The organism is Edaphobacter paludis (genome assembly GCF_039993895.1).
In the GTDB taxonomy this organism is placed as follows: domain Bacteria; phylum Acidobacteriota; class Terriglobia; order Terriglobales; family Acidobacteriaceae; genus Edaphobacter; species Edaphobacter paludis.
Genome location: NZ_CP121194.1, coordinates 3,564,661 through 3,795,346 on the forward strand (window position 1 = coordinate 3,564,661; position 230,686 = coordinate 3,795,346).

General features: G+C 57.9%; 197 protein-coding genes, 5 tRNA genes and 1 other RNA gene (2 of these 203 running past the window's edge). 108 read left to right on the forward strand and 95 right to left on the reverse strand.

The annotated features are described in order from the left end of the window. The 4 genes from P4G45_RS14815 to P4G45_RS14830 all read right to left on the reverse strand — a co-directional run. Positions 1 to 1,473, reverse strand: the 5' portion of a protein-coding gene (locus P4G45_RS14815) for a sugar-binding domain-containing protein (protein ID WP_348267251.1). 1,206 nt of this gene lie to the left of the window's left edge; only the first 1,473 of its 2,679 coding nucleotides appear in the window; the start codon lies at positions 1,471 to 1,473; its stop codon lies off the left edge, out of view. Between the two features lie 129 nt (positions 1,474 to 1,602). Continuing rightward, positions 1,603 to 2,073: a hypothetical protein gene (locus P4G45_RS14820; protein ID WP_348267252.1), complete on the reverse strand. Its 471-nt coding sequence runs from the start codon at positions 2,071 to 2,073 to the stop codon at positions 1,603 to 1,605. A gap of 98 nt (positions 2,074 to 2,171) precedes the next feature. Further along, positions 2,172 to 2,639: a YraN family protein gene (locus tag P4G45_RS14825; protein ID WP_348267253.1), complete on the reverse strand. Its 468-nt coding sequence runs from the start codon at positions 2,637 to 2,639 to the stop codon at positions 2,172 to 2,174. A 19-nt stretch (positions 2,640 to 2,658) separates the two neighbouring features. Beyond that, entirely contained in the window at positions 2,659 to 4,530 is a 1,872-nt protein-coding gene (locus P4G45_RS14830) for a hypothetical protein (protein WP_348267254.1), read from the reverse strand. Positions 4,531 to 4,694: 164 nt separating this feature from the next. Here P4G45_RS14830 and P4G45_RS14835 point away from each other — a divergent pair, with 164 nt between their 5' ends. Beyond that, on the forward strand, positions 4,695 to 6,338 hold the full coding sequence (locus P4G45_RS14835; protein ID WP_348267255.1) for a CTP synthase: 1,644 nt from the start codon (positions 4,695 to 4,697) through the stop codon (positions 6,336 to 6,338). A gap of 42 nt (positions 6,339 to 6,380) precedes the next feature. On the opposite strand, the gene P4G45_RS14840 is transcribed toward P4G45_RS14835, so the two are convergent. Further along, positions 6,381 to 7,853: a metallophosphoesterase gene (locus P4G45_RS14840; RefSeq protein WP_348267256.1), complete on the reverse strand. Its 1,473-nt coding sequence runs from the start codon at positions 7,851 to 7,853 to the stop codon at positions 6,381 to 6,383. Between the two features lie 96 nt (positions 7,854 to 7,949). On the opposite strand from P4G45_RS14840, the gene P4G45_RS14845 reads away from it, so the two are divergent. The 10 genes from P4G45_RS14845 (at position 7,950) to P4G45_RS14890 (ending at position 17,866) form a co-directional block, all read left to right on the forward strand. Further along, positions 7,950 to 8,597: a DUF4230 domain-containing protein gene (locus tag P4G45_RS14845; RefSeq protein WP_348267257.1), complete on the forward strand. Its 648-nt coding sequence runs from the start codon at positions 7,950 to 7,952 to the stop codon at positions 8,595 to 8,597. Positions 8,598 to 8,663: 66 nt separating this feature from the next. Continuing rightward, the gene (locus P4G45_RS14850) at positions 8,664 to 8,930 is read left to right on the forward strand and encodes a hypothetical protein (protein WP_348267258.1); all 267 of its coding nucleotides are present in this window, start codon (positions 8,664 to 8,666) and stop codon (positions 8,928 to 8,930) included. Positions 8,931 to 9,204: 274 nt separating this feature from the next. Continuing rightward, positions 9,205 to 9,972 (forward strand): FkbM family methyltransferase, encoded by a 768-nt coding sequence (locus tag P4G45_RS14855; RefSeq protein WP_348267259.1) that lies wholly within the window; start codon positions 9,205 to 9,207, stop codon positions 9,970 to 9,972. Positions 9,973 to 10,121: 149 nt separating this feature from the next. Then, the gene (fabD, locus tag P4G45_RS14860; protein ID WP_348267260.1) at positions 10,122 to 11,126 is read left to right on the forward strand and encodes an ACP S-malonyltransferase; all 1,005 of its coding nucleotides are present in this window, start codon (positions 10,122 to 10,124) and stop codon (positions 11,124 to 11,126) included. Between the two features lie 52 nt (positions 11,127 to 11,178). After that, entirely contained in the window at positions 11,179 to 11,661 is a 483-nt protein-coding gene (locus P4G45_RS14865; protein WP_348267261.1) for a peroxiredoxin, read from the forward strand. A gap of 28 nt (positions 11,662 to 11,689) precedes the next feature. Then, a complete protein-coding gene (locus P4G45_RS14870) occupies positions 11,690 to 12,415 on the forward strand; it encodes a polysaccharide deacetylase family protein (RefSeq protein WP_348267262.1) in 726 nt (241 codons plus the stop codon). Between the two features lie 551 nt (positions 12,416 to 12,966). After that, positions 12,967 to 15,609 carry a TonB-dependent siderophore receptor gene (locus tag P4G45_RS14875; RefSeq protein ID WP_348267263.1) on the forward strand — a complete coding sequence of 881 codons (2,643 nt, stop codon included), beginning with the start codon at positions 12,967 to 12,969 and terminating at the stop codon, positions 15,607 to 15,609. Between the two features lie 26 nt (positions 15,610 to 15,635). Then, positions 15,636 to 16,316, forward strand: coding sequence for a Fe2+-dependent dioxygenase (locus P4G45_RS14880; RefSeq protein WP_348267264.1), 681 nt, complete (start codon positions 15,636 to 15,638; stop codon positions 16,314 to 16,316). A 60-nt stretch (positions 16,317 to 16,376) separates the two neighbouring features. Then, positions 16,377 to 17,180: an indole-3-glycerol phosphate synthase TrpC gene (trpC, locus tag P4G45_RS14885; protein ID WP_348267265.1), complete on the forward strand. Its 804-nt coding sequence runs from the start codon at positions 16,377 to 16,379 to the stop codon at positions 17,178 to 17,180. Positions 17,181 to 17,182: 2 nt separating this feature from the next. Continuing rightward, positions 17,183 to 17,866 carry a phosphoribosylanthranilate isomerase gene (locus P4G45_RS14890; RefSeq protein ID WP_348267266.1) on the forward strand — a complete coding sequence of 228 codons (684 nt, stop codon included), beginning with the start codon at positions 17,183 to 17,185 and terminating at the stop codon, positions 17,864 to 17,866. A 76-nt stretch (positions 17,867 to 17,942) separates the two neighbouring features. Here P4G45_RS14890 and P4G45_RS14895 read toward each other — a convergent pair whose 3' ends face one another. Both P4G45_RS14895 and P4G45_RS14900 read right to left on the reverse strand, forming a co-directional pair. Further along, positions 17,943 to 21,467, reverse strand: a complete 3,525-nt coding sequence (locus P4G45_RS14895; RefSeq protein WP_348267267.1) for a TonB-dependent receptor domain-containing protein — start codon at positions 21,465 to 21,467, stop codon at positions 17,943 to 17,945. A gap of 482 nt (positions 21,468 to 21,949) precedes the next feature. Beyond that, positions 21,950 to 22,026: transfer RNA gene (locus P4G45_RS14900), tRNA-Val, on the reverse strand. A 337-nt stretch (positions 22,027 to 22,363) separates the two neighbouring features. Between P4G45_RS14900 and mutM the strand changes: the two genes are divergently transcribed. Then, positions 22,364 to 23,194, forward strand: coding sequence for a bifunctional DNA-formamidopyrimidine glycosylase/DNA-(apurinic or apyrimidinic site) lyase (gene mutM / locus P4G45_RS14905; RefSeq protein WP_348267268.1), 831 nt, complete (start codon positions 22,364 to 22,366; stop codon positions 23,192 to 23,194). Between the two features lie 88 nt (positions 23,195 to 23,282). Here mutM and P4G45_RS14910 read toward each other — a convergent pair whose 3' ends face one another. Both P4G45_RS14910 and sthA read right to left on the reverse strand, forming a co-directional pair. Next, positions 23,283 to 24,179, reverse strand: a complete 897-nt coding sequence (locus tag P4G45_RS14910) for an ROK family protein (RefSeq protein WP_348267269.1) — start codon at positions 24,177 to 24,179, stop codon at positions 23,283 to 23,285. 41 nt (positions 24,180 to 24,220) lie between these two features. After that, positions 24,221 to 25,618, reverse strand: coding sequence for a Si-specific NAD(P)(+) transhydrogenase (sthA, locus tag P4G45_RS14915; RefSeq protein WP_348267270.1), 1,398 nt, complete (start codon positions 25,616 to 25,618; stop codon positions 24,221 to 24,223). 225 nt (positions 25,619 to 25,843) lie between these two features. Here sthA and P4G45_RS14920 point away from each other — a divergent pair, with 225 nt between their 5' ends. From P4G45_RS14920 to plsX, 5 genes are all read left to right on the forward strand, one after another. After that, positions 25,844 to 26,497 carry a thiamine phosphate synthase gene (locus P4G45_RS14920; protein WP_348267271.1) on the forward strand — a complete coding sequence of 218 codons (654 nt, stop codon included), beginning with the start codon at positions 25,844 to 25,846 and terminating at the stop codon, positions 26,495 to 26,497. Between the two features lie 523 nt (positions 26,498 to 27,020). Next, positions 27,021 to 27,578: a hypothetical protein gene (locus P4G45_RS14925; RefSeq protein WP_348267272.1), complete on the forward strand. Its 558-nt coding sequence runs from the start codon at positions 27,021 to 27,023 to the stop codon at positions 27,576 to 27,578. 35 nt (positions 27,579 to 27,613) lie between these two features. Continuing rightward, entirely contained in the window at positions 27,614 to 28,207 is a 594-nt protein-coding gene (locus tag P4G45_RS14930) for a DUF177 domain-containing protein (RefSeq protein ID WP_348267273.1), read from the forward strand. 69 nt (positions 28,208 to 28,276) lie between these two features. Beyond that, positions 28,277 to 28,462, forward strand: a complete 186-nt coding sequence (gene rpmF, locus P4G45_RS14935) for a 50S ribosomal protein L32 (protein WP_348267274.1) — start codon at positions 28,277 to 28,279, stop codon at positions 28,460 to 28,462. A gap of 33 nt (positions 28,463 to 28,495) precedes the next feature. Continuing rightward, the gene (gene plsX, locus P4G45_RS14940) at positions 28,496 to 29,500 is read left to right on the forward strand and encodes a phosphate acyltransferase PlsX (protein WP_348267275.1); all 1,005 of its coding nucleotides are present in this window, start codon (positions 28,496 to 28,498) and stop codon (positions 29,498 to 29,500) included. Between the two features lie 13 nt (positions 29,501 to 29,513). Here plsX and P4G45_RS14945 read toward each other — a convergent pair whose 3' ends face one another. Together P4G45_RS14945 and P4G45_RS14950 are read right to left on the reverse strand one after the other, a co-directional pair. Beyond that, positions 29,514 to 29,897: a DUF1634 domain-containing protein gene (locus P4G45_RS14945; protein ID WP_348267276.1), complete on the reverse strand. Its 384-nt coding sequence runs from the start codon at positions 29,895 to 29,897 to the stop codon at positions 29,514 to 29,516. Further along, the gene (locus P4G45_RS14950) at positions 29,897 to 30,781 is read right to left on the reverse strand and encodes a sulfite exporter TauE/SafE family protein (RefSeq protein WP_348267277.1); all 885 of its coding nucleotides are present in this window, start codon (positions 30,779 to 30,781) and stop codon (positions 29,897 to 29,899) included. Before P4G45_RS14950 ends, P4G45_RS14945 begins: the two co-directional genes overlap by 1 nt. Positions 30,782 to 30,816: 35 nt before the next feature. Between P4G45_RS14950 and P4G45_RS14955 the strand changes: the two genes are divergently transcribed. The 4 genes from P4G45_RS14955 (at position 30,817) to P4G45_RS14970 (ending at position 33,901) form a co-directional block, all read left to right on the forward strand. Next, positions 30,817 to 31,797 carry an oxidoreductase gene (locus tag P4G45_RS14955; RefSeq protein WP_348267278.1) on the forward strand — a complete coding sequence of 327 codons (981 nt, stop codon included), beginning with the start codon at positions 30,817 to 30,819 and terminating at the stop codon, positions 31,795 to 31,797. Between the two features lie 101 nt (positions 31,798 to 31,898). Continuing rightward, on the forward strand, positions 31,899 to 33,062 hold the full coding sequence (locus P4G45_RS14960) for a PP2C family protein-serine/threonine phosphatase (protein WP_348267279.1): 1,164 nt from the start codon (positions 31,899 to 31,901) through the stop codon (positions 33,060 to 33,062). Between the two features lie 15 nt (positions 33,063 to 33,077). After that, positions 33,078 to 33,518 carry an ATP-binding protein gene (locus P4G45_RS14965; protein ID WP_348267280.1) on the forward strand — a complete coding sequence of 147 codons (441 nt, stop codon included), beginning with the start codon at positions 33,078 to 33,080 and terminating at the stop codon, positions 33,516 to 33,518. A 17-nt stretch (positions 33,519 to 33,535) separates the two neighbouring features. Continuing rightward, positions 33,536 to 33,901 (forward strand): STAS domain-containing protein, encoded by a 366-nt coding sequence (locus P4G45_RS14970; RefSeq protein WP_348267281.1) that lies wholly within the window; start codon positions 33,536 to 33,538, stop codon positions 33,899 to 33,901. A 16-nt stretch (positions 33,902 to 33,917) separates the two neighbouring features. Here the strand turns inward: P4G45_RS14970 and P4G45_RS14975 are convergent, their stop codons facing one another. Continuing rightward, positions 33,918 to 35,960, reverse strand: coding sequence for a SpoIIE family protein phosphatase (locus P4G45_RS14975; RefSeq protein ID WP_348267282.1), 2,043 nt, complete (start codon positions 35,958 to 35,960; stop codon positions 33,918 to 33,920). A gap of 46 nt (positions 35,961 to 36,006) precedes the next feature. Then, positions 36,007 to 36,603 (reverse strand): hypothetical protein, encoded by a 597-nt coding sequence (locus P4G45_RS14980; protein ID WP_348267283.1) that lies wholly within the window; start codon positions 36,601 to 36,603, stop codon positions 36,007 to 36,009. 241 nt (positions 36,604 to 36,844) lie between these two features. On the opposite strand from P4G45_RS14980, the gene P4G45_RS14985 reads away from it, so the two are divergent. The 4 genes from P4G45_RS14985 to P4G45_RS15000 all read left to right on the forward strand — a co-directional run bounded on the left by P4G45_RS14985 (position 36,845) and on the right by P4G45_RS15000 (position 42,363). Beyond that, positions 36,845 to 38,140 carry an MFS transporter gene (locus tag P4G45_RS14985; protein WP_348267284.1) on the forward strand — a complete coding sequence of 432 codons (1,296 nt, stop codon included), beginning with the start codon at positions 36,845 to 36,847 and terminating at the stop codon, positions 38,138 to 38,140. Between the two features lie 171 nt (positions 38,141 to 38,311). Next, positions 38,312 to 40,183, forward strand: coding sequence for a YjhG/YagF family D-xylonate dehydratase (locus P4G45_RS14990; protein ID WP_373694125.1), 1,872 nt, complete (start codon positions 38,312 to 38,314; stop codon positions 40,181 to 40,183). A gap of 3 nt (positions 40,184 to 40,186) precedes the next feature. Next, positions 40,187 to 41,014 carry a fumarylacetoacetate hydrolase family protein gene (locus P4G45_RS14995; protein ID WP_348267285.1) on the forward strand — a complete coding sequence of 276 codons (828 nt, stop codon included), beginning with the start codon at positions 40,187 to 40,189 and terminating at the stop codon, positions 41,012 to 41,014. 74 nt (positions 41,015 to 41,088) lie between these two features. After that, complete coding sequence (locus tag P4G45_RS15000; RefSeq protein WP_348267286.1) at positions 41,089 to 42,363, forward strand: ABC transporter permease; 1,275 nt, start codon at positions 41,089 to 41,091, stop codon at positions 42,361 to 42,363. 40 nt (positions 42,364 to 42,403) lie between these two features. Here the strand turns inward: P4G45_RS15000 and P4G45_RS15005 are convergent, their stop codons facing one another. From P4G45_RS15005 to P4G45_RS15070, 14 genes are all read right to left on the reverse strand, one after another. Further along, entirely contained in the window at positions 42,404 to 43,339 is a 936-nt protein-coding gene (locus P4G45_RS15005; RefSeq protein WP_348267287.1) for a glycosyltransferase 87 family protein, read from the reverse strand. A gap of 456 nt (positions 43,340 to 43,795) precedes the next feature. After that, on the reverse strand, positions 43,796 to 44,269 hold the full coding sequence (gene rplI, locus P4G45_RS15010) for a 50S ribosomal protein L9 (RefSeq protein ID WP_348267288.1): 474 nt from the start codon (positions 44,267 to 44,269) through the stop codon (positions 43,796 to 43,798). 82 nt (positions 44,270 to 44,351) lie between these two features. Then, positions 44,352 to 44,708, reverse strand: coding sequence for a 30S ribosomal protein S18 (gene rpsR / locus P4G45_RS15015; RefSeq protein ID WP_348267289.1), 357 nt, complete (start codon positions 44,706 to 44,708; stop codon positions 44,352 to 44,354). A 163-nt stretch (positions 44,709 to 44,871) separates the two neighbouring features. Further along, on the reverse strand, positions 44,872 to 45,387 hold the full coding sequence (gene rpsF / locus P4G45_RS15020) for a 30S ribosomal protein S6 (RefSeq protein ID WP_348267290.1): 516 nt from the start codon (positions 45,385 to 45,387) through the stop codon (positions 44,872 to 44,874). An 82-nt stretch (positions 45,388 to 45,469) separates the two neighbouring features. After that, entirely contained in the window at positions 45,470 to 46,099 is a 630-nt protein-coding gene (gene pth, locus P4G45_RS15025; protein ID WP_348267291.1) for an aminoacyl-tRNA hydrolase, read from the reverse strand. A gap of 71 nt (positions 46,100 to 46,170) precedes the next feature. Beyond that, complete coding sequence (locus P4G45_RS15030; protein ID WP_348267292.1) at positions 46,171 to 46,854, reverse strand: 50S ribosomal protein L25; 684 nt, start codon at positions 46,852 to 46,854, stop codon at positions 46,171 to 46,173. Between the two features lie 67 nt (positions 46,855 to 46,921). Next, positions 46,922 to 47,869, reverse strand: a complete 948-nt coding sequence (locus P4G45_RS15035; protein WP_373694207.1) for a ribose-phosphate diphosphokinase — start codon at positions 47,867 to 47,869, stop codon at positions 46,922 to 46,924. A 387-nt stretch (positions 47,870 to 48,256) separates the two neighbouring features. After that, a tRNA-Gln gene (locus P4G45_RS15040) sits at positions 48,257 to 48,330 on the reverse strand. Positions 48,331 to 48,361: 31 nt separating this feature from the next. Continuing rightward, positions 48,362 to 49,411, reverse strand: coding sequence for a 4-(cytidine 5'-diphospho)-2-C-methyl-D-erythritol kinase (locus P4G45_RS15045; RefSeq protein WP_348267294.1), 1,050 nt, complete (start codon positions 49,409 to 49,411; stop codon positions 48,362 to 48,364). A gap of 24 nt (positions 49,412 to 49,435) precedes the next feature. Then, a complete protein-coding gene (locus tag P4G45_RS15050; RefSeq protein WP_348267295.1) occupies positions 49,436 to 50,002 on the reverse strand; it encodes a hypothetical protein in 567 nt (188 codons plus the stop codon). Positions 50,003 to 50,014: 12 nt separating this feature from the next. Continuing rightward, positions 50,015 to 50,611 carry a hypothetical protein gene (locus P4G45_RS15055; RefSeq protein WP_348267296.1) on the reverse strand — a complete coding sequence of 199 codons (597 nt, stop codon included), beginning with the start codon at positions 50,609 to 50,611 and terminating at the stop codon, positions 50,015 to 50,017. After that, positions 50,608 to 51,228, reverse strand: a complete 621-nt coding sequence (locus P4G45_RS15060; protein ID WP_348267297.1) for an RNA polymerase sigma factor — start codon at positions 51,226 to 51,228, stop codon at positions 50,608 to 50,610. The genes P4G45_RS15055 and P4G45_RS15060 overlap by 4 nt, the downstream gene beginning before the upstream one ends. Positions 51,229 to 51,484: 256 nt before the next feature. After that, entirely contained in the window at positions 51,485 to 54,412 is a 2,928-nt protein-coding gene (locus P4G45_RS15065; RefSeq protein ID WP_348267298.1) for a PAS domain-containing protein, read from the reverse strand. A gap of 88 nt (positions 54,413 to 54,500) precedes the next feature. Next, complete coding sequence (locus P4G45_RS15070) at positions 54,501 to 55,214, reverse strand: YceH family protein (RefSeq protein ID WP_348267299.1); 714 nt, start codon at positions 55,212 to 55,214, stop codon at positions 54,501 to 54,503. Between the two features lie 220 nt (positions 55,215 to 55,434). On the opposite strand from P4G45_RS15070, the gene P4G45_RS15075 reads away from it, so the two are divergent. Further along, positions 55,435 to 56,085 (forward strand): DUF882 domain-containing protein, encoded by a 651-nt coding sequence (locus P4G45_RS15075; RefSeq protein ID WP_348267300.1) that lies wholly within the window; start codon positions 55,435 to 55,437, stop codon positions 56,083 to 56,085. A 35-nt stretch (positions 56,086 to 56,120) separates the two neighbouring features. Here P4G45_RS15075 and P4G45_RS15080 read toward each other — a convergent pair whose 3' ends face one another. Both P4G45_RS15080 and P4G45_RS15085 read right to left on the reverse strand, forming a co-directional pair. Continuing rightward, a complete protein-coding gene (locus P4G45_RS15080) occupies positions 56,121 to 56,744 on the reverse strand; it encodes a YDG/SRA domain-containing protein (RefSeq protein WP_348267301.1) in 624 nt (207 codons plus the stop codon). 145 nt (positions 56,745 to 56,889) lie between these two features. Then, positions 56,890 to 59,007 (reverse strand): radical SAM protein, encoded by a 2,118-nt coding sequence (locus P4G45_RS15085; protein ID WP_348267302.1) that lies wholly within the window; start codon positions 59,005 to 59,007, stop codon positions 56,890 to 56,892. 357 nt (positions 59,008 to 59,364) lie between these two features. Between P4G45_RS15085 and P4G45_RS15090 the strand changes: the two genes are divergently transcribed. Next, positions 59,365 to 60,666 carry an MFS transporter gene (locus P4G45_RS15090; RefSeq protein WP_348267303.1) on the forward strand — a complete coding sequence of 434 codons (1,302 nt, stop codon included), beginning with the start codon at positions 59,365 to 59,367 and terminating at the stop codon, positions 60,664 to 60,666. On the opposite strand, the gene P4G45_RS15095 is transcribed toward P4G45_RS15090, so the two are convergent. Together P4G45_RS15095 and P4G45_RS15100 are read right to left on the reverse strand one after the other, a co-directional pair. Then, a complete protein-coding gene (locus tag P4G45_RS15095) occupies positions 60,663 to 61,535 on the reverse strand; it encodes a hypothetical protein (RefSeq protein WP_348267304.1) in 873 nt (290 codons plus the stop codon). The two genes, P4G45_RS15090 and P4G45_RS15095, sit on opposite strands and share 4 nt — an antisense overlap. A gap of 45 nt (positions 61,536 to 61,580) precedes the next feature. Then, a complete protein-coding gene (locus tag P4G45_RS15100; RefSeq protein ID WP_348267305.1) occupies positions 61,581 to 62,282 on the reverse strand; it encodes a hypothetical protein in 702 nt (233 codons plus the stop codon). 366 nt (positions 62,283 to 62,648) lie between these two features. On the opposite strand from P4G45_RS15100, the gene P4G45_RS15105 reads away from it, so the two are divergent. From P4G45_RS15105 to P4G45_RS15115, 3 genes are all read left to right on the forward strand, one after another. Continuing rightward, a complete protein-coding gene (locus P4G45_RS15105; protein WP_348267306.1) occupies positions 62,649 to 62,909 on the forward strand; it encodes a hypothetical protein in 261 nt (86 codons plus the stop codon). Further along, positions 62,906 to 63,667, forward strand: coding sequence for a septal ring lytic transglycosylase RlpA family protein (locus P4G45_RS15110; protein WP_348267307.1), 762 nt, complete (start codon positions 62,906 to 62,908; stop codon positions 63,665 to 63,667). The genes P4G45_RS15105 and P4G45_RS15110 overlap by 4 nt, the downstream gene beginning before the upstream one ends. Before the next feature lie 73 nt (positions 63,668 to 63,740). Then, positions 63,741 to 64,865: a glycoside hydrolase family 76 protein gene (locus tag P4G45_RS15115; protein ID WP_348267308.1), complete on the forward strand. Its 1,125-nt coding sequence runs from the start codon at positions 63,741 to 63,743 to the stop codon at positions 64,863 to 64,865. Positions 64,866 to 64,884: 19 nt separating this feature from the next. Here P4G45_RS15115 and P4G45_RS15120 read toward each other — a convergent pair whose 3' ends face one another. Together P4G45_RS15120 and P4G45_RS15125 are read right to left on the reverse strand one after the other, a co-directional pair. Next, a complete protein-coding gene (locus tag P4G45_RS15120; protein ID WP_348267309.1) occupies positions 64,885 to 66,435 on the reverse strand; it encodes a metallopeptidase TldD-related protein in 1,551 nt (516 codons plus the stop codon). 122 nt (positions 66,436 to 66,557) lie between these two features. Next, on the reverse strand, positions 66,558 to 68,327 hold the full coding sequence (locus tag P4G45_RS15125) for a metallopeptidase TldD-related protein (RefSeq protein WP_348267310.1): 1,770 nt from the start codon (positions 68,325 to 68,327) through the stop codon (positions 66,558 to 66,560). Positions 68,328 to 68,589: 262 nt separating this feature from the next. On the opposite strand from P4G45_RS15125, the gene P4G45_RS15130 reads away from it, so the two are divergent. From P4G45_RS15130 to P4G45_RS15140, 3 genes are read left to right on the forward strand one after another with little or no spacing between them, the layout of a single operon-like run. Further along, on the forward strand, positions 68,590 to 69,174 hold the full coding sequence (locus P4G45_RS15130; protein ID WP_348267311.1) for an RNA polymerase sigma factor: 585 nt from the start codon (positions 68,590 to 68,592) through the stop codon (positions 69,172 to 69,174). Further along, the gene (locus P4G45_RS15135) at positions 69,171 to 69,908 is read left to right on the forward strand and encodes a hypothetical protein (protein WP_348267312.1); all 738 of its coding nucleotides are present in this window, start codon (positions 69,171 to 69,173) and stop codon (positions 69,906 to 69,908) included. The genes P4G45_RS15130 and P4G45_RS15135 overlap by 4 nt, the downstream gene beginning before the upstream one ends. Before the next feature lie 9 nt (positions 69,909 to 69,917). Beyond that, positions 69,918 to 70,886, forward strand: coding sequence for a HEAT repeat domain-containing protein (locus P4G45_RS15140; protein WP_348267313.1), 969 nt, complete (start codon positions 69,918 to 69,920; stop codon positions 70,884 to 70,886). Between the two features lie 17 nt (positions 70,887 to 70,903). Here the strand turns inward: P4G45_RS15140 and P4G45_RS15145 are convergent, their stop codons facing one another. Then, positions 70,904 to 73,198: an OPT family oligopeptide transporter gene (locus P4G45_RS15145; RefSeq protein ID WP_348267314.1), complete on the reverse strand. Its 2,295-nt coding sequence runs from the start codon at positions 73,196 to 73,198 to the stop codon at positions 70,904 to 70,906. Positions 73,199 to 73,642: 444 nt separating this feature from the next. Between P4G45_RS15145 and P4G45_RS15150 the strand changes: the two genes are divergently transcribed. From P4G45_RS15150 to P4G45_RS15165, 4 genes are all read left to right on the forward strand, one after another. After that, positions 73,643 to 74,362 carry a ComF family protein gene (locus P4G45_RS15150; RefSeq protein ID WP_348267315.1) on the forward strand — a complete coding sequence of 240 codons (720 nt, stop codon included), beginning with the start codon at positions 73,643 to 73,645 and terminating at the stop codon, positions 74,360 to 74,362. 24 nt (positions 74,363 to 74,386) lie between these two features. Beyond that, complete coding sequence (locus tag P4G45_RS15155) at positions 74,387 to 75,046, forward strand: HNH endonuclease (RefSeq protein WP_348267316.1); 660 nt, start codon at positions 74,387 to 74,389, stop codon at positions 75,044 to 75,046. A 495-nt stretch (positions 75,047 to 75,541) separates the two neighbouring features. After that, complete coding sequence (locus P4G45_RS15160) at positions 75,542 to 75,943, forward strand: BlaI/MecI/CopY family transcriptional regulator (protein ID WP_348267317.1); 402 nt, start codon at positions 75,542 to 75,544, stop codon at positions 75,941 to 75,943. Beyond that, complete coding sequence (locus P4G45_RS15165) at positions 75,940 to 77,271, forward strand: M56 family metallopeptidase (RefSeq protein WP_348267318.1); 1,332 nt, start codon at positions 75,940 to 75,942, stop codon at positions 77,269 to 77,271. Before P4G45_RS15160 ends, P4G45_RS15165 begins: the two co-directional genes overlap by 4 nt. Before the next feature lie 63 nt (positions 77,272 to 77,334). Here the strand turns inward: P4G45_RS15165 and P4G45_RS15170 are convergent, their stop codons facing one another. The 3 genes from P4G45_RS15170 to P4G45_RS15180 form a co-directional block, all read right to left on the reverse strand. Further along, positions 77,335 to 78,513 (reverse strand): tetratricopeptide repeat protein, encoded by a 1,179-nt coding sequence (locus tag P4G45_RS15170; RefSeq protein WP_348267319.1) that lies wholly within the window; start codon positions 78,511 to 78,513, stop codon positions 77,335 to 77,337. Beyond that, a complete protein-coding gene (locus tag P4G45_RS15175) occupies positions 78,510 to 81,932 on the reverse strand; it encodes a glycosyl hydrolase (RefSeq protein ID WP_348267320.1) in 3,423 nt (1,140 codons plus the stop codon). The genes P4G45_RS15170 and P4G45_RS15175 overlap by 4 nt, the downstream gene beginning before the upstream one ends. Positions 81,933 to 82,080: 148 nt before the next feature. Then, positions 82,081 to 85,626: a TonB-dependent receptor gene (locus P4G45_RS15180; RefSeq protein ID WP_348267321.1), complete on the reverse strand. Its 3,546-nt coding sequence runs from the start codon at positions 85,624 to 85,626 to the stop codon at positions 82,081 to 82,083. A gap of 841 nt (positions 85,627 to 86,467) precedes the next feature. On the opposite strand from P4G45_RS15180, the gene P4G45_RS15185 reads away from it, so the two are divergent. The 3 genes from P4G45_RS15185 (at position 86,468) to P4G45_RS15195 (ending at position 91,779) form a co-directional block, all read left to right on the forward strand. Then, positions 86,468 to 87,982 carry a glycosyl hydrolase family 39 gene (locus P4G45_RS15185; protein WP_348267322.1) on the forward strand — a complete coding sequence of 505 codons (1,515 nt, stop codon included), beginning with the start codon at positions 86,468 to 86,470 and terminating at the stop codon, positions 87,980 to 87,982. Positions 87,983 to 88,003: 21 nt separating this feature from the next. Next, complete coding sequence (locus tag P4G45_RS15190) at positions 88,004 to 88,330, forward strand: L-rhamnose mutarotase (protein ID WP_348267323.1); 327 nt, start codon at positions 88,004 to 88,006, stop codon at positions 88,328 to 88,330. A gap of 77 nt (positions 88,331 to 88,407) precedes the next feature. Continuing rightward, the gene (locus P4G45_RS15195; protein ID WP_348267324.1) at positions 88,408 to 91,779 is read left to right on the forward strand and encodes a family 78 glycoside hydrolase catalytic domain; all 3,372 of its coding nucleotides are present in this window, start codon (positions 88,408 to 88,410) and stop codon (positions 91,777 to 91,779) included. Positions 91,780 to 91,917: 138 nt separating this feature from the next. Here P4G45_RS15195 and gyrB read toward each other — a convergent pair whose 3' ends face one another. Then, entirely contained in the window at positions 91,918 to 94,563 is a 2,646-nt protein-coding gene (gene gyrB, locus P4G45_RS15200) for a DNA topoisomerase (ATP-hydrolyzing) subunit B (RefSeq protein ID WP_348267325.1), read from the reverse strand. Positions 94,564 to 94,928: 365 nt separating this feature from the next. Further along, a complete protein-coding gene (locus tag P4G45_RS15205) occupies positions 94,929 to 95,333 on the reverse strand; it encodes a response regulator (protein ID WP_348267326.1) in 405 nt (134 codons plus the stop codon). 172 nt (positions 95,334 to 95,505) lie between these two features. Here P4G45_RS15205 and P4G45_RS15210 point away from each other — a divergent pair, with 172 nt between their 5' ends. From P4G45_RS15210 to P4G45_RS15225, 4 genes are read left to right on the forward strand one after another with little or no spacing between them, the layout of a single operon-like run. Then, a complete protein-coding gene (locus P4G45_RS15210; RefSeq protein ID WP_348267327.1) occupies positions 95,506 to 98,679 on the forward strand; it encodes an efflux RND transporter permease subunit in 3,174 nt (1,057 codons plus the stop codon). Further along, the gene (locus tag P4G45_RS15215) at positions 98,676 to 99,899 is read left to right on the forward strand and encodes an efflux RND transporter periplasmic adaptor subunit (RefSeq protein ID WP_348267328.1); all 1,224 of its coding nucleotides are present in this window, start codon (positions 98,676 to 98,678) and stop codon (positions 99,897 to 99,899) included. The genes P4G45_RS15210 and P4G45_RS15215 overlap by 4 nt, the downstream gene beginning before the upstream one ends. Then, the gene (locus P4G45_RS15220; RefSeq protein WP_348267329.1) at positions 99,899 to 101,371 is read left to right on the forward strand and encodes an efflux transporter outer membrane subunit; all 1,473 of its coding nucleotides are present in this window, start codon (positions 99,899 to 99,901) and stop codon (positions 101,369 to 101,371) included. Before P4G45_RS15215 ends, P4G45_RS15220 begins: the two co-directional genes overlap by 1 nt. Before the next feature lie 59 nt (positions 101,372 to 101,430). Next, positions 101,431 to 103,086, forward strand: a complete 1,656-nt coding sequence (locus tag P4G45_RS15225) for a glycoside hydrolase family 28 protein (RefSeq protein ID WP_348267330.1) — start codon at positions 101,431 to 101,433, stop codon at positions 103,084 to 103,086. A 150-nt stretch (positions 103,087 to 103,236) separates the two neighbouring features. Here P4G45_RS15225 and P4G45_RS15230 read toward each other — a convergent pair whose 3' ends face one another. The 7 genes from P4G45_RS15230 to hemL all read right to left on the reverse strand — a co-directional run bounded on the left by P4G45_RS15230 (position 103,237) and on the right by hemL (position 112,486). Then, positions 103,237 to 103,725 carry a hypothetical protein gene (locus P4G45_RS15230; RefSeq protein WP_348267331.1) on the reverse strand — a complete coding sequence of 163 codons (489 nt, stop codon included), beginning with the start codon at positions 103,723 to 103,725 and terminating at the stop codon, positions 103,237 to 103,239. A 32-nt stretch (positions 103,726 to 103,757) separates the two neighbouring features. Beyond that, on the reverse strand, positions 103,758 to 104,183 hold the full coding sequence (locus P4G45_RS15235; protein WP_348267332.1) for a hypothetical protein: 426 nt from the start codon (positions 104,181 to 104,183) through the stop codon (positions 103,758 to 103,760). 197 nt (positions 104,184 to 104,380) lie between these two features. After that, on the reverse strand, positions 104,381 to 104,857 hold the full coding sequence (locus P4G45_RS15240; RefSeq protein ID WP_348267333.1) for an ester cyclase: 477 nt from the start codon (positions 104,855 to 104,857) through the stop codon (positions 104,381 to 104,383). A 233-nt stretch (positions 104,858 to 105,090) separates the two neighbouring features. Then, entirely contained in the window at positions 105,091 to 105,321 is a 231-nt protein-coding gene (locus tag P4G45_RS15245) for a DUF3606 domain-containing protein (protein WP_348267334.1), read from the reverse strand. A 479-nt stretch (positions 105,322 to 105,800) separates the two neighbouring features. Further along, positions 105,801 to 108,029: an AAA family ATPase gene (locus P4G45_RS15250; RefSeq protein ID WP_348267335.1), complete on the reverse strand. Its 2,229-nt coding sequence runs from the start codon at positions 108,027 to 108,029 to the stop codon at positions 105,801 to 105,803. A gap of 67 nt (positions 108,030 to 108,096) precedes the next feature. Next, complete coding sequence (gene gyrA, locus P4G45_RS15255) at positions 108,097 to 110,943, reverse strand: DNA gyrase subunit A (RefSeq protein WP_348267336.1); 2,847 nt, start codon at positions 110,941 to 110,943, stop codon at positions 108,097 to 108,099. A gap of 250 nt (positions 110,944 to 111,193) precedes the next feature. Then, positions 111,194 to 112,486 (reverse strand): glutamate-1-semialdehyde 2,1-aminomutase, encoded by a 1,293-nt coding sequence (hemL, locus tag P4G45_RS15260; protein ID WP_348267337.1) that lies wholly within the window; start codon positions 112,484 to 112,486, stop codon positions 111,194 to 111,196. A 239-nt stretch (positions 112,487 to 112,725) separates the two neighbouring features. Here hemL and purM point away from each other — a divergent pair, with 239 nt between their 5' ends. Continuing rightward, a complete protein-coding gene (gene purM, locus P4G45_RS15265; protein ID WP_348267338.1) occupies positions 112,726 to 113,829 on the forward strand; it encodes a phosphoribosylformylglycinamidine cyclo-ligase in 1,104 nt (367 codons plus the stop codon). Between the two features lie 105 nt (positions 113,830 to 113,934). Next, the gene (gene purN / locus P4G45_RS15270) at positions 113,935 to 114,543 is read left to right on the forward strand and encodes a phosphoribosylglycinamide formyltransferase (RefSeq protein ID WP_348267339.1); all 609 of its coding nucleotides are present in this window, start codon (positions 113,935 to 113,937) and stop codon (positions 114,541 to 114,543) included. A gap of 8 nt (positions 114,544 to 114,551) precedes the next feature. On the opposite strand, the gene P4G45_RS15275 is transcribed toward purN, so the two are convergent. The 3 genes from P4G45_RS15275 to P4G45_RS15285 all read right to left on the reverse strand — a co-directional run bounded on the left by P4G45_RS15275 (position 114,552) and on the right by P4G45_RS15285 (position 117,504). Beyond that, on the reverse strand, positions 114,552 to 115,769 hold the full coding sequence (locus tag P4G45_RS15275) for a trypsin-like peptidase domain-containing protein (protein WP_348269268.1): 1,218 nt from the start codon (positions 115,767 to 115,769) through the stop codon (positions 114,552 to 114,554). A 129-nt stretch (positions 115,770 to 115,898) separates the two neighbouring features. Next, positions 115,899 to 116,552 carry a dephospho-CoA kinase gene (gene coaE / locus P4G45_RS15280; protein WP_348267340.1) on the reverse strand — a complete coding sequence of 218 codons (654 nt, stop codon included), beginning with the start codon at positions 116,550 to 116,552 and terminating at the stop codon, positions 115,899 to 115,901. 4 nt (positions 116,553 to 116,556) lie between these two features. Beyond that, entirely contained in the window at positions 116,557 to 117,504 is a 948-nt protein-coding gene (locus tag P4G45_RS15285) for a bifunctional 5,10-methylenetetrahydrofolate dehydrogenase/5,10-methenyltetrahydrofolate cyclohydrolase (RefSeq protein ID WP_348267341.1), read from the reverse strand. A gap of 56 nt (positions 117,505 to 117,560) precedes the next feature. Between P4G45_RS15285 and P4G45_RS15290 the strand changes: the two genes are divergently transcribed. The 4 genes from P4G45_RS15290 to rpmB all read left to right on the forward strand — a co-directional run bounded on the left by P4G45_RS15290 (position 117,561) and on the right by rpmB (position 121,582). Then, on the forward strand, positions 117,561 to 117,725 hold the full coding sequence (locus P4G45_RS15290) for a Trm112 family protein (protein WP_348267342.1): 165 nt from the start codon (positions 117,561 to 117,563) through the stop codon (positions 117,723 to 117,725). A gap of 177 nt (positions 117,726 to 117,902) precedes the next feature. Continuing rightward, a complete protein-coding gene (locus P4G45_RS15295) occupies positions 117,903 to 118,148 on the forward strand; it encodes a hypothetical protein (protein WP_348267343.1) in 246 nt (81 codons plus the stop codon). A 159-nt stretch (positions 118,149 to 118,307) separates the two neighbouring features. Then, positions 118,308 to 121,178: a phosphoenolpyruvate carboxylase gene (ppc, locus tag P4G45_RS15300; protein ID WP_348267344.1), complete on the forward strand. Its 2,871-nt coding sequence runs from the start codon at positions 118,308 to 118,310 to the stop codon at positions 121,176 to 121,178. A gap of 215 nt (positions 121,179 to 121,393) precedes the next feature. Next, positions 121,394 to 121,582 carry a 50S ribosomal protein L28 gene (gene rpmB / locus P4G45_RS15305; RefSeq protein ID WP_348267345.1) on the forward strand — a complete coding sequence of 63 codons (189 nt, stop codon included), beginning with the start codon at positions 121,394 to 121,396 and terminating at the stop codon, positions 121,580 to 121,582. A 115-nt stretch (positions 121,583 to 121,697) separates the two neighbouring features. Here rpmB and msrB read toward each other — a convergent pair whose 3' ends face one another. Continuing rightward, a complete protein-coding gene (gene msrB, locus P4G45_RS15310; protein WP_348267346.1) occupies positions 121,698 to 122,108 on the reverse strand; it encodes a peptide-methionine (R)-S-oxide reductase MsrB in 411 nt (136 codons plus the stop codon). 38 nt (positions 122,109 to 122,146) lie between these two features. Beyond that, the gene (locus P4G45_RS15315; RefSeq protein WP_348267347.1) at positions 122,147 to 122,557 is read right to left on the reverse strand and encodes a RidA family protein; all 411 of its coding nucleotides are present in this window, start codon (positions 122,555 to 122,557) and stop codon (positions 122,147 to 122,149) included. Between the two features lie 141 nt (positions 122,558 to 122,698). Here P4G45_RS15315 and P4G45_RS15320 point away from each other — a divergent pair, with 141 nt between their 5' ends. Beyond that, positions 122,699 to 123,106, forward strand: a complete 408-nt coding sequence (locus P4G45_RS15320; RefSeq protein WP_348267348.1) for a YidB family protein — start codon at positions 122,699 to 122,701, stop codon at positions 123,104 to 123,106. Positions 123,107 to 123,146: 40 nt separating this feature from the next. On the opposite strand, the gene P4G45_RS15325 is transcribed toward P4G45_RS15320, so the two are convergent. The 4 genes from P4G45_RS15325 to P4G45_RS15340 all read right to left on the reverse strand — a co-directional run bounded on the left by P4G45_RS15325 (position 123,147) and on the right by P4G45_RS15340 (position 128,676). Continuing rightward, the gene (locus P4G45_RS15325; RefSeq protein ID WP_348267349.1) at positions 123,147 to 124,859 is read right to left on the reverse strand and encodes a hypothetical protein; all 1,713 of its coding nucleotides are present in this window, start codon (positions 124,857 to 124,859) and stop codon (positions 123,147 to 123,149) included. A 261-nt stretch (positions 124,860 to 125,120) separates the two neighbouring features. Continuing rightward, on the reverse strand, positions 125,121 to 127,475 hold the full coding sequence (locus tag P4G45_RS15330; protein WP_348267350.1) for an AI-2E family transporter: 2,355 nt from the start codon (positions 127,473 to 127,475) through the stop codon (positions 125,121 to 125,123). 534 nt (positions 127,476 to 128,009) lie between these two features. Continuing rightward, a tRNA-Pro gene (locus tag P4G45_RS15335) sits at positions 128,010 to 128,086 on the reverse strand. A gap of 41 nt (positions 128,087 to 128,127) precedes the next feature. Continuing rightward, positions 128,128 to 128,676: a DUF4112 domain-containing protein gene (locus P4G45_RS15340; protein ID WP_348267351.1), complete on the reverse strand. Its 549-nt coding sequence runs from the start codon at positions 128,674 to 128,676 to the stop codon at positions 128,128 to 128,130. Between the two features lie 38 nt (positions 128,677 to 128,714). On the opposite strand from P4G45_RS15340, the gene P4G45_RS15345 reads away from it, so the two are divergent. The 5 genes from P4G45_RS15345 (at position 128,715) to P4G45_RS15365 (ending at position 131,442) form a co-directional block, all read left to right on the forward strand. Then, positions 128,715 to 128,789: transfer RNA gene (locus P4G45_RS15345), tRNA-His, on the forward strand. 45 nt (positions 128,790 to 128,834) lie between these two features. Continuing rightward, positions 128,835 to 129,596: a DUF72 domain-containing protein gene (locus tag P4G45_RS15350; RefSeq protein ID WP_348267352.1), complete on the forward strand. Its 762-nt coding sequence runs from the start codon at positions 128,835 to 128,837 to the stop codon at positions 129,594 to 129,596. After that, positions 129,596 to 130,681, forward strand: a complete 1,086-nt coding sequence (locus tag P4G45_RS15355; protein WP_348267353.1) for an alpha/beta fold hydrolase — start codon at positions 129,596 to 129,598, stop codon at positions 130,679 to 130,681. Before P4G45_RS15350 ends, P4G45_RS15355 begins: the two co-directional genes overlap by 1 nt. Next, positions 130,671 to 131,291, forward strand: coding sequence for a hypothetical protein (locus P4G45_RS15360; RefSeq protein ID WP_348267354.1), 621 nt, complete (start codon positions 130,671 to 130,673; stop codon positions 131,289 to 131,291). Before P4G45_RS15355 ends, P4G45_RS15360 begins: the two co-directional genes overlap by 11 nt. 75 nt (positions 131,292 to 131,366) lie before the next feature. Continuing rightward, positions 131,367 to 131,442 (forward strand) — tRNA-Arg (locus P4G45_RS15365). Positions 131,443 to 131,542: 100 nt separating this feature from the next. On the opposite strand, the gene P4G45_RS15370 is transcribed toward P4G45_RS15365, so the two are convergent. Continuing rightward, the gene (locus tag P4G45_RS15370) at positions 131,543 to 132,100 is read right to left on the reverse strand and encodes an inorganic diphosphatase (protein ID WP_348267355.1); all 558 of its coding nucleotides are present in this window, start codon (positions 132,098 to 132,100) and stop codon (positions 131,543 to 131,545) included. A 126-nt stretch (positions 132,101 to 132,226) separates the two neighbouring features. Between P4G45_RS15370 and purS the strand changes: the two genes are divergently transcribed. From purS to P4G45_RS15400, 6 genes are all read left to right on the forward strand, one after another. Then, the gene (purS, locus tag P4G45_RS15375; RefSeq protein ID WP_348267356.1) at positions 132,227 to 132,472 is read left to right on the forward strand and encodes a phosphoribosylformylglycinamidine synthase subunit PurS; all 246 of its coding nucleotides are present in this window, start codon (positions 132,227 to 132,229) and stop codon (positions 132,470 to 132,472) included. 98 nt (positions 132,473 to 132,570) lie between these two features. Beyond that, positions 132,571 to 133,671, forward strand: coding sequence for a uroporphyrinogen decarboxylase (hemE, locus tag P4G45_RS15380; protein ID WP_348267357.1), 1,101 nt, complete (start codon positions 132,571 to 132,573; stop codon positions 133,669 to 133,671). Then, positions 133,668 to 134,684: a ferrochelatase gene (gene hemH, locus P4G45_RS15385; protein ID WP_348267358.1), complete on the forward strand. Its 1,017-nt coding sequence runs from the start codon at positions 133,668 to 133,670 to the stop codon at positions 134,682 to 134,684. The genes hemE and hemH overlap by 4 nt, the downstream gene beginning before the upstream one ends. A gap of 60 nt (positions 134,685 to 134,744) precedes the next feature. Beyond that, positions 134,745 to 136,127 carry a protoporphyrinogen oxidase gene (gene hemG / locus P4G45_RS15390; protein ID WP_348267359.1) on the forward strand — a complete coding sequence of 461 codons (1,383 nt, stop codon included), beginning with the start codon at positions 134,745 to 134,747 and terminating at the stop codon, positions 136,125 to 136,127. 37 nt (positions 136,128 to 136,164) lie between these two features. Then, positions 136,165 to 136,743 carry a cob(I)yrinic acid a,c-diamide adenosyltransferase gene (locus P4G45_RS15395; RefSeq protein WP_348267360.1) on the forward strand — a complete coding sequence of 193 codons (579 nt, stop codon included), beginning with the start codon at positions 136,165 to 136,167 and terminating at the stop codon, positions 136,741 to 136,743. Between the two features lie 56 nt (positions 136,744 to 136,799). After that, entirely contained in the window at positions 136,800 to 138,356 is a 1,557-nt protein-coding gene (locus P4G45_RS15400; protein ID WP_348267361.1) for a CehA/McbA family metallohydrolase, read from the forward strand. Positions 138,357 to 138,370: 14 nt separating this feature from the next. Here P4G45_RS15400 and P4G45_RS15405 read toward each other — a convergent pair whose 3' ends face one another. The 10 genes from P4G45_RS15405 to P4G45_RS15450 form a co-directional block, all read right to left on the reverse strand. Further along, positions 138,371 to 139,525, reverse strand: a complete 1,155-nt coding sequence (locus P4G45_RS15405; protein ID WP_348267362.1) for a phosphatidylinositol-specific phospholipase C1-like protein — start codon at positions 139,523 to 139,525, stop codon at positions 138,371 to 138,373. A gap of 149 nt (positions 139,526 to 139,674) precedes the next feature. Then, positions 139,675 to 143,136 (reverse strand): TonB-dependent receptor, encoded by a 3,462-nt coding sequence (locus P4G45_RS15410; RefSeq protein WP_348267363.1) that lies wholly within the window; start codon positions 143,134 to 143,136, stop codon positions 139,675 to 139,677. 395 nt (positions 143,137 to 143,531) lie between these two features. Next, positions 143,532 to 144,299 carry a 5-deoxy-glucuronate isomerase gene (locus P4G45_RS15415; protein WP_348267364.1) on the reverse strand — a complete coding sequence of 256 codons (768 nt, stop codon included), beginning with the start codon at positions 144,297 to 144,299 and terminating at the stop codon, positions 143,532 to 143,534. Between the two features lie 109 nt (positions 144,300 to 144,408). Continuing rightward, positions 144,409 to 145,269: an inositol oxygenase family protein gene (locus tag P4G45_RS15420; RefSeq protein WP_348267365.1), complete on the reverse strand. Its 861-nt coding sequence runs from the start codon at positions 145,267 to 145,269 to the stop codon at positions 144,409 to 144,411. A gap of 95 nt (positions 145,270 to 145,364) precedes the next feature. Beyond that, a complete protein-coding gene (locus tag P4G45_RS15425; protein WP_348267366.1) occupies positions 145,365 to 146,387 on the reverse strand; it encodes a LacI family DNA-binding transcriptional regulator in 1,023 nt (340 codons plus the stop codon). A gap of 122 nt (positions 146,388 to 146,509) precedes the next feature. Continuing rightward, positions 146,510 to 147,799, reverse strand: a complete 1,290-nt coding sequence (locus P4G45_RS15430) for a GRP family sugar transporter (RefSeq protein WP_348267367.1) — start codon at positions 147,797 to 147,799, stop codon at positions 146,510 to 146,512. 37 nt (positions 147,800 to 147,836) lie between these two features. Then, a complete protein-coding gene (locus P4G45_RS15435; RefSeq protein WP_348267368.1) occupies positions 147,837 to 147,941 on the reverse strand; it encodes a translocated intimin receptor Tir in 105 nt (34 codons plus the stop codon). Between the two features lie 246 nt (positions 147,942 to 148,187). Then, complete coding sequence (locus tag P4G45_RS15440) at positions 148,188 to 149,918, reverse strand: outer membrane protein assembly factor BamD (RefSeq protein ID WP_348267369.1); 1,731 nt, start codon at positions 149,916 to 149,918, stop codon at positions 148,188 to 148,190. Positions 149,919 to 150,009: 91 nt separating this feature from the next. Beyond that, on the reverse strand, positions 150,010 to 150,684 hold the full coding sequence (gene rpe / locus P4G45_RS15445; protein WP_348267370.1) for a ribulose-phosphate 3-epimerase: 675 nt from the start codon (positions 150,682 to 150,684) through the stop codon (positions 150,010 to 150,012). Positions 150,685 to 150,860: 176 nt separating this feature from the next. Beyond that, positions 150,861 to 152,228: an excinuclease ABC subunit C gene (locus tag P4G45_RS15450; protein WP_348267371.1), complete on the reverse strand. Its 1,368-nt coding sequence runs from the start codon at positions 152,226 to 152,228 to the stop codon at positions 150,861 to 150,863. A gap of 383 nt (positions 152,229 to 152,611) precedes the next feature. Here P4G45_RS15450 and P4G45_RS15455 point away from each other — a divergent pair, with 383 nt between their 5' ends. After that, entirely contained in the window at positions 152,612 to 153,373 is a 762-nt protein-coding gene (locus P4G45_RS15455) for a hypothetical protein (RefSeq protein WP_348267372.1), read from the forward strand. Between the two features lie 159 nt (positions 153,374 to 153,532). On the opposite strand, the gene P4G45_RS15460 is transcribed toward P4G45_RS15455, so the two are convergent. The 4 genes from P4G45_RS15460 to P4G45_RS15475 form a co-directional block, all read right to left on the reverse strand. Next, a complete protein-coding gene (locus P4G45_RS15460; protein WP_348267373.1) occupies positions 153,533 to 154,912 on the reverse strand; it encodes a TldD/PmbA family protein in 1,380 nt (459 codons plus the stop codon). A 104-nt stretch (positions 154,913 to 155,016) separates the two neighbouring features. After that, the gene (locus P4G45_RS15465) at positions 155,017 to 155,325 is read right to left on the reverse strand and encodes a hypothetical protein (protein WP_348267374.1); all 309 of its coding nucleotides are present in this window, start codon (positions 155,323 to 155,325) and stop codon (positions 155,017 to 155,019) included. A 69-nt stretch (positions 155,326 to 155,394) separates the two neighbouring features. Continuing rightward, entirely contained in the window at positions 155,395 to 156,837 is a 1,443-nt protein-coding gene (tldD, locus tag P4G45_RS15470; RefSeq protein WP_348269269.1) for a metalloprotease TldD, read from the reverse strand. 173 nt (positions 156,838 to 157,010) lie between these two features. Continuing rightward, on the reverse strand, positions 157,011 to 157,865 hold the full coding sequence (locus P4G45_RS15475; protein WP_348267375.1) for a glycoside hydrolase domain-containing protein: 855 nt from the start codon (positions 157,863 to 157,865) through the stop codon (positions 157,011 to 157,013). Positions 157,866 to 157,986: 121 nt separating this feature from the next. Between P4G45_RS15475 and P4G45_RS15480 the strand changes: the two genes are divergently transcribed. The 5 genes from P4G45_RS15480 to P4G45_RS15500 all read left to right on the forward strand — a co-directional run bounded on the left by P4G45_RS15480 (position 157,987) and on the right by P4G45_RS15500 (position 161,226). Beyond that, a complete protein-coding gene (locus P4G45_RS15480; RefSeq protein ID WP_348267376.1) occupies positions 157,987 to 158,520 on the forward strand; it encodes a YfiT family bacillithiol transferase in 534 nt (177 codons plus the stop codon). Positions 158,521 to 158,528: 8 nt separating this feature from the next. Continuing rightward, a complete protein-coding gene (locus P4G45_RS15485; protein ID WP_348267377.1) occupies positions 158,529 to 160,133 on the forward strand; it encodes a hypothetical protein in 1,605 nt (534 codons plus the stop codon). Positions 160,134 to 160,219: 86 nt separating this feature from the next. Next, positions 160,220 to 160,501 (forward strand): BrnT family toxin, encoded by a 282-nt coding sequence (locus tag P4G45_RS15490; protein WP_348267378.1) that lies wholly within the window; start codon positions 160,220 to 160,222, stop codon positions 160,499 to 160,501. Further along, complete coding sequence (locus P4G45_RS15495) at positions 160,494 to 160,802, forward strand: hypothetical protein (RefSeq protein WP_348267379.1); 309 nt, start codon at positions 160,494 to 160,496, stop codon at positions 160,800 to 160,802. Before P4G45_RS15490 ends, P4G45_RS15495 begins: the two co-directional genes overlap by 8 nt. Before the next feature lie 64 nt (positions 160,803 to 160,866). Beyond that, positions 160,867 to 161,226: a zinc ribbon domain-containing protein gene (locus P4G45_RS15500; protein ID WP_348267380.1), complete on the forward strand. Its 360-nt coding sequence runs from the start codon at positions 160,867 to 160,869 to the stop codon at positions 161,224 to 161,226. 36 nt (positions 161,227 to 161,262) lie between these two features. On the opposite strand, the gene P4G45_RS15505 is transcribed toward P4G45_RS15500, so the two are convergent. From P4G45_RS15505 to gatB, 3 genes are all read right to left on the reverse strand, one after another. Beyond that, positions 161,263 to 161,643 (reverse strand): DUF6496 domain-containing protein, encoded by a 381-nt coding sequence (locus P4G45_RS15505; RefSeq protein WP_348267381.1) that lies wholly within the window; start codon positions 161,641 to 161,643, stop codon positions 161,263 to 161,265. A 78-nt stretch (positions 161,644 to 161,721) separates the two neighbouring features. After that, positions 161,722 to 163,257 carry a hypothetical protein gene (locus P4G45_RS15510; RefSeq protein ID WP_348267382.1) on the reverse strand — a complete coding sequence of 512 codons (1,536 nt, stop codon included), beginning with the start codon at positions 163,255 to 163,257 and terminating at the stop codon, positions 161,722 to 161,724. A 168-nt stretch (positions 163,258 to 163,425) separates the two neighbouring features. Further along, entirely contained in the window at positions 163,426 to 164,904 is a 1,479-nt protein-coding gene (gene gatB, locus P4G45_RS15515; RefSeq protein ID WP_348267383.1) for an Asp-tRNA(Asn)/Glu-tRNA(Gln) amidotransferase subunit GatB, read from the reverse strand. Positions 164,905 to 164,987: 83 nt separating this feature from the next. Here gatB and P4G45_RS15520 point away from each other — a divergent pair, with 83 nt between their 5' ends. Next, the gene (locus tag P4G45_RS15520; RefSeq protein ID WP_348267384.1) at positions 164,988 to 165,890 is read left to right on the forward strand and encodes a formate/nitrite transporter family protein; all 903 of its coding nucleotides are present in this window, start codon (positions 164,988 to 164,990) and stop codon (positions 165,888 to 165,890) included. A gap of 45 nt (positions 165,891 to 165,935) precedes the next feature. On the opposite strand, the gene P4G45_RS15525 is transcribed toward P4G45_RS15520, so the two are convergent. Beyond that, entirely contained in the window at positions 165,936 to 166,904 is a 969-nt protein-coding gene (locus P4G45_RS15525) for a substrate-binding domain-containing protein (RefSeq protein ID WP_348267385.1), read from the reverse strand. A 234-nt stretch (positions 166,905 to 167,138) separates the two neighbouring features. Between P4G45_RS15525 and P4G45_RS15530 the strand changes: the two genes are divergently transcribed. From P4G45_RS15530 to P4G45_RS15555, 6 genes are all read left to right on the forward strand, one after another. After that, entirely contained in the window at positions 167,139 to 168,149 is a 1,011-nt protein-coding gene (locus P4G45_RS15530; protein WP_348269270.1) for a zinc-dependent alcohol dehydrogenase family protein, read from the forward strand. 66 nt (positions 168,150 to 168,215) lie between these two features. Continuing rightward, on the forward strand, positions 168,216 to 171,908 hold the full coding sequence (gene mfd, locus P4G45_RS15535; RefSeq protein ID WP_348267386.1) for a transcription-repair coupling factor: 3,693 nt from the start codon (positions 168,216 to 168,218) through the stop codon (positions 171,906 to 171,908). A gap of 121 nt (positions 171,909 to 172,029) precedes the next feature. Further along, positions 172,030 to 173,823: a DUF885 domain-containing protein gene (locus tag P4G45_RS15540; RefSeq protein ID WP_348267387.1), complete on the forward strand. Its 1,794-nt coding sequence runs from the start codon at positions 172,030 to 172,032 to the stop codon at positions 173,821 to 173,823. 92 nt (positions 173,824 to 173,915) lie between these two features. Continuing rightward, positions 173,916 to 174,803, forward strand: a complete 888-nt coding sequence (gene galU / locus P4G45_RS15545; protein WP_348267388.1) for a UTP--glucose-1-phosphate uridylyltransferase GalU — start codon at positions 173,916 to 173,918, stop codon at positions 174,801 to 174,803. Positions 174,804 to 174,921: 118 nt separating this feature from the next. Then, positions 174,922 to 175,977 carry an alkene reductase gene (locus P4G45_RS15550; RefSeq protein WP_348267389.1) on the forward strand — a complete coding sequence of 352 codons (1,056 nt, stop codon included), beginning with the start codon at positions 174,922 to 174,924 and terminating at the stop codon, positions 175,975 to 175,977. A 136-nt stretch (positions 175,978 to 176,113) separates the two neighbouring features. Further along, on the forward strand, positions 176,114 to 176,593 hold the full coding sequence (locus P4G45_RS15555; protein WP_348267390.1) for a ferritin-like domain-containing protein: 480 nt from the start codon (positions 176,114 to 176,116) through the stop codon (positions 176,591 to 176,593). 212 nt (positions 176,594 to 176,805) lie between these two features. Here P4G45_RS15555 and P4G45_RS15560 read toward each other — a convergent pair whose 3' ends face one another. Further along, complete coding sequence (locus P4G45_RS15560) at positions 176,806 to 177,909, reverse strand: LacI family DNA-binding transcriptional regulator (RefSeq protein WP_348267391.1); 1,104 nt, start codon at positions 177,907 to 177,909, stop codon at positions 176,806 to 176,808. Between the two features lie 238 nt (positions 177,910 to 178,147). On the opposite strand from P4G45_RS15560, the gene P4G45_RS15565 reads away from it, so the two are divergent. From P4G45_RS15565 to P4G45_RS15580, 4 genes are all read left to right on the forward strand, one after another. Next, a complete protein-coding gene (locus P4G45_RS15565) occupies positions 178,148 to 179,803 on the forward strand; it encodes an alpha-L-arabinofuranosidase C-terminal domain-containing protein (protein ID WP_348267392.1) in 1,656 nt (551 codons plus the stop codon). Positions 179,804 to 180,087: 284 nt separating this feature from the next. Next, positions 180,088 to 181,692, forward strand: coding sequence for a ribulokinase (locus P4G45_RS15570; RefSeq protein ID WP_348267393.1), 1,605 nt, complete (start codon positions 180,088 to 180,090; stop codon positions 181,690 to 181,692). 57 nt (positions 181,693 to 181,749) lie between these two features. Beyond that, positions 181,750 to 183,159: an L-fucose/L-arabinose isomerase family protein gene (locus P4G45_RS15575; RefSeq protein WP_348267394.1), complete on the forward strand. Its 1,410-nt coding sequence runs from the start codon at positions 181,750 to 181,752 to the stop codon at positions 183,157 to 183,159. Between the two features lie 33 nt (positions 183,160 to 183,192). After that, complete coding sequence (locus P4G45_RS15580) at positions 183,193 to 184,251, forward strand: arabinan endo-1,5-alpha-L-arabinosidase (protein ID WP_348267395.1); 1,059 nt, start codon at positions 183,193 to 183,195, stop codon at positions 184,249 to 184,251. A gap of 28 nt (positions 184,252 to 184,279) precedes the next feature. On the opposite strand, the gene P4G45_RS15585 is transcribed toward P4G45_RS15580, so the two are convergent. Further along, on the reverse strand, positions 184,280 to 185,722 hold the full coding sequence (locus P4G45_RS15585; protein ID WP_348267396.1) for a hypothetical protein: 1,443 nt from the start codon (positions 185,720 to 185,722) through the stop codon (positions 184,280 to 184,282). A gap of 146 nt (positions 185,723 to 185,868) precedes the next feature. On the opposite strand from P4G45_RS15585, the gene P4G45_RS15590 reads away from it, so the two are divergent. Together P4G45_RS15590 and P4G45_RS15595 are read left to right on the forward strand one after the other, a co-directional pair. Further along, positions 185,869 to 186,696 carry an ABC transporter ATP-binding protein gene (locus P4G45_RS15590; RefSeq protein ID WP_348267397.1) on the forward strand — a complete coding sequence of 276 codons (828 nt, stop codon included), beginning with the start codon at positions 185,869 to 185,871 and terminating at the stop codon, positions 186,694 to 186,696. Between the two features lie 64 nt (positions 186,697 to 186,760). Further along, a complete protein-coding gene (locus P4G45_RS15595; RefSeq protein ID WP_348267398.1) occupies positions 186,761 to 187,513 on the forward strand; it encodes a metallophosphoesterase family protein in 753 nt (250 codons plus the stop codon). Here the strand turns inward: P4G45_RS15595 and P4G45_RS15600 are convergent. From P4G45_RS15600 to P4G45_RS15615, 4 genes are all read right to left on the reverse strand, one after another. Further along, a complete protein-coding gene (locus P4G45_RS15600) occupies positions 187,510 to 189,447 on the reverse strand; it encodes an ABC-F family ATP-binding cassette domain-containing protein (RefSeq protein ID WP_348267399.1) in 1,938 nt (645 codons plus the stop codon). The genes P4G45_RS15595 and P4G45_RS15600 overlap by 4 nt on opposite strands. A gap of 35 nt (positions 189,448 to 189,482) precedes the next feature. Then, complete coding sequence (locus P4G45_RS15605) at positions 189,483 to 190,655, reverse strand: hypothetical protein (protein ID WP_348267400.1); 1,173 nt, start codon at positions 190,653 to 190,655, stop codon at positions 189,483 to 189,485. A gap of 124 nt (positions 190,656 to 190,779) precedes the next feature. Then, a complete protein-coding gene (locus P4G45_RS15610) occupies positions 190,780 to 191,760 on the reverse strand; it encodes a TIGR00730 family Rossman fold protein (RefSeq protein ID WP_348267401.1) in 981 nt (326 codons plus the stop codon). Between the two features lie 33 nt (positions 191,761 to 191,793). Then, positions 191,794 to 192,129, reverse strand: coding sequence for a hypothetical protein (locus tag P4G45_RS15615; protein ID WP_348267402.1), 336 nt, complete (start codon positions 192,127 to 192,129; stop codon positions 191,794 to 191,796). Positions 192,130 to 192,342: 213 nt separating this feature from the next. Between P4G45_RS15615 and P4G45_RS15620 the strand changes: the two genes are divergently transcribed. Continuing rightward, positions 192,343 to 193,125: a hypothetical protein gene (locus P4G45_RS15620; RefSeq protein ID WP_348267403.1), complete on the forward strand. Its 783-nt coding sequence runs from the start codon at positions 192,343 to 192,345 to the stop codon at positions 193,123 to 193,125. Here the strand turns inward: P4G45_RS15620 and ychF are convergent. The 5 genes from ychF to P4G45_RS15645 form a co-directional block, all read right to left on the reverse strand. Next, complete coding sequence (gene ychF, locus P4G45_RS15625; RefSeq protein WP_348267404.1) at positions 193,115 to 194,212, reverse strand: redox-regulated ATPase YchF; 1,098 nt, start codon at positions 194,210 to 194,212, stop codon at positions 193,115 to 193,117. The genes P4G45_RS15620 and ychF overlap by 11 nt on opposite strands. 123 nt (positions 194,213 to 194,335) lie before the next feature. Next, positions 194,336 to 195,208, reverse strand: a complete 873-nt coding sequence (locus tag P4G45_RS15630; RefSeq protein WP_348267405.1) for an aldo/keto reductase — start codon at positions 195,206 to 195,208, stop codon at positions 194,336 to 194,338. A gap of 51 nt (positions 195,209 to 195,259) precedes the next feature. Continuing rightward, positions 195,260 to 196,828 carry a tannase/feruloyl esterase family alpha/beta hydrolase gene (locus P4G45_RS15635; protein WP_348267406.1) on the reverse strand — a complete coding sequence of 523 codons (1,569 nt, stop codon included), beginning with the start codon at positions 196,826 to 196,828 and terminating at the stop codon, positions 195,260 to 195,262. Between the two features lie 194 nt (positions 196,829 to 197,022). Further along, on the reverse strand, positions 197,023 to 197,814 hold the full coding sequence (locus P4G45_RS15640) for a DUF1080 domain-containing protein (protein ID WP_348267407.1): 792 nt from the start codon (positions 197,812 to 197,814) through the stop codon (positions 197,023 to 197,025). 23 nt (positions 197,815 to 197,837) lie between these two features. Continuing rightward, the gene (locus tag P4G45_RS15645) at positions 197,838 to 198,089 is read right to left on the reverse strand and encodes a hypothetical protein (protein WP_348267408.1); all 252 of its coding nucleotides are present in this window, start codon (positions 198,087 to 198,089) and stop codon (positions 197,838 to 197,840) included. Positions 198,090 to 198,333: 244 nt separating this feature from the next. Between P4G45_RS15645 and P4G45_RS15650 the strand changes: the two genes are divergently transcribed. After that, positions 198,334 to 198,591: a hypothetical protein gene (locus tag P4G45_RS15650; protein ID WP_348267409.1), complete on the forward strand. Its 258-nt coding sequence runs from the start codon at positions 198,334 to 198,336 to the stop codon at positions 198,589 to 198,591. Here the strand turns inward: P4G45_RS15650 and P4G45_RS15655 are convergent. Both P4G45_RS15655 and P4G45_RS15660 read right to left on the reverse strand, forming a co-directional pair. Then, positions 198,579 to 199,829 (reverse strand): metallophosphoesterase, encoded by a 1,251-nt coding sequence (locus P4G45_RS15655; RefSeq protein WP_348267410.1) that lies wholly within the window; start codon positions 199,827 to 199,829, stop codon positions 198,579 to 198,581. The genes P4G45_RS15650 and P4G45_RS15655 overlap by 13 nt on opposite strands. Positions 199,830 to 199,972: 143 nt before the next feature. Beyond that, positions 199,973 to 200,644 carry a Bax inhibitor-1 family protein gene (locus P4G45_RS15660; protein ID WP_348267411.1) on the reverse strand — a complete coding sequence of 224 codons (672 nt, stop codon included), beginning with the start codon at positions 200,642 to 200,644 and terminating at the stop codon, positions 199,973 to 199,975. Positions 200,645 to 200,781: 137 nt separating this feature from the next. On the opposite strand from P4G45_RS15660, the gene P4G45_RS15665 reads away from it, so the two are divergent. Then, positions 200,782 to 201,000 (forward strand): CopG family transcriptional regulator, encoded by a 219-nt coding sequence (locus P4G45_RS15665; protein WP_348267412.1) that lies wholly within the window; start codon positions 200,782 to 200,784, stop codon positions 200,998 to 201,000. Then, complete coding sequence (locus P4G45_RS15670) at positions 200,997 to 201,374, forward strand: type II toxin-antitoxin system VapC family toxin (RefSeq protein WP_348267413.1); 378 nt, start codon at positions 200,997 to 200,999, stop codon at positions 201,372 to 201,374. Before P4G45_RS15665 ends, P4G45_RS15670 begins: the two co-directional genes overlap by 4 nt. Positions 201,375 to 201,446: 72 nt before the next feature. On the opposite strand, the gene P4G45_RS15675 is transcribed toward P4G45_RS15670, so the two are convergent. From P4G45_RS15675 to P4G45_RS15685, 3 genes are read right to left on the reverse strand one after another with little or no spacing between them, the layout of a single operon-like run. Then, positions 201,447 to 202,655 carry a hypothetical protein gene (locus P4G45_RS15675; RefSeq protein ID WP_348267414.1) on the reverse strand — a complete coding sequence of 403 codons (1,209 nt, stop codon included), beginning with the start codon at positions 202,653 to 202,655 and terminating at the stop codon, positions 201,447 to 201,449. 39 nt (positions 202,656 to 202,694) lie between these two features. Beyond that, a complete protein-coding gene (asnS, locus tag P4G45_RS15680; RefSeq protein ID WP_348267415.1) occupies positions 202,695 to 204,125 on the reverse strand; it encodes an asparagine--tRNA ligase in 1,431 nt (476 codons plus the stop codon). A gap of 7 nt (positions 204,126 to 204,132) precedes the next feature. After that, on the reverse strand, positions 204,133 to 204,975 hold the full coding sequence (locus tag P4G45_RS15685) for a sugar phosphate isomerase/epimerase family protein (protein ID WP_348267416.1): 843 nt from the start codon (positions 204,973 to 204,975) through the stop codon (positions 204,133 to 204,135). Between the two features lie 110 nt (positions 204,976 to 205,085). Between P4G45_RS15685 and P4G45_RS15690 the strand changes: the two genes are divergently transcribed. The 6 genes from P4G45_RS15690 (at position 205,086) to aspS (ending at position 211,843) form a co-directional block, all read left to right on the forward strand. After that, positions 205,086 to 205,841, forward strand: a complete 756-nt coding sequence (locus P4G45_RS15690) for a GDSL-type esterase/lipase family protein (protein WP_348267417.1) — start codon at positions 205,086 to 205,088, stop codon at positions 205,839 to 205,841. Positions 205,842 to 205,885: 44 nt separating this feature from the next. Continuing rightward, the gene (locus tag P4G45_RS15695; RefSeq protein WP_348267418.1) at positions 205,886 to 206,677 is read left to right on the forward strand and encodes an SGNH/GDSL hydrolase family protein; all 792 of its coding nucleotides are present in this window, start codon (positions 205,886 to 205,888) and stop codon (positions 206,675 to 206,677) included. A gap of 17 nt (positions 206,678 to 206,694) precedes the next feature. After that, the gene (locus tag P4G45_RS15700; protein WP_348267419.1) at positions 206,695 to 207,207 is read left to right on the forward strand and encodes a gamma carbonic anhydrase family protein; all 513 of its coding nucleotides are present in this window, start codon (positions 206,695 to 206,697) and stop codon (positions 207,205 to 207,207) included. A gap of 100 nt (positions 207,208 to 207,307) precedes the next feature. After that, a complete protein-coding gene (locus tag P4G45_RS15705; protein ID WP_348267420.1) occupies positions 207,308 to 208,495 on the forward strand; it encodes a beta-propeller fold lactonase family protein in 1,188 nt (395 codons plus the stop codon). 152 nt (positions 208,496 to 208,647) lie between these two features. Further along, positions 208,648 to 209,940: a histidine--tRNA ligase gene (gene hisS, locus P4G45_RS15710; RefSeq protein ID WP_348267421.1), complete on the forward strand. Its 1,293-nt coding sequence runs from the start codon at positions 208,648 to 208,650 to the stop codon at positions 209,938 to 209,940. 118 nt (positions 209,941 to 210,058) lie between these two features. Then, positions 210,059 to 211,843 (forward strand): aspartate--tRNA ligase, encoded by a 1,785-nt coding sequence (gene aspS / locus P4G45_RS15715; protein ID WP_373694208.1) that lies wholly within the window; start codon positions 210,059 to 210,061, stop codon positions 211,841 to 211,843. Between the two features lie 62 nt (positions 211,844 to 211,905). Here aspS and P4G45_RS15720 read toward each other — a convergent pair whose 3' ends face one another. Then, the gene (locus P4G45_RS15720; RefSeq protein WP_348267422.1) at positions 211,906 to 212,733 is read right to left on the reverse strand and encodes a rhomboid family intramembrane serine protease; all 828 of its coding nucleotides are present in this window, start codon (positions 212,731 to 212,733) and stop codon (positions 211,906 to 211,908) included. Positions 212,734 to 212,982: 249 nt separating this feature from the next. Here P4G45_RS15720 and P4G45_RS15725 point away from each other — a divergent pair, with 249 nt between their 5' ends. The 11 genes from P4G45_RS15725 to P4G45_RS15775 all read left to right on the forward strand — a co-directional run bounded on the left by P4G45_RS15725 (position 212,983) and on the right by P4G45_RS15775 (position 219,823). Beyond that, complete coding sequence (locus P4G45_RS15725; protein ID WP_348267423.1) at positions 212,983 to 213,183, forward strand: hypothetical protein; 201 nt, start codon at positions 212,983 to 212,985, stop codon at positions 213,181 to 213,183. A gap of 162 nt (positions 213,184 to 213,345) precedes the next feature. Next, positions 213,346 to 213,606 carry a carboxypeptidase-like regulatory domain-containing protein gene (locus tag P4G45_RS15730; protein ID WP_348267424.1) on the forward strand — a complete coding sequence of 87 codons (261 nt, stop codon included), beginning with the start codon at positions 213,346 to 213,348 and terminating at the stop codon, positions 213,604 to 213,606. A gap of 246 nt (positions 213,607 to 213,852) precedes the next feature. Then, entirely contained in the window at positions 213,853 to 214,110 is a 258-nt protein-coding gene (locus tag P4G45_RS15735) for a hypothetical protein (RefSeq protein ID WP_348267425.1), read from the forward strand. A gap of 21 nt (positions 214,111 to 214,131) precedes the next feature. Then, positions 214,132 to 214,494 (forward strand): cell division protein ZapA, encoded by a 363-nt coding sequence (locus P4G45_RS15740; protein ID WP_348267426.1) that lies wholly within the window; start codon positions 214,132 to 214,134, stop codon positions 214,492 to 214,494. A gap of 36 nt (positions 214,495 to 214,530) precedes the next feature. Continuing rightward, positions 214,531 to 215,166, forward strand: coding sequence for an FMN-binding negative transcriptional regulator (locus P4G45_RS15745; protein WP_348267427.1), 636 nt, complete (start codon positions 214,531 to 214,533; stop codon positions 215,164 to 215,166). 81 nt (positions 215,167 to 215,247) lie between these two features. Next, positions 215,248 to 215,436: non-coding RNA, 6S RNA (gene ssrS / locus P4G45_RS15750), on the forward strand. A gap of 42 nt (positions 215,437 to 215,478) precedes the next feature. After that, positions 215,479 to 216,225, forward strand: a complete 747-nt coding sequence (locus tag P4G45_RS15755; RefSeq protein ID WP_348267428.1) for a prolipoprotein diacylglyceryl transferase family protein — start codon at positions 215,479 to 215,481, stop codon at positions 216,223 to 216,225. Further along, the gene (locus P4G45_RS15760) at positions 216,215 to 217,324 is read left to right on the forward strand and encodes an RluA family pseudouridine synthase (protein ID WP_348267429.1); all 1,110 of its coding nucleotides are present in this window, start codon (positions 216,215 to 216,217) and stop codon (positions 217,322 to 217,324) included. The genes P4G45_RS15755 and P4G45_RS15760 overlap by 11 nt, the downstream gene beginning before the upstream one ends. A gap of 5 nt (positions 217,325 to 217,329) precedes the next feature. Next, on the forward strand, positions 217,330 to 218,406 hold the full coding sequence (locus P4G45_RS15765) for a VWA domain-containing protein (protein ID WP_348267430.1): 1,077 nt from the start codon (positions 217,330 to 217,332) through the stop codon (positions 218,404 to 218,406). Between the two features lie 24 nt (positions 218,407 to 218,430). Next, positions 218,431 to 219,105: an O-methyltransferase gene (locus P4G45_RS15770; RefSeq protein ID WP_348267431.1), complete on the forward strand. Its 675-nt coding sequence runs from the start codon at positions 218,431 to 218,433 to the stop codon at positions 219,103 to 219,105. Positions 219,106 to 219,226: 121 nt separating this feature from the next. Continuing rightward, positions 219,227 to 219,823, forward strand: coding sequence for a hypothetical protein (locus tag P4G45_RS15775; RefSeq protein WP_348267432.1), 597 nt, complete (start codon positions 219,227 to 219,229; stop codon positions 219,821 to 219,823). Positions 219,824 to 219,826: 3 nt separating this feature from the next. Here the strand turns inward: P4G45_RS15775 and add are convergent, their stop codons facing one another. Beyond that, positions 219,827 to 220,867, reverse strand: a complete 1,041-nt coding sequence (gene add, locus P4G45_RS15780; protein ID WP_348267433.1) for an adenosine deaminase — start codon at positions 220,865 to 220,867, stop codon at positions 219,827 to 219,829. Positions 220,868 to 220,957: 90 nt separating this feature from the next. Here add and P4G45_RS15785 point away from each other — a divergent pair, with 90 nt between their 5' ends. Beyond that, positions 220,958 to 221,452 (forward strand): ferritin-like domain-containing protein, encoded by a 495-nt coding sequence (locus tag P4G45_RS15785; RefSeq protein WP_348267434.1) that lies wholly within the window; start codon positions 220,958 to 220,960, stop codon positions 221,450 to 221,452. A gap of 99 nt (positions 221,453 to 221,551) precedes the next feature. Then, positions 221,552 to 222,766 (forward strand): DUF2252 family protein, encoded by a 1,215-nt coding sequence (locus tag P4G45_RS15790; protein WP_348267435.1) that lies wholly within the window; start codon positions 221,552 to 221,554, stop codon positions 222,764 to 222,766. Between the two features lie 15 nt (positions 222,767 to 222,781). On the opposite strand, the gene P4G45_RS15795 is transcribed toward P4G45_RS15790, so the two are convergent. The 3 genes from P4G45_RS15795 to P4G45_RS15805 all read right to left on the reverse strand — a co-directional run bounded on the left by P4G45_RS15795 (position 222,782) and on the right by P4G45_RS15805 (position 227,455). Then, a complete protein-coding gene (locus tag P4G45_RS15795; RefSeq protein WP_348267436.1) occupies positions 222,782 to 224,260 on the reverse strand; it encodes an amino acid permease in 1,479 nt (492 codons plus the stop codon). 207 nt (positions 224,261 to 224,467) lie between these two features. Then, complete coding sequence (locus P4G45_RS15800) at positions 224,468 to 224,623, reverse strand: hypothetical protein (protein ID WP_174237972.1); 156 nt, start codon at positions 224,621 to 224,623, stop codon at positions 224,468 to 224,470. 39 nt (positions 224,624 to 224,662) lie between these two features. Beyond that, entirely contained in the window at positions 224,663 to 227,455 is a 2,793-nt protein-coding gene (locus tag P4G45_RS15805) for a UvrD-helicase domain-containing protein (RefSeq protein ID WP_348267437.1), read from the reverse strand. 528 nt (positions 227,456 to 227,983) lie between these two features. Between P4G45_RS15805 and P4G45_RS15810 the strand changes: the two genes are divergently transcribed. The 4 genes from P4G45_RS15810 to P4G45_RS15825 form a co-directional block, all read left to right on the forward strand. Then, complete coding sequence (locus tag P4G45_RS15810) at positions 227,984 to 228,322, forward strand: hypothetical protein (RefSeq protein WP_348267438.1); 339 nt, start codon at positions 227,984 to 227,986, stop codon at positions 228,320 to 228,322. 121 nt (positions 228,323 to 228,443) lie between these two features. Then, a complete protein-coding gene (locus P4G45_RS15815; protein WP_348267439.1) occupies positions 228,444 to 228,992 on the forward strand; it encodes a TIGR00730 family Rossman fold protein in 549 nt (182 codons plus the stop codon). Between the two features lie 102 nt (positions 228,993 to 229,094). Then, complete coding sequence (gene hmpA / locus P4G45_RS15820) at positions 229,095 to 230,333, forward strand: NO-inducible flavohemoprotein (RefSeq protein WP_348267440.1); 1,239 nt, start codon at positions 229,095 to 229,097, stop codon at positions 230,331 to 230,333. Positions 230,334 to 230,353: 20 nt separating this feature from the next. Next, a protein-coding gene (locus P4G45_RS15825) for an Rrf2 family transcriptional regulator (protein ID WP_348267441.1) crosses the window boundary here: on the forward strand, positions 230,354 to 230,686 show its 5' portion. It continues 198 nt past the right edge of the window; only the first 333 of its 531 coding nucleotides appear in the window; the start codon lies at positions 230,354 to 230,356; the stop codon falls past the right edge of the window.

A 230,686-nucleotide genomic window follows, 5' to 3' on the forward strand; every position in this document is an offset into this window, starting at 1 on the left:
ATAGAGCCGTGCGGGATCGAGTTCAGCCATCATCGGACGCAGTGCGTCGTCAATCTCCTTGGGCGGATAGCCCTCGTTGCGCGCACACCAGATCGCAATGGACGGATGATTGCGGAAGCGGAGAATCTTATCGCGAACGTTCGCCATGTAAGTAGGCAGATCAGTCGGGTTGGGACCGTCGCTGGGATTGGGCTGGAAAAACTCATCCCAAAGAAGTATTCCGTACTTGTCGCAAAGCTCGTAGAAGTCCTCGTTCGTGCTCTGCCCAACCCAGTTGCGGATCAGATTGAGGTTCGCCAGCTTATGCATTCGAATCTCGGCTTCGAGACGTTCGCGCGGAATGCGCTTCATCGCCTCGTCCAGCCCCCAGTCGCCGCCGCGAATAAAGATGCGAACACCATTGACAGATACTGTGAGGTTCTCGGCGTCGGGAACGGAGTAGGTAATCTTGCGAATGCCAAAGCTAAGGTCTTGGCTGTCGGAGACGTTCTTCTTGATCTCAAAGGTGAGATGGAGGTTGTAGAGATTCTGTGGACCGTAGCCGTTTGGCCACCACAGCTTTGGATTATTGATGTGCAGTGCCGGAGTATTTTTGGAATCAAGCGCAACCAACGTTGAGCTGTGAGGCGCAAGTTCAACCTCCTTCCGGAAAGTAACTTCTCCGAAGCTTCCTTTCAGCACGCCTTTCTGGGGCTTGTCGCTTATATTCTCAACCGTTGTCTTGATTGAGACATCCGCCGAGTCCAGCTTTGGCAGCGGCAGATCGGTCTCGACCAGCGGATTTTTTACTACAACCGGTCCTGTCGCAGAGAGATACACCTTCCTCCAAATGCCAGTGTCCCGATCGCGAATCGCCGGAATCCAGTCCCAGCCGATGGTGGAGAGAAATGTCGGACCGTCAATCGCAGTAATGCCGCCGTTCAGTCCCATGCCATTGCGAATCGTGTGCTCATGGGGCACACCTGGATGCGGCTGCGGGCTGACCAGCACGGCCAGCACCGCTTGCTTGCCCGGCGTGATGATCGAGGTAATGTCAAAAGTGCCGCGAATGAATGCGCCCTTCGTCGTGCCGATCTGTTTGCCATTCACCCATATCTCCGCGGCGTAATTAATACCGTCGAAGTTCAACCACGCCTGACGATGAGAGTAGGACTTGGGAACAGTAAAGACGGTGCGGTACCAGTAAGGGGTGCGGCTCAGACTTTCAGGAATCTTATCGGGACGGTTGTTCTCCCCATAGAGAGGCTCGGGGTAGACGCCGTCGTTAACGAGACTGGTAAGCACCGTACCCGGCACCGTAGCTGAGTACCAGCCTTGAGGAGCAAATCCCTGCTGCGAGACGGCATCTCCGGATTGAGAAACTTTGGCCGCATCCTGCAACTGCCAGCCGGAAGAGAGCACTACGGGAGAGGGAGGTGCAGAGTTTGCTGCGGCAGGAAGCACGTTGAACAATCCTAAGAGTCCCGCAACCATGCAAGGCAATACTGACCGTCTAAACCGTTTCTGCACTTGATTCTTCTCCTCGGATCTCGTTCAAAAACCCTACAGGAGAACTTTACACGGTCACGGTTTTGCCTTGCACGCCGCGCCCCCGGAGACTTGCTAATATTGCAGCTCTCGCGGCGAATATGTCAGCGTTCCATTCGAACGTTCGTACCAAAGAAACAACTTCTTGGCACTGTGGTTCACGGTAACCGCAATGATGATGCCCGAACCGTCCCGCTTCGATATATCCACATGGTGCGATGTAATCGGACCCCAGTCACTTGCCGTCGTCCAGTCCTCAGTGAACCGTTGCAGTTTGTAGTCGTAGTTCTGTGGATGCTGCTCCCATTTGGGATCGTTCATCCAGATACCATAAGCCGTCTTGTAATCCTTCTTCTGCAGGTCCGTCATGAAGGTGTCGATCTTATGCTCGACAGGCAGATTTGAGAAGAACCATCCATGCCCTAGCAGATAACCGCCAACGTAAAGCACCACCAACAGCGCAACCAGGACCCCGCCACCTATGAGGAGATTACGGTTTCGCGTCTCACGACTGGCGTTGTATTGCGGAGCATTCAGCAGCGTCATCGTCTCTTCACCTCGGTACCCACCTCTATATTAGACACCGCCGCCCATAAAATGGATGTTGCGGGAATCGCCCTTCAGCCCAGCCCTTCACGCATAAGTCACTGCCACCCGAATGCTCCTTTATATACATCGAACTCGACTCGGGCAGGCTGCAGATATACCGACACGATATCGAAACGCACCGGCACCTCCCGCCGCTTCTTCTCGGGGAATGCGCGCAGATAAGCTCGAGCCATCTTTCGCAGCATCTCCTGCTTATCGGCGTTCACGGCAGACTCCGCTGGCGCCATCGGATCTCTTCCTGTCCGCGTTTTAACTTCGATAAAGCAAAGCCACTCGTCATCCCAACCAATCAGATCGACATCGCCACGCAGCTTTGCATTTTTCCAGCGGCGTGCAACGACGGTATAACCCAGCGTTCGCAGATGAAAGAGCGCCTCTCGCTCTCCACGCAGACCGGTAGCCAGATGCTCCGCAGTAGACGGTGTACGTCTAAGCTGCCTGCCCAGCGCCTCCATCCGTCGCAGCGCCCACACCTGCAAATTAATCCCGGTAGCCGTTCTCATCCTAAGCTTCTCCCGCATCTCAATGCATCCCCGGATGCATTCGCTCGACGGCCGCGGCGCGTTGCAGATCGACAATCACCGGCTTCGACGCAATGCTCTCTCCGTTTGAGTTCACTGCCGTAACTACATACTCAGACGTTCCAGCATACGGCGTAATCCCCGCAAATGCTGTTGAGACAAGTCCACTGGCGAGCAGCCGCGGTGTCCCATTGCTGCCATCCTGACTTTTGACGTTATAAGTTCTCGCTCCAGGCACCGCAACCCACGAGAGCGAGACCACGCCATCCTGCACATCGGCTCGAAGCCCCTCAGGAGTTGAAGGAACTGGCCCATCCGGCAACAACCCATACACACAAAACTGTCCAGTCCCAACATTCTCCGTGCCAAAGCTGGCAAGGTACACCTTGCCATTCGCTATGGTCGGGGGAGCCATCTTCGAATAATTGCTGCAATCGTCGCGTCCTGGGTCTTCGAGGGAGTTCCACAATTCATGTTCGATATTGTCCGCATCGTAGGCATGAAGAATTCCCGGTCTCGACTCGTGCCACGAATCCCCGGTTGCATGAATCGCCGCCCACAAAATCCCCTCTTTGCCGCCGTTCGCCGATAACGACAGCATCGCCCCCGGATGCCCCTCATTCACCTCTGGCCGCATCATCACAGGCGTCTCGCTGAGCCTGTCGCCCTTCAGTCCGTAGACGCGCGCCCGGTCCCTCTGTCCCCAGACATAGAGTAGTGAACCTTTCTTATCGCTCTTCCAGTACACAAAGCTGTGCAGATGCGATCCGCTCGCCTGAAAATGTTGCAATGCATTCTCATCGCCCAAATGCCCCAGGTGCTGTTGGTCGAGAACATACAGAACGCCCTCCTTGCCACCACCGAGCACGAGTTTTGTTCCCGGAATCAGCGTTGCTCCAGATGAGTTGATGTCAAGGTCCTTCGCATCGAGATCAAAGTGATTGGTTGGAGTGAACCAGTCCAGAACTTTCAGTTCTGGATTTAATTTGAGAAAGCTTTCGCTAAAATTCACCTTGCCGTCCCACGAACCGTTTCCTGTAACTACATAGATATTGCCTTCTGCATCCACCGCCGGAGCCTGTCCCGACTGCCAGATGCTCGCCTCTGAACCTGTCGGCGAAGTATTCAATACGGCAGTCTGACGCAGCGACTTCGCGTCGTAGCCCATCAGAAACCCGTGATACGGCTCCTTATCGCAGTGCGACGCATAGCCGACATATACCGTGCCACGCGAAAGCAGCAGCGCTGGACGCTGATTCTCCATCAATGGATCAAAATCGTGTGCCGTAATCGTCACAGGACTCTCGGGCATATCTGCGCCGGTCGCAATATCCAGAGCGTGAAGCCGTTGAATAAAACCACTCCCCGCCCGCGTCAGAGCCACTACATACAACGTGCCGCTTTGTTGATCGATGACGGGAGTTCCGACGATCCCCATGTTTCCATTGATATCCAGGCAGCCGAAATTCGCATCATGCAGGTTCGCCGGCATACCGAAATTGACATGCCATAGCGGCCTCGAAGCGCTCGCCTCATTGGCATCGAACGCATACACGCTGTTATTGACCGTCGTTACATAGACGACATCGTGAAAGCCTCCGCCCACTTTCACATGCGAGACATAAAGTGGCTGCCCATATACCTGATCATCAACCACCCGCTTGAACAGCATCCCGAACTGCTTCACGTTGACATTCTCGTGAGTCAGCACGGTCTCATGCAGATTCGCGCCCGTACGCTCCCGGTCATTGTGTTGGGTTAGCACACTGACCTGAGCTACTCCAGAATTCCCAGCCACCCACAACAAAATCGACATTCCCAGCAGCAAGCCACCAGACTTCATCGTTCCGCTCCAGCGTTTTACAAGTCTCATCCTTCGACAGTGCTTTCCAGTGTATGTCCCGCTTCCATTTTTGGTAGTACGACTGCAAATAATCATCGAAAGACCATCCGGGTTGCCTCCACGCCCCCAACCCTGCGATACTTGATTGTGCACACCGAGCACGCCCATCACGAACAATTGAAGAGGTCGCATTAATGTCAGCAAAGTACATCTTTGTTACCGGCGGAGTTGTGTCCAGCCTTGGTAAAGGTCTCGCCGCAGCCTCCATCGGCTGCCTCCTTGAGGCCCGCGGCATCAAGGTCAACCTCATGAAGTTCGATCCCTATCTCAATGTCGACCCCGGCACCATGTCGCCCTTCCAGCATGGGGAGGTCTTCGTCACCGACGACGGCGCGGAGACCGACCTCGACCTCGGCCACTACGAGCGTTTTACCCACGCCAAACTCACGCGCGACAATAACCTCACCACCGGGCGCATCTACGAGCAGATCATCACCAAGGAGCGGCGCGGCGACTATCTCGGCAAGACCGTCCAGGTAATCCCTCACGTCACCAACGAGATCAAAAACGCCATGCGAAAGGTGGCCGCCGAGACCGAAGTCACCATCGTCGAAATCGGTGGCACCGTAGGCGACATCGAATCTCTTCCCTTCCTCGAAGCCATTCGTCAAATGCGCCAGGACCTCGGCCGGGACAACACCGTCTTCGTCCATGTCACGCTTATCCCTTGGATCGCCGCCGCGCAGGAACTCAAGACCAAGCCAACGCAGCACTCCGTTAAGGAGATGCTCTCCATCGGAATTCAGCCCGATATCCTCCTCTGCCGCTCCGACCGCCCCGTCCCTCGCGAGATGCGCAGCAAGATCGCCCTCTTCTGCAACGTCGAAGAGCAGGCCGTCATCGCCGCGCGCGACGTCGCCAGCATCTATGAGGTTCCGCTGACCTTCGCCGCCGAAGGCGTAGACGCTCTTGCGCTCAAATATCTCCGCATCGACGCCAAGGCACCAGACCTCTCAAAATGGCAGGACATCGTCCACCGCGCTTACAACCCCAAGGACGAAGTCTCCATCGGCATCGTAGGCAAGTATGTCGAGTACGAAGACAGTTACAAGTCTCTCAAGGAAGCCCTCGTCCACGGCGCCCTCGCCCATAACCTCAAGCTCCGCGTCACCTGGATCGAAGCCGAAGGTCTTGAAGCCGACGATTACTCCTCGCAGCTTGAGGGCTTCGATGGCATCCTCGTCCCCGGAGGCTTTGGCAAGCGCGGCATCGAAGGCATGTTGAACGCGATCCGCTACGCCCGCGAGACAGGAACGCCGTACTTCGGCATCTGCCTCGGCATGCAGACCGCATGCATCGAATACGCCCGCAACGTCTGCGGCCTCAAGGAAGCGAACTCCGGCGAGTTCGACCCCGCGACGCCGCACCGCATTATCTATAAACTCCGCGAGCTTACCGGCGTCGAAGAGATGGGCGGCACCATGCGCCTCGGAGCCTGGGACTGCGTGATGGAACCGGGCTCGCTCGCCGCGCAGGCCTACGGCGCTACCGAAATCTCAGAGCGCCACCGCCACCGTTACGAATTCAACCGAGAGTACGAAGCCGTCCTCACTGGCGCAGGCCTCCGCCTCACCGGAACAACGCCCGACGCCACTTACGTCGAGATCGTGGAGATCCCGAGCCATCCCTTCTTCCTCGGCTGCCAGTTCCACCCCGAATTCAAATCGAAGCCCTTGGAGCCGCACCCGCTCTTCCGCGATTTCGTTGCGGCCAGCTATAAGAACCGACTGACCCAATCGAGTGCAAATGAATCAGCAGTAGCCATAAAAGGTCAATAAATTCGGCAGGGCTGGACGATTCGGTCTCTGTCTCCAGCCTGCCTATTGACTCGCACTGCAGATGCAATCACGAAACCCTTTGCTCGTAGAGTGCCGTAATGCGCATACGTATTGCGGCCACAGCGGCTTGATCAAAGACGATCTGTCGCCCACAAAAAAATCATTGATATAAGCACGACTCACGTCCATCTTCGCATTCGGATCGGCGCGAAACTCTTCAATCAACTTCTCCAGCGCTGCCGGGGTGAAGGCGGCCTGATGATAAGTCTGCCCGTAGCCGTACTCCTTCGACCATGAAGTATCGATCCCGGTCCCATTCGAAGAGGAGAAGACACTGTAATCCGTCAACGTCGCCGCGGCAGGATCGATCCGCGCCACTGTAAATGAAGGACTATTTCCATTCACAGGAGAGATCGACGCAACGACCTTGATCGCCACCTCTCCGCCCCTCGCATTGCCTTCTGGCCCCAGCAGGCGCAACTCGTCCATGTGAGTGTGCGCAAAGATGCCCAGCCGCACCAGGTCTGCATTTTCGACCAACACGTCTTCTAATTTCCCTGACGCGAGAAACATCTCCGGCTTATCGTTCGCGCAGACATTGCGCATCTTCGCGAAGGTCGAATAGATATCCACGCCTGGTGGAATGTGTCCCATCACCCACACCCGCTGTTGATAGCGTCTCGCATCGGAAAGCTCCTTCTGCAGCCACGCGATCTGAGTTGCTGCCGCCTCATCGTCGTGTCCGCCGCCGCAGGTCGCATACTTGGGCGATAGGAAAACATCATCCAGCACAATCAGCCGCGTATTCTGCATCGGCGCGGCCATCATGACGCTGTAGTTGCCTCCAGCCGTAAAGTCGGCCAGCATCTCTTTCTGATCCGTCGATTTTGGCAAACCCGCCACCACACTCCTGGCTGCCGCTGCGAGAAAAGCACCGCCGCCATCGAGCCGGTAGTCTCCGCAACCTGAGTCGTTATTACCCAATGCAACATATACCGGCACGCCAGGAAATGTTCCGCGCAACTCGGTCGTCACAAACTCGATCGTCTTTGCAGCAAACGCCGCATATTCGTTCTGCGACCTTCCCGGAATCACGGCCGCATATCTGCAACCAAAACCGTGCGCGATCAAATCGCCGCTGACCATAATAAATTTCGCGTCTGGCGCCGTGCGTTTCGCTGCATTCAAACTGGACCGCAACAACGGAAAGGGAGTATCGACACCCCGCGCGCCGCACTGATGCTGCACCGCCGCAAATGCGCTGGACTGATCTCCCGAGGCCGGTTCTGCAAGAATCGCTTCCCACACGCTCACCGGAGCGTCCGCCAATCGCCTCACCTTGGCCGGATCGTGAAACGGATCGAAGTGGATATCGCTGAGCATCAGAGCAGAAACGGTTGGCCGCTTCGCTTGCACGCGACTGGTCTGACCAGCGGCGAAATTTCCCGCGAGAACACCGCAAACTGCGATAGCGCCGCAAAAATAGGCGGCTCTCGATGCAATCTTTCCCTTCATACCGCTCTTTGGCCAATCCATGCTCGTATCACCATACCAATTTCCACCACGCTTTCGCGTTGCCGTGGCATGATGGATGCGAGCATCCAATTCCCTATGATGACCCCCTACGAGCCACGACGGAGTTCCACCGGTCCCTTCCTCGCCTTTATTCTTGCACTGCTCCTCGGTGCCTTGGCGGTGGTCTTGTTCCTCCGCCACGCCAACTCCGGGGTACTCGCTCGTATCGCCACAGCCGTCACCGGCCGTGCCTCCGTCACCTTCGACACCTCCGTCCCTGCCGTCGTTCAGAAGATCCAGCGCCTCAACCGTCTCGAAACCGTCGTCTACTCGCTCGATACTGTCATCGAAGGCTCGAAATCCAGCGCCGTCCTGCCCGATCTGCTCGGTGGCGATCGTCTTCTGATGATCGTGCACGGAGAGTCCATTGCCGGGATCGATCTCTCCAAGCTGCATCCCGAGGACGTCCGCATCGACGGCCGGTCCATCCACGTCACTCTTCCCGCCTCCGAACTCTTCGTCACCACCATCGACAACCAGCGCACCCGCGTCTACGCCCGCTCCACCGGCCTGCTGACGTCAGCCGATCAGAATCTCGAGTCTGAAACTCGTGCCCGCGCCCAGGACCAGCTCCAGAAAGATGCCCTCAGCGATGGCATCCTCGACGCCGCCCGCAAGAACGCCCGCGCCACTGTCACCACGCTGCTCTACGGCCTCGGCTTCCAGCATGTTGAAGTAATGTAACTAACTACATCCACTCCATCAACAGCCCTCTCCCATCCTTCGCAAACCTGCGATATCATCCACAATATGAAGTTCTGTTCGCACTCCCGCAGCTTCGGCAACTTTTCCGAGGGTCATCACGACTCCACGGTCGAAGACCTGCCCCAGGAAGATCAGGAATCAACCCTCTTCAGGACCATCGGCTGGATCTCCGCCGGTCTCGGCGCTGTGGCTCTGGGCCTCTTTGTAGGCCGCGAGCTTCGCCTGCGCTACAAGTTCAACCATCGCACTCCCTACGACTTCTACGCCCACGCCGGCGATGAAGAGAATGTAGACTTCGGCCTCGGCATTTAGCCAAATCCGTTTCCATCATTTGTCGACCTCCCGCCAATACCTGCCTCTCTGATCGATCGTGGCTCAGCAGATCTGCATTTCTACCCTCATTTAGATTTTCTTCCTCAATCCAATGCAAGATCGTATAATCCGTCCACTCTGTGTTGACTGATTGAGCGATGGGGTAAACGGAAGGCTATCGACAATGGCTGATGTGATTGATCTCGTAAGCTCGACTCGTGCTGGCCGTGCAGGCTTCAAGGCAGTCCGTCCAATTCTCCACCTCGTGCGGCGCATGGCGCATCCTGGCATTCCCAACGACCTCAAGATCTCCAAAGTCGCTTATCGCGACCGACAATTCTCAATCGTGCACAGACGCTGGAGCGCTAGCGACGCGCTTGCCATTAAACAATGCTTCGAGCAGCTCCAGTACGATATGCCCACCGGCGTCCACGGTAAGCTCATCGAACGCATTTATCGGGACATTCTTGACGCCGGCCAAAAGCCTCTCATCATTGACTGCGGAGCAAACATCGGTGCCAGCGTCACATGGTTCGCTAGTCGGTATCCCGCTGCTCACATCGTTGCCATTGAACCTGCGCCCGATAATTTCGCCCTGCTGGACAAAAATTGCGCCGGTTTGGACGTTGATCTTCGAAAGGCCGGGATAGGCCCGCAGGACGGCGTGGCCTACCTTCAGACCACGGGCGGAGAGATGGGTTACCGCACAAATACTGATCAGAACGGTATCCAGATCGACATGGTTTCCCTGGATACGCTTCTGGCCTCCAAGCCGCAGTCTCAATATGTCCCCTTTTTACTCAAAATAGATATTGAAGGAGCTGAAAAGACATTATTCTGCGGCGATACTTCTATCTTCAATCAGTTTCCCCTCATCATCTTCGAGCCGCACGACTGGATGTTGCCGGGACAGCTTACATCTCAGGAGTTCTTTCGCTTTCACGTCGCGGCAGGCCGGGAATTCTGCATGAACCATGAGAATATTGCGTCCATCACCCGGCATAGCAGCCTCCTTGGAATGACCCAGGATCTGAAAAATTGAACGGGTTCTACTCTCGAATCCACCGCAAATGGTTTCAGTGGAAGCATTTGCAGCACTTTCAGCACTGAGGGAACAGCTCCAGTCCGATTTTATTGACGTTTTCCTTTGGCTGCACTCTTTGACAGTCTCCTGATTTACCATTAATGGCGATGACTAAATTTGCATTTCTCTTTCCTGGCCAGGGCTCGCAATCTGTCGGCATGGGCAGAGACCTCTACGAAAACTTCCCCACGGCCCGCGCCACCTTCGACGAAGCCGATGAAGCCCTCGGATTCTCTCTCTCCAAACTCATCTTCGAGGGGCCGGAAGAGCAACTCAAGCTCACCGAGCATACCCAGCCTGCGATTCTCACCGTCTCTGTCGCCGCCGCCCGCATCCTCGCCGAAAAGGGTATCGTCCCTGGCTTTGCTGCTGGACACTCGCTCGGCGAATATTCCGCTCACGTAGCCGCCGGAACCCTATCCTTCGCCGACGCCGTCCGCACCGTCCGCAACCGCGGCCGCTACATGCAGCAGGCCGTTCCCGAAGGCGTCGGAGCCATGGCCGCCATCCTTGGCCTCTCTGCCGACCTGATCAACGACATCTGCGCCCAGGTCTCTGACGACCTTACGCCCCTGCCGACTACAAATATCACCGGCCCGCAGGCGCACGCCTTCTCGCCTAACAGCGCCGTTGTCTCCCCGGCTAACCTGAACTCTCCCGGCCAAACTGTGATATCGGGCGCAACAGACGCCGTCCATCGCGTCGCCGACCTCTGCAAGCAGGCTGGAGCCAAGCGCGCCGTGATGCTCTCGGTCAGCGCTCCCTTCCATTGCGCCCTGATGGAACCGGCGCAGAAGGCGCTCGCCATCGACCTCGAAGCGCTCGTCTTCAACGACCCTCAGTTTCCTATCGCCTGTAATGTCGATGCACGGCTCATCACACGCCGCGCAGAGGCCCGCGACTGCCTGGTCCGTCAGGTCACCGCTCCGGTCCGCTGGGTGGAGTGTATCCAGCTTCTGATCGCTCAGGGTGTCACACGCTTCATCGAGGTCGGCCCGGGCAAGGTGCTCACCGGTCTGATGCGCCAGATCGACCGCAGCCAGTACGCTTCCCACGTCGAGGATTCGGCGTCGCTTGAAAAGGCCATCGATGCGCTACTAATCGCGTCATGAGCACGCAGCAGAAAGACTATAAGCTATCCATTTAAATTCGCCAGAGGATTGCATGCAGATCAACGATAAAGTCGAAAACTTCACGCTCCAGAACCAGGATGGAGAGACCGTCAATCTTACCGATTTTTCCGATAAGCCTGTTGTTCTCTTCTTCTACCCCCGCGCCAATACCTCCGGTTGTACGATCGAAGCCTGCGGCTTCCGGGACGCCTTTCAGAAGCTCCAGCAGGCCGGAGTCGTCGTCCTCGGCATCTCACGCGACGATGTCAAGGCCCAGAAAAACTTCCACCGTAAGTACAACCTTCCCTACAACCTGCTGGCCGATCCCGACATGACTCTCATCAATCGCTACGATCTCCTCCGGCCCAAGAGCATGTACGGCAAGCTGGTAAAAGGTGTGGAACGGACCACCTTCATCATCAGCCCCGATACTGGCTCCGGCCAGCGCCTGGTGCACATCTTTCCCAAGGTGAACCCCGAGAACCACGTCGAAGAGGTCCTCGCTGTGCTCCACCTGACGCCGGCCCACGCCTGAGCCTCGTCCGGTAGAAAGACGACGGAAGATGACATCGATCCAACTGGCTACCGTCGCGGCCCTCACTACAACTGCTGTTGCGGGAGGCGCGGCCTATGCCGCACTCTGGCCGCAGTCGCAACTCTTTGGGCGTGTGCTGGTTGCGGGCTCCGATCCTGATGAGGTCGCTCTCACCTACGACGATGGCCCTAATGACGAAGCTACCGAGCGGCTGCTCGAGGTTCTTGCCCAGCATCAGGTTCATGCCACCTTTTTTCTCATCGGAGGCTTTGTCCGCCAGCGACCTGCGCTGGTGCGATCGATCGCCGCGGCTGGCCATGTGGTAGGCAATCACACCATGACTCACCCTTGGCTCTCGTGGCAGTCCGCCGCCCGCATTCGCCAGGAGCTTGCCGGGTGCAATGCTGTGCTCGAAGATGCGCTGGGCGCTCCAGTCCGTTTTTTCCGCGCTCCACACGGGGCCCGCCGCCCAGTCGTACTACGTACCGCCGGTGAACTTGGCCTGACCGCCGTCCAGTGGAACATCACGGCGTTCGACTGGAACCCCGTACCTGCCGAAAAGATCCTGGGGAATGTGGTTCGCGGCATCGAGCTGAATCGGAGCCGGAAGCGTGCCTCGAATGTTCTGCTGCATGATGGGGGCCACCTCGGCATCGGTCAGCCTCGCCTGCCGTCGGTCGAAGCCACGAGGCTACTGCTTCAAAATTACAAGCCTGCCGGGATGAAGTTCGTCACCGTCGCGGACTGGGTGTAATAGGCCGCATTCGCCGCTAAGCGAAGAAACAAAACCTTTGCATGGAAGCAAGAATAAATTCAGGTTCCAATAATTTGGATGGCTCGGAATCTTTTATTGAAATAGGACTGTTATTGTCGTATATTAAAAATCATCAAGTTAACACCAGTGTTTTTGTCATGTAGTCGTAGGGATTGGATGTAAGGGTCCAGATTCCCGCGGATAATCTCTTGGCGGAGACCGCGAGAACCTGGAAGCTGCGAGCCGTTGGATGGTTGCAGGTTGTCTGAATTATAGGGTCGGTTCACGGCCCGGGCAACTGCGGCGTCCCGCTTCGGTTTCGGTTCAACTCCCTTCAATAGAAGTAATAAGGTTTCGGGCTTTGAGGTACCTGCGGTGGCTTCGGCCATTGACGAGGGCTTTGAGGATTAGCGGTCAACGACGAGGCATGCAATTTTCGCGCCAAGTGACTGGCTGCATGGATGTAAATCGCAGGGAACGCACGCTGTTTCCGGTTTTACGAGTGCGGTCTTTTGCCAAGGCCTAAGGGTTTGATTTCAGGGGGAGAGCACGTGAAGCGGACGACGTTGAAGATGGTCAGTAAGGATAAGAAAAAGACTGGCTGGACAGCGATGGTGGGGGGCCGGCGGGGATGGCTGGCAATGGGAACGCTGGCGGCTTATGCGGTGATGGGTTCGAGCCGCGGCGCGATCGCAGCGGTGACCAACGATCCCGGAGCGGGGGCGGCGGCCCCGGCGGCGAATCTTCCGGTAAAGCGGTTTCACATCGGCGCGGGGCCTTTGGATGAGGCGATCAAAGATTATGAGCAGGTGACCGGACTGAAGGTGAACGTGACGTTGCCCTCCGGAACGCTGGCGGGATTTCAGACGCATGGTGTGAACGGACTGCATACCGAAGAAGAAGCCTTGCGGCTGCTGCTGGAGGGAACGGGACTAAGTTATACCGCGCAGGATGCGTCGACGATGGTGGTTGGGCTGCGCTACTCGGACACGGTGGATGTGACGGCTTCGGGGTTATCGGATGCGGTGTCGATGTCGAAGTTTACGGAGCCGTTGGTCGATACTCCGCAGACGGTGGCGGTGGTGCCGCAGTTTGTGCTGCACGATGAGGGCAACTCGACTCTGCGGGATGCGCTGCGCAATGTTCCGGGCATCAGCATGGCGGCGGGCGAGAGCGGCGCACAGGGTGACAATCTGACCATTCGCGGCTTTACGGCGCGCAACGATATCTTTCTGGATGGCATTCGCGACTTCGGCAGCTACTACCGCGACAGCTTCAACTTCGACCAGGTGGAAGTGCTGGAGGGACCTGCGGGCGTGCAGTTTGGACGAGGCTCTACGGGCGGCGTCATCAACCAGGAGAGCAAGGTTCCGGAGCTGCAGAAGTTTGTGAATGTGGAGACGCAGTTCGGCACAGACGCGACGCGACGGATCGCGGCGGATATCAATGAACCGCTAACGGGGATTGGGCATGGAGGCGCGGCATTTCGGCTGAATGCCGTGGCGACGGAGGGTGGCGTGGCGGGACGACCTCATGCGGAGAACCGGCGATTTGGCGTGGCTCCTTCGGTGTCGTTCGGGCTGAATTCGACGACTCCTTTTACGATCAGCTACTTCCACTTCACAGAGAGCGATACGCCCGACTATGGATTGCCGTGGTTCTTCAGCAAAGTAGCTCCGGGGCCGATTCGGCATAACTACTACGGCTTTCCCGACGAGAACTATCTGAAGACGAACGACGATATTCTGACCGCGAAGGTGAGCCATGCCTTCGGCGAGAATGTGAGCCTGCACAGCATTGCGCGATGGGCGAACTATCCGCGGCAGGCACAGATTACGGAGCCGCAGATCTGCTCGAATGCTGCGATCAGTGTGCCCGTGGGAGGTGTGGTCGCTTCCCTGCCAACGAGTGCAATCAACTCGGGACAGCCGTGCGGCTATACGCCCGCGACTGATCCGGCAACGATTGCGGTGAACCGGAACCAGTTGCAGATCAAGAGCGTCGAAGGCGATCTTTGGGATCAGACCGAGTTGACGGCAGGCTTCAAGGTTCTGGGGATGCGGAACGACTTCGATGGCGGCGTGGAAGGTGGGCAGGAAGTATCGAATCCCATCCGCACCAGCTACACGATTAATAAGGTCAATACTGTTCCTTCGACCAACCTGTTGCACCCAAATGCTGCAGACTCGTTTGGCGGCACTGGATATATCAGTTCGGTAGTGCATACGAAGTCGCAGAGCGCAGGATTGTATTTTGTCGATACCGTGCATCTTGGGAATTTGTTTGAGCTAAGCGGCGGAGTTCGCTGGGACTACTTCGATACGGTGTTCAACTCGTACCAGCCGGGCGCTCCACCAGCCGGCGGCACGGTGAGCGCGCCCATTGGGCCGATCAGCAGGCTGGATAAGCAGCCGAGCTATCGCGCGGCGTTTGTGTACAAGCCGACCAAACATGGCAGTGTCTACTTCGACTATGGGACGAGCTTCAATCCGGCTGCTGAGTCGCTGAGTTTGAGCATACCGACGGCGAGCAGCTCGTTGGGTCCGGAGAAGAACGAGACTTATGAAGCAGGTGCGAAGTACAGCTTGATGAATGAGCATCTGTTGCTGGATGGCGCCTGGTTCCGTACAGAAAAGGACAATGCGAGGGAGACCGATCCGACGAACTCGAACAACGTCGTGAACTCCGGCAACCAGTTGGTGAAGGGGGTGCAGTTCAGCATGGTGGGCAGGCTGCCGCAAGGCACCGACGTTGTGCTGGGCTATGCGTATCTCGATAGCGCTGTCATCCTTTCGAAGCTGTATCCATCTTCGGTTGGATATCCGCTGGCCAATGTGCCGAAGCAGACCTTCAATGCGTTCATCACCCACAAGTTTCCACTACGGTTGAGTGGCGGGCTGGGCGGCAACTACGTGGCCAGCCGGACGGCCAGTTCGACTGTGCCTTATGTGGCGACTGGCTATGCGGCGAATCCCAATGGACCGGGATATGTCGTCACCAGCGTAGCGATGCGGCAGGTGCCGGGATACTGGGTCTTCAACGCGATGATGCGGCGACCCGTAACCGACAGGCTGGAGTTGCAGGCGAACGTCTATAACCTGCTGAACCGTTTCTACATCGATCAACCGCATCCCAGCCACCTGATTCCCGGTGCTGGACTGAGTGCGCTGATTGGAGTGAACTTCAAGTTTTAGACTTTATGTAACGGAGAAAGACACAAATGCTGATTACAATTCCCGATGTGTTGACCGCCGTGCAGGTGCAGCAGGCGCGAGCAAAGCTCAATGCCGCCGATTGGGTAGACGGTAAGGTGACGGCCGGATATCAGGCGCAGAAGGTGAAGGAGAATCATCAACTGCCGGAGGGACATCCGGTAGCGGTGGAACTGGGCGAGATGGTGCTCGGCGGGTTGGCTCGGTCTCCGCTGTTTATGTCGGCGGCGCTTCCACTGCGGGTGTTTCCGCCGATGTTCAACCGCTATACGGGCGGTGGCCACTTTGGAACCCATGTGGATACGGCGATCCGGCAACTGGTTTCGACCGGGCAGAGGATACGGACGGATATTTCAGCCACGCTGTTTTTGACCAACCCGGAAGACTATGACGGCGGCGAGTTGATCGTCGAAGACGTCTACGGGATGCACTCGGTGAAGCTGGCTGCGGGGCATATGGTGCTATATCCTGCGACGAGCCTGCACCGGGTAGAGCCGGTGACGCGCGGAGCGCGGGTGTCGAGCTTCTTCTGGATTCAGAGCATGATTCGCAGCGATAGCGACCGGTCAATGCTGTTCGACCTGGACACAGCGATCCAGCGGCTGGCGAAGGATGTTCCGGGCCATGCTTCAGGAGTGCAACTGACCGGGGTTTATCACAACCTGCTGCGGCGCTGGGCGGAGATGTAAGTTTCGGGATTTGGAGTCGCTCGTCGGCAGACGCGTTTCCCGTGCAAGTAAAATGAAAGTATGCCAACAAAGCTTGACGAGATTCTCGCTAATACAGCGCTTCAGGTGAACACACGCAAAGCCACGGCGGATTACACGACGCTGGAGCAGAAGGCTGCCGCACACACGCCTCGCGGTTTTGTCGCCGCGTTGCGTACAGCAGCCGCGAGCGGACCTGCGATTATCTCGGAGATCAAAAAGGCCTCTCCGTCGAAGGGTTTGATTCGGGCAGACTTCCATCCGGCAACCCTGGCGCGGATGTTCGAGGCAGCCGGCGCCGCAGCGCTCTCCGTGCTGACCGATGAGAGTTTCTTTCAGGGATCGCTCGAACATCTGGAAGCAGCGTCGGCAGCAGTGCGGATTCCCTGCCTGCGCAAAGACTTTATGGTTGATCGCTTCCAGATGCTTGAAGCACGAGCATCGGGTGCGGACGCGATCCTGTTGATCGTAGCGGCGCATACGGACGAGACATTGAGCGATCTCCGCGACGAGGCACGTAGAATGGGCCTCGACATCTTGTGCGAGGTACATGACCGCGAAGAGCTGAACCGCGCCGAGCAATTGGGCTTCAATCTCATTGGAGTGAACAGCCGCGATCTGCGGACCTTTACGGTCCACCCTGAACTGGTGACCGAACTGGCTCAATGGAAGACCACCAATGCGATGATGGTGGCGGAGAGCGGTATCGGCACGGCAGCCGACATTGCGAAGTACCGCGCTGCCGGTTATGAGGCTTTTCTAGTTGGTGAAGCATTGATGAGACAACCCGACCCTGCAGCAGCATTAGCAATGCTGCTCAATTCAGAGTACTCAGTGGGGATTTAGCTATGTGGATCAAGATCTGCGCCAACACGAACCTCGACGATGCACAGATGGCCACCGAACTTGGAGCCGATGCTGTCGGGTTTGTCTTTGCACCCAGCAGGCGCCGTGTCACCGCAAAAGAGGTAGCGCAGATCACACCGCATCTGTCCGAGAGCGTGGAGCGGATCGGCGTCTTCGACTCGCGTTACGCGGAAGAGATTGCCGCAGCCGTGCGTGAGGCAGGATTGAGCGCGGTGCAGCTTCATGGCGGCGAAGAGCCTGTTCTGGCAAGGCGGCTGAACGAGATGTTTGAGGGCAAAATCGGCATTATCCAGACCGTTCATTGGGCCGTGGATGAGGGTGAGGAGAGCGCGAAGGCGGTACGGCAACGCCTCAAAGCGATAGAAGCTTCTCACGCTATCGAGCGGATACTGATTGATTCGAAGGTAGGTCAGGCCACGGGCGGGACCGGCGTTTCCTTTGACTGGGCGGCGGCGAGAGACGTTCTATCCAATGGCGACCGACGTTTAAAGATGATCGTGGCTGGCGGTCTGCATTCACAAAATGTGGCAGAGGCTATTCTCGAGCTGAATCCGTGGGGTGTGGATGTGGCGAGCGGCGTAGAAAAGGCGCCTGGCCGAAAGGACCGTGACAAACTCGCCGGGTTTATCAGGAACGCACGGGCAGCGAAAAGCATCGCTCAATAGCACCGTTTGCTGGCGAATATAAAAAAGAGAGACCACCAAAGCGATCTCTCTTTTTTGCTGCAGTGTGCTACCCGGTCTAGAAAATAATCTTGCCGGAGAGTTGCATGGTCCGGGCGTTATTGAGGAACTCCTTCTCCGGGCGATTGAAGAAGGCGTTAGTCACGGTCTGGAAGTTGAAGCTGGAGGTATAGCTGGGGTTGTTTACGTTATCGACGGTACCGGGTTGGTACTGCGGATGATTGAGGACGTTGAAGCCCTGAATTCCCACTTCCAGTGAATAGTGTTCGCGCACCGTGAGGCGTTTGTACAGGGCGACATCGAGGTTGTCGATGGGGCGAATCGGCAGCGTATTACGTTCGGCAGTCGGCGATGTGCCAAGGCCCGCCTGGATGTAATAAGCATTCGGATTAATGGCAGTGTAGCCAATCGTGTCGCCGGCTGCGTTCGTTACTGCAGTGACGCCACTACCGGTCCCTTTCACCCCGTTTGGATTGACGATGGCGCGATCGATTGCGGCCCCCGTATCACCGTTCAGGTTCGAGTTGACTCCAGAGAGTACGGTTGCATACTCAGGCGACTCGTAGGTGTAGATGGGCGCGATGACCCAGTTGCCGACGAGATTCTTGAGGAGGAAGCTGTTGGAGTGCTTGTATATCGGCACATCGTAGAGAACCTCAAGCGAGAGACGATGGGTACGATCGAGTGCCGAACGGCTGTAGTCGCAGGAGATGCATTGCGAGTTCTGCTGGCGACGCGGGGTGAGCACCGTTGAGAAGACCTCGGCCGTGGCATCATCCATCGTCTTCGACCAGGTGTAGGAAAGATTCATCTGCAGACCCTTCTCGAAGCGGCGGGTAATATTGGCGACCAGAGCGTTGTAATTGGACTGCGAGTAGGGCTGGTACGAGGTGATCTTGCTGGTGAATCCGCCCAGCCCGTCGGAGGGGAAATGCCAGGCCGGTACGATGTTCGATAGCTTCTGAATCGCAGCGAGAGTGGTGGCGGCGCTGCCAGCGGACTCGAGGACCGTCGAACCCGCAATCGTGAAAAGCTGGTTGTCAGGCGTTACTCTCGGCTGTATGTTGATCTGGTCCTGTGTCGGCAAGTGGATGCCGCGTGTCCCGATATAACCGATCTCAGCTGTATAAGAGGTCCCTAGGGTGCGCTGAATGGTAAGAGTGTAGGTCTCCGCATAAGGCAGAATCTGGTCGGGAAGAAAGGCGGACGTCTGTTGACGCTGCGTGGCGATATCGGGACTGCACGGCACGCCGGTTCCTGGTCCGGTTCCCGCCAGACAAAACTCTGTGGTGCCGCTGCCCTTCCCCGGAGGCAGACCTCCGTTCTTCAGGAAGTCAGGGCCCGCCGGAAAAGCCGCGGTGCCAACATCCTCAGTAACGGCGTACTGCGGGGGGAACGTGAGGGTACCAAGGTTGTCGAACAGCACGTCGTAGGCGATGCCGAAGCCAGCCCGTACAGAGGTCTTTTCATCGGGAGCCCAATTGATGCCGAAGCGGGGCGCGAGGGCGGTATAGGTCGGTTGCGGTGCGTGAAAACTTACAAGACCCGGAACCGACGCTAAGATGTTGAGTGCCTGTGCCCGCTCGCCGGTGGGAACGGAGGTGAATTCATAACGAAGGCCAGCGTTGATGGTAACCGTCGGGGTGACGCGCCAGGTGTCATTCCCGTAGCCGTATAGTGCGGTCTGATCACCGTAGTAGGTATGGCTTCCGCTCGATCGCTCGCCGAAAGAATCGGGGGAGAGATCGTGAAGGAATACATCGAGCGTGTTGTATTCGTAATCGCCGCGAGCACGCTGCGTGAAGCCCTGCGGCGAGATGTACTTGCGGCCATCGAAACCGATCTTGAAGGTGTGCTTGCCCTTGACGTAGGAGACGTTATCGGTCACCTGATAGAGGTTCTGGATAGTGAACTGGGGTGCATTGCCGTCTGTCCCGAGCGTGAGCTGGCCCATATCTCCGTACTGGAGATAGGGGAACATGTCCAGACCGGGATAGCTGAAGTTTCCCGCCGTGAGAGTATTCGCATAGCGATTGAATCCGACGCGGAATTCGTTGGCCAGGTTTGGCGTAAAAAGGTGGTACTCGGAGAGAGCAAAGAGGTGCCACTTGAAGGGTTCCTGGGTGAAAAAGGCTGGCAGGAGAGTCTCGCCCGACGTAGCTCCGCTGTCCGTTTGCGATTCCCAATCGTGGATATAGCGAAGCCGCAGGGAGTCGGTGCTGGAAATGGTGTAGTCGACACTGGTCGTCAGTGAGTCAAAGAGAAGAGGAGCGCCGGCGTTGATCAGATAGTTGCCGAGTGGGACCTGTGTCGATGCCGCGCCGCCGTCCGTCACGGTGATGTACTGCGGTCCCGACGTCTCGGTACCGCATGCATTGTCGTTGACAGAAGTCACCTGTGCGCCGCCAGCGAAGTTGGCTATGGGCGTGTACTTGGTGAATTGCTGGAGGTTGTTCAGGCTGAAACCGTAGCTGGGCGCCAAGTTGTTGAGCGTTGCGATACCAGCGGCGGTCGGGACGCAGATGTAGGCGCTCACGTTCTGACCAAGAGTGTTTCGCTCGAAGTTCGCAAAGAAGAATAACTTGTCCTTTCGTACTGGCCCACCGATCTGCCCGCCATATCGATTATTGTCATACTTCGGATTCGGGACTTTACCGCCTGCGATTCCGCTGGCTGCATTCAGGTTGCGGTTCTGGAAATACTCGTAGACCCTGCCGTGGACCTTGTTGGTTCCGGAGACGACAGTGGTGTTGAACTGGCCACCTGAAGAGTGGCCGAAGTCTGGCGAGAACTGGTTGGTAATGATGGTCGTGTTGCCGACAGCGTCGTTGCCGATATAGACAAGCGGACCGGTAACTGCCTTGTTATTGTTGTCAATGCCTTCAATCTCGAAGTTATTGTTGCGAGGGCGATTCCCGCCGATAGAGGGACCGACGCCGAGTCCGAGACCTCCAGTTGAGGCAACGCCGGGGCTAAGCAGCGACAGGTTCAGGACACCGCTCTGCACACCAGTCCCTGTGGCACCTCCGATAGAGGCAGTGGGAAGCAACGACGTCTCAGTGTTGGAGAATGTAGTGGTGAGGTTAGTACTGGTGGTATCAAGAACCGCTCCTGCTTCCGCAGAAACCTCCACTACGGTGGTGCCAGCGCCAACCGCGAGAGTGATATCACTCGTGGAAGTCTTGTTAAGTTCGACGCCGACTCCGCGAAGGGTGTAGGGCTTGAAGCCGGTCGCGGTGACGGCAATGTCGTACTTGCCCGGAAGGAGATTGGAGACGTGGTAATCACCGCTGGCCCCAGTCTCAACAGTCTGTGCGACGCCGGTCTCCTCATTGGTGATGACAACATTGGCCTTCACGATGACAAAGCCGCTGGGATCCTTCACGGCACCCGTAAGGTCACCACTCGTGGCCTGCCCGAAGCTTAACGTTGGGGCTCCCAGCATTAGTACGATGCCGAGATAGATTGCGAAGCGGTTGCGAAAATCAGCAACGAATGCGTTGCACTGGGTTCTCAGAGTTCTGGAATCTAAGATTGGCGTGTCGGATACCGCCGGGCGAGTAGTTATCGTTAGGAAATTCATACCAAAGCCTCCTGGGAATACTGCCGGGGGCAGGATTTGATCTTGGAATCTCTGTTCCCGACCTAAAGCGAGCCGATCACATCGCTGAGCAACGCGCTGAAAAAGCTGCAACCTCCGGGGTGCGCTTGGCACCTCGTCAGAAACTGATCTCTTTACGCGAAGGGAAGGAGCCTTAGATGGACAGAACCAGCGTTACGTGACCCGCGCTTCGTCCTCGCGTACGTGCCAGCACCATGCTAGGCCATGATGCTGGATCTCCAGATTTAGTTGCCAACTTGAAGAAAGATTAACTTTCAGGGGACCTAAATCGTTCCGCCGAGTCTGGCACGATGGAGTGACGCTTTCGCTTCCGGGCCGTTGGCAACTGAAGGACGGCTTCTCGAAACGTTGCGCTGCAACGAGAAGGTCCAATAGCGGAACGAAAAGTGGAATGGAAAAATATCTTATGAGATGATCAGATATTCGTATCTGATTGAAGAATATGGTAGGCACGAGCGGATTCGAACCGCTGACCTCTACCGTGTCAAGGTAGCGCTCTAACCAACTGAGCTACGCGCCTGTAGTACTTTCAACCAGTTACGTCTTAAAAAACTGGTTGGACCAAAATTGTATTCTTCGCCTGCCCTCTTCCATTGGATGAAACCAATTTCAGGATTTATGCCCAAGCGTACGCCTCAAGCAAAACGAAAAAGGAAATTATTAAGTAATCTCCGTTACCCAATTGTAGCAAAGATTGGATTCGTCAAAATCCCCCAAGCCCGTGCCAGCCTTGCAGGCTTTTCGCGTCCTTCGTCTGACGTGGCGGGGGAAGCGCGCTATAGCTAATTCGTGACCGTTGGCCGTTCTTTCTTCTGCCATCACGCCAAGCCTGGAAATCCACCTATACTGCAAAGGTCATGCCAGAGCTCCCCGAAGTAGAGACCATAGCCAACGGAGTCCACGACCGCACCCACGGCCAGACCATCCGCTCCGTCTGGACCAGCAACAAGCCGCAGACCTTCAAGTCCTCGCCCGACCAGATCGCCGACACCCTCACCAACAGCCGCATCGACCGCGTACACCGCGTAGGCAAAACCATCGTCGTCGACCTGAGCAAGGACCTCAGCACAGACGTCACCCGCAACCGCAAGGCCGCCCAGTTCCTCGTCCATCTCGGCATGACCGGCCGCCTGCTTGTCTCGACTCCCGAGACCCCCGTCCCCCCGCACACACACGCGATTATCTCCCTCAGTAGCGGGCGCGAACTGCGTTTCGTCGACCCCCGCCGCTTCGGCCGCCTCTCCATCGCCGACACCACCTACGAAGGCCCGGGCCTCGAACCCCTCACCATCCCGCCCGAAGACTTCATCGCCCTCTTTCACCACCGCAAAACCCCCATCAAGGCCGCACTGCTCAACCAGTCACTCCTCCACGGAGTAGGCAACATCTACGCCGATGAAAGCCTCTTCCGCGCCGGCGTCCGTCCGCGCCGCCAGGCCGGACGCCTCACCCGCGCCGAACTCACCCGCCTCCGCACGGCGTTAATCGAAGTCCTTAAACACGCAATCAAACTAGGCGGCTCCTCCGTCTCCGATTACGTAGACGCCGACGGCATAGCTGGTTTTTTCCAATTGGAACATCGCGTCTACATGCGCACCGGCCAACCCTGCACCGTCTGCGGGACGCCGATACAGCGCATCACCATAGCGGGACGCAGCACCCACTTCTGCCCTGTATGTCAGCGCTGAAGATCTGCAGTTGCGACTGCTAACAGTTTGATCAATGGCGTTGTGGTATTCGTGTCGCAGCAGCCGTCAGGCCCAGGCTCCTTTACGCCTACCGCCCTACAGCCTGCTCCGCCGAGATAGCCGCACCAATCACCCGCACCACCGGGTTGTCCTCCACGATTTCCAGCACGTAACCCTGTAGCGGACTCATCTTCACCATCTGATGCATGTAATCCCGCAGCATCGGCATATCCAGAAATCGTACATTGAATCCCGTTAGAAAGACTCGGCCCGGCCCGGACATGTGGATCGACGTCGACGTGGCCGCAGCCAGCGCCTTATGCCACATCCGTTTGAACTCCAGGCATCTTGCATCGCCTGCCTTGGCCGCTTCAAACACCTCTTCCGGCTCCATATCCAGAAACCGCAGCCGCATCGCCCGGTGTCCCATGATGCCTTCCAGATGGCCCCGGCCGCCGCAGCCGCAGAAGCTCTCCTTCTCGTCCAGAGTCACCACCGTATGCCCGCCCTCCCACACACCCGGCATAAACGGATAGCGCCCATACCCAATCCCTACTCCCAGCGTCCACACTCGGATCGTGCTGTCCAGCTTGCCATGCGCCGCCGCCAACCCTGCAGCCATGCCATCCCCGTCGTTCACCGCGGTCACTGGAATATCCAGATCATGGCTCCGCAGCTCTGCCTCCAACATCGCCTCGATCCGCGCACCCTTCAACTGCGGCAGGTTCGGCGACTCCTCCACCACGCCATTCTTGATAAATCCTGGAAGTGAAACCCCTACCGCCGAAACGCCCTTCGTCCCATCCACCGCAAGCATCACCAGCTGACAGATCGTCTTTACCAAACTCTCCGTTGGCATCTCCACCAAGGCATACTTGTCGTCTGGGTGCTCAGGAAACAGCCGCAACTCTTCGACCAGCTTATGGTCCACCACGAGCCCGGCCGACATCCGCTCCGAAACCGCTACACCAACAATCTTTGCCATGCTTCTTTCCGCCTCGTCTGGACCCATCTGGGGGCGCGCGCCTACTCGAACTTGCTTACGCGATTTAAACCATTGAAAGCTGCCACTTTATAACATTCCGCGAGCGTTGGATAGTTGAAGACCGTATCCACAAAATAATCCAGCTTTCCGCCCAGCGCCATCACGGCCTGGCCAATGTGGAGCAGTTCGCTCGCACCTTCGCCAATGATGTGAACGCCAAGAATTGCATGGGTCATTCGATGAAAGATGAGCTTCAATCGCCCCGTCGTATCACCGCGAATCTGACCACGCGCAATCTCGCGGTAGTAGGCCACGCCAACCTCGTAGGGAACGTCCTCTTCGGTCAACTGCTCCTCGGTCTTGCCGATAAAGCTGATCTCAGGAATCGTATAAATCCCGTAGGGATAAAGTCCCGGATTCGACAACACCTGGTCGTCTCCAAACGCTCGCGCCGCCGCAATCCGGCCCTGCTCCATCGAAACCGAGGCCAACGACGGAAACCCGATCACGTCGCCCCCGGCAAAGATCGTCGGCACCTTTGTCCGAAAATCCTTATCCACCGGAATGCGCCCGCGCGCGTCCGACTCCACTCCAACCGCCGCCAGGTTCAGGTCATCCACATTCCCCTGCCGTCCCACGGCATACAGCAGCGCGTCTCCCTGGACCTTCTTCTTGCTCTCCAGATTGGCAACGACCGTGCCATCCGGCATCTCTTCGACCGACTCCACCTCTTCGTTCAGCCGCATCGTCACACGCGAATCGCGCAGATGGTAGCTCAGCGCCTCGACGATCTCCTGGTCTGCAAACTCCAGCAGCCGCGGCCTCCGCTCGATCAGCGTCACACGCACTCCGAGCGCTGAAAACATGCAGGTGTACTCCACCCCAATCACGCCGCCGCCCACCACAATCAGCGTCTTCGGCAGATTCACCATCTCCAGCACAAGATCGCTGTTAATAATGCTGTGCCCATTGATCGGGACCTTGGGCGACGCGGCCGGCTTGGTCCCCGTGGCAATCAAAACATTCTTCGTTTCGTAGACGGTTGCCCCACGTGAGTTGGTCACCTTCACATGCGTCGCATCCACAAAGCTTGCCACTCCCACCAACATCTCGATGTTGTTTCTGGAGAGCTGGGCCTCGGTCACATCTACTTCGGTCTTGATGACGTGCTGCACCCGGAAGGCGAGGTCCGCCATCGTAATGCGTTCCTTCACCCGATAGTTCATTCCATAAATGGACTTGTAGTTGTAGCCGGACAGATGCAGCACCGCCTCGCGCATCGTCTTCGACGGGATAGTTCCCGTGTTGATGCAGGCCCCGCCCACAACTTCGCGCATCTCAACCAGCGCGACTTTCTTGCCCAGTTTGGCCGCATAAATAGCCGCTCGCTGCCCGGCCGGGCCAGACCCGATCACGATCAAATCGTAAACACCACTCATATGCAATGACTCATCGACAATTTCCTTACCCCAGCTTACTCAGCGATGATTAAAATCCATGCTGCGGCGTAATCCATCGTCCGGTTAGGGCCTGTAATCGCACTGTACAAGGCCGATTTTTTTCAAAAAACGCGCCATTTCCTAACCTATCACAGCAACACCATCATCCTACGCCACCCATCTCTCCACGCCACACCCAAAATCCAAATCACCTACACTTACACCGTGCGCCGCTACGCCATCACCAACCGAACTCTCTTCCCCCAAGAATCGTCGCTGCCCCATCCTCCGCAGTCTTACCGCGAACGGTGGGATCCACAACAGTCCACGCAGCTCAGCGCCCTCCTCCGCCAAACCGCTCTCTGGGCCACCGAAAGCATCGACTACATTCAGCTCCGCGAAAAAGACCTCCCCGCAGCCGCCCTGGCCAGCCTCACTCGCAGCATCCTCGAAATCCTTCACAACACACCAACCAGACTTCTCATCAACTCCCGCCTCGATGTCGCCATCGCCTCCGCCGCCCACGGGGTCCACCTCACCGCCGCCCCAGGCCAGCTCACCCCCGCCCAGGTTCGCAAACTCTATGCCGACGCCACCCTCCCACCGCCCATCATCTCCATCTCCTGCCACACGCTCGCCGAAGTAGCAGCGGCCCGCAATAACGCAGACCTCATCCTCTTCAGCCCAATCTTCCACAAATCCGTCGCTGGCGAACTCATCAACCCGGGCCAGGGCCTCGAAGCCCTCCGCGCAGCCTGCTTCGCCGCAGCTCCCACCCCCATCTACGCTCTCGGAGGCGTCACCCTCGAAAATGCCCCCGCCTGCCTCGAAGCCGGAGCCGCCGGAGTCGCCGGCATCCACCTCTTCCACACCCCCTGAACCCCCTCAGCAATCTCTTCGATCAAAGCTGCTCATGCCGTCCATTTACATAAATACCTGATTACAGAGAACATCCAAGCTTCACGCGAAAAAACCCAGTAAATCCCTTGTCAAGCCCCAAAGCCACCTAAGCCGCACAAGACAAACAAGATATACATTGCAAAAGAGTTTCACTCAACCAGCTAGAATGGAAACACTAAGAAAAAGGCCAAACAAGTCCCGGCCAAGCGCTGGGGCTAAATCGTTTAGAAACAAGACTTTACCAGCAAACTTCCTGCAATGAATACTTTGCGAAAAGCACCCAATTCAAAGTATTGATTCCAGATACTTTATAAAAAGGTACCCCGGTGGGGGGTACCCAGCAAAGGGAGAAAGGAATGAAGCCAATCCGCCATCAGTCAAGTCCCGCCAGCCACCAAAATATTCTCCCCGGCGCTCAACCCCCGGCGTATTATGGGCAATCCGGTCCCATCAGGATTCGTGCGAAAAGTGAGCATACCACCAGATCACCAGGAAAATACCGATGACAAAGATCCTCTGCCTCGCCGCCGTCCTCGCCCTGTCCGGAACCCTCGTCTCCGCGCAGACCTCATCACCCACACCCGCTCCAGTGACAACTCCCGCTGCAACGCCAACGCCAGCCGCAGCTCCATCCGCCAAACCTGACCTAACCGGAACCTGGACGCTGAACCTCGGAAAGAGCAGCTACGATCCTGTCCCAGCTCCCGAAGACGAGACCATCGTCTTCTCCAAAACCGGCTCGACCTGCACCATGGCCACAACGTCGGACAACGAACGCGGCAAGGAGGTCTACGCTCTTCCTTTCGCCACCGACGGCACCGAAACCCCAACGCCCAAGGGCGTCTTCGCCGACACCGCAACTCTCCAGTACCTCAGCACCAAAGGCGAATGGCAGGACGCTGCCCTCATCCTCACCCAGAGGATCATGTATCAAAACAGCCCGGGAACCCTGAAATCAGCCTTCAATCTCTCCGCTGACGGCAAAACCCTCACCCGCACCATGCACATCTCCGTTGATCAGGGAGAGTTCGACACTACCTCCGTCTACGAGAAGCAGTAACCAAAGGTCAAACGGCGCCGCCCCGCAAGCCCCGTTTGACCTTCACCCTCAACCTGCATACCCTTAAAGACGTGCTCATTACTCCGCTCCAACTAGTCGACGAACCTCTTGAGATAGACGAAACCATCCAACCCGGCGCCCTCGACTACACCTCCGAGCTTCGCCAGGTAGGCCCGCTTCCCGTCAAGGGCAGCGCAGATCTGCTCATCGAGCACCGCGATCAAGGCTCGCATGTCAACGACATCCGCCTCCGCGCCAGCTACCACGGGGACTTTGAAATTCTCTGCGCCCGCTGCGTCGAGCCCGTCGCCACGACTCTCGCCGGAGACTTCGACCTCCTCTTCCGCCCCGAAGAGGCCGACGCAATCGCCGGAGAACATGCCATTACCCCGGACGAGACCGAAATCGGTTATTATCAGGAGAGCGGTCTTTCGCTTGAAGATGTGGTACGTGAGCAGGTGTTACTCTCCCTGCCCGGCCGTACCCTCTGCAAAGAAGATTGCAAAGGGCTTTGCCCGCGCTGTGGCCAGAACCTGAATCTTGCAACCTGTTCCTGCGGTGAAGCTCCGGCCAACCCACAGTGGAATGCTCTTGCGGATCTGGCCTCCAAGCTCGAGCTCAAGCACTAGAAAAGTTTTGCTTCGTCATCAGCGCGTCGTTTTGCCTGACTGCCGCGGCCCATTGAAAGGGACACTGCAATGCCTAATCCAAAACGGCGCCACTCCAAGCAACGGACTGCCAAGCGCCGCAGCCACGACTTCCTTACCCCCACCGGCCTCTCCGAGTGCCCCAACTGCCACGAGCGCAAGCTGCCTCACCGTGTCTGCCGCAAGTGCGGCATGTACAAGGGCCGTGAGGTTCTCGCGGTCAAGGAAGCAAGCTAGCATTCAGATTTTGAATAATAAAGTCCCCTGCTGATGCCGATCGACATCGTTGTAGATGCAATGGGTTCTGACAAGGCCCCCGAATCCGAGATTCGCGGGGCCATCCTCGCTGCACGTCAGTACGACGTCCGCGTCCATCTCGCTGGTCCCGAACACATTATCCGTCCCATCCTCCGCCAGCATCTCCGCGGCCAGCATCTTCCTGTCTTCATTGTGCCCGCCTCCGAGTGGATCACGATGGACGACAAGGCAGCGCAGGCTGTCCGCGCCAAGCGCGACTCCTCGATGCGTGTCGGCCTCAAGATGGTTCGCGAAGGCCGTGCCGCCGGTTTCTTCACGGCAGGCAACACCGGGGCCGCGATGGCTACGGCAAAAATGGTTCTGGGGATGCTCTCTGGCGTTCACCGCCCTGCGCTCGTTACCGTTCTTCCGACGTCGCTGGGCACTCCCTCGCTTCTGCTTGACGTAGGAGCCAACGTCGACTGCGACCCCGATAATCTCGTTCAGTTTGCTGTCATGGGCCACATCTACGCGCGAAACGTCCTCAAGGTCCACAGTCCTCGCGTTGGACTCCTCTCTATCGGCGAAGAGGACTCAAAGGGCAATTCGCTCACCCGTGACACTCTTCCCCTGTTGCGCTCGCTTGTCGGTCTCAACTTCATCGGCAACGTCGAGGGCCGCGATCTCTACAACGGCCATAGTGATGTGACTGTGTGCGACGGCTTCGTCGGCAATGTGGCGCTGAAGACCAGCGAAGGCATCGTCAAGCTGGTCACCGTCACACTGCGCGAGTCGCTCAAATCCACCGTCACCTCGCAGGTAGGCGCGCTGCTCTCGCGCAAGGCGTTCGGCGAATTCAAGAAGCGCCTCGATTACTCCGAATACGGCGGCGCACCGCTGCTGGGGGTTCGCGGAGTTTGCATCGTAGGCCACGGTTCCTCAAACGAGAAAGCAATCATGAACGGCATCCGCGTTACGGCCGAGTTCGCCCAGGCTGAAGTCAACGCCAGCATCGAAGCTGCACTTGCCACTCCCTGAAGCGGCACTGACTTCAGATGGAATAAATCAGGCTAGCCATCAAGACCGCCAGCACTGTCACGCTCACTGCGACATACAATTTATCCCGCTCCAGCGCAAAGCCAACCACGGCAAAAACCACGCGGGCAACCGGAGTGGCAATCAGCAAAATCACGCCGACCTGAATCACAGCCGCCGGATCACCCGTCATCAGTAGTCGAAAGAGCCCTCTGACACTGCGCAGAGCGGCAGGCTCCCCCGCGAAGGTGCGATAGTTCACTATACTTCCAAGATGCGCCCGGATATAAAGAAAGCCCCCTGCGAGCACTACCGCCGAGGCCAGCAGCACTCCAACCTGGAGGAGCCGCCCCATGATGGTCTCCATGCGTTGGTCATCGAGCGCTAGACGATGCGCCATTACAACCTCCCCACCCAGCCGTTCACAATCATCTCCACGCCCAGCGCCAGAATCACGACGGTAAAGATGCTGCGTAGCAGCGAGACCTGCGCCCGAACCAACAGTTTTGCACCCAGCAGCGATCCGGCAAGCACTCCGAGCATTACAGGAAACGCGAGCCCCGGATCGACATAGCCGCGGTGCAGGTAGATGCCCGCGCTTGCCGCCGCCGTCACCCCGATCATGAAGTTGCTGGTCGTGGTCGAGACCTTGAAAGGGATGCGCATGATTCGATCCATTGCCAGGACCTTCACAGCGCCTGACCCGATTCCCAGCAGCCCCGAGAGTGTTCCAGCACCAAACATAGTCGCAAATCCAGCCGAGATCCGGTCGACCTTATAGCTGCACTCCCCGCCCGAGCGATCGGGATAAGACCCCGAAAGTCGCAACCGATCCGACCACGGACTCACCCTCACAGCTTCAGATTCATGGAAGCGAGTTTGCCGCCAGGACAGCCACGCAGAATAGAGCAAAACCACGCCAAAGGTAATGCCCAGCACACGCGTCGGCATTCGCGTAGCCAGAAATGCTCCAAAGATAGCGCCGATGGTGGTCGCAATTTCCAGAAACATCCCGATTCGTACGCTCGAAAAGCCTTCTCGCACGTAAGCGGCCGCAGCGCCGGAAGAGGTTGCAATTACGGAGATGAGCGATGCCCCGATTGCGTAGCGGATATCGACATGAAAGACCACTGTGAGCAGAGGCACAAGAACAACGCCGCCGCCAAGGCCGGTAAGTGCACCCAGCAGCCCAGCAGCCAGCGAGCCGGCAAATACCAGCAAAGTGAACGTCAACACCGGTAATGCAGCTAAGTGTCCTATAGCGAAGCCCGATATCCTGCGCATTTCGATGATGCCATAAAATATCGAGACAAAAGGTTGTGCCCGAAGCGGGCTCCAAACATCCAACACAGATGAGCCACTCCTGGACATCAGCAGACATTCCCTCGCAGACGGGCAAGCGCGTTCTCATCACCGGCGCGAACAGCGGTATTGGCTACCATGCAGCCTTCACCCTTGCCCGCAAAGGCGCGCACGTTATCCTCGCCTGCCGCGACCGCGCTAAGGGCAAAGCCGCCCTTAACCGCATCGTCGATGATGCGCCCGGAGCGAATATCGAGCTAGCCATCCTTGACCTGGCATCGCTCGCTTCGGTCCGCGCCTTCGCCGCTCAGCAACTCGAGCAGCGCCAACCGCTCGACATCCTCATTAACAACGCCGGAGTCATGGCTCCACCGAAACGGCTGCAGACAGCCGATGGCTTCGAGCTACAGTTCGGCACTAACGTGCTCGGCCACTTCGCCCTGACCGGTCTTCTGCTTCCAGCGCTTCGGCAAGCTGGCGAAAAATCGTCGGAGGCGCCCCGCATCGTCACCATCGCATCCATCGCCCACAAACGCGGACATCTGAACTTTGACGATCTGCAATACCAGCGGAACTACGCTCCCATGAAGACCTACCAGCAGTCCAAGCTGGCCAACCTGATGCTGGCGCTGGAGCTGGATCGGCGGCTTCGCGCTGCGGGCTCGAACATCCTGAGCGTGGCCGCGCATCCTGGCGTGGCGAACACCAACCTCTTTCAGACTGGCGACCGCTCGGCCTTTGAAAACGCTGCTCGCAAGGTGCTGGGACACGTGATCGGCGCATTCCTGAACACCGATGCGGAGGGCGCGCTTCCGACCCTCTATGCGGCCACGTCCTCTGATGTAACCGGCGGCGGCTACTATGGGCCTCAGGGATTTCAGGAGATGTCCGGCGAGGAGATCGGCCCGGCAAAGATTGCTCCGCAAGCTCGCGACAACGCTGCGGCCGCACGTCTTTGGAATATTTGCGAACAGCTCACCGGTGTAACGGTCCTCTGAATGCGACGCGCTGCAGCGTGAAATCACAATCCTCTCTGCCGCGCCGCTACTTTCGCATATACTCATCCCGACAACGGGCCATGGAGTGACAGGGACTCACAATGGAACTCAGCGAAACCCTTCTAGCCCAGCAGCAGGTCATTCGTCTGCAAGCGCTGCTGGAAGCAAGCCGTCAGATACACTCGACCATTCAGTTGGACGAGGTGCTCCGGATTGCGCTTCAGATCGTGGTTCGCGAGCTTGAACTGGGCGGCGCCTTCTTCACCGCGTTCGAGCATACCTACGGCGATGTGCCAGCCGAGCTAAAAGTGTTTCTAAGCTCCGGTGAGATTACCTCTCAGATGTCCGGCGAGTCATGGCTGCGGTTTCCTCTCTGTGACAAGCGTAAGACCCGCTTCACCGACCTCGTGGTCCTGCTGCCCGCGCGACGTGTGCTGGAACTGGATGAGATCGACTTTCTGGAGACGCTTTCGCTGCAGGCTTCTGTGGCCATTGAAAACGCCAGGTTCCATGAGCGCACCATCCAATGGCAGCGGATCGAGAGCGACCTCGAATCGGCGCGACTGGTTCAACAAAGTTTGCTTCCGCAACAGATGCCGCAGATACCGCGTTACGCACTCGCCGCGCGATCTATGACGTGTTATGAGGTGGGCGGCGACTATCTCGATATTGTCTCCATGCCCTGTGGAGATACCGTGATTGTCGTTGGCGATGTCGCCGGTAAAGGGCTCACGTCAGCGCTGGTAGGCATGTCCTTCCGATCGGCGTTTCGTGCCATGCTCCACTCCAACCTCTCCCTTGTGGAGATAGCGACGCAGATGAACCTGCTTCACTACAACGAGGGCGCCGAGTCCCGCCGTCGTTATGTCACGGCATTTCTTCTTCGGCTCAATCCCGAGACGAATACCATCGAGGTAGTGAACGCGGGGCACAACCCCGCATTTTTGATAGCAGACGATCATATCCCCTATAAGATAGGGGCCTCGGGAACCCCTATAGGGATGCTTCCCTTCTCAAGCTATGTCTCCGAGCAATATGTGCTTGGATCTTCGGCGCGGCTGCTAGTCTACACAGACGGAATGACTGAGGTGTTTCGCGGCGAAGAAGAGTTTGGAGAAGCCCGTCTTCTGCAGGCGTTCTCCGATTGCGGAGAACTCACCCCGGAGGCCACCCTGGCTTCTTTATGGAGCACCCTGGAGACCTTCTCCGACGGACAGGAGCAATGCGACGACATGACGGCGCTTGTATTGTCGAGGACCTCATAGTGGAGATTGACCTTAATGGACAATAACCCGAGCACCATCGAGCTTCATATTCCGTCCCGCCTGGGCTACGAAAAGATAGCCATGAATACCGCCGCCAGTGCTGCCCGCATCATGGGATTCACCGATGAGCGTATCGAAGATCTGAAAACCGCTGTCGCCGAGGCCTGCATCAATGCGATGGAGCATGGCAACAAGCTCGACGAATCTCTCAGCGTCGGCGTCGTTCTCTCGATGAACGCAGACTCGCTCGAAGTGAAGGTGGTCGACACCGGCGCAGGCGCACCGGGCCATGGCATGGCCCCCGATATCGATAAGAAGATGCACGAGGAAGAGAAAGCGCGGGGCATGGGAATGTTTCTTATTCAGTCCCTCGTCGACGAGGCCGAGTGGGTCAGTTCGCCGCGAACAGGCAGCTATGCACGCATGGTCATTCATCTTCATCACGCAGGCGGCTAGCCCAAAGGAGATACGCAATGCAGGAAAAAAGCACACAGGTCAAACTGGACGAAGTGCAGTGCGAGACGGGCGCTCCCATTACAGTAATCCGTTTTGCGGGCGACATCACCAGCGCCTCGGAGGCCGCGGTGCTCGGTACTTATCAGGGTCTCCCGAAAGACGCCAAGCGCGTTCTCCTCGATTTTTCGAAGGTCGAATATCTCAACTCCAGCGGCATAGCGCTCGTCATTCAGATGATGATTGCGGCCAGCAAACATGGTCAAACCATCAAGACCTTCGGCCTCACTCCCCATTTTCAGAAGGTCTTCACCATGGTCGGCATTACCAAATACACGAGCCTTCATCCCGATGAGCAAACTGCGTGTGCCGCGTTTACCACCTGACGCATAATCCAGATTGTCAGGTCTCGACCATCGCCGGTTCTAACTGCGGAACAGCCTTCGGTTCACCCCTGCGTTCAATCCTGAGCACCAAAATGTCATCCTGCTGACCGAAGTTCTGTGCCGCCGCCGCCAGTGACGCGGCGGTCATCGGCGCACGGAGCATTTGATCGATGCGGTCGAATCCGAAGAGATGGCCATGCTCATCCTGCGCCTCGGCGATGCCGTCCGACATCAACATCAGAGTATCGCCCATCTTCAACTTGAAGTACATCACCGGAAACTCCGGTTCGGCGATGACGCCCAGCGGGAGCGATCCCTCCATCTGCATCTCCCGGCCATTGAGATAAGGAGGCAGATGTCCCGCATTGACCAGCGTGACCATGCCATCGTCCGCAATCCGCAGCATCAGGCAAGTGGCGCTGGCATGTTCGCGGTCGCACAACTCCTCGTTCAGCGAATTCAGGACGAGCAACGGATCGGCGTCGTGCTGCGCTGTCGACCGGATGGCACCCACGATCAACGCGACCAGCATCCCGGCCTGCAATCCTTTCCCGGTCACGTCTCCCACTACAATCAGGACGCTGCCGTCATCCCTGTCCGGAATGATCTGGAAGAAATCTCCGCCGACTTCTCGCGCGGGGCGGTACTCGCTTTCAATGGTCAACCCTGCGACGGTGGGCAGCTTTTCTGGAATCAGCACCTGCTGTACATGCTGGGCCTGTTGAATCTCGAGCCGCCACTGCTCCTTCTTACGCTGTGCGTGCAGAAAGCGCCGCGACAGCATCACGGTCACGAGCAACAACGAAACCATTGTGGACGCGGTACCAAGAGAGATTTGAAAGCCCAAAAGCGCGAAGGCCGTCGGAACATGAATCAGGCGCAGTTCATGTTGATACTGAGAGATGGCCGCCAGCAGCACGGCGGGCAGCGCCAACCACCCCTCGGCCTCATGCCGTCGAATGCCCTGATACGTCACCCAGAACAGCAGCGCCGCCAAAGCCAGTTTTACCACCAGCAGAAACGGCACCAGATAAATTGCGGCGGCCACGGCAACCACCTGTCCATAGAGCGGAGGACGAAGCAAAGCTGTTCCTACCGCCAGTAGGGCCACCAATCCCCACACCTCTCGATGCAGCCTGCCTATCCGATTTATGCGGAACCAGTAGCCCCAAAACACGACCCACAGCCCGATCCGCACGGGTGTCAAAATATCATCTTCAAGAATGACGCTTGGCGTTTGCCCAATCCATGCCAGGAAGTTAACGAGCAGGATGATTGCATTGCCTATCAGCGTGATCAGTGAGACAAGAGCCAGCCAGAGATAGGCGGATTCTTTGCGGTCCAGCCAGAAAAGACTGGAGGCCACAATCAGCGCCAGCAGCAGAATCAATACCTCGAGAAATCCGCTGCCTACGTCGTGAGCGATGTCATCCCAACCGAGGCGGATCTGCGCCGCAATCGCCGAGGCATGGCCCAGCACAGGAGGTTCATGCAGGCCACCTGCATCGGGGCTGTTGAAGGGGGTCGCGCTATCCATCCACATGCGGATGGCGATGGTCATCGGGCCGCTGCGAAGGTTGTCGGGCAGACGAAAGGCTCGCGGAAGCGTGCTGTAGGCCGTGACGCCATGGGCCGTAAACCTGCCAAACGCCCCTATCCGCTGGCCATTGACGTATACCTGATAAGCGTCGTCGGCATTTTCGGGCATCTTGAGCGCCAGCGGATCGTTCGCTCCCTGCACATCGATCGTCAATCGATACCACGCATAACCGGAGTAGCCCGCAAAGCCGCGGTCCGTCCAGCCAGGAATGTAGCCGCTGCTGCCCAGAGTGGGGTCCGCCGTACCTTCCGGCGGCGTCATGTCCATCGCGGCCCAGCCGGAGTCATCGAAGTCCGGTCGCGCCCAGGCTAGATCGTCTCCGGTACGAAATTTCCATGGGCCGAAGAGTTCCACCGCGGCATTGCCCAGAGTGACGTGCATCGTCGCTGCTGGCTGTGCCGCAACAAGCTGGCCGCCAGTTAGCAGCAACAACAGGAGGCATAGCCAAAAGCGACGCATAAGCGGTCTTCCTGACTTCCCTGGGGATCATCCGTACCAAAAAAAGCTACGATAGGCGCGATGCACGAAGACGTTCACCGTAGAGCAGCCAACCGAACAGTAATACGCCGGTGGAAAGCAACACGATTGAGCCGGGCTCTGGCGTCGGAACTGTCGCCACCGTTGCTCTCCCCGTCGGGAAGTCCGTTGGCGGATCGACGCCATCCTCCGTAATAAAGAAGTAGCCGCCGTTGGGAATGACTCCGTCTGTATAGATCAGCGTAAACGACGAGTTGTCAGGCGAGGCCGGACAATCCACATTGCTGAAAATGTCATCGGAGACTCCTGGATCGCAATTTGCCGCCTGACCGACCAACGGTCCGACATTCGGGAAGGCAAGCTGCAGGTTGTTCCAATCAAGCCCCGAAATATTTCGCCCCGCGAAGCAGCCAGTCGCAGTGTTGCTTCCCGGCAATTCGCCGGAAACGCAGCCCGTAAAGGAGACGTCGAAAGACGTCGACGAGATGAGGAATAGCGGATAGGAGGGATCCGTCGGGGGCGGTGGGTCGAGAACGCGCATATGAAAATCGATAGGGGTGGCCCCGGCAAGCCCGGTAAAGAAGCAGATAGCTGCGATCAGACCGAGAAAACGAAGAACTCTCATGGCAGACTCCTTTGATTTATCTCAATGTTTCTCGTGAAGTCTCAACGTGAAATGAAGAGGAGAGATAGGGGCCCGGCACGGTGAGACAAGTTCTATGGCACTCACTATAGGAGCACTCTCTATACGAGTCAATGCGATTGACCGCTATCGATCACCGGAGTGACCTCTCCTTGCTCTTTCTGGCCAATCACAATCTTCCATCGGATGCTGGTAAAGTTGTCTGACGAATCTGGAGCGCTGTTTGAACCGATCCACAACTGAAGAAGTGACCACGGACCTGCGCAAACGATGGCTGTTCCTTCTGCCCGCGGTCTTCGTAACATACAGCCTTGCTTATCTCGACCGCGCCAACTATGGCTTCGGCGCGGCAGCGGGTCTTGCAGCAACACTGCACATCACCGACTCTCAGAGCGCGTTGCTTGGCTCGCTTTTCTTTCTGGGGTACTTCCTCTTCCAGGTGCCTGGCATCGCCTACGCGCGGCGAAGAAATACCAGCCGTCTGATATTTTATGCGCTGCTCGCGTGGGGAACGCTCGCGGCGCTCACCGGCGTCATTCACGCCTTCTGGCTGCTTGCCATCGACCGTCTGCTGCTCGGCGTCGCCGAAAGCCTCATCTTTCCGGCGATGCTGCTTCTTCTCACCAACTGGTTCACGCGCTCGGAACGCTCGCGCGCCAATGCAATCCTGATCCTCGGTAACCCCGGCACCATCCTCTGGATGTCGGCGATCACCGGCTTCCTCATTCGCTCCTTCGGCTGGCAGATCACCTTCGTGATCGAAGGGCTCCCATCAGTTGTGTGGGCGTTCGTCTGGCTATGGGTTGTCTACGACAAGCCTGAAAAAGCACCGTGGATGAGCCCGGAGGCCAGCGCGTATCTCAGCCGTGAACTCGCAGAGGAGCAAGTGGCGCTGCCCGCTGTGACAAGCCTGCTCAAGGCCCTGGTACGTCCCGACGTGCTTCTGCTTTCGGCGCAGTACTTCTGCTGGAGCCTCGGTCTATACGGCTTTGTCCTCTGGCTGCCTACCATGATCCGGCAGGGCAGCGCGGTTGGAATCGGAATGACTGGCCTGTTGACGGCGATACCGTATCTGCTCGCCGTCCTGATGATGCTTCTCGTGGCTTACTTATCGGACAAGACCCTTCGCCGGAGTTCGCTCGTATGGCCGTTTCTTCTACTCTCAGGCGTTGCGCTTCTGGGCTCGTTCCTGTTTGCGGCCCACGGCTTCTGGCTGGCGTACGGCTGTCTCATTCTCGCGGGCGGTGGCATGTTCGCGCCCTACGGCCCATTCTTCGCCATCGTTCCCGAGGTGATTCCGCGCAATCTCGCCGGCGAGGTGATGGCCATGGTCAATAGCTGCGGAGCGCTGGGTGCATTCTTCGGCGCCTGGATCGTAGGCCTGCTGCAGGCCCGCACCGGTAACTCGCGCGCAGGTTATCTGCTGATGGCGGTTTCGCTGATTCTCTCCGGCGCGATCATGCTCTTCGGCTTTCGCCAGCCTGCATCCCAGAGCATGCCGCAGCTTCAGACCAAATGAAAAGTGAAAGCCGTGATCGGCGCCCACGCATAAAATAATCAGAACAGGACACCGGAGAACACCATCCCGAACTTATCCATTACGTCCATCCTCGAAAGTCCCGGCTTCGATCACGGCGCGGTCAAGACCCATGCCGCCGGACCTCAGGGCACGCTACCCATCACACCCGAGATGCTGCTCACCCAGCCCTCGGGAAATCTCTTCGGCCTCACTCAGAACGCGGGCATGGGATGGGACCCGAAGCACTTGCTCGACCCTGAATTCCTCATCCTCAGCACTCACGGCGGAGTCCGCGCCGCGGACGGAACTCCGATCGCGCTTGGCTTTCATACCGGCCACTGGGAGGTCGGCCTCCTCGTTGCCGAAGCCGCGAGAGAGCTGCGCGCACATCGCTGCGTCCCCTTTGCCGGGGCCGTCACCGATCCCTGCGATGGCCGTACCCAAGGCACCGAAGGGATGCTCGACTCGCTCCCCTATCGCAACGATGCGGCCATCGTTCTCCGGCGGCTCATGCGCTCGCTGCCCACCCGCAAAGGCGTCATCGGTGTCGCCACCTGCGACAAAGGCCTACCCGCCATGATGATGGCACTGGCCTCCTCCGGCAGAACTCCCAGCATCCTTGTCCCCGGCGGGGTGACGCTTCTCCCAGAAGACGGGGAAGACGCGGGCAAGGTCCAGACCATCGGCGCCCGCTTCGCCCAGCAGCAGATCACGCTCGAATACGCCGCCGACATTGGCTGTCGTGCCTGCGCCTCGCCAGGTGGCGGCTGCCAGTTCCTCGGCACAGCCGCAACCTCGCAGGTGATAGGCGAAGCTCTAGGACTTTCGTTGCCCCACACCGCGCTCGCGCCATCGGGCCAGCCCATCTGGCTGGATGCCGCGCAGCGCTCTGCCCGAGCCATCCTGCGCATGCATCAGACCGCGATGGGCACCGCCGACATACTCACGCAGGCCTCCATCCAGAACGCCATGGTGCTGCACGCTGCCTTCGGCGGCTCTACCAATCTGCTGCTGCACCTCCCGGCCATCGCCCATGCAGCAGGATTGCGTCGACCAACCGCCGCCGACTGGGCAGAAGTGAATCGCAACACGCCCCGCCTGGTCGACGCTCTGCCCAATGGCCCTCGCCAATTCGCCACCGTGCAGGTCTTCCTTGCCGGAGGCGTCCCCGAGGTTATGCTGCACCTGCGCCGCGCCGGGCTGCTCGATACCACCGTCAAAACCGTGTCCGGAACGACCCTCGACGAGTGCCTCAACTGGTGGCAGGACAGCCCTCGCCGCAGCCAGCTTAAAGAGCAGTTACTCGCACAAGATAGAATCGACGCCGACGACGTCATCATGCCGCCGGACGTCGCCCGCGCTCGGGGTCTCACGTCCACCGTCTGCTTTCCGGTCGGCAATCTCGCACCCGAGGGCAGCGTTATCAAGAGCACTGCTATCGATCCGTCATTGATAGACGAGGCTGGCATCTATCGTCATCGCGGCCCGGCAAGGGTCTTTATTACCGAGACGGCCGCCATCGCCGCGCTCAAGACCGGAGCCATCCTCGAAGGCGACGTCATGGTGCTGATCTGCGGCGGCCCTGCCGGTGCAGGCATGCAGGAGATCTACCAGATCACCTCTGCGCTCAAGGCGCTTCCCCACTGCAAGCACGTCGCCGTACTCACCGATGCGCGCTTCAGCGGAGTCTCAACTGGCGCCTGCATCGGCCACATCTCCCCCGAGGCGCTGGCCAACGGCCCCATCGGCCGCGTTCACGATGGAGACATCATCGAGATCGTCATCGACCGCAACGCCCTCACCGGAACCGTCGATCTCATCGGCGAAAACGGAGCCCTCTTCACCGCTGACGAAGGCCGCAAACGCCTCGCCATGCGATCATCACGGCCCGACCTCGCACCTCACCCGGCACTCCCCAACGACACTCGCCTCTGGGCCGCGCTCGTACAGGCCAGCGGCGGAGTCTGGGGTGGATGTGTCTATGACACCGACATGATCCTCGCACGACTCGAAGCATCGACATCTCCCACAGGAAAGGCTTAATACGTGAGACTCTACCGCACCCAGCAGGGACCTTACCTCCTCAACGAAAATCTTTATTACCGCGTCGAAGGCACCTCATGGGACGCACTAATCACGCGCGAAGACCTGCATGATTACTGCCGCTCCATTGTCGACCGTGGAGACCGGACAAAGTGCTTTCCGTCGGACTCGATCCTCGCGCCCATCGAAAGCCAGGAGGTCTGGGCCGCCGGCGTCACCTACTACCGCAGCCGCAGCGCCCGCATCGAAGAATCGAAGGACGCGGGCGGCGGCGACTTCTACGACCGCGTCTACTCCGCCATCCGCCCCGAGCTGTTCTTCAAGGCAACCGGGCCCCGCGTAGTCGGGCCCAACGCCAAGGTCAAAATCCGCAGCGATGCAACGTGGTCCGTCCCCGAACCGGAGATGACGCTCCTCATCAGCCCCAAAGGAACCATCCTTGGCTACACCATTGGCAATGACATGAGCTCCCGCGACATCGAAGGCGAAAACCCGCTCTATCTGCCGCAGGCAAAGGTCTACGACGGAAGCTGCGCCCTCGGTCCCTGCATCTTCCTCAGTCCCGACTCGCTTCCGGCATTGACACGCATTGAAATCCAGATCGTGCGCAACGGCGAAACTGCCTTCTCCGGAAGCACTTCGCTCTCTGAGTTGAAGCGCGACCCGAAGACCCTGGTCAGTTTCCTGTTCCGCGACAACAGCTTCCCCCACGGCTGCTTTCTGATGACTGGTACCGGTGTCGTTCCGCCGGATTCTTTCACGCTCGCCAGCGGCGACGAGGTGCGCATCGTCATCGAACCTATCGGCACCCTGGCTAACGTTGTAGCCTGAACAGGTTCGCGCCAAAAGTTAGCAGGAAAGCCTGCACCGCTGCGATACTTGAAGACGTCAAATCATTTAAGCAGATGGCAATCCCGACTTCTCCCAAATCGGCCTCTTTTGAACGCACGCTGGCAAGTGCACGGTCCACCATGGTCTTCAGTGAAGTGGTGCGACTCGCAGTCGACAGTTTCCGCGCCAATAAGGTCCGATTTCTGCTGACCATGCTGGGAATGATTATCGGAGCAGCATCGATCATCCTGGTCGTCACCATCGGGAAGACGGGCAAGCAGTATGCACTCAATGAGCTCACCAGTATTGGCCCCAACAAGGTCGAGATGCAGTATGTCGGCGGCACCACCCCCGGCCCCAACAATACCACCACGCCCGATCTGATGACTTACGAAGATATGAATGCTGTCCTGGACCAGGTCCCGGACATTGTCGCTTCGTCACCCATGCTTGAGGTCCACTACAGCGTCGGTATAGGTGGTGGAGTCACCAAAGACGCCATGCTCCTCGGGGTATCGCCTCAATACAAAACAGTGCGAAATCTCGCCGTGGTTGCGGGGCGGTTTTTCGACGATCAAGATACCGCTTCGCGGACCAAGGTAGCGGTTATCGTCGAACCCTTCGCCAAGGCGTTGTTTGGCAGCACTTCGGCCGCCGTCGGCCACAATATCACCGTAGAAGGAATTCCATTCATCATCATCGGGGTCTTCAAGGAGGGTGTCACAACTTTCGGACTATCCGAGATCAGCGATCAGACGCTCCTTGTTCCCTATCCCGTTGCGCGCTATTTCACCGGCAGCGACAAGGTGAAGGAGATCTTCTTTACCATGCGAGACCCGGCAGAGGTAGTTCCTGCGTCCCGACAGATCCTTGCGATCATCAAGAGCCGTCATCGCTCGTCCTCTGTCTATCTTCCATTCATCATGACGGGCTTTCTGAGCATCATGGCAAAGATCGCTGACATGCTGACCGTTGTATTGTCTTTAGCTGCCAGCATCACGCTCATCGTAAGCGGCGTCGGCATCATGAACAGTATGCTGGCGAATGTGCAGGCCCGAATCAAGGAAATCGGCATTCGCAAAGCTCTGGGAGCGACAAGCCTTGAGATTCGACTGCAATTCCTCACCGAGGCGGTCTTTCTTTCGCTGGCTGGAGGTCTCGTCGGCACGCTGCTCGGCCTGGCGATTCCCTTGTCGGTCAGTCTGCTGACTCCCTACAAGATCCCAATCAGTCTTTGGTCCGCGGTCATTGCGCTTGGCACTTCAATGCTGGTCGGCATCCTCTTCGGAACACTCCCGGCCAACCGCGCAGCCCGGCTCGACCCAGTACAAACTCTCAAGTACGAGTAGGTTTGACCGGAGCATGATGTTCTATACCGTCGCGTCGAGGCTAACTCCGGGACAGGTCTGCAAGCAGTACCGGATTCGTGTTGCGGACCTCATGTTTGTGCATTACCCAGAGATACCAGGCTAACCATAAAGGTGCAGTCCACAGATATTTGGCTGAGTGCATAATAGGATCGCTCAAGAGCAAGCCGCCTTCGATAGCGGCGCTTGCCAGGGCGATCAGGGCTATCCAGTTTCGAGATGTGCGATACGCGCCTTGCAGCAATGCAGGAATGACCAGTGGCTGATCGGTAATCCAGGCATATGGACTCACGAGAACCGAAACCAGCATCAGCAGTGCGCCATGTTCCATCCAGTCCCAGGTATCGCGATGTTTCCTGTAGTAACCGATCGCCCAGATGCAGCCCACCGCGGCAAAAACGTACTGCAACCACATCGCATGTGGATCAACGTTGAGGCGAAACACTGTGCTCCAACAGGGGATAAACTCTTTTCCAATCCCGGCGCCACGCATCATTTGGCGGTATTGTGCCCATGCCAGCGGATCGAGGAAAAAGACCGCCAGCGAACTCACGCCCAAAGCTGCGCACAAACCCAGCAGCACTCGGTAGCTGCGAGTAAATATGATCCAGACAATCAGGACGGCCCAGAAGGGGAGAAATAGATGCGGCTTCAACGCGCAAAGCCATAAAGAAACACCGGACCAAAACTGGTGTGATCGATGCAATCGCAGAAAGAGAACCAACCCAAGCAAAGCGAACAGGCCAGTCTGCCCGCAGATCACACATACAAGTGCAGGGCCGAAGGAATAAGCCAGGAAATGCCTGCGATTTTTCGGCCGGCCATGCATGATCCAAAGCATTCTCACCGAAACAATCAGGCACCCAAGCAGCAGCGCACACCACAAAATATTTCCCACACGTAGACTCAAGAATCCAAATGGAAGCACCAAAAGCAGGGCGGGCGGCAGATTGCGCATAATCAGAGCGCGATCTTTGCGAGTGAACCCCACCGAACGCTCCAGATGCAAAATGGCATTGCCATAATAGGGATTTGCGTGGCGCCTGATCTGCTTTGCCGATGCCCAATAGGAGATGAAATCATGATCCTGAAGCTGATTGCGCGCTACAAGGGTTGTGCAGATGCCATCGACGGTAGCAACAAACGTTAGGGTGCAGACACACACAACAAGGAAGGCAATCGCGTTCTGCCACTTGAAACGAGTCCACGGAGTTTTGGCAGGGTCTGGAGCAGAATACATAGTCAAGGACAAAAATCTTTCGCAATTTCAATGAGACAGGATGCCTTTGATTGCGCTGCCTGACAAACACCCTAACACGGTGACGGAATAGGCGTCCTTCAGCACCAACAAAGCGCATCCGTCTTCACAGAAATTCGCGAAGACAGATGCGCTTTGCATAAACAATGAAACGAACTACTCGGCGGCGACTGTTTCCGCTTCCGGCTGATCGCCCTTGACCGTGACCTTGATGTGGCTGGTCACTTCGCGGTGCAGCTTGACCGGCACGTGATACTCGCCGATGGTCTTCAACGGCTCTTCAAGCGAGATCTTGCGGCGATCGATCTTGAAGCCCTTCTCCTCGAGCTGGTGCGCGATATCGCCTGAAGTAACCGAACCAAAGAGATGCTCATGCTCGCCGACCTTGCGCTCGAACACAAGCTCAATCTCATTGAGTTGCGTCGAAAGCCCCTCTGCCTCAGTCTTCTCTTTGGCAGACTTGCGGATGGCCGAACCCTTCATCTGTTCGATGACCGCCTTGTTGGCGGCAGTCGCCTCGATGGCGAGCTTGCCCGGCAGCAGATAGTTGCGCCCGTAACCGTCGGCGACTTTGACCACATCGCCGCGATGCCCGAGCTTGTTTACGTCTTCCTTCAGAATGACTTCCATTGCAGTTTCTCCGATTCCTGTCTGGCCTATCTCATAGGCCAGTCTTGCGTGGCAGGTAATCCCCGCTTGCGCAGCGATTAATTTAGAAGCGTGCGGCGAAGGCGAGCAGAGCGATGTTGCGCGACTGCTTGATCGCCAGGCTCAGGCGGCGCTGATGCCGTGTGCAGACGCCGGTCAGGCGGCGCGGAACGATCTTGCCGCGTTCAGCGACAAAGCCCTGCAACAGGCGGACATCGCGGTAGGAGATGGCGTCGATCTTCTCGGTGCAGAACTTGCAGACCTTCTTGCGCCGGAAGAACTTGCGGCCGCCGGGGCCGCCGCCGGGACGGGGCGTGCGCGGAGCGCCTGCTCCTGGACCCGAATGTGGCCCGGCGTGTGCCGGACGCGATGAAGGTGCGTGCTGCTCAGTCGATTGCGGCGTGCTGGTTTCGTCAGCCATGATGATTCCCTCTCAATTGCGTTGTGCCTTCACCCTCTCCAGACCCGCGATGGAGTCTCTGAACATTCGGCCTGGCAGGCCGAACGGAAGTGGGATCAAGCGATTCGTGGTGCGTTGCGCGATGCGGCAACAAGCAGGCATCGCAGATCTGGTAGCGCTAAAACTAAACGGCGGCTGCGTTCTCGGGAGGTGCGTCGGAGGCAACCGGCGTCTCGGGAGCGGCAACTGCGGGCACTTCTTCTGCTTCATCCGCGGACTCAGCGGCAGCAGGAGTACCGGCCTCAGCATCCGGCGTGGCGGCAGGCGCCTGCGGGGTCTGTGCGACCGGCTGTGCACTGCGCTTGACCTTGGAGTCGCGCAGAGCCTTCACCTTGGCAAGGCGCTTCTCTTCTTCGTCCATGCGCACGGTGATGAACTTGATGACCTGCTCGGAGACGCGGAGGCGACGCTCGATCTCTGTGATCAGCGAGCCTTCGGCGGCGATGTTCAGCAGGATGTAGAAACCGTCGTTGAACTTGCGAACAGTGTAGGCGAGCCGGCGACGGCCCATCTTCTCGACGCTCTTTACTTCACCGCCACCATTGGTGACGTTGGCCGAAAAGCCTTCGATGAGCTTGTCGATGTCAGCTTCTTCGACGTCCGGACGGACGATAAACATGATTTCGTAGGTACGATTCATTCGTTTACTTCTTTCTGCGAAGTTCTGCTTCGCACCGTGCTTGCGTGTCGTCTGCCAACACGGTTTGGAAAATCAACTTGTACTACTTCCCGTTCGATCCTTCCGAAGCCTTCTCAGATTCGTCCGGCCGTCGGTTGAACTCATTCATCGCAGCGCCAACACCCTTGGTCAGCACCACCTCGACAGCGCTCCGTGCGCGGTCGAGCACTTCATCCAGCACCACAAGCTCCTGCTTGCGGAATGGCGACAGCAAATAATCCTTGCCGCCAGCCTTGATCTCTCTGCCATCCTCAAGAGCCGGTTTCCCGACGCCGATGCGAATGCGCAGCCACTCTTCCGTGCCGAGCGCGCCGGAGATCGACTTCACTCCGTTATGCCCGCCCGCCGATCCACGCTCGCGAATGCGAATCGTGCCCAGCGGAATTGCCAGTTCGTCGTAAAGGACGATCAAGTCCGTTGACGGAATGGCAATATCAAGCTCACGAACCAGCGCGGCCACCGAAAGCCCGCTCAGATTCATAAACGTCTCCGGCTTGGCCAGCAGAACATCCTCTCCTGCAAGCCGCGCCTTTGCGGTAAGCGCCCGTCCCCGCCGATTGGTCAAGACCACGCCGCAATCGTCCGCGATGCGATCCACTGCCAGAAACCCGGCGTTGTGCGGCGTGAACTGATATTCGATACCGGGGTTACCGAGCCCGACAATCAGCTTCACGCGTAGCTTCCCTTCCGTCCCTTGCGATGGCGGCCTCGAAGTGTACTGCAAGCCTCAAGGCCGCCGCCACTTTACTTCTTTCCGCCCTTAGCATCGGCAGCCGGAGCAGCTTCTGTATCCGTCTTGCCCTTCTTGGCGACTTCCGGCTCGCTCGGTGCAGCGGCAATAACCTCAGCCGGAGCCTCTTCCTTCACCGCCGTCACGTGAGCAACTGTTGCGTTTTCATCGCCCAGGAACTTGATGCTGCCCGAGTGCGGCAGATCGGAGACGTGAATCGCGCCGTGAAGTTCAAGCCCGGAGACGTCGACGTCCAGGTGGCTCGGAATATCGCTCGGCAGGCACTCGACTTCGACCTCGCGCAGAACGTGGTCCAGAATGCCGCCCTGGTTCTTCACGCCGATTGCCGTACCGATCAACTGAATGGGTACGGAGACGCGCATCATCTTGTCCATCGCGATCCGCTTCAGGTCGATGTGCAGCAGCTTGCCCTTGATCGGCTCATGCTGCCAGTCGACGATCATGGCCTTTACGACAGCCGCGCCTTCGACGTTCAAATCGAAGATCGTGTTGTGGCCGGACTCAGAGTGCAGGATCTTGGTGATGACCCGAGGGTCCACCGTAACGGCAACGGCATCCTGCGCCGCGCCATAGACAACGGCTGGAATCTTGCCGGCGACGCGAACACGGCGGGCCGCATTCTTGTTGAACTTGCCTTCACGAGGTGTTGCGACTACTGCTTCAATAGGTGCTGCCATAACGAAATGTTCCTTTCGGGCACGAGGTTGAGCCTCGCTCCCTTTGCTGCTCGTTGAAATAACACTGCTAGTTGAACAGCGTACTGACGCTGGTCTCCATATGAATGCTCTCGATCGCGCGTCCAAGCAGCCCGGCAATCGAAAGCACTTTAATCTTCGGCACCCGCAACGCATCTTCGCGCAGCGGAATGGTATTCGTCACGATCAATTCTTCCAACCGTGAATTTGCAATGCGCTCAACCGCCGGCCCGGACAGCACGGCATGTGTCGCGCACGCATAAACTTTTTCCGCGCCCTGTTCCAGCAGCGCATCCACCGTCTTCACCATGGTTCCGGCGGTGTCGATAATATCGTCGAGGATCAGGCACGTCCGGCCACGCACATCGCCGATCACGTTCATCACCTCGGTCACGTTGATGTCGGTCCGCCGCTTGTCGACGATGGCCAACGGTACATCCAACTTCTTGGCGAAGAATCTCGCCCTCTCCACGCCGCCCGCATCCGGCGAAACCACCGTCAGATTCGGCAGCTCCAGCTCCCGGAAGTAGCTCACCAGCACCGGGCTGGCAAACAAATGGTCCACCGGAATATTGAAGAACCCTTGAATCTGTGCCGCGTGAAGATCGACCAGCAACGCCCGGTTCGCACCAGCCGTAGTCAGCAGATCTGCCACCAGCTTCGATGTAATTGCTACACGAGGCCGGTCCTTGCGGTCCTGTCTTGCATAGCCGTAATACGGCATCACAACCGTGATTCGCCCAGCCGATGCGCGCTTCAGCGCGTCCATCATGATCAGCAGCTCAACAAGATGCTGGTCAACAGGGAAGCATGTGGGCTGCACCAGAAAGACGTCCACGCCACGAACATTTTCGAGCAGTTGAAAATGAACCTCGCCGTCGGAGAATCTCTGCAACCTGGTCTCGCCCAGCGGCAAACCGACGAACCTGCAGATCTCCTCGCACAAGGCAGGATTAGCCGATCCGCAAAAAATCTTAATGCGCTTACTTTCATTCAGCCGTCCGGGGCGCTTTCTATCCGCGGCGGCCTTAATCTGTCCGCCCTGAGCGGCTTGCGTCGGCGCAGACTGGGAGTCAAGCTCCTCAGTCTGCCCTGAAATAGGGGAAAGAACTGCAGTCGTGTCTTGTTCGTTCACGTTGAAACCCTCCAGGCTGGTTGACCTTGGTAGTTCCTGCTGCTTTGTCTCGCGAAGCCTCGTTGCGGCCCCGTAGGTCTTTCGAAAAATCCTTGTTGCGAATACTGCGAAAGCTAAAGACCTTGTTCCTTCAAACTTCTGACGTCTTCGTCCGCTACATTGCTGCGGAACCAAAACCCATTCAACTTCTGCGGCAACTTGCTGCCGCCAAAGAACCCTAAATTTACGTCGCATCCGGCGTCGACATTTTGGTTGGGCGACTAGGATTCGAACCTAGACAAAGAGATTCAAAGTCTCTTGACCTACCGTTAGTCGATCGCCCAGTATGCCGCCGGCCTGCTATCGCCGGCGAAGCTACCCTGCGAACATTCTCTGCCAGTAAGCCGCCCTGGGCAAAGTTTCCGTCAGGAAAGTCCGAACCCCAGCTTGCGTTGCAGCCGACTGGATACGCTGTTGAGCTACTCGCGCATCTGCATCGGACCGAAAAAGTCCAAACAGAGCCGAACCCGAACCCGAAAGCGCTGCATATAATGCAGGAGCCTCAGAATCAGTACCCATCAATAAACGCTTGGTTTCACGCAGGGAGGGATAAGCCGGAAAGACGACCTGTTCAAAGTCGTTTTCAACCCCGGTGCGGACAAGCGAGAGAAGGGTATTCTCCGCGAGACCGTTCGGCACACCGCTCTGAATTTCTTCAGAGTTCCCCTGTTTTTTCTCAGGATTCAGGCTGCGAACGATACCGGAAGTGCCAGGCTCAGCATACAAAGACGCATAAGCGAGACTCAACTCCATAAGTCTATCGGCTTTAGACTCGTCCGTCAATCCACCCGGTCCCTGCCTTCCATCCCAGTCCCGAAATGCCTGCGGCGTCGAGACTCCCACATTCGGCACCGCCACCAGGCAAGCTATCCGCGGCAGATCCGGCAACGGAACCACCTGCTCCCCTCGATTCAGTCCCAAAACCGCCCCACCCAGCAGAAACAGCGGCACGTCCGATCCCACGCCCGCCGCCAACTCCAGCCGCGCGGCTCCCGGCAACGCAACCCCAAGCTCTCGCTCCAGCCCAATCAGGGCCGCTGCCGCATTCGCACTTCCCGCCCCCATCCCGCCCTGGACCGGCAGGTTCTTCTCAATCGACATCTCAACCTCGGCCGTCACCCCCAGCCGCTCCAGGCAGCGTTCCACCATCTTCCAGGCGGTGTTCCGCCCATCCACTGGAACCCGTGCATGGTTGGTAGTCAGCACCAACCGCGTCTTCGCTGCGCGCCGCGCAGAAACCGTCACCAGGTCATGCAGATCCAGAGTCTGATAGAGCGTAGTCAGCCCATGAAACCTATCGGCCCGCACCGGTCCAATCGCCAGCCCCAGATTGATCTTTGAATAAGAACGAACGCGCGTAGCCATCGCCTTCGATTCTAACCGCGCAATCTATTTGATCTCCGTAGCTGTCAGTTCCAGCTGCAACGTCCGCTTCGAAGTAACCTCGTCGGACGAGAACAGCACCGTCGGCTTTCCCAACACCACTAGCACTTGAGAGTTCCACTTGTTTTGCTGAATCATCGGCATCCCACGTGCTTCCACTGTTCCCTGCATCTTCGAATCGCTAACGCTGCTGATATCCGCGCTCACTTCCATTCCCAGCCTTCCATCCAGATCCATCACGCTTTTGCAGTCGATATTCACCCCCACATCGATGTAGGTCGCTTTACCTGGTTCGATCTCTATTGGAACCCTCGTTCCGTTTCGTATGGAACGGGTGTTGAAGTTCATGCTTTGGTGCTCCACGGTCCCGATATTCATTGCGTAGTCCCGACTGTTGATCACCTTTCCAGCCTCAAGCTCCTTCACGACAAATGCCAAATGATAGTAATGAGGCACGAACGGCGCAGCCTGTTTGGCCGAATTCAGCGTCTCCTGCCCAAAGGCCGTGGCCGACACGCAACCCAGCAGAGCGATTGCAACCAAACATCCCGAAAAAAATCCCGCTTTCTTCATTTTCATCTCCTTTTATCGACCCTGCGCTTCTTTTGCCCGCGGATCCTGTACCGGATACAGCGGGGCAATCTCAATCTTCGCGATCACAATCGGCTCAATATTTAATGCCGCAGGCGGCTTGCGCTCGGCCGCAGAATCCGCTAATCCCGGCACAATCTCTCCCGGATGCCGCTGGGACACCTCCGCTAACTCCCGCACCGGCTCCGCCACTACGCTCGGCGTCGGAAACACATCCAGCTTGGGGAAGGATTTTTCCTCATACACAACCCTGGTGTTTTCATGTCGAACCGAAGTCTTTGCCTCGGCAACTCTTCGTGGCTGGGTTCTTACCGGCTCCGCAGCCGCTCTCTCAGGCGACATCGAACCAGAGACCGCGGGTACTTCTTTCATGTGCCGGACTGGGGACACGCTCCTCGGCCAAACCAAAAGTGCAACAACACACACTGGCAAAGCCGCCGCAATCATTCCCCAAGTCACAAGCCTCCAGACAGGCCGTCGCTGCCCGTCGGTGCGAACCCGAGCCATCACCCGCGCTTCCAATCCCGTACGCGGCTGCGCGGAGGCATCCTCTCGCAAAACTCCATCCAGCAGTTCATCGAAGTCCTTCATCGCCGCACCTCCATCCCCGCAAACCTCTTCTTCAACTCCGCCCTTGCCCGCATCACTCGCGTCCGTACCGTTCCTTCGGGAATCCCCATCACCGCCGCAACTTCACGCGACGTCATCTCCTCCATCGCGCTGAGCATCAGCGGCTGCCGCAACTCCTCCGGCAAGCCATCGATCAGGCGCCTGAGCAGAACCCGCTCGTCGTCGTCCGCCGTATGACTCTCCGGCGATGCCCCACCAGCAGCCAGCTCCATTCCGGCGACATCGTCCATCCGGTCGACGGCCCTGGGAGCTCGATCGAGGGCCACCCGCCAAACCGTCCGCGCCAGAAATGCCTTTTCATCCTCTATCCGCCGCCAGGCCTCGCCCCGATACAGTTTCAGAAAAGCCTCCTGCACCGCGTCTTCGGCATCCTGCACATTCCGCAACACTCCATAAGCCACGCGAAACATGAACCGCGCCTGGCGTTCGACGATCCCCGAAAACTCCTGCTCCCGCTCCAGCGGATCATCCCGACGCAAGCTCTCGCGCCCCCTGACTTCAAGCTCCGTCCATACCGCCGGCAAGTCCATCCATCCTCGCAACGCAGCAGCCTGCCGCGTTAAATCGCTCGCCTTCATACCCTAAGACCGGCGTCAAACAAAAACTGTTCATCTTTATTTCAATTTCATTCAAGGCTGACGTTCAGAATCGACGATTCGCCGTCCCGATCAGATTGGGGAAGCTGCGAGCACAATGCACGGCTTCTTCTCCGGCTCCGCTCAGGGTCAGAATGGTATCGGCAGTCTGCCTTGGGCGATGACAGCGGCGAGCCCAATAGGAGGGTCGTGCTCAGGGTATGAACCGTGACATCTGGCTGGCATTCGTGCTGAATGACTACTGGGAAGCTGGCGGGTAGGGTTGCTCCGCCCATGGCAGAAACAGAGAGAAGATGGTCCCGTGGTGGATAGGGTGCTGAGTGCTGCGGAAGGAGAGGCGGCCCTGGTGCCGTTCCACAATTCCGGCGGATATCCAGAGGCCGAGGCCGGTTCCGTTAAGGTCTTTGGTAGTGTAAAAGGGCTCGAAGAGCCGGGCCCGCACTTCGGGTGACATTCCGTGTCCAGTGTCGGCAATGGTGATGCGGATGCCCGGGCGGCCCTTTAGATATCCATCGGATTTGCCGGTTGTGTCGTGGGCCCGAATGATGAGACGGCCACCCTGGCGCATCGCATCGATGGCATTCGCGATGAGGTTGTTGAGGACCTGACGAATGTCGTTTTCAAAACAGAGGATACGTGTTTGGGTCGTATAGGTGGTCTCGACCCTGATGTTGGAGTTGGCAAGACGGCCTTGATAGAGATTGAGAACGGCGTCCACCAGATCGGCCGCCGTGACGTTGGAGGCACGGACCGCTTGGCGATGAAAGCGGAGCGTCTGCGTGGCAATCTGGCAGACGCGTGAGAGTTCGCTCTGCGCCGTCTGAACATAGGCGCGCGCGCCGGGAGGCAGGTCGTCAGACAGGGCGATCAGATAGAGGAGATTGGTAATGGCTTCGAGTGGGTTATTGATCTCGTGTGAGATGGAGCTCGCGAGGCGTCCGACGGCGGCGAGCTTCTCGCTTTGAATGAGAGCATTTTCCGCCTTCTTTTGATGAGTGATTTCGAGTGAGACCGCAGCGATCGCTTCGACTTCGCCGTAAGGGTTATAAATGGGGGAATAGTTGACGTTCCAGAAGCGATGTACCCCGGGTCGAGTAGGAAGTTCACCTTCGAGCAGTACGTCTTTAATAGTTTGGCCGCGGGCAACCTGTTCGAACATCTCCCTGAGACCGTCAATTGGGGCGATCTCCGTGAGGGTGCGGCCAAGTATCTGCTCCTTTGGCAGCCCGACGATTTCTGCCTGTCTTTCGTTGAGACGCAAATAGCGGAACTCGACCGGATCGAAGAGCGCCAAACCGACGGGAGCTGTTTCATAGACGGTCTCCAGTTCGGCGCGCTGGCGCTCAGTCTCAATCTGCTTCTGGAGCAGTGTCTCAGCAAAGGTCTTCCGATCATCTATGTCAATAGCGACGCCGAGCCAGTGGAGGATGGCGCCGGACGGATCCCGTACCGGTTGAGCGCGGATCCACCACCAGCGCGGCTGACCGTCGCGGGCACGGATCAGGCGCGCTTCGATATCGTATTCAACACCGGTCGAGATGGAGTGGGCCCACGTGTCAAGGACGCGATCGCGGTCGGCGGGATGAAAGGCTGTAATCCAGCGGTCGCGATCGGCGGTGGTGAAGCCGAGATAATCGCTGAAGCCCTGGTTGGCATAAGTGATCCTGCCATCAGGGTCGCCCATCCAAATAGCCTGGGGGTTGAGGTCCGCGAGGACACGGTAGCGGGCTTCGCTGGTGCCAAGAGCTTCAACCGTGAGCCGGTAATCGTGGATATCGATACAGACACCCAGCCAGCGAACGCCATGTTCGGGATGATCAGGAACCGGGAGAGCGCGGCAGAGAAACCATCGGTACTCTCCGTCGGACGCCCGTCTCAGGCGGAGATGAATGTCCATCATCTCGCCGCTGCCGTGGATACGGTTCCAGGTTGTGAGCAGCAGAGATTGGTCGTCGGGGTGGATCGCTGTGAGCCAATCGACGCCCGTGGCCTGGTCGAGCGAAAGACCGAGGTAGTCGAGAAGGCGTTGGTTAGCATAAGTTACGCCGGAGCTGTCGGACGTCATCCAGATCATCTGCGGATTAAGTTCGGTGAGCAGGCGATAGCGGGCTTCGCTCTCGCGCAAGGCAGCCTCATCGTGGCGCTGCTGCGTGATATCGCGAAAAAAAACAATGATGCCGTCATCGGATGGTAGCGACAGGATGTTGAACCATCGATTGAGCGGGTCGGGATAGAAGGCCTCAAACGTACTAGGCACGCGTTCGCTCATGGTGCGTTCGTAGTTAACGTGGAAGTCAGTATCGATCGCCGCGGGAAACTCTTCCCAGATGTTTTTGCCGACCAGATCTCCATTGGGAGCGAGTATCTGGTTAGCCCGGTTGTTGGCGAAGGTAAAGCGCCAGTCGCGGTTGACTGCGAAGATGGCGTCGGTCGTGACCTCAAAGACCTGATCGAGTTGACGAGCCGCCTCTTCGCTCCGCTGCTCAGCGAGTTTGCGAAGTGTCACATCATTGAAGAAAATGATGATGCCATCTTCGTAGGGTCTGGCGAAGGCGCGATACCAGGCATTGAGGGGCTCAGGATAAAAGGCCTCGAACTCAGTCGGAATGCGCTGCTCCATCGTCTTGCGATAGTTTGAGTTGAATGGCTCCAGCGCGTTATGCGGAAATAAACGCCACAGGTTTTCACCGATCAGCGGGCCGGATGCGAGCATATCGATTGCCCGCCAGTTGGCAAAGGTGAAATCCCAGTTCTTATCCAGACAGAGGATCGCGTCAGGAGTGGCATCGAAGGCCTGCTGCAGCCGTTTGGTCGCGATGTCGCGATTCTGTTCCACCAGCTTTGCAGCGGAGATGTCCTTATAGAAGACAGCAATCCCCTCGTCGCATGGAGTGACAAGGACATCCATCCATATGCTCAGCGCCGCGTGGAAGATTTCGAACTGCCGAGGAATCCGGTCCTGCATCGTCGCCACAAAGTTTTCTTCGACGAGAGTGCCGCGCATCATCGGGCGCAAGTCCCAGTAGCTTTCTCCCATGGTGCCGGGCCCAAGCCGGCTGATACGAACCGCCTGCGGATTCGCGTAAAGGATGCGGAAATCAAGATCAAGCGCAAGAATGGCGTCTGACGAAGCATCGAGAATCGCTGCAAGGTTCAAGTCAGACACGCCGAATGAAGCTGCTGGGGCAGACTTTCTGGGTGACGCCGTATTCAATGAAGGCGTTTGCGGCATAACATGTCTCAGTCTACTGAGATTACCCTACGAGTTGGGCGGGGGGAAGAGTGTCGTCAGGATGGAGGGATTCCAGATGAGCGATGCGCTTTTCAAGCGCCATGACGGTAGATCGCATAACGATAAGTTCCTCCTGCAGATTGACGAGCAGTTCTCGCGATGAGCTTGTGTTGGCGCTCAGATTCGGGAGAGGCTGCGACGGGGTTAACAAAGCATTCGCACCGCCCAGCAGATGCATGTAGCGGGACTCGCGCGAACCGGGTTGCCTGGGCAGAATGACGGCAAGTGGGCCGGTTGCGTCGGGCGTTTCCGCGCTGTCATCCGGCTGCGGACGGGAGGCGAGCCGCTCGAGAGTGCTGTTAACGGCGGCGATGTCGTCGAAGGTGTACAGGCGGTCGGCGCGGCTGCGTAGTTCGCCTGGTGTCTGCGGGCCGCGCAGCATGAGCAGGCAGAGGACGGCAGTCTCGTCGCGACGAAGATTCAGGACCGTGCGAATGCGGTGCTCATACTTGGGCACACGGCTGTCGTAGACGGGCGCCGTGAGCTTAAGATCTTCGAGCGAATGGATGGCCTGGCGGACCTCGTCCTCCGTCAGAGTGAGCACAGGATCGCGGCTGGATCGCTGATTGCACGCATTGACCAGAGCATTGAGCGAAAGCGGATAACTTTCCGGCGTGGCAATCTCTTTTTCGATAAGCGAACCGAGCACACGGAGCTGAATGGGATCGAGCGTCATTACTCTATGGTGACATAACGGTTATAGGGCCGAAGAGGTCGAACCTCACGGAGCGGGAGGAGTGCCTTCCGGGGAACTATGACGGAAAAGTTACACGCACAGGGGGCGTATAGGTATCGGGCCACATTTGTGGCGGGTAGAATGGTAATTAGTGAATGGCGTTCAGTGAAACTCATTAGCGAGGGCCATTTTACCCAATCAAACCCCAGGAGATGTGCGGATGAAGCTTCGTTTTGACAGATGGGTGATGATCGCGATTGTCGCGGCAATGGTGTTCGCGCTGAGTGAACCAGCCAAGGCAGGCGAGATAGCTGAGACGTCCAGCCCGAGCCTGAGCACAGGCCCTGCTTACTCGCTGCATCTCTATCATCTGCATACCGGCGAAAGCCTCGACGTGGTCTACCGCGTAGGCGATACCTACATTCCGGCGGCGCTCGATGAGTTGAATCACTTTTTGCGCGACCATCGTACGGAGACGGTGAAGGCATACGATCCAAAGGAATTCGACCTGCTTCATGCACTCATGGCGAAGCTCGGACGGCCTGACGGTGTGATCGATATCGTCTGCGGCTACCGCACGCCGTGGAGCAATCACTTCTTGAGAACACGCGCTGCCAGCACTGGCGTGGCCGAGCACAGCCAGCACATGCAGGCGAAGGCAATCGACATTCGCGTGCCTGGCGTATCTACCTTGAAGCTGCGGAATACGGCTTTGAGCTTGAATGAAGGTGGAGTGGGCTACTACCCGGTGTCGCAGTTTGTGCATGTAGATGTAGGGCCGGTGCGGGAGTGGTCGTATGGCCGCGTGCACTCACGCCGGATCCGATCTCATACTCATACGCGCGCCCGAATGCGGGCTGTCGGCGAGTAAGACGATTGCTTATCTGGGTCTGTGAGTAACGGATTCTATATGAGTTTTGCGCCCTTCTGTATGTTGTGTCGCATACACAAAAGCTGAATATTCTTTTCGGAATCCGAAGTCCCACCTTTTGAATAAGGCAATATGTGATCAAAGTGAAGGTTTTGGGTTGAACCACAGGAAACGCAAGCACCCTTATCCCTTCGCCATACCGCCACTTTTACGTGAGATGGAATGAGCCTGCGCTGCTCAATTTGTCGCTGCTCTACTGATCCAAAAGACTCTTCGTCTGGAATTGAATCGAGCTTGAATTTGAAGACTCGCCGATTTCCACTAGTCTCGGTCCAACTATCTACAAGTGCAAATAACCCGTTATAAGACCAAATACCGTCCTTAATCTTTTCGTAAACACGCACTCTGGCGGCTGGCTTCTCGTTGCGAATATAGGATTGCGCAGCCTGATGAAAATGTCCATTTTGAGTTGGCCTACCCGATTTTGATGCTAGTGGCTGATCAACCTGCTTCGGATACGGAGTTTGAGATGTCTTCGGTTCATCGTGCCCTTCATAGATCAGCACGGTGCCATTCTCTTCGAGAATGTCATCGTATGGCGCTCCCGGCCGATGTGAAGATAAAACAATTGAATGCGTTTCCGCAGCGTTGAAGTTCATCCCTCGTTGAAGGGATAGACCCTCGCGTGCGCACATTTCCATATACGTGATGATTTCATTCGATTGCATAATTAGTTATGCCCCCAATAATAAAGGCCGCCTCGTCAGGCGGCCTTTATTATTCGCTTAGCTACTGCTTTTATTATTAGTCGCCGGCTACGGTCTCTTCGATGCTATTGACGACCTCGGCCTTCGCAGCGGCTGGCTTGATGCCACCGATGGAGTCGAGCGCGATGAAGCCCGGGACTTCCTTCTCGCCCAGCACTTCCTTGCGGTAGAGCTTGGCCATCTTGGCGTTCTCGGCATCCTGCTTGATCTTCGCGTCGCGCGCCCGGATCTTCTCTTCGCGAGCGTTCTTGGCGACACCGGACTTCTCGAAGGTGTCGTTGGCAGCTGCGTTGACGTGAGCATCGTTGAGCACGAGGTCGTAGCTGGACTCCTTCTCCAGACCAACCTTCTTGCCGCCGGCGAAGATCTCGTGACGGCCATGCTCCTCGTACCACTTGGTCAGCGTGGAGGTCATGTGCATCTTCTCGATGATGTTTCTCCAGCCAACGCCGGTGTTGTACGCGCAGAAGCTGATCTCACCCTCTTGTGTGGCATAGGGGATGATGCACTGCTCGGTACGGCGGAAGTCGTAGTTGAACAGGTCCTGGAACCACATGCCGGCGATGAATAGGAAGTTCCAGCGGTCGTTGCGGCGCATCTTGATGTCTTCCATCGTGCGGTCCGCGGTGACTTTTCCGTAGTTCTTGCCAGTCGCGCCGAAGCTCTTGTCGAACTTCTGCAGCAGGTCCTTGATCTTGAAGTGGGTTGGCGCCTTCTCCGGCTCGTAGTTGCGCAGCAGGGCAAGCGTAACGCCGATGATGGAGAGCCATTTGCCGCGGGCGGCGTCATTGATGCGAGCGACGTCCTTGGCGAGGCGATCTGCATTCAGGAATGCAGTGACGGGCACAGCTTCCTTGGTTTCTTTGTCGATCATCAGCGCCATGCCGATACCGCAGTTCGGGTGGCAGCCGCAGGAGAGCTGGCCCCAGTCGTGATTCGGTCCATGCACCAGGTCGGCCCAATCGGCAAAGGTGGACATGAAGCTGATGGGGAACCAGTCGCGCGTCGGCTCGCCGAGGCCGGTCTGATTCTTGACGTCGTGCGCCATGTGGCTCAGCGTGTAGCGCTGAGCCTTGCGGCGCTCGTCGGAGATATCTTCATCGCGGCCAGTGAAGCTGACGGGCTGGAAGCTGAGGAAGTTGATCTTCTTGGGGTTGTCAAGTGCGAACTCGATGATGTTGCCAACCTGCTCGTTGTTGATGCCGTTGATGATGGTCGTCACTGGAACGATGTCGACGCCAGCCTCATGCAGATTGTGGATGGCCTGGAGCTTTACATCGAATGCGTTGCCGACCTTGCGGTGCGAGTTAGCCGCGTTGCCGATACCGTCAAACTGCAGATAGGCATAGCGCAGACCGGCATCAGCCGCCGCCTTGGCGAATTCCTTCGACTTGGCAAACTCGATGCCGTTGGTCGCTGCCTGAACGCTGGTGTAACCGACCTTGCGGGCATAAGCGACAGCATCGAGGAAGTACGGCGACAGCGTCGGCTCGCCACCCGAGAACTGCACGCTCATCTGCCGCTTGGGCTTGATGGTCACGGCATTGTCGAGCATGGTCTTGATCTCGTCCCACGTCAGTTCGTGGACGAAGCCGACCTGGTTGGCGTCCATAAAGCAGGGATCGCACATCATGTTGCAGCGGTTGGTCAGGTCGATGGTCAGCACCGAACCGCGACCGTGTGTAACTGTGGACGTGCCGTGATTGTGCAGCTTCTCGTCATTGTGGGCGCGGATGTCGCGGCCCGGGAAGACCTCTTCGAGGTGTTTAAAGAAGGCGGTGTCGATCGACATGACATCTTCAAAGTGGCCATGGATGGGGCAATCCTTCACCATCAGAATCTGGCCGTCGCGCTCGATGATCTGCGCCTTGATCTCGCCGACCTTTTCGTTGAGCAGAATCTCGTGGGGCAGCTTGCCGTCGACGATCTGCTGCCGGATCTCGGGGATGCACTTGGGACAGAGCGAGTCCGTCGTACGCGGCCAACCGAGTGGCGGCTTCTCTTTCTGATAGCTCTTCAGAAGGGGCTTGTCGCTCCACTTGGGTGTGAAGCTCGCATTGGGACTGATCGAGTTCAGCTTGTTGAACACAACCCAGCCGGCTTTTGCTGCCCGTGTGAGAGATTTTTCGAAAAACTTCGATGGCTTATTTGACATTATCTGTCTCCTGACAGTGCGGCCTGAAGCGGAAATTGTGCGTCGCTTCTTCCGGCGTATTCAACTCTTATGTCTTTCAACATAATCGACTCTTCTTTGGATGAGGAAGTACACATCCAGGTGCCTCGGTTGTGCCTTTTTCCTAACGGGCACAATAGGTTACGACGCTTTCAAGCGTACGGGTTTGTCTGCCGACTTTGAACATTTGTGCGTCGATTGGCGAGAATTTACATTGAATGGCGAATTTCAGCAGTGGGATCAAGCTCTAAAATCGAGAGAGACGATTCGCCTCCGTAAATTGATGTACCGTGGGCGGGCAATGCGTGAAATAAAATATTCAGTAACCAGGAATTGGGGTTGAGCCTGTCAATCGCTATCGATCCCGAAGACCAGCATGATCGGCAAGAGTCATTCGCGCCAGTTCCGCCCGCGTGGGTTACAGGGCTGGCATGGCTTCCCTTTGGAATTGTCGTCGGTTTCACCATTACGGCACTTCCATTTCTCGTTACAAGAATGGGCGTCAGTCTCGACCGCGCCGCCGCCATGAGTGCGACGGTGATGACGCCTACCTTCTGGGGATTTCTGCTCAATCCGATCCTCGACGTTGGGCTCACGCGGCGAGCCTATTGCTGGCTGACTGCCCTGGTTGCTGCTGGCTGCATGGCGTCGGGACTGTGGGTGCTTTCGCCAGCGCACCTTGGAGCAGCGACAATACTGCTGTTGCTCGGAGAGCTATCGATTGTGCTGTTTGGGTCGGCGCTCGGCGGCTGGCAGACGGAGTTTGTTCCTGAGCGAATGCGCGGCATGGTCGGCGGATGGACGAACGTCGCCAATCTCGGCGGCGGTGCGCTTGGCTCTCTGGTCGTCATGTGGCTGGCAACACGCATCGACATGCGGACCGATGCCCGCTGGATAGGCCTGGGACTGATGGCATCGATCTTGGCCGGACTTCTGCCTGCGCTCTGGTTTCCTTTACCGCACAAATCGAGGTTCAAGCTGAAGCAGATCTTTGCCGACACCATGAAGGCCACCTGGCAGGCGTGCAAACAGAGGGAATGTCTTGTGGGCTTCGCGCTCTTTATCGCGCCCGCGAGCGCCCTTGCCGCCATCAATCTCTTCTCCGGCATTGGCAGAGACTTTCACGCCAGCGATCACACCGTCATTCTAGTTACAGGAGCAGGCTGCGCCATTAGCGCATCCATCGGCTCGCTTCTCGGTGGCTGGGCTTCGCACCGATTCAATCGCGGCTATGTCTATCTTCTGTCGGGCATCGTCGGAGCCCTTTGTGCGCTCATCGTGGCCTTCCTTCCCCATGTGCCGGAAAACTTTGTCTGGCTGGCTTTGGCCTATAACGGTATCGCCGGAGTCAGTTATGCGGCGTTCACCTCGCTGTCCCTGCAGCTCGTCGGGCACGCCAGTCCGGTAGCGAGCACACAGCTTGGCCTTTTTTCCGCCTCCACCAATGGAGCGATCGTATTTATGACGGCGGCAGATGGCCTGGGCTACCGGCACTTCGGCGTGCGCGGTCTGCTGCTTACCGATGGACTGGCAAGTCTCACTGCTGCTATACCGCTTTTGTTCCTGGTACGGCGCTATTTGGGCCGCGCGCCTGAGCATTACCTCATTGACGATGCAGTACCGATCGAGCAACTGAACTAGAAGGGACCGGACTGCTGCTCGCTGGCAACCTGGTTGAGGATCCGCTGCACGAAGATGATGCGGATGCTGATGTGTTTCGCCACATCGGGCAGAAACTCTGTGATGAGATTGTTCGCGGGATCGGTCGCAAGCCCGGTTGCAACTCGCGCTATGGTGGACGACGGATCTGCATGAATGCCCGGCACATAAAGGTTGCTGAGCTCGGCACTGATGGGATAGCCCAACAGGTTAGCGTAGTTCGGCATGAGATTGCCTTCGTCACTACTTGCGACGAAGGTGCGGGCGACCGCGTGAGCAAATCGCCGCGGAATGCTGGCCCGGGGCATGCGGTAATAGCGCGGATCCTGGTGGGTAAGCGAAGGGATTAGAAATGCCCCGAAGAATTCTCCCGTTGCATCCTGCAGCAGGCTGACGCCGGTATTTTTGCCAAAGCCTTTCCAGCCCGGCCCATACGCCGTATGCGAGTCGACTCCGATGGTGAAGCCGGAGACAGCCACAATCGTCATCAAGTTGGCTGGCGTTGTCAGGTCGTGAATCGCAAGATATCCCTTCTGCTTCGATGTCAGCGGAATGATGACGCTCGTGTCTAGAAATCTCTGATAGGGATTGACCAGTTCGCTGCATGGGACACGGACCGGCTTGATCGTTTTGGACCGGGACGGGATATCGAGCATTGCGCGCCGCAGAGTGCATGGTTCCACACCGCTTCCACTGGTGCTTAACGAGGCTTCTGCCAGGGCAACTACATCCTGCTGCTGAATCCGGACCGCTCCCGGCGCATCCGGAAGGGCAGCCTCGATGGCATCGCTTTGGGCCCACGCCGCGGCGCCGGAGAGCGCAAACGCCAGAACCAGGAGAGATCGAATCACCGTTTGCCCCATCCGCAATCTTCTATAACCCCGGCGACGCGCGAATTACTCGCTCTTTTTGAGATGGGCCAGCTGTAGCGCGTCATTGAGAAATTCGCTAACTCCGAAACCAAGTGCAGACCCGCCCAGAGAGCCGCCAAAGATCTTCAACGTCTGGCTGGCTCCATGATTGAGCGTGGGATAGTAGGCATTCGACAGCGCTGCGCCCTCAAGATTTCCCAGAATCAATGACAGGTTCGGTGTCGCTTTGCCGCTGTCCGTCTTTGTAATCAGTACGCGAGTCGCGGCGTAGACGACTCGTCTCCCGATACTGTGGCCTCGACCCATCTGGTAATAGCGGGGGTCTTCATGAAAAACAGGAGCCATTACAGAAGTGCTGAGGAAATCCTCGGTACTATCGAGAATGGCAGCCGCTCCCAGTCGCTGTCCAAACGCTCCTCTGTCAGTGCCAAAGTTCGGAGGGCCATTGGTCAGATGCGAGTAGCCGGCCGCAGAGAACCATCCAGCTATGGCGAATGGAGTGACCATACCCCTTGCGCCCATCAAGAACTTATCCTTGGCAGTAAGTGAGGGTGCCTGCTCGGTGGGCAAAATAATGCTATCCAGACGAGATGCCATCCGCCTTTGTCCTGCCTTCTGCTGTGCAGAGGTGGGATCGAAGGAAGCGTCAGCGGAAGTGGAATAGTTTGCAGCCGCATCAACGCTACCGCCTAGCACTGCGCCAGGCGCATCAGGCAAAGTCAGCATTGCAGTCTGCGACGCGGCCTGGGCTAACGCGATGTGGGTCCCTACGACTGAAAAGCCAAGCGCGAGAAGCAATATGGACGAGCGTGCCTTGAAAGACTTTGAAAGACGTTTGTTGCGCAAAAGAAATAACCTCGAAGTCTCTCGGAAAGCAATTCGGAAAGTGGATGGACCAAAGGGACCGCATAGCGAAGCTAGATACCCCTGACTTAACAGACGCAATTGAGACTCAACAAGTTGCACCCGCAACGTGCTTGAACCCTGCGATATGGTGCCGTTACCACATCGGCACTATGCTGCGAATACCTGCAATCGCAGTTGACCATGCATTTTCATCGTCCGCATAATTACAGGAAGTGAGGTACGCGTATGTCTTTTGAAAACCCGACAGCCCACAAGCGACCCTGGGAGCAGCGCCTGCACGAGGCGGGAACCCGCGTCGAAGAAGACCTTCGCCGCTTTGTCACCTACTTCAACGATGAGATTGTGCCCGACGTCCGTCGCAACGGTTCGGAGGCCCTCCGCTCCGCGGCGGCGGAGTTGAACCGGTTGGCCCAGCGCATGGATGACCACGCCCCAAAAACACCGCCGCCACCTCCACCTCCGCCGCCGGGTGAGCCAAAGTCTTGACGCGCTCGCGTCTCGTCTCCGCCGCGATGCTGGCAGCTCTTTCGCTGTTGGCCGTGGGCTGTCACCGAGAGACGCAGCGAGCCTATCGACAGCCACCCCCACCTCCTTCCGTGGACACAACTACTGGTACCCGCTCCAGCAAAGGGCCCACCCGCAATCGAGATACAGAGACGACGCGCACTGCGCCACTACCTGACACTCATGGCAGAGCGGTTTTGAGCGAGGTCGGACTGGCAAGCTGGTACGGTCCGCCCTACGCCGGACGCAAAGGAGCCGACGGCACGGTCTACGACCAGAATGCGATGACCGCCGCTCACCTGACGCTGCCTCTCGGCACCGTCGTCCGCGTCACCAACCTCAGCACCAACCAGTCCGCTATCGTCCGCATCACCGACCGCGGCCCCTTCGTTCGCGGTCGCATCATCGACCTCTCACTTGCTGCAGCCAAGGCTATTGGCGTCTATCGCGCCGGGGTCGCCCGGGTGCGAGTTGAGGCATTCGCGTCAGCCACTCCTGAGGTGGCGGGGCGCTGGTGTGTTCAGGTCGGGGCCTTCTCCCGCGAGAAGGATGCAGTCAAGCTGAAGGACCAACTGAGCCGCCGTTACACCACCGCCAAAGTCATCGAGTTCGCCGGACCCACCGGCCATTGGGTCCGCATCAACCCGCTCCTGCCCGATAGAGCGCATGCCAACGAAGTCGCTGAGAGTATTCGCACGCCTGACCCCGCAGCACTGCCTTACGTTGTCAGAACCAACTAAACTCCCTGCAATGGTTGTCACTCAAGAGCAGGAAATAAACTTCAGCAACCGTAACGAAGGATCAAAACTTTCAATGACATTCTCAAAGGCGAACCCCGTCTTCCGTATCGTTCCCGTCTTCCTGTTGCTCTGCATGTCTGTACCGATGCTTGCCGCTTCCTCCGGGTCCAGCAAGTCCGCCCGCGCCCACGCCCATAAAGCAGTGGATGTGCTGCAACAGTGGTACACGCCCGAGAACGGTCTGTACCGCACGACCGGCTGGTGGAACTCCGCCAATGCAATTACCGCGCTCGCGAACTACAGCCGCATGACCCATTCAAAAAAATACCTGCCAATCTTCGCGAATACGCTGCACGTCGCGCAGACTGCGCACGGCGGTTTTCCGGGGTTCATCAACGACTACTACGACGACGAAGGCTGGTGGGCGCTGGCCTGGATCGATGTCTATGACCTGACAGGAAAAGCAGAGTACCTTCAGGCCGCGGGATCAATCTTCGACGACATGCAAAAAGGGTGGGATACGAAGAGTTGCGGCGGAGGCTTATGGTGGAGCAAGAAGACCCACGGAAAGAACGCAATCGAAAATGAACTCTTCCTCACTGTGGCAGCTTCGCTGGCCAATCGCTCGTCGACGCCAGAGCAGCGACAGAAATATCTCGCCTGGGCGCAGAAGGAATGGGTGTGGTTTCACGACTCCGGCATGATCAACGGCCAACACCTCATCAATGATGGACTGAATCTTTCAGACCCGGCGCATTGCACCAACAACGGCGCGAATACCTGGACCTACAATCAGGGAGTAATTCTTGGCGCTCTGGTTGAGTTGAATAAGGCCGCACCCGATCCGGTTCTTCCTGAAACCGCCTCGTCGATCGCACTTTCTGCAATCGACCATCTTAGCGATACTCAAGGCGTGCTGCACGAGCTGAATAAAGCACACACCGGCGGCGACGTTCCGCAGTTCAAAGGCGTATTCAGCCGCAATCTCATGCTTCTCAACAGCGCATTTCCCAACGACCGTTACCAGGCCTTCGCCAGAACCAACGCAGAGAGCATCTGGAATAAAGATAGAGATGCGGCTGATCATCTCGGTTTCTGGTGGGCAGGCCCTTTCGACTTAGCGGATGCATCCCGCCAGAGTTCGGCGCTGGATGCGTTAGTAGCTGCTGGTGTTCTCAATTCCAAACAGCATCGCTGAAACATTACTTCCCGATGTACTACTTACCATCGAGAGCAGGCGGCGGATAGTACGGCAGCTTCTGCTGCTCCTCGACACCTCGCTTGATGCCAACATCGTCGAATAGCAGACTCGGGGCAATGATCGTCTGCGGTATTGGGCCCAGTGAGTTCGATACATAAGGATCGTTACCCACCGCCACAATATCTGAGCGCAGGCTGCGGTTGTCCAGCTCATCGAACACCGCCCCGCGCATCAGCTCCCTGGTGCCGTCCGCATGCACGCGGTACAGCAAACGAGGTTCAAGCGGGCCGCCGAGCGTCTCGACGGCATACATATCGCGGCCCTGCTCCTTTGCCATCGCCAACAACCGCTTGTTCAGTTCGCTGACCGGAACCGCTTCACTCGACTTGACGATCAGCACACCGACACGCGAATGCGCAACCTGCCCCGGCGCGGACCGTCCATGCCCATTCGAAGCCGGAAAGTCCCTCACCGGTTCGCGTCCAATCAGATAATTCTCCAGAACGCCCTTCTCCACCACGTCGACCGACTGCGCGGGCACTCCCTCATCATCCACCGCATATGCCCCCAACACTGTCTTACCGGCGAACTTCGTCATCAGTGGATCATCCGTCACGTTCAATATGGCCGGCAGCACGCGCGACTTGTAGCTTGACGCATACGCGCCCGTCGCCCTCGCCGTTGTGCCCATCGCCGGACGGTCTGCCTCTATATTAGGCACGAAGAGATGCATCATCACATCCGAAACCGCATCACCGCTGAACAGGATCGGGCCGTGATAATCCTCTGCCGGAACCACGGGAGCCGCCTGCAGCGCCGACAAACTCTTCAGATCGTCGATCACGCGCTTGCGAAACAACGGCCACGTCTCCAGATCTTTCGCATCCGCAGCGGTCGTTCCGTTATCCCGGTCCAGCTGCATTCCATCCGGGGCCTGCCCGCCCACGCTGATGCCGGCGGCATAGCCTGTATATCCCTGCCTCACCACTGTTCCTTCGGTATTCACCAGATACCGGTTCACCGCCACAGCGCGCAGATTCGCAGTCGAATACTGCACCTGCTCTGCCGAAGCACGCACCTCCGGAGCGGTTTCGAATAGTCCGCTCGCTTCGATAATCCGCCGCTTCCATTCCTTGCGGTCGAGGTTCATCGCCACCAGCGGAGCCACATGCACTTCTGGTTTCGCTTCTGCGAAATCATGCTCCATCCGCGGAGCTTGAAACTGCTTCAGCGCAGCCTGCTTGGCGGCATACGATTGCAGAGCATTCTTATACGCCGTATCAGTCGCAATCCAAAGGGCATACCGCAGTGCCTCCGGATTGTTATCGCTGGGTGCAAGCGCGATCGTGCCGTCTCCCCGGCTGGTACTGCTGTCGATCACATAGTTTCCCACCCGAACGGACACACGCACTACGCGCTGGTGGTTCGACTCCTCACGAGTGAGCGCTCCGTAGTTGGCAATCGCCTCATAGCTGGTCAAATCGTCGAGCTGATATTCGATGAAGTAGGGCCGCTGCATTCCCGGCAGCACCAGCTGCGCCTTCTCGCGGGCCAGCTCGGTCTGCATCGCCCTCAACATCGGGTCGTCATTTGGCTTCTGGGCAACACTAAGCGTCGTAGAAAAAATGCACAGGCAGGATGCTGCCGCGAGCAGCCGGTATTTATGTAACCGTGATGAGAGCAAATAGTTCACTGTCCACCAACCTTTCCAACAGCATCCGCGCTGTTACCCGCGGTTGGCGGCGGCAGAATCGGCGGCCGGGCGTTCCCCTGCGCCTGCTTCTGCGTCTCGATTTCGCTCACCAGCATCGCCGGAGCGACCGCACTCACCGGAATGCTGCCCGACTCTGCGCCGCAAATCCCGTTGAATACCTCGGCCTTATCGCCAGTTGCTACAATCCGCGCCAACGCGGCCTGCGGCGTCCCTACAATACTCACTCCGCGTACCAGTTCATCCGGACGTCCATCCACGTAAACGCGATAGACCACCAGCGGAATCACCTGGAACGCCTGTGGCGAACGCCGCGTGGTTACGGCGAATCCAGACGAGATGTCCTCGAAATAAAGCCCGTAGGCTTTGCCCTGCTTCTTCGCCTCGGCGATCAACATTTGCCGCAGTTCAGCATCGTTGACCGTCTTCGAGGACGTGACGATCAGATTTCCCTGACGACCCGTCGGCATGCGTCCCACCTCGGCGCGGCCGTGTCCATTGCTGTTGGCAAAACCGGCAACGGGCTGCCGCGACATCAAAAAAGTCTCCAGCACACCATCTTTGATCAGATCGACCCGCCGAGCCTGCTGGCCCTCGTCGTCATAGTCATAGTGTCCGCTCAGCCAGGTCCCGTCGAACTTCGTTAACGTCGGATCATCTGAGACGCTCATAAAGCTGGGAAGAATCTGCTTGCCCATCAGCTTCGTAAAAGTCTGGCCCTCCTCGTCGCCCCGTTGCCGCTGCCCTTCCAGGCGATGCCCCAGCACTTCGTGAAAGAACACCGCCGCAGCCCTTCCGCTCAAGATCGCCGGCCCGTTATATGGATCGGTCACTGGAGCGACGCGAAGCGCCTCAAGACTCTTGCCCATCTCCGTGACCTTCGCCGCAAGCACCTTCTGACCGGGCAGATGGCCCGCCTCATCGGCCTCGAACGTCTCCGCCCGGAACATGTCCATTCCATCCGCCGCGCGGGTTCGACCCAGAACGATCAGACGGGCAACGTGGTTCGGCGTAGCAATTTTCGCGCCTTCCGAGGAGACAAAGTAGTCCGTCTCCGAACTCGCCTCAAGCGCCACCGTGTTGTAAAAGACGTCGGGATACTGCTTGAACAGCCCCGAGAGCTCGCGCAGCCGCGTCTCCCACTCAGTTCGATCGATCTTCAGCGGAGGCGCGAGTGGCAACAGCGCAACCTTCTCCTTCTCCCTCGAGAAATCCGGCGAGCCATCCTCTTCCTTCGCCCGAACCTCCTGATCCGTCTTCACCTTAAGATAGCCGTCCAGCGCCTTACCGTAGCCGCGGTTTGTCGCAAACCAGAGGCTCCGCGCAATCGCCGCACCATCGTCGGTCAGCGGTAGTGGAATGGTAGTAAGCGCGCTGTTGCGGTGATCTCCGTGGGTGTTGTCCTCGGCAGGCGTGCCGATGCGGATCCGCACATCGGCAAACCGGCGATGGCTTGCGTTCGAACTTGTGATTGCCCCAAACTGAGCCCCAATGCTGGCCTGTTCGGCGTCGGAGACCACATAGCTCATGAAATAGGGTTTCGGCTGCTGCCCCGCATTATCCGTGCTGCCCAGCGAATTCATCGCACGGTGTAACTCCGACTCCATCGTATCCACCAGCGCGCTGGAAGCCTGCGCCGCCTCCGTATGGGCTTCTGCCGCTGCAACCACCTGCCCGGGCAAACCCATTCCCAGCATCACAAGACCGGCAAGTCCAGCACCGGCAGTCACTACTCTGTGTCTCTTCATTGGAAAGAAAACTCGATTCACACGCAAAATTCAACTGAAGCAGAGTGTAGCGGAAATGAGTCCACTTCGGCTTCCATCGATTGATCACGCTTCTGCGTAGCACCCCAAGCGGGTTGTAATCACCCCACCTAACCGACTCTTTCACGGTCTTTTGTCCCTCTTGCACGCCGGATAGACACGTCCGCATTGCGTCCATGAAGTTCGCAAAAAAATAAATCTTTGCCAACCTAACCGCTGCCCAAACCTGTTGTCTAATCGGGCAATGAACGAAGGCGATGCAGAAGCGATTCAGCAGATACTGGCTGGCAACAGAGACGCCTACCGCGTTCTCATGGATCGCCACTTCTGCACCGTCCATCGCATCACCTTCCGAATTACCGGCAATCAAGCCGACGCGGAAGAGGCAGCGCAGGAGGCGTTCCTCCGCGCTTACAACAAGCTCCCCGGCTTCCGTCACGACGCTTCCTTCTCCACCTGGATCACGAGAATTGCCATGAATACCGCCCTCAATCTCGTCGAACGCCGCAACCGCGACCTCTCACACTACGGTCCTCGTATCGACGACATACCTTGCCCCACTGAGCAAACCGTTCAACTGGTCGACTCTCATCCCGGTCCTGAACGGCAGCTCCTCGACCGTGAAGCCGCCACTCTTCGCAACGACGCACTCGCCACTCTTACCCCCATGGAACGGACCGCCTTCACGCTTCGTCACATGGAAGACCTTCCCATCGCCGAGATAGCTACTGCGCTCAACGTCCCCGCCAACTCGGCCAAGCAGGCTGTCTTCCGTGCCGTCGCCAAGCTTCGGCGCTCCCTCGCTCCCCTCGCAGGAGGCCTGTCATGACCCACTTCTCCGAAGAAGACCTCATCGCCTATCAGCTCCACGAAAGCTCCAACGAGGCCGTCATTCAGCGGCATCTTGAATACTGTCCCGAGTGCGCAGCTATTTCGGACTCCATCGCCGAAACCCTGCGTATCTTCTCCTCCGATCCGGTTCCCGCTCCCGATCTCGATCGCAACTGGCAGCGTCTCCGCGGCAACCTCTCGGTCCTTACACCCGAACCGCGCCGCCGGTTCTTCCCTCGATTTACGCTCTGGCCGGCTGCGGGTCTCGCTGCTGTGGCGCTGCTTGTATTTGTCTTCGTTGGCATTCATGTGACTCGCGACCGTGACCACATCGCCGCTCTGCTGCCCGCGATCGACCGCGTCAACCATCCCAGCACAGCGATCAACGGGCACGGCCCTCTGACGACCGAGCCTACGGACCCGGCCATTGCCAACCATCTTGACGCCGCCGAGCGTCTTCTCACCGAGGTCAACCACGACTCCGGCTCGCTCGACCCTGCAACCCGTGCCGAAGCCCACAACCTGCGGCTTAGCAATGCTGTCTATGTCCGCACCGCACGCGACCACGGAGACCTCGCTCAGGCCGCGGTCCTTGACGATCTTGGCCGTGTCCTGACCACGCTCGACAACGAGCCTCCCGCGCACCACACTTTGCAGCTTCGCCTGGAGATGAACACCTCCGGCCTGCTGCTCGACATTCGCATTCTCCGCCAGAACGACAACCTTCAATAAGGAACCGCCATGACCCCCGCAATCATCACGACAAAAAGAATCAGCATCAATCTTCTCTCCCCAGCGCTTCTGCTTGCCTTCGCAGTGGCACAGCCGTTGCATGGAATGGTCTTCTCGCCCGCGCCTCTTCCCGCAACCGCGGCCAATGACAACAGCCCCTACGCCATCGGAACACGCGCCATGAACGAACATCGCTGGCAGGAGGCCATCCGTGCGTTCGACAAAGTGATCGCCGCAAAGGATAAGCGTTCCGATGCCGCGCTTTATTGGAAGGCCTATTCGCTCAACAAGCTCCAGCACAGCTCCGATGCCGCGGCAATCTGCAACACGCTCCACGCGCAATACCCCAATAGCTCATGGAACAAAGACTGCGATGTTCTTTCCATCGACAACAACGACATCCGCATCAATCTCAACGACAAGATCACGCAGGACATGAACATTCATGTCCATCCTGATATTCACATCGACCCTATCGTCATCCCCGACATCAATGTTGATATAAAGGACAACCCGGACATCAAGATCCTCGCTCTCAACTCGCTGCTCAATCAGGACCCCGCCAAGGCGATCCCGGCACTCCGCAATATCCTCAACGGCGATCAGCCCATCGGGGTCAAGAAGCATGCCATCTTCGTGCTCGCCCAAAGCAAATCTCCCGAGGCCCAGGCCATGCTCCACGACGCCGTCACCGGCAAGATGGACCCCGAACTCCAGCGTCAGGCAATTATGATGATGGCGGTCTTTCAAGGGAAGCGGGACAACGATACCCTCGCTGAGGTCTACCACACCACTTCAGACCGTCAAACCAAGCGATCCATCATCTCCGCCCTCTTCATCACACAGGATGCGCCGCACCTTGTAGAGCTGGCCCGGAGCGAGAAAGACCTCGATCTCAAGCGCTCCATCGTCTCGCAACTGGCCATCATGCATGACAAGGCAGCGACAGACTACATGATGGAACTCCTCAGCAAATGACCCGGTCCGCCTCCGCCCTACTTGTCCTCCAGCGGCTTTCGGGCGAAGTAGTAAAGGCTGAACGCCAGCAGTGCAAACATAATCACGCTGACCCAGTCGTGGTACAGCGGGTTATGGTCGCTGAAGCGTGGGATGGTCTTGTCGGTGGCTGCTTCGTAGAGCCGAGCCGCCACACCCATAAGGCCGACGATGCCGCCCGCCGCGATCAGGCCTGAAGCGTAGAGCGAACCGGAGCTGATCTCAGATTCGGAGTCGAGGGCGGGAGTAACACTGGTGGGAACAGGCAGGCCGGTGTCAGGGTCGATCTCTTCGGGATTAGTGGCGGCCCGTTTTTCGAGAGCGCGGTCTACCATCCAGCGCATCACGCCGCCGACGAAGATGGCAAGCGTAGTAGCGATGGAGAGATAGGCACCTACGGCAAAGGTCAGACTGCGAATGCCGAGCAATTCGATGCAGATGACCAGCGCTACCCCCAAGAGGACCAGTCCCCACGGAAGTTTGCGCGTGAGGATGCCGTTGATGACCGTCGCCATGAGACGGCCTTGCGGCGCGGCGGCTTTTTCGCTGCCGATACCCTGAATCCACTGGATTTCAATCTGATGGGTCTGCGGGTTGTAAAGATATTTTCCGTCCTCAAGCGTAGAGGAACCGATGGCGTTGAGCAGGATGAACTGGTGGGCGTTGGAAACGTCTTCGCGCGTAGGGTTGTCGGTGTTATGCGACGTGAGCGAGAGGTGGTCGCGCTTGAAGTTACCTTCATTCTGAACGCCGTCGGGTAGGGCATTGAGCGAGAAGACGATGGGTTTCTGCATGCGCTGGAAGGTTTCAAGTCCGGTGTTCATCGCCTTAAGCGTGGTCCCGATTGAAAACAGGGAGACGATGACGCCGATCATGATCGCAAGTTGCTGCTTCCACGGAGTCGCACCGATGAGGAAGCCAGTCTTGAGGTCCTGCGAGGTATCGCCGGCATTCGAGGCGGCGATGCAGACGATGCCGCCAATGGTGATGGCAAGCGCCCCAAAGGCGGGAGCAGTCCAGCCACGGACGAGGAAGATGGCCGCAGTGGCCATCAAAGTGGCAATCGTCATGCCAGAGACCGGCGAAGCACTGCTGCCTACAATGCCGACGATGCGGGCGGAGACGGTGACGAATAAAAATCCGAAGACGATGACGAGGACGGCGGCGGAGAGGTTGGCCAATGCTCCGACCTGCGCGCCGGGGACAGGGTGGAACTGGAGGAACGCCCACATCAGGATCACCAGCAGCGCACTGCCTCCGAGGACGACGGGCATGGGGATGTCGCGCTCGGTGCGGATGGCTTTGGCAGTAGCTAAGCCGGATTTATTGCCAGCGCGGTTTTTGCCCATGCTGCCGAGACCTTCGGTCAGCGCGGAGACGATGGTTGGCGCTGTGCGAAGCAGAGTAATGAGTCCGGAGGCCGCAACGGCCCCTGCTCCCATGGGGCGGACGTAGGTGCTCCAAAGGTCCGAGGGCGTCATGTTGCTGATTAGCGTGGTGCCTGGGTAGATGGGGCTGGTGAGGTGCGAGCCGAAGAAGTAGATCGCGGGCATCAGGACCAGCCAGGAGAAGACTCCGCCGGCCAGCATAACTGCGGAGACGCGCAGGCCGATGATATAGCCGACGCCGAGATACTCGGACGTGCAGTCTGCGCGGATAGCCGAGCCTTTAAGCAGATGCTGGGCGCCGAGGTTGGGCTGGTAGTCGGGCTGCGAGGGCCAGAGTGAGAAGAGGTTGTCATTCTGGAACAGGGTGTAGAGGCCGCCGAGACCCAGGCCGAGAAAGACCCGGCTGGCGAAGGAGCCACCACGTTCACCGGCTTCGAGGACGTCGGCGCAGGCGGTGCCTTCGGGATAGGTGAGGCTTCCGTGCTCCTCAACGATAAGCTGGCGGCGGAGCGGAATCATGAACAGAACACCGAGCCAGCCTCCGAAGAGGGCAAGGGCGAAGATCCTTGTACTCTCCAGATCAAAACCTAAAAAAATCAACGCGGGAAGCGTGAAGATGACTCCCGAGGCGATGGACTGGCCTGCATTTCCGGTGGTCTGGACGATGTTGTTTTCAAGGATGCTGGAACGTCCGAAGGCGCGCAGGATGCTGATGGAGAGAACCGAGATGGGGATCGACGCCGCAACGGTGAGCCCGGCGCGAAGGCCGACGTAGACGGTAACCGCTCCAAAGAGGACACCGAAGAGACCGCCCAGGATGAGGGCGCGGGGGGTAAGCTCGCGGGGAGATTCGCTGGCGGGAACGAAGGGTTGGTAAGTGGTTTTAGTGATGGTCGGTGTTGCCATTCTGTGATTATCCCCGCTGGTAAAACAATGTGTCCGGCTGGATGGGAGTTTATCAGTGGGGACGAGATGGTGGGCGGGTCAAGATACCTCACATAAAGCGCAGAGCGTTTTCTGGCACGGGACACTTGTTCACAAGGAATTGATTGGCGTGATGCCAGACTCGGGACTATACTGCGGGCATGGCGCGGTCCGAGGGACCTGGAGCGCCGGCGAGTGAGGTGCGTCTTCAGCGAATGCTTGAATGACAATGCGCTCGAAAGCCGTACCGGGGGTCCACCCGGTGAGCCGCTTGGTTCTCAAACCAGGGTGGCGTTCGATGGAAATGTGATGTCGCGATTGCTTCAACGGCCGGGACGGGTGGTTCGGGCTGTCCTCGATGATTTCGTAACGACTGTATTTCCTGCTGATTGCAAGGTTTGTGATGGACCGCTGCTTCGAGCGGGAATGACGCCTGTTTGCGATGATTGCCTGGGTGGAGTGGCGGCGCAAACGGCGACGCTTTGCGGACGTTGTGGGGAAGCCCTTGATCTGGAAGGTGTTCGGTTTGCCGGACAGTTCCCTGCCGAGGGACTGCTTTGCTCGCCTTGCCGAATGGTGCCTCCGGAGTTCGAACGGGCGGTGGCCTATGGGATCTATCAGGATGGATTGCGCGAGATGGTGCATCTGCTGAAGTACGAGCGGATGAGCGCTGCGGCGGGTCCGCTTGGGGGAATGCTGGCGCGGGCAGTGGAGATGCTGGAGAGCGAGTCCGCCAGAGAGTTGATGGTCGTTGCGGTGCCTCTGTTTCCTTCTAAGGAGCGTCAGCGTGGATACAACCAGGCCATGCTGCTGGCAGATGCGGCAATAGCTGAGCTAAAGAAGACCCGGCCAGAGTGGAGGCTGCGGGCGGCACATGGCGTGATTCAGCGTGTGCGCGATACGGAGAGCCAGTTTGCGCTGACTCCGCGTGGCCGCAGACGCAATCTGCAAGGGGCATTTGCGGTGCGGAATAACGCGCCGGTCGCGGGACGCGAGGTTCTCCTGATCGATGACATTTATACGACCGGAGCGACAGCACGGGAGTGTGCGCGAGTCCTGCGGCGAGCGGGAGCGGCGAAGGTCTGGGTCGCAACGCTGGCTCGGGCACAGCGGGAGATGGTCGAGCTTTGGGATACGAAGTCATGATGACTTGAACCGGAGGGCAGGAAGATGCAATCGGCGAAGACACGGAAGCAAAGATTGACGGGAAACCGGCATGCCGGACATGGAAGCTCCCATGCCAGCGGACGGCTGGTGTCGGATGTGGATGTGCGGATCGGCGTCTTCCGACAGCCGGCGATGCAGACTCCGGTGCTGGTGCTGAATGCAAGCTACGAACCAATCAATATCTGCGGAGCGCGGCGGGCACTGGTGCTGGTGCTGAAGGGAGTGGCGCGCACGGAGGAAGAGCAGGGCGCGATTCTGCACGCGGCGCGGGTGAATATAGCCATGCCGAGCGTGATACGGCTCCTGGAATATAGGCGGATTCCGCACCAGACGCGGGCTTTGAGCCGCAAGAATATTCTGCTGCGAGACCGCAATAGCTGCCAGTACTGCTCGGCTGTGCTGACGGCTGGCGAGTTAACGCTGGACCATGTGATTCCGCGTTCGCGGGGCGGTCTTTCAACGTGGGAAAATTTAGTCGCCTGCTGCCATGACTGCAACCGCAGGAAAGGCAACCAGTTGCTGCATGAATTAACAGACATGAAGTTGCAACGCGAGCCTCGGCCGTTCAGTCTGCATACTTCGCGGCACATCATGCGGATGATCGGCAGCGCGGATGCCGCGTGGCGGAAGTATCTATACTTTGAGGCGGGTGACGCGGCTTAGGGCTTTTTCCGTTTACATATTGCGGATGCTTCGGGCCTGTTTCTGAGGTACCCCCACCCTGTACTTAAGGTTCTAAAGTCTTCTATCTAAAGAAGATAATCTGTAAGGTCTTGCATCTAGAAGGGTTAGCGTAAACCATTGATTTTGAAATGGTTAAGATGCCCTTTTTCGGGTTGAAGGTGCGGTCGATCTGAACCCCGGTCAAGCTTTGTGAATCAGAAATCATTGGGTTGCTTCCACTGTTTTCAGTGTAATGAATCGGGTGGAACTCTTTTGCACTTTGTAGAGTTTTATTTTTCGGTGTAAGCCTCTATTTTTCTTTCGTTTGCGAGGAGCAGCCAAGATTGTGGGACTTGACACATCAGGCTGCGCCGTTGGCACCTTGAGGGATGCAGACTCCACAGAAGGCCACAAGTTTGGAGATTATCTCCTAAGTTTTTAGTTGACAAGCGACTTGACTCCGGCATAATGTCCTAACTCATTAGGAGATGGGCCATGGGCGAGCAGGATAAAGAGGGTTTGACGAAGCTGGAGTTGCAGATCATGCAGGTGATCTGGAGGCGGGGCACGAGCAATGTTGGCGAGGTGCAGGAGGGGCTGGAGCAGCGGCTGGCCTATACGACCGTGCAGACGATGCTGAACATTCTGCACCGCAAGGGCAAGCTGAAACGCAGCTTGCAGGGGCGGGCCTATGAGTACAGCGCGACCGTGACCGAGGCCAGGGCGGTGAGCCATGCGCTGCGCGACATGGTGGACCGGATGTTCGGTGGATCGAGCGAAGAACTGGTGATGAGCCTGATCAAGAGCAAGCAGCTCGACGCGAAGAAGATCGCCGAGTTAAGCCGCAGGTTGGAAGAGATCGAAGAAGGCGGAGACGGAGAAGGGGGTGAGCGATGAGAGGCCTCGAGGAGTTTGTGCTGGGGTATCTGGTGAACTCGCTGTGGCAGATCCCGTTGATCTGTCTGGCAGGCTATGGCTGCGCTCGCCTAGTGCGGCGCATGGGGCCGCAGGCGGAGCAGTGGGTCTGGGTGACCTCGCTGCTGATCGCGGCTGTTCTTCCGGCGTGTGGTGTTCCCGGAGTCTGGATGCGGCATGGCTTTGGCGCCAGCGGAACGGCGACGGGAACAGTTCAGGTGGAGGTGGGGAGATTCACGCAGAGCACCGGGACAGCCCTGCATCTGCCGCCGGGACTGCGCCATGGAGCGACGATCGTTTATCTGGGGTTTGTGCTGTTCTTCTGCGGACGGCTTATCTGGGGACTGGTGCAGAGCGAAGGTCTGCGGCGCGGTTCGCGGAGGCTTTCGCTGACCGGCGATTCGCAGGTCACCTGGGAGCGCTGTTGCCGAATCTTCGATCTGCGCGATGTGGAGATTGCGAGTACGCCGCTGATTGCAGGTCCTCTGACGCTGGGCTTTCGACGGCGAACGCTGCTGGTTCCTCCTGACTTTATGGAGACAGCGGAGGCGAGCGATGTGGAGGCCGCGCTGGGGCATGAGCTCGCTCACATGCAGAGGCGCGACTTCCTGAAGAACATGCTTTACGAGCTGATTTCGCTGCCGCTGAGCTATCACCCGATGACGCGGTGGCTGAAGGCGCAGATACGGCAGAGCCGCGAGCTGGTGTGCGATGCGATGGCCGCGGAATTTGTAACCACAAAGGAACGCTATGCACGGTCGCTGCTGCGGCTGGCTTCACTGATGCTGAAGCAGCCGCAGACCATCAACATTCACGCCATCGGAATCTTCGATGCCAACATTCTGGAGAGGAGAGTTATGAGCCTGATGACGAAACAAAGAGAGACAAGAGGGCTGCTGCGGGCGGGTTTCGCAGCGGTATGCGTTCTGATTGGAGTGGCGACCTGCGGTTCGGCGCTCGCGCTGAGGCTGGATGTGAATGAACCGCCGCCTGCTGCGACTGCGGCTAACGCGCCCGTGAATGTGAAGGGGGCAATCATGGCTGGAAGTAGAATTGGCGGCGAAAATCCTGTGTATCCCGCGCAGGCAAAGGCCAACAAGGATACCGTGGATGGCACCTGTAGCCTGAAGGCGATCATCAATAAAGACGGAGTCGTCAGCAATCTGCAAGTGATAAAGAGCCTGCGAAGTGACTACGATGAAGCCGCGATGAAGGCGGTGAAAACGTGGCATTACAAGCCGTTCCTGCTGAATGGAGAACCAACAGCGGTAGAGACGACGATTAATGTCACGTTTACCTTGGGGAGTTGATGGGTGAACAAGGTGAGGAACATGGGCTGGCCGGCGAGAGAATTACTTGCCGGCCAGTTGTCTTTACGGAATGTCCGCCTTGACTTCCTGCTTGCTGACATCGCGGACAGGTTTGAAGAGTGTGCTCCCATTTTGACTATGAAGCTTGAGGAACTCTTTCATGGCGGCTTCCTGCTGCGCCTTATCGCCCAGCGCACGTTCGACCTGTGACAGGCGATACCAGGAAGCTTCGTCCGTAGGATCACTCGCTACCGCCGCCTTCAGGTATGGGAGCGCCTGGGCGGGTTTATCGAGCGATGCAAGAACGGTTCCCAGTCCGACGTTTGCTTCGGGGAAGTCTGGATAGATTTTGAGCGCGGCCTCGAAATAAGTCTTTGCGGGCTCCGGTTCTCCGGCCAGACGATGCAGTTCCCCTATCTCGTATGCGGCGTTTGCATTCTGCGGATTGAGCTTCAGCTCCTGCTGAAACTCCGCCATCGCGCTGACCAAGTCTTCCGGATGATGCGTGTGCCGTTCGCGCTCCCGGAGGCACCGCCCAATCCGGTAATGAATTCCGCGGTGGTTCGGATCGAGCGTGAGGATTTGGCGATACGCCGCAATCGCCTCATCGAACGAGCCCTGACTCTCGTAAGCTTCGGCGGCCGCCTGCTGCCGCCAGATCGAGTCCGGCGCCACCTCGACGAGTTTTTGGACGGTGAGATATGCGAAGTTTCCGAAGATGCGCTCATTGTGATACAGCACCTCGGGATCGGAGGGGAAGAGCTGTTGCAACTCCAGCGCCACCTTCACTGCATCGCTATCCCGCCGCAACGCTGTGTACGCGCGTTCGAGTTGCAAGCCGCTCATGCGCTTCACCGGTTCGTCGGTTGCTGTGGCGAAGGTCTCCTCCAACTTTGAAAGCGCCTCCTTGAATTGTCCCAGTTCGGCCTGCGACATCGCGATCAGGCCGTCGAGCCTGGGCAGCCCCGGCTTGAGGCGTTTTGCCTCGTCAAGCTGCTTCAATGCGCCGGTGTAGTCACCCTTTTGAAAACGAATGACGCCGATGGTGGCATGGATCTCCGCGATCTCTGGATTCGCGTGGCTCAGCTTCTCGAACATGCTCAGCGCGCGATCGACATCTCCCGCGGCCAGCGACTGTTGTGCCGCGGCATACTCACGCTGCATCTCTGTCTGCTGTGCGGGAATGCGGACAGGAAGCAGCGCTAACCCAAGAACGGCTATACCCACTACGCGAAGCTTCATTCGGATTTTCTGGCCTCCTGCGCGTGCTCTTCCCGCACGACTCGCACTGGCCCGATTAATCCGGAAGCCTGGAGCGGCGACGTCGCTTTGTACGGATTATGCACTGTGAAAGTGTACTGCTTCGCGTTGGGCTGCTGATCTCCGATGAGCCGATTGACCCACAGATTCACGACCTTTACCTGTAGCATGTTGTCGCCGGGACGAAGAGCACTGGTTGCGTCGACACGATAGGGTGACTTCCAGGCAATCCCAAGCGGCTTGCCATTCACCGTCACCTCGGCCAGATTGTCTACTGTGCCGAGATCGATCCATAGCTCGTCCCCGCTCTTGAAGGACGATGCCGGGAGATTGATGTGTTTGGTGTAAGTGCCATGACCGGAGAAATAACGGATGCCGGGATCGGTGCTGTCGGACCATGAAGTGAGTTGGTCGAGTTTGATCGAATCCGGCGCGCCTTTATTCTTTTCAAAGCTCAGGTCCCATGCGCCGTCGAGCGACGCGACAGTGGTCTCATGCACATCTGGAAGTTGGCGAGAGAGCTTTTGCGTGGCATGACGAAAGACTACAAACACCGTGCCATAGGGATCGAGCTTAAGCGGTACGGTCGTGCGGCCCTCCGCAATGGTGTAAGACGCTGGTTCAATTTTGCCGGTGTCGGCGTGCCACAGTTCTGCGGCCTTGCCTGTCACCGCAAAACCGGCGTCGATAGACTCCGCCTGGTCGGTTCGATTGTCAATGTAATAGAGATCCGCAGTCAGGGTCTTGCGATGAACGAACAATACATTGCTCTCAGGTCGGGGCTTGGTGAACGTAAAGTCTGGGGCGACCTTCGCTTCCTCCAACGCCTCGGCCACGCTGCCCTGCTGTAATACTCGTCCCTTTCCCGCAGTGCGGTTCTCCTCTGTGTTACCCCAGAGGTCATCCACAATCGCGTGGAAAGCAGCCTGATCATCCGCAAGGCTTGGAGTATCGACGGGCCGCTTGCCAATGACGGTTGCGCCGTCATGCACCAGAGTCTGCAGTCTGCGCAGGACCGGAAGCGACATATGTTCGCTGTAGGGATCGAGCACGAGGACGCGATAGCGCATTCCACTCTCAGTCACCAGTGCACCGTCGCGCACCGTGAGTTTATGCTCCAGAGCGTCCGCGTTGACAAAGTCAAAGTTATAGCCGGAAGGTACGTCCGGATTCTTGCTGCCGAAGATCGCCGTCACGTTGCTGTCTTCGCCATAGAAGTAGGCAATGTCGGCAACAAATTTTCCCTGCTGCAGCAGATAGGAGTTGCGGGCGAGATAGGTGATCCAGGGCTGTGCCTGGTCTGCCCATGATTCATTTCGGGTGAACCACTGGCCGAAGGGTCCCAGTGCGAGTCCCGGCGCTTTTCCAACCAGCGGCTGGTGCACCGAGGTGTGGATCACAAAGCGATTCAGCCCCTCGGCCAGCTCCTTGTCTGCGGTGGGTTTCAGCGTATTCGGGCACCACCCCCACGGATTGCTGGCGGCGGTCATCGATTCGGCAGCCACCAGATTTTTTCCCCAAATGTGCGCGACTGAGGCCGACTCCCGGATATCGGCGTTGTAGCCGGGCTGGTCGGCATTCACCCCGGGATGCTGTACCCACATCGCAGCCATGGGCACATCGTCGTAGCGCTTCATCTCCATGCCGTCGCCGATGGTGGCGCGGCCTTCTTCGTGCGACTCGCCGTACTGGCCCATGCCGCGGGCGTGCAGTTCCGCCGACAGCGTGCCGTAATGGTTCTCGGCGAGAAGTTCTGCGAGCGTCCTACGGAAGTCCCACAGAAAGCGATCGCTGTCTGCGGCGCTCCCGACAATGCGTCCGGTGAGTACGGGCAACCATGGCGCGGGATTGTAGCCGCGACGCTTGATGAACTCCGGAATCATATCGTTGGTCCAGTTCTCTGTTCCGGCCTCCCAGCTATCGTTGATGACATATTGCAGACCGCGCTTTCCCATCATTCCGCCAGTGGCGGACTTGTATTGGTCGAGATAGTTGTCGAAATAATCCTTCACGTATCCGGCGTTCAACTTGTCGACTTCGGGCCCTGTCGCCTCGGGCGAGGCTGGGTGATTGGTGATGCCAGTCAGCGAATAGCCCATGCGCAGAACTGTCCATCGGCCAGGCGGAGGGGTCCAATCCAGCGTGCCGTCCTTCTGCATCTTGCTGGTCAGGTCGATTACTTCAGCCACTGGAATCGCAGATGCGGCGGAAGTCTTCGGAGTAGCTGCCGCATAATTGTCGAGCAGTGCGGCAAATGCCGCCTTCTCTTCAAATCGATTCACCCGCGCACCCGTGTGCAATTCAAGCTCCGCGATGCGGCGCATAGCAGGACCCGTCGGAGGCTTCCCGCCAAACTCACTTAGATCGATATCCCCCAGTCCTGCTTTGGCAGGCTCCTTCTCAAGAAAACTCAGTCTGAAGAACCGCGCACTTACCGGCTGAAACGACATGGTGTGCTGCACCGCGCCCGCAGTAGGCATACGAACAATCTCTTCAAAGGTGACGCCATCGTCGCTCTTCTCCAGTACTGGCCCCTGACCGGTCTCGCCCTGGAACTGCGCCAGCGGATCGCCGGGGCCACCCATTGCAAAAGTGACTGCCTGAATGGACTGCGGCTTTGCAAACTCAAACTGAACCCAGCTTTTCTGTCCCGGTGCCGCTGCAAGAAACTCAATCGAGTGATTCAGATCGCCGTCCCACAATAACGAGGCGTCGGCCACGCTGCCCGCGCTGGTTGTGACCTTCGGCTTCAACTCCGTCATTGAGATTTCGTCGGCAGGTATGCGATATGCAATCACCACGCTGTCCGCTCCAAAATCCACCGGCGGAGGAGGGGCGTCGGCTCCGCCCATTGCCCCCATCAGATCAGCCTGCGCCAAGTCGCCAAATGGTCCCGTTTGCTTCGGCGGGGGAGGAAGCACTCCATGAAAGGGCTGGCCACCTTCCACTACGGTTTCGCTCCAGACCACCTTCTTCATGGCCTGATACGGCTTAACCCACGGACCGCCGCTCTCACTCCATCCGGGCGATCCCGCGATTGCCATCTCGAGGCCGAGTGCGTCGGCCTTGTGCGTCGTAAACAGAAACGCATCCTTCCACTCAGGAGTCATGTAGACAAGACGCTTCTGAACGACCTGAGGAGTGCCTAGCGCGGCATCGAAATTCTGAAAGCCGCCAATGCCGATCCGCTTCATCCAGTCGAGATCGAGATTGATTCCGTCCTTGGTGATATTGCCATTCATCCAATGCCACCAGACCCGCGGCCGCGCGCTCTCAGGAGGGCTTTGGAAACCCTGCTGCAGATCCGGGGAAGCCTGTTGCCCAAAAATCATCTGCCCACACGCCAGTAATGCAATCGCGGCGAATCCGCCAGCTCTTATGGATTGAAAACTTGTCTTCATGGAATCTCCAGGATTGTTTCCTGCAAGCTGCGGTAACCGCATGAAATCCGGCGATGACTTTCAGCGATTTAGTTTTGACAGAGATAAAGCGCAAGAGAAGCCCGCTGCATTGCGCAGTGGGCTTCTCTCAACTGCTCCAGCTATCGGCTCAGAACGTCAGCTTTCCACTCAACTGAATGACGCGGCCAGGCGATGAGCTTGTAATTTTTCCTGCAAGCGAATCAGTCAGGCCATTGTCGATTGCGGAACCGCCCCCTGATCCTCCAGTTGCCAGTCCGCCAACGTTAATCGCGTATTGATGATGGTTGAACGTGTTGAACGTATCAACACGGAAAGCAACTCTCATTTGTTCCGTTATAGCTATGCTCTTTGCCAAGCCGATGTCGAAGTTGTTGATGCCTGGCTGGCGCAGGAAGTTACGGCCGGTATTGCCGAATACCCCCGGCGCCGATTGATAGAAGCAGGACATATTCAACCGCTGGAACTGCGCGGTCAAACCACTATGAATATTGCAACCCGGGATATAGCTGGCCCGGGGTGCAATACTTCCGGTATAACCAAGCGGGTCTGCCGAATTGATTCCGAATGGGAATCCAGTCTGGAGCGTTGTAATGCCGGTTAGCTCCCAACCGCCCACCAATACGTCGGTAGCGCGATTAACCTGTCCCAGCACTTTCTTGCCGCGACCAATGGGCAGGTCGTAGACATAGCTCGTGACGAAACGCTGATTCACGTCGAAGTCTGACGGGCCATAATCTAAATTCGGGTTGTGGTTGTCCATAAAGCCCTGATAGCCTGCGCCGCTGGCGCCAACGCCGGCTGCCGCCGACTTGTCGTCCATGCTCTTCGCCCAGGTGTAGATTGCCGTAACCGCCAGCGAACTGGTGCGATGCTCAAACTTTGTATTGAACGAGTTGTAGTTTGAATACCCGTGCCAGTCACTGTTGATGTAGATATTGGTGAAGTTCGGATAGGGCAGCCGGGAGTTAGGCGTACATGGAGCAACTCCTGAATTGATGTATTTGCCGTTAGCATCCTGGGTATCGCAAAATGCCAACTCGTTTGCAGGAATCGCATTTGGCTGAGCGATATCGTGCCGAGTCAGAAGATGGGTTCCCTTGGACCCGATGTAGTTCAGTTCGAGCGTCGTATTTCTCGAAAGCGACCGCTGTGTTGAAAGCGACCATTGCTGCACGTATGGATTCAGCGGATTATCCGACTCGATCACAGCAAGGAAGGTCAATGTTGATACCGGGAAAGGTCCGAGGGTTCCGAAACTGGGGAACAAGTTATTCGTCAGCTTAGGAGCCGCGGGGTTTGTAGCGGGGCTGAGAGAGTTGCGGATGGCGTAAGGATAGATGTCGCCCGAGTCGTCGATCTCACGGCCCTCAGACGAATCCCAGAAGATGCCGTAGCCGCCGCGGATGACGGTCTTCTCTCCCATATTGTATGCGAACCCGAACCGCGGAGCGAAGGGAGTCTTCGAACCTGGGTGAGGGACATTCGATCCGCAATATCGCAGAATCGGCGTCACCCCGTCTAAGCCAACTCCACTCGCCACGCCGTTTGTTCCCAAGGTCTTATCGGCATAGCACAGGCCACCCTGCTTGTTCTGATCATCCAGCCAGAAGAAATGGTTCTTCTCCTCATAGGGAGCGGCACGATAATCCCAGCGAAGGCCAACATTCAAGGTCAATCTCTGGGTTACCTTGATGTCGTCCTGCGCATAAGGCGCAAAGTAGCTGAAGATGTGCGTTTGGGGATTGCCCGCCTGGTCGGTGGGACTAAGTGGGCCCGGGACATAACCGGCTGCATTGCTGTAATAACCGAGAAGCATGTCGGCAACCGCGTTTCCAGTACCGCAGTCTCCGGTGCTGTTGCTGCAGCCAACTTTATTGTTGCCAATGGTAGCGGAACTGAAACCATAGTCGCCAAGGAAGTCATCATCCAGATTGCGAATCAGCCTCCAACGCCGATAGTCGCCACCAAATCCAAAGGTGTTTCTTCCCTTCACCCAGCTATAAGAATCCGCAAACTCCCATGCGGGTTGATCGGATCCGGTATAGGCATTCACCGGGCCACCTGTCCCGGCATACTGGCTCAGGCCGATGTTGGGATAAGTCAACTGAAGAGGGCCATATTTTTGAAAAATTCCACTAAGGCCGAGCGAGGTGACAAAGGACTGCGGAGGTGTTGTGGCGCCCTGCGGAGCCGAAGCGTCCAGATAGCCGAAGCGGAAGTTGTTGGTGCTGTGGGTGCCTAAGCTGATGGTATGTGAGATCTCCCAGTTCTTCTGCTTCTCGTATTGGGTTTCGAGCCCATAGACGAGCGAAGCTGAGTTGAGGCTGCTGTTCTGATACGTCGAATAGGTGTAACGGCCAAAGATGAGACCGAACTTTCCTAATGTCTGATCCACGCGATAGGTCTGCTGGTTCGTGACCAGGGGCAATCCGACGGATTTCACAAAGTTGACGGTGCCGGGAGCCGCATTGGTCGCTCCCGCGTTGGGAGTCGGCCAGAATCCTGCGCCAATGGCAGCGGTTGCCAGCCGGGAGGTAATGCGATCGGAAGGGATCTTATTCCCCGGAAAAGGCTGACCGGTGAGCGGATCCACGGGGAGGCAATTCAAACTGGAGGCCAGATTCTTGGTGCAGGCTGCGGTTCCATATGCCGGCAAATTCTCCGCGGAAAAATCGCCCCCTAAAACTGCCGGGTTGGGAACAGACGCCTTCTCAACAATTCCGTTGATGATGCGCCAGCCTTCGTAGTTCGCCATCCAGAACGTCTTGTTGCGTCCGTCGTATAGCTTAGGAAGGTAAACAGGGCCGTCCGCGACAAAGCCAAACTGGTTCTGACGTAACTTGGGGTTTCCAGTGTTGATGCCCGACTGGTAGTCGGCGGCAGTGGGGAAAGGGCTCGCGTCGAATACATTGTTCCGGTTGAACTCGAACACCGTACCGTGAATTTTATTTGTGCCGCTCTTGCTGACGAGATTGATCTGGTTGGCGCTGAAGCCAAACTCTGCAGGATAGCTTCCACTCTCGACCTTGAACTCCTGGATCGCATCCTGCGACAGAATGACCGCCGGGGTAACGAGTGCTGTGTCCGTATTGATCAAGCCATCAAGTGTGTAGTTATTCGACTCAGGTCGCGCGCCGTTGATGCTGATCGCGTTGCCTGAACCCTGTCTCATCGTTCCCTGCTCTCCGCCTACCGTTACCGCACCCGCCCCCAGCAGCAGCAACTGCATGAAGTTGCGTCCATTCAACGGGAGCTCCTCCACTTGTTTCTGACTCACTAGCTGGCCGATAGCGGAACTGTCCGTATCCAGGGCCAGAGCTTGTGCCATGACTTCCACAGTCTCAGTCACGGCCCCAGTCTTTAGAGCCACATTGACACGAATCCTCTGGTCGACCGCCAGCGTGAACGAGCTGGTCACGGATTTCTGGAACCCGGCCATCTCTGCCGACACGGAATAGGTTCCCGGGTTGAGTGACGAGGCCTGATAGTCGCCGGAAGAACTGGTCGTCATGCGAACTACAGCGCCCGTTGCGGTGTTGGTCACGGTCACATTCGCGTTCGGGACCATGGCGCCTGTGCTGTCGCTTACAGTTCCCAGAATTGTGCCTGTCGCTCCCGCCTGAGCATAGAGCCTGCCGGAAGCTGCAATCAGGGTGAATAGGAAAAGCATCATCCACATAGGACTTAGGAATAATTTTGATTTGGTCGATCTGACCTGTTGAATCGTCGCGCGGTCTTGCATGGTGGACCTCCTCAATGTTTCGAGCTGAGTTACTAAGAACGATAGAGCCATCAGACATTTCAACTAAGTTCTATGCAGCGAATCCTTCTGTACAGAATTGCCCACGCAGCGTACTGGCAACCCTCTCGACAGACTGCCGATGCTGCTCCGATTTAGCTCTGCCGCAGTGCCCCTTGGAATAGCTGGATATAAAACCGAAAGACTACGTTTGGCCCGTTCTTTATCCCTCCGGTAACCAGGCGGAGAGCCAATCAAAGCGAAATTTCTTCCGCCGGATACTGTCTATCGTTTAGGAACGCCGCAACAGTACCTCCAGCCAAATAGCGATGTCAAGGTTTAAAAATAGTTTTTCTATTGACCGTGGCTCCAAATGCCTCGTCTAACCCAGTCCGGTCAGCACGGCAACTCTACCGGGAGAGAAAGCTGTCATACCATTTGTGGGACTGACTTCCCGATTGATTCGCCGTAGCTCCCTGTGCAATCGGGTTTGCGACCGCCGCTGATTGCCTGCGGATGCAACCACATGAAATCCAACCTCTTGCAAAAGTGTCCAGTCGTTTTATCCAACGAGAGCTGGCCGCCGCAGCGCACCTATGGCGTTGAGGTAGGACCACACAAAGGCAAAGAGAACCGTCAATAGGTAAACTATTTTATTTTGTTGACACGACAGATTTGGCACCCTACTGTAGCTGTCGTTCCAGTCTTCTTATATAAAGGCATTCCAGAGTGGCGACGCGCGAGCGGAACGAAATTGTTGACCAGGGAGAAAAGAATGGGGTTGTCCTCGAAGAATGTTCTATCGGCAATTGTTGCGGTCTTGTTGTGCGGCCTCACAGCAGCGGCACAAGAGGCAGCAAAACCTGAAGAGGTTACGGTCGATTGGGCAAAGGTGATCAGGGTCTCGCAATCGACACCGACGTTACAGGTAGTGGTGAATCCGCAACTCCTTCGCGGTGCCAAGCTGCATGACTCCTCCTTTGCGGCGTTGCATATGCTGGGTGCCGACTACGTGCGGTACGTTCCGTGGCTGCCATATCCGCGCCAGGCCGTAGCGGAGTTGAGTGCGCCCGCCGACGGCAAGACGTCGTGGGACTTCGCCCACATCGACCCAACACTGGACGACTTTATGAAGGCGACCGAAGGCCATTCGGTCATCCTGAACTTTAGTACGATTCCGGCATGGATGTATAAGACCGAAAAGCCTGTCACCTTTCCTGACGACCCGAATCAGGTCTTCTGGAATTACACGCAGGGTACTGAGTTGCGTGATCCTTCCATGAAGGAGGTCTCGGAGTACTTTGCGCGGCTGCTGAGCTGGTATACCAAGGGCGGTTTCACGGATGAATATGGCAAGCGACATGAGTCTGGCCATCACTACAAGGTGCCTTACTGGGAGGTGCTGAATGAGATCGATTTCGAGCACCATTGGACCCCGCAGGAATATACGAAGTTCTATGACTCAGTGACAGCGGCGATGCTGAAGGTCGATCCGGACATCAAATTCGTTGGGCTGGCGCTGGCCGCACCGAGCAAAGATCCGGAGATGTTCGAGTACTTTCTGAATCCGGCCAATCACAGGAAGGGCGCTCCGTTGGACTTCATCAGCTATCACTTTTATGCAACACCGACGGCGGACCAGAATCTCGATGACTGGCAGTACACGTTCTTCGATCAGGCTGAAGGTTTTCTGAATACTGTCCGCTATGTGGAGCAGATTCGCAAACGCTACTCGCCCTCGACAAAGACGGACCTTGATGAGCTTGGTGTCATTTTGACAGAGGACGATAAGGAAATCCGTCAACTTGGATATGTGGGCAAGCCCGCGCCGAAGAGCTACTGGAACCTCGCTGGCGCGATGTATGCGCACATCTATGTGGAGACAGCGAAGATGGGAATCGATGTGCTCGGCGAATCCCAGCTAGTCGGCTATCCCTCGCAGTTTCCCAGCGTGAGCATGATGGACTACGAAACCACGGAACCCAATGCGCGCTTTTGGGTGCTGAAGCTACTGAAGGATAACTTCGGCCCAGGTGACAAGCTCGTGGAGACCACGAATCCCAATGGGGCTCTTACGGTACAGGCTTTCGAAACCAACCATGGCAAAGTTCTGCTGGCGATCAATAAACGTAATCGCGCAGAACAGATATCTTTGCCGACAGAAGCCGATGGTGCAACAGTAAATTTGGTCGCGCCCACCACCGAGGATCACGCCGCAACACAAGAGACTCTGCAAGGCCATATTCTTTCCTTACAGCCGTTTGAGGTTGCTGTAGTGCAGTACAAATAGTTTTTCAAAGGGAGAAGTACTGTGGAACGAATCGCCTTCCAGTTGCGGATCAAGGCCGACAAGGTGGAGGAGTATGACGAAGAGCACCGACATGTGTGGCCCGAATTGCTGAGGGAGCTGGAATCGTTTGGCGTCTCCGAGTACTCGATCTTCCGGCGCGACCAGCAGTTGTTTCTGTACATGCACGTGCCCGACTTTCAAAAATTGACGTCGCAACTTGCCGCCAGCGATGTGAATCGGCGCTGGCAGGAAAAGATGGCTCCTTTGTTTGAGCCGGTCCCCGGCCTGCGGCCAGGCGAGACCCTCGCGATGATGTCTGAGGTCTTCTTTATGAAAGGAAGATCCTGAACCATAGAAGAGGCATCTTTATCCGCCGACCACGAGCCGGACTTTGAAGATATGAAGTTTGAAATATGAGAGGCCCCATGAATAGGTTGCAGTCTGTGGGCGAAAGCCACTGGATCATCCGGGCGGTTGTCGTCGTCTTTGTCTTTTCTTCCATTGCATATGCGGCCTCCACTGCCGACACGCGGCCCACCGGCCTGAAGTGCGATTCGCTGGTAAGGCCGCTTGGGATCGATACCGCCAACCCTCTCCTCTCGTGGCAGTTACAAGACAAGGCGTGGGGTGCGAAGCAGACGGCTTACGAGATCATGGTTTCGAGCAAGCCGGATGCCAGTGCGAAGGCAGATGTATGGGACAGCGGCCGGGTTAGTTCCGAGCAATCCGTGGACGTACCTTACGCTGGGCCACGTCTGGAAGCTGAAAAGCGTTATTACTGGCGAGTAAAGGTATGGGGCAAGGATGGCAAGCCTTATCCCGCGAGCGCGACAAGCTGGTGGGAGATGGGACTGCTTACCCAAGACGCATGGAAGGGGAAATGGATCAGCTATGAAGCGCCGGAACTGCATAGCATTCGTGAGGCGGGAGCAATCTGGATTACTAACCCTGCGGTCCCGAACTTTACGTCGCCAGGGGACACCCATCACGACTTCCGGTTCAGTTTCGATCTGAGGCAAACGATAAAGCGTGCCGTGCTCTATACGACCGGACAAGATACAGCGGCAGCCTGGGTTAATGGAGAGCAGGTTCTGGAAGCAAAGCCGTTGACGCCATGGAAGCAGATGCCATGGGGTACTTACGTTAGCAAGGAGATCACGTCGAATCTGCATCAAGGGAAGAACCAGCTCGCCATTGGGATCACGCACTTCAACTTACAAGGCGGACGAGCGATACAGACGGAAACTCAAACTCCAATGAGTATGTGTCTTTATCTTGTGATGGCGGACGGCTCTGTAAATGTACTTACCAGCGCGTCTTCCGGCTGGAAGGCAGCATTAGATGCGCGAGGGGACTGGTTTTCAACGCAGTTCGACGACTCATCCTGGAAGAGCGCGGAACCGTTCACGCCGAAGTCTGCGGAGGCCGGTGGCAGTCCGTTGGGCGATCCATGGCCCACTGGGCCTGTGACGCTGCTTCGCCGTGCGTTTGCTGTGTCAAAGCCAATCGCTTCGGCACGCCTCTATGCCACGGCATTGGGTGCTTACAAATTTCACATCAACGGCAAGCCTGTCGGGGATCAGATTCTTGCTCCAGGATGGATGGACTTTCGCGAGCATGTGCCCTATCAGGTCTATGACGTGACCTCGCAGATAGTGGCCGGGAAAAACGCCATTGCAGCGTATCTTGCTCCTGGCTGGTACAGCACACCGTTGATGTGGTTCCGGCAGGGAAATAACTATGGATCCACACCTCCTGCACTGAAGGCCCAACTGCGTATTGAACATAACGATGGCTCAGTCGAGTGGATCAGCACTGACGATAGTTGGAAGGCGGACCTATCCGCAATTCTCAGCGCGGAGATCTATGACGGCGAGACCTACGATGCACGTCTGGTGCAGCCTGGCTGGGATACAGCGTCGTTCGCGGATGCAAGATGGAAGCCTGTCACTCTCGTCACGCCGAAAGAGCCGCAGATCGTTGCTCAGTATTTCCAGCCGATCCGTGAAGAGAAGGTGATGATCGCCAAGAGCATCAGCAGCCCTGCTCCCGGCGTGTATATCTACGACTTTGGTCAGAACCTTTCCGGTGTACCGCGCGTGCGCATCAAGGGACGCCGCGGCCAGGACATCAAGCTGCGATTTGCCGAAGTACTCAATCCCGATGGAACGATGTATGTCGAGAACCTGCGCACTGCGAAGGCGACAGATCACTTCATCCTCGCTGGCACTGGCGGGGAGAGTGGAGAGACCTACCAGCCGCAGTTCACCTACCATGGCTTTCGATATCTGGAAGTGACAGGGCTCGATGCGAAACCCGCGCTCGATGCTATAAAGACTGTCGTCTTCCATACCGATGCGCCGTTCACCTCTCGGTTTGAGACCGGGAACAAGATGGTCAATCAACTGTGGGCCAATATCCTCTGGGGGCAGCGGTCAAACTTCATCGGAGTTCCAACAGATTGTCCGCAGCGTGACGAACGACTCGGCTGGTCCGCTGACGCGCAGGTATTCTGGCGCACAGCGGCGTACAACATGGATCTTGATGCCTTCACCCAGAAGTACGCCAGTGATCTGCGAGGGACGCAGGTAGGCACACCGATGTATGGAATCTTTGCGCCGGGAACAATTACGCCTAATCCTGGCTTCGGGACAGGCTGGAGCGACGCCGGCGTCATCATTCCCTGGACCGGCTGGATACAGAGCGGCGACAAACGCATCATCGAACAGAACTGGGACGCAATGGAGAAATATCTCGCCGCAATCCAGAAGCAAAATCCCGATTATCTTTGGAGAAACGGATTCGGCACTCCCTTTGGCGACTGGCTAACGCCGACGCAGACGACACCTGAAGATCTGATTGCTACGGCATATTGGGCATACGACGTCTCGTTGATGAAAGACATGGCCACCGCTTCGGGACGCTCTGCCGAGGCAGCAAAATATGGCGATCTTTTTGAACAGATCAAGGCGGCCTTTGCCAAGGCCTATGTTCGCTCCGATGGTTTTGTCGGAACGGTCGACCACTATCCAAGCATTCCTCCGCCGACGATCTCTTCCGATGTGCAAAGCGATAAGACAAAGTCAATTGTTGAGACGCAGACAGGGTACGTTCTCGCTCTCCACATGAATTTAATTCCGGACGAGTTACGTGCCGCAGCCGCGGAGAAGCTGGTAAAAAAAATACAGGACAATCATTGGTTGCTGGGAACAGGCTTTCTGGGAACTCCTTATCTGCTTGAGGTACTTTCAGACACCGGCCATAGCGATGTAGCGTACCGATTGCTGCTCAATACAAGTTATCCCTCATGGGGCTATCTCATAGAACATGGCGCAACAACGATGTGGGAGCGTTGGAATGGCGATCAGATGCGGGGAGATCCGAGCATGAACTCCTACAACCACTACGCGTATGGAGCTGTCGCCGAATGGATGTACCGTTATGCAGCAGGCATCGATACAGTTGCGAGCGATCCGGGCTTCCACACAATATATCTCCACCCGAACTTCGATGCGCGGATCGGCAACCTGAACTTCGCCTACGATTCACCCTATGGAACAGTCAGCTCAAACTGGAAGATAAATGGCGCTGACGCCGTGTGGAATGTGACGATACCACCGAACGCGACCGCTGTTCTGCCTCTCACCTCGACGAAGATGTATTCGATGATGCTCGATGGAAAACCACTTGCGAGCAACGATAAGATCCATTTGGAAGAGAATGCCTATAGGCTGCCCTCGGGAACCTATTCCTTCAAAATATCGATGAATGCTTTCAATGGTTCAGTTCCGAACTAGAAAATTCTGAATGTTCGGTAACAGATAATCCCCTGCGCAGCGCCAGATTTACTGGGCGTTACGCAGGGGGAGAGACCTCTCTGTCTCTTTCATCGAAATCTGAAGAGCGAGACCACCATCATCATCAATTCTTGAACGTTAGATATCCAGGTTCTTTACATCCAGCGCATTTTCTTCAATGAACTTGCGCCGGCTCTCGACATCTTCGCCCATCAGCGTGGTGAAGATCTCCTCGCAGGCAGCAATATCCTCGAGTTTGACTTGAAGCAGCGTGCGCCGTTCCGGGTCCATCGTCGTGTCCCAAAGCTGCGGAGCCGTCATCTCGCCCAGTCCCTTATACCGTTGGACCTGATACTCTTTCCGGCCTTGCTCGATAACGTATTCAAACACCTCGCGCGCCGTCTTCTTCTCAACCGGATCATGCGAAGCCTTGCTCACCCGCTTGCCCGGCTTGGCCTCGAGCGCCGTGCCAGGTGCTGATGCAGTCTCCGCTACTCCCTCTTCCGACGCTGCTTCTTCAGCCTCTTCGACAGCGGCCTCCGCCTTGGTCTTCGTCGAGTATTCGATGAAGAACGGTCCCTTCAACTCCTCGCGAATCTGAGCATGTTTGCCGAGCATCTGGCGACTCTCCGCGGTTGAAGCCAGCGTCCAGTCGATCGATCGCACTGCGCCCTGCGCGTCGGTGAAGTTCACCGAATACACCCGATGCTCTTCGTCGAGCACCACATCGCTCACGTGCTTGAACTGATAGGTCTTCGCCACAGCTTGCAGCCGTTCGCGCATGGCCTCCAGCTTCGCTGGCGACTCGAAGTCCACACGCCGCGCCGAATCCTTGCCTTCCTGCGCGAAGATCTCGGCAAACGCCTGCGTCACTTCCTCATTGCGCAACCGCTTCAGCACCTTGTCGAAGAAGCCGAGATAGTCGTTCAACTGGGTCATGTACTTCGTCAGTGCCGAGCCTTCGAGCTTCGCGCCGCCATCGCCATAGCGAATCACCATGCCATCGGAGGCGCGCTTCACCATGACGCTCACATACTCGCGATCGTCCTTGATGTACTGCTCAAACTTGCCCTTCTTGATGCGATAGAGCGGTGGCTGCGCGATATAGACATGACCGCGCTTGATCAACTCCGTCATATGCCGGAAGAAGAAGGTCAGCAGCAGCGTACGAATGTGCGATCCGTCGACGTCGGCGTCGGTCATCAGAATCAGCTTGCCGTAGCGCAGTTTGGTCGCGTCGAAGTCGTCCTTGCCAATGCCGCAGCCAAGCGCCGTAATCATGGCGCGAATTTCTTCATGCCCCAGCATCTTGTCGTAGCGTGCCTTCTCGACGTTCAGAATCTTACCCTTCAGCGGAAGAATCGCCTGAAACTTGCGGTCGCGGCCTTGTTTGGCCGTGCCACCGGCGCTCTCTCCCTCGACGAGGTAGAGTTCGCAACGATCCGGCTGTCGCTCCGAGCAGTCGGCCAGCTTGCCCGGCAGGCCGCCGCCATCCAAAGCGCCCTTGCGCCGAGTCAGGTCACGAGCCTTGCGCGCAGCCTCACGGGCACGCGCGGCGTCAATCGCCTTATTGATGATCTTCTTGGCCACCGACGGGTTCTGCTCCAGAAAACCGCCCAGCCGCTCGTTCACGAACGCCTGCACCGTTCCGGCGATGTCGGAGTTCAGCTTGCCCTTCGTCTGCCCTTCAAACTGCGGCTGGCTCAGCTTCACGCTGATGACGACGACCAGACCTTCGCGCACGTCATCGCCGCTCAGGTTCTCCTTTACGTCCTTGAATAGCCCAAGCGACTGCCCCGCCGCATTGATGGTCCTGGTCAGCGCCGTCTTGAAGCCCGAAAGATGCGTTCCGCCGTCGACCGTGTTGATGTTGTTCGCAAACGTGAATACGGTCTCGGAGTAAGCGTCGTTGTACTGGAGTGCGATCTCCATGGCGACGTTGTCGCGCTCGGCCTCCATGTAGATCGGCTTCTCGTGGAGTACCGCCTTGCCCTTGTTCAGATGCTTGATGAACTCTGCGATGCCGCCGACGTATTTGAACTCCTGGTGCTTGCTCTCGCCCGTCTTCGTGTCGGTGGTGCGTTCATCCGTCAGGTGGATCTCCAGCCCTTTGTTCAGGAAGGCAAGCTCACGCAGCCGTTGAGCCAGCGTGTCGTAGCTGAACTCGGTGACGGTAAAGATGCTCTTGTCCGGAAGAAAGTGGACCTTCGTTCCCTTGCGCTTGCTCGGCCCCATCTTGCGCAGCTTGCTGATCGGCGCACCCTTGGAATAGTCCTGCTCCCAGGCGAAACCGTCGCGCCAGATCTCGACGTCGAACTCTTCGGAGAGCGCGTTCACGCAGCTCACGCCGACGCCATGCAATCCACCCGAAACCTTATAGTTGGAGGCATCGAACTTGCCACCTGCATGGAGCATGGTTAAAACCACCTGCACCGCAGGCATCTTCTCTCCGTTGATGACCTTATCGTCCACCGGAATACCGCGCCCATCATCGACCACGGTAATCGAGTTATCGACATGGATAGTAACGTCAATCCGGGTCGCATGGCCGCCGAGCGCCTCGTCCACGGAGTTATCGACTACCTCATATACAAGATGGTGCAGCCCCTGCTCTCCGGTCGAGCCGATATACATGGCCGGGCGCAGACGCACCGCCGCCAATCCTTCCAGAACCGTAATGTTTTCAGCAGAATACCCGCCACCCTCTTTCCTGGGCGCCTCGGCTGCTGTATCTGCTTGCTGTGTCAAAAGGTCGGTCTCGGTGGGGATAGCCGTCGTTGCCATGTAGCTCCATGCAGCCGTAGCTGAAATGCTCGGGAAAATGCTCGGAAACCCACTCGGAACGGTGCTGCTTCTAAATTCGCAAAAGCCGCGTCAATCCAGCACTTTGCTCACGTCCAGCCGTAGTTTTCGATATCTCAAGTATACCACGCCGGAAGGCCTTTCTCAGCGTTTTCAGAGTCGCATCGAGACAGTAATCTTGATCGCCTAACAACAGCATTTTGTTGACCTTACAGCCGCCACGCCGGAGCGCAAGGAAGGCGTAGAAGAATGTTCGCCATAGCCATTAAAAAGAAGTCCCCCGAGAGGAGCGCCAGCGACGCTAAAAGAGACCCTAAAGGCGATGGCAGAACGCGATTCTATCTGGCTTACTGCAGATGTTGCTTGCTGAGATCCTCGTTCCGCTTTTCAATTTCTTCCTGAGCCTGAGGCGTCAGGCTGCGGAGAACCTCCAGCAGCTTCGCCGGATCGAATGACTCCAATAGATGATCTGCCCCGGGGCACTGAGGAGAAGACGGTCCGATAATGACAATCACAGGGAGGTCCGGCTGAAGCTGCTTAATCGCCTTTGTGACCTCCGCACAACTGATGTCTTCGAGCCCGCTATCGAGCACCACGCCGTGGACGGCCGGAAACCTTTTGAAAGTTTCCAACGCTTCCGCACCGCTGTAGGCCGTCAATACATTGAACTTGGCTGTCTCGATTACGAGCTTGCGGGTAGAGATGCTTCCTGGAAACTCTCGATCAATGACGAGAAAACAGGGTCTGATCATGGATAATTATTTCATGCCAGGAAATGGCCGCCAAGTTACGGTATACGCTCGAATACATCGATAATCGCGCAGTTTGCATATTTTTTGGTTGTAAGCATGTCTAACCCAATGTGCCGCAAAACTGACTTACCTATGACAACGCCGCCCGGCGGGCGTAAGAGGCTTTCTTCGAATGTGGATCGTAAAATTAGCCCTTAATCGGCCCTACACCTTCATCGTGCTGGCGATCCTCATCCTTATCGCGGCCCCGGTAGTCATTCTGCGTACGCCCACAGACATCTTTCCCAACATTGATATTCCGGTCGTCTCCGTGGCATGGAGCTACACCGGCCTCAACCCCGAGGAACTCGAAGGCCGCGTGACCACGCCGTTTGAGAAGGCCGTCACTGCTCTGGTCGACAACGTTCAACACATTGAATCCACCACCGTCCGCGGCTGGGTCGTTGTTAAAATCTATCTCCAGCCTGGCGCCAGTGTCGACACCGCCAACGCCCAGGTAAGCGCCGTCTCGGAATTCGAGCTCAAGTCGCTGCCTCCTGGCATCCTGCCACCTGAAATCATCAACTTCAGCGCCTCCAGCGTGCCCATCCTCCAGCTTGGCCTCTCCGGCAGAGGACTGTCGGAGCAGCAGCTAAACGATCTAGGCCTCAACTTTGTCCGCCCCCAGCTCATCACGATTCCCGGCGCCATCGTGCCGAACGTCTATGGAGGCAAACAACGCTCCGTCATGATCGACCTCAACCCCAAGCTTCTACAAGCCAAGGGGTTGTCGCCTATCGACGTGCTTAATGCCATGTCCCAGCAGAATGTCGTCCAGCCGGGCGGGACGGCAAAGATCGGCAGGGACGAATACGACATTGTGCTCAACTCATCGCCGCTAACCATCGAAGGGATCAGCAATCTGCCCGTCCGCCAGGTGAACGGGTCAACCGTCTACATCCGCGATGTGGCTACCGTGAACGACGGCAGCATTCCGCAGACTAATATCGTCCGTCAGGACGGCCACCGCGGCGTTCTGCTTAGCGTCCTCAAATCGGGCAAGGCCTCGACCCTCAGCGTGGTCGGCGGAATCCGCGACCTGCTGCCACGTCTCAAAACAACGTTGCCGCCGGAGCTCAACATCCGGCCTATTGGCGACCAGTCGCTCTTCGTCCGTGCCTCCATCCAGGGGGTCATCCGCGAAGCCATCATCGCCGCCGTGCTGACCGGGCTGATGATTCTGCTCTTCCTCGGCAGTTGGCGGAGCACCGTCATCATCGCCGTTTCCATCCCGCTGTCGATCCTCACCTCGATCATCGTTCTCAGCTTCCTCGGCGAGACAATCAATATCATGACGCTCGGCGGTCTCGCCCTCGCCGTCGGTATCCTCGTCGACGACGCCACCGTCACCATCGAAAATATCGAGCGCTATCTCGAAGAAGGGCAGGGCCTCCACGAGGCCATCCTCAACGGCGCCTCTCAGATCGCCGTTCCCGCTCTCGTCTCCACGCTCTGCATCTGCATCGTCTTCCTGCCGATGTTCTTCCTGAGCGGCGTCTCCCGCTTCCTCTTCGTCCCACTTGCCGAAGCCGTCGTCTTCGCCATGCTCGCCTCCTATGTCCTGTCGCGGACCCTGGTGCCCACCATGGCGATGTACCTGCTCAAAGCACATGCCCACGTCGCCGTTCCCTCACGCAATATCTTCTCTCGTTTCCAGCGTGGCTTCGAGCGCGGCTTTGAAGGCATCCGCAGCACCTATCAGGATGTCCTTGGACGCCTCGTTGAGGCTCGACTACTCTTCGTTCCGTTGTTTCTCGTCCTTTGTCTCTGCGCATTCATTCTTCTGCCGTTCCTTGGGCAGAACTTCTTCCCCAGCACCGATAACGGTTCCTTCATCCTGCATGTCCGCGCTAAGAGCGGAACCCGCATCGAAGAGACAGCGCGACTTTGCGATCTGGTCGAACAGTCGATCCGCAGGACAGTCCCCTCGTCGGAGCTGGACAATATCCTCGATAACATCGGCCTTCCCTACAGCCCGATGAACTTCCAGCACGCCACCTCCGGGCTCATCGGCTCAGGGGATGCCGACATCCTCGTCTCGCTCAAAGAGAAACACCATCCGACAGACGACTACGTCCGCTCGCTGAGGGACAAGCTCTCCGGCGAATTTCCCGGCACCATCTTCTACTTCCTGCCATCGGACATCGTTACGCAGATCCTCAACTTCGGTCTGCCGTCCCCCATCGACGTGCAGGTGGAAGGTGCCGACATCACCGGCAACCGCAAAGTCGCCAACGAACTTCTGCGCCAGTTCCGCCAGGTCCCGGGTCTCGTCGATCTGCGCATCCAGCAGCCCGACGACTACCCCACCCTCAGGATCAACGTCGACCGCACCAAGGCCTCGCAGGGCGGCTACACCGAGCGCGATGTCGGCGGCAGTATCGTCAACATCCTCAGCGGAAGCTCGCAGCTTAGCCCTATGTTCTTCCTGAATGCGAAGAACGGAGTCAACTACAGCATCGTCGCCCAGACCCCGGAGTACGACATTCAGTCGCTCAGCGATCTGCGCAACATCCCCATCTCCTCAGCTGGCATGAAGACGCCCGAGATCCTCGCCGACGTCGCCAGCATCCAGCGCGGGACCGAGATGGCTGTGGTGAATCACTACAATCTTCGCCGTGTGCTGGACATCTACGGCAACGTGCAGGACCGTGACCTCGGCTCCATCGCCCGCCAGATCGACAAGATCGTCGCCTCTAGCGAGAAGTCGCTGCCCCGCGGCAGCTTCCTTCGAGTGCGCGGCCAGATCGAAACCATGCGAACCTCCTACATCGGCCTGCTCTCCGGCCTCGGTTTCGCCATCGTTCTGGTCTACCTGCTGATCGTCGTCAACTTTCAGTCCTGGCTCGATCCCTTCATCATCATCACTGCCCTGCCTGCGGCCCTCGCCGGAATCGTCCTCTTCCTCTTCATCACGCATACGACGCTTAGCGTTCCCGCATTGATGGGTGCGATCATGTGCATGGGCGTGGCCACAGCCAACAGCATCCTCGTCGTCTCCTTCGCAAAGGAGCGGCTCGAATACCACGGAGAGGCAATCACCGCCGCGCTCGAAGCTGGAGCCACCCGCTTCCGCCCCGTCATTATGACCGCGCTCGCCATGATCATCGGCATGATTCCCATGGCCCTCGGTCTCGGCGAAGGCGGCGAGCAGAACGCGCCTCTGGGCCGTGCCGTCATCGGTGGCCTCACTTGCGCCACCGTCGCCACGCTGATCTTCGTCCCCGCAGTCTTCGCACTCCTTCATGGCCGACACAAACGCAACCCGGAGCCAGTACCCGGACAGGAATTTCAGGAGCTGGTATGAGTACCGAAATAAATACCGAAACGACCGCCCCATCACACTATCGGCCGACAACGCCCAACCCCACGCCTGAAAAGCGAGGCTTCTCCGCCGGCGTATGGATCACTCTGGCCATCGTCGCCATTGCCCTTGTGGTCGTGATCATTTTCGGCATCGTCTCCCGCTCTTCCGCCGAACACAATCTCGAGAAGCGCACCCAGGCCTCGGCCATCCCGACGGTCAACATCATCCACCCCTCCGCCGCGCCCCTTTCGCCCGAGATCTCCCTTCCGGGAAACACTCAGGCCTACATGGACACTCCCATTTACGCCCGAACCAGCGGCTACCTCAAGCACTGGTACTTCGATATCGGAGCCCATGTTCGCAAAGGTCAGTTGATGGCCGTCATCGAGACCCCTGAACTCGACCAGCAGCTACAGGTCGCCGAGGCCGACCTCAAGAGCACGCAAGCCAACCTCGATCTCGCCAATACCACCGCTGCCCGCTATATCAATCTGCTCAAGACCAACTCCGTCTCCAAACAGGAGACCGACCAGGCGACCGGCGATGAGGCCGCAAAAAAGGCTGCCGTCGACGCCGCTATGGCCAACGTCCGCCGGCTCCAGCAGTTGCAGTCGTTTGAGAAGGTCTACGCCCCCTTCGATGGCATCGTCACCGTCCGCAACACCGATGTCGGCGCTCTGATTGACGCCGGGTCAAGCTCCACGCCTAAAGAGCTCTTCCACCTCGCGGCCATCGACAAGATTCGCGTCTACGTTCCCGTGCCCGAGGCCTATGCGGGTGACATCAAGAATGGTGGTAAGGCTACACTCACGCTCGACCAGTATCCGGGCCAGAAATTTGAAGGAACCATCACTCGCAACTCCAACATGATCGACGCCGCCTCCCGCACCCTTAATGTCGAGGTCGACGTCGACAATCCCAAAGGCCTGCTCCTTCCCGGCGCCTACGTCTTCGTCCACTTCAAAGTGCCAGAACGCATCGCCAACCTCACCATCCCCTCAAACACGCTCCTCTTCCGCAGCGAGGGCCTGCGCGTCGGTGTCGTCCGCGACGGTAAGGTCGATCTCGTGCCGATCACGATCACGCACGACGCGGGTCAGGTCGTCGAAGTCGCCGCCTCCGACCTCAAGCCAACCGACGAGGTCATTCTCGATCCCTCCGACTCCCTCATCGACGGCCAGCAGGTCCACGTCAGTCAGCAGAAACAGGCGGGTGAATAATGACCCGATCCGCCATCGCGACCTCCAGCCTCGCTTTATTTGGTTCAGCCGCGCTGCTGCTCTCCGGCTGCATGGTCGGCCCCAAGTACGTCAAGCCGACAGTGCCACTTGCACCCACGTACAAGGAAGCCTCGCCCACTTCCAGCAACTTCAAAGAAGACGCCAACTGGCATCCTGCCCAGCCCGCCGACACTGTTCTCCGCGGAGACTGGTGGACGATCTTCGGCGACGACCAACTCAACCAGCTTGAGCCAAAGATCGCCACGGAAAATCAAAACCTCAAGGCAGCCGAAGCCCGTTTCCGCCAGGCTCGCGCGCTCATTCAGTACAACCGCTCCAGCCTCTCCCCCACCCTCGGCGTCTCGCCCTTTGCAGGCGGTCTGCGCGACTCCAGCAATCGTCCCTATTTCAACGCCGCTAACGGCAATAACAACGCCGCCGACCTTCAGCTCCCTCTCGACCTCAACTACGAGATCGACCTGTGGGGCCGCATCCGCCATGGCGTCAACGCCTCCCGCGAAGAGGCTCAGGCCAGTGCCGCCGACATGCAGACGGCACTCCTCAGCTTGCAGGCCGAACTCGCCATCGACTACTTCGAGGCGCGCACTGCCGACGCCGAAGAAAAACTCCTCAATGACACCGTCAAGGATTACGAAGATGCCTACCGCATCACCAATAACCGCTTCGTAGGCGGCGTCGCTCCGCAATCCGACGTCGATCAGGCCCGCACCCAACTTGAAGCAGCTCGCGTCGAAGCCAGCGACGTAACTCTGCTACGCGCGCAGTACGAGCACGCTATCGCCGTCCTGCTCGGCCAGGCCCCGGCGACGTTCACCCTCGCCGCAACCCCGCTCCACGCCCGCCCTCCTGCAATTCCCGTGGGCCTTCCCTCCGAGCTTCTTGAGCGCCGACCCGATATCGCCGCCGCCGAACGCCGCGTCGCCGAGGCCAACGACCGCATCGGCATCGCCCGCGCAGCCTACTTTCCCACGCTTTCGCTCAACGCCGCCGCCGGTTACGAATCCACCGCGCTCACCAGCCTGCTCAGCCGCTCCAGCTTCCTCTGGGCCGTCGGACCAACGCTGTCGCAGACCCTCTTCGACGCAGGCCGCCGCCGTTCTGTCTCCGAGCAGGCCAACGCAGCCTACGACGAAACCGTCGCCAACTATCGGCAAACATCGCTCACCGCCTTCCAGCAGGTCGAAGACAACCTCACCGCTCTTCGCGTCCTCAACCGGGAGGCGGCACACCAGCGCCAGGCCACGCAATCGGCACAGAGCGCACAGCAGATCTTCAACAATCGCTACGTCGGCGGCATCGACACCTATCTTCAGGTCGTCACTGCGCAAACCACCGCCCTCGTCAACGAGCGCAACGACATCGACATCATGCGCCGTCAGATGGACGCCAGCGTCCTGCTCATCAAAGCCCTCGGCGGGGGCTGGAACACCACGAATTTACCCAAGCTCTGATAAGAATCTCGGCGAACCCCTTTCTGGTCAGACCACTTTTCTGCTAGCATTGCTGGCCTATGGACTCCTTCAACTCTGCCCGTCGCGATCTCCTCAAGTTTGGCGGAATGGGCCTGGCCGCAGCCGCAGCCACCATGCCTGCCTCTGCCTATGCCGCACCCCAGCCATCGTCCCACTCCACGCCTGGCATCTTTGACGTTCGCACCTATGGGGCCACAGGCGATGGCAAAATCGTCGACACCCCGGCCATTAATCGAGCGATCGAAGCCGCCGCAGCAGCAGGAGGAGGCACAGTTCTCTTCCCTGCCGGAACCTACCTCTGCTTCTCCATTCACCTGAAGAGCTACGTCGACCTTTTTCTCTCGCAGGGCTGCACCATCCTCGCGGCGGCCTCGCCGCTTCCCGGAGAGAGCACCGGCTACAACGGCGGCACCTACGATGCAGCCGAGCCCAACACCAGCTACGACGCCTATCAGGACTACGGGCACAACCACTGGCACAACTCTCTCATATGGGGCGAAGGCATCCACGACTTCAGCATTACCGGCCCGGGTCTCATCTATGGCAAGGGCCTCAGCTTCGGCGCTCGTCGCGTAGCTCGCGGCAACTATCCCATCTACATCGCCGAGCAAGCTGGCGTCGGCAACAAATCCATCTCCCTCAAAAATTGCCGCAACGTCATCCTCCGCGACTTCTCTATTCTCAAGGGCGGTCACTTTGGCCTGCTCCTCACCGGAGTCGACAACCTCACCATCGACAACCTCAAGATCGACACCGATCGCGATGGCATGGACATCGACTGCTGCAAGAACGTTCACGTCTCCAACTGCACCGTCAACTCTCCGTGGGACGACGGCATCTGCCCCAAGTCCAGCTTCGCACTTGGCTACAACCGCGCCACCGAAAACCTCACCATCACCAACTGCTATGTCACCGGAACCTACGAGTTGGGCACCGTGCTCGACGGCACGTTCAAGAAGTTCGCTCCCGGCACGAAGGGCGTAGGTTTCACTGGCCGCATCAAGTGTGGCACCGAATCGAACGGCGGCTTCAAGAACATCACCATCTCAAACTGCGTCTTTGAAGGTTGCCACGGTCTCGCGCTCGAGTCCGAAGACGGCGCCCTTTGCGAAGACATCACTATCTCCAACATCACCCAGCGCGACGTCGTCGAGTCACCCATCTTCTTCCGCCTCGGCGCCCGCCTTCGCGGCCCCAAGGGAACGGGGGACCAAAGCACCGTCGTCGGCACCTTGCAGCGCATCCTCGTCGACAACTTCGTCAGCTTCAACAACAACTCCCGCGTCTGCTCTATCCTCAGCGGCATCCCGGGCTATGCGATCAAGGACATCAAACTCTCGAACATCTACATCCAGCACCAGGGCGGAGATTACGCCGACCTCGTCAACGTCGTCCCGCCCGAAAACGTAGAAAAATACCCCGACCCAGGTATGTTTGGCCCCATGCCCGCGCAGGGGTTCTTCTTCCGCCACGTCAACAACCTCGAGCTAAGCCACGTCGAAGTCGCTCCGATAAAAGCCGACCCGCGCCCATCCTTTTATCTTCAGGACGTCAACCGCGCCGACTTCATCGCTGTCACCGCTCCCACTAATCCTGCTGCCTTCCGCCTCAACAAAGTGACCGACCTGCGCATCCTGCTCAGCAGGGCCGCAAAGGACACTCAGATGGAAAGCGCCGACAACAAGACGCTCTAGCCACAGCAATTTCCAATATCCTGTGAAGCGAAAGAGCACTTCCTCTCGCGAGCACAGCGGGCACTTCGGATTAAAAACTGCAGAAAAAAGACGTATCCAGTTTCAGTGGATACGTCTTTTTATGTCTCGGTAATTCCCTAAGCTTTGCGCCTATTTTGCCGGAGCAGGCTGGCCTACCTTCCGTACGGCCTCGTCGACTACAGCATAGAGAAGCTGGTCGTGATCGGCTTTAGCCTTGGTTTTGATCTCTTCACCAACCTGTTGACCTGCGGCCTGAGACTCAGGGAGAGTGAGATTGCGATTCTGAGCGGAGATCGCAGCCAATTGCTGAACGATGTCGAAGAAGGTGTCCTCGCTCTTGTTAGCAAGGTGCCAGCACTGCGAGACGGTGCACGTGAGAATTTGCTGGTCGGTCCAGGAGTGGGACTCGGGAGCTTCGTTGGCGGCAGGGGTGACGGAGACCGGTGATTGGCCTGGAACAGCGCTTTCGCTCGAAGCCGCTGGAGTAGTAGTGGTTGGGGATGGCGTTTTGGGATTGCAGCCGGCCGTAACCAGAAGAAACGCGGCGAGCGTAAGGGAGGTCAAGCAGGCGGGGAGCGGCTTCGAGATGATCGTTGTCATATTGTTCGGAGTCTTCATAAATCGAGTTCCCTTTCTTTCAGAAGATGGGGTTAGCGGCGTCGATGGTCGTCATAACGATAGTCATTATTGTTGCGCTCGTTGTCCTGGTGGGCCTTGCCCACAACCGCGCCGATGCCAGCGCCAGCCGCGCCGCCGATGAGGGTTCCTTTCAAGCCGCCGCCGAAAAGCGCGCCGAGGAGGGCTCCGCCACCTGCTCCGATGAGCGCTCCCTTGCCGGGTCCGATGCCACCGTGATTACGGTTGCGGTCGTCATAGCGTCGGTTGTCGTTGTACTGGCCACCGCGACCGCCATTCCGTACTCCGTTATAGAAGTTGGAATTCCTGTTGGTCTGGTAGTTCTGACTCCTGTTGTTTTGATCCCTGTTGGTCTGGTAATTTCGATTCTGACCGCTGAGAGGAAGGACCATCGTCAGCATGAGGGGGGCGATGAGTATAGCGTTGCGTATCTTCATCATCCGCAGTTAGATGCTGCTTTCGGTGACCACGGAAAGAGATTTTTTTGAGAACGCTGGCGCCCACCAATTCTTCGATTCGTGGAGAACTCGGGCCAGCTTCCAGGGCACTTCGTCTGGAACAGATCCAGCGAAGTTCTGTTGCAGGACAAGAGTGGCCCACCCCTTAGTCTTCGCGGTACGGGTGGGCCAGTTGCTGATCAGGCATTTATCCGCGACTCGGCTTTCGAGGATTCAACCTGCGGAGCCATTGTGACTCCGAGCTGCTCCATCATCGACATCAGGTTCCAGTGCGCCCATGTTTCGGTAATCCTGGAGTTTTCGATCCGGAAGATGGAAGTGCCGGAGACTGTGGCCTTCCGGTTGGTCGGCGGCATGCCGAGGAATGTTCCGGTGTGAGTTCCGCGGGCTGTCCAGTGAATTACGACCTCGTTTCGTTCGGCGATGGTGTCGTCAATGGCGAACTTGAGGTCGGGGAAGCCCCTGCGGCAGGTCTCGATGTGGGCTTTGATGTTCTCCGCTCCTGAGGTAAGAGAAGGGAACACAGGATCGTGGAAACGACATTTGTCTGCGACAAGTTCGTGGATGCTGTCGAGCTTTCCATGACTCCAGCACTCGTCCATGAACCTGCGTACGATTTGCTTGTTATCGGGTGGTTGCTTGTTGTGTGAGGACATTCGGAATCCCCCTTTCCATGGCTTGGAATTATAGGCCGGTTAGATTCCGGTTTACAGAGGGGGGCTAAAGCTATTGTGGCGTCAGATTTGGGCCACTTGATTGGCAGAATTTCCACAGCAGTGATCTGGCCGTGGGGTTGGAGCCGGTTCGTGGGCAGCACGAAGACCCACCCCACGACGATGAAGCCAGCGTGAAGATGGGTCTTTTGGGTTTTTCCGGGGTTAATTGTGGGTTAGGTTGACTTGTGCTGGTTGAGGGCAGCGCGGACCTTCTCGACGTGGGTGCCGTGGACGCGAATGGCTTCGTGGAGCTGGTCGCCGGTGACTCCGAACTCTTTGGCCCAGTAGGCGATGTCGGAGGACATCTTGGGGTTGATCTCTTTGGGATCGTGGGGGCCCTCGGTGTGTTCTTCGTGGATGGCGTGGGGTTCGTGGACTTTGGGTGCGTCGTGATGCTCAGACATGGGGTGCTTCCTCTTTTCGGTTCTCTTAGGTGGATGAGAAAGCTGATATCGGGGATGTACCCACGGGTCAGTTTCGCGTCCGGTCTCGCCAGCTCCTTGCCTGTGAGAGGTACCCCCTCCCCGTACTCAAGTCTCAAAGCATTCGAATCATGGCACTTAGGCTTGGACTTTGAACGAAAGTCTCGATTTTCCTTGTGCAATTCCGCTAAAGTCCTGATTCCAGGTGAGAAGCTCGGCCTATTCCGGCGTCTCCCCGGTTTTAGCCCTGATTTAATTGTAACGAATGGAGAGGAACTGTTTTGCAATAGCTATGTTGCTGAGGGTCATGGGTTTAGGAGAGATTGGGGCTTGACAGATTTCTTCAGAGGGGATTCTGGAGAAGGGAAAGGGTTCGGATTGCCGGTTGGAAAGGGGCATTCGCACTTTGCGCGAATGCCCACATCTCAAAGCCGAGATATGGGGGCTCCGCCGACGTACCGCTATGCCCCCGCGCCGAAACTTTTAAGTAGAGTTGCAATTTCGCCTTCTATCTCATTTGCCTCATAGAATGAGGCGAGTTTTGGCCCATCAGTTACTTTCTTAAATCTAACCCCAAATTGCTGGCAGGTTTTGTCAAGGAGTATGTCTCCTAATACCAAGTTGATCCACTGACTCTTCCAGTTCCCATCCACAAAGCGTCTCGACTGTTCTAGGACTGGACCGATGGCTGCTTCCTGAGCAGTTAGCTGCTCCCGGAGTCTCACGATTTCGCCTAGAATCTTTCCTTGAGCTTGATCCAGAACATCTTCTGCTGTCCACTCTACCGCTACATGAATACTATTGAGAATGCTATGGGTAGCCCTCTTCATTGTGGAAAGAGGCCTCAGTTGGTCAGCGCTTCTAAGTAGCGCTGCGGTAACTACTTCATCAGTGATCTCAGCATCTGGTTTAATGCCAGAGACAGCTCTTTTGAAGATGATGAATTCCTTGAGCGGTCGTGACTTCACCATGAAGTTTTCGAGTTCACGTCTAGAAAGCATGTGCAGGGAGGCTCGCTCTCCAAGACTCGCTTTCATCTTCAAAATCTCCGCGTCATCACGTTCGTCTTTGTCCAAAACAAACGTGCTTTTCACTTGACGCTTTGAAAGGAAAGAAAATGTTGCTTCGTTGGCAAAATATGAAAAATTTCGTGAGCCACCTATATGTATGAATCCGACATTTGCTTGACTCAAGTCGATTTTGAGACGAGCTGCAAATTCTCTCAGGACCAGCTCGTCACTTAGACCTTCTACAAAAACAAGACGGTCAAACATGAATAGAGAGCTGAGGCGAATGCCTAAGTCTTCTGGAATTTGACGCTCCGCCTCTCCAATTTCAAGCAGTTTTATTTCGCTGGCGGAGGTTTTTTTCGAGACAAAATACACATTTTGTGTACCGGCAAGATCTAAGAAATTAGTCGAGTGAGTAGAAACGAAAACCTGACAAGACTGACTCACCTCCCGGAGATAACGCATCATGTTTGTCTCAAGTGCAGGGTGAAGATGCACCTCCGGTTCTTCAACAAGCAGCAATGTCGGTTTTTTCAGTTCTACATCGAGGATTAAACGTAGAGCTTCCTTTACGCCAGAGCCATTGACCTCTAGCAAAAAATTGTCTACGTCCATTTCTGCTGTTCGCTCGTTCGATTCGTTTGCTCTGCTTTCAAATGCGTCTACTTTGACACCCAGCAGGCCTTCAATCTTCTGTTGAATGTCCTTTAGTGTTTCGGGTCCGCCTCGGGTGACTTTATAGTCTAACAATTGTTTTGCTTCAACTCTGCCAACGGGTTCACGTCTCTCTGCGAGGAACAAACGGCGTGTATTAACGACTCTGTGAAGCAAATCAAGGGCATAGGTTGGAGCAGTCGATTGTTCTCCAGAGAAGGTCTGAAGAAAATTTTTTAGCGGTTCACTTGCATTCTTCTTTGATTCGGAAACCAACTGATTGCGATAGGCAGTTGCAGTTGTCCGAAATTGCAAATAGGAATCAGAGCTTCTGAGTATTTGTTCTATTTCTTGCAAACTACGGGATGACATTTCTATAAGTGAACGCCTCCCAGCCACTCGAAATCTCAAGAAAGCTCTAGTGTCATCCTCATCCTTTTTGATTCGAGTGAAATCATCAGAGTCAAAAGTTTCCAGGAATCTAGATATATCGTTGACGCTCTGATTTGACGCGCTTATCGCACGTTGGCGTGCAACCAACTCCTGTGCCGCTACTGCATTTACATTCAATAGCGTGCGACTAGGTTCGGCGGCAGAGCCTTCTGTCCCAGAAAATTTGATTGACTTTACATACGCATAATTATCAGGCAGCGCAGTAACTGCAACTGAAATTTCAATCAACAGGGAAGAATCGATGGCATCGATCACGTTTTTCAACTGCGGAGCTTCTCTTGCGATCTCCTGCAGCAGGATCCTCCGTTCTTCTTCATCAAGAGCAAAAGCTAATGAAATGATTATCGGTTGATCGAGAATTTGTTTATAGAAATCAATCTTTCTGCCGAAAGGAGGAGCTAAAGAGACTAAACCTTCGCCACCTAGGCATTGAAAGAAGGCTTCTATTGCAAAGAGAGCAGTGGATTTTCCAGAATTATTTTTCCCAATTAGAACATTGAAATCATTGACATTCTTAAGCTGTACCAATTCCGCGCTTCGAAATCTTTCGATTCTCACATCCTGAATATTCATGATTAACCAACCGCAGAAAAAGCGGCCTAAGCATTAAATTTAGAAACAGTTGTTCAGTTGAACCATACTACTGCAGCAGCGTTCCCTCTTCCGGCAGGATTTTGGCTTCTTCCGGAGGGATGACTACGGCGGCGGCTACTTTGTCCTGGTCTTCGAGGTCGAGTAGCTTGACGCCCATCGTGCTGCGGCCTGCGGCTCGGATGCTCTTGGTGTCGATGCGGATGATCTTGCCGAACTGGCTGATGACCATGAGCTCGCTGGTCTCGTCGACGAGGTTGATCTCCGTGACCTTGCCGTTCTTCGTCGATGTCTTGACGTTGATGACGCCCTTGCCGCCGCGGGTCTGGAGGCGGTACTGGTCGACGTCGGTGCGCTTGCCGTAGCCGTTCTCGGTGACCGAGAGGATGAGGCAGGGGGTGAGGCCCAGTTCCTTGTCGAGCTTGTCGAGCTTTGCGGATTTGGCTGCCTCGGCTACGTCTTCGGGGTTGCCGGAGAGGTCGAGCGGAGTGGCGGCTGCGTCGTCGATGGCGGCTTCGAGAGCGTCGGCGAGGCCCTTCTTCTCGGCGAGCTTGCGGCGCTCGGCGTGACGGGCTTCGTTGGAAGGCGTGACCGCTGCTCCGATGACGTAGTCGCCCTTTTTGAGGGAGATGCCGCGGTTACCGGTGGCGGCGCGGCCCATGGGGCGGAGGTCAGTCTCGTTGAAGCGGATGGCCATGCCGTCGTGGGTGGCGAGGAAGATGACCTGCTGGCCGTCGGTGACGCGAGCGGTGATGAGCTCGTCGTCCTTGTCGATGTTGATGGAGATGATGCCGCGGGCCATCACGTTGGAGAAGTCCTTGAGTGCGGTCTTCTTCACCGTCCCATTTCTGGTCGCGAAGAGGATGTACTTGCCCTCTTCCGTGAGGTTGCGGACGGGGAGGATGGTGACGACTTTTTCGCCGGGCTGGAGTGCGACGAGCGAGGCCATGGCCTTGCCCTTGCCTGCGGCGCCGATGTCGGGGACTTCGTACACCTTGAGCCAGTAGACGCGGCCAGTGTTGGTGAAGCAGAGGAGATAGGCGTGCGTCGAGTCGATGATGAGCTGGGCGACGAAGTCCTCTTCGCGGGTCTTCATGCCGAGGCGGCCGGTGCCTCCGCGACGCTGCTGTCTATAGATAGAGATGGGCGTGCGCTTGAGGTAGCCGGTGTTGGAGACGGTGACGGCGACCTGCTCGTCGGCGATGAGGTCTTCGAGCTGAAGCTCGGTGGTCTCGTCGACGATCTGGGTGCGGCGGGGATCGCCGTACTTGTCGCGGATGTCTTCGAGCTCCTTGACGATGACCTTGCGGAGCTTCTTTTCGCTGGCGAGGATGGACTCGAACTCGGCGATATTGCTGCGGACCTCGCCAAGCTCTTTGAGGAGTTCGTCGATGGAGAGCTGGGTGAGGCGATAGAGTTGCAGCTCGAGGATGGCGTCGACCTGTCGGTAGCTGAGGATCAGCGTGCCGGTGGTCGAGAAGGTCATGTCGACGTTGTACTTTGCGGGGTCGAGGGTGACGCCGGCGAGCTCGGTGCCGCGCAGGTTGATCGACTTGCCGCTGAAGTATTGGAAGAGGCGCTCGCGAGCTTCGGGGCGGCTGCCGGACTGGCGGATGATCTTGATGACGTTATCGAGGTGGTCGAGCGCGATCTGGTAGCCGAGCAGGATGTGCTCGCGGTCGCGGGCCTTGCCGAGGAGGAAGGCAGTCCGGCGGCGGACGACTTCGACGCGGTGGTCGAGGAAGGCGCGGATGGCCTGGTCGAGCGGCATGACCTTCGGCTGGCCGTTGTGGACGGCGAGGAAGATCATGGAGAAGCTCTCCTGCATTTGAGTGTGCTTGTAGAGCTGATTGAGTACGATCTGCGACTCGGCTCCGCGCTTGAGGCCGATGTGGATGCGCATGCCGTCGCGGTCGGACTCGTCGCGGAACTCGTCGCGGGCGATCTCGGTGATGACGCCGTCGTTGACCAGTTCGGCGATGCGCTCGATGAGCTTGGACTTGTTGACCTGGTAGGGGATCTCGGTGACGATGATAGCCTGACGTCCGCCGGAGATGTTCTCGATGCTGCACTTGGCGCGCATGATGAAGCGGCCACGGCCAGTCTTGTAGGTCTGCGCGATGCCGGTGCGGCCGTAGAGATAGCCGCCGGTTGGGAAGTCAGGGCCTTTGACGTGCTCAAGCACGGCGTCGATGCCGGCGTGGGGATCGTTGAGCAGGGTGATGCAGGCGTTGACGACTTCGGTGAGGTTATGCGGCGGGATGTTGGTCGCCATGCCGACGGCGATGCCACCCGACCCGTTGACGATGAGGTTGGGGATGCGTGCGGGCAGGACGGTCGGCTCGAGCGTGGACTCGTCGTAGTTGGGGGTGAAGTCTACGGTGTCGGAGTCGATGTCGGCGAGCATCTCGCCAGCGATGCGGGTCATGCGCGACTCGGTGTAACGCATGGCGGCGGGCGGGTCACCGTCGACGGAGCCGAAGTTGCCCTGGCCATCGACCAGCGGGTAGCGGAGGGCGAAGGGCTGGGCCATGCGGACCATGGTGTCGTAGATGGAGGCGTCGCCGTGGGGATGGTAGTTACCCATGACGTGGCCGACGACCTTGGCCGACTTGGTGTACTTTTTGTTGAACTGGAGGCCCATCTCCTGCATGCCGTAGAGGACGCGGCGATGGACGGGCTTGAGGCCGTCACGGACGTCGGGCAGGGCGCGGCCGATGATGACCGACATCGAGTAGTCGAGGTACGAGCGGCGCATCTCGTCTTCGATATTGATCGAGAGCATGAAAGCGGCACCGCGTCCCTGGACGGTGCTGGGGGGAGGACCATCGGGGGGAGTGCTGGGGGAGTCGGAGTTGGGGCCTAGCGGGAGCTGGGGATTCTGATCATCTGCCATGGTTTATCTCTCTATTATAGAGGGTTTGGCGAGTGGGCGACAGGTGTCCGTATAGCGCGGGATCGAAGGCAGAGTCGGGGTTTTGGCATTTCCGAACGATTTAGGACAAAACACAATGGATCGCCTAATGAGCCCCTCTAGCCTCGATAGGCCGCAAACGAACTAAGCATATCGAAACAAAGGAGATAATCACTTGAACGCAGTTCCCAATTAGCTTTGCAAGAAATATTGAGGATGCGCCCCTTTTGAACTATCCGGCAAATGCCTTTTGAGCGGCTGCCAGAGCCAGATCGACTTCTGCCTGTCCATGCGCCATCGACACAAAGGCTGCTTCAAATTGTGACGGTGGCAACCAGATGCCGGACTCCATCATGGAGCGGTGGAAGCGGCCAAAGGCTTCGGTGTCAGAGGTTGCGGCGGAGGTGAAATCCGTCACCGGGTTGGAGGTAAAGAACCAGGTGAACATCGATCCGACCCGGTTGACCGTGAGAGGAACGCCTGCTTGCCGGGCAATCCGGGCGACACCGTCGGCGATTGCGGCGGTGGTTTTTTCGAGCGCGGGATAGATGGTTCCCTTTTTTGCGATCAGTTCGCGCAGGGTTGCGATCCCTGCGGCCATCGCGAGGGGGTTTCCGCTGAGGGTGCCTGCCTGATAGACCGGGCCGAGCGGCGCGAGGAAGTCCATCACGTCGGCCCGCCCGCCGAAGGCGCCGCAGGGCAGGCCTCCGCCGATGATCTTGCCCAGCGTGGTCAGGTCGGGGGTGACGCCATAGAGCTGCTGCGCTCCGCCGAGCGAGAGTCGGAAGCCAGTCATCACCTCGTCGAGGATGAGGAGAGCGCCGTGCTCCTTTGTCAGCGCCCGCAGGCCTTCGAGATAGCCTGCTGCTGGCTGGATGGTTCCAGCGTTGCCTACGACTGGCTCCACAATGATGCAGGCGATTGCGCCGGGGTAGGCCGCGAACGCCGCCTCGACCGCTGCCAGATCGTTGAAGGGGAGAGCCAGCGTGTGCTGTGCCGTCTCCGCCGGGACGCCTGCCGAACCGGGAATGCCCAGCGTCGCAACACCGGAGCCAGCCTTGACCAGCATGGCGTCGGAGTGACCGTGATAGCAGCCCTCGAACTTGATGATGAAATTGCGCCCGGTAAAGCCGCGCGCCAGCCGGATGGCGGACATGCAGGCCTCGGTGCCGGAGCTGACGAAGCGCAGCTTTTCGACCGAGGGAAAGCACTGCGTAACCAGTTCGGCCAGGTCGGCCTCTGCCGCCGTGGATGCGCCAAAGCTGGCTCCCCGCGCTGCCGCCTGCTGAATGGCTTCGACCACAGGCGGAAAGGCGTGGCCGAGGATCATCGGGCCCCACGAACCGAAGAAGTCGAGGTAGCGGTTGCCGTCGGCGTCGAAAAGGTATGCGCCTTCAGCATGAGTCACGAATGGAGGTTCGCCGCCGACGGCGCGAAAGGCGCGGACTGGGGAGTCGACGCCTCCGGGAAGGAGTTTTTCGGCGCGTTGTTGCAGCTGGCGGGAGCGGGTGTGAAGTTGAGGCATCTGGTTCAGTATAAAAGCGCTGGCGCCGGCTGCGATCTATTGCCAGACAAGAGCAATCCTCGACGCCGCGAAGAAAGGCGTTTCTACAAGCAATTATCCTCATCCTGCTAGACTGAAATTCTTCTTATTCAAGCGATAATTAACTTTGGAGCATGACCTTGCCGGATGAGACCTTCCCCACGCACGCCACAACCCTAGCGGATGCCACCGCCCCAAGCCAACGGCCGACGGAGCAGACATTGTCTGAATCCCCTGCGCAAAAGAAAGCGGCCAAAGTAGCGGAGGCAGCCGGTAAACGCACTTCGACGGCGAAAAATAGCATAAGCTACGCCGATGCGGGCGTCGACATTACCAGCGCCGAGCGCAGCAAGCAGCGCATCAAAATGCTGGCGCGCAAGACCTTCAACCGGCAGGTGCTCAGCGAGATCGGCGGCTTTGGCGGCCTGTTCGCGCTGGACCTCGAAAAGTTTCCCAATCCTGTGCTGGTCTCTTCTGCCGACGGCGTTGGCACCAAGCTCAAGGTGGCTTTTGAGCTGGGCATCCACCATACGGTGGGTCAGGACCTCGTGAATCACTGCGTCAACGACATTGCAGTTCAGGGTGCCACACCGCTGTTTTTTCTGGATTACCTTGCCACCGGCAGGCTGGACAATTCGATCATCGAGACAGTAGTGCAGGGCATCAGCGAGGCCTGCCGCGCCAATGGCTGCGCACTGATTGGCGGCGAGACGGCGCAGATGCCGGGCTTTTATGCCGACGGCGAGTATGACCTTGCCGGAACCATCATCGGCGCGGTGAACCGGGACAAGATCATTAGCGGCGAGACGATTGAGGTAGGGGATGTGCTGGTCGGCCTGCCGTCGAATGGGTTGCATACAAACGGATACTCGCTGGCGCGCAAGCTGCTGTTTGAAGTGGCGAAGTACAGCCCCGACCACTACGTCAATGAGTTGAAGGACAAGGCTGGAGCGGCTTTGATGCGCACGCATCGCAGCTATCTTGCCATCATCAAGAAACTGACCGGGGCCGAGGTGGTGAGCGGCATGGCCCACATCACCGGTGGTGGCATTACAGAGAATCTGCCGCGCATTCTGCCCAAGGGGATGGGCGCGCTGGTCGATCTCGCATCGTGGCAAGTGCCACCTCTCTTCGAGCACCTTCAAGCGCTGGGGAATGTCGAGCAGGATGAAATGCTGCGTACCTTCAACATGGGTATTGGCTTGATTGCCGTGGTTCCGGCGGAAAAGATTAAGAAGGCGAAGGCCATTCTTAATCGCGCCAACGAGCGCCATGTCATCATCGGGCGCGTCGTTCGCGGCGAGCGTAAGGTCAGCTACAACTAGGCTAGTGTAGCTTCCGCATGATGGGCGGCGTCCAACAAGAAGAAGCGTGGCGTTTGCCGCGCAATGCGTTTTTACTCAGCGCAACCAAACTAAAAGGGGCATGGAGTGAAGCGGCTTGGAATCTTGCTATCGGGACGCGGGTCGAACTTTCTGGCGATTGCCAAGGCGATCCGCGAACAGCAGCTGCTGGGTGCTGAGATCGCCGTCGTGCTCTCGAACCGCGAAGATGCGGGCGGTCTGGAAGCGGCGCGGGAACTGAACATACCGGCCTTCTGCGTGCCTTCGTCCGGACGGAAACGCGCCGAGCACGACGCCGAGATGATTGCCCGGCTGCATCAGCATCGCGTCGATCTGGTGTGCCTGGCAGGCTATATGCGCGTGCTCACGCCAGACTTTGTGCGGGCCTTTCCTGAGCGGATTCTCAATGTCCACCCGTCGCTGCTGCCCGCATTTCCCGGCCTGGATGCGCAGCGGCAGGCGCTGGAGTATGGCGCGAAGGTTGCCGGTTGTACCGTGCACTTCGTAGACGAGGCGGTCGATCACGGCGTCATCATTCTGCAAAAGGCTGTCCAGGTGAAAGAGGATGACACCGCCGAGACCCTATCCGCGCGTGTGCTGCAGCAGGAACACGCCGCGTACCCTGAGGCGATTGGCCGCGTGCTCAGCGGACAATATGTAATTAGTGGGCGGCGCTACCTTCGCCGCGACAAGTAGACGCTGCCTTAGGTTTGCTCTCCCGATTGGCTCTGCTGGTCTTTCGCGTCGCTCAAAGTCACCTTCACATCCATGCGCTTCTGGCCGCGGAATATGGTCAGCGTGACCACATCGCCAGCGTGATGAGAGTTCATGGCGGCGGAAAGGTCCTGCGCGTTGGCGATGTCCTGACCATCGAGCGCGACGATTAAATCACCGCCGACCATCACCGGGATGTTGCCCATATAGGCTCGCTGGTTGCCACCACGGAGCCCGGCGCGAGCAGCCGCACCGCCCGGCAATACATGGTCGATGAGGATACCGTAGTCCGCCGGAAGGCCGAGTTGCTGCGCAATATCGGGGCCGATCGGCAGGGTAACGATGTCGAGCGAAGGCCGCCGCACGTAGCCATATTTTTCAAAGTCGCTTAGAACGGCCTTCGCCGTATCGATGGGAATCGCAAAACCTACGCCGGAGCTCTGGTCCGCGCCATTGCTGGCGATCATGGTGGTAATGCCGATGACCTCGCCGCGTGAGTTCAGCAGCGGACCGCCCGAGTTTCCGGGATTGACGGAAGCGTCGGTCTGGATGGCGTCTTCGATGGGGTTCTGCTCCGGGCCGCGAATAGAGCGGATGGCGGAGATGATTCCCCGAGTCATGGTGCCCTGCAAACCGAACGGATTGCCGATGGCATAGACTCTCTGGCCTACGACAAGCCCCTGCGAGGAAGCGAGCGTTACCGGGACAAGGTTTGGCACATTGTCGATCTTCAGCAGCGCCAGATCATGGCCCTTGTCCACAGCAAGAACTCTGGCCTTGTAGGTGTGTTTGTTCGAGAGCTTTACTTCGACGCGTTGAGCGTTATTGATGACGTGGTTGTTGGTAAGAATGAGGCCGTCTTTGTTGAGGATGAAGCCTGAGCCCTGACCTTGTTGCGGCACCGGACCATAAAAGAAGTCGTAGGCAACCGCAGTCGAAGTAATGTTGACGACCGACGGGAGAGCCTTCTTGTAGACGGCAATGTTCTGCTGCTCTTCGATGTCGAAGGCAGGAGCGGCTGCGGCCTCGGTCAGCTCGAGCGTCCCCATAGGCCCTCTCACCGTGGCGGGGCTTACATCAGGCGCGGCGGCCCGAGTAAAGACGTGATGCACCCAGGGTGCGAAGGTCCCGGTCGGCGCAAGATGCGTCGTCAGATAGTAGAAACCGGAAAGCAACAGAATGACCAGAAGAACGGGGCGCAGTTTCATCATGGAGACCCTTGATTCCTTTAAGCCGAGCAGATCGGACGTCTACCGTAATTGTAGCGAGATCAGGCCGCCGCGGTACAAATTGGCACGGTGCGATACATTTTTGTATCTTTTATCGTCCTGTCTCTTTTATCTGGCCGCTATTCGCAAAATCGGCCATAGTTGATCGACCTGCCATTCGAGCTCGGTCACGGCGCCATCATTCGTAAGAACGTAATCGCATAGAGGCATCTTCTGGTCGTCGGGCATCTGACGCGCCAGCCGACGGGCTGCTTCTGCCTCAAGCTCTTCTCGCTGTGCTTCCGTCAGTTTCCTGTCGTCGGCACATCGCCGGACGAAGCGGGCAATCTTCATCTCTTCAGGCGCGGTCACCAGAATAATGCGGTCGAACCGCTGCTGCCATTGGGCGCCATCGCCGTGCGCTGCCTCAAAGATCAAGGCGGACTCAACCATCACCACCGCTGCGGGATTACGCAGGGCGATGTCTTCGATGAGGTCTTTCTGGCGCGCGATCACCGCGGGATGGATGATCGCGTTCAACTCCTCAACGCGGCCCTCAGCAAAGGCGATGCGGGCGAGCGCGGAACGGTCTAGCTGGCCGTCCGGCAGCACGACCTCGTTGCCAAAGTGGGCAACGATTCTGGCATGAACGTCCTGCCCCGGCTCCATCAGCTCGCGACCGATGGCGTCGGACTGGAGCACATGCGCGCCATGGGCAGCAAATAGCCCGGCCACGGTGGACTTACCGCTACCCAACCCGCCTGTGAGGCCGACGCGCAGCATACCGCTAGTCCTTTTCCGTGGAGAGGCCGCGCCGCAACTTCGCCGCAGTCACCGTATTTTTCATCAGCATAGCGATCGTCAGCGCTCCTACACCGCCCGGGACGGGCGTATACGCGCCGGAGACCGCAAAGGCTGCGGGGTGGATGTCGCCCACAACCACTGAGCTGCGTTTAGCGAAGGTGGCTGCCCGCGCTGCATCGCCGGGAAAGAAGCCTTCGACCTCGGCGGCGTCTGTCACGCGGTTGATGCCTACGTCGATCAACGTTGCTCCGGGCTTCACCATATCCGCCGTCACAAACCCCGGACGGCCAATCGCTGCGACCAGCAGGTCAGCTTCGCGGGTGAACCTGGCCAGGTCTTTCGTCTTGCTGTGGCAGACCGTCACTGTCGCCGAAGCGTTGAGGAGCATCATGGCTGCTGGTTTGCCTACGATGTCCGAACGGCCCACGACTACGGCATTCTGGCCTGCAATGGGCAGATTGCTGCGCTTCAAAATCTCGATGATTCCAGCGGGCGTGCAGGGAGCAAGGCCGGGCTGGCCGCTTTGTAGACGGCCCACATTTACCGGGTGAAACCCATCGACGTCCTTATCGGGCGAGACCGCTTCGAGCAGCCGCTTGGTGTCTACGTGCCTGGGCAAGGGCAACTGGATGAGGATTCCGTCGATGTCCTCACGGGCGTTCAGATCGGCCACCAGGGCCAGCATCTCCTCGGTTGTGATGCTCTCTGGAGGTGTCAGCATTTCGCTGTAGATTCCCAATTCGCCGCAGGTTTTGACCTTGCTGCGAACGTAGATCTGGGAGGCTGGCACCTCGCCTACGAGAATTACTGCCAGCCCGGGAGTGATTCCGCGGACTGCAAGTTCTTTGACTTCACCTGCGACCTCAGCCTTGATCTCGGCGGCGATCGCGACGCCATCTAGAATTCGTGGAGTATTTGTCATCTGCTTCATGGTACCGTGGCAGGCGAATAGCTCCTAAATCTGAGGCAAATCGCTAAGATGGAAAGATGAGCACAAGGCCAATGACACCCGAGGATCTCCGCTGGATCGTCTGTCCCGTCTGCCACCATCCGCTGGAACCTGGGCCCGACAGCGTCCTGTGCACAGGCTGTGGGCGTCGTTATCCTTTCATCGACGGCATCCCTGTGCTGCTTGCGGATCGTGCTCTCTAACCCTAGGACTGGCGGAACTTTGCCCTTCTCCGCTGCGTAGAAATAAAAGCGGCGGCGGACGCGCATTGATGAATAAAGTTATTTATAAAGGTTGGGCTGCAACATTCGGCGACTTTTCGCATCATATATATAGCGAACCGTCAAATGGATGGCCGCGCGGAGATGAGGAAAGGGATCATGACAGGCAGTCAGAAAAACCAGATCGAACAGTTCCACATAGCAGACCTTAATGGCCTGCGCGAAGAGTTACGGAAATCCAGCCTCGATTCCTGGCAGTCTGCCGACCTCATCAGTAACTTCCTTGCGGGACGCGGTTACGGCGTTTCTACAGATGCGGCGCGGATCGCAGCGTCGCGTATCGAATCGGTTGCCTCGCTGCAATTGATGCAGGAAGAACTTGAGAAACTTGCGCTGGTAATGTAACGAAGTCAGGATTGCTAAGGCTAGAAGCGCCCATTGAGGGCGCTTTTTATTTCTTCCCATAACGACAACTCGACTCTTTTTCCAGGCAAAAATGCCCGGCGGCCCGTTGTGACAAGCAGTCTTCCCAGCAAGGGCGCGCGATTGATTTATGGTTGAAGTATGCCGTCCCTTTGGACTCCTCCCAACTGGCCTCAACGTCTTGCCGAACTCCAGGCACCGACTGGGGATCTGAAAGAAGCACCTCTCCGCCGCGATGTTCGCTCGCTTGGCATCCTGCTTGGAAGCGTTCTGCGCGAGCAGGCTGGCGACCCACTGTACGACGCCGTCGAAGCCCTTCGCCGCACCGCCATCGCCCGTCGAGAAGCCGATGCGAAGGAGGAAACCGAAGCCGCTGCCTCGCATCTGCAACAGGCGCTTTGCCGGGTCGGCGCGCTGGAACTCTCGGCTGCCTATCAGCTTGCCCGCGCCTTTGGGTTTTATTTCGAGTTGATCAATCTCGCCGAAACCAATCACCGCAAGCGTCGCCGGCTGGCCATCCAGCTTGACCAGAACGCCGCACCTCAGCGCGGCGATCTTCGCGGGACGCTGCGCCGCCTGCGCGAGGCCGGTGTCGATGCGGCTCAGGCCCACGAGTTGCTGAAGCGCATCTGCATTACGCCTGTCTTCACCGCGCATCCTACTGAAGTCGCGCGGCGCTCGGTCATGTTCAAGCGGAGGCGCATCTCTGACCTGCTTGAACAGCTTGACCGCATTCCTGTACCCACTCCCCACCTGGAGTCTCTGGAGCGGGACCTTACCGCCGAGATTACCGCTCTGTGGCAGACCGACGACGTTCGCAGCGCGCGGCCTACGGTGCGCGATGAGATCCGCATGGCACTCGATTATTACGAGACCAGCCTGTTCGATACGCTCCCCGTCCTCTACTCGGAGGTAGCGGCTGCTCTGGCCGCCGAATACCCTCAACCGAATGCGGATTCGCAGCCAGTTGCAATCTCCGAGCTGCCGCAGCTGGTCAGCTTTGGCTCGTGGATTGGGGGCGACCGCGATGGCAATCCCTTCGTCGTTCCCGAGGTTACGCGGGAAGCGCTCGCCATGGCGCACACCTTGCTGCTGAACCACTATCGCCGGCGCCTGCAGAACGTCTTTGAACAGCTTGGCAGCTCTATCCAGCAGGTGCCTGTCTCCGCCGAGGTCACTGCCCTGCTCGACCACTATCTCGGCAAGCTTCGTGCTGCCGGACAGACAGCGGTGGAACAGCGCTTCCACTACGAACATCTGCGGCTGCTGATCGCGTGCATCATGATGCGGCTTGGAGCAACGCCGCAGTCGGGCCTGCCGCTGCCTGCCGATCCGGCGCTTACGCCCTACACCCGCGCCGCTGATCTGCTCTCCGACCTCACCATTCTCCGCGCCAGCCTCGCCGAGAATCACGGCCACCGTCTGGCGCAGATGCTCATCGACCCGTTGCTGCTGGAGGTCCGTACTTACGGACTGCATTTGCAGACGCTCGATATTCGGCAGCACGCGCGGGTGCATGCCGCTGCCGTGACCGAGATCTCCGCATGGCAAGCGCCGTCGGGCGCGACTTCGCTGACGTCGGAACTTCATCTTCCTCCGGCGCTTTCGCCCCAGACACAGGAAGTTCTGGACACCTTCCGCACCATTGCCGAGCTGAAGCAGACCTATGCGCCTGAGTCCATCCGGCAATACGTTATCAGCGGAGCTACGAGCTCAGAAGATGTGTTGCACGTGCTGTGGCTGGCGCGTCTGGGGGGCGTCAAGGTGGAGGCCGACGAGGCGACGCACGATCCTGGGTTGCAGCCGGTTCCGCTGTTTGAGTCCATCGAAGATCTGCAGAATGCTCCTGCTGTCTGCCGCCAGCTTTGGACCAGCGAGGTCTATCGGCCGCTGCTCAAAAGCTGGAAGCACCGTCAGGAGGTCATGCTCGGCTACTCCGACTCAAACAAAGACGGCGGCATGATTACCAGCACATGGGAGATCTATAAAGCCCACCGTGCGCTGCATGAAGTGGCCCGTGAGTGCGGGGTTACTCTGCAACTTTTCCATGGCCGTGGAGGGACAGTGGGACGCGGCGGCGGACCTACGCATCGCGCCATCTTCGCCCAGCCTATCGACAGCTTTACCGGGGAGCTTCGACTTACCGAGCAGGGCGAGGTGCTCAACTGGAAGTACTCCGACGTTGTGCTTGCCGAGCGCAATCTTGAGTTGATGATTGCGGCCAGCCTGGATGCGCTTGCCCGGCCCGATGCCATCCTGCAACAGGGCACGATGCCTCCGCACCTTACGGGCGAGATTCTGCCGGAGTGGGAGGCCGCGTTTGACCAGCTCTCGGCCACGTCGTATGAGTTCTACCGCGAGCATATCGTGGACAATCCGGAAACCTTCACATATTTCGAGCAGGCCACGCCGGTGGCTGAGCTTGAGCATGCCCGGCTTGGCTCCCGTCCAGCCAAGCGTGGCGGCAAGAAGTCCATGGCCGACCTACGAGCCATTCCGTGGGTCTTTGGCTGGATGCAGTCGCGGCAGCTTGTGCCTGCCTTCTTTGGCGTGGGTCATGCGCTTGACCGTTTCGTGAAGGAGAATCCCGGAGGGCTTGCGCTGCTTCAGACCATGGCGCGGGACTTCCCGCTGTTCCTCGACATCATTCGCAATGTGGAGATGGCGCTCGCCAAGGCCGACTTCGGCATCGCGCGGCTCTATGCCTCATTGGTGGAAGACGAAGCCCTGCGCGACCGTGTCTTTGCCACGCTGGAGGCGGAGTTCAATCTTACTCACCGCATGCTCCTCGAGATTACCCAGCAGAAGGCGCTGTTGGAGAACAATCCTGTGCTGGAGCGTTCGATTCGGCTGCGCAATCCGTATGTCGACCCCATGTCGCTGATTCAGGTGGAGCTGATCCGGCGCAAGCGCGCCGCGATTGCGGAAGGCAAGCCGGATTCACCGGAGCTGAACCGTGCTATTTCGGCCACAATCAATGGCATCAGCGCGGGATTGCGCAATACGGGTTGATCGGGCTGGTTCGGCTGCCTTCCCTTCGCTGCAAGCCAGAGATGGCGGCGAGGGGCCTGTAAGTGTTAGAATTTTCTCTAACGCATTCTGACACGGTAGAGAGTAAGCGGATTCGGTTCCGCTCGTGCCTACCACCTCTGTGAGCCGCTCAGTTCGTCAGACTCGAACTGTTGAAATCCAGAAGTCTCTGCGAATCAAGATTGGGAGCATCAGTCATGGCACAAAAATGTGATCTTTGCGGCAAAGGCCCGCAGTTCGGTAATAACATCTCGCACGCCCACAACACCACGCGGCGTCGTTGGAACGTAAACCTGCAGCCCGTCAAGGCTAAGACCGTCGGCGGCAGCAAGCGTATGCGCGTGTGCACCAGCTGCATCAAGACCGGCAAAGTCGTCAAAGGCTAAGCCCGACAGAGTTTTCAAGAGTTAAGGTTTAAAAAGCATTTAGAAATAGAACGCCCCAGCCGTGCAATAGGCGGCTGGGGCTTTTCCTGTTTTTCTACTGCTTCGTAGATCCGCTCTACTGTTTTGAAAAGCCCAGCGAGGCACTGTTGATGCAATAGCGCATGCCGGTTGGCCGGGGGCCGTCCGGGAATAGATGGCCAAGGTGGGCTCCGCAGCGGGCGCAGGTCACTTCCACCCGCTTCATCCCCAGCGTGTTGTCCTCGTGCGCTTCAATCGCCTCGGCAGATACCGGCAACCAGAAGCTGGGCCAGCCGCTGCCCGACTCGAACTTTTTGTCCGAGGTGAACAGAGGCGCATTGCAGGCGGCGCAGTGATAGACCCCCTCTTCATGATTATTCAGCAGAGCTCCGGTAAATGGGGCTTCGGTACCCTTCTCACGTGTTACATGAAACTGCTCGGGCGTCAGCAGTTCGCGCCACTCCGCTTCGGTCTTATGAATTTTCTCGATCTTCTCTGTCTCAGCCATGAAATTAGTCCTCTCTTTATGAGACGCTCGCCGACGGTTTAAGCTCCAACCGTTCCCTTTACGATCACTTCGACCTCCACCAGAGCGTCTTTGGGGAGGCCTGCGACGGCAACCGTAGACCGCGCCGGAGGCACTACGCCGGACGGAGCAAGATATTGTGCGTAGATCTCGTTCATCGCGGCGAAGTCGCTCATGTTTTTCAGGAAGACCGTCGTTTTGACGACCTGGGACAGATCGACTCCCGCCGCGCCCAAAACGGCTTTGATGTTCTCAAAAACCTGCCTGGTCTGCTCAACGATTCCGCCGTCGACGATCTGACCGGTGGCGGGATCGAGGCCCACCTGGCCGGAGGCAAACAACATGTCACCAACCCGCACTGCCTGCGAGTATGGGCCAATAGCGGCGGGTGCATCCTTGGTTGAAATTACAGTCTTGATTTGGTCGCTCATCGTGCCTCAAGTCTATCGCCATATTGATCCGACGCAAATTCAATCCAACTAGCGCGACAAGCGACGTGAATAGCTGATAAAACCAATCGCACACAGAAGGCTTGGCAACAAGATCCATCTGATTTCGCATTGAGGTGCGTTATGGGTATTTTGGACTCGATCCAGTCTCTGGCTGGACAGGTTGGACAGAACTCTCAAAGCGACCAGGCCAAGGTGGCCGGCGGCTTCATCCAGGCGTTGACACAGCATCCCGAAGGTATTCAGGGCATATTGAACAGCTTCAGCCAGAATGGAATGGCGCAGCATGTTGAAGCTTGGAGTAATGGCCAGAATGCGACCGCAACCCCCGATCAGGTACAACAAGGACTTGCCGGAACCGGTCTCATCGAGAAGACGGCCGAGCACGCCGGAGTCTCGCCGCAAGTGGTGCAGGCTGCACTGACGACTGTTCTTCCGATGATCATTCAGCACTTCGCGCCCGGTGGTCAGGCAGCGCCGCAAAGCTCACTGGGTGGATTGGCAACACAATTCCTGGGCCGCTTCGCATAGGCAGTCGAACGGCATCGCGACCTCATAAACACAGAGGTTTTCAGGATATCTGCGTCATCAGCATTCGGAGTGCGCCCCGTTTCCCAGCAATGATGTGAGTGCCATCTGCGGTTTTCGAAGCGACCCCGTTGACTACAAGTACGCTGTAGTCGAAGTTGCGGAAGCGATAGTTCAGCCGATCAGCAAACACTTCTGTCAACGCACTGCGCTCGGCCACCCATTCAAACATCAGGCCGAGTCGTACATGCGACGGTGCTCCCATCAGGCTGAACGCGATCTCTCGCTCGTGAAACGCGCATATGAGCTTCCCGCCGCCCGATAGAGGCACAGTGGTCTGTAGCATCGAACCCGTCTCACTGACGGTGGGTAGACCAGCCATGGCGAGCGGCGTGCTCCCGCCATCTTCTCCAATCAAAACAAACCGGCCCATGGCGCGGACACCACTGCGGCCTGCGCGCACTTCGTCGTCGCTCCAGTGATATCCATCGAGCACGGCAAGCAAGCGCTGCTCAATGCCATGCTGGCGCACAGGCTCCGTCAGATAAGGCTGCGGAAACCGATCGTTGTAAACATGAAGATCGCGCAGATAAAACTGGTTGTCACGAAAATGCAGATTCGCACGGAAGTACTTGCTTTGATACCAGACGGTCCGCTGTGGCGCATGAGCCTTGCCAAATGGATCCTTCAGCATCACCTGCGCCTGCGTTGGTGTCGATTTGAAGGATCGCTTAAAGCGCCGCCCAGTCTCGCCCATCGTTTCGACGACCAGACCTCCCTCGCTAAGCGCCTGTGCAAGCTTATCCATCTGCATCGGGTAAGCTTTGCGCATCGTCGGCCAACCGAAACTGTTTTCCTGCCCGAGTTGGCCGTAGGCAAGAGATTGGGTTGGAGCGTGAGCGATCATATTGAGGAAGCTGTCGACGAACGTCTCCGATTGACCCGACGGCCAGACGGGCTCCATCGTGTCTGGATAGGGAACCTGATTGTCGTAGTAGTAGACCGGGTCCTGCCCCAACAGACGAAACATTGGAGTCGATATCTGATTCTTCTCCTCTACCGCAGGACTCCACGCGTTCTCGCGATTTGGATAGTAAGCGGCGATAGGCGCGCCCCAGATAGTGAAACCATCTGTAGCCAACTGATCGCGGCAATTGCCGAAGGCGTCGATGCCATAGTGGTCGGAGAGGTGCCCGATGGTGACCGCATCCAGGTTCCACGAAGCTACGGTTTTGGCATCGTGCCCAAAGATGCGTCTGAAGGTCGCCATGGCAGTATCGGCGAGTTTGCGTCGCTCATCGGGCGTGTAGCCGATCGCATAGGCGACCGGCACGTGGTAATCCCACTCCCACTTCGGATTGCCGCGCCAGGCAATTCCGGCATCGTTACAGATCTTCCGATTCATCTCGAACCAGATACCGGTCTCGTGATCCGGAGGCATTTCAGTCTTAAGGAACTCAACAAACGGCCCCTCGACCAGCGCATCGTACTGCAGCAGCCAAGTGGCTGGAAATTTATGCTTCTTGATCAGCGCCATCTGCTCGCGCACTGGCTGGAAGAGGTCCATGCTTTCGCGCGGCTCCTCCGCGCGGATGAAATTCATGATGTTGATGGCCCGCCTGGAGGCGCCTGGTGTGAACGCCTCTGCCGACAGGGAAGGCAGTACGCTCGAAACAACCACCGTCTTCAAGGCGCCGATCATTATTTCTCGTCGCGTCAGAGTTTTCTGCTTATGCTTTGCGGATATCTTCGTCATGTACCATCCCATTTTTTCGCTCGCTGAAGACTAAGGAGTCCACAACGCAGGTTCCTATTATGAATGGGAAGCTGGGGAGAAGACGAAGGGTTGAGTTGCGCGGGCTGAGCGAGTCCCTGCGGCGGCTGGACCTCGGGCTGGCGGTACCGAAGGGGTCGCACGCGCTGCTGCTGCGGAGCGGGGTGCTATTTTGTTCGACCGGGGTTACGCGCCACAAAGAAGCCATGGAGGTCGAATTGACCACCGCGATTGAGCACACTTTCACTGTTCCGGTTGCGGCGGGGGCTCATCGGGTGGCGCCGTGCTATGCAGATCAATAGCCATCATTACTGAATTTGCTATCGAAGTCAGCATGTCTTTCTGCTGTTCTGATATCTGTCGCGGTCGCGTATCCAGCACGCACAGCGATCCGATAATCTCTCCATCGTGTGCCTTCAGCGGAGCTCCTGCATAAAACCTTATCCCCTTCGCCTTCAGAAAGGGGTCATTCGCAAACTGTTCCTCCTCCGCCGTGTCTGCGATCACAAGGCTCGCATCGGAAAACACGATTCTGCTGCAGATCGAAAGGTCCTGTTCGCGCTCGGTCATTGTCAGCGTGTCCTCCGGGAAGCCACACTGGGCCTCCCAGAAGCGCCTTTGCCCATTCGCCACAGTAATCAATGCAATAGGCGCGTCAAACGACCTCGCCAGATTGGTGGCAAGCCGGTTGAAGACATCCTCCTCGGGGCCATCCAAAACATCTGTCTGTTGTATCTCCTGCACCGTCTCGCTGATCGCATCGCTCGACTTTGTGTCCCTCTCAGGCGCAGCAGGCTCTTCCGCGAGAAGCGCTTCGGGATGCAGCAGCGACGTTAGGTATTCCTTCATCAACAGCAGCGAGCACACCACGTGCTGCGCATCGTCCATAGGTATCCGGCTCCGCAGGTTCGAGAGGTCGCCTTCCTTCCTCAGCACACATGCCACCACGACAGCATCGGGAAAGCGTGCGCGAATCTGGTGACATCGCAATCGTATATGCCGTATCGCACTTGGCGGAACGCCAACCACGCAAATTACGTCGGCCTTTCCATTCTCGAGCGATTGCAGCAGGTCCTGTGTGGAAGTATCCGCGGAGATCACCCGCGTCGAAGCTGTCTCCGCAAGGACTTGCAGGGCCAGTTGGCAGGCCACTTCATCGGCAAAGTCTCTTGCAGGCACACATGCCACACGCTTGGCTGGCTTCACCTCTGCGACCGTCGCCGCTCTGCTGGTTACATCTTCGGCCAGTTCCTCGACCGCCTGTAACACCTGCTCCGCGCGCGCTCCTGTCATGTTCTCGGCGTGCCGTGCTTCTTCGATCATCGAAAGTGCCGGCACCAGGACGCAATCGTAGACCTCCTCCCTCGACTTCGTCTTCAACATTTCTTCAAGCAACATCCTCGCCTCGATAACATGCGAGGAAAGCATCCGCTGATAGAACCGCTCTGGAGGAGGCAGTGCCGCCTCCTCCCCAAACAGCACATCCAGATAGTAAAGATGCGGCACCTGCCGTCCGATCACGACCAGGCACACCGTCAGTGGAGTCGACAGCAGCAGCCCCGGCAATCCCCACAGCAGGGTCCAGAAAATCGCCGCAATCAGAATCGCGATGGCAGAGATTCCCGTCGAAGCACCATAGAGCATCGGCTCGACGAAGTTACCCGTTATCAGCTCAAGCACGAGATACATCACCGTGATCCAGATCAACTGGTTCCAGTGCGGCGAAACCGCAATCGAGAGCATCAGCGGTCCCGCCGCCGCCATCAGAATTCCGATATACGGCACAAAGCGCAGCAGACACGTCAGTACCCCCCACAACAGCGGATTGGGAATTCCAATCCACCACAGCAGCAGGCCGACGACCACTCCGTAACAAAGGTTCACCACCAGTTGCATCTGCAGATAGCGGCTCACGCGACGACTGGCATCTTCGATCGCTGTCGTCGTCAGATGCATTCGCCCGCTCCCCGCAAGCCTGAGGCCACGGTCGCGCAGACCCTCTCGGCCCAGCAGCATAAACACGAGAAAGATCACCACGATGAATGTCGTCGTCAGTGGATGCACGAGCGGGATCATCGTCCGTCCTGCTACCGCCAGCATCGACTGCTCAGGCTCCTCAACCCGCACTACCACCGGCTGCGCAGTCTTGTTTGTCACGGGGCTAGGGACGGAGTGACTGGAAGCCCGCCTGCGCGGTGTCACCGATACGATCGGGGGCGCCTCCGTCCCGCCTTGGATTTGCTTGCCCACACTCGCCAGCATCGCCACCGTGCTGGTCAGCCTTCCCGCCGAGTTGAGATGCAGTGTCTCGATCTTTCCCGTAAGATTCTGCTGATACTGCGGCAGTTCCACCGCAAGGTTATAGATCTGTCCCAGCATCACCCAGCCCAGAACGCCCGCTCCTGTAAGGGACAGAAAAATTACCAGCAGAGCGGCTGGCGCTCTTTTTACTCCCCATCGCTCTAGCCGTACCGCCGCCGGTGCCATCAAAAATGCCAGCAGTCCCGCCAGCGCCAGAGGAACAAATACCTCACGCGCAAAGTACAGTACCGCGATAACGAGAATTCCTGTCACCAGCCCACTGTTTCTTTCGCTCAAGTTGTCGCGGGCTTCATTCAACACTCTGGCACCCACCGTCAATCCTATCTTTTGATTTGTCCATCGCAGCGAGAAATAATACGCCCCGGAAGCACCGCAGGGCACCCCTGCTAAGAAGGTCCGAGCGATGCATCTCAGTACGATGCCGAAATCTGTCGAACCAGCTAACCGCCGCTCTTATCGGAAATCATTGGCCTCCACTTTACTTGCCGATGCAAAAGGTGCTGAATATCAGGTGGGGAATGTTTTCGGGGGGTCGTAGCGCCGGTGAGGGTATCAAGCGATCGCAGCGATTCGTAGAGATCGAGCGGGAGCAACTCGTGGGGAACGACTGCACTCACGGCTCGATGCGCCCGGTAAGAGCTATTTTTTCCGTAGCAACGGGCGCAAAACTGCGCTTACCATTGCTCATTTTGATGTGGAGATGGAGTCGGACTTCCATGCCGGCCTCAAAGGTAGATACCGTTTGGGCAAGGCTGACCGCCGGGATCAGTAAACAGGTTAGTGAACAAGCCTGTAAGTGATTGAAAAGGATGGTCGGGGCGGAGGGATTCGAACCCCCGACCCTCTGGTCCCAAACCAGATGCGCTACCAGACTGCGCTACGCCCCGACTCGTTTTAGTTTAGCGCATCCGCTCCGCCGCGGCCCGCACTACCTTGCAAACAGTCCATGCATGTCTGTGCCAATCGATCTCAGTACATGGCCGGTCAGCCACGCGAACAGCAACATCGGCAACAGTACCAGGCCGGAAAGCAGGACGCAGAGCCCGATCAGAAATATCCAACTTTGGATCGTATGTTTTCGCGGCTCCGCCAGGCTGCCCGCCAGCAGCGCGTAATTGCGACGGTTCGCTCGCCACGCGATGTCAAACATATCTCCAACAATGGGGATTGATCCCACCACTACCTCGATGCCGACATTGGCCACCATGCGCGCCACCGTCACGTACGGCACGCCGCGCATCCAGGCCGCGACGATGATGATGCATGAAGCGATGCCGCCAATGAGATCGCCGATTCCCGGGATCACGCCGACGATTCCATCGAGGCCAAAGCGAATCGAGGTTCCGGGAATCTTCAGAAAGTCGTCGAGAATATGCGACAGCAGATCAAGGTTCTCGTCATCGAAGAGTTTTCCGCCCAGCTTTCCACCGCGCTTCCGGCGTGGGGGCAGAACCTCGGGCTTTACAGTAAATTCCATCGCGCTTTCCCGTCCGGTGCTATAATTCTGAGTATACGGCGGCTATAGTTCAGTGGCAGAACGCCGCTCTGTGGCAGCGGATGTCGTGGGTTCGAAACCCACTAGCCGCCCCAAAATCTTCTCTTCCTGAAAACGTAACTCCTGGTTCCCGATCCGTCGTGGTTTCCGTCCAAGCCCAAACTCGCATCTACGCCGGAACCTCCGGCTGGGCTTACCCTACCTGGAAACCGGAATTTTATCCTGCCGGTACGGCAGCGAAGAAATTCCTGGAGTTTTACGCCTCTCAACTCACCTCGGTCGAGGTCAATTACACCTTCCGCGCATTGCCCACGGCAAAGATGCTCGAAGGTTGGCTCGCGGCCACTCCTCCCCACTTCCGCTTCAGCTTCAAGGCCCCGCAGCGCATCACGCACTTCAAGCGCCTCCGCGACTGCGACGCAGATGTGGCCCAGTTCATCGCCGCGCTCGAACCGGTTCGGCATGCCAACAAGCTCGGCCTCCTGCTCTTTCAACTCCCGCCAAACTTCAAGGCGGATGGTGGACTGCTCACGGCATTCCTCACCACGCCCGCATTGCAGACGCCGAACGCCCTCCGAATAGCGTTTGAGTTCCGCCATGACTCCTGGTTCAGCGAAGAAATTTATACCGTCCTGCGCCAACACGAAGCCGCGCTTTGTATCGCAGAAAGCGAAGACCTGCTTACGCCGGAGATCCATACGGCTGCCGGATTCACCTGTTTCCGCTTGCGCCGCAGCGGCGGCTACTCGACCGTCGAACTCGACTCCTTTGCCAAACGCTTCACCGCACTCGCGCAGAAGCGCGATGTGTACGCTTACTTCAAGCACGAGGACGAACCCACCGGCGCACTGAATGCCAAGGCCTTCCTTGACCGCACCTTTGCTATCGAGGATAAGGACTGATGGCCCCGGCGACTCACAATAAAAATGCCGTTCAATCCGCCGACTTTCATCCCCGGCGTTTATTGCGCAGCGGGCACCTGCAAACTGTCTTCGGCAACTATCTGCCGCGTGCCAACAGCTTACCGCCCGCGGAAGAGCAACTCGTCGAAGTCTCGCCTGCGACGGAACATCAAATCTCCAGCCAGGTGCTCTGCCACTGCCACTGGCAACCTGAAGACGTCCGCGCCGCACGGCCCACCGTCATCATCGTGCATGGACTCGAAGGTTCATCCGGATCGCAGTACGTCATCGGCAACTCCGACAAGCTATGGCAGGCCGGCTGCAATATCGTTCGCATGAACATGCGTAACTGCTGTGGGACCGAGGCGCTTACCCCAACGCTCTATCACTCCGGCCTCTCGGGAGACGTAGACGCCGTCATGCGCTTCTTCGTGGACCTGCACCATTTGCAATCGATCGCTCTGATCGGCTACTCCATGGGCGGCAACCTCGTCCTCAAACTCACGGGCGAACTGGGCAAAGACCCGCCGCCGCAACTCCGTTCCGTTGTCGGCGTCTCCCCGGTCATCGACCTTGCACCGTCGTCTGCCGCTCTTCATCTGCTGCAAAACCGCGTCTACGAGATGAAGTTTGTCCGGGCGATGCTTCGCCGTTTTCGCCGCAAGGCATCCCTCTTTCCTCGTGCATTCGATCCGAACCGCGCCATTGGAATCAGCTCGCTCCGCGACTTCGATGAGCGCATCATCGCACTCTATTCGGGCTTCGCGGGTGCGGAGGACTACTACTATCGAGTAGCTGCAGCTCGCGTCATCGACGAAATCACCGTTCCGACACTCATTCTGAACTCTCTTGACGATCCCTTCATCCGGCTCGCCCCGGACACGCGCGACAAGATCATCGCGAACCCGAATATCACCTTCCTCGAAACCGCCCAGGGTGGGCACTGCGCCTTCCTCGCGCAGCCTGACCCGGCCACGGGATACGACGGCTATTGGGCCGAACACACTCTCGTCCGTTTCATTCTTGCCAACAGTAAAGCCGCTCCTGAACGCGTTGCCGCTAAGATAGACATTGATGCTCGCTGAATGGTCCGTCGAATCGTCCGCAGAAGATCCCGTCCTGGTCATTCCCTGGTCTGACCCCTCAGACCCTACGGGCAACCGCCGTTTCGTCGACCTGCGCGAAAATCCCTACGACCTCGACCATCTTCCTGAAGCCGAGCTTTATCCCCCGTTGATGCACGCTCTGCGCGCCCTCAACGCGCCGCGTTCGCCTGTGTTCACCGCTAAATGCGATGCGTGGCGGCTCAGCCCCAAAGAAGATGCGGACGAGCTGGAACAGCTCCGCCTCAACCTCGATATCTTCGATGACGCCTCCAGCGATGCCTCTCACGGCTTTGTCAGCTACATCGACATTCTCTGGCGCGAGCGTTCCATCTTCACCTCGTTTCACCAGCATGAGCAGCTGCTCCATCGCCTCACCCGGCACGCAGCTCCACTCAGCTATCCGTATGCGATTCTGGACTGCGTTCTGCGGCCTGCCCTCGTCGACCTTACCGGCCCACAGGAGGGCTTCGCACTCAGTCTCTACATCAAGGCGCTTGGCCACGACCCGCAATCTGCTGAAGAGAACTGGGCCACCGCACTCGATGCCGTCGTGGGTCTGGTCCGCAGCAAGGATCTCTCCTTCGCCTGACTGTTTTTCCGGTTCGCGGTCTCGGCTTTTCCGGTTCGCCGTCCCACCCGCTACAATCAAGTCTGAGACGTGCACGGGCGAGTAGCTCAATGGATAGAGCATCAGCCTTCTAAGCTGACGGTTGCAGGTTCGAGCCCTGCCTCGCTCACCACCCCGCGCGTTTTACCTTTGCAGGCCGGACGACTCCGGCGGCAGATGAAAGTGGGCCGCCAGGATTTCAGCGGCCCTCAAATTCTTCGTTTGCACTTCAATTACTTTTGAGCAAGAACTTTGGCGTGAGTCTTCGCCTTGTTGTCGATAAAGGCCTGCTGCGCTTCGAGGACTTTGTCGCGGGCAAAAGAGGCATCGCGCCAGCCTTTGACCTCGACTCGTTTTCCCTCGAGATCCTTGTAAATGGCGAAGAAGTGCGTGATCTCCTTGAGCATATGAGGGTAGATCTCGGAGTAGTTCCAGACGTCCTGATAGCGGGGATTGTTTTTGCCCACGCAGAGAACCTTCTCATCGGCTACGCCCTGGTCGAGCATTTCAAGCACGCCGATGGGACGAACCTCCTGAACGCAGCCGGAAAAACTAGGCGTATCGACAAGCACCAGCACGTCCAGCGGGTCACCGTCGGCCGCGAGCGTGCTGGGGATAAAGCCATAGTCGCCGGGATAGTGGACGGGCGAGTAAAGATTGCGGTCTAGCCGGAAGACATGCAGTTTCTTGTCATACTCATACTTGTTGATGCCTTCAGAGGGAATCTCAATAACGGCATTGATTACCTCAGGGGCCTTTTCTCCGATGGGTAGCTCAAGATAGTTCGGCATAAAGTCTGGAATCTCTTCTCGTGTGCGAAATTTTGCGGCGTATGGCGTGCGATCGTAGCTGCCCTGGGCGATGCTTCCTGTCCGTTTTTAGGAAGGAAAGCGGTACCTTGTCTATAATCAGGCAGAATGAAGGCTCATGTCTATGTCACGCTGAAACGAACGGTACTGGATGCCCAGGGGCAGACAGTCGCGGATGCACTGCGGCGAATGGAATATCGCGGAATTGCTGACGTGCGGCAGGGAAAGTACTTCCTGCTGACTCTGGAAGATGGAATAGATCAGAACGCGGCGCAGGCCGAGGTGGAACGGATCGCGCGCGAGGTGCTGACCAATCCGGTAATCGAAGAGTTTACCTTCCGGCTGGAGCCTTAAACCCGTCGGTTTGACGGTTTTGCGTCAAAATCGATCGCGGCGGCTGGAAGCGGTTGGCGGCTGGTGCTAGGCTCAGAAGCATAGCAATGGAGAACCCTTTGAGCCCTGCGTCCGTGGAGCAAGTAAAGGCGATTCAGCCTACAGGAACAGCGACAGCCGGAAGCAGATTTGTCCGCGCATGCCTTCGTCAGCCGGTCGACCGCACCCCAGTCTGGCTTCTGCGCCAGGCCGGACGATACATGCCCGAATATATGGCGGTGCGCAAGCACCATTCCCTATTGGACATCTGCCGCACTCCCGATATCGCCGCTGAAGTGACCATCACTGCCGCCGAACGTCTGGGTGTCGACGCCGCAATTATCTTTGCGGACCTGCTGCTTCCGTTTACACCGATGGGGTTGGATTTCGAATTCCTCGCCGGCGAGGGACCAGTAGTGCATGTGCCCGTGCGTACCGTGGAACAGGTTCGCGCTCTGCGTACCGATCGCATCGACGAGCTAAGCTATGTGGCGCGCGCGATCGAGAAAGTAACCGCTCACTTCTCTGCCCCGCGGGCGGATGGCGATCAGCTTGGCATCATCGGCTTCTGCGGCGCACCATTTACGCTGGCCAGTTACATGATCGAAGGCGGCTCTTCGCGGAATTACATCGAGACCAAAAAGCTGATGTACGGAGACGACATCGCCTGGCCGATGCTGATGGAAAAACTGGTGACAGTGCTCGTCGGTTATGCGCAGCAGCAGGTCGAGGCCGGAGCCGACGTTATTCAGATATTCGATAGCTGGGTTGGCGCCCTGGGCGTGACCGACTACCGCCGCTACTGCCTGCCCTCAGTGACGGAGCTTGTCCGGCGAATTCAGTCGCTGGGCGTTCCGGTCATTTATTTTGGCGTGGACACTGCCTCCCTGCTGTCGGCCATGAGCGAGACGAAAGCCGATGTTATCGGGCTCGACTGGCGCATTCCTCTGGACGAAGGATGGAAGGCCGTCGGTGCGGGCTGTGCCGTGCAGGGTAACCTCGACCCCATCACCCTGTTTGCCCCCCAAGATGTGCTGAAGGATCGAGTACGCGAGGTACTGGCTGCAGCGGGCGGCCGTCCCGGACACATCTTCAACCTGGGCCATGGCATCGTACCCGGCACTCCTGTCGAAAACGTCATCAAGGTCATCGAGTGGGTAAAGGAGTACGGAGCGCAATGATCGAAAAGACAGGCCGAAGCGCTGTTCTGCTGCTTGCGCACGGAACCCCGGACGTGCTCGGCGAGATGGCCGAATATCTCAACAAAGTGACGGGTGGGCGGGCGCTTCCGCAGGAAGTTGTGGAAGAGTTGCAGCATCGGTATCGAGAGATCGGCCTCGGCGAGACGCCGGGAACGCTGGCTCCGCCGCTGACCAGGTGGACTCTCATTCAAGCGCATCTGCTCGAGCGTGCCCTGGATCGGCTGGGGGATTCCGACACCAGAGTTTATGTGGGAATGCGAAACTGGCATCCGTATATCGCGGAGACTGTCGCGCGGATGCGGCTCGATGGTGTAACCCACATCAAGGCGATTTGCCTCGCTCCGCAAAACTCGCGAACAAGCGTTGGGCTCTATCGCAAAGCTGTTCTGGCCGCCTCTGCTGGGATGGAGGTGGATTTTGTCGCCGGATGGGCTGAACATCCACTGTTGGCGCAGGCATTTGCCGAACGTCTGTGGCCGGTATGGGCGCTGGCATGTGCGCAGTCGGGGCGGCGGGTTCCGGTGTTGTTTACAGCGCACAGCGTTCCCTGCCGAACGATCATGACAAGTGGAACTCCGGTTCAATCCTCTCCAGATACCTATCCGGTGGAAGCCAAGCGTACGGCGGAGCTAGTGGCCCAGCGTCTGGCCGTCGTCGGGCTTGGGAATGATGACTGGTACTTCGCCTTCCAGAGTCAGGGCGTCAGCGGCGGACCATGGATTGGCCCAACGGTAGAAGACACGCTGAAGGCCATCAAGGAAGCAGGTCATGTCGGCGTCGTGATGCAGCCGATTGGATTTCTCTGCGACCACGTCGAGATCCTGTACGACATCGACATTGCCTTTGCCGAAAAAGCGCGTGAGCTTGGCCTGAAGCTGTGGCGAGCAGAGAGCCTGAACGATTCGGACGTACTGATAAAGGCGTTGGCGGAGATCGCATCGGGCCAATATATCGCCGATGGCGATGAAGCAACTGTTTTAGCGCCGGTTTAGGCTTTCGTAGGCGGAGCGGACGCGGAGGTCTGGCTCTCCGCATTCTTATTTGGAGACTGGATGAAACGAATAGCGATCGTCGGGGGTGGCATCGCAGGGTTGACGGCCGCGTATGAGTTGTCGCGCCTGGCGAGCAGCGGAGTCGCAGTAGAAGCGACGCTCTTCGAGGCCTCGCCGCGGCTGGGAGGGATTGTCGAAACCGTGCGCGAAGGCGGCTTCGTCATCGAGTGCGGCCCTGATGCCTGGGTGACAGAAAAACCCTGGGCTCGTGAGCTTGCAGAAGAACTCGGCCTGGGCGATGAGATCATGCCGTCTAACGATGCGACGCGGAAGACCTATGTCCTGATGGACCGCCAGCTCAAAGCGATGCCGGACGGAATGAGGATGATGGTCCCGTCCAATCTCGCTGCTCTCGACCATTCAGACTTATTCAGCGCAGAGGCCAAGCGGGCTTACCACGATGAGGTAAATCGAGCAGCAGAACTAAAGGCCAGTCCACCCCAACAAGACGAGAGCGTTGCGGAGTTTGTGCAGCGGCATTTTGGCACCGAGGTACTTGAAAAAATCGGCGCACCGTTGCTGCGCGGTGTCTTTGGCGGAGACGTGGCGAAGCTGAGCGTAAATGCGGTCATGGCTCCCTTCGTCGCGATGGAGCGCGAGCACGGAAGCTTGATCTCCGCGATGCAGATTCGTGCCGCTGCAAAAGAAAGCAATGAGGATGCAGTATTCACCACGCTCCAGAGTGGATTGGGAACGCTCGTGGATCGTATGATCGCAGCTATTCCGAAGGCTTGGATTCACCTGGGAACCGCAATCCATTCCATCGCGCGCGACGGCGATAGCTGGAACGTAAAGACGTCCAGTACTCAGGAAGCATTCGATGCCATCCTTATAGCTGCGCCCGTACATGTAGCGCGCACGCTGCTACAGCCGACCGATGCGCGTGCCGCAGAACTCATGGAGATGGATGCAAGCTCCGCAGTCATCGTAGCCTTTGGATTTCCAGAAGCTACAGAGTTTTCCACTCCCCCGGGCTTCGGCTTTCTTGTGCCCCAGGATTCCGGGAGCCGCCTGCTGGCGTGTACCTTCGTGGATCAAAAGTTTGCAAGCCGCGTGCCGAAGAATGGGAAGCTGGTTCGCGCCTTCTTCGGCGGAGACGCCGCCGAGCGCTTGATGCGCTGCGGAAATGATGAAGTTGCCTCCGTGGCGCGGCTCGAACTGGCACCTATCCTCGGCCCACTGCCTGAACCGCAGGTCACTGTGGTCCGGCGTTGGCCAAAGAGCCTTCCGCAGTACGCCGTCGGCCATATCGAGCGGATGAAGGAACTGGATGAGCGGCTGCTGAAGATCCCTGGATTATCGTTGCTGGGCAATGGATATCGCGGCGTCGGGCTACCCGATTTAATCAGAGACGCTCGGACTGCTGCGCGCCAGATCGCATAACCGGAGCGCATAACCCGTCGCATAAAAGGAGCAACCGATGAGCATCGCAACAACCCATGGTGATAGCGGACAGACGGGTCTGGCCGGCGGGGTACGCGTCTCCAAAGCAGACCTGCGTGTAGAGGCTTACGGCTCCGTCGATGAGTTGAATACGGTGCTCGGCTTCGCCCGCAGCATCTGCCACCACAAGGAAATCTGTGCCTGGACCGAAGATATTCAGCGGACGCTCTTCCGTGTGGGGGGTGCGCTCGCTACGCCTCCCGAGAACCGGAAGAATGCTCCTGTCATCTCACTCGACGATGTCGATGCGCTGACAAAACTCGTTCATCAGATCGAAGCAACCGAAGGCATCCTCTCCGATTGGTCGCTGCCCGGAGCGCACACTGAATCGGCAGCCTACGAAATTGCTCGCACCGTGTGCCGCCGCGCCGAGCGCAACGCCGTCCGGCTCGCGGAGAGCGGCGTGGAGGTCGCGCCTGAGATCATCGCCTACCTCAACCGGCTCTCCGACCTCATCTGGCTCTTCGGTCGGTTGATCGAATTAACCGCCGGCATCGACGCTCGCCTCCGCACCGGTGAGACCGAGGGGCCCCAATGGTCTCGCGCATGGAAATAAGAAAATAAGGTTCCCGGTTTATCATCCGTCTGCGGCCGCCTGCCATAATGGCTTTCATGACACTATTTTCCTCTGGATGTCCGAAGCCGAATCTGCAACAAAATTCCTCCTGCTTACCTGCCCGGCTTGTGACCCTTGCCGTCATAATCTTTCTCATCGCCGGCGGAGCTTCCTCCACCTGCTTCGCGCAGAAGAGTTCTTCCGACCTGGATCTGCACGGGACCATCACCTATGCCAATCGCCAGACCTACGTTGAGGTTCCGTTTGAAGTACCCAAAGATGTAACTCGCGTGACAGTGAAGTTCTCTTATACCGAGCGCGATAAGCACACCGCCATCGACCTGGGCATGTTCGACGGCGAACACTTTCGCGGATGGAGTGGAGGCAATAAGTCGACCTTTACCGTCTCCGCCACCGACGCAACCCCATCCTATCTTCCCGGTCCTATACGTCCAGGAAAGTGGAAGTTGATACTGGGAGTTCCCAGCATCAGAGAAGGCGTGCGTTCCGAGTACGAAGCGAAGATCCATTTCTCGCGCGCCGGAGACAGGCCAGCCGTTTCCACCTTTAGCGAGGCTCCTTTGCGTAGCGGCCCAGCATGGTATCGCGGCGACCTGCACATGCACGACGCACACAGCGACGGCTCATGCCTCAGCCAGTCCGGCAAGAAAGTTCCCTGCCCTCTCTATAAGACCGTCGAGACCGCAGCGGACCGGGGCCTCGACTTCATCGCCATCAGCGACCACAACACCATCTCGCAGTATGACGATATGCGCGAGCTACAACCCTACTTCGATCGTCTGCTCCTGATCCCCGGACGCGAGATCACTACTTTCCAGGGACACGCCAACGTATTCGGGCCCACGGACTTCATCGATTTTCGTTTGACCAGTCCGCACGTCCCCAACTTCAATCGTCTACTTGACGAAGTTCAAAGCCTGCACGGCATACTTTCCATCAACCATCCCGGCATCCCGTCCGGCGAATCCTGTATGGGCTGTGGCTGGACAGTTCCCGATACTGACTTCAGCAGAGTAACTGCCATTGAAGTGATCAACGGAGGGGCCGCAGGCGGGCCGCACTCCGGAATCCCGCTATGGCAGCAGCAGTTGAACAATGGCTTTCGACTTACTGCGCTCGGTGGCAGCGACAATCACAACGCAGATATCAAAGCTCAAACTTCTTCAGCCATCGGTCATCCCACAACAGTGATCTATGCGGATAACTTATCCGAGAACGCCATCCTCGATGCGATTCGCGCGGGACACGTCTTTGTCGATGCTGAGGGTTCAAAAGATCGGATCATCGAATTCACAGCGAAGACGACCACGGGCGCGGCATCCATGGGAGATGAAATTCAATCTCCCGCAGGCCAGCAAGTACACTTCACGCTCAAGATGATCGCGCTCGCTGGCGACCACCCGGAGGTTATTCTGGATGGCCAGCCAAGCACGTTACTGGATGCCTCAGCAATAAAGCAGAGCGAAGAAACAAGAGATTTCGACTATCAAAGCGATGGAAAGAGACATTGGCTCCGTGTGAACATCCGGTCACAGAGTGGTGCTCTTCTCATTGTGGGAAATCCTGTTTACTTGAATTTCGCCAAACGATAATAGCAAGCCTCCTGTCAGCGTGCGCTGATAGGAGGCGCCAACAATTTATCCACGCAGCCAGCAGGTTTTGTCACGGGGTTGCATCTCGCTACAAGGCCATTGGGAAGCTCAACAACATACTTCGTCCACCGCGAAGGCTCCGACGCCGGATAGTCCGTGCTGATCATCTGCGCGCCACTTGAAAGCGCAAGATCGCGTCTCGTCGTATCATCCGTGCGCGCCTGATCCGTGCTCTCATCCGAACGCGTCCGCACAAGATAGCCCTGCTTCACGAGCGCATCAATCTCTGCAAGAGAACCGTCATTTTCTTCCGTGAACGCCGCATCGGGAGCGCCCGGCTCAGCATTCGTAAAGAGCACTCGCCCACGCAGCGATGGATGCCCTTCGGTATAGATAGGTTCCACATGTCTCTGGTCCATCAGAAAGATGACCTTGCCGCGAGCCTCGGCCAGAGTTGGCCATTTGCCTGCGTGCACAGCTTCTACCAGAGTTGCCGAATTGCCCCGCACATCATCCGGCGTAATCATCTCCTTCGGCTTGAAGACCGATCGGATCTCCTTATCCAGGGCATCGAACACAGGCGCAGTAAATGGCTCCGGAGTCGTTGACGTTGGAAGCTCAGGCTTTCCTTCTTTCGTCTCAATCAAAATAAAAATTGGAAGATGCTGAGGATGTTGCTTCGACCAGCTACGAACATCAGTAAGGCAGGCAATCAGCGTCATACAGGTGCTGCGCACATCGATATCCTGCACGTGCAGCACCTTGAATCCGGGCTTGTCCATCACATGATGAGGATCGAACTCCGGGTCCGCCGGCAATCCCGCCTTTGCCACCATGTTCAGAATTGCCGGATGCGCGTAGCGGCCTCCCTTGGTATCGGCGTATACGTCGATCTCTATCTGCCGCACCCCGCCCGATAGTTGATCGGCCAGCGGAGCATGCTGATAGTCGAGGCCGTGTAGTCCCTTGGGATTCTTCATCTCCATCAGCTTTCTTGCGCTCGGCGGAAAGCCCGCGTGATAGCTGTTATGCGAACCAATCACCTGAATCTCATTCACGTGGACTCGCTGGTCCTGCTGGGCTGCCGTCATTTGCTGTGCCAACGCTGATCCACCCATGGCGAAAAGCGCCAAGGCTAAGGAGATTCCGGTTACCTTACTGATGGTCATAATTGTCCCGTGTTCCAATCTGAATTTTATTGTTCAACGAGCCCAGCCTATCGCTGAGGCGGATTGAAACAACCACACGGCGCTGATCGAGAGGACTCAGCGCCGTGTAGTTGCCGTACTTGGGTAACTTCGACGCGTCTTGAGCTCCACTAAAAGATAATCTTAGCGGCTAACTGTAGCTGACGCGCAGGAAAGGCAGACGTGATGGAACCATAGGTCGAATTACTGACATTCCCGTCCGGCGCCTGGTAGTTGACCTTGTTGAGAACGTTGAACGCCTCAGCACGGAAGTCAAAGGTTGAACCCTCTCTCCAGAGCGGAAACGCTTTATGCAGGCCGAGGTCCGCCTGATAGAAAGCCGGCGACATCACCATATTGCGTTGCGCATTGCCGAAAGGATTACCCGTAGTAGGAACATAAGCGCCAGCAACTCCCGGCCCGGTCGACTTCAACAGGTAGCCCGTAAGAGCGGTCTTTGTCTTCGTACGATTCGATGATGGAGCTACCGGATTTCCGATCACATTCGGCCTATATGTATAAAGATCGGTCACATTCGTGCCAGTTGATGTGCTGTTGGAGTAATTGAGATTCGTCGGAAGACCACTGGTCATGCTGTTGATAAGAGTTACCTGCCACCCACCCAGCAGGGCGTCCATCAAATACGAGGAACTGCCCCCGAAGTGACGGCCGCGTCCATACGGCAGATCGTAGATGACGGCAGTGGTGTTATTCAGCGGCTGGTCATAGTTCGACCGGCCATAATCGCTGCTTGGATTGGCAAAGTTCACACGCGAGTTATCGCCGTTGCTCGTCTCCAGGTGCCCGGCGGACAAGTCAAAGGTGCGACCCCACGTAAAGGAGTTCAGAAGATACAAACCATTGCCGTAGCGCTTCTCGACCTTGAACTGCAACGCGTTGTAGTTCGAGGTTCCCCCGCCGTACGCAATCTCGATATCGCCAAAGGTTGAGACAGGACGCCGAGACGCCAGGGAAGCTTTGCAGTTCGTCGCCAATGCTTGAGTGCATATTGATGCCTGGTTGTAGTCTGCAAGAATCTGAAGATGTCTGCCTGCGTTGCCGACATATGCCACATCCATTACAACTTGGCCAGGAAGCTGATGCTGTATCGAAAGATGGTAGCTCTGCACATATCCGGTCTTGGTGTTCTTCGGTATGTAGCGCGACGTCACCAACGCCGGATTGAATGCAGAAGGAGCAGTCAGGTTGACCGAATAGCCTTGCTGCGTCTGCCGGAAGCATTTCGTCTGGTCCTGCGTGTCATTCTGGCAGAGCGTTGTCGGGCTCGGCGCAAAGTTGTTGATCGTTGCGTTCACAACATTAGGACCATTGTAAGTGAGGTTGTTCTCTCCGCCCGCGCGATTGAACTGCGTATAGCTGATTCCATAGCCTGAACGAATGACCGTATTCGGTGTCGCACTATAGGAGAGTCCGAAACGCGGCCCAACGTTAGTTAACGGCATGTTGACGAGAGCACGGTTGTAAATCGAACCGTCCTTTGCCTGAATCAACGATTTGGTCGTCGGATCGAAGTTAGCCAGCTTGTTGTGCGCTTCATACTGCGGGGTCGCCAGTTCGTAACGCACGCCCGCGTTGATCGTCAGGTTCGGCATCAGCTTGATGTCGTCCTGAAAGTACATGAAGTTCATCCGCTGACGCACAGAGGCGATAAAGAAGTTAGTAAGTGAATAAGAGCTGCGGTTCCCTAATAGAAAGTCCGCGAGGTTGTGCGCTTCCTGTAGTTGGCCAAAGGCGTCCGCTGGAGTGTTTGGAGCAGTGGAATACTGTCCAGCGTAATTATCCTGTCCATAGCTCGGGTTGTAGTCATTGATCTGTGTGTTGATCGCCTGGTACTCATAGCCGAGCTTCATCGATTGCTTGCCGTGGACCAGCGTGTAGTTCACCTTCGGGTTCAGAACAGAAGGGTTCTGGAACTGAGGACTCGCCGACTGGGTTCCGAACTGCGAGAACCCTGTAACGCTCTGCGCATTCAGGCTGCGCACGATAATAGGATCGGTCGGAATTCCATCCGTGATTCCATTCGCCGTCAGCAGGCTTGGGTTGCCAAGGCCATAGGGCGACTTACCGCCTTCGTTGTGGCCGATGCCAATGCGGAAATCCAATAGCGACGCCGGTGTAACCACCCATGTCGTACCAAGAGCAATCTGGCGATTGTAGAGATGGACATTGGCATTTGCATTGCCACCAGCTGCTCCGCCAAACGTCGGCGGATCGAAGATGGCCGTCTGATGCTGGCTGTATACGCCAAAGATACTGAGTTTCTGGTTAAAGGTATGGTCGATACGAATATCGCCCTTGTCATCATTAATGGTGCCGCGAGGAAATGCAGAGAAGTTATTGGCATACGCCGCGGCAGTATTCAGCGTAGCCCCATTGTTTGCCTGCGGCAGCGCCGCCATCACAGCCCGCGCGAATGGCGTCTGATCTGCCGTAGGAATAACTCCGTCGGCATAGACCTTTCCAGTAATCGGATTCTGCAAAGGAATAGGTGAGGTCGAACCGTTGGCATTGTGCAGCAGGAAGGTGCCAACGCGCTGCTCCGTCGTCGGCAAGGTCGCAGTTCCGTACGAGAGCGCAATTTGACGAACGCCTTCATAGTCCATAAAGAAGAACGTGTGGTCGCGCCAGATTGGGCCTCCGAAGGTGCCACCAAATTGATTGCGGATGAAGCTGGGCTTCACTCCCGAGGCAGGCGCGAACGGCCCAATGGCATTGAATACAGTATTGCGGTTATAGTCCCAGGCGCGCCCATGAAACTGATTCGTTCCGCGGCGAATACTTGCGTTAATCACCGCACCGGATGCCCGACCATACTCCGCGCTGTAGTTGTCCGTCTCCAGCCGAAACTCCGAGACCGCATCCGGCGATGGAGGAATATTTTCGTTCGCAAATCCCTGGTTCGACGTCCCGTAAGAGTTGTTGTCCAAACCATCCAGCAGGAAGTTGTTGAACGCGCTTCGCTGCCCATTCACGTTGAACGATGCTTCGCGGCTTGTCGTGGACTGGTTCTCCAGAAACGACTTCCGCACACCCGGAGCAAGCAGCGCAAGATCGGCATACGACCGGCCGTTGAGTGGTAGATTCTCAATCTCCCGCGTGCCGACGACCTGACCGCGAGAACTCGTCTCCGTCTCCAGCACCGACGGTGCGGCCGATACCGTCACCGCCTCCGTCACCGATCCCGGCTTCAATGCAACATCGACGCGCTGACGAGAGGCCGTCGTCAGAGTAAAAGGCTCCGTCTCCGACCGCTGGAAGCCAGTAGCTTCCGTAGCGACGCGATAACGTCCGATGGGCACACTCGAAAATTCATAGCGGCCATCTGCATCCGTCGTCGCCGTCTGCTTGATGCTCGTCGCAACATTGGTAAGCGTCACCGTGCTGTTGGGGATTGCAGCGTTCGTCGTGTCCCTGACATAACCCAGCACCGAGGCCGACTCGAACTGCCCGTAGCATTGAAGCGCCGGCAGAAGCAGCAGAATCGCCAGCACCAAACGCAGCCATGCGAATCCGGGACCAGCAATCAAGGCCTCTGAATGAGCGGCTTTTCCCGCTTGTATGTTTTGCATCATCTGAACTGTCCCCTCGAAAAATTGAACTTCACTTGATACAGCGCGGCGGCATCATCCGCATTTGCGCTTCACAACTCTGCTGTATGTACGGACGCAAAGAACACTACGCATCCCCAAGTGTGCCTGTCAATCAAAAAGTCGCTAACGGCACCGCTAACGTAAATTACCCTATGCATAGTGCATGACGCTGTATGCAAAGGGTTTACATAAATTGAACTCCAATATTTAGCGAAAACGGAAACGACCAGAAAAACAGGACCACGAAAGGCACAGCATCATCATGCTGTCCTTCTATGAATTCAAGGTAAACAACCAGTGACGCCCCCATAAACATCGGCGGCCGTTAGCTCTGGGGCCATCTCAAACCAGCCTGAACGTGACTAGGACAGCACTGCTTAAGCGAATCGAGCGTCGACCGTCACCACGCCCCACTGGCGATCCACCACCTCGCGATGCGCAGCCATAATCCACACAAAATTCAGCGTACTACCCGGAATCGCCACATTCGGATGATAGCCTTCGGGCAACAACACCGCGTCGCCATCGCGCACCACCTCCACGTCGGCCGCCGTGATCCCGTCCGTATAAACCAGTTGCAGACCAAATGCAGGCTCCGGCATATCAAAGAAGACATAGATCTCTTCGAGCATCGCCGCATGCTCATGCGGAGGCCAGCTCGTCCAGTTGCCCGGCAGAGAACTCGTTACCCCCACCACCAGCCGCCCCGCCTTTACATTGGTCCCCAGCATAATATTGATCTCACGCTTCGAACTCTCGTTGCCCGCAACGAAGTGCAGCTTCTCATCTGCCCGCACGCTAGCATATGGGACGAACTGCACAGGATACTCCCCGTCCACCCCGGCAGAGCACTCCACCAGATCAACCTCCCCCGAAGTCTCAACCGTAACCGGCAGCCCCTTCGAAACATACAGCGAGTCTTTAGCCTGCAGCGCAAACCGCTCCTCCCCTACCGTGACCGTTGCCATACCACTCAGGCAGACCAGTCCCGTCTCCTGCCCCTCATTGGTAAAGCTCACACGCCGCAACTCTGCACCGAGCCGAATCCGACCATAGCTCATCTCACGCATCGAACTATTGCCCGGATGAATGAAGATATTCCGCCCCTGCAACTCCGCTGTACCGCGGATTAAACGCTTCGACATTTGCCTCTCCCTGTCCGGCTTTCGCCTCGTATCAGATCAAAAAAAATAGCCCCGAAAAAGCTCTCGCAATCTCGGGGCTGCTCAGTGGAAACTCTTGGAAGGCCGTCCGCTACCAGGCAATCTTCGCCGGAAAGAACTCGGCAAACAGATCGTCGTAGTAGGGCTTCAGCTCCTTCAAATTTGGCTTCGTATGTCCCTTCGAGTACAGGTCATATACGTTGAACTTGTTCACCCACTCCAGCATCTCGACATCGTGATCGCTCATCAGGTGCCGGTAAGCTCCATGCCGGTGCGCCGAGTAGAACGAGTGATATCGCAGCATGTACAGCGACTCTTCCGGCATGTAATTCTTCATCACCTCACCGATATAGCCGTCATGTCCAAACGACATGTGCACCTTGCTCAGCCCACAGTTCGGCTCGTAGATGCCGTACTTCGTCTGGTACAGCGGATTGTTGATATCGGGATTCGCCTTGAAGTACTGCGGAAAAACGATCTGGTCGGAGTAAGCGCAACCGACGGGGAACGTATCACCTACTACGCCCCACTGAGGCTCGCCCCACAGGCATAGCACCTTGCCCAGGTCGTGAATAAACCCGGTCAACACAAACCATCGCGGATGCCCGTCCTTGCGGATCGCCTCCGAGGTCTGCAACAGATGTTCAATCTGGGTCAGGTCCGTATCCGGATCGCTGTCATCGACCAGCGTGTTGAGAAACTCGGCCGCCTCCCAGATGCTCTTCTCGCCCTTGTCGAGGCCAAAGTATTGCTTCTCCTTCGCCATCACGTAGTCGTAGGTCTGGTACTGGTGGTTCAGGCGATAAAACTCTGCGACCCCGGGAGTCGCCTCTTCGTCATACTGCCGGAACTGCTCCTGGCTCTTGCCTTCCTGGTAGCGTCCAGTCAAAAACTCATCCCACTCATCCATGTCCTTCAGTGGGGCATCTGTCGAAGTTACTGTCGTTGCCATCGGAATTTCTCCTTCGGCGCGAAAATTCACGGCTCGCGTTACCGCTAACTATACTAGACCTTGAAATGCCACCATGGCAAGTGACATACTTCGCCCTATTTCACAGCGGCAGCGCCGACCGTCGACTGCCGCACCACCAAAGTCGATTCCAGCAGAACACTGCGCGGCGGTTGCTCCGGGTTCGAACATAGATCGAGGGCAAACTCTCCCGCGATCCGTCCCAGTTCCGCCGTCCCATGGTCGATCGAGCTCAGCGGGACCCGCAGATAATCCGCATAGCGGAGGTTTCCGCAGCCGATAAAGGCAATATCCTCGGGCACCCTCAGGCCCGCCCGCAGGGTCGCTTCCATCGCGCCAATGGCCGTCAAGTCGTTGTAGCAGAACACCGCATCAGGCCGCGGATCCAGCCGCAGCAACTCCTGCATCGCCTGAAACCCTGCGGCATCTCCCGCCTCTTCAACGCGTTCCCGTACCAGCACATAACTCTCCGGTACGGCCAGGCCATGTTCCGCCATGACACCCCGGTAACCACGTAAGCGATCAAAGGACGGGCTGGTGTTCTTCCCGCCGATATGGGCAATCCGCTTTCGGCCAATCTCGATCAAATGCCGAGTGGCCATCTCGCCAACTTTCACATCGTCCGTTCCCACAAAATGCGCCGCCAGATGGGGAAAGTTCCGATCAAAGAGCAAATAGGGGGTCCGCACATCGCCCAGCTCATAGAAGTTGCGCAGGCTCGCCTGGCACGAAGCAATCAGCAGAACATCGATCCCCCGGCTCAGCAACGTTCGGATCTCCTGCTGCTCTACCTCGGGGTCTTCCTCCGACGAAGCCAGAATCAGCGCGCGCTTACTCGTCCGCAGTACTCCGCTCAGCGATTTGGCAAACTCGGCAAAAAATGGATGCACCAGGTCCGGCACTACCAACCCCACCGTGTAAGTGCGTCCGCTGGCCAGCCCGCGCGCCATCATGTTGGGCTGATAGTTCAACTCCTTCATTCGCTTCAGCACCCGCCGCCGCGTCTCTTCTCCTATATCGGTATTGCCCCGCAACACCTTCGACACAGTTACGACAGACACACCAAGATCACGCGCAATATCTTTCAGTCTTACAGCCATGTCCGCTCCTCAAACTACCCGCATCTGAAGCATACCCAAACTCAATCATCTCCGTTGCCTCTGCCTTTGCTGTCATCCTTCTGCGAAGCGAGCGGACCTGCCATTCCGTTGCCTGGTGCAAACTACGAGAACCGTGTCCGCCGCCACAAACTCCAGGTCCCCGCCACCAGACTCAGCAGCAAAACTCCACCCAGCGCAGCAATCCAGCGAACATTCATCGCCAGCGGAGGAACCACCGCCCGCACTCCAAGCCAGATGAACACTCCCGTAGCGGCAGCAATAATCGCGTAGTCCCACCACCGCCGCCGTTCGTTTCGCGTGCCAAACTCATCGCCGGCCATCGCCATCAACGTGCGGTTGTAATCGAGCCCATATCGCTCACACTCCCGCAGCACCGCCTCATTGGTCGAGGTCTGCTCCTTCGATGACGCCACCGCCGTACTGATCGCCAACGCTCCCAGAATCATCACTACCGACCCCGTCACCACCAGCAGCTTATGGCGATGGTCCGCCGCCGCCAGTTCACCAAACACCAGCGCGCCCCACGCCAGTCCCCAGAGCTGATTCGTATTCGAGAGCGGAATTCCCCGCCCAATCCCGACGTACTTCGTAGCAAACTGCTGAAACAAATCGCCGATCACCCATACGAACCCGCCGAGAAACAGCCAGAACACCATTCCTCTCAGGTGGAACAACTGAAACGAAGGCGAATGCAGACCGCCATCCAGCGCCAGCGTCAGCGCAAACACCGTACTCAGCTCGCCCACCGTAAAGGCCGTAACAAACGACAGCGGGTTCATACCGCTCAAGTAAGCCTTCCGGTATGGAACATACATCGTCCCCCACATCAAACTCGCCCCAGCCGCCGCCAGTATGCCGCCCACGGCATGGTGGGTCGTGGCCGTCCCTCCGTGCAGCGTACTGAAACCCAGCATCACCGCCGCAGACACAATGGCCACCGTTCCCAATACCACCTTGCCAATGTTCTTTGCGCTGGCCCCTTCCAGCTCACGGAATAGCAGCCGTCCCCACAGAAGTCCAATCAGTGAATTCGTATTCCAAAGCGGAAACGCCACCGCCAGTCCGACGTCGCGAATCGCAAACACCGTCAGCGTATTCGCCACCGCCCAAAGCGCCCCCGCCAGCAGTGCCCACACAATTAAATGCTTCTTATCAAAAAGATCAGCGAAGACATAGCTCGTGCCCTTCAGCAGCGTCGGAAAGGTCCACCGCGCCGTAAACACTCCCGCCACCATGCACAACGAAATCGCAAACGGAGAGAAACCCGCGTTCACCAGCTTCGTTGGTGCCTCTGCGGCCCCCAGCCAGACGCCCGCTGTCAGCCCGCAAACCACGCCCAGGCGATGCAGCGACATCCCCTCTTTCTGCCGATTGGTAACCGCGCTTCCCACAATTTTCTCCACGCTCGAAACGAGCAATTCTTAAGAATTAGTGCAAGGCGACCAGAAGGGCAATCCCCGCGATCAGCACAAAAAACGGCACCAGAAAATGACTGTCTGTGACAATCGTCCTCACGCCACGCAGAAAATCCATCTCAACCTCCCGAAAGCTTCCCTTACGCACAACCGCACATCATCTCGACCGAACTCTGAGCGCAGTTGAAGAGACCCCTGCATTGTCTACCGTGTAATGGCTGCCCTAGTAAGCGGTTACGTTGCAGCAACCGTACATGCCGCCGCAAAGGCCTGTCAACAGTTCACCACCGGCTGAGGCGATCCCGACCCTCGCAAAAAAGCCCCGGAGATTCCCAGGGCCTTCTGAGATTCGTTTCGTTTGAGCCTAGAACGGATTGAGCTTATCAAGCCCCTTCTTCTTCTTGTGCTTGCTAGACGATTCATCCGACTTGTCGAACCCAGGATTCGTCTTCTTGCCCTTCGGATTCGGAGCCTGTGCCGCCGGCTCGGTGCCCGGCTTCACGTCATTCACCGCGTCCGGAGCATCGCCAGCCTTCTCCACCGGAGGGAGAGGCGCAGTGTTTTCCGGCCCCACAGCCTTCAACCCATTCGTGCCGCTGTCTTTTGGAGTAGCCGACGAAGGCGAGACAATCTCAACACCCATCGAATTCGTAGCCGCTCCGGACGACGTATCGCTCGTCGTGCTCGTCGCTCCCGGAACGCTTGTCTGCACCGCCGAGCCATTATCGACACCGCTCGTCGCCGTAGGCACATCATGGAACGCCAGAGGAGCCGCAGGTGCCGCAGGCGCAGCCTCAGCCGGTGCTTCCGCCGTCGTCGTCGCCGATGCGGGCTTTGCCGCTGTCGTCTTCGCCGCCGTCTCCGGATGCATGGAGGTATTGAAGTCCGAAATAATCTTCCGCGTAACATCGGGAGCCAGCGTCGGCTTCGGGTCGCTCAGCGACGGATCGCCCACATGGGCCGCCATCACCGTGTCCGGCCTATGCATCACCAGCAGCATCGCCCTGTCCTTCAGGTTGTATCCCGAACGGCTGTTCTCCAACGCCTCGCTCGCCGCCACCTGCTCAGCCGTAGGCTTCGGAATCGGCAGGTCCATCGCCGCCAGCCGGTCTCGCGCGTCTTCTACGTGCGGCGAGGCCGAGTGCTCCAGCACTACCTTGCGGTACGCATCCGCCGCCTGGTCGTCATAGATATGTTCCAGCCGAGCCTTCGCCGCCTCCGGCAACCGGATCGAGCGGACATACCGCGCCTCCGCCTCGTAAGCATCCCCCAGCCCTACCAGCACATCATCCATGTGGCTGTACTCGGGATACGTATCCACCACAGTCTGCAGCCGCGCAATCGTCGCCGGCCAGTTATTGTGGGTGGCATAGAAGTCGCCGATCTCCGCCTCGCGCGCAGCCAGCACCTCCTGCACCTCGCGCAGCCGCTGCTTGGCCTGTGGCACCAGCGACGACTCCGGGAACTGTTGCAGCATCAACCGGTACTCTTCCTCAGCATGAGTGGCTTTCGTGTAGTCCCGGTCGGGCTTGTCCATCTGCCGGAAGTAGATATCGCCCACACGCATCTGCGCCTCGGCTGCCTCAGGAGCGTTCGGGAAGAAGGTAATAAAGTCCTTGTACTCGCTCTCGGCCTGCATCAACGCAGCCGTGCCGCCCTCTTTGTACCAGCTCTCGGCAATCGCCAGCTTTGCCCGCATCTGAAACTGTGAATCGGGATAAGTATTCAGCAACGTCTGCAGATCCAGCCGCGCTACGTCGAAGTGACCCTTTTTGGTTGCCAGAACAGCCTTGTCGTAAAGCTCCTTATCGGGCAGCTTGGCATCCTGTTCGGCGATGGGGGTGAGGGTCTTCTCCTTCCGCATCTCTTTCTTGGTGTCCTTCGACTGGATCACCTTTTCCTTTTTCTCCTTGTGCTTCTTGCCGGAAGTCGACAGCGTGACGCTCTCCTGCTGCTGTCCATTGGCATCGGTCGTCGTCTGCGACGAGCCCGTCACCTGTGCCCCAGCTATCATCGAAGACGTCAGCAAAACCGCTACTGCCACGCCGGCCAGCGCACTGGCCTTCAAACTTGGAAAAAAGGAACGCTCACTCATCCTGCCGTGTACCCCATAAGCCTCGCGCATCGGCGCACAGGCTGGCTTCCATTCTAGTCTTTCCTGCCCGCGTTGTCCTCGGAGAACTTGGCTACTTCTCGTCGGACGCGGCGGCACGTGCAGTCTTCAAAAACTCCTGCGCGTTCTGCTCCGTCCTGCCAGGGCTGAAGATGGCCGAGCCGGCAACCAGCATATCCGCTCCTGCTTCGACCACGCTACCCACCGTATCGTGAGCAACGCCACCGTCCACCTCGATGCGGAAATTCAATCCCATTTCCTCCCGCAACTCGGCCAGATACGCGATCTTCTCGAGCGCAAGCGGCAGAAACTTCTGCCCGCCAAATCCCGGATTCACACTCATCACCAGCACATAATGCACCATCGGAAGCACTTCGATCAGCGTATCTACTGGCGTCCCCGGATTTATCACGACACCGGGCAGCATCCCATGCTGCTCAATCAACTGGAGCGTTCGGTGCAGGTGTCGGCAAACCTCCTGCTGCACGCTCAGCATGTCCGCTCCGGCCTCGGCAAACGCCGGAATAAACGCATCGGGATTCTCGACCATCAGATGGCAGTCCAGCGGCAGCTTTGTCACCGGACGCAGCGCCTTGACCATGGGCGGACCGAACGTAATATTCGGCACAAAATGCCCATCCATCACGTCCACGTGGACGATCGTCCCACCACCGCGCTCCGCCGCTGCTACTTCATCGGCCAGATGCGCGAAGTCCGACGCCAGTATCGAAAATGCCAGTTCAATCAAGTGAAATTCACCCCTGCCAGCAAGTTTACCAGCGCCGCCAAACTTGGCTGCTTCTCTTCGCCCTTCAAAATTCACATCATCCCACCGAAGCGAAGTGGAGAGACCCCTGTATTGCCTTTGGTCGAAGGAAAACCGAAATGCCCTGCCGTAGCTCGATCCCGCCTACCGCGACAACACTAATCGAGCTTCTCTCTCTTATCAGCCACCACAACCACCCGCTCGACGTCAGGCCTGCCTTCATGCAGAATCTTCGTCTTCGCGCCCTTCGCGGCCTCCCGCTGCGTCTCCGCCATCTTCTTCGGCTCGCCCAGCGCCGCTCTCGCGGCTCCACGCAGAATTCGCCGCATCGGCCAGCCTCCATCGGCGTTCGGCAGAAACACCTCGCCCGTCCGCTGCTTCTCCGGCCTGTAATACCACCGCTTGAACAGCGACAGATGATCGCTCAACAGCGCCAGATCGTTCACTTTCCCCACCCTGGCCTCAAGCACTGCCAGCACCGCCGCAGCCCTCACCTCAGGCGAGTCCGCAGGCGTACCCGCCTCTCCCTCCAGCGGCACCGCCTGCAACATCAATGGCTGCGCAAACAATGAGCTGCCCACGCTCGTCTGCTCCTTCACCGCCCTTACCCCCAGTGTCGAAAGCCGCTCCGGCCCGGCAATGCATCCACCCTCCAGCAAAAACAGCGCTGCCTGCTCCGGCCGCTCTCTATCCTCGGCGGCTGCCTGCACGATCAACGCTCGCAGCTTCGGAATCGGCTGCACCATCTCGTCCGCCAGCGCCGCCGCGGCCTTTACCTTCTGCCACAGACCATGCAGCGCCGCCGCCTTCTCAAACTCCATCTCCGCCGAAGCCTGTTCGCGCTCCTGCTCGATCACCGCCAGCCTGCTCTCGCCGTGCGTGTCGAAGAACGCCTCCACCGCCCGCGCCTCCGCCGCATACTCCTCCGGTGTGCAAGCCTGCTTGCAGGGCTCCATGCACTTCTTCATCTCGCCATAGACGCACCCGGGATGTCCCGGATATGGCTCCAGGTCCTCCCAGCACCGGCGCAGCTTAAAGAGATCGAGCACCGCATCGCAGTACCGTTCCGCAGCCGCACGCGAAGGAAACGGCCCATACAGATGTGGCAGCCCACGCTTGCTGAGACGGTTGGTCGAGTACACCCGCGGATACGCATTCTCCATCGTCAACCGCAAAAAATAAGGAGTATGCAGCTTCAGCCTGCGCCGAGCCTCCGTATAGCCGAACAAAGCTACCGCCGCCTGATACAGCACCAGCGACGACTCAAACTCCGATCCGGTAACGCAATACTCGATCCGCGCCACCTTCTCCCGCAGATTCAGTCGCTTCGACTGCGACTCCGGAGGATCGAGCAGCCGCCGCATGCGCCGCCGCAAGTCCGCCGTGCGCGTCAGATAAGGCTCATCGCCCTCTCGCGCGCCACATAACGCAAAGACCCCGGGAAGCGCAGGAACCGCACGCAGAATCTCTTCGGCGCGCTCTGGCTCAAAGGGTACGATATGGTCGAAATGGAAGGTCAATCCCACACTCGGATTGTAGATTCTTCCAGCCGTTCACGGCTCTTCATCCTCACATTTGCCGTGAACGCCATCACATGCGTTTCAGCCAGATCGCGTCGCCGCAGAAACGTTCATTTGCACAACAGCTTCCGGTCAAGCGAAGTTGCCGAAATTTCCGCGAAAATCTTTCGCCAATACGAAGAAGACAACCTTCCAGCGCAAGGCTGTCTAGCTAGCGGCGCAGAATGAGGTATAGCGAGACTTTGGACACACCATACTTGAGGAATCACGGGCGGGGTGTGCGATGATTGTCCGTCGTCACTCCGGGGTGGTGTCCCCTATTCGACTTGCTGAAATTTAACGCTCACGATTTCGTCACGATAGCGCGAAAAATATCATGGATCGAAACGATGGCAGAACAGTTCCGATCAGATCGTTCCGAAAGAATGCATCTGGTCGTCCCCGATGAAATCTTTCAAGAGGCGGTTTCATCGGGCGCGTTTACGGAGCTGAGGGATAGTTTCCACGTCCTTTTATTAGATTCCGCCGAGGATCAGATGAATCGGCTGATAAAGATGTTCGCCTCCAAGCCAACAATAGAACAAGTAGCTAGCGGCTTGACCGAACTGCAAAACAGAGTGGATGACCAACTTGCCCGGCGTTCGTTTTATCAACTTAGGCCGGAGACAGCGGACTTCTTTGAAGTCCAAAATCCGTTTGGAGAAAGCGTAGCTGTTTGCTTTCCTAGTGCCTCTCACGATATAGCGGAAGCGTGTAAGTGTTTTGCGTGTGACCGATTCGATGCGACCATTTATCACCTGATGCGGGCAATGGAGGTAGCTTTATGCTGCTTAGCGAAGAGAGTACGTGTCCGCTACTCCCCGAGTTGGATGACGTATCTCGACCAGATTGATAAAGTCCTCAGATCAAAGGTTAAGAAAAGCGCATCTAGAAAAGCTCGATTGCGATTCTTGAGTAACGCATCGGCGCTTTTGCGCGCCGTAAAGGAAGCGTGGCGAGATGACACGATGCACATTGCAGGAAAGTATGGATCAGACCAGACTCGCGATATTCTGCTGTCTGTAAAAGCGTTCATGATTCACCTCTCCTTAGAATTATCAGAAAAGAAGGGGGATATGGTGAAATCTAATCGAATAAGACAACTTCAATAAGACTATGGCGAAACCACTGATTTATTTCCTTTATTTTCGATCCATTCCGACGAAAGCAAAGTATTGAATCAAAATACTTACTCCGAGATACATTTAGGGGGGCGACCCTCTCGAACGGAGTATCACCGGTAGCTCTATAGGCGAAGGTCAAGAAATAAGTTAGGCTCCAGCGATGGTCATGCCTTCGATGCGAATGGTCGGCGCAGCACTCGATCCGCGGAAGACAAGGTCGTTGCCAATTGCAACGATGTTCTTGTACATGTCCTTGAGATTGCCCGCGATGGTAATCTCCTCAACCGGATAAGCCAGCTCGCCGTTCTCAATCCACATGCCACTCGCCCCCTGCGAGTAGTCGCCAGTGACAAGGTTCACGCCGAATCCCATGGTCTCAGTAACGTAAAGGCCGTTCTTCACATCGCCGATCAGTTGCTCGGGAGTCAGCGTGCCGGGCTCGAGATAGAAGTTCCCCGCACCGATGCCCGGATTTCCCGCAAGCCCCCGTGAGGCGTTGCCGGTGGACTTCATGCCCAGCTTCCTGGCAGTGTAGGTGTTCAAAACGTAGTTCTTCAGAATGCCGTTTTCGATCAGGACAGTTCTCCGCGTCGGCAAACCCTCACCATCAAACGGAGATGTTCCGAAGCCGCCGATACCATCAAAGATCATGGTGCCGTCATCGACGACAGTAATGTTCTCCCCCGCAACCTGCTGCCCAAGCTGATCGCAAAAGAAGCTGGCATTGCGATAGATGGAGTCGCCATTCGCCGCCTCGAAGATATTGCCGATGATCGACCGCGCAATCTCCGGCGAAAACACCACAGGGGCCTTCTGCGTCTTCACCTGCCGCGCACCGAGCCGGGCAAGAGTCCGCCGAGCAGCCTCGTGGCCGATCTCTTCCGGAGATTCGAGCTTGCGCGTCGTCCGCGCAGCCGAGTACCAGTAATTCCGCTGCATCCCGCCCTTCTCATCGACCGCGATGGGCATCGCCGAGAAGCCGCAGTACGACCGGCGGTACTCGCCAACGAAGCCCCGCGAGTTGACGAGAATCTTGTGCGAGGTCGCGGTGTCGAAGTCGCCGCCGCCGGAGTTCTGAATGCGGGTGTCATAATCCATCGCCGCGGCCTCAACCCGGCGCGCTGTCTCGATCCGCTCTGCCGGAGGCATCTCGTTGACGTCTTCAAAATAAAGACCCTGATCGCCCTCGACCTGGCCGAATTCATCGGCCTCAGGCAGTCCCGCAAATGGATCTTCGCTGGTGATCTTCGCCAGCGTGATGGCTCCATCAACCAGCCGCTTAATGGACTCTGCGGAGAAATCTGACGACGATGTGCTCGCCGTTCTCTGGCCAACAAAGACGCGCAGCCCAATGGCACGCGAGCCCGATTCCTTCAGCGTCTCGACCTGCCCCAGACGTACCAGCGCAGAGAACTCGTCGCCCTCGTAGACGACAGCTTCAGCGTCGGTCGCCCCGGCTTTGAGGGCCTTGGCGAGAACGTGGGAGGCGAGGACTTTCAGGTCGGAAGCAATTTGTTCAGCGTGCAATGTTGGGTCCCTTTAGTAGCTATGGTGACGCAGAAAAACCCGTGCCCGAAGATCGGACGCGGGGCCCCCTGTTTGGTTAAGCCCCGTGTCTGCTCCCATTCAACTTAATGCACAGGAGACTGCGAAGGTCGTGCCTCGCGGCCATCCGTGGCCTTAAGGAAGTGCATCCCGGCAGCGCAGTATTCCGAGTCGCTCTTCAGCTTGTGCTCGACGTGCGGAGGCGGCGCATTCTCTATGTTGCGACGAAACACCTTCAACGGACCACCGCAGCTCTTGCAGCGGAACTCGGTATCGTTGTCGACCAGCGCATCGGCAATCATCTTTACCTTCCAGAACGGCTCGTAGCCGCCGGTGGCCTTTACACGCCGACGCTTCACTTCACACTCATAAAATTTTTCGCGTTCGACTGCCATGATTTACCTCGATGTAGTGCCTGGTGCGGTGCGCATGGGTTCGATTCCATGAGTTTGGGGCCCGAAAAATTATCCGCCAGTGCCGCCGACCGTCATGCGGTCGAGCTTTACGGTGGGCATGCCTACGCCGACCGGGACGCTTTGGCCATTCTTGCCGCAGGTGCCGATACCTTCATCCAGGGCAAGATCATTGCCGACCATCGACACATACTTCAGTGCCTCGGGGCCGTTGCCGATCAGCGTCGCGCCTTTGACCGGCTGCGTTACCTTGCCGTCTTCGATGAGGTACGCTTCGCTGGCCGAGAAGACGAACTTGCCGTTGGTGATGTCCACCTGGCCGCCGCCGAAGTTGACCGCATAAAGACCGCGCTTCACGCTCTTGATGATGTCCTCGGGCATGTCGTCGCCATTGAGCATGTAGGTGTTGGTCATGCGCGGCATGGTGATCGCCTGATAGCTCTCGCGGCGTCCGCTGCCTGTGCTCTTCGTGCCCATCAGCCGGGCGCTGAGCTTGTCGGTCAGGTACCCCTTGAGGATGCCGTTTTCGATCAGCACATTCTCCTGCGTCGGCGTGCCTTCGTCATCTACATTCAAAGACCCGCGACGGTTCGGCATGGTGCCGTTATCGACCACCGTCACCTTAGACGACGCGACCTGCTGGCCGATGAGACCGCTAAAGGCGGATGTTCCTTTGCGGTTGAAGTCGGCTTCGAGTCCATGACCTACGGCTTCATGCAGTAAAACGCCGGGCCAGCCGGGACCGAGAACAACTTCCATCTCGCCTGCGGGCGCGTCCACTGCTCCAAGCTGAAGCATCGCGGTACGGGCAGCCTCGCGGGCAAAAAACTCGGGGCTCTTTTTGCCTTCAAAGAAATCAAGGGCGACGCGTCCTCCGCCACCGCTGGTACCTCGTGCGGTATTAACTCCATCTTTCGCGATCACAAAGACGTTAAGACGAGCAAGAGGCTGAGTGTCGCTGGCAAAGGTGCCGTCGGAGGCAGCAACAAGGATGCGGCGCAGCTCGTCGTTGAAGCCGGCGCGGACCTGGACGATGCGCGAGTCGTACGCGCGGGCGGCCTTGTCGGCGCGCTGGATCAGCTTGAGCTTCTCGGAGATCTCCGCGTCGGAGGTGGCTCCGGCAACAGGGTAGAGCGTAGGCGTCTCGGTGTGCGTGAAACCGTGCGCAAGTTGTTTTGCCGGGCCGCTGGCGATGAGGGCCGCGGTGCGGGCAGCTTTAAGCAGACGCTCGCTCGAAAGGTCGTCGGTGTAGGCGAAGCCGGTGCGCTCGCCTGAGAGGACTCGGATGCCGCAGCCTACACTAATGCCTTGGCTGGCGGACTTGACAAGCGACTCGTCTATGCCCAGAGATGTTGAGGTAACTGACTCAAAATAAAGGTCTGCGTACTCTCCCCCCGCAGAGAGAGCCTCCCCCAGGCAGCGTTCCATCAGGCGTTCGGAGATGCCCAGCTTTTCGATGAAGTAGCGCTTGTGATCTGGAGTGGGGGTTGTCATCATATTCCATTATAGGCTTCACGGGAGAACGCACCGGAAATTGAGCAGTATCCTGCCCCGTCCACGATGCTTCGAAGCGCATCATTTCGACCGGCGTTGCGCAGTGGCATGCCTGTATTTGTCGTTGCCGCCCCTACTTTCTCCCAACGAAACTTCACGCAGATTCGCGGCCTTCAACGACCGTGCGATGGATCAGGTGAAGCGGAGGTGTTGAGATCGATGAAGAGACCGGGCAGGCCCGGAGCATGACAATTACCGTCAGCAGCATAGCTCTGGGCGCAGGCTGCGGTGATGGAGTTGCGGCGGGGAGACTGGGCATATTGCCAGACCATGGCCTCCGGCGTTCCGCTGGCTGCCAGCGGCGGGGGTTGCAGGGTGCAGCCGTTCGATGGCGGGCAGGCATCCTGCGCAACCCAGAGAGCTATCTCGTGGAGATGCTGAGTGGCGACGTGGCTGCGGATGTCCTGAGCAGTGGTGATGGTGTGGCCATGGCCCTCGTTGACTGCCTGGCCGCTGGCGTAGACGCCAGGACGGAAGCCCGAGTGAGCCACAGCCTCAGTCCAGGCGAAGAGATAGTCCGCCTGCTCCGCCAGCAGGCGACCGCCTTCTTCCTGATCGAGGAAGAGGATGGCTCCGCTGGGGAAACGTTCGCGATGAGCCGCAGCAATAGCAGCAATGGCGTCGTTTTTTCCTAGAGCCGCAGGGGCTGTGCCTGCCTTCTGCGCTTTCACGATCTCCGCATCGAGCCGTCCGTTGAAGAGCACAAGGAAACCGAAGCCTTGACGCAGGAGCGCTTCACGCTTGCCTTGCCACGGGTTCTGCTGCTCGCCGGGTGGATTGTTGAGCCAGTATCCGGCGAAGGCAAAGTGCTGCCTCAGCGTGGGTAGAGCTTCATCACCGGGGTAGTTGTTGAGATCGAAGCCGAGATAAGTATGCGTCGCGCGCGGCGGCTGCGCGGCTGCGGGCGTATGGGCTCCGACGAGAGCAGCGAGGGCCAGGATAGCGAGATTACTTATCAGAGGTCGCATATAAAAAATCAACAGTGGCAGCATCCCCAAATGCCGGTCTTCGTGAAGTCTTAACTGAGGATATACAAAGACGTATGCTACCTTGCAATTCATGAGTTTTGAAGACCGGGAGGAGCGTCGCATGTCCCAGAGTGAGCTTGATCCGAGATATCCGATTGGCAAATTTGTGAAGCCGCCGGCCATCACACCGGATGACCGGCTGGACGCGATCAGGACACTCGCGGAGTTGCCGGAGATGTTGCGCAACGCTGTGGACGGCCTCGATACCGCGCAACTGAGCACCCCGTATCGCGAAGGCGGATGGCTGGTGCGTCAGGTGGTACACCATGTCGCGGACAGCCACATGAACGCATTTACCCGGCTGCGGCTGGCTCTGACCGAGGACTGGCCCACGATAAAGCCTTATGACCAAAATGCCTGGGCAAAGTTGCGCGACTATGCTGCCCCCACGGAGTGGTCGCTCGAACTGGTGGAGAGCCTTCATGCGCGATGGGTAATGCTGCTGCAATCGCTGGGCGAGGAGCAGTGGCAACGCGGATTCCGGCATCCGGAAAATGGCCCCATGACGGTCGAAGTCATGACGCTGTTGTATGCGTGGCACTCGATGCATCATGTGGCACACATTACGCATCTGCGGGCGAAGGAAGGCTGGTAGACGTCGGCATGAAGGCGTCGCGCGCGGCAACCGCAGAGCCGGAACAGACAGTAGAGCAGGTTGCCGCCGCGCTGGAAGGTTTTCTCGCCGAACATCTGAAGACCGTCGTGCTCGAAGATGGCAAGGTGCTCTTCGACATGCGCGAGGCGAAGTATTCGCTGGCGACTGAGCATGGCCGATGCACTCTCCACCTTTGGGGAGAAGACCGCAATCTCGTGCGCAGAGTCAGCGGAACGGTGTTGCGCAATGGCGTGCTGCGACTGACCACGCATCGCTTTGGGCAGACCAAACCACAGACTTTGGAGCTTGCAGCGGATAAGGACCGGCGCACGCCTTCGACACGCGAGGCGACCCGGGTGAAGTATCTTCGGGTGCTGGAGCGGGTGCTAAAACGGAACTTCGAGGACTTGCAGCCGGAGGGGTTTCGTACCGCAATGGACCTCGAAAAGAGCTTTGGGCCAGCCTATGCGCGAGGCTCGTTGGTGCAGGGGCAAAAGGCGTGGGCCGTCATCGCCGTGAATGAAGAAGAGGCACAGGCTACCGTCGACGGAATTTTGACGTTGGGGATCTTATGGCTGCATCACTGTCGAGAATCTGGAAGCGGACGAAGATTGTACCACGGATTGATGTTGATTGTTCCACGTGGAACATCCCTGGTAACCCTGTCGCGGTTGGCATGGCTCAATACCGACGCTGCTAAATGGGAGCTTTGGGAGCTGAATCAGGCCACGGAGGAGCTGGAACAGCGCGATGCAGCCGATCATGGCAATCTGACGACGCGGCTGATTCACGCGCCGGATGTAGCGGCGGCGCAGGAACGGTTCAGTGACTCGGCAGCACGTGTGATGGCGCTGGTGCCGGAGTCGATGGGTGAAATGGTTGAGCAAAGGATTCGCAGTGGAACGGAGATGGCCTTCCTGCTGCATGGTCTGGAGTTTGCGCGAGTGCGAATGGGATATGCGGGCAGCTCCTTCAACCGGGAGCAGGAGATTACATTCGGCGCGGGCGCCAATGAGACTCCGCTGACGAACGAGAATGAAGAGGAACTGCGAGGTCTGGTGGCGCGGCTGTTTGCGCGGCGGGCGGCAGGTGGGGATAAGCGCGATCCGCTATACAGAATGCAGCCGGAACGGTGGCTGGAGAGCGTCTTGCGGCGCGACGTCGGGCCCCTCGATGCGCATCTGAATGCGGCGCATGTTTATACCCAGGTGCCGGCGTTCGCGGCGGCAGACCGTGGGATGCTCGATCTGCTGGGCGTGACCGATGAGGGGCGGCTGGCAGTCATTGAATTGAAGGCCGATGAAGACCTGCATCTGGCGCTGCAGGGGCTGGATTATTGGGTGCGCGTGCGCTGGCATCATCTGCAAAACCCCGACCAGATGACCGGGCTCGGGGAGTTTCAGCGGCATGGATACTTCGGCGGGATTCGATTGTCCACCGAGGCGCCGAAGCTTTACCTCGTGGCTCCTGCGCTGCGGGTGCATCCGGCTACGGAGGTGGTGCTGCGATATCTGTCGCCACGAGTGGAGTGGACGCTGGTGGCGCTCGATGAGCGATGGCGGGCGAAGGTGAAGGCAGTCTGGAGGAAGCGAAGTAGCGTACTTGAAAAGTAGTTACAATGTATGTACAGTATTCCGAGGTGGAGTTCACCTGTCGAAGCAAAACAGAATCAAAAAACAAAATTTGCGGCAGGTGATGAATGGCATTCGATTGGGATCAAGGGAATTTGACGCACATTGCAGCGCACGGAATTAAGCCGGAGGAAGCAGAAGAAGCCATTCTTGACGATCCGATCGATGTCCTCGAACAAGAGCATGAGGATGAAGTTCGGCTGATGCAGATCGGTATAACAAAGCGAATGCGAGTACTGATCATCGTGACGACATGGCGAGACGATCTTCTTCGAGTTGTTACAGCTTACGATGCCCCACCAAATATGCGCGATTACTTCTTTGCGGAGAGGAGAGACCATCATGGTTGAGAAAGAGATCGGTCGCCCCCGATTCAGTAGCGAAAAAGAGGAAGCTGAGTGGTGGGACAAAAACCCGGAGTACATCCTGCAACAGTTTAAACGTGCAGCAGGGGAAGGCCGGCTGGGCCACGGGACGGCGATGCGCGAGATGGCAGCGAGACAAGCGGCGAAGAGCACAACGATTCGGCTTGACCCGGATGACCTGTTGCTGGCGAAGGCTCAAGCGGAAAAGAAGGGATTGCGCTATCAGACCTACCTGAAGATGCTGATTCACGAAGCGCTCGGCAAAGAAGCACACACGGGCCGATGACGATGGGTCTGGAGCGAGGCTATAAAATAGAGTTGTACCTGGACAGATAGGAAACGACTGCGCAATGCCGCTCTACGAATACGAATGCACTGCCTGCCATCGCCGCACCGAGAAAATACAGAAGTTTTCCGATCCCGAGATCACCGTCTGCCCCTACTGCAATGGGCATCTGGAGCGCGTCATCTCCGCGCCTGCCGTCTCCTTCAAGGGTGGCGGATGGTATGCCGATGGCTACGGCAACGCGAAGCCCAAATCGAACGGCGAAAGCAAAGGCGGCTCGGATGGAAAGTCATCTGACTCCGCCAGCAAGCCAGCCTCTGATTCGGGCGCGGCGGCTAAAAGCAGCCCTGCCCCCGCAGCCGCTGTGCCTGCACCGGCATCGTCGGCCCCGGCCTCTTCGGCATCGGGGAGCAATGGTAAATAGCGCGAAGCTATAAACGAAATAGCCCGGGACTTCCGCTCAGCTCTTCTTCTTCGGAACCTTTGCGCCGGACTTGCGCGCTTCGGACAAGCCGATGGCGATGGCCTGTTTTGGGTTCGTGACCTTCTTGCCGCTGCGGCCGCTCTTGAGCTTGCCCTGCTTCATGGCTTTCATCTCGCGCTCGACGCTCTTGCCGGCTGCTGGTCCATATTTCCGACGGGAGCTGCTCTTTTTGGCGGACGACTTTTTGCTTGCACTCTTTTTTGTTGCAGCTTTTTTCGTACTGGTCTTCTTACTTGCAGTCTTCTTGCTCGGTGTCTTCTTGCTTGCGGTTTTCTTGGAAGCGGTTTTCTTGCTGGGGGCTTTCTTCGCTGCTGACTTTTTAGTCGCCGATTTCTTAGCTGCCTTTTTCGTTGCCATAAGAATTCTCCCTGGTAGTAGGAGTCTCGAATCGCTTTGATAAGTTGCATCACGAGTGATGCAACTTTCGGAGTCAGACTATCTCGGTCGCCTGCGGCGCACCACAACAATTCCGATCGCGAGTATCGCGGCGGATACCCCTACCAATCTTGCGGTCATCTTCTGCGTCCACGAGTGTGTGCGCTCGAGCGTGCCGTCGTGCCATGCGGTTTGCACGGCGACAAGATCAGCAGTGAGACCGGGGATTGTGATGGCATCCATGTTCGTCGTCGGCAGTGATCCGAAGATCCTCTCCGGCTCGGGCGGTCTTCCGTTGCGGTCCTTCGGGATTGCCTCGATCAGCGCGTTGACTTCTGCATCGCGTGGATCGTCGAAGAGCGCGCCATCGGCGGTGTTGGGAAACAACGTCGCCTTGCCCGTCATCTTCTTTTCAATCGCGGCGACGCTATCCTGACAGACGCCCAGTGCATAGTAGCCGCCAAAGGGAAGCGTGGGTCGCGCACTGTGTTGATGCATGTATGCGACGGACATTCTGCCCACCAGACGGGTTACTTCGACGGCATCGGCTCCGCGATATTCGTGCGCGTGGCGGTCGAGCACCCAGGACTGGTCGAGCGTATCCATGGTACGAAACTCGGCCTTGCCATCGATGCCGAAGTACCAACTGATGTTGGCGTTGATCCTGGGCCCGCGAATCTGCCACTCGTACTCGGCGTGGCTTACGGGCACGAGCAGTGTTCGCTTGGTGCCGGGAATTTTGATCTCGGAGCTTACCCAGAAGGGCATCATTACGTCATGGCCCTTGTAGTGAAAGTGGCCGAAGTTCGCAAAGTAGCGCGCGTCAGACACCGTCACCGTGTGTCCTGAATCCATCAGGGCCTGCACCAGCGCCTCGGGCGTGGTGGAATGCTTTCCTGCAATCTGGGCGGTCGCGGTAGGCGCGCCGTCGAGCGCGTTGAGACTTAGCCGGTTGAGCACATCGGCGATGCGTTGGCTCTCGGAGTGGAGCGGCGCGAGCTTCGGGTTGGCGTCGTCTCCGCGAACCACGCCCGTGCCGAGGTCAGTCACCAGATCGTTGCGGCGGAAGCCGGGCAACTGCGATGGCTTATTCAGATTTATCTTCTCGGCATGCTCGAGCGAGTACGGGCCGAGATCGATGAAGGGCTTTGCCTGCGCGGTCGACATGCTGCCCTTCGGTGTGCTGCCCGTCGGGGTTCCGGGATGACTCGCGGCCAAACCTTCGAGTGCTTCGCTTTTTCCTGCGACGTGTCCGGCGACACGAACCGTGGGATTGATCTCCTGCATGGTCCAGCCGGGGAAGCGGTCGAGGCGCTGCCAGTCCTTGCCCAGAATCAGCTCGCGCAGCCGATGCATCAGAGCCGGGGTCATCAGAGCCGGGCCTTTCTTTCCGTTTTTGTCGAGCTCCGCCAGCAGCGCGTCGGTGAAGCCGGGCGTCGCTGAAAGCTCCCGCATCATCTGCGACAACATCACGGTGTTAGCTGGCATCGGCTCCTCCGGCACGATATAGGGCGCGTCGCTTCTACAGCCGATCAATGCGGCCAGCACGATGGCGCAGGAGATGCGGCTAAGCTTCGGATATACAGGTGTAGGCATCTGCCCATAGAGAATTTTCACTGTTAATATAGGCATTTCCCGTCAAACGAAAGCGAAATACAGAGGTCTTTCCACTGCACTTCGCTTGGGTCGAGATGACGTTATAGTTTGGTCCGGCGAGATGAAGTGCATTTGGTGGAAGGGTTCTCCACCTTCGACGTGCAAACACTAGCTGTCGAGCTTCTTTACGACGAGTTCATTGAGCAGTACGGGATTGGCTTGTCCCTTAGACAGGCGCATGACCTGGCCAACGAAGAACGCAGAGACTGTCTTCTTGCCACCGCGATACTGCTCTACCTGCTTGGGATTTGCGGCGATTACCTCGTCGATCATCTTTTCGATGGCCGAGGCGTCGGAGATCTGCTGCGGCTTCTCGCGGTCATAGACGGCGGCGAAGTCTTCGTTCTTTTCAAAGCAGGTATCGAGAAGCTGCTTAAGCATCTTGCTCGACAGTTCACCTGACTCAGCGAGATCGGCCGCCATGACAACTCCGTCCATGGAGACGGGAGACTGATCGAGTTCGAGGTTGGCTAGACGGAGGCGCATAGTCAGCTCGCTGGTCAGCAGAGCCGCTACGCGCTTGGGGCTCTTCGCTTTCTTTGCTGCTGTCTCGAACCGGTCGGCGAAGGCGCGGGTTGCGGTGAGGGTTGCGGCATCCTGATCGCTGATCTCGTACTCGGCGATCATGCGCGCGCGGCGGGCCTCGGGCAGCTCCGGCAGGGACTTCAGAATTTCGGCTTGCCACTCTGCGCCTACGACCAGCGGCGGCAGGTCCGGCTCAGGAAAGTAACGGTAGTCGTGGGCCTGCTCCTTCGAGCGCATCGAGAACGTTCGACCTTCGGCGCTGTTCCAGAGGCGCGACTCCTGCACGACGCGGCCGCCGTCTTCGATCACGCCGATCTGGCGCTCGATCTCGTACTCCACCGCCGCGCGAATGTAGCGGAAGCTGTTGACGTTCTTGACCTCGGCCTTGGTGCCGAACTCCTTCGCGCCCTTGAGCATGACGCTCACGTTCGCATCGCAGCGGAGCGAGCCTTCTTCCATGTTGCAGTCGCTCACGCCGGTGTAGAGGAGAATCTCCTTCAGCTTCGTCAGGTACTCGAAGACCTCGTCGGCGGTGCGCAGGTCGGGCTCGCTGACGATTTCCACCAGCGGCGTACCGCAGCGGTTCAGGTCGATGTAGGTCTTCGACACTGAATCGGCGAAGCCGTCATGCACGCTCTTTCCGGCATCCTCTTCCATGTGCAGGCGGGTCACGCCGATGCGCTTCGACGCGCCGCTCGCATCGGGAACATCGATCCAGCCATGTTCGGCGATAGGCTTGTCGAACTGTGAGATCTGGTAGCCCTTTGGAGAATCAGGATAGAAGTAGTTCTTTCGCGAGAAGATGCTGGTCTCGCGAATCTCGCAGTTGATCGCCTTGGCTGCGAGCACGGCGAACTCTACCGCCTTGCGATTAAGCACCGGAAGCGCACCGGGGAGCCCCAGGCAGGTGGGGCAGACGTGAGCATTGGGGTCGCCGCCATATTGATTCACGCAGCCGCAGAAGGCCTTCGAGGCGGTCAGAAGCTGAACGTGGACCTCCAGCCCGATGACGGGCTGATACTTGGCGAGAATCTCTGGCGAAAGTGCGGTGGCGGTAGGCATAATCAAGTTGATTCTAACAAGCAGGTCGCAGCGTCCGGCATTTTTGCATCTCACAGTGCAACTCTCCACAACCAAGGACGCCTATGCCCTTTCGCTTACGCCCTCACCAGCCTGAACCTGCAGCCGCTCCCAATGAAGCGCAAAAGAACCTCGAGCGGCCCAGCGCGCAGGACATCTACGAGCAGGTGGCGAACAATGCGCGCCAGGAACTGGGCCGCTCCAGCGTGGCGCTTGCCATCTCCGGGCTGGCGGGCGGCATCTTCATGGGGCTGTCGGGACTTGGGAATGCGATCGTCATCGCGCTGCTGACTACTCCGGGCGCCGCACCGACGAATGCCACGCTGTTTATAGCGAAGATGTTTTACCCGCTGGGGTTCATCGTGGTGATCCTCGGGCGCTCGCAGCTTTTTACAGAAAACACTCTCTACCCCGTCGCTCTTGTGCTGGCTGAGAAGAAGCACTTCTGGAAGACGATGCGGCTCTGGGGCGTGGTGCTTCCCTCAAACGTGTTGGGAGCATTGGCCTTCGCCGCCATCGCCGGGCTTACGGGCGCGCTTCGTGCCGATATGGTCAGCGCATTGGCTCAGCTAGGCGTTGAAGCGCTGCACCATCCGGCGCAGACCATCTTCTGGAGCGGCGTAATGGGCGGCTGGATCATCGCCACCGTAGCGTGGCTGGTCTCCGGATCGCACTCGATCACCGGCTCGGTGATGATTATCTGGATGCTGGCCTTTGTGGTTGGTCTCGGCAACTTCGCTCACTGCATCGCGGCCAGCGGCGAGATTCTTACCGCTGTGCTCACCGGGCACGCGTCTTTGACCGCTTTTCTGAGCTGGCTTGGACTGGCGGTGGCGGGCAATATCTGCGGCGGCGTGGGCATGGTGACGCTGCTCGAATATGGCCAGGTAATCTATGGCAAAGATGCCGAGTCCGAGGCGCTTCCACCCGAACCAGAGGCTCCCACATCCACATCGGTGACGAAATAATTCGTGACGTCCTGATTTATGTCCTGCAATTGATCGACGTGCCGCCTACTGGGACCCCATCTTTTTGGTCCTGTCTACAAGAGTGTCCACGTTGGTTTTATCGATAAGCGATACTCCCGTGTCGATGAACGCCGGAAAGGGAGAGAAGGGGTCTAGCCAATAGTCTCCGGTCAGCGGCTTGACTGGATAGTGGTGAACGTCGTCCAGCCCTTTCAATCCGAGAAAGGCCATCGTGTAGGGCTTCTGGGAGATGGTCGAGTCGATCGTTCCATCCTTCACCAAGTCCAGCGTAGCGCTGTCCACGTCCATCGCGACCAGCAGGCGATCTTTTGCGTTGGCCCGCTTGTAGGCCTCACCGACGTCTTTGCCTGCCGAAGCCTCCAGGCAGATCATCGCGTCAATCTTGTCTTTGCCTGTCTTGGCGAGGTATTCCTGCGCCTTGTCCATGGCCAGGCCGGAGTTGCCCTTCATGTCGAAGACGTCGACAATCTTGATTCCGGGAGAGCTTGCGAACACATCTTTGTAGCCCTTCAGCCGCTCTTCGAGGTTCGGCTGGTCGGCGATGGTGAAGAAGACCACATTCCCTTTGCCGTTTAGTTGTGCCGTGACCCGCGCACCGCCCAAGCGGCCAGCCTCCAGATTGTTGGTCCCGATAAAGTACAGCCGGTGGCTGGCGGGCGCGTCCGAATCGACAGTGATCACTGGGATTCCTGCGGTAATCGCCGCATCGATCTCAGGTTGCATTAAGGCCGCATTGGCGACGGAGACCAGTATCCCCGCGGGCTTTCGGGCCGCCACCGTGTGAAATTCAGTTACCTCGTCTTGAGGATCGAACGTGGTTGGCCCCCAGACCTCGGCTGTAACACCATATTGAAGCGCGGCCGCCTGAAACCCGTCTGCCGCCGTCTTCCAGTAGGGCAGGTTGATGTTGGTTGCTACCAGGTAGTAATGCTCCTTCTTGCTGTGCCTGGTGCATCCCGTAAGCAGAGGAAATGCCGCCACGAAAAGTGCCAAAAAAATCCGCTTCCCCCAAGTATCCATGCTCTTCCTCCGGAAACATCGGTTGTCCAAAGCATCGCGGGACCCTTTAAGTCATGCACACCGCAGGCTGTCTTGCCTGTGGGTGCAAGATAGTACTCCAATAGCACAACACCTGAAAACACCCGTTCTACAATTTTTCCGGAGGACGTGCAGGGTATGAAACTTTCTTCCAGCGACGTGAATCCAATCGCCACACAGGAGGCATTGATGTCCGCAGAAATCGGCAAGACCGCAAAGATCGTCCGGTTCCATCAGACCGGGGGAGCTGAAGTTCTCCAGCTTGATGAGCTCGCCGTACCTGAACCCGGTGAAGGCGAGGTCCGTCTCCGCGTCAAAGCCATCGGACTGAACCGCGCCGAGGTGATGTACCGGAAGGGCCAATATCTCTACGAGCCAAAGCTCCCCGCCAAACTAGGCTACGAGGCTTCCGGCGTTGTCGAAGCCATCGGTGCAGGCGTCGATCGCGCGTGGCTGAACAAGACCGCCAGCACCGTTCCCTCTTTCGAACTTACCCGATACGGCGTCTATGGTGAGGTCGCCATCGTTCCCGCGGCCGCACTCGCCGAGTATCCCTCCACGCTCTCCTATGAGGAAGGGACCTCGATCTGGATGCAGTACATCACCGCCTATGGCGCGCTCGTCCACTTCGGCAGAATCACTCGCGGCGACTTCGTTCTGCTCACTGCGGCCAGCAGCAGCGTTGGCCTCGCCGCTATTGAAATAGTGAAGGCCGAAGGCGCCATCAGCATCGCTGCCACCCGCACCGCAGCCAAGAAAGCCGAGTTGCTCGCGCTCGGCGCGGACCACGTCATCGTCACCGGCGAAGAAGATCTTGTCACGCGCGTGAATGAGATCACCGGCGGCAAAGGCGCGCGCATTGTCTTCGATCCTGTTGCCGGGCCAGGACTGGAGGTTCTCGCTAAAATCACCGCCATCGGCGGAACCATCTTCGAGTATGGAGGCCTTGATCCGAAGCCGACACCTTACCCGCTGTTTACTGCCCTGGGCCGCGGTCTGACCATCAAGGGATACACACTGTTCGAGGTCATCACCAACCCCGAAGCCTTTCCCAGGGCCAAGCAGTATATCTTCGATCACATCGCGGCGGGAGACTTCAAACCGCGTATCGACAAGGTCTTTCCTCTTAGCGAAATAGTCGCCGCCCACCGCTACATGGAGTCCAACGCGCAGATCGGCAAGATCGTCGTTACTGTCTGATCTGTCGCAAACCGCCGGAGCCCGCGATTCAGGCTCTGGCGGTTTGTCCGCTAGAATCGAACCAGCATGGTTTTGCCTTTCGTCCGCGAACTGCTTGCGGACCTTGAACACTCTGAGGCTTTTGAGCGTGTACGCCGCCACCTGGGCGGAGGCACGGGGCGCCGACGTGTGTCTGGCCTGACGGCTACGGCGCGCGCACTCTATCTGCCACTGTTCGTCCGCGCAGCCAATGCTCCCTGCGTGATTATCGTCTCGGATAATAAAGCTGCGGAGACACTTCATGCAGCGGTGCTCTCAGCCTGCGAGTTGACCGCAGCGCTGGATCCGAGCCATGTTCTCCGGCTCCCGGCCCATGATGTTCTGCCATTTGAGAATCTTTCGCCACATCCCGAGATTCAGGAGACGCGCGCCGCTACGCTTTGGAAGATTGCCACAGGAACGGCGCGGCTGGTCATCGCACCGGTCGAAGCCGCCTGCATGAAGCTCTTTGCCCGCGACTTCTACAAGGCGCTTGCGTTGTATCTGAAAGTCGGCGAAGAGTACATGCCCGACATGCTGATCGAGCATCTTCTGTCGGTCGGCTATAGCCGCGTCGATGTGGTCGAGATGCCGGGACAGGTCACGCTGCGCGGCGGCATCATCGATGTTTACTCGCCCGAGATGGACCGCCCGGTGCGCATCGACTTCTTCGGCGACGAGATTGAGTCCATTCGCAAGTTCGACCCTGAGACACAGCGCAGCAGCAGCCCGCTCGATGAGGCACTGCTGCTGCCGCTCACCGAAATTCCGGTCACTGAGAAAATTCTTACCGCCATCAACGCAAGGCTCACTCGCAGCGGACTCGCCGGTGCGAACCTTGAAGGCGGGGAAGAGCCTGTCGAACTTCAGACTCACGTCGCCACGCGCACCGGCGAGGCCACTGTCTTTCCGGGTTGGGAATTTTTTGCGCCAGTCGCCGGAGCTACACATACTCTGCTCGATCTCCTGAACGCCAGCGGACCTACGCCGCGGGTCTTTATCGAAGAGCCTGCGATGGTTAAAAATCAGGGTGAGCGCTGGTGGAACAAAGTCGAGCAGCGGCACGATCGCTCCGGCATCGGCAACCTGATTCGCCCCGAGGACATTTATCTCTCGCCGTGGGACCTGGACGACCGGCTGCATAAATTCTGCGGCTGCGAACTCGACCAGCTCGGCCTGGTGGATATCCTCGATGCCGACCGCAGCGACCTCTCCGAGGTGGACTTCGCTACCCGGCCCACGCAGCGTTTCCACGGCAGCATTCCGGCGCTCATCGATCAGCTTAATTTATTGATGAAGCAGGACGCGCGCATTTTGCTGACCGCGCCCAATCAGGGCGAGGTAGAACGTCTCGCAGGACTTTTGCAGGAGTATCAGGTTCCCTACCGCCTGGGCTCGCGCACCGAGCAGCATGGCAGCTCCACTGTTTACTCCGAGTCGAGTTATCTGGCGGGAGACCTGCGCACTCCGGTCATCGTGAAGACCACCATCGCGGCGGGAGTGCAGATACTCGATCTTGATCGGACGACTGCGCGACAGGTTGTCATCTTTGGCGCACAGGATCTCTCGGACGACGCCGACGTGACGGTGCGGACGGTACGGCGTGGCAAATCGAAGACTGCTGCCTTCATCTCTGATTTTCGCGATCTTGCTGTTGGCGACTATGTGGTCCACGTCGAGCACGGTATCGCTCAGTATTGCGGCTTGCGTGTTATCGAAGAAAACGATGCGCCTCCGCTGGAGCTGATGATTCTCGAGTTTGCCGACGAGGCGAAACTCTACGTTCCGCTCACACGGCTCGATCTGATTCAGAAGTACCGCAGCACCGACACCGGTCCTGCTCCGCAGCTTAACAAGCTGGGCACGCAGGGCTGGCAAAAGACCAAGGCCCGCGTCAAAAAAGCAATGGCCGACATGGCCGCCGAGTTGCTGAAACTCTATGCCCAGCGCGAGTCCATTCAGGGCACTCCGTTTTCTCCTGATACGAACATGCAGCGGGAGTTCGAGGACGCATTCGACTTCAACGAGACCGACGATCAGCTCAACGCCATCGCCGATATCAAGCGCGATATGGAATCGACGCAGCCGATGGACCGCCTGCTCTGCGGCGACGTTGGCTACGGCAAGACCGAGGTCGCCATGCGCGCGGCGTTCAAGGCGGTCCAGGACTCGAAGCAGGTTGCCGTGCTGACTCCGACGACCGTGCTCAGCTTCCAGCACTACGAGACGTTCAAGCGGCGCTTTGCCAACTTCCCTGTCAACATCGAGATGATTTCGCGCTTTCGCACACCGAAGGAACAGAAAATAATTCTCGAAAAGGTCGAGCAGGGGAAGGTCGACATTCTCATCGGCACGCATCGCATTCTGTCGAAGGACCTGAAGTTTCAGGACCTCGGCCTGCTGATTGTCGACGAAGAGCAGCGTTTCGGTGTTCGCCATAAGGAGCGCCTCAAGCAGATGCGAACTGCTATCGACGTGCTGGCCATGTCGGCTACGCCGATTCCGCGCACGCTGCATATGTCACTGATCGGGCTGCGCGATATGAGCGTCATTGAGACGCCGCCTAAAGACCGCATGGCCATCCAGACCATCGTCGCCAAGTTCGACGAGAAGCTTGTGCGCACCGCCATCGAGATGGAACTGGAGCGCGGCGGCCAGACTTACTTCGTCCACAATCGCGTTGAATCGATCTACGAACTGGCGGCGAAGATTCGTGAGCTGGTGCCGCAGGCCCGCGTCGTCATCGGCCATGGGCAGCTTCCCGAGGCAGAGCTGGAGCGCGTGATGCTTGCCTTCATGAACCATGAGTACGACGTGCTTCTTGCCACCAGCATTATTGAGAACGGCCTCGACATTCCACTCGCCAACACCATCATCATTAATCGCGCCGACCGGCATGGCTTAAGCGAGCTATATCAGCTACGGGGCCGTGTCGGCCGTAGCAATCGCCGCGCGTACTCGTACCTGCTCATCCCGCCCGAGAAGGAGCTTACCGAGATATCCCGGCGCAGGCTGGCGGCATTGAAAGAGTTCTCGGACCTTGGCGCAGGCTTCAAGATCGCCGCGCTCGACCTTGAGCTGCGCGGCGCAGGCAACATGCTCGGCGGCGAGCAGTCCGGCCACATCGAGGCCATCGGCTTCGAGATGTACACCACCATGCTCGAAGAGGCTGTGCGCAAGATGAAGGGCGAGGAAGACAAGCCTGCCCATGCCAATACGGTCATCAATCTCGGCATCAGCGTGCGCATCGACAGCGATTACATTCCTGAAGAGAATCAGCGGCTGCGCATGTACAAACGCATTGCCGGAGCGGAAGACTATGCCACGCTCGCGGATGTTCGCGCCGAGTTGCAGGACCGCTACGGCACGCCACCGGAGACTGTGCTCAATTTACTCGCAGCAGGTGAGATCCGCTTGCAATGCGAGCAGCTTGGCATCGCCCAACTCGACCGCAAACGCACTCAGATCGAACAGGGCAAGACCAAAACATTTGTTGAGATGCTGCATTTGAAGTTTGCAGAGCGGCTATCGGGGGGAGCGCCTGCGACGGCTCCGGGCGTGGCTCCAGCGCGAGAACGCAGCGTCGATCCGGGAGTGCTGATGAAGCTCGTCAGCCGCAACACCAAACGCGGAGCGCAGTTCACGCCGCAGGGCATCCTGCGCTGGCCGCTCACCAGTGCCAAAGCCGAAGAGGTAATCGCCGAAACCCGTGCGCTGCTGGATGCGCTCGATGCCCATTAGCACGACCGCGGGCTGCGCGGAGAGACGCGGATAGAGACTTGCTTTATGCTCATCCATGTTTATCTGTTTTGATCCGTGGCCGAATTGAAATTCATCCTTTTTTAGTCAGGACCAGGAAAGCATGCAAAAACTTCTCACGTCTCTCGCTCTCGCCATCGGGACCACTATCCTCATGCCTATTTCATCCTTAGCGCAACACGTCTCTGCGGACGGCGCACCGCAGACCTTTCAGTTCGTCTCTGACCAATACTTCAGCGACGTGTACTTCCACTTCTCTCCCACTGCTGGAACCGCTGCCGGGTTGCATCAATACGACACACAGCTTGAGGACTACTCAGCCGCATCGATCCAGAAAGAGATCGCCGCACTTCACGAGTACGAGAAGAAGGTCGAAGCCGTCGACCCCAGCGCGCTCGATGCCAGCGTCGTCGGCGACCGCGAGATTTTGCTCAACAATATTCGGTCGCAACTGCTGACGCTCGAAGTCATCCGACCGTGGGAGAAGAATCCCGACATCTACTCCTCCGGCGTCACCAACTCCATCTTCGTCATCATGGAGCGCCCCTACGCGCCAGCCGATACGCGCCTGCACGCTGTTGTCGAACGCGAGAAGCTTATTCCGCAGGTTCTTCAAGAAGCACGCAAGAACCTTAAGAATCCGCCGCACATCTATACAGAGATCGCTCTCGAACAGATCGACGGGCTGGTCAGTTTCTTTCAGAACGACGTGCCCAGCGCGTTCTCTTCCGTCACCGATCCCGATACCAAGGCCGCCTTCGCACAATCCAATGGGGCTGTCATTGAAGCGCTTAAATCCTATGGCGCGTGGATGAAGACTGACCTACTTCCCCGTTCCAATGGCGACTACCGGCTCGGTGCCGACACGTTCCGTAAGAAGCTGGCCTACGACGAGATGGTGGACATTCCGCTCGACAAACTTCTCCAGATCGCATTCGCCGACCTGCACAAAAATCAGGCTGAGTTCGCTCGCGTGGCCAAGGAAGTCGATCCAACTAAGACGCCACAGGAAGTTCTCGCGGAGCTCGCTACGATTCATCCCGCGCCCGATAAGCTGCTTCCTGCATTCCACAACACCTTTGACTCGCTCATCAGCTTTATCAATACACACCACATCATCACGATTCCGAGCACGGTGCAGCCCACGCTTGAAGAGACGCCACCCTTTATGCGCGCCACGACTTTTGCTTCGATGGACCCTCCAGGCCCCTTCGAGACACATTCCACCAAGGCGTACTTCAACGTGACGCTGCCGGAGAAGGACTGGACCCAGCAGCACGTGGCCGAACACATGGCGAGCTTCAACGTGGGCACCATCATCAGCACCAGCGTCCACGAAGCTTACCCCGGCCACTACGTGCAGTTTTTGTGGATGCCTGAGTTTCCCAGCAAAATCCGCAAGGTGCTCGGTGCCAACACCAACATCGAAGGATGGGCCCACTACTGCGAGCAGATGATGCTCGACCAGGGCTACGACGCGCCCGGCCCCAACGCCACCGCCGCCGAGATTCGCGAGTCGCGGCTGGTCCGTCTTGGCCAGTTGCAGGATGCTCTGCTGCGCGATGCCCGCTTCGTCAACAGCATCAAGCTGCACACCGGCGAAGGCGAGCCCGGCGGCAAATGGACGATTGACCAGGCCGTGGACTTCTTCGTCAAACAGGGTTACCAGTCGCCGTCGGTCGGCCTCGTCGAGACCAAGCGCGGCACCTCGGACCCGACGTATCTCTACTACACGCTGGGCAAGCTTGAGATCATGCAACTCCGCGCCGACATGATGAAGAAAGAGGGTGCGGCCTTCAATATCGAGACCTTCCACAATAACTTCATGCGGCAGGGTTTTGCTCCCATCAAGATCATTCGCAAAGCCATGCTGCACAATGATTCGCCGGTGCTGTAGCTGACTGACGAACCTGTCACGACAAAAACATAACTATGCTGTAACTGCTCCTTGCTAGGATCTTCCACAGCGAAATTGCATCCAAGGAATTTATGACCCAAAAGACCCCTCAGAAGATCCGTAAGGCCGTCTTCCCAGCCGCTGGCATGGGCACCCGTTTTCTTCCTGCGACCAAGACATTGCCCAAGGAGATGCTTTGCCTCGTCGACAAGCCGCTCATTCAGTACGGCGTCGAAGAGGCCGTGGCCGCTGGCTGCACCGAGATCATCATCATCACCAGCCGTGGCAAGACAATCATGGAAGATCACTTCGACCGCAGCCCGGAACTTGAGGCTTCGCTCGAGGCTAAGAATAAGACGGCGCTCCTCGAGATCGCACGCAGCGTCTCCAAACTCGCCAAGATCACCTTTACACGGCAGTCCGAACCGCTCGGCCTCGGCCATGCCGTTCTTCAGGCCAAGGAGATCGTCGGCGACGAGCCCTTTGCGGTGCTGCTGCCCGACGACATCGTTGACGCCACAATTCCCTGCATGAAGCAGATGGTCGAAGCCTTTAACGAGACCCAATGCAGCATCCTCGGGTCTGAAGTGGTGGAGGGCGCAGCGATCTCCGCTTACGGTTGCCTCGACTGCACGCCTGATCCGAAGAACCCGCGCCTGCTCGCCGTAAAAAACATGGTCGAGAAGCCAAGGCCAGAAGACGCCCCATCGCAAAACGCCATTATTGGCCGCTATATTCTTACGCCACGCATCTTCGAGCTGCTCGAGACCATCACCCCCGGCGCGGGCGGAGAACTGCAGCTCACCGACGGCATCAAGGCTCTCCTCAAATACGAGAAGGTCTACGGCTTCAGCTACGAAGGCAAGCGACACGATGCCGGCGACAAGCTGGGTTTCCTCAAAGCCACCGTCGAATTCGCCCTGAAGCGCGACGACCTGGGTCCCCCGTTCCGTGCCTGGCTCCAATCCTTTCCCATCTGAGCACAGGGGCTGGGGCGTCAAGCGAATCGCAGCTGTTTCACACTAAGCACCGTTATTGCACTTCGTACATCCAATCTCCTATGCGCCTTCGACATAGAAGGACGCCAAGGAGTAATTGATGCCCAGCCTTCTCGATCCGATCCAGGTCGGCGATCTGCACCTGCCCAACCGCGTTTTCATGGCACCGCTCACACGCCTGCGCGGCACGCAGGATCACGTTCCCACTCCGATGATGATTGAGTACTACACGCAGCGCGCCAGCGCCGGCCTCATCATCTCCGAGGGCACACCCGTCGATCCGATGGGGGTCGGTTACGCCAATGTTCCCGGCATCTGGTCGCAGCAACAAGTGGAAGCGTGGAAGCCTGTCACCGCCGCTGTTCATAACGCCGGTGGCCACATCTTCGCGCAGATCTGGCACGTCGGCCGCATCTCCGACCCCGCGTTCCTCAACGGGCAGCTGCCGGTCGGCCCCAGCGCGATCGCGGCATCAGGTACTGTCAGCCTGCTGCGTCCGCAGCGCCAGTTCGTCACGCCACGAGCCCTTGAAACGGGCGAAGTCAAAGATGTCGTTGAAGCCTTTCGGCGCGGCGCGCAAAACGCCCAGGCTGCAGGGTTTGACGGCGTCGAGCTTCATGGCGCCAACGGCTACCTGCTTGACCAGTTTCTCCAGGACGGCTCCAACCATCGCACCGACGAGTACGGCGGCCCCATCGAGAACCGCGCGCGCCTTATGCTCGAAGCCGCCGATGCCGCCATCTCTGTCTTCGGCGCGGGCCGCGTCGGCATGCACCTCGCCCCCCGCGGCGACTCCCACGGCATCTCCGACTCCAACCTCACCGCCACCTTCAGCTACGTCGCTGCGGAACTGGGCCGCCGCAAGATTGCTTTCATTGCAGCGCGCGAGCATGTCGGCCCCGACAGCATCGGGCCGCAGCTCAAGCAGCTCTTTGGTGGCACCTTTGTAGCCAATGAAGCCATCGACCAGAAGACCGGCCAGCAGCTTCTCGATGAGGGCAAAGCCGACGCCGTGGCCTTCGGCAAACTGTTCATCGCCAACCCTGACCTACCAGTTCGCTTTGCAAAGCACGCGCCGCTCAATCGGCCTGAACCCAACACCTTCTACGCTCCCGGCCCTCACGGATATATCGACTACCCGGCCCTCGGGGCTTGATTCCGCAGAACCGAGAATAACCCCTACGGCGATAATATTTTCATCGATCGCCGCCACTTTGCGGATATCGCAAAAACGTGGCCGACGGTTCCTGCATCTTACTCAGTAACAACAGTCACCGAAATACGGAGAAGAAATGTCGACCGAAAAAGCAAGTGCTGCCAAAACCTCCATCACCCGCAAACAGCTCATCGACGCTCTCAACGAGGATCTCGCCCGCGAATATCAGGCTGTCATCGCCTACGTCAATTATTCCCAGGTCCTCAAGGGTGCGCAGTATATGAATATCGCCGCGGAACTTGCCGTTCACGCCGGCGAAGAGCTTGCCCACGCCATTACGATCGCCAACCAGATCGACTATCTGGGCGGAATGCCATGTGTCACACCCAAACCGGTCAAAACATCCGAAAAAGCGGAAGACATGCTTCGTTTTGATCTCGACAACGAGAACGAAACCATCCGCCAGTATCGCCGCCGGGTCAAACAGTGCGACGAATTGGGAGAGTTCGCCACCGCGGAGCACATCCGTGACATTCTGCTGCAGGAGCAGGATCACCAGATCTCTCTGGCCACCGCTCTCGGCGTTGATGTTCCTGATGTAGGCATCGCAGACTAACTGGTCTACCCATTAAACAAGTGCCGCCGCCGACTGATTTCGGTGGCGGCGCTTGTCTTTGAATCTTTCACAAAGGCTATCGTTCTTTTCGCATTTATACAGAGACTCTTCACTAACCAGCGCACGATGAACTGTGCGTTACTTCGGTGGAGATGACGTGCTCCTTTGTGCGACGGCGACACTCAAGATGGCATATAGCCAGAACAGTCTGTTTATTTTTTCGTCGGTGACTTCTTGCGAAGCTCCTTCATGGTGCCTCGCGGAAATCCGGTCGACTCCCGCACGACGAGATCGGTCTGGATGTTGTACTCGTGCTTCTGCGGAGAAGTCTCCGTGCCCTCGACACAAGCGCGCAGCGCATTCACTGCAGCGCGAGCCAGGTCGAAGCGCGACATCTGCACCGTCGTCAATGGCGGAATCGTTACCTCAGCGATGTGAATGTTATCGAAGCCGATGACTGAAAGATCATCCGGCACGCGCAGGCCAGCGCGATACATCGAATGCAGCACGCCAATGGCGGTCATATCGTTGGAGCACATCACTGCGGTCGGCATGTCCTTCCCCGCGAGCAGTTGCTGCATGGCCGCCATGCCGCCTTCGAGGGTGTGCTCTCCCTGAAGAATCCACTCCGGTTTGGGGGGAATTCCGCACTCACGCATCGATTCCGAAAATGCATCCAGCCGCGATTGGGCCGAGTGCAACGCCAGCGGCCCGCGCAGGAAAGCAATCTTCCTGTGCCCCAGCGCGGCTAGATGTTGCACTCCCTGCCGAATGCCGTGACGGTAGTCCACCTTCAACACGCTGATGTTCGGGCCATCTGGTCCCACATCGACAAAAACCAGCGGAATTTTGCGCTGGGCCAACTGCTCCAGCAGCGGAGCTTCAATCCCGAAGGTCATCACCGCGACGCCGTCCACCTTGCGTTCCAGCATGCGGCGAATGCAATGCGACATGCGCTTGGGATCGTGGTTGGTCGAGCTTACAAGAATCTCGTAGCCATGCTCGACAGCAATATCTTCAAAGCCCTGAATCAGCTCCGGAAAGAAGGGATTGGTGATCTCGGAGACGATCAGGCCGAGGATCCAGCTACGGCCCGACACCAGGGCGCGTGCCTGGGTATTAGGAAAGTAGTCCAGTTCTTCGATCACCTCCCACACCCGTTTGGCGATCTTGGGGTTCACCGTCGGTATACGGTTAATCGTTCGCGAGACAGTTGCGATCGAAACGTTCGCCAGACGCGCAATCGTGCGGATGTCCATGCGCTCCGGACTCGCGGTCTTGCGCTTCTTCTTGGTTCCCTGCCCGAGGTCTGCCATAGAGGTATAGGAATGCGTTTACAGAATAGCCTACCCAGCTAAAACGATTCTGGTTGGATCGTATTCCAGCCTGCGGCTACATTTCGGCCGACAAACACAGGTAATTCCGGCCATCGAGAGGAATGTAGACCTCTTCTCTGTTTTTCTGAATGGCGATGAAAACGTTTGCGATATAAATTGGAGTGGCTGATCACAGGAACCATTTTGACCTCATGCATTTGTTACGAAGGAGCCCCTTGTGGACCGTAGAAAATTCTTGCAGGCATCCTCGCTCGCCGGAGCGGCAATCGCATTTGGCGCTCGCCCCGCATGGAGCGCGACAGTAGACGCGCATGTAGAAATTCTGCTCGACGAAAGCATCGGCATCATCGCGCCCGAAATCTATGGCCAGTTTACCGAGCAGCTTGGCGGCGTTATTTACGACGGGGTGTGGGTAGGCGAAGGCTCATCCACCCCTAACGTCCACGGCATACGCAAAGAGATCGTTGACTGCCTGAAGCAGATCCACGTCCCCGTCATACGCTGGCCCGGCGGCTGCTTCGCCGATAGCTACGACTGGCGTGATGGCATCGGGCCGCGCAAGGACCGTCCCACGCGCACCAATTTCTGGGCAGACGACCCTGACGCCAGGCGCCTGAGCGGCAACGCCGTCCAGCTCTATGAGAACAACGCCTTCGGCACCGACGAGTTCATCCGTTTCTGCCATCTCAGCGGCGCGCAGCCTTACCTGGCCAGCAACCTTCGCAGCCTGCCCGCAATGGAGTTCTCCCGCTGGGTCGAGTACTGCAACTCCCCTGCAGGCTCAACGACACTGGCAAAGCAGCGTGCGGCTAACGGCTCTGCCGAGCCGTATAACGTGAAGTATTGGGGTGTCGGCAATGAGAGTTGGGGCTGTGGCGGCAACTTCGAGCCGGGCGAATACGCCGAAGAGTTCCGACGCTTTACTACCTGGGTGCCGCATTACGGCGTTCCGCTCTCCTACGTCGGCTCCGGCCCCAACGACAACAATCTCGAGTGGACGAACGGTTTCTTTGAAGCGCTTCGCAGAAAGAACTACATGCCCCGCGAGCTTCGCGGCTGGAGCGTTCACTACTACACCTGGAACCTGAGCATGGGGCAGACCAATGACTGGGTTGCAGGCAAGCGCGATGCTCTCGACTTTGATGAGACCGGCTGGTATGAGCTTTTCCTTCAAGGCCTCTACATGGAAGACATCGTGCGAGCGCAATGGGGACTGCTCGGTGAGTTTGACCCCAGCCGCAACATCAAGCTGGTCGTCGATGAATACGGCGCATGGTATAAGCCCGGCACCCAACTCGACCCCACACACATGCTCGGTCAGCAGGTAACGCTTCGCGATGCGCTGCTGACTGCCATGACGCTCGACATCTTCAATCGCCATGCGGAAAAAGTCGGCATGGCCGCCTGCGCGCAACTCATCAATAACCTCAACGCTCTCTTCTTTTCGCACGAGGATAAGTTCATCACCACGCCGGTCTTTCATGTCTTCGACATGTACGCCGCGCATCAGGGCGGCCAGTCGCTGCGCGCAAACTTCTCATCGCCCGAGGTCCACTACCAGCGCAACGGCAAAACAGCATCACTCGCGGGACTCCTCGGCTCTGCTTCTCTCACCGGCAAGACCGTCACCCTCACCGCGACCAATCCCGACCTGAAAGAGCCAAGGGTAACGGAGATCGTTCTCCGCGGTTCAGCAAAGATCGCATCCGCTGAAGCATCGGTACTGACCAACACCGACATGCACGCCCACAATACCTTCGAGATGCCCAATACCGTGCAACTGAAAAAGCACGCGATCGAAGTTCAGGGAGACGGCCTGACCATAACCATTCCGGCGGCCTCAGTCTCTCGCATTGCGATTCAACTGGCTTGATGATCTCTGGAAGGCCCTATGACGCGATGAATCTGCGGAATGGGGCCTCCTCTCAATCTTTGATTGACATCGATGGATCGACGAATATAGGGTGTTAGGAAATGGTAAACGTTTTCTCAACGTGAGACCGCTTTACACTGGTTTCTCCTACTTTTGAAATGCTATGGACTGCTCTCTTATGCGCGCTATGAAATGCCAGCCAACCGGGGCTGCCACCGTGCCCTTGCAAAATCAAAGCTTCTATACAAAGCGGGCAGCAGCCTGCGGGCTGGGACAATAAGACCATGGCAATTGTTGCAGGAGTAGATTTCGGAACCCTCAGCGTACGCGTCACCCTTCTCGACAGCGAGCGCGGCCCGCTCGGAACCGCGGTAGCGGAGTATCCTCTGCACCGCAAACGCGAAGACCCCGACTACGCCACCCAGTCCCACGAAGACCACATGCGCGGCCTGATCAAGGCGATGCATGATGTGCTTGCAAAATGCGGCATCCCTGGAAACAAGGTTGAGGCCATCGCTCTCGACACCACCGGCTCCAGCGTCATTCCTGTCGATAGAGATCTCAAACCCCTCGACGAGTACTACCTCTGGTGCGATCACCGGGCCAAACGCGAGGCACGCGAGATCACCGAGGCCTGTCACCGCGATGGCATTGAGGCCATCGAGTGGTGCGGCGGCGTCTACTCGCACGAGTGGGGCTTCGCCAAGTTGCTGCATTGGCTTCGCAACAATCCCGATAAGCGGGACCGCTTCGCCAGCGCGCTTGAACACTGCGACATGGTGGCCGCAACCCTCTGCGGCATCACCGATCCGCGTCATGTTAAACGCAGCATCTGCGCGATGGGTCACAAATGGCTGTGGAACCCTGAATGGGGCGGCTTCCCACCACAGGCTTTCCTTTCGAAGCTCGATCCCCTGCTGGATGGCGTCGTTGACAAGCTCTCCGGCGATTACCTTACCTCCGACCATCTCGCTGGTCATCTCGCCGCCGAGTGGGCTGGCCAGCTCGGATTGCGCATGGGCATCCCCATCCCGGTCGGGGCCTTCGATGCCCATTGGGACGCCATCGGCGCGGGCTGTCGCACCGGCGACGTCGTCAACGTCATCGGCACCTCCACCTGCATCATCGCCATGCAGCCAGAGATCAGCCTCATCCCCGGTGTCTGCGGTGTCGTTCCAGGCAGCGTGCATCCCAATTATGCGGGTGTCGAGGCTGGTCTCTCCGCCACTGGCGACATCTTTGAAGCCATCGCCCGCCGCGCCGGAACCACGGTGAAATCGCTGGCCGAGGGCATCGAAAAAAATAACCCCGGCCAGACCGGCCTACTCCGCCTCACCTGGGACAACGGCGACCGCACCGTTCTCGTCAACGCAGACCTCGCAGGCATCACCATTGGCTGGAACCTGCTCACGACCGCGCAGGACGAGCTCTTCGCGGCCATCGAAGGCACCGCCTTCCACACTCGCATCATCCTCGAGCGCATGGCCGAGCACGGCGTCCCGGTGGAGCGCGTCGTCAACGCGGGCGGTATCCCGCAGAACAACGCAACCCTCAACCAGATCTATGCGAACGTCCTCAACAAGCCGGTCGTCGTCCCCGACGGCATCCCCACCAGCCTTGGCTCAGGAATCTTCGCCATGCTTGCGGCGGGTATCTTCAAGACAGTCGAGGAGGCCCAGGACACGCTCTGCCTCAAATATCGAACTTACAATCCCGAACCCGCCGCAGTGGCCGTCTACGATAAGCTCTATCGCCACTACCGCGCACACTACTTCAACTTTGGCGAAGGCGCACCCGCATCGGTAACGATGCTGGAGACCTTCCGCCAGTTGCGCGAGATTTCGCACCAGAGCCACGCAACGCCGCAAGAGGCTCTACTGAAAGCGTAAGAAATTTTCAACAAGGCAGCGCGAGCAGCCTCAAAACAAACGAAACACGGAGATGTGATGGCGAAGCAGATGACGATGGGCGTAATTGTAGGCAACCGTGGATTTTTTCCGAGCCACCTGGCGACCAGCGGACGGCTGGAGATGATTGCGGCACTCGAGGCAGCGGGTATCAAGCCGATCGTGCTGACACCGGAGGAGACGGCGCACGGCGCGGTCGAGACCTACGAGGACGCGAAGAAGTGTGCTGCGCTGTTCAAGAAGCACGCCGCCGAAATTGACGGCATTATCATCACGCTGCCCAACTTCGGCGAAGAACGCGGCCTGGCCGATACACTGCGCCTCGCCAATCTCCAGGTTCCGGTACTGATTCAAGCCACGCCCGACCACGCCGGAAAGATGACCATCGCCTTCCGCCGCGACAGCTTCTGCGGCAAGATGTCGATCGCGAATAACCTGCGCCAGTACGGCATTCCCTACTCGCTGACGCGGCTGCACACCGAGGCTCCCGACTCACCTGAGTTCAAGGCCGACCTTGAGTGGTTCTCCGCCGTCTGCCGCGTCGTCGGTGGCATGAAGAATCTGCGCATCGGCGCCATCGGCGCGCGTCCCACGGCCTTCAACACGGTGCGCTACTCCGAGAAGCTGCTCGAGAAGAGTGGCATCACCGTCGAGACGCTCGACCTCAGTGAGATCTTTGGACGCATCGAACGCACCAAAGATAACGACGATGCGGTTCAGCAAAAACTGGCCACCATCAAAAAGTACATCTCGACCAACAACGTCCCTGAGGCCGCGCTGCTCAAGATGTCCAAGCTCGGCACCGTAATCGACGGCTGGATGAAGGCGAGCGAGTTGACCGTCAGTTCCGTGCAGTGCTGGACTTCGATGGAGGAGTACTTCGGCGTCGTTCCCTGCACCGTGATGAGCATGATGAGCGAGAACCTGTTGCCCAGCGCCTGCGAGACCGACACCATGGGCACGCTGAGCATGTACGCGCTCACGCTGGCCAGCGAGACGCCCTCCGCCCTGCTCGACTGGAACAACAACTACGGCGACAACCCGGACAAGGCGGTCTGCTTCCACTGCTCCAACCTGCCCAAGCACTTCTTCAAGGAAGTGAAGATGGACTTCCAACAGATCATCGCTGGCACGGTGGGCAAGGAGAATACCTACGGCACGCTCGACGGCACGGTGAAGGCTGGCGCGATGAGCTTCGCCCGCTTCTCCACCGACGACTTCGAGGGCACCATCAAGGGTTATGTCGGCGAGGGCAACTTCACCAACGACCCACTGAACACCTTTGGCGGCGCAGGCGTAGTCGAGATCCCCAACATGCAGCAACTGCTGCGCTTCATCTGCGAGCACGGCTTCGAGCACCACGTCGCTGCCAACTTCGCTACCGTCGCATCGCCGATCCACGAAGCCAGCACCAAGTACCTTGGATGGCCTACCCACTGGCATAAGTAAGACTCATTACAACGAAGACTGCAAGGTGTACTTATGATGCAAAAGAGCCGACGTAACTGGTCGCACTTATTCGCAGCAGGATTGCTCCTTGCAGTCTCCGCATTCTCCGTCGCAGCCCACGCGCAAAAAGCCTTCATCCTTAGTGGCGATGTTCCTGGCACGCACGATCCTTCCATCATGAAGGAAGGCAATACCTGGTATGTCTTCGCCACAGGCAAGGCGCCCGGCGGCGGACAGTTCGAAGTTCGCTGCTCTACCGATCTCCATCAATGGAAGGCATGCGGCCAGGTCTTCGACGAAATTCCCGTATGGATTCAGCAGCGCAGCCCCGGCACCAAAGAGCTATGGGCACCTGATATCTCCTTCGTCAACGGAGAATACCGCCTCTACTACGCTTATTCGCTCTTCGGCAAAAACACCTCGGGCATCGCGCTGGCCACCAACAAGACACTCGACTTCAGCAGCCCGAATTACCGCTGGATGGATCAGGGTCTTGTCCTCGAATCTAAAGCCAGCGACAACTTCAACGCCATCGACCCTAACTTCGTGCGCGACGAAAGCGGGCATGATTGGCTCTCCTTCGGCAGCTTCTGGGACGGCATCAAGATGCGCCGTCTCAACGGCAAAACCGGCAAGCTCTCCGCCACGGACACCAAACTCTACTCACTCGCCCGCCGCGCCAAACCGATCGACGCCGCCCCCGCGCCTCCGAACATGCCGCCCAACTGGGAGGCCGTGGAAGCCCCCTTCATCGTTCTTCACAATCATTATTACTATCTCTTCACTTCATGGGACCTCTGCTGCCGGGGCACCAAGAGCACTTACAAAACCATGGTAGGCCGGGCAAAATCCGTCACTGGCCCATATGTCGATAAAACCGGCAAGCCACTCAGCGAAGGCGGCGGCAGCGAACTGCTCGTCGCGAACTCCCGCTGGCTTGGCCCAGGCGGTGAAAGCATCCTGATGAACCCCAACGGCGACGACCTCATCGTCTTCCACGCCTACGACGCCAAGACGGGCAAGCCCTCCATGCAACTCTCCACCATTGACTGGACGGGTGACTGGCCGCACGCCCAGCTCGGCCAAGAGTAATCGGCGCTGATCGGCGTTAACCCTTCACCTACTGGATCGGTCCACCCGCGAAGATCAACTGCGCCTCGGCCGCAATCACCCGGTACAAGACAAACTGCCGCGAACTCTGCGCCCGCAGTTCAAACAACAGACTGGCTCTGTTGCTAGCGTCTGCATCAACGACATCGACAAACTTCATCTCCGGCGTTCTATCCAGATGCGCTTCGTCAGTCACGCTCTGTAATGCCCGCTTCAGTTCTCCCAGATCATCAGCCTGTGCCACGACCAGGACGTAACGTAGTGCCGCTCCCGTTCCCGCCGTGTGCGCCGCAAATATATAAGTCGGCGCGCCGCCATAACTGAGGGTATAGCCATTCAACTGCTCATCGAGCAACGCCACCCCAGGCGGCGCGGTATAGGCAGCAGTCTTATGCCGTACCCTGCCGTGTACCGTCTTCTGACTCGCGGAGATAGGAGCAGCAGCAACAGGAGCAGCAGTGCCATAGCCTGCCAGTGCCGCCTGCGCCATCGTCTCCATTTTCTGCAATACTGCCGCACGCTCCGCTGCACTCTCCCATGGACGCGTAAAGTCATGAGGATCGCGATCCACCGCGTCCGACACTGCGACCATCTGGTGCAGATTCACTGGCATTCCCACCAGCTTCGGCAACTCTGTCTCCGTCAACGCGCCCGTCGGTCGCCCATAGTGCAGGTTCGGACGATCGGGATCGTTATTCAAAGATTCCACCGCTCCCGTACCCGACGTCTCCGCTTCGGCCTTGGCCTTCTTCGCCTCCTCTGGGCTTCGTCGCTTCAAAGTTGGACGGTCGGGATCATCCTCGGGATTATTCTCCGTTGCGCTCGCCGTACTGGGCGTCGTGCTCTCTGTATCAGGCGTCCGCCGCTTCATCGTGGGCCGGTCAGCATCATCGGCCGTCGTAGTCCCCGCATCCGGCTTCGCAGCCGTGCCTGCGTCCTTCGTGCCCGCATCTTTGGTACCGCCAGCAGAAGCGGCCGTCCCCCCCGCCTTGCCGAAATGCGGCCGCGAATCGTCTCCCGAGCTCACAATCACCGGCAGCGTCTTCGACGCCCGCAGCACGGGCCCCTTCTTCGCCGCAGCCACCGCCTTGAACTTTCCATAGCCAAACCAGCCGCCCCCATCTCCATCCGCCGTTTGGATCTTCCGTGCAAACTCCAGATCAATCTCACCGTCGCTGATCCCGGCCTTCTCCAGCTCATAGACATTCCCCGTCTCCAGCGCAAACGGAACCGGCCGAGCCAGATACTCCCCCGCATCCTGCAGACTTCCATTGATCGCGAGCGATACCGGGATCAATCGACTGGCCGTAGGCTTGGCCATATCGCCCGTCCACTCATACACCCCCACCGCCCGCACCACCTCCTGCGGCTTGGCAACCTTATGCATCTGCCCCCACCCAGAGGAAGTCACCACCACACTGCTCAACACAACGCCAAGCCACGGATTCTTCATAAGCCCCATTCGCCCCTTTAGACGTTCGCAGTGGCCCCAAAGTCCCACCTGCCACTCCCGTCAAAGTACAGTTCAGAAACCAACCATTACTGCACAAAAGCGACGCAATGGACATTTAACCACGTCAATCTCGCTACCATACAGCAATGGACTCCGCGCCACTGCTCGACGTTCGCAACCTCACCGTAACCTTCGGCCAACAACCCGCCGTCAAGGGGATCTCTTTTCATATCAATGCCGGCGAAACTCTTGGCTTGGTAGGCGAGTCCGGCTCCGGCAAGTCCGCTACTTCGCTCTCTCTTCTGCGCCTCCTCCCTCCGACCGCACAGGTGACCGGAAGCATCGCCTTTGCCGGCGAATCGCTCCTTTCCCTTCCTGAAGAGTCCATGCGTCGCCACCGAGGTCACAGCATCGCCATGATCTTTCAGGAACCAATGACCGCCCTTAACCCCTCCATGCGTATCGGAGCCCAGATCGGCGAAGCTCTTCAGGCCCACCACCCCGAAATTTCCGGCAATGCCCTCAAACAAAAAGTCCTGGCCGCCATGCACGAGGTCGGCCTCACCGATCCGGAACGCCGAATCGCCGACTACCCTCACCAGTTTTCGGGTGGCCAGCGCCAGCGCATTCTGATCGCCATGGCCCTTATCAATCGTCCCCGCCTGCTCATCGCCGATGAGCCCACCACCGCGCTCGATGTAACGGTGCAGGCGCAAATTCTTCAGCTTCTCAATGACTTGCGCCGAACGCACAACCTCTCTATGCTCTTCATCTCCCACGATCTCGCCGTCGTCTCGCAGGTAGCCGACCGTGTAGCCGTCATGCAGCATGGCCAGATCGTCGAAGAGGCTCCTACTCTGACTCTCTTCCGCCACCCGCAGCACGCTTACACTCGCAGCCTGCTCGCCGCTGCGCCGACCATGCAGACCGACCGCAATCAGCCGTTAGCGTCTAGCCTAAACAGCTTGAAATAAAGTACGTAAGAGAGGCGTCGTCCGTGCGGCACAGTAATGAGCTAAACTGATCAACTCCGACAAAATGCGCGCCCTCATCCTCTCCGACATTCACGCGAACCTCGAAGCTCTGAAGGCTGTCCTCGACGCCGCAGGGCCCTTCGATACCCTTTGGAACCTTGGCGACATCGTCGGCTACGGAGCCAGTCCCAACCAGGTGATTGAGTTAATCCGCCCGAAATCCCAGCTTACCGTCCGCGGCAACCACGACCGCGTCTGTTGCGGGCTCACCTCTTCCCTCGGATTCAACCCGGTGGCTCGCGCCGCCGCCCTCTGGACACACGACGAGCTCACCGCAGACAACCGCAGCTGGCTCAAAGGTTTACCCCAAGGACCGCTTCAACCCGCAGAGGCTAACGTCACCTGCGCCCACGGCTCTCCCCTCAATGAAGACCAGTACATCCTCAACATGCGCGATGCCTGGGCGCCTCTTCAGCAGATGTCGAACCAGATCACCTTCTTTGGCCATACCCACATTCAGGGCGGCTTCTCGCAGAAGGATCATGACTGGCATGAAGTACGCCCACAGTACTACCGGGGCAACGAAGCCGATTCCTGGGTAATGCCGATCCCACCCGGCACCCGCCACCTCATCAATCCCGGCTCCGTCGGCCAGCCCCGCGACTGCGACTGGCGCGCCGCCTTCGCCATCTATGATTCCGAAGCGGCAACCATCACCTTCCACCGCGTCCCTTATGACATCATGGCCTCGCAGGGAAAGATCCTCATGGCCGGGCTTCCCGAGCGCCTTGCCGCCCGTCTGACCGAAGGCCGCTAAGCGATAGTCTGCTCCTCAAGCGTCATGGCCAGCTCTTCCCACTCGGCCAGCCTCTTCGTTCGCTCGACGCGCAAACCCTCTAACTCTGCCGCAGTTCGCTGCGACTCCTCCGCCGAAGTAAAGACACCCATCTTCTCCTCGGCCGCCGCAATCGCACCTTCCAACCGCGGAATCTCCTCCTCGGCAAACCGAAGCTTATCCTCCAACTGCCGCAGCTTGATCGGATTCAGCCGCTTAACCGCAGCCTGGGGTGCTTCCACCACCTTCGGAGCCTCAACCACGGCCACCGGCTCAGGTGCCTTTGTTATCGAAGCAATCACCTTCTCCGGGCCGCCCTGTTTGCGCCACAGATAGTCCTCATAGTTTCCCGGATAGATATGAACGCGCTTGTCCTCTACCTCGAACACCCGTGTCGCTAATCCATCGATGAAATAGCGGTCATGCGAAACAAACAGCACCGTCCCGGTGAAGTTGCGGATCGCGTCCAGAAGAACGTCCTTCGCGCGTAGATCGAGATGGTTCGTCGGCTCGTCCAGCAGAAGCATATTCGCAGGCGAGACCAGCATCTTCGCCATCGCATAGCGGTTGCGCTCTCCGCCCGAGAGCACCCCCAGCGGCTTAAAAACATCCTCGCCCGAAAACATGAAACAGCCCAGCAGGCTGCGCAGTTCGACCACCGGAACCTTCGGCGCAATCCCGGCAATGTCGTCAAGCATCTTCGCGTTCGGGTCGAGCACCTTGTACTGGTCCTGCGCAAAGTAATCGGCGAGCACGTTATGCCCCAGCTTGATCTCGCCGCTGGTCGGAGGCTCCAGCCCGGCCAGCATTCGGATCAGCGTCGATTTGCCCGCTCCATTCGCGCCCACCAGCGCAATGCGGTCGCCGCGGTCGATGGTGAAGCTCACATCCTCGAGCACGTGCTTCGGCTCATAGTGCTTGCTCAGATGAGAGACATCGATGACCGTTCGGCCCGAAGCAGGTGGTTGCGGAATGGTGAAGTGAATTGTCGCTTCCTCTTCCGGCACCTCGATCCGTTCGATCTTCTCCAGTTCCTTAATCCGCGACTGCACTTGCTTGGCCTTGGTAGCCTGCGCGCGAAACCGGTTAATGAATGCCTCCAACGCTTCGATGCGATCGCGCTGATTTTTGAACGCAGACATCAACTGGGTGCGGCGCTCTTCTTTTTGAGCGATGTACTTCTCGTAGTTGCCGTGATACGTCTGCATCCGCTTGTTCCAGATCTCGACCGTCTTGTTGACGGTGACGTCGAGGAAGTAACGGTCGTGCGAGATGAGAATAAAGGCGTTCGGATAGTCGTGGAGATAGTTCTCCAGCCAGTTGCGCGATTCAAGATCGAGATGGTTCGTAGGCTCGTCCAGCAGCAGCAATGAGGGCTTCTGCAGCAACAGCTTGGCCAGAGCAATTCGCATCTGCCAGCCGCCGGAGAACTCCTCAGTCTTGCGCTCCCAGTCTTCCTTGGTGAATCCCAGCCCGCCAAGAACTGCCCCTACCTGCGAGTCGAGCGTGTAGATATCGTGCACGTGAAGCTGGTCGGCGATGTCGGAGTAGCGGTCTGCAGCGGTGGCGTACTCGCGGGACTTCGGATCGGCCTCCGAAAGCGTGTGGGTCAACGCAAGTGACTCTGCCTCCAACACATGCAGGTGATCGAAGACAGAAAGACATTCAGCGAAGACCGTCTTACCGCGCAGCGCCAGGCCATCCTGTGGAAGGTAGCCGAGGGTCATGCCTTTGACGCGGGTGAGCGCGCCATAGTCGAGCGACTCCACCCCGGCCAGGATCTTCAGCAACGTAGATTTGCCGGTGCCATTGCCGCCCACAAGGCCGGTGCGCTCATCCGGCGTAATCAGCCAGTTGGCGTCTTCAAAGAGGAGTTTGGGACCGAATCGTTTACCGGCAGCGGAAAGTTGAAGCATCCCTTCTATCTTCTCATCTTGCGTGGCCTGCAGCTTCAGGCGTCGAGCTTCGCCAGAGCGGCGCGCATCTCTCCCGCATCGTTCCAGGCCATCCGCAAGCCGCCCGACAGCGGCGCCGCGCCCATCATCCGCACTGCGCTCAGCAGGCTCCGGATATACAGTGGGGCGTGTCCCGCGATCCAAAGCTGCGAGAGAGGCTGCATGACGCCCCGGCTGTCGGGGTGATACACCCGCTCGTCCCAGCGGCGGGAACCCTCCGGAAAGTGCGGATAGTCGCGTATCGCATCGAGGGTCGATTGCAGAATCCGGTGCTTCCACGGCTCGGCATACTGCGGCATGAACAGCACATGGCTCTGCCGGTCGCGCCGCACCTCATGGACAAACTCGGTGAAGCTGGCGGCGCGTGTCAGGTTGACGTTCGCGTTGGGCTCGATGCCGTGCCGGTCGCCGCCGCTGATGACAAGCTGGTTCCACCTTCCTGCCAGATCAGAGACTTCGCGATTCTCCTTCCAGTCACGAAGGCCGTTCAGTTCAAGTGCATGGATGTACTGCCCATTGACGGCGAGGAACTCGTTGACCAGCACGTTATGCCGCTCGTTGCCGATGCGGTAAAGGTCCCAGACGGGGTGATTGAAGACAATCAACACCCCGGGCAGCTCATCGAGTTCAGCCAACATCTCGTTCAGTAGTCGGGGCTTCCGCGTCTCTACTGGAGTCGCCGTGAACGCCCGCAGCCTCTCCATCCATGCCGCACCTGTAGCGCTCGGCAGGTTATGAATGCCTAGATGGAACGCGGTTTTGCCGAAGGGCACCGTCCACTCCACCGAGACCGGAATGTGGCGCGAAGAGGGTACCGAGCGCAGCAGCATTGGAGCTTGAATGTCGTCATGATCGGTGAGCGAGACCAGACCGGGCATCTGCAGGCGGTTCTCGATCTGGCTGCGCTCCAGATCGAAGGCGAGGCTTGGCGTCAGCGGCGGCGTCCAGTAGCTGCGAGCGTAATCCGGCTGGATCCCGGTGAGACGGTGGCATCGGCCTTCGCACCATCGCATCAGCGGCTGCAGGATGCCCCAGTTCTTCGAGAGCTCGGCGATAAAGTCCAGTGTCTCCTGCGACTGGTTGGTGTGGCTGTGCAGTGACACGCCGGTGGTGAAGCTCCTCGCCGCACCCGGTTCTCGCCAAAGATACGAGATGCTCGACTGGCTCATCGGCTACCTCCTGATTCAGGCTTCCTGTGAGCAAGTATGGAGACGCTATGTGACACAGCGGTAACTGCACCAACAATGGGGCTTCAATTTTTCGAAGCTCAGTAACTAGAGAGGTTACCGGATGCTACCTTGTCGGGGTGATATCAGGGCCCAGCATCTCCTGCGCGCTGGGAGCCGGTTCGAGGGGAACGCCATGGCGCTCGCGAAGGTGCTGCTCGCGTTCGTAGGCCGACTCGAGGTGGTTTTCTGTAAGGCCTTGTTTCAGAATGGCAAAAGCCTCTTCGGGGGTGTCTGCGAACTGGAACAGATCGAGGTCCGACATCCCAATCGCACCTTTTTGAGCCAGCGTGTCCAGATTGATCACATTCTTCCAATAAGCTGAACCGTAGACGACGACCGTAATCTTCTTCGCCATCTTTTTGGTCTGCGCGAGCGTCAGCAGCTCGAACATCTCGTCGAGCGTACCGAAGCCGCCGGGAAAGACCACCAGCGCCTTCGCCAGATAAGCGAACCAGTACTTGCGCATGAAGAAGTAGTGGAAGTCGAAGTTGAGGGCTGGCGTGATGTACGGGTTCGGGTGCTGCTCGAAGGGGAGCTTGATGTTCAGCCCGATGGTCTTACAGCCGGCTTCATAGGCTCCGCGGTTCGCCGCTTCCATGATTCCGGGGCCGCCGCCAGAGGTCACTACGAAGCGGTGGCGGGGACCGGGCAGCGTCTGCGACCAGCTCGCGACCAGGCCTGCGAGCTTGCGTGCGTCTTCATAGTAGGCGGCCATCTCTACGGCTGCTTCGGCGAGACGCAGCTTCAAGGCAGTTGCTTCTCCGCGCTCTATCTCTTCTGGACGCGCGGGTTGCTCGTTCTCTGGCGCCGGCTGAGCTGAGCCGGGGTTCGCCAGCAGCTCCAGCTCGGAGTTGGCCACGTCGAGAGCGCGGAAGCGGGCAGAGCCGAAGAAGACCACCGTATCCTGAATGCGCTCACGGCGGAAGCGGGCCATGGGTTCCTGGTACTCGGCGATGATGCGCAGCATGCGGCCATCGGGGGAGTTCAGAAAATCGCTGTTTTCATAGGCGAGCGGGGCCTGTTCCAGTTCTTTCGGAGTTTCCATGGAGTGTTCTTTGTTAATCATGCCGATCTTTCTTTATCCCCTGTAGTCACGGTAATGGACCGCCTCGGAGATACCGATCCAGATGTCGAGCAGGCCTATGCCGGAGATAAGGCCACGCACGGCTCCGTTGTGCAGCACGGCAGAGAGGGGAGGATGCGACTGAATGAACATGTTGTGGTCCCAGATCCGCGTCCACCAGGGCAGCAGCATGACGAGGACACCGAGATAGACGCAGAACAGCACAAGGACGAACAACGAGAGTCGTTGCAGCCATACCGGTGCGGTTCTTCGGGTTTCTTCGCCGCCGGTCTCTGTCGCACGATTTACCGGCGGTTCAGAGTTCGGAAAAAGTTGTGATTCTCCAGACATCAAACTCCCAAGATTGACAGTAGCAGAGCGGCCCATTGTTGTCTCTTCACAGAGACGCGGACAGGGATGCCGGAGGATCAGCCCAGACCGAATTCGAGGTCGCCTGCTCCTTTAAACATACCGTCTGGACAATGAAGGTCAGTCCCATCTATGCTGCGCTTCACGGGCCCCCAGCCGGATAACGACAGGATGTGACAGCGAGGATAGCTCTCAATGGTGGCCAGACGGATGACGGTGTTTCGTGATGCCACGCTAGCCGCGGCGGCAGCCCTGACGTTGCTGGCCGGGGGTTGCGCAAAGCATGAGCAACCCAAGCCATCTCCTCCGGCAAAGGCCGTGAAGGCAATGAAACCTGCACCTCCAACGCCGATTGCAGTGAAGAAGGTTGAACTTGGCGAGAACACCTGGGATCCTGCCTGGGACAAGATCGTCGAAGAGGCGATTCCAGCGTCGATGCTGACAACGCGGGTTCCGCGGGACGTGCGCCGGTTCTGTCCGCGATTTTACGTTATGGGCCCGGCGGACAAGCGGGCCTTCTGGGCTTACTTTTTTCAGGCGCTGGCGGGTGCGGAGGCTGGACTCGATCCGACGACCCGGGTTCGGCATACCGAACCGGAGGTGGCAGTGCGGGATGCTGTAACCGGCAGGGCCGTTCGCAGCCAGGGACTGTTGCAACTGACCTATGAGGATCAGACACGTTATGGATGCGATTTCGATTGGGAGGCGGACAAGAAGCTGACGCCCAAAGATCCGGAGAAGACGATACTGCAGCCCAAGTACAACCTTGAGTGTGGGGTGAAGATTCTGACGAAGCAGATTATCGACATGCACAAGCCGCTGTTTTCGCGGACAGGCTATTGGTCGACGCTGCGCGCGGGAAACCCCGACCATCTCATGTTCGTGAAGCAGATGACGAATCCGCCAGCGGCTTGTGGGCTGCATGCGATCTCTGCGAAGAAGTCCGCAGAGATGCGAAGACTGGTCGCTACACGTTGAACTTGAAGAAGAGGATGTCGCCGTCCTTGACGACGTACTCCTTGCCTTCGGAGCGAAGGAGTCCTTTTTCTTTGACCGCCTGCTCGCTGCCGTAGGTGAAGAGGTCGTCGGAGGCGTAGCAGTCAGCTTTGATGAAGCCCTTTTCGAAGTCGGAGTGGATGACTCCGGCGGCTCCGGGAGCTTTGGTTCCCCGCTTGATGGTCCACGCTCGGACCTCCTGTACACCAGCGGTGAAATAGGTGATGAGATCGAGCAGGCGATAGGCAGAGTGGATGAGGCGGTTGAGGCCGGGTTCTGAGAGGCCCATGTCCTTGAGAAACTCGTCGCGCTCGGCCGGTTCAAGCTGGGCGATCTCGGCTTCCATGGCTCCGCAGATGCGGACGACCTGTGCGCCTTCTTCAGCGGCGCGTTTTTCGACGTCAGCGGTGTAGGCATTGCCTTTGATGAGGCCGGACTCGTCGACGTTGGCGACGTAAAGCTGGGGCTTCGAAGTAATCAGGAAGAGCTCGCGGGCAATGATCCGCTCCTCGTCCGTGAGATCGGCGGTGCGGGCTGGCTTGCCAGCATTAAGGACCGCAAGCAGCTTGTGCATCGCGCTGGCTTCGGTCTTGATCTTGTGGTCGCTGGTGTTTTTGGCCAGCTTTTCAACCTTCGTGTTGCGCTTTTCCACGGTGTCGAGATCGGCCAGAAGAAGCTCAGTATTAATGATGTCGATGTCGTGCAGCGGATTGACGCCTCCGGCGACGTGAACGACCTCGGGGTCATCGAAGCAGCGGACGACATGGCAGATGGCGTCGGTGGCGCGAATGTGGCCGAGGAACTGGTTGCCGAGGCCCTCGCCCTTGCTCGCCCCTTCGACCAGACCGGCGATGTCGATGAACTCCATCGTGGTGGGAACGAGCGACTTCGGCTGAATCAGCTCGGAAATTTTGGTAAGCCGCTCATCCGGCACGGTGACGACGCCGGTGTTGGGGTCGATGGTGCAGAAGGGATAATTGGCCGCCTGGGCCTTGGCAGAGGTGAGGGCGTTGAAGATGGTGCTTTTTCCGACGTTGGGCAGGCCAACGATTCCGCAATTGAGAGGCATTTTTCTGTGAGGTCCTTACTTCTATTGAAACATGCCTCGATATACCCCGTAAGAGGCGAGAATTTGTGGCCCACCAACCGGCGTCCTCGAATGTCGAACGTGGGGCACAGGTTCATCGTGAGGCTAGGCAGCGGCGATGCGGCGGGTGAGGTCGTTCTGCTCGGCTTTAGTTTCGGCCCCGATGGTGAACGCATCAAGCACGCCGCTTGCGAGCGCGTGATGGATGGCTTCGGAGGGGCGGTTGCGCATGTCACCCTGTCCCAAAATCTTCATACCTACGATGCCTTTGCCCGAGGCGCGCATCTGCTGAACGACGCCGATGACCGTCTTCGGATCGGCATCCATGTGCGACTGAATCGGGTTCAGGCGGACAAGATCGATTTCGACCCATGGAGACGCGGCGGCGGCACGCAGTGCGGGCAGCGTGTGGCAGGAGACCCCGTGGGCGCGGATGACGCCCTTTTGCTTCGCCTCGGAAAGAACGTCCATGACGCCGCGGTAGCGCGTAGTCCAGTCGTCTTCCGTGACGCAGTGAATCAGGAGGATGTCGATATAGTCGACACCGAGTTCCTTGCGAAAGCGATCGATGTCTTTGCGGACGCCGGCGGGATCGCGGTTGTCGGTCTTGGTAAGAACGGTAACTTTGTCGCGAGGAAGCTGTTTGATCGCGGCGGCGACGTAGGGGTGGCTACCGTAAGAGTCGGCGGTATCGAAGAAACGGAGGCCGTTGTCGTTGTAGCCATCGAGCAGAAGCGTCGTAAAAGCGCTGGCTCCGATGCGGGTCTGGTTGGAAGCGCCGCCGCCGCCGATGGTGCCAGTGCCCATGGCGAGCCGGCTGGTACGGATTCCGGTTTTGCCCAGGACGACTTCGTCATGCGCATTGAATTTTCGCGGGAGAGGTTGGGTTTCGAGGGAAGCCGCCGGAGCAAACCTGCTGGCGAGCAGGGTCGCGCCAAATCCGGTGACAGTACGACGCAGAAAATCTCTTCTCAGCATGGCGTACTCCTTTGCAGGGTAGAATACGCCGATTTTGCCTGAACGGCGATGCTATCGTGCCGCCTTTTGCGAGGGGAGTCTGCAGGAAAAGTTGGCGGCGTTATTGGTGCTTCCCTTGCCGTTGTATACGGCCACCTGCGGGTAGGGGCAGAGAGGGCGGGTGCGATCGATCTCGCCTTCGGTGGTGTGGAAGGCGATGATCTTTTCGGGTGCTTCGCCGTCTTCGACCCATTCTTCCAGTGCCGTGACTCCATCGAAGTGGTTGGGGCCAGGGCCTCCCGCGCAGTGATTCATGCCGGGGACCATGAAGAGGCGGACGAACTGGGGGGTATCCCTGCCGACCGTTGCCTCGACCTGGTTGTAGTAGTTGATGGTGTTGAGCGGCGAGATGTCGGGGTCGCTCCAGCCGTGGTAGAGGATGAGCTTGCCGCCCCGCCGACGCAAGGGGCGTAGATCGGGATTGACGGCATCCATCGAACGGCTTGTTTTGGCGAGCATCGTCTTCATGTCGGTGTCGTAGTTGAAGTGGAGGGGGTTATAGCTGCGGTCCTCGAAGATCATGTTCTGGAACACCCCATCGGCGGCCTTCCAATGGGTTGAGTTGAAGGGCCGGTTGCCTGTTATCCAGCTTGACCAGCCGCCAGGACCATCTTCGCCGCCGGGAACGATAGGCGGGACGATAAGTTCTCCCTTGGAGTCGTGCGCTCCTGCCCAGATTTGTTTGATCGCCTTGACCTGCCTGGGAGTGAAACAGGAGGCCGCGTCCTGGCCCGCTCTGCAGGTCAATACGGCAGGATCGAAGTGGCACTGGCGAGGATCGTCGAGAACACCATCGGCGATTCCGTCCAGGGTGTCGCAGGCTGCGACGACTGCCTTTGCGAGAATCGGGACTTTGGCGGGAGGAATATAACTTTGCGGATCTTTGAGTGTGGCGAGCGAGTACCAAAGGTGCGCGCCTGCGTAATGGCGCGTCCAGTTATTGGCGGGGTCCCCAACAAGCAGGCCATCGTAGTCTTCGGGAAAGCGTTGTGCTTCCATCAGGCCCTGCTGACCGCCCTGTGAGCAGCCGACGTAATAGGAGTGGACTGGCTCTTTGCCGTAGAACTCCTGGGCTATCTGCTTGGCGTTTACGGTGGTGAGGTGCAGGCCGCGATAGCCGAAGTCGGCTACGAGTTCAGGGTGTCCGAGCGCCCAGGTTGCATCGAAGCCGTTGGTAGGAGGTCTGTTAGCGTGGCCAGTGTCTGTGCTGGCGGTGGCATAGCCGCGTCTTAGCGCGCCGGCCATGGCGCGATAGCTGATGACGCCCGCAGTGCCTCCGTTGCCGACGCCCTGGAACTTGCCGTTCCAATGGTGCAGAGGCAGCCAGACCTCGAACCGGATCGCGGGCTTCGTGGTTGCTGCGACTCGGCAGAATGCGGGCAGAGTGCCGAGAGGAGCGTGGAAACCTGGGGGGGTAAAACTTCCTGCGTAGACCGTCGTGGCGGAAGTGATAACCGTATTGGGAAGCCGGAGGCTGCGGAGCTCTTTGCAGGATTGCTGGGCAGAGAGCGGAGTTGTGAGGAGAAGCAGGGCGAGGATCGGAAAGACTGCCGATGCAATTACGGTTCGGGAGTTTCGCACGGTTCTCCTTGTCGTTTTTGAATGCTGGAGGCGGGTACCCCCTCCCCCTACTTAAAGTACTAAAGTCTTCAAAAGAGGAGTGTTAAGTCTGGACTTGGGTATAGACAAGTCCAGACAGGGCAGAACTTACAGGGGCTTCAGGATAGACGGTTTGTCAAGTTCCGGTGGAACAAATTAGTGGGTGTAGAGGCGTTCTACTTCGCTGAAGTGGGAGGAAGCTCGCGGATCTTGATGTTACGGAAGGAGACGGGGAAGCCGTGGTCCTGCAACAGGATGTATCCGCTGTGCGCCTCGCCAAAGTTGGGCCAGACGTGATATTTGCTCTCGGCTACGAGCTGGCGGAATTGCGGCGTGAAGCGGTCGTACTCCAGCACCTTCTTGCCGTCGAGCCAGTGCTCCACGTGGGCTCCACGGACGATGATGAGGGCGGTGTTCCACTCGCCGATTGGCCTGACAGGCTTGTCTTTGGCGGCGGGGATCATGTCGTAGAGGGAAGCCTGGGTACGGTCGCCGTTTTTGCCCTTCTTCGCGTCGGGGTGCACGGCGTCGTCGAGAATCTGGTACTCGAGGCCAATGGCCGAACCGTGACCCTTGTTGAGAGAGGGATCGACGAAATACTTGATGCCGCTGTTGGCTCCGCGGGTGATGCGGAAGTCGACGGAGAGCTCGAAGCTGGAGTATTTGCGGTCGGTGATGATGTCACCGGCGTTGCCGCCCTCTTCTCCGCCATGCTCGGTGACACTGAGGAGGCCGTCTTTGACCTCCCAGCCAGTGGACGGAAAGTCGGGGCCGTGAGTGCTGTGCCAGCCTGCGGTGGTCTTGCCGTCGAAGAGTAGCTTCCAGCCCTGCGCCGCTTCTTTCTTCGAGAGCGTGTTCGGTGCGGGCTGAGCGACGGCAGGAACGGTGACGGCGAGAACGAGTGCTGCGAGAAGGGAGGCGCGAATGAGCATGGCTTCCACGATACGCGGCAGAGTGTGCGATTGCATAACGACTCAGTCGTGATGCCGCTTTAGACGGCTGCCAGTTCCCGTTCTGCGACAGCGACGGCTGGAGCCGGGTGCTTCCACTCTCCAAGTGATCGGCTGAGCAGTGCGGTGGCGCAGCCTTCGCCGCAAAGGACAACGACGTCTGCGCTACGCGCTATGTTTTCGTCCCAGGGCATGAAACCTACGCCGAACGGTGTGGCCTTGGCGAGAACCCAATGATTGCTGGTCTTCTTCTGGATGCCGCAGACGCATGTAAATATCGATATGACTGCCATCTCTAGTTCCCCTTGGTGCGACTGGATGTGTTTCGTTTTGCATAGTTGCAAGTCGCATGCCAAGTCCATGAATGGGATGGAACTCCTTTGTTTCCAATGGATTTTCGCTTGTTCGGAATACGGGGAAGTAGAGCGCGTGCTAAGACAGGCGCAAAAGTGGCAAAGTTTTTCACACGGTTCAATCACCTGGGAAGAAATTACTGGGCCAGTGGAGATCTGACCGATCGGGGAGGGACTACGCCTTGTGACGTCTTTGCTTCGCTTCCTGGTCCAGCTCGAGGACGTGCCGCGCTCCTTCGAGATTGACGGCGTTTCCGTCGATGATCATCTCGTATTCTCCGGCGTCGTGCGCGACGCGGTGCACATCTTCCACGAGGTGGCCATGGGCTCGAAGCGTATTGACGATAAGGTCGATGTCTACCATGTCGGATTAGAGGACGGCAGACGGGTGGAGGTTGTTTTGCTGGAGCAGTTTGCTTCGTTGCGATGTCAGCTTACCTGATGGGTCGCCAGAGTAATAGTTACGACATCATTCGGAGTTTTGGTGGTGCCTCCGTCGCTCTGCGGGTGAAACTCGATGCGCATTGTCTGAGCATTCACGACGACGCGGAGATATCCATAGTCTGTTGCGTCGTAGCTCTCGAGGGTTAGGGTGTCGTCGATCTTGTAAGGCGTTCGGTAAGTCGCCCGCATGGGTGAGAGTGGGGAGTGGCCACCGCATCCGGCGACGAGGAAGGGGATTTGAAGATTGTTTACCGTGCGCGTGAACCGTTGATAGTTGTGAGCGTGACCGGAGAAGACGGCGTGCGGCCAGACGCCTGCAGCCTGGCAAGCGGCGTCGACGTCCTGCAGCATTAGCGGACTGCCTCCATGGACCGAGCCGCCCGTGAAGGGGGGATGGTGCATTGCGATGATGATCGCTCCGGTAAATTTCTCGCTCTTGATTCGCTGGAGCGCAGCGGTAAGGAAGGCGATCTGCCGGTTGTCGAGCACGTTGTTCTGGCCGTTTTCTCCGGAGATGACGCCGGGGTCTTCGAGCACATTGCTGTAGAGGCCGAGGATGCGGACGAAGGGCGCCTCCAGCGTGAAGTAGACTCCGGGCTGGATCATGGTGGTGCGCAACAGCCCTCCGGAGTCTGGCGACTGCACCGGGCTGGGAGTGCAGAAGTTGCGTAGAAACGCATCGAGGGTTGGCTCGGGATCGCCGGTGTAGACGACTCCGTCGTGGTTGCCGGGAATGGCGATGATCGGCGCGGGATAGTCGCGATATGGCTCGTAAAACTGGTCGTAGTAATAGGTCGCTTCGCCGAAGTAGTAGACGACGTCGCCTAAGTGGAAGAGGAACGAGGGGACGTCGGCGGAGTTGGCCTCGGTGAAGTCGGTGACCATCTTGTCGGCCACCAGAGACTGAGTGGCGGGGCCGTTTACGCTGCCGGTGTCGCCAACGCTGTGGAAGACGATCTGTCCGGCTTGCTGGATGGCCGTCGTTTTGGCTGCTCCCTGAGCGCCGTATACCTGTGCGAGCGTAAGAGTTGGTTCCACCGCGCCGCCGAGCGGCTGGGGGACGGCTTCGAGCGTATTGAGCTCCTGGTCTTTCTGATCGGTGACGGGGGTTTTGAATCCGGTTGGATCGGGCGATGGCTTCGGCTGGCCAAAGATCGGTTGATCGCTGGCGGTGGAATTTGGGGCGACGGACCTTTTTGGGGATTTTGCTGAATGTTCCGGTAGGTGTTTTGGCATCTGTCGGCCCCCTCCTGCGGTTGCGACAGATGTTACATCAGCAGGTCGGTGCAATTTGTTACAGGCTTCGTGACTTGCTCTTACTTAAATGAAGTCGCCCCTGATTTCAGGGGCGACTTTGTGAGACGAAGTTGGATCGATGCTTAGCTTCGGCTGCGGCGGCCACCCATCAGTTGGAGGACGGCGAGGAAGATGTTGATCGCGTCCAGATAGATGGAGAGGGAGAGCGTGACGGCAGAGGCACCGTCTCCGCCAGCGCGGATGCGGGCGAAGTCGCCTACGGTGAGCAGGGCGAAGATGCCGAGGGTAAGCCAGGAGTAGGTGTCCGGCGAGAGGAAGTGGAAGAACATGCTGGCCACGCCCGCGATGATGAGCAACAGCAGCGCGGCAAAGCCGATGCCGGCGATGCGGCGGTAGTTGATGTTGAAGAGATAGGCGACGCAGCCCATGACGGCCATGCCGCAGCCGGTGGTGGCGGCGGCGTTGAAGACGAGGCCGGTGCCGAAGTTATGGATGTAGCGCTGGACGAGCGGGCCGATCTCCCAGCCCATGAAGTAGGTGAGGACGAGAAACATGCCGAGCGCGACGGCGGGGCTGGCCTTGCGGGTGAGGCTGATGGCGAAGACGAGTCCGAGGACGATGATGAAGCCGACGAGGGTTCCCCAGACAGGCGCGGTGGCGACTCCGATGGAGGTGATGAAGAAGCCGACGGAGGTGATGGCGAGTACCTTGGCGAGGAGCGAGGCGGTCTCTTCGCGAGGGACGTCGATGGTGTTGTAGTAGCTATTGCTGAGGTTGTAGTCGTTCATTGCCATGCGTTTCGCTCCGGAGCGTTTTTAGGTGAAAGGGTAATTACTGCTCCAACTCTATGAGACTCTTTTCCGGGTAGTTTGTCATGTCTTGAGGTCGGGGTTGGCTGGGTATATCATGAATGTATATCAGAGGTGATTCGGTGCGGACTTTAGTCGACATACCGGAAGACGAACTGGAGCAGCTTACGATTTTGAGCCGCTCGCGCAAGGTGTCTCGTGCTGAGTTGATCCGGCAGGCCGTCTCCGGGTTTCTGTCGGAGAACAAGGCTGGCTTGGAGAACTCGTTCGGCCTCTGGAAGAAGAGAGCCGTAGACGGAGTGGAGTATCAGGATCGGCTTCGGCGTGAGTGGGAGCGGTGAGCGAAACGACCGCTGTACTCTTCGATACCAATATCCTGATTGACTACCTGAACGGAGTGGCCAAGGCCGATCACGAGATCAGGCGTAGCCACGACCCTGCGATCAGCATCATTACGTGGATCGAGGTGATGACCGGGGCCGCGAACGAGAATGAGGAGTCCGTGCTGCGGGCGTTTCTGGCGAACTTTCTGTGTCTGCCGATTACGCGCGAGGTAGCGGAACGCGCCGCCCTGAACAGAAGGCAGAAGAAGATTAAGCTGCCGGACGCGATCATTCTGGCGACGGCTGAGGTGGCGAAGCGGCAATTGGTAACCCGGAATGTGAAGGATTTTCCGGCGGGGATGCGTGGGGTGAAGATTCCGTACAGGATTTGAAGGCAGTTGTGTCGATGCTTTAGCTTCTGCTGCGGCGGCCACCCATCAGTGGAGATTTATCATGTCTCGACGTCAGGGTTGACTTGGGTTGTCGCTGTTGCGCGAAGTGGCAGGAATCGCTGTCAGGGCTGCCGCTATGGCGAGCGGACTACCGATCAATAGGGCAATTAGTGTGCTATCAAACTTAATACTCTTTATAGTCAAGACAAATATGGGCACTGCGATGCCGAGAAAGAATTGAATGACGCACCACGTCCAAAAGAACCTGATGAATGTTGAAGGGTTTCCTACCGTAGAAGATATAACGCTCCTAATCTGGGCTTTTTTTGCGGCGGTTTGTTGAGTTCCAGGCGCGACATGATGCTCCGATGTATAAGGACTCAGCTGCGATATTTCTTGCGCAAATGCATTCAGAGCGATCGTTTCACGCTCCGCAAAATATGATCTATCCTCTTCAGTGTCCGGAATATCAGGAATTTGGGTATAGAGGTAAACGCTCAATGGGGTCAAGCATGCAGATACTTGAAATAGATCTTTTTTAGCCGCGATCCTATCGTTAAGTTTCGATCGAAGGCCATCGAATCCAATTATTATTGATTCGGTGACGGGCTCAAGCTTAAACCAAGAAAAGTTTTTGAGGAGGTCATGCACCTGAGGGAAAAATTGCTTGTTTTGCCTCAGATGCCTTGGACCCAACAGCTCTGTATCTAGCATTTCTCCGGATTCCAATGGAGCGTTTGATGCGTTGTCTACCCAGTAACCACCGGAGCCTAATAAAACCTCCAGCGAGCCGAGTAGCTTTCTCCAGTGAATTCGAGCCTTTTCCATATGGATAGGTCGTTTGTTCGTTCTGTATGACTCAATTTCATATATGACTGAATAGCAGAGTGCAAAGCGCAACTGCGGCTCGTTCAGAAACTCATCTGTCTTGATGATTCGTTTGCTCCTCTTCTCTCGCATCGAGGAATATTTGAGTCGAAGGCTAAAGAGGAGTGCAAAAAAAACCGTACAACCCAAATACCAAAACAAAAATGAATGGATGGGTAGAACGTGACTACCTCGATAATTTACGACTATTGGTTTTGAAATCCACCGCGATGAGAAATAAGCAAGTGCCGGTATTGCCGGAACTAAGCTGAAGAGAAGCAAAAAAAAGAAGATAAAAGAAGTGGGTAAACCGTCGTAACTCTTGTCCATTGATGTTCGTGCAGCCAGTGTTTCTTCGAACGACTGCTTGATCGATTCGAAATAAGAATTTACGTCAGGCGTGCTTATTTGCATGGACACTCCAAGAGCTAGCGGGACACACTGAATCAAGGACTAAGGGTAAATGCGGTTCAGCGTACGGGCGAAGGGGATGGTTTCGCGGACGTGGTCCAGGCCGCAGAGCCAGGCTACGACTCGCTCGATGCCCATGCCGAATCCGGCGTGGGGGACGCTGCCGTATTTGCGCAGGTCGAGGTACCACTGGAAGGCGGCCAGCGGCAGGTTGTGCTCTTCGATGCGGGACTTCAATAGATCGTAGCTGTCGACGCGCTGCGAGCCGCCGATGATTTCGCCGTAGCCCTCGGGGGCGAGGACGTCGACGCAGAGCGCCTTGGTGGGGTCGGCGGGATCGGGCTGCATGTAGAACGCCTTGATGGCGGCGGGGTAGCGGTGGACCATGACCGGGCGGTCGAACTGGCTGGAGATGTAGGTCTCGTCGGGGGAGCCGAAGTCGTCGCCGTACTTGTGGGGATTTTCGAGCTTGCCCTCGGCGTAGGCTTTTTCGAGCATGGCGTGGGCTTCGTCGTAGGAGAGGCGGGGGAAACGGGGTTCTTTGGTGGTTCCAGCCGCAGATCCCTCCGCTTCGCTGCGGGATGACAACAAAGGGGCGGCGGCCGTTGACAACGAAGGGGCAGGAGCGACGATGGGTTCGAGCTTGGTTACGTCGCGGCCTATAACTTTCAGGTCGGCGCGGTGCGACTCGAGGACGCGGGTGACGATGTGGGTGATGAAGGCTTCGGCGAGGTCCATGATGTCGTCGAGGCCGGCGTAGGCTACCTCGGGCTCGATCATCCAGAACTCGGTGAGGTGGCGGCGGGTCTTGGATTTCTCGGCGCGGAAGGTGGGGCCGAAGCTGTAGACCTTGCCCAGAGCGAGCGCGGTGGCTTCGATGTAGAGCTGGCCGGACTGGGTGAGGTAGGCCTTGTCGTTGTCGAAGTAGTCCATCTCGAATAATTCGCTGGTGCCTTCGCAGGCATTCGGAGTCAGGATGGGTGGGTCGGTGCGGATGAAGCCGTTGGTGTCGAAGTACTCGGCCGCCGCGCGCATGATGGTGGCGCGGACGCGCAGGATGGCTGACTGGCGCGGGGTGCGCAGCCAGAGGTGCCGGTGCTCCATGAGAAAGTCGACGCCGTGCTCTTTGAGGGTAATGGGGAAAGGAGTTTCGTCGGGGACTCGCTGGATGACTTCGACGTTCTCGACGTCGAGCTCGTAGCCGGAGGGGGCGCGGCTGTCGGCGCGGACCTTGCCGGTGACGATGACGCTGGATTCGAGGGTGAGGTTTTTGAGGGTCTCGAAGACTTCTTCGGGGACGGCGGCCTTGGGGACGATGCCCTGAATGGTGCCGGTTCCGTCGCGGAAGATGGGAAAGAGGAGCTTGCCTGAGGCGCGTAGATTGTAGAGCCAGCCGCGCAGGGTGACGGTCTGGCCTTCGTGGTGCGAGAGGGAGGCTATGGTGGCGATGGGGGCAGATTCATTGTTCGACATGGCGCTTTCAGTCTACTAGTGCGCCATTTTCTCTAAAAATGCGCCACGATTCAGCGGCTTTCCTGGTTACGCTTTCGGCGGTTTCTTCGACGTCGTGGGCGATTTCGAGGATGCCGCGTGTGGTTGGCGGCAGCGCGGCGATGTGTTTGGCTACGTTTTTCCAGTCGATCTTGCCGGAGCCAGGCCAGAGGTGGTCGTCCTTCGTGCCCTGATTGTCGTGGAGGTGAAGTTCGGCGATGCGGGCCTTGAGTAGTTCGAAGGCTGTGTCGATGCCGCCGTCGCTTAGGTGTGCGTGGCCTACGTCGAGGGTGATGCCTACGTTGTCGAAGTGGCCTACGCGGAGGATTTCGAGCAGATGTTCGGGAGTGGTGACGTCGTTCTGCAGGTTTTCGAGGAGGATTTTGACGCCGAGGGGTTGGGCGAAGGCCTTGAGGTGCTCGATGGCGGTGAGTGAGTTTTCGAGGGCGCGGGTGTTCCATGGCTCGTCTTTGAGGCCGAGGTGGAGGGTGATGGCGTGAAAGGGAACCTGCTCGGCGGACTCGATGGCGCGCTTGACCTCGTCCATGGCATCGATGCGGCGTGACTTTTCGGGATCGATGAGATTGAGGGTGGGGGCGACGTGGCGGCTCCACTCGGCATCGGCGTAGAGGGGCTGGTGGAGCGTGGCGGCGACGTCGTTCGAGCGGAACCAGGCGGCGATGTCGCGGACGATGGAGCGGTCGGCGTAGTCGAAGTGGTGGCGAACGGCGAAGATTTCGATGGCCTGAGCGCCGCCCTGGTGCATGGCATCGAGCAGGCCGGCGTGCAGGCGCTGCTGGAGAAAGACGTGAGTAGAAATTCCGGGTTGCATCAGTTCCTAAGTTATAGCAGTGTGATGCCGGAGGGATGTAGCGAGAGAGGTTCGCGGCGGCGAGTATCGGCTAGAATCGGTGGGCGATTGAGAAGGAGTAGCGAGACGGAATGAAAATGTTTGCGCGTGGTGTTTTGCTTGCTTGTTTGCCCTTGATGGCTTTGGCTGGCCGGGCACAGGTAGTGGCTCCGGCGACGGATACGGCGACACAGCAACAGATTGCCGCGATGCGGGCGAAACTCGCGGACTGGCCTCAGTTAGAGCACTATCGCGCGGCGAATGCGGCGCTGCTTCCAGTGGCTGCGGGAGAGCAGCGGGTGGTCTTCTTTGGGGCGTCGGTGGCTGAGTACTGGGCAACGCGCGGGGCGCCATTTTTTCCCGGCAAGCCTTATATCAACCGGGGCATCGGCGGGCAGACTTCGGAGCAGATGGTGGTGCGGTTTCGGCAGGATGTGATCGACCTGCATCCGGCAGCGGTCGTGATTCTGGAGGGAACGAACGATATTGCTGGGAATACCGGGCCGATGACGGCGGAGATGTCGGAGGACAACTGGCGGTCGATGGCGGAGCTGGGAAAGGCAAATGGGATTCGCGTGATCTTTACGTCGATTACCCCTTCGACCGACTTTCCCTGGCATCGCGGGCTGCATCCGGCGGCGACGATTCAGGCGCGGAATGCGTGGCTGAAGGAATATTGCGCCAGCCACTCGCTGATCTATGTGGACTTCTATCCGGCGCTGGCGAATGCGGAGGGTGGCATGAAGGCAGACCTAACGGTGGATGGCGTTCATCCAAATAAGCAGGGTTATGCGGCGATGGCTCCGTTGGTGCAGGCGGGCATCGATCAGGCGCTTGGCGAAAAGTAGAGATTTGATTAGAACGTAAATTTACGATTATGGAGAGAGACCGAATGAAGATGTTTGCCCGTGTACTTTTGTTTGCGTGTGTGCCGTTTGTCACGGCAGGAAGTTATGGCCAGGCGCCCGCCCCGGCTTCGACGGCAACTGCGGTGCCTGCTCCGGCAGTTGATACGGCGACGGCGAAAGAGATCGCCAGCATGCAGGCGAAGCTGAATGACTGGCCACAGCTTGCGCGCTACAGCGCTGAGAATGCCGCGCTCCCGCCGGTGGCGCCGGGCGAGCAGCGCGTGGTGTTCTATGGCGACTCGATTACGGATGGCTGGGGACGACGGCCGGAGACTGGAACGTTCTTTCCGGGCAAGCCCTATGTCAATCGCGGCATTAGCGGCCAGACGACTCCGCAGATGGTGGTGCGATTTCGTCAGGATGTGATCGATCTGCATCCGGCAGCGGTGTTGATCCTGGCGGGAACGAACGATGTTGCCGGGAATACCGGACCGATGACACCGGAGATGACCGAGGACAACTTTCGCTCGATGGCGGACCTGGCCCATGCGAATGGGATCAAGGTGATCCTGGCTTCGATTACGCCTGCGTTTGACTATCCGTGGAAGCGGGGGCTGGAGCCTGCTCCCAAGATTCGCGCTCTAAATGCGTGGCTGAAGGACTACTGCACCCAGCACGGGTACACCTATCTGGACTACTACTCTGGGCTGACGGATGCCGAGGGCGGCATGAAGCCGGGAACCAGCTTTGATGGGGTGCACCCGAATGAGAAGGGCTACGCGATCATGGCTCCGCTGGCGCAGGCGGCGATCGATCAGACGCTTGGGGGCAAGTGACGGCGTAAAATCGCTGCATGATTCGGAGTTACCAAGGAATTACGCCAGTGGTGCCGGTTACCTGCTACGTCGATGCTTCGGCGCAGGTAATCGGCGACGTCGTGCTGGGCGAACAGGCGAGCATATGGATGAACGCGGTGGTTCGGGGAGATGTCAACTCCATCCGCATCGGCGCGAAGAGCAACGTGCAGGACTGCGCCGTGCTGCACGGGATGCGGAATCTGTATCCAGTCATTGTGGGCGAGATGGTGACGATTGGGCACAATGCGACGGTGCATGGGTGCGTGATCGAGGATGCAGTGCTGGTGGGGATCGGGGCGGTGATTCTCAATAATGCCCGTATCGGTGAAGGTAGCATCATTGCTGCTGGAGCGGTAATTCCGGAGCAGATGGTGATTCCGCCAAACTCGCTGGTGGCTGGCGTGCCGGGGAAGATTCGGCGGACGCTGGGGGATGAGGACCGCAAGATGATTCTGAAGTATGCGCAGAACTATCTGGACTACACGGCTATTTATTTGAACGAAAAATAGGTCATGGGTCAGTTTCCGGTTTGCCGTAATTCGGGAGTAATCGCAATTTTCCGGTGAATAGACTTATCCCGATGGTATAGTCGTTGCAAATTGAACTTTTATGAACACCTTGCAACGCTGTCTTGCTTCTACTGCCGCCATTTGTCTGCTGGGCTGCCTCTTTGGCTGTTCGAACGGAACAACGAACATTTCCGCGCCCGTACTTCCACCCACAACTCTACCTACACCTCCAGCGACATCGTCACCGACCGCCACGGCGAAGCCAAAGTTTGTCTACACAGGCAACCAGGGGAAGAGTCTTTCCGGCTACGCAGTAAATCTATCTACTGGATCGCTAACTTCTCTGAGTGGTTTTCCGGTTGCGCTTGGTCTGAATCCCACCATCGTCACTCACGACCCCCAGAATCGATTTTTGATTGTTGCCGATAATTCGGCATTTTTGTTGCATGTATTCGCGATCGATGCCACGACGGGGGCGCTTAGTGAAATCAGCCCATCGCCATATGTGACAAAAATTCAGCCGGGTAAGGTAACCACCGATCCTTCCGGAACCCACGTTTATCTTTACCGTGCAGGGCAGAATGTTGCATTTCCAAGTGAGAGCGGCAATCAGGTTTTTGCCTACAACCTTAGCTCAACAGGAGTATTGACGGACGTAGTAGGCGCACCATTTTTCACCAGTTCTACGGTCGTCAACCAGTGTACGGGCATCACTACAGATTCGACGGGAAAATTTCTCTACCTCCAGGATCTTTTCAACCTCTATACCTTTAGTATCGACGGCAATTCTGGCGCTCTTATTTTGATACAAACCGTACCGTCCGGTTACGGTGGCGGTATTGCCCTTGATCCAGCTGGGAGTTATCTCTATGCAGCTGGCTCCAACTCGATCTTGACGTATGAAATCAACCCAACTTCCGGAACGCTAAAATTGGCGAAGTCATCGCCCACGGCAAAACAGGCAGGGGCATATACCATCGCGGTCTCGCCGACTGGAAACTCTGCATACACCATCGAGGACAACAACTATTTGGTGTCTTACTCCATCACCGATGGCACATTTGTTCCTGTGGGGACTATTCACCCCGACATATACGGCCAGCAGATTGCGGTTGATCCGTCCGGCAGCTTTGTCTATGTGCCACAAGGGTGCAGCAATTGTCCAAGCGGTGTGTATAACGTGGTCCACGAGTTCTCTATCGGGAGTACAGGTGCACTGACTCCCCTTCCCGACGCGACAGTCGCGGCTGGAATTACACCTTTGGGCATCACGGTGACGAGTCAGTAATAGGGCACCACCTATTCCGACCCTGAAACCATTTTCTTAGCAGACTTAAGATCAATGGGTACTTCCGGTTGTCGGCAATTCGTAAACTGCCCACTACCCCCCAATAGCTGCTAATCCCGTGGAAGTGTCGGATTCGCTACACTTGAAGCACAATGGCAATTTTGAAAGCAGTGCGCGGGACACGGGATCTGTTGCCGCCGGAGACGGCGTTGTGGAACCGGGTGGAGGCTACGGCGCGAGCGGTCTTCGCTCGCTATGGATTCGGCGAGATTCGGACGCCGATATTTGAGGCGACGGAATTATTTGCGCGGGGCGTGGGCGAGGAGACGGACATCGTCTCGAAAGAGATGTACACGTGGGAAGACCGGGGACGCGCCGACAGCGATAAGGGGCAGAGCCTGACGTTGCGGCCTGAAAATACGGCCGGTGTGGTTCGGGCGTATATCGAGCATAAGATGGCCGATACCGGGATGTTGCAGAAGCTCTTCTATATAGGACCGCAGTTTCGGCGGGAGCGTCCGCAGCGGGGACGGTACCGGCAGTTCTGGCAGATCGGCGCGGAGGTATTGGGGCCAGCGTGGTCAGGCTCCGATAGCGCGCTGCGCGATGCCGAGGTGCTGGAGATGCTGGCTACCTTTCTGAATGAATTAGGCGTCACGGGCTGGCGGCTGGCTTTGAATTCTGTGGGGTCCGCGACGGACAGGCCGAGGTATGTTGCGGCGTTGCGTGAGGCGCTGGCTCCGGTGAAGCATTTGCTTTGCGAGGACAATCAGCGGCGGGCGGAGACGAATCCGCTGCGAGTGCTGGACTCGAAGGACCCGAACGATCAGGAGATTATCAACGGACTGCCGAAGATCGCGGATTATCTCGACGAGGCTTCGCGGGAGCACTTCGCGCAGGTGAAGGCGGCGCTCGATGCCTGCGGTGTGGCATATGTCGTGGAGCCGAGGCTGGTGCGCGGGCTGGACTATTACACGCGGACGACCTTTGAGTTCACGGTGCCAGATGGCAGCGGCCTGGGCACGCAGAATGCCCTGCTCGGCGGTGGGCGTTATGACGGCCTGAGCGAGATGCTGGGCGGCCCTAAGGCTCCGGGGATCGGGTTTGCCATTGGCGAAGACAGGCTGATTCTGACGCTGCAGGCGCAGGCGGAAGAGGCTGCGGCCCAGAAGCTCGATGTGTTTATCGCGCCCATGGGCGTGGAGCGCAATGCTGAGGCGCTGCGACTGGCACAGGAGTTGCGGCGTGCGGGGCTGTCGGCCGAGGTGGGCGATGGAACGTTTCGCCTGAAGAAGTCGTTCGAGGCGGCAGACAAACTGGCGCGGCGAATGGTCATTCTCGGCGAGGACGAGCTTGCGTCCGGTATTCTGACAGTGAAGGACTTTGCGGCTGGCGAGCAGACCAAAGTTCCGCGAGCCGAGTTGGCTGAGGCTTTGCGCCGGTGAGTTGCGGCAGATTTTCAATGAGCAGATAACAAAATCCGGCGAGCCGTATTACGCCGCCGATATCACTAGTAAGGGAATTACAGTGCTTGATTTTCTAGGGAATTTGCAGCGCACGCAGATGTGCGGAGAGCTTCGCGTAGAGCAGGATGGCCAGGATGTTGTTTTGATGGGATGGGTGAACCGTCGGCGGGACCACGGCAACCTTATCTTTCTCGACGTGCGCGATCGCACCGGCATCACGCAGGTGGTTCTGGACAAAGAGATCTCGGGCAACGCCCATGCCAAGGCGGAGGCGGCGCGTTCGGAGTACGTTGTCGCAGTGAAGGGCAGAGTGCGGCGGCGCGAGGCAGGGCTTGAGAATCCGAATATGGCGACGGGGGGGATCGAGGTCGTCGCACATGAGCTGCTGCTGCTGAACGAGGCGAAGACGCCACCGTTCTCTCCGGCGGAAGATGCGATTGCGAATGAAGAGGTGCGGCTGAAGTATCGCTATCTCGACCTGCGGCGGACGGAGATGCAGCACAACTTCGAGCTGCGCAGCAAGGTGGCGATGGCGATTCGCAACTATCTTGTTGAAGAGGGATTTCTGGAGATCGAGACGCCGTTCATGACGCGCTCTACTCCGGAGGGTGCGCGCGATTATCTCGTTCCGAGTCGCGTTCATGCGGGCAGCTTCTATGCGCTGCCGCAGTCGCCGCAGATATTCAAGCAGATTCTGATGATCTCGGGCTTCGATAAATATTTTCAGATCGCTCGTTGCTTCCGCGATGAGGATTTGCGCGCTGACCGTCAGCCAGAGTTCACGCAGATCGACCTGGAGATGACATTTCCGCAGCAGGCGACGATCTTTCATGTGGTCGAAGGATTTCTGACTGCGGCGTTCAAGGCTGCTGGCATTGCGCTGACGACTCCGTTTGTGCAGATGACGTATGACGAGGCGATCAAGAACTACGGCATCGATAAGCCGGACATGCGGCTCCCGGCGATGGTCTCGGTGAGCGAGGAGCTTACGCCGGAGCTGCGCGAGACGTTGAAGATTGAGCAGGTATTGCCGGTGCTCGGGTTTGTGATTCCCGGTGTTGGCACGTTGAGCGGAACCGCACGCAAGGGCTTGCTCGAAGAGGTTCGTGGCGGCTTTGGCGACAGCGGGCTCGACCTGCTGGATGTCGTCCGGCTAAAGACAAATGCGACTTTCGCTCCGCTGGCAGCGGCGATTGAGGCGAAGTTGGCTGCTGCGCCCGATGATCTGCTCGTCGTGGTGACGCCGAAGTTGGGAACACCAGCGAAGTGGAACCATGATCCGCAGTGGATCTATAAGCGCGTTGGCGCGCTGCGTCTGCAACTGGCGCAGAAGTTCGCCGACAAGCATGGCCGCTTCGTGAAGACTGGCACCGAGGCTGATTTCAAATTTGCGTGGGTCACGGACTTTCCCATGTACGAGTGGGACGAAGAGGCGAAGGTGTGGAACGCGGCGCACCATCCGTTCACCTCTCCCCATGAAGAGGACATCAAGGCTGGGCGGCTGACCAATGACAAGGGCGCGGTACGAGCGTTGGCTTACGACATCGTTCTGAACGGGACGGAGCTTGGCTCAGGCTCGATTCGTATTCATCGGCAGGACGTTCAGGCGGAGATCTTCCGCTCGCTGGGAATGTCAGATGCAGAAGCCAAAGAACGGTTCGGCTTCTTCCTGGACGCGCTGGAGTACGGCACGCCTCCGCACGGTGGCATCGCGCTGGGACTTGATCGTATCGTCATGATTCTGGCCGGAGCAAGCAGTCTGCGCGAGGTGATCGCCTTCCCGAAGACGGCAAAGGCGATTGACCTGATGGTCGATGCGCCGACTCCGGTGAGCGACCAGCAGATGCGTGAACTGCATCTACGAACGGTCACGCGCACCTAGCAAGCATGGCTTAAATAAAGAGAGGCCACTCCATCGCGGGTGGCCTCTTTCTGTTGCTGGAATTAATTCATCCAGCGCTTGTCCTTGGGATTTTTGCGGAGTTCGTCGGGGTCGATGTAGCGGCCGTCTTTGTCGAAGTGGACTTCGCGGTTCTGCTTGCGCATGTAGACCTCGAACTTCTTTGCAGCGCGACGCCGCTTCCAGCGGTAGTAGCCGTTTCTTACGCCAAAGTAGCGTTCACTCAAGCCAAGAGCCATTCCGCTGCGCGGCGCGAACTTTGTATAGACATAGCCCATCAGCGCGCCTGAGAGCTCGGTGAGCGCGCCGAAGCGGTCGTCGCCTTTGAGCAGGATGGCGATGCAGAGGATGATGTAAATCCAGACCAGGTACTTGGCCTTCATGCGGACAAAAAAGAAGAACAGGATCTCCTGTTCACCGGCGATGACGGAGAAGGCGACCATCACCGCGAAGATGGGCGCCCAGGCACCGAGCGTGATGAGATCCGGCCGCAGTCCGAAGAGGTGCACGAGGGTAAGCAGCGATGCCAGCAGAGCGCCCGCGCAAGTGGAGAAGAGATAAAGCTCCATCAGCCAGCGCGAGCCGCGCATGTCCTCAAGATATGCGCCGATAAACCAGAGTGTGAGCATGGCAAAGAGCGTGCCCAGAATGCCCATCGGGAGGAATCCGTAGGTGAGCAACTGCCAGATCTCGCCGCGAAACAAGGCAGCAGGAACAAGAGCCAGATGCCCGAGCAGGATGCTGACAGGGCGCGGCGCTGCCCATCCGAATATCGCGAAGCCGAAAAATACTGCGAGGTTGGCAAAGATGAGGCGGCGGGTTGCGCCTGCGAAGGGGGGTAGCGCTAACGAAATGGGGCCGGTGCGGGGCATGGTGTATCTGTCTCTATTTCATCACGAATACCGGCGGAGCGTTTCCATCGTCTAAACGGCTGTACGAGTCATCTCTCACTTTAAAGTTTTGCGATTGGCGGTCAAATGGACAAACCGGAACGAGGTCAAAAACGGATGCTTGACGAACGTGCCGGATGCCCGCTAAATAGATAGATTGATGCGTTCGCGAACACCGTTCCTATCATCCTATAGGCGGGCAGCGGACCCAAACCCCTGGAGGTTCCGATCATGGCTGTTGTATGTCCCGAATGCGATAACCCGATTGTCATCGATACCGATGAGGTAGAAGAAGGCGAGACGCTGCAATGCGACGAGTGCGGCCTCGATCTTGAGATTGTGTCGGTGGACCCCTTGGAGCTTGCCCCCGTCGATGTCACCGGCTACGACGATGAAGACGCCACGCCCATCGTCGACGAGGAAGATGAGTAACGGCAATCCTGTCAAGGAGTAAGCCGTATACTGAAGCTTATGAAGCGTACTCATTTCTCGCTCCGTTCCTTTGCCGGTAAGTTGGCGCTATCTGCTTGCGTGGCTGTGTCGTGCTGTCTGGTTCTGCCGCAACTATCTGTGTTCGCGCAGAATCGCGGGCCTGTGCAACGCACGATTGACGGAAAGGTCGTCGATAAGTCGGATGCTCCCCTGAAGGGCGCCGTGGTCTATCTGAAGGATGACCACACGCTCTCGGTCATGAGCAAGATTACAGACGCTCAGGGCGAGTATCGCTTCGGCCAGCTCTCGCAAAATACAGATTACGAACTGTGGGCCGAGAGCAATGGAAAGAAGAGTAAAACCAAAAACATCAGCTCCTTCGAGAGCAGAAATGCCTTTCACTTCAATCTGAAAGTGGACTGAACAGGCTAACGACGGCGCTTTTCCCATTCGTCTTCGATGAATGTGGAGCACGGCTTAAGGGCCTGCTCCACACGATCTCCGTGTCTCCCTGACTCTTAGCCAGAAGCGCGTGGCCTCTTTGTCGGAGATTACGTTTCCTGTGACCGCTGCTCAAGTCTCTATAAGCACAGGGCCAGGCATCCACATAGGTTCCACACAGGTTTTCCCCAGCAAAATCCACGTCCGTGCCGTCTATACTTCAAACATATGAGTACATCCACCATCAGCGTCGATGAGTTTCAGGCACTTGAACAAAAAGTCCTTCGTGCCGTCGAGATCGTCAAGCGTGAGCGTGAAGCACGCGCTGCAGCGGAGGCCCAGGTCGCCTCTCTTAATGAACAGCTCGAAAGCCAGCTCACTGCCCAGATTGCCGTTGAAGCGCAGCTCAGCACGCTAAGCAAGGAACGGGACGCGGTGCGCCAGCGTGTCGAAAAGATGCTGGAGCAGATGGACGAGCTTCTTTAAAAATCCGCCTAAGGAGGAACGATGGACCAGACAGTCGAAGTTCCGGAGCAAGTCGAAGCCCCATCCATCGTCTCCGAGTCGATCGGGGTCGAGATCTATGACCAGATCTACAATCTGCGCGGCACGGACGCGGCCTATATCGAGCGGCTGGCGCATATGGTCGATGCCAAGATGCGCGCCGTCTCGGCGCATGGCGGCACGGTCGACAGTTTGCGCGTGGCGGTGCTGGCGGCGCTGAACATCGCCGATGAGCTGTGCACCTCACGACAGCGGCAGGACATGCTTGCCGGAAGCCTGTCGCAGTCACAGGTCTCGATGCGCTCGCGCGCGGGATCGCTGGCGGGACTGTTGGACGAGGTTCTGGAAGAGCGCAAGGCCGGCTAGTTTCCCACCCCTCGCCTCAGCAAAAGAGGAGCCCGCGTGTATATCCCCAAGGCTAATGAAGAAACCCGGCTCGAAGTCCTACACGATCTGATCGAATCGCATCCGTTGGCATCGCTGGTCACGATGGGCCCGTCTGGGCTGTTGGCTTCTCATCTGCCGATGGTTCTCGAACGCAAATCGGCGACGCGAGGATTGTTGAAGGGACATCTCTCGCGGGCAAACAAGCAATGGCGCGACTTTCTGCCTGCGGTCGAGGCTTTGGCGATCTTCTCCGGACCGGAGCATTACATTACTCCATCGTGGTACGCGGAGAAGGAAGAGACCGGCAAGGTTGTGCCCACGTGGAACTATGCCGTTGTCCATGTCTACGGGCCCCTGAAGGTGATTGAAGACCCAGCGTGGCTCATCGAGCATCTCAACGCGCTGACTACGATTCACGAATCTACATTGCCTGCTCCATGGCAGGTCAGCGATGCGCCTGCTGATTATGTTGAATCGCTGCTGAATGGAATCGTCGGGCTGGAGCTGCCCATCGAACGCATCGAGGGCAAATGGAAGGCCAGCCAGAACAGATCGGAGCGCGACCGCGTCGGGATCGTTGAGGGGCTAGAGCGTCTCAATACTCCTGCAAGCCTTGCGATGAAAGCGCTTGTGGCTTCGGGGCAGAAGTGACTCGATCTGCTGCACTCCTATCGTATGCCGTGCTGTCAACTTGCTAATCTAGGCTTTGCCGTTTAGCATCCAACCTAAGAAACCGGCCTGCTAAGCAGGTGCGCGATCAACGCTGGTTGAACCAACATTCATTGAACAGGGGTCTTGACTCGTATACATGGCTCGGTGTGCAACGTCCGCCAGTCCGGAATGCCTAAAGAGCCACGGCAGGGTCCCGCCGTCTTAGGACGGGTTCACCAGCGCTTCGACGCACGGCCCCGCGGGTCGGTCTTCTTTTTGTCGTCGGCAATCTTCTTTGCCTGAATTCAGAACGTGCATCCCATCCTCTTCCACTTCGGTCACATTACTCTGCCTACCTTCGGCGTCCTCGCCGCATTGGGACTGATGGCGGCTCTGGCTCTTAGTCTGCGAACGGCAACCATCGCCGGACTTAACCCGGACCGGCTTTGGAACGCTGGATTATTTTTGTTGCTCTCGGCGTTTGTGCTTTCGCGGTTGTTACTGGTCGTGATGTACCTGCACGCTTTTTTGACTTATCCCATTCTTTTGCTGGCAGTGCCCTCGCTTACGCCGCTGGGGCTTCTGCTGACTGGGGTTGTCACAGTGCTTTATCTGCGGGTACGGCGGCTTCCGTTTCTCACGACGCTGGATGCGTGGGCCCCCTGCGCAATGCTGGTCTGGGCGTTTCTTGCGCTGGGGCACTTTGCCGAGGGCAGCGATCCCGGGCTGCCGACAACGCTGCCCTGGGGAGTCGCGATGAGTGCCGGCGGCATTCGCCTGCATCCCGTGGCTCTGTATGCTGTGATTGTGGCCCTTTTGATTACGGCTGCTCTATTGCGCCAGTTGCGCCACTACAGACGTCGCGGCGATGTTGCGGTTTTTGGCCTCGCTGCGGTTGGAATTGCGCAGTATCTGCTGACTTTTCTTCGTCAGCCTGACCCATCGATGGAAGTGTTCGGCAATGTTCTCGATCCGATTCAATGGGTTGCCATAGGAATGATCGTTGTGGCTGGAGTGATCTGGCTGCAACCACGAAAGCTGGTGTCCCATGCCGTCTAAAAATATGTTGCCCAAGGGCCAGCGTCGCCACTCTGTCATGGCGGAATATCGAGCCACGCGAGGCGTCGAAGAACCTGTCCCGCTGCCTGTTCCCGTGCTTGATATTGAAGACGAAACGGAAGATGGCGTTCGCACCTTTACAGCCGACGTTGCAGCAGCCGGCTTACGGCTCGATCAATATCTGGCGCAGGCGATACCCGACATCAGCCGCGCGCGGGTGCAGATGCTGATTGAAAACGGCCAGGTGCGTGTGGACGGACAGACCGCCAAGCCGAAGCACAAGCTGCATGGAGGCGAAGCTCTTGAGATTGAAGGGGCTCCGCATCCGCCGCCGCTGCATGCGATTCCTGAAGACATTCCACTGGATGTTTTGTATGAAGATCAATATCTGGCGGTCATCAATAAACCGGCCGGGATGATGGTTCACGCCGGTTCGGGCGCGAGTGAAGATGCGCGCAATCGCGGAACGCTGGTGAATGCCCTGCTCTTTCACTTTGCAAAGCTGTCTGACGTAGGAGGCGAGCTTCGGCCCGGCATCGTGCATCGTCTGGACAAGCAGACCAGCGGGATTATCGTGGTGGCCAAGGATGACAGCACTCATCGCAAGCTGGGAGAGATGTTCTCGCAGCGCGAGATTGCCAAGACCTACGTTGCGCTGGTCCATGGCAATGTTGCCAAGGACGAGACGACCGTCAACCTGCCGATAGCCCGCGATCTGGTACGCCGCATACGGATGACGACGCGCCGGGCGGATGGACGGTCGGCGGTCTCGCATGTAAAGGTTTTGGAGCGCATCAAGTCAGACCATGGCCTGTTTACGCTGGTCGAGGTTCGTATCGAAACCGGACGGACGCACCAGATTCGCGTCCATATGCAGTCGCTGGGGCACCCTGTGGTCGGGGATCACCTGTACGGCGCGCCCCACCGCATTGGCGATGCGGAGACGGGCCTGTCGCTGGAGCGGAATTTTCTCCACGCGGCGCATTTGGCCTTTACCCATCCTCAAACCAAAAAGGCAATGGAGATTGATGCCCCTCTCCCAGCCGACCTCGAAGCATTTATTGGGACAATCCGGGCGGGTTTTGGCGGAGTTGAGTAGAATCAATGCTTGTGACTGCAATTAACCGTATCCATGGTAAGCCCGGGCTGTTGACCTCTGCTTTACTGCTCCCCGTTGCGCTCCTCTCGATCGCGTTTGCCGCTGCGCCTGTATATGCGCAGACCCAGGCAGCGGGCTCGGCAACCGCTGCTCCCCCGCCCCCACAGCCATCTCCCACGGTGCAGCAGCCGACGGCTTCCCCCGCAGCGCCCCAGGGCCAGCCTGGGTCACAGAACGAGCCGATTACGACCATCCAGGTCCAGGTCAACGAAGTCAACCTGATCTTTACTGTCACCGACAAGAAGGGCCGCTTTATTACCGGGCTCCAGCGCCAGAACTTCGGCCTGCTCGATGATGGACGGCCTCCGGAGGCGGTGCTCGGCTTTACGCAGCAGACCAATCTGCCGCTTCGCGTCGGCATCATGCTGGATACCAGCAGCTCCATTCGCCAGCGTTTTCAGTTCGAGCAGGACTCGGCTATCGAGTTTCTATTGCAGGTGCTGCATCTCAACGACAGGGCGTTTGTTGAGGGCTTTGATATTGCGACGGATGTATCCCAGGGTTTTACAAACAACGTCGATCAACTGAACCAGGGAATTCGCAAGCTGCGCCCGGGCGGAGGTACAGCGCTCTATGACGCGCTGTACAAGACCTGCCGCGACCAGATGCTGAGTCTTCCCGAACCGGGTTCAGTACGACGCGCTTTGATTCTTGTCTCCGACGGCGACGATAACTACAGCCGGGCGCAGGAGAGCGACGCCATCAAGATGTGCCAGCGCGCCAACACAATCGTTTATGCGATCAGTACGAATGTCAGCCCCAGCCGCGACAAGGGTGACGATGTTCTGAAGGCAATCTCGGAGGCGACCGGCGGCCAGGCCTTTTATCCCACAAAGATCGAAGATGTAGCGATCGGCTTCCGCAATATCGAGCAGGAACTGCGTAGCCAATATTCGCTGGTATATCGCCCGGCAGACTTCAAGCAGGACGGAGCCTTCCGAACGATCTACCTTCAGGCACTCGATCCGCGATATCACGTCCGTGCGCAGAAGGGCTACTTCGCCCCGAAGCCGCCGCAGTAAATTACCAGCAAGGAGATGGACGCTATGGCTGAAGGCGCAGAGTTGTGGAAGAAGGTTGACCGGTACATTACCGATCAACTGATCCCGGCCGATCCGGTTCTTGATGAAGCACAGGAAGCGAATGCAGCCGCTGGATTGCCTGCGATTGATGTTGCGCCCAACCAGGGCAAGATGCTGCACCTGCTGGCTCGCGTTGCAGGGGCACGCAACATTCTTGAGATAGGCACGCTGGGCGGGTACAGCACTACATGGCTGGCGAGAGCGCTTCCTGACGACGGTCATCTGATAACTCTCGAAGCGGATGCGAAGCACGCCGAAGTAGCTCGCGGGAACATTGCCCGGGCTGGGCTGGATCATCTTGTTACCGTACGGCTCGGTGCGGCGTTGGATACATTGCCCCGGCTTGAGGAAGAGGGGAAGGGGCCGTTCGACCTCATCTTCATTGATGCGGACAAGCAGAATATCCCGAAATATCTGGCATGGGCGTTGAAGCTCTCCCGTAAGGGAACGCTCATTCTTGTGGACAACGTCATACGCGACGGAGAGGTTATCGACGCGTCGAGCGCAAGTCCGCAGGTGCAGGGTGCGCGGGGACTCTTCGACGCGCTGAAAGCTGAACCTCGCCTGCAAGCGACTGCGCTGCAAACGGTTGGGAGCAAAGGCTATGACGGGTTTGTTATGGCAGTTGTAGTTGCCTGAAAACGGCGTTCATCTCCTCTCGGTTCGTTATTAAAATTTACTGGCTGCGCCTGGCAGAATCTTAAAATCCGGGGTAACTCTCCAGTCGTGTTCGTGTCTAATGAGAGAAGGGAGACATCCCATGAATCTGCGTCGAAGCTTCACGTTACTCTCTTCTCTGGTCATCCTCGCGGTGTGCCCCTTAGTGCTATGTAGTTCAGCGGCAAACGCTCAGCAACCAGCGGGAATTCAAGACGCCTGGACTGCGCTCGCTGATCAGCCTGCGAGCCATACCGCCTTCAGCTTTGACCGCACCATGATGCAGGTTGCGCAGTCGCTGCTGGAGTCGGGCGGAATGAGTCCAGAGCGGGCCGCGGCGGCGCTTACGGGCATCTCGGTGGACAACTACCATTACTCCGAGCCGGCCTTCTACACGCCCGAGGCTATGAGTGCCATCATTGCCAGCTATCATGCGGCCGGGTGGAAGCATCTGGTCAATGCCAATCAGTCACCGCAGTCTTCGGCACAGCCTCGCGGTGTCATTACCGACCTCTGGCTGCATAATTCTGGTCCGAACATCAGCGGCGTTGTGGTGCTTACACGCTCTCCGCGCGATATGAGCGTCATCCAGATCACGTGCGAGCTTCGCCCTCTCGATCTGGTACACCTCAGCGGGCACTTCGGCATTCCCAAGGTCGATCCCAATGCGGTGATGGTGCCTTCTCCAGACGGCAGGTAACTTCTACCAGCCGTATTGCTCTACCAGCCGCAGGAGTGCGAGCTTTCGCTCGGGAGGCAGAAAGCTTGCTTCGACGGAGTTGGCTGCGAGTTCGCGCATCTGCTCCAGCGTGAAGCCGTATCGTTCCTGGGCGAGAATGTATTCTTCGAGCAGGTTGCTGCCGAACATCGGTGGGTCGTCGGAGTTGAGCGTGACCATCAGGCCGGAATCGAAGTAGTGACGCAGCGGATGCTCGTCGAAGTCCGCGCAACAACCGGTGCGGATATTGCTGGTGACGTTGATCTCGAGCGGAATCTGTTTTTGCGCGAGGACTCCAATCAACTCCGGGTCGTCCTGGGCTGAGAGCGCGTGCCCCACGCGTTCGGCGCCGATATTGATCGCCGACCAGATGCTCTCGGGGCCCACCGATTCTCCGGCGTGGGCGGTCAGGCGCAGCCCGGCCTGCTTCGCCTCTGCATAAAGTTCGCGGAAGAGGCTGGCGTCGCCGCGGGCCTCGTCACCGCCGATGCCGATGCCGACGATGCTGGGATACTTTGGCTGTAACTCCGCCGCCTTGCGAAAGACCTTCGCGGCCTCATCCGTCCCGAAGTGGCGTACTGCGTCGATGATCCAGAGGACGGTAGTGCCGAACTCCTGCTCACCGCGAAGGCGACCGCGCTCGATGGCTTCAACGTAGGGCTCGACCTCGGTCTTCTTCCAGTAATAGATGATGCCGAAGGAGATGTAGACTTCGGCGTGAACGACTCCCTGCGCAGCCAGCTCGCGGATCATGTTGTAGGTGATGAGCTCGTAGTCTTCCGGCCCGCGCAGACGCTCGGTGACGGCTTTGAAGGACATGAGGAAGCCGAGGAAGTTTTCGTACTTGTACAACTCGCTGGCGGATTCGAGGGTAAGAGGCTCGGCATCATGGCGGCGGCTCAGCTCGACCAGCGTCTGGGGCAGGATGGTGCCTTCAAGGTGGAGGTGCAGTTCAGCCTTGGGGAGTTTGCGCAGCCAGTCGACTACATCGATCTCAGGGTCGCGCTTTGTGCTTCGTTTCGCCATCTCACCAGTCTATTCGAGTGAAGGTACAACATATCGGATAGGCGTCTCATCCTACTATTGCTTGCAACTATAGATTTTGGGAGAAACGGCATGAGCGTAGAGACAATGCAGGAACTTTTTATCGACGAATTGAAAGACTTATATTCCGCGGAGAAGCAGATCACACGCGCACTTCCCAAGCTGGCTAAAGCTGCAACTTCTGCAGAGTTGAAACAGGCGTTTTTGAGCCACCTGGAAGAGACGAACGGGCAGGTTGCGCGGCTGGAACAGGCTTTTCAGATTCTGGGAAAGAGTCCGAAGGGAAAGACCTGCGTCGGCATGAAGGGCGTGCTCGAAGAAGGCTCTGAGGTTCTCGAAGATACCGGCAAGGGCGTTGTACGGGACGCCGCGCTGATCTCTGCCGCGCAGCGGGTAGAGCACTATGAGATGGCCGGCTATGGTTCAGCCCAGGCGTTCGCAAAGCTACTGGGGCAGAGTGAAATCGCAAAACTCCTCGAAGCAACACTCGCCGAAGAGAAGGCAGCCGACAAGAAGCTGAGTGGTATTTCGAAGCAGGTGAACGCAGAAGCTAAACGCGCCGGTTAGAGGAGGTTTAGCACTCTCAATGAGCCGCGGCGGCGGCTCATTTCTTTTGTGAGCAGGATCTATTTTTCATAGGATTGAAAAGCGGAATAGGATTGCCGGATGAAGAAGAAGTACCTTGGACCTAAACCGCCAAAGCGTGGAGCGATTTTAGAAACCCGTCGCCAGTTAAAGATGGCAAAGTCCGCGCACGCTTATGTGCGGGGCAACACGATCCAGTTTTACGAGTGGCTGCAGACCGAAAGCGCAGCCTTGCTGCCGAAGGGGCCATCCATCTGGATCTGCGGCGATTGCCATGTAGGCAACCTGGGACCTGTGGGCAACTCCGACGGCGAGATTGAGCTGGCGATCCGAGACCTCGATCAAACAGTGATTGGAAATCCAGCGCACGACCTGGTTCGATTAGGACTTTCCCTGGCCACTGCGGCGAGGGGTTCTGATCTTCCCGGCGTGACGACGGCCCGGATGATCGAGCAGATGACAGAGGGATATCAGGAGGCGCTTGCTCCCCGGCGGAAGCAGAAGGTTAAAAAAGGGAAGATCCCGGACCCGGTTCAGACGGTACTCAAACAGGCTCTTCGACGCCGGTGGAAAAATCTGGCGAATGAGCGCATTGAAGGGGTCAGTCCCCAGATCCCGCTCGGAGAACGGTTCTGGGCTTTATCCAAGGAGGAGAGGCTCCGGATCAAAGAGCTGTTCGCAACGGAAGCTGCCAGGAAACTCGTGACATGTTTGCAGGATCGGGAGGACGACGCACCTATTGAGGTTGTCGACGCAGCCTACTGGATGAAGGGCTGCAGTTCCTTGGGGCGATTGCGTTATGCCGTTCTGGTGCGCGTGGGGAAGACGAAAGGAACCGAAGAAAAGTTTTGCCTCATCGACATAAAAGAGGGCGTGGCCGCGGCCGCCCCGCGCGCCAGAGGAAGCAAAGTCTTCAAAGACCATGCAGCCCGTGTGGTTGAGGGTGCAATGAACCTTTCGCCCTTTCTGGGGGAGAGAATGCTCCCGGCAAAGCTTCTTGGACGTTCCGTTGTAATGCGGGAACTGCTGCCTCAAGATCTGAAGTTAGAGATGGAGTCTTTGACTGTGGATGAAGCGGTTGCTGCCGCACGTCATCTGGCGTTCGTGGTCGGCCGCGCTCACGCACGGCAGATGGACGCCAAGACGAGGAAGAAGTGGCGGGAGGTGCTGAATCGCAGCCGACTGAAGACACTGGACGCTCCTTCATGGCTGTGGAAGAGCGTGGTGGAGTTAGTGGCACGCCACGAAGCGGCATATCTTGAGCATTGCCGTCAGTATGCGCTTCAGACAAAATGAAGCGGCGCGCGTCGTCTAGTTTTTGTAAAACTCGCTTCGTTTGCGGCTGTAGAAGATGTACACGCCCAGACCGATGATCAGCCACACGAAGAACCGTATCCAGGTTTTAGCTGGCAGCCCCGCCATCAGCAGCACGCAGAACAGTACGGAGAGCACTGGAATGATGGGCCCAAAGGGAACGCGAAAGCCTCGGGGCCGCTCCGGTTGGCGCACGCGGAGTACGATCACACCGATCGACACCAGTACAAAGGCGAACAGCGTTCCGATGTTCGACATCTCAGCGAAGGTGCCTACGTCAAAGAGGCCTGCGGGAATTGCCACGAGGACTCCTGCCACCCAGGTGGCGAAGGCTGGCGTGCGGAACTTCGGGTGTACGCGGCTGAAGACGTCGGGCAACAGGCGGTCGCGCGACATTGCAAACCATACCCGTGCCTGCCCCAGCTGGAAGACGAGAATGGACGAGATCATTCCCACCAGCGCACCGATGAGTACCGCAAGCCTCACCCAGTGCAGGCTGTGGCCTCCCGGCTCGGTGGTTGCGACTCTCTTCAGCGCGTTGACGACGGGAGCGCCATCACCGGCGACGGACTGCCAGGGAACCAGGCCGGTCAGCACCACGGCCACTCCGACGTACAGGATGGTGCAGACGACCAGCGTTGCGATGATGCCGATGGGCACGTCGCGGCGGGGATTTTTGCACTCCTCGCTTGCCGTCGAGATGGAATCGAAACCAATATAGGTGAAGAAGATTATCGAGCCACCGGCGAGAATGCCGCTCATACCGTTGGGAGAGAATGGCGTGTAGTTGGCCGGATGAATGAAGCTGAGTCCGAAGAAGACGAACAGCAGAATCGCTGCGATCTTCACCAAGACCATAATGTTGTTGGTACGCGAGGACTCGCGGATGCCGCGCACAAGCACGACAGTCAGCAGCAGCACAATTAAAAATGCCGGAATGTTGAAGCCTGCGTGCCACCCCGGGGTGTAGATGTCGTTTCCCTGAAGGTCCTGGAGGCCCAGCGGAAGATAAGCGGGGGAGAGCCATTTTGGCGATATGTGGATTCCCATCCAGTCCAGCAGGGCGACCACATGCGCCGCAAAGCCGACGCTCACGCTCATGTTCGAGAAGGCGTACTCGAGGATCAGGTCCCAGCCGATGATCCAAGCCACCAGTTCGCCGAGCGTCGCGTAGGTGTAGGTGTAAGCCGACCCGGCGATGGGGATCATCGATGCGAGTTCGGCGTAACAGAGACCAGTGAGCGCGCAGACGATGGCAACCAGTACCAGCGAGATTGCCAGTGCCGGTCCTGCGCCGGGGCGTCCGGCGATGGCTCCGTGATGCAAAAGCAGATCGATGACAGGCGAATCGGACCACGAGACGAGCGCGGCTGGGTTCCCGCCGATCGCCACGCCGATCACCGTAAAGATTCCCGACCCGATGACCGCGCCGATGCCCAGCGCCGTCAAAGACACCGGACCCAGCGTCTTCTTCAACGCGTGCTCCGGCCGCTCCGATTCAGAGATCAGCTTGTCGATCGATTTGGTGCGAAATATCTGTCTGGCCAGCGGAATTGCTCCTCAAACAGAATCATTCTGGAGCAGCTTGAAGTCTTATCCGGACGGAATTGCTCTGAGCGGAACATCGTCGCTCGATAATGCAGCGAGAGCCGCATTGCCGGTTCCGCTCAGAGCTTTATTCCGTTACCGCTTGCTTTGTCCGCGTGAAGCTTTCTTGATCTTGGCTTTGTTCTCGCCGCGAGCGCCGGTGCGCTTTGCCTTGGGGGCGGCCTTCTTACGTGCTGCGCGCTTTACCTTCTTGCGCTCTTCGGTGTCGGTGATGCTCTTTGTATTTGCCATGTATCGATGCCAATCTTTCCAGGTGCGATTTTCAGAACTTTAGAGGCGCTCCAGTTGGGCGAACTTCTCCACCAGCTTCTTAACGCCGTGCTGTTGAAATTGTACTGTAATCTTCGCGTCATCCCCGTCGCCTTCGCGGCGAAAGACAGTTCCTTCGCCATACTTGGGGTGCCGGACGCGCATTCCCTGCTGCAGCCCGGTCTTGCCGGTGGCCTCGGGAATGTCCAGCTTTGGCCGCGAGATCTTCTGTCCGCGGGCCGCAAAGAAGCTGGCGATGTTGTCGATGGATTGGCCGGGAACAGCGGTTTTGCTGAATTTCGAACGAGCGCTGCTTCCTGATGCGCTGCTCTGGGCACTCTGGGCTCTCTGGTCTTCATCCTCGTAGCTGTAATGGCGTTCGCCTACGTCTGTGTTGCCGGCGCCAAAGCGATTCGCCTTCGGGTACGGGGTTGAGTAGGAGTTTCCATAATCCGAGCCGGAAAACTGCGGACGCGCCGGGGGGCTGCCGAGGTCTTCGACCAGACGCGATGGAACCTCTTCGAGAAAGCGCGAAGGGATGCTCGACTCCGGCATGTCGCTGCCATAGCGACGACGGTAGCGGGCGCGAGTCATCACCAGCGTATCCATGGCGCGGGTCATGCCGACGTAGCAGAGCCGACGCTCCTCCTCGAGGCCGATGGGGTCGGTGAAGGTGCGCGAGTGCGGAAAGAGGCCTTCCTCCATTCCCGCCAGAAAGACGAGCGGAAATTCCAGCCCCTTGGCCGCGTGGAGGGTCATCAGGGTTACGCGTGCATCAGCCGAGTACGAGTCCGCATCGCTCACCAGCGCAGCGTGGTCGAGGAATTCGTGCAGCGTCTCGCCACGCTCCTGTGCGTCCTGCGCTGCGTTCGCCAATTCCTTCAGATTCTCAATACGCGAGAATGACTCCGGGGTGGCCTCTTCTTCCAGGACTCGGATGTAGCCACTACGGTCATTTAAAAATTTGATCAACTCCGGCAAGGTAGCTGCATCTCCTGGCTTGCGAAATGCCGGCTTTTCCTCCGCTACTTCCGTCGCAGCAATGGATGTCAATCTGGCAGGAGACGCAGCGGCCGACTTCTTCAATATCACGGGCGCAAAAGGATTAAACGAAACAGCGTCGATCTGGTGCGAGGCATCGGAATCTGTGGCATTCTCCGGCGCGATAGTGGAGATCTCTTCACTTGGACCGAAATCGAAACCGAAGTTAAAGCTGGTGTCGAAGGTTGTGTCGGCCGCGTCATCACTTGTTGGAGCAGCCTCAAAGTCTGCAACGTCAAACGAAGCATCCTCGCTGGCTGTTCCCTGATCGCTGTCCCCTGTTTCCTGTTCTTCCACATCTGCGGCGAGCTTTTCTGCAAATCCCGGGCCCAGCATTGCACGAGCGTCTTCGATCAAACGACGAAAGCCGCTGAGCGCAATCAATGCCCGCTGCGGCAGCAATTTGTCCTCAATCGCTTTGCCAATTGCGTCCCACGTGCTCATGCCGGAGGAGAGTGCCATTCGCTCGAGCGTCTCCATCGTCGTCTTGCCGATGCCTCGCGGAGGCGAGTTGACCACGCGGCCCAGCGCGATGGAGTCGTGCACATTCTGCACCAGCTTCATATAGCTGAGGATGTCTTTTACCTCGGCGCGGTCATAGAAGCTGAATCCCCCGACCATGTGGTATTGGATCTGATATCGCCGCAGGGCCTCTTCTACCAGTCGCGACTGCGAGTTCGTGCGGTAGAGCACAGCGCAGCGGGGCGCGTCTTCCTGCTGCCCGGCAGCGCGAAGATATTTTTGGATGCGGTCTGCGATGAACAGGGCTTCGTTCTCTCCGTCGGGAGCCTCGTAGAAGCCGATCAGCGAACCGCCCTCGCGCGAGGTCCAGAGGTTCTTGCCTTTTCGCTGCGTATTCTGCGCGACCACTGCCGACGCACCCTCCAGGATCACCTGCGTCGAGCGATAGTTCTGCTCCAGCCGGATGGTCCGAACGTGGGGAAAGTCTTTTTCGAACTCCAGAATGTTGCGAATGTCGGCACCGCGCCAGCTATAGATGGACTGGTCTTCATCGCCGACGACGCAGACGTTCCCCTCCGGTCCGGAGAGCAGCTTCATTAGCTCGTATTGCGGACGGTTGGTGTCCTGATACTCGTCGATCATCAGATATCTGTAGCGGCGGTTGTACCGTTCTCTTACCTCGCTGGACGACTTCAGCAGCCGGACAGTTTCGAGCAGCAGATCGTCGAAGTCGAGCGCATTGGCCTTGAATAGCTCCTTTCGATAGATCTCGAAGATGTGCGCAATCTTCTCCTCCATCGGATTCGCGCTGGCAAGAAAATACTCCTGCGGATCGATCATGTGGTTCTTCGCCCACGAGATTCGCCCCAATGCGACGCGCGGCTTCAGCGACTTGTCATCGATCGCCAATCGCTTCAGCGCCTGCTTCACAACTGCCTGCTGATCGGTCTCGTCGTAGATGGCAAACGTTCGCGTAAGGCCAACGCCATTGACCCGCATGGCCTCGATGTCGCGGCGCAAGACGCGCACACAGAATGAGTGGAACGTGGCCAGCATGGGCTTGGCCAGCGACGTGTGCCCCATAATTTTATCGACTCGTTCGGCCATCTCCTTTGCCGCCTTATTGGTAAAGGTCACCGCGAGAATCGAGTCCGCTGGAACACCTCTCTCCTTGATGAGATAGGCGATGCGATGCGTAATCACGCGGGTCTTGCCGCTGCCCGCTCCAGCCAGCAACAGCACGGGGCCATCGACGGCTTCGACGCCCTCCCGCTGCTGCGGGTTCATATTTGCAACCAACTCCGATGACATCCTTAAGCTCCAACCTCAATTTTACGTTCATAGCGCGGGAATGATTTCCAGCGCCGCTGTGTATAGAAATCAACCTGCTGAAAGGCGTCCTATCGCCCGAAATAATTTCAAGCTCGCGCTGCGAATTTATTTGATTCCGAATGAATATTTTTTCATCTGATCGGGAACCACCCACGTCCAATCTGCGTAATCAATCTCAACGACGAATCTCCTGAACCTTAGGCAGAGAGATTCCGCCGCACGCATTCATCAGGGAACTTTATGGGCTACAAAACGCAATTTGCATTCGTTGTCGCAACCGCTTCCCCACCCGGTGATTAATTCAGGGCCCCGCGCTTCCATCTGATTTCGACCGGAATTACCGGGTTCGAATTCATACGCACAGCCTAAACCGAACTCCAGCTATCTTCCGTGCGTCCCTCGACTCCTCTGACGGATGCCAACTCTAAACTATGCCCGCACGGCAACGTTTGTGGAACGTCCCCGAGTTTCACTGACGCCAACATCGCCATACCAGGAGTTTCTCTTATGATTCGCAAGTCTCTTTTCATCGCGCCTCTTGCCGTTGCATGCCTGCTTGCTTCACAGGCAGTCTATGCCTCTCCAGTCAACGTACTCACACCGGTCAACGCCATGTTCGCACGGTCGAAGACCATCAAGTTCGAGCTTCATAATGCTTCTGCCTCGCCGATGGATCTCAAGGCCGGCGATACGATGATGACGCTCAAAGCTGGCGAGACTATCTCCGTCAATCTTGCACCCGGCACCCGCATCGTCACCAACTCGGCCAACAGCAACCATCCTGCCGGAACACTTGTTCTTGAAGTTTCAGCAGCGTTCAACGGATCCACAATTACTCTCCGCTAAATTCCGTCTTCTTCCTTTCACTTCTCTTTGCACGAGGGCAGACTCCTTGTCTGCCCTCCTATCATCGATGCCACGGATCACAATTTATTCCTTGCTCACCAAGGGACGATATTCTGTGAGCATGCCGATTCGTAATATCGCTGTCTTCTGCGCCTCCGCCAATGGGGTTGATCCCGCTTACCAAGCCGCTGCGGACGATCTGGGTCGCGCGCTTGCCGCTCACGACATCGGCATCATTTATGGGGGCGCCAAAGTGGGCCTTATGTGCGCCGTCGCTGAGGCGGCGCTGACGCATGGAGGGCACGTAGTCGGAGTGATTCCCGAGGTGCTCGTCGACCTCGAAGTGGCGCACGAGGGCGTTACCGAGTTGCACGTCGTCGACACTATGCACACTCGCAAGGCGCTGATGGGAGAAAAATCCGATGCCTTCATCATCATGCCCGGCGGCTTCGGAACGCTCGAAGAGATGTTCGAAGTGCTCGCCTGGCAGACGCTGAGACTGCACGATAAACCGATCGTGCTGTTAAACATCAACGGATTCTACGACCGACTGCTGGGCTTTCTCGACCACGCCGTAGGACAGGGAATGTTGAAGCAGAAGAGCCGCGAGATACTTCTGGTCGCCAGCAGTGTTGACGCAGCGTTAAAGATGCTGAGCATCACCAAATAGCTATGAGTGGCGACTGCCCTGTTCGTTTACCGCCCATTACTTGCGTTTAGCGCACGTTTTGCGGAACACTGAATATGTATCTAGTTTACATATTCAGGAGGCATGATGCTTCAACAGCAAAAGGAAATAGTTCAGGCCACGGTCCCGGTTTTACAGCAGTATGGCGAAGCGATTACGACGGTCTTCTACACCACGCTGTTCGAGGAGAATCCCTCCCTCTTCAACATCTTCAATCCTGCTAACCAGCAGAATGGCGGGCAGGCGCGCAGTCTCGCAGCCTCGATTCTTGCCTATGCCGCTCACATCGATCGGCTTGACCAACTCGGCGGCATGGTTAATCGCATCACGCACAAACATGCCAGCCTCGAAGTTCAGCCTGAGCACTATCCCATTGTTGGTGACCATCTGTTACGCGCCATCCGTACCGTGCTCGGCGATGCCGCTACGCCTGAGGTCATTGACGCCTGGGCCGCGGCCTATGGCCAGCTTGCAGAGATTATGACTGGAGTGGAGCAGAAGCTTTACACCGAAGGCCGGAGCCAGTTGGGAGGATGGGCGGGGTATTCTCCACTGACGGTAGAGCGCAAAGTCGTGGAGAGCGACGTCATCACATCCTTCCACCTTGTCTCGCCTACCGGCGCACCATTGCCGACATTTCTTCCGGGGCAGTATCTCGGGGTCAAAGCGCAGGTTCCCGACTCCCCTTTTGAGCAGATTCGCCAGTACAGCCTGTCTCGAGTGCCCAATGGCCGCACCTACCGCATCAGCGTAAAGCGTGAGTCTGCTCCAGCGCATATCGCAGCGGCGCAGAACGGTTTGATCTCGAATCACCTTCACGAGTCCGTCCACGAGGGAGACACGATCCTGGCGCATGTGCCGCAGGGCGACTTTGTTCTGCGCGACAACGACAAACCAGTGGTACTGCTCAGCGGAGGCGTCGGTATTACCCCGGCCATCTGCATGTTCGAGCACCTCGCGCGAAACTCCAAGCGTCCCGTGCTCTTTGTTCATGCCACCATGCAGCGTAGCCACCATGCATTTAGCGATGAGACAAGAGAGCTCACCGCTGCTCATCCGCACGCGCGCGCTCTTGTCTATTACGAGAAGGTCACGCCAGCGGACGTGCAAGGGCGCGACTTCGATGCAGCGGGGCGCATCTCGATCGACTCTCTCCGTCCTTATCTGCCTCAGCAGCCAGCGGATTTCTACTACTGCGGACCTGTCGGCTTCATGGGCGCGGTCGAAGGTGTTCTCGATTCGCTGAACGTACCCCTCGCCGACCGTTATAGTGAAGCATTCGCTCCTGATCCTTCCTTCGTGACGGAACTGGCTAAAGCGTAACTATAGGAGTCGCACCTTCCATGCATATCAATCGCTTCTCGGACCTGGCGCTGCGGCTGCTGATGTATCTCGGCAGCCGCGCCCAGCCCATGGAAGCCACAGTCACAGTCCGGGCAGCCGCCACCATGTTCAATGTTCCGTATACCCACCTGGTCAAGGTGGCGCATCAGTTGGGGCTGCAGGGCTTCCTCATCACCAGCAAAGGCTCAGGCGGCGGCCTGCGACTGGCGCGAACTGCTGAGTCGATCTCGCTCGGCGAAATTCTGCGTGTCGTCGAACCCGGTGACTCCGTCATCGATTGCACTTCACAGCTTTGTCCCTTGGCCGGAGCCTGCCTGCTCAAGGGCGCGCTC

Excerpts from the sequence above, each read along its gene's own strand:
- P4G45_RS15360 (WP_348267354.1), top strand. The coding sequence starts at position 130,671 with ATGCTCGCTGAATGGTCCGTCGAATCGTCCGCAGAAGATCCCGTCCTG.
- P4G45_RS14910 (WP_348267269.1), bottom strand. The coding sequence starts at position 24,179 with ATGGCAAAGATTGTTGGTGTAGCGGTTTCGGAGCGGATGTCGGCCGGG.
- P4G45_RS15485 (WP_348267377.1), top strand. The coding sequence starts at position 158,529 with ATGAAGGCGTCGCGCGCGGCAACCGCAGAGCCGGAACAGACAGTAGAG.
- P4G45_RS15530 (WP_348269270.1), top strand. The coding sequence starts at position 167,139 with ATGTCCGCAGAAATCGGCAAGACCGCAAAGATCGTCCGGTTCCATCAG.
- P4G45_RS15000 (WP_348267286.1), top strand. The coding sequence starts at position 41,089 with ATGGCAATCCCGACTTCTCCCAAATCGGCCTCTTTTGAACGCACGCTG.
- P4G45_RS15585 (WP_348267396.1), bottom strand. The coding sequence starts at position 185,722 with ATGAAGAATCCGTGGCTTGGCGTTGTGTTGAGCAGTGTGGTGGTGACT.
- P4G45_RS15205 (WP_348267326.1), bottom strand. The coding sequence starts at position 95,333 with ATGATCAGACCCTGTTTTCTCGTCATTGATCGAGAGTTTCCAGGAAGC.
- P4G45_RS15610 (WP_348267401.1), bottom strand. The coding sequence starts at position 191,760 with ATGGAAACTCCGAAAGAACTGGAACAGGCCCCGCTCGCCTATGAAAAC.
- P4G45_RS14880 (WP_348267264.1), top strand. The coding sequence starts at position 15,636 with ATGCTGATTACAATTCCCGATGTGTTGACCGCCGTGCAGGTGCAGCAG.
- P4G45_RS15060 (WP_348267297.1), bottom strand. The coding sequence starts at position 51,228 with ATGAAGGCGAGCGATTTAACGCGGCAGGCTGCTGCGTTGCGAGGATGG.
- P4G45_RS15175 (WP_348267320.1), bottom strand. The coding sequence starts at position 81,932 with ATGAAGACAAGTTTTCAATCCATAAGAGCTGGCGGATTCGCCGCGATT.
- P4G45_RS15435 (WP_348267368.1), bottom strand. The coding sequence starts at position 147,941 with ATGGATTTTCTGCGTGGCGTGAGGACGATTGTCACAGACAGTCATTTT.
- P4G45_RS15590 (WP_348267397.1), top strand. The coding sequence starts at position 185,869 with ATGGACTCCGCGCCACTGCTCGACGTTCGCAACCTCACCGTAACCTTC.
- P4G45_RS15275 (WP_348269268.1), bottom strand. The coding sequence starts at position 115,769 with ATGAAACTGCGCCCCGTTCTTCTGGTCATTCTGTTGCTTTCCGGTTTC.
- P4G45_RS15180 (WP_348267321.1), bottom strand. The coding sequence starts at position 85,626 with ATGATGCTTTTCCTATTCACCCTGATTGCAGCTTCCGGCAGGCTCTAT.
- P4G45_RS15250 (WP_348267335.1), bottom strand. The coding sequence starts at position 108,029 with ATGAATATTCAGGATGTGAGAATCGAAAGATTTCGAAGCGCGGAATTG.
- P4G45_RS15410 (WP_348267363.1), bottom strand. The coding sequence starts at position 143,136 with ATGATGCAAAACATACAAGCGGGAAAAGCCGCTCATTCAGAGGCCTTG.
- tldD (WP_348269269.1), bottom strand. The coding sequence starts at position 156,837 with ATGACAACCCCCACTCCAGATCACAAGCGCTACTTCATCGAAAAGCTG.
- P4G45_RS15145 (WP_348267314.1), bottom strand. The coding sequence starts at position 73,198 with ATGGCAACACCGACCATCACTAAAACCACTTACCAACCCTTCGTTCCC.
- P4G45_RS15150 (WP_348267315.1), top strand. The coding sequence starts at position 73,643 with ATGACGCCTGTTTGCGATGATTGCCTGGGTGGAGTGGCGGCGCAAACG.
- trpC (WP_348267265.1), top strand. The coding sequence starts at position 16,377 with ATGCCAACAAAGCTTGACGAGATTCTCGCTAATACAGCGCTTCAGGTG.
- P4G45_RS15760 (WP_348267429.1), top strand. The coding sequence starts at position 216,215 with ATGCCGTCTAAAAATATGTTGCCCAAGGGCCAGCGTCGCCACTCTGTC.
- P4G45_RS15100 (WP_348267305.1), bottom strand. The coding sequence starts at position 62,282 with ATGCTGACTTTGCCTGATGCGCCTGGCGCAGTGCTAGGCGGTAGCGTT.
- P4G45_RS15685 (WP_348267416.1), bottom strand. The coding sequence starts at position 204,975 with ATGCAACCCGGAATTTCTACTCACGTCTTTCTCCAGCAGCGCCTGCAC.
- galU (WP_348267388.1), top strand. The coding sequence starts at position 173,916 with ATGACCCAAAAGACCCCTCAGAAGATCCGTAAGGCCGTCTTCCCAGCC.
- P4G45_RS15440 (WP_348267369.1), bottom strand. The coding sequence starts at position 149,918 with ATGAGTGAGCGTTCCTTTTTTCCAAGTTTGAAGGCCAGTGCGCTGGCC.
- P4G45_RS15800 (WP_174237972.1), bottom strand. The coding sequence starts at position 224,623 with ATGGCAAATACAAAGAGCATCACCGACACCGAAGAGCGCAAGAAGGTA.
- P4G45_RS15475 (WP_348267375.1), bottom strand. The coding sequence starts at position 157,865 with ATGCGACCTCTGATAAGTAATCTCGCTATCCTGGCCCTCGCTGCTCTC.
- P4G45_RS15815 (WP_348267439.1), top strand. The coding sequence starts at position 228,444 with ATGCCGATTCGTAATATCGCTGTCTTCTGCGCCTCCGCCAATGGGGTT.
- P4G45_RS14830 (WP_348267254.1), bottom strand. The coding sequence starts at position 4,530 with ATGAGACTTGTAAAACGCTGGAGCGGAACGATGAAGTCTGGTGGCTTG.
- P4G45_RS14965 (WP_348267280.1), top strand. The coding sequence starts at position 33,078 with ATGGACAATAACCCGAGCACCATCGAGCTTCATATTCCGTCCCGCCTG.
- hmpA (WP_348267440.1), top strand. The coding sequence starts at position 229,095 with ATGATGCTTCAACAGCAAAAGGAAATAGTTCAGGCCACGGTCCCGGTT.
- P4G45_RS15290 (WP_348267342.1), top strand. The coding sequence starts at position 117,561 with ATGAGCACAAGGCCAATGACACCCGAGGATCTCCGCTGGATCGTCTGT.
- P4G45_RS15490 (WP_348267378.1), top strand. The coding sequence starts at position 160,220 with ATGGCATTCGATTGGGATCAAGGGAATTTGACGCACATTGCAGCGCAC.
- P4G45_RS15195 (WP_348267324.1), top strand. The coding sequence starts at position 88,408 with ATGAATAGGTTGCAGTCTGTGGGCGAAAGCCACTGGATCATCCGGGCG.
- rpsR (WP_348267289.1), bottom strand. The coding sequence starts at position 44,708 with ATGGCTGACGAAACCAGCACGCCGCAATCGACTGAGCAGCACGCACCT.
- P4G45_RS14925 (WP_348267272.1), top strand. The coding sequence starts at position 27,021 with ATGACAAAGATCCTCTGCCTCGCCGCCGTCCTCGCCCTGTCCGGAACC.
- P4G45_RS14975 (WP_348267282.1), bottom strand. The coding sequence starts at position 35,960 with ATGCGTCGCTTTTGGCTATGCCTCCTGTTGTTGCTGCTAACTGGCGGC.
- add (WP_348267433.1), bottom strand. The coding sequence starts at position 220,867 with ATGGCGAAACGAAGCACAAAGCGCGACCCTGAGATCGATGTAGTCGAC.
- P4G45_RS15765 (WP_348267430.1), top strand. The coding sequence starts at position 217,330 with ATGCTTGTGACTGCAATTAACCGTATCCATGGTAAGCCCGGGCTGTTG.
- P4G45_RS15005 (WP_348267287.1), bottom strand. The coding sequence starts at position 43,339 with ATGCGCAATCTGCCGCCCGCCCTGCTTTTGGTGCTTCCATTTGGATTC.
- hemH (WP_348267358.1), top strand. The coding sequence starts at position 133,668 with ATGATCGAAAAGACAGGCCGAAGCGCTGTTCTGCTGCTTGCGCACGGA.
- P4G45_RS15160 (WP_348267317.1), top strand. The coding sequence starts at position 75,542 with ATGGGCGAGCAGGATAAAGAGGGTTTGACGAAGCTGGAGTTGCAGATC.
- gyrB (WP_348267325.1), bottom strand. The coding sequence starts at position 94,563 with ATGGCAACGACGGCTATCCCCACCGAGACCGACCTTTTGACACAGCAA.
- P4G45_RS15570 (WP_348267393.1), top strand. The coding sequence starts at position 180,088 with ATGGCAATTGTTGCAGGAGTAGATTTCGGAACCCTCAGCGTACGCGTC.
- P4G45_RS15560 (WP_348267391.1), bottom strand. The coding sequence starts at position 177,909 with ATGGCAGACCTCGGGCAGGGAACCAAGAAGAAGCGCAAGACCGCGAGT.
- P4G45_RS15070 (WP_348267299.1), bottom strand. The coding sequence starts at position 55,214 with ATGACGCTCGATCCCATTCAGCTCCGTGTGCTCGGTTCGCTTATCGAA.
- P4G45_RS14980 (WP_348267283.1), bottom strand. The coding sequence starts at position 36,603 with ATGAGAGTTCTTCGTTTTCTCGGTCTGATCGCAGCTATCTGCTTCTTT.
- P4G45_RS15315 (WP_348267347.1), bottom strand. The coding sequence starts at position 122,557 with ATGAGCGACCAAATCAAGACTGTAATTTCAACCAAGGATGCACCCGCC.
- P4G45_RS15735 (WP_348267425.1), top strand. The coding sequence starts at position 213,853 with ATGAGTACATCCACCATCAGCGTCGATGAGTTTCAGGCACTTGAACAA.
- ychF (WP_348267404.1), bottom strand. The coding sequence starts at position 194,212 with ATGCCTCTCAATTGCGGAATCGTTGGCCTGCCCAACGTCGGAAAAAGC.
- P4G45_RS15125 (WP_348267310.1), bottom strand. The coding sequence starts at position 68,327 with ATGAAGAGACACAGAGTAGTGACTGCCGGTGCTGGACTTGCCGGTCTT.
- P4G45_RS15135 (WP_348267312.1), top strand. The coding sequence starts at position 69,171 with ATGACCCACTTCTCCGAAGAAGACCTCATCGCCTATCAGCTCCACGAA.
- P4G45_RS15320 (WP_348267348.1), top strand. The coding sequence starts at position 122,699 with ATGGGTATTTTGGACTCGATCCAGTCTCTGGCTGGACAGGTTGGACAG.
- P4G45_RS15210 (WP_348267327.1), top strand. The coding sequence starts at position 95,506 with ATGTGGATCGTAAAATTAGCCCTTAATCGGCCCTACACCTTCATCGTG.
- msrB (WP_348267346.1), bottom strand. The coding sequence starts at position 122,108 with ATGGCTGAGACAGAGAAGATCGAGAAAATTCATAAGACCGAAGCGGAG.
- P4G45_RS15500 (WP_348267380.1), top strand. The coding sequence starts at position 160,867 with ATGCCGCTCTACGAATACGAATGCACTGCCTGCCATCGCCGCACCGAG.
- P4G45_RS15085 (WP_348267302.1), bottom strand. The coding sequence starts at position 59,007 with ATGTCAAATAAGCCATCGAAGTTTTTCGAAAAATCTCTCACACGGGCA.
- P4G45_RS15120 (WP_348267309.1), bottom strand. The coding sequence starts at position 66,435 with ATGCAGACCGAGCTGGCCCGCGAGAAGGCGCAGCTGGTGCTGCCGGGA.
- P4G45_RS15395 (WP_348267360.1), top strand. The coding sequence starts at position 136,165 with ATGAGCATCGCAACAACCCATGGTGATAGCGGACAGACGGGTCTGGCC.
- rplI (WP_348267288.1), bottom strand. The coding sequence starts at position 44,269 with ATGGAAGTCATTCTGAAGGAAGACGTAAACAAGCTCGGGCATCGCGGC.
- P4G45_RS15620 (WP_348267403.1), top strand. The coding sequence starts at position 192,343 with ATGGTGGCCAGACGGATGACGGTGTTTCGTGATGCCACGCTAGCCGCG.
- gyrA (WP_348267336.1), bottom strand. The coding sequence starts at position 110,943 with ATGGCAGATGATCAGAATCCCCAGCTCCCGCTAGGCCCCAACTCCGAC.
- P4G45_RS15805 (WP_348267437.1), bottom strand. The coding sequence starts at position 227,455 with ATGTCATCGGAGTTGGTTGCAAATATGAACCCGCAGCAGCGGGAGGGC.
- mfd (WP_348267386.1), top strand. The coding sequence starts at position 168,216 with ATGGTTTTGCCTTTCGTCCGCGAACTGCTTGCGGACCTTGAACACTCT.
- P4G45_RS15675 (WP_348267414.1), bottom strand. The coding sequence starts at position 202,655 with ATGCAAATAAGCACGCCTGACGTAAATTCTTATTTCGAATCGATCAAG.
- P4G45_RS15640 (WP_348267407.1), bottom strand. The coding sequence starts at position 197,814 with ATGCAATCGCACACTCTGCCGCGTATCGTGGAAGCCATGCTCATTCGC.
- P4G45_RS15480 (WP_348267376.1), top strand. The coding sequence starts at position 157,987 with ATGTCCCAGAGTGAGCTTGATCCGAGATATCCGATTGGCAAATTTGTG.
- sthA (WP_348267270.1), bottom strand. The coding sequence starts at position 25,618 with ATGAGTGGTGTTTACGATTTGATCGTGATCGGGTCTGGCCCGGCCGGG.
- P4G45_RS15155 (WP_348267316.1), top strand. The coding sequence starts at position 74,387 with ATGCAATCGGCGAAGACACGGAAGCAAAGATTGACGGGAAACCGGCAT.
- rpsF (WP_348267290.1), bottom strand. The coding sequence starts at position 45,387 with ATGAATCGTACCTACGAAATCATGTTTATCGTCCGTCCGGACGTCGAA.
- P4G45_RS15370 (WP_348267355.1), bottom strand. The coding sequence starts at position 132,100 with ATGCCGAACTATCTTGAGCTACCCATCGGAGAAAAGGCCCCTGAGGTA.
- P4G45_RS14990 (WP_373694125.1), top strand. The coding sequence starts at position 38,312 with ATGCTGCTCACCCAGCCCTCGGGAAATCTCTTCGGCCTCACTCAGAAC.
- P4G45_RS14850 (WP_348267258.1), top strand. The coding sequence starts at position 8,664 with ATGAAGTTCTGTTCGCACTCCCGCAGCTTCGGCAACTTTTCCGAGGGT.
- P4G45_RS15165 (WP_348267318.1), top strand. The coding sequence starts at position 75,940 with ATGAGAGGCCTCGAGGAGTTTGTGCTGGGGTATCTGGTGAACTCGCTG.
- P4G45_RS15045 (WP_348267294.1), bottom strand. The coding sequence starts at position 49,411 with ATGGCTACGCGCGTTCGTTCTTATTCAAAGATCAATCTGGGGCTGGCG.
- P4G45_RS15400 (WP_348267361.1), top strand. The coding sequence starts at position 136,800 with ATGACACTATTTTCCTCTGGATGTCCGAAGCCGAATCTGCAACAAAAT.
- mutM (WP_348267268.1), top strand. The coding sequence starts at position 22,364 with ATGCCAGAGCTCCCCGAAGTAGAGACCATAGCCAACGGAGTCCACGAC.
- P4G45_RS15810 (WP_348267438.1), top strand. The coding sequence starts at position 227,984 with ATGATTCGCAAGTCTCTTTTCATCGCGCCTCTTGCCGTTGCATGCCTG.
- P4G45_RS14835 (WP_348267255.1), top strand. The coding sequence starts at position 4,695 with ATGTCAGCAAAGTACATCTTTGTTACCGGCGGAGTTGTGTCCAGCCTT.
- P4G45_RS15740 (WP_348267426.1), top strand. The coding sequence starts at position 214,132 with ATGGACCAGACAGTCGAAGTTCCGGAGCAAGTCGAAGCCCCATCCATC.
- P4G45_RS15785 (WP_348267434.1), top strand. The coding sequence starts at position 220,958 with ATGAGCGTAGAGACAATGCAGGAACTTTTTATCGACGAATTGAAAGAC.
- aspS (WP_373694208.1), top strand. The coding sequence starts at position 210,059 with ATGTGCGGAGAGCTTCGCGTAGAGCAGGATGGCCAGGATGTTGTTTTG.
- P4G45_RS15605 (WP_348267400.1), bottom strand. The coding sequence starts at position 190,655 with ATGAGCCAGTCGAGCATCTCGTATCTTTGGCGAGAACCGGGTGCGGCG.
- P4G45_RS15105 (WP_348267306.1), top strand. The coding sequence starts at position 62,649 with ATGTCTTTTGAAAACCCGACAGCCCACAAGCGACCCTGGGAGCAGCGC.
- plsX (WP_348267275.1), top strand. The coding sequence starts at position 28,496 with ATGCCGATCGACATCGTTGTAGATGCAATGGGTTCTGACAAGGCCCCC.
- P4G45_RS14845 (WP_348267257.1), top strand. The coding sequence starts at position 7,950 with ATGATGACCCCCTACGAGCCACGACGGAGTTCCACCGGTCCCTTCCTC.
- P4G45_RS15690 (WP_348267417.1), top strand. The coding sequence starts at position 205,086 with ATGAAAATGTTTGCGCGTGGTGTTTTGCTTGCTTGTTTGCCCTTGATG.
- P4G45_RS14970 (WP_348267281.1), top strand. The coding sequence starts at position 33,536 with ATGCAGGAAAAAAGCACACAGGTCAAACTGGACGAAGTGCAGTGCGAG.
- P4G45_RS15420 (WP_348267365.1), bottom strand. The coding sequence starts at position 145,269 with ATGGCAACGACAGTAACTTCGACAGATGCCCCACTGAAGGACATGGAT.
- P4G45_RS15630 (WP_348267405.1), bottom strand. The coding sequence starts at position 195,208 with ATGCTGAGAAGAGATTTTCTGCGTCGTACTGTCACCGGATTTGGCGCG.
- P4G45_RS15775 (WP_348267432.1), top strand. The coding sequence starts at position 219,227 with ATGAATCTGCGTCGAAGCTTCACGTTACTCTCTTCTCTGGTCATCCTC.
- P4G45_RS15220 (WP_348267329.1), top strand. The coding sequence starts at position 99,899 with ATGACCCGATCCGCCATCGCGACCTCCAGCCTCGCTTTATTTGGTTCA.
- P4G45_RS15790 (WP_348267435.1), top strand. The coding sequence starts at position 221,552 with ATGAAGAAGAAGTACCTTGGACCTAAACCGCCAAAGCGTGGAGCGATT.
- P4G45_RS15540 (WP_348267387.1), top strand. The coding sequence starts at position 172,030 with ATGCAAAAACTTCTCACGTCTCTCGCTCTCGCCATCGGGACCACTATC.
- P4G45_RS15325 (WP_348267349.1), bottom strand. The coding sequence starts at position 124,859 with ATGACGAAGATATCCGCAAAGCATAAGCAGAAAACTCTGACGCGACGA.
- P4G45_RS14825 (WP_348267253.1), bottom strand. The coding sequence starts at position 2,639 with ATGAGAACGGCTACCGGGATTAATTTGCAGGTGTGGGCGCTGCGACGG.
- P4G45_RS15405 (WP_348267362.1), bottom strand. The coding sequence starts at position 139,525 with ATGACCATCAGTAAGGTAACCGGAATCTCCTTAGCCTTGGCGCTTTTC.
- P4G45_RS14820 (WP_348267252.1), bottom strand. The coding sequence starts at position 2,073 with ATGACGCTGCTGAATGCTCCGCAATACAACGCCAGTCGTGAGACGCGA.
- P4G45_RS15285 (WP_348267341.1), bottom strand. The coding sequence starts at position 117,504 with ATGAAGCAGATGACAAATACTCCACGAATTCTAGATGGCGTCGCGATC.
- P4G45_RS15215 (WP_348267328.1), top strand. The coding sequence starts at position 98,676 with ATGAGTACCGAAATAAATACCGAAACGACCGCCCCATCACACTATCGG.
- P4G45_RS15555 (WP_348267390.1), top strand. The coding sequence starts at position 176,114 with ATGTCGACCGAAAAAGCAAGTGCTGCCAAAACCTCCATCACCCGCAAA.
- P4G45_RS15170 (WP_348267319.1), bottom strand. The coding sequence starts at position 78,513 with ATGAAGCTTCGCGTAGTGGGTATAGCCGTTCTTGGGTTAGCGCTGCTT.
- P4G45_RS15645 (WP_348267408.1), bottom strand. The coding sequence starts at position 198,089 with ATGGCAGTCATATCGATATTTACATGCGTCTGCGGCATCCAGAAGAAG.
- hemG (WP_348267359.1), top strand. The coding sequence starts at position 134,745 with ATGAAACGAATAGCGATCGTCGGGGGTGGCATCGCAGGGTTGACGGCC.
- coaE (WP_348267340.1), bottom strand. The coding sequence starts at position 116,552 with ATGCTGCGCGTCGGCCTCACAGGCGGGTTGGGTAGCGGTAAGTCCACC.
- P4G45_RS14865 (WP_348267261.1), top strand. The coding sequence starts at position 11,179 with ATGCAGATCAACGATAAAGTCGAAAACTTCACGCTCCAGAACCAGGAT.
- P4G45_RS15355 (WP_348267353.1), top strand. The coding sequence starts at position 129,596 with ATGGCCCCGGCGACTCACAATAAAAATGCCGTTCAATCCGCCGACTTT.
- P4G45_RS15075 (WP_348267300.1), top strand. The coding sequence starts at position 55,435 with ATGAAGCTTCGTTTTGACAGATGGGTGATGATCGCGATTGTCGCGGCA.
- P4G45_RS15465 (WP_348267374.1), bottom strand. The coding sequence starts at position 155,325 with ATGGCAGTCGAACGCGAAAAATTTTATGAGTGTGAAGTGAAGCGTCGG.
- P4G45_RS15510 (WP_348267382.1), bottom strand. The coding sequence starts at position 163,257 with ATGCCTACACCTGTATATCCGAAGCTTAGCCGCATCTCCTGCGCCATC.
- ppc (WP_348267344.1), top strand. The coding sequence starts at position 118,308 with ATGCCGTCCCTTTGGACTCCTCCCAACTGGCCTCAACGTCTTGCCGAA.
- P4G45_RS14895 (WP_348267267.1), bottom strand. The coding sequence starts at position 21,467 with ATGAATTTCCTAACGATAACTACTCGCCCGGCGGTATCCGACACGCCA.
- P4G45_RS15725 (WP_348267423.1), top strand. The coding sequence starts at position 212,983 with ATGGCTGTTGTATGTCCCGAATGCGATAACCCGATTGTCATCGATACC.
- fabD (WP_348267260.1), top strand. The coding sequence starts at position 10,122 with ATGACTAAATTTGCATTTCTCTTTCCTGGCCAGGGCTCGCAATCTGTC.
- P4G45_RS15240 (WP_348267333.1), bottom strand. The coding sequence starts at position 104,857 with ATGTCCTCACACAACAAGCAACCACCCGATAACAAGCAAATCGTACGC.
- rpmB (WP_348267345.1), top strand. The coding sequence starts at position 121,394 with ATGGCACAAAAATGTGATCTTTGCGGCAAAGGCCCGCAGTTCGGTAAT.
- P4G45_RS15245 (WP_348267334.1), bottom strand. The coding sequence starts at position 105,321 with ATGTCTGAGCATCACGACGCACCCAAAGTCCACGAACCCCACGCCATC.
- P4G45_RS15705 (WP_348267420.1), top strand. The coding sequence starts at position 207,308 with ATGAACACCTTGCAACGCTGTCTTGCTTCTACTGCCGCCATTTGTCTG.
- P4G45_RS15185 (WP_348267322.1), top strand. The coding sequence starts at position 86,468 with ATGGGGTTGTCCTCGAAGAATGTTCTATCGGCAATTGTTGCGGTCTTG.
- P4G45_RS15495 (WP_348267379.1), top strand. The coding sequence starts at position 160,494 with ATGGTTGAGAAAGAGATCGGTCGCCCCCGATTCAGTAGCGAAAAAGAG.
- P4G45_RS15595 (WP_348267398.1), top strand. The coding sequence starts at position 186,761 with ATGCGCGCCCTCATCCTCTCCGACATTCACGCGAACCTCGAAGCTCTG.
- P4G45_RS15575 (WP_348267394.1), top strand. The coding sequence starts at position 181,750 with ATGGCGAAGCAGATGACGATGGGCGTAATTGTAGGCAACCGTGGATTT.
- P4G45_RS15660 (WP_348267411.1), bottom strand. The coding sequence starts at position 200,644 with ATGGCAATGAACGACTACAACCTCAGCAATAGCTACTACAACACCATC.
- P4G45_RS15600 (WP_348267399.1), bottom strand. The coding sequence starts at position 189,447 with ATGCTTCAACTTTCCGCTGCCGGTAAACGATTCGGTCCCAAACTCCTC.
- purS (WP_348267356.1), top strand. The coding sequence starts at position 132,227 with ATGAAGGCTCATGTCTATGTCACGCTGAAACGAACGGTACTGGATGCC.
- P4G45_RS14855 (WP_348267259.1), top strand. The coding sequence starts at position 9,205 with ATGGCGCATCCTGGCATTCCCAACGACCTCAAGATCTCCAAAGTCGCT.
- P4G45_RS15505 (WP_348267381.1), bottom strand. The coding sequence starts at position 161,643 with ATGGCAACGAAAAAGGCAGCTAAGAAATCGGCGACTAAAAAGTCAGCA.
- rpmF (WP_348267274.1), top strand. The coding sequence starts at position 28,277 with ATGCCTAATCCAAAACGGCGCCACTCCAAGCAACGGACTGCCAAGCGC.
- P4G45_RS15050 (WP_348267295.1), bottom strand. The coding sequence starts at position 50,002 with ATGAAGAAAGCGGGATTTTTTTCGGGATGTTTGGTTGCAATCGCTCTG.
- P4G45_RS15700 (WP_348267419.1), top strand. The coding sequence starts at position 206,695 with ATGATTCGGAGTTACCAAGGAATTACGCCAGTGGTGCCGGTTACCTGC.
- P4G45_RS15615 (WP_348267402.1), bottom strand. The coding sequence starts at position 192,129 with ATGTCTGGAGAATCACAACTTTTTCCGAACTCTGAACCGCCGGTAAAT.
- P4G45_RS15455 (WP_348267372.1), top strand. The coding sequence starts at position 152,612 with ATGGCAGAACAGTTCCGATCAGATCGTTCCGAAAGAATGCATCTGGTC.
- P4G45_RS15115 (WP_348267308.1), top strand. The coding sequence starts at position 63,741 with ATGACATTCTCAAAGGCGAACCCCGTCTTCCGTATCGTTCCCGTCTTC.
- P4G45_RS15055 (WP_348267296.1), bottom strand. The coding sequence starts at position 50,611 with ATGAAGGACTTCGATGAACTGCTGGATGGAGTTTTGCGAGAGGATGCC.
- P4G45_RS15230 (WP_348267331.1), bottom strand. The coding sequence starts at position 103,725 with ATGAAGACTCCGAACAATATGACAACGATCATCTCGAAGCCGCTCCCC.
- P4G45_RS14870 (WP_348267262.1), top strand. The coding sequence starts at position 11,690 with ATGACATCGATCCAACTGGCTACCGTCGCGGCCCTCACTACAACTGCT.
- P4G45_RS15720 (WP_348267422.1), bottom strand. The coding sequence starts at position 212,733 with ATGCCCCGCACCGGCCCCATTTCGTTAGCGCTACCCCCCTTCGCAGGC.
- P4G45_RS15295 (WP_348267343.1), top strand. The coding sequence starts at position 117,903 with ATGACAGGCAGTCAGAAAAACCAGATCGAACAGTTCCACATAGCAGAC.
- P4G45_RS15415 (WP_348267364.1), bottom strand. The coding sequence starts at position 144,299 with ATGTCGAAGCGTTTAATCCGCGGTACAGCGGAGTTGCAGGGGCGGAAT.
- P4G45_RS15425 (WP_348267366.1), bottom strand. The coding sequence starts at position 146,387 with ATGGCTGTAAGACTGAAAGATATTGCGCGTGATCTTGGTGTGTCTGTC.
- hemL (WP_348267337.1), bottom strand. The coding sequence starts at position 112,486 with ATGCCTCAACTTCACACCCGCTCCCGCCAGCTGCAACAACGCGCCGAA.
- P4G45_RS15770 (WP_348267431.1), top strand. The coding sequence starts at position 218,431 with ATGGCTGAAGGCGCAGAGTTGTGGAAGAAGGTTGACCGGTACATTACC.
- hisS (WP_348267421.1), top strand. The coding sequence starts at position 208,648 with ATGGCAATTTTGAAAGCAGTGCGCGGGACACGGGATCTGTTGCCGCCG.
- P4G45_RS14950 (WP_348267277.1), bottom strand. The coding sequence starts at position 30,781 with ATGCGCAGGATATCGGGCTTCGCTATAGGACACTTAGCTGCATTACCG.
- P4G45_RS15080 (WP_348267301.1), bottom strand. The coding sequence starts at position 56,744 with ATGAACTTCAACGCTGCGGAAACGCATTCAATTGTTTTATCTTCACAT.
- asnS (WP_348267415.1), bottom strand. The coding sequence starts at position 204,125 with ATGTCGAACAATGAATCTGCCCCCATCGCCACCATAGCCTCCCTCTCG.
- P4G45_RS15695 (WP_348267418.1), top strand. The coding sequence starts at position 205,886 with ATGAAGATGTTTGCCCGTGTACTTTTGTTTGCGTGTGTGCCGTTTGTC.
- P4G45_RS14960 (WP_348267279.1), top strand. The coding sequence starts at position 31,899 with ATGGAACTCAGCGAAACCCTTCTAGCCCAGCAGCAGGTCATTCGTCTG.
- P4G45_RS15235 (WP_348267332.1), bottom strand. The coding sequence starts at position 104,183 with ATGATGAAGATACGCAACGCTATACTCATCGCCCCCCTCATGCTGACG.
- P4G45_RS15030 (WP_348267292.1), bottom strand. The coding sequence starts at position 46,854 with ATGGCAGCACCTATTGAAGCAGTAGTCGCAACACCTCGTGAAGGCAAG.
- P4G45_RS15130 (WP_348267311.1), top strand. The coding sequence starts at position 68,590 with ATGAACGAAGGCGATGCAGAAGCGATTCAGCAGATACTGGCTGGCAAC.
- P4G45_RS14890 (WP_348267266.1), top strand. The coding sequence starts at position 17,183 with ATGTGGATCAAGATCTGCGCCAACACGAACCTCGACGATGCACAGATG.
- P4G45_RS15580 (WP_348267395.1), top strand. The coding sequence starts at position 183,193 with ATGATGCAAAAGAGCCGACGTAACTGGTCGCACTTATTCGCAGCAGGA.
- gatB (WP_348267383.1), bottom strand. The coding sequence starts at position 164,904 with ATGCCTACCGCCACCGCACTTTCGCCAGAGATTCTCGCCAAGTATCAG.
- P4G45_RS14945 (WP_348267276.1), bottom strand. The coding sequence starts at position 29,897 with ATGGCGCATCGTCTAGCGCTCGATGACCAACGCATGGAGACCATCATG.
- P4G45_RS15140 (WP_348267313.1), top strand. The coding sequence starts at position 69,918 with ATGACCCCCGCAATCATCACGACAAAAAGAATCAGCATCAATCTTCTC.
- P4G45_RS15655 (WP_348267410.1), bottom strand. The coding sequence starts at position 199,829 with ATGCCAAAACACCTACCGGAACATTCAGCAAAATCCCCAAAAAGGTCC.
- P4G45_RS15520 (WP_348267384.1), top strand. The coding sequence starts at position 164,988 with ATGCCCTTTCGCTTACGCCCTCACCAGCCTGAACCTGCAGCCGCTCCC.
- P4G45_RS15340 (WP_348267351.1), bottom strand. The coding sequence starts at position 128,676 with ATGGAATTTACTGTAAAGCCCGAGGTTCTGCCCCCACGCCGGAAGCGC.
- P4G45_RS15550 (WP_348267389.1), top strand. The coding sequence starts at position 174,922 with ATGCCCAGCCTTCTCGATCCGATCCAGGTCGGCGATCTGCACCTGCCC.
- P4G45_RS14840 (WP_348267256.1), bottom strand. The coding sequence starts at position 7,853 with ATGAAGGGAAAGATTGCATCGAGAGCCGCCTATTTTTGCGGCGCTATC.
- P4G45_RS15225 (WP_348267330.1), top strand. The coding sequence starts at position 101,431 with ATGGACTCCTTCAACTCTGCCCGTCGCGATCTCCTCAAGTTTGGCGGA.